General features: G+C 28.6%; 199 protein-coding genes and 1 tRNA gene (1 of these 200 cut by a window edge). 119 read left to right on the top strand and 81 right to left on the bottom strand.

The window, feature by feature from the left end; genetic code table 11:
* The 4 genes from KO506_RS06155 to KO506_RS06140 form a co-directional block, all read left to right on the top strand.
* Nucleotides 1-824 carry the 3' portion of a lytic transglycosylase domain-containing protein gene (locus tag KO506_RS06155; protein ID WP_215994020.1) on the top strand. 487 nt of this gene lie to the left of the window's left edge, so 824 of the gene's 1,311 nt are visible here — the last part of the coding sequence; its start codon lies off the left edge, out of view; its stop codon occupies nucleotides 822-824.
* 108 nt (nucleotides 825-932) lie between these two features.
* Nucleotides 933-1,910, top strand: coding sequence for a DUF4837 family protein (locus tag KO506_RS06150; protein WP_215994019.1), 978 nt, complete (start codon nucleotides 933-935; stop codon nucleotides 1,908-1,910).
* Nucleotides 1,911-2,171: 261 nt separating this feature from the next.
* Nucleotides 2,172-3,767, top strand: a complete 1,596-nt coding sequence (locus KO506_RS06145; protein ID WP_215994018.1) for a T9SS type A sorting domain-containing protein — start codon at nucleotides 2,172-2,174, stop codon at nucleotides 3,765-3,767.
* 70 nt (nucleotides 3,768-3,837) lie between these two features.
* Nucleotides 3,838-4,335, top strand: a complete 498-nt coding sequence (locus KO506_RS06140; RefSeq protein WP_215994017.1) for a DUF1761 domain-containing protein — start codon at nucleotides 3,838-3,840, stop codon at nucleotides 4,333-4,335.
* 64 nt (nucleotides 4,336-4,399) lie between these two features.
* Here the strand turns inward: KO506_RS06140 and trpS are convergent, their stop codons facing one another.
* Nucleotides 4,400-5,368 (bottom strand): tryptophan--tRNA ligase, encoded by a 969-nt coding sequence (gene trpS / locus KO506_RS06135; RefSeq protein WP_215994016.1) that lies wholly within the window; start codon nucleotides 5,366-5,368, stop codon nucleotides 4,400-4,402.
* 121 nt (nucleotides 5,369-5,489) lie between these two features.
* Here trpS and KO506_RS06130 point away from each other — a divergent pair, with 121 nt between their 5' ends.
* Entirely contained in the window at nucleotides 5,490-6,281 is a 792-nt protein-coding gene (locus KO506_RS06130) for a lysophospholipid acyltransferase family protein (RefSeq protein WP_215994015.1), read from the top strand.
* A complete protein-coding gene (gene trhA / locus KO506_RS06125; RefSeq protein ID WP_215994014.1) occupies nucleotides 6,253-6,891 on the top strand; it encodes a PAQR family membrane homeostasis protein TrhA in 639 nt (212 codons plus the stop codon). Before KO506_RS06130 ends, trhA begins: the two co-directional genes overlap by 29 nt.
* Here trhA and KO506_RS06120 read toward each other — a convergent pair.
* Together KO506_RS06120 and KO506_RS06115 are read right to left on the bottom strand one after the other, a co-directional pair.
* Nucleotides 6,886-7,362, bottom strand: coding sequence for a CYTH domain-containing protein (locus KO506_RS06120; protein ID WP_215994013.1), 477 nt, complete (start codon nucleotides 7,360-7,362; stop codon nucleotides 6,886-6,888). The two genes, trhA and KO506_RS06120, sit on opposite strands and share 6 nt — an antisense overlap.
* A 31-nt stretch (nucleotides 7,363-7,393) precedes the next feature.
* A complete protein-coding gene (locus KO506_RS06115; protein ID WP_215994012.1) occupies nucleotides 7,394-8,368 on the bottom strand; it encodes a class I SAM-dependent methyltransferase in 975 nt (324 codons plus the stop codon).
* Nucleotides 8,369-8,468: 100 nt separating this feature from the next.
* On the opposite strand from KO506_RS06115, the gene KO506_RS06110 reads away from it, so the two are divergent.
* Genes KO506_RS06110 through KO506_RS06095 form a run of 4 tightly spaced genes read left to right on the top strand, consistent with a single transcriptional unit; the run spans nucleotide 8,469 to nucleotide 15,208 of the window.
* The gene (locus tag KO506_RS06110; protein WP_215994011.1) at nucleotides 8,469-10,796 is read left to right on the top strand and encodes a hypothetical protein; all 2,328 of its coding nucleotides are present in this window, start codon (nucleotides 8,469-8,471) and stop codon (nucleotides 10,794-10,796) included.
* The gene (gene recO / locus KO506_RS06105) at nucleotides 10,796-11,518 is read left to right on the top strand and encodes a DNA repair protein RecO (RefSeq protein WP_215994010.1); all 723 of its coding nucleotides are present in this window, start codon (nucleotides 10,796-10,798) and stop codon (nucleotides 11,516-11,518) included. The genes KO506_RS06110 and recO overlap by 1 nt, the downstream gene beginning before the upstream one ends.
* A complete protein-coding gene (locus KO506_RS06100) occupies nucleotides 11,518-14,010 on the top strand; it encodes a TonB-dependent receptor (protein WP_252726799.1) in 2,493 nt (830 codons plus the stop codon). Before recO ends, KO506_RS06100 begins: the two co-directional genes overlap by 1 nt.
* A gap of 40 nt (nucleotides 14,011-14,050) precedes the next feature.
* Nucleotides 14,051-15,208 (top strand): hypothetical protein, encoded by a 1,158-nt coding sequence (locus tag KO506_RS06095; protein WP_215994009.1) that lies wholly within the window; start codon nucleotides 14,051-14,053, stop codon nucleotides 15,206-15,208.
* Nucleotides 15,209-15,212: 4 nt separating this feature from the next.
* On the opposite strand, the gene KO506_RS06090 is transcribed toward KO506_RS06095, so the two are convergent.
* The 3 genes from KO506_RS06090 to KO506_RS06080 all read right to left on the bottom strand — a co-directional run bounded on the left by KO506_RS06090 (nucleotide 15,213) and on the right by KO506_RS06080 (nucleotide 17,657).
* A complete protein-coding gene (locus tag KO506_RS06090; RefSeq protein ID WP_215994008.1) occupies nucleotides 15,213-15,560 on the bottom strand; it encodes an SdpI family protein in 348 nt (115 codons plus the stop codon).
* A gap of 61 nt (nucleotides 15,561-15,621) precedes the next feature.
* Entirely contained in the window at nucleotides 15,622-16,485 is an 864-nt protein-coding gene (locus tag KO506_RS06085) for an acyl-CoA thioesterase (RefSeq protein ID WP_215994007.1), read from the bottom strand.
* Entirely contained in the window at nucleotides 16,485-17,657 is a 1,173-nt protein-coding gene (locus tag KO506_RS06080; RefSeq protein WP_252726798.1) for a peptidogalycan biosysnthesis protein, read from the bottom strand. Before KO506_RS06080 ends, KO506_RS06085 begins: the two co-directional genes overlap by 1 nt.
* A gap of 243 nt (nucleotides 17,658-17,900) precedes the next feature.
* Between KO506_RS06080 and KO506_RS06075 the strand changes: the two genes are divergently transcribed.
* The 8 genes from KO506_RS06075 to trxA all read left to right on the top strand — a co-directional run bounded on the left by KO506_RS06075 (nucleotide 17,901) and on the right by trxA (nucleotide 26,256).
* A complete protein-coding gene (locus tag KO506_RS06075) occupies nucleotides 17,901-18,365 on the top strand; it encodes a MarR family winged helix-turn-helix transcriptional regulator (RefSeq protein ID WP_215994006.1) in 465 nt (154 codons plus the stop codon).
* Between the two features lie 10 nt (nucleotides 18,366-18,375).
* Nucleotides 18,376-19,488 carry an efflux RND transporter periplasmic adaptor subunit gene (locus KO506_RS06070; RefSeq protein ID WP_215994005.1) on the top strand — a complete coding sequence of 371 codons (1,113 nt, stop codon included), beginning with the start codon at nucleotides 18,376-18,378 and terminating at the stop codon, nucleotides 19,486-19,488.
* Between the two features lie 4 nt (nucleotides 19,489-19,492).
* The gene (locus KO506_RS06065; protein ID WP_215994004.1) at nucleotides 19,493-22,693 is read left to right on the top strand and encodes an efflux RND transporter permease subunit; all 3,201 of its coding nucleotides are present in this window, start codon (nucleotides 19,493-19,495) and stop codon (nucleotides 22,691-22,693) included.
* On the top strand, nucleotides 22,680-23,999 hold the full coding sequence (locus KO506_RS06060) for a TolC family protein (protein WP_215994003.1): 1,320 nt from the start codon (nucleotides 22,680-22,682) through the stop codon (nucleotides 23,997-23,999). Before KO506_RS06065 ends, KO506_RS06060 begins: the two co-directional genes overlap by 14 nt.
* A 67-nt stretch (nucleotides 24,000-24,066) precedes the next feature.
* Nucleotides 24,067-24,201 (top strand): hypothetical protein, encoded by a 135-nt coding sequence (locus KO506_RS17155; protein WP_289851789.1) that lies wholly within the window; start codon nucleotides 24,067-24,069, stop codon nucleotides 24,199-24,201.
* Between the two features lie 95 nt (nucleotides 24,202-24,296).
* Nucleotides 24,297-24,938 carry a Crp/Fnr family transcriptional regulator gene (locus KO506_RS06055; RefSeq protein ID WP_215994002.1) on the top strand — a complete coding sequence of 214 codons (642 nt, stop codon included), beginning with the start codon at nucleotides 24,297-24,299 and terminating at the stop codon, nucleotides 24,936-24,938.
* A 59-nt stretch (nucleotides 24,939-24,997) separates the two neighbouring features.
* Entirely contained in the window at nucleotides 24,998-25,951 is a 954-nt protein-coding gene (locus tag KO506_RS06050; RefSeq protein WP_215994001.1) for a c-type heme family protein, read from the top strand.
* 8 nt (nucleotides 25,952-25,959) lie between these two features.
* The gene (gene trxA / locus KO506_RS06045) at nucleotides 25,960-26,256 is read left to right on the top strand and encodes a thioredoxin (RefSeq protein WP_215994000.1); all 297 of its coding nucleotides are present in this window, start codon (nucleotides 25,960-25,962) and stop codon (nucleotides 26,254-26,256) included.
* A gap of 60 nt (nucleotides 26,257-26,316) precedes the next feature.
* Here the strand turns inward: trxA and nadB are convergent, their stop codons facing one another.
* Nucleotides 26,317-27,903 (bottom strand): L-aspartate oxidase, encoded by a 1,587-nt coding sequence (gene nadB, locus KO506_RS06040; RefSeq protein WP_252726797.1) that lies wholly within the window; start codon nucleotides 27,901-27,903, stop codon nucleotides 26,317-26,319.
* 7 nt (nucleotides 27,904-27,910) lie between these two features.
* The gene (gene nadA / locus KO506_RS06035) at nucleotides 27,911-28,906 is read right to left on the bottom strand and encodes a quinolinate synthase NadA (RefSeq protein WP_215993999.1); all 996 of its coding nucleotides are present in this window, start codon (nucleotides 28,904-28,906) and stop codon (nucleotides 27,911-27,913) included.
* Nucleotides 28,907-29,010: 104 nt separating this feature from the next.
* Between nadA and KO506_RS06030 the strand changes: the two genes are divergently transcribed.
* The 9 genes from KO506_RS06030 (at nucleotide 29,011) to KO506_RS05990 (ending at nucleotide 38,838) form a co-directional block, all read left to right on the top strand.
* The gene (locus KO506_RS06030) at nucleotides 29,011-29,598 is read left to right on the top strand and encodes a methyltransferase domain-containing protein (RefSeq protein WP_215994041.1); all 588 of its coding nucleotides are present in this window, start codon (nucleotides 29,011-29,013) and stop codon (nucleotides 29,596-29,598) included.
* A gap of 62 nt (nucleotides 29,599-29,660) precedes the next feature.
* Complete coding sequence (locus KO506_RS06025; RefSeq protein WP_215993998.1) at nucleotides 29,661-30,992, top strand: cytochrome ubiquinol oxidase subunit I; 1,332 nt, start codon at nucleotides 29,661-29,663, stop codon at nucleotides 30,990-30,992.
* Between the two features lie 6 nt (nucleotides 30,993-30,998).
* Complete coding sequence (gene cydB / locus KO506_RS06020; protein ID WP_215993997.1) at nucleotides 30,999-32,075, top strand: cytochrome d ubiquinol oxidase subunit II; 1,077 nt, start codon at nucleotides 30,999-31,001, stop codon at nucleotides 32,073-32,075.
* Nucleotides 32,076-32,086: 11 nt separating this feature from the next.
* Nucleotides 32,087-32,395 carry a hypothetical protein gene (locus KO506_RS06015; protein ID WP_215993996.1) on the top strand — a complete coding sequence of 103 codons (309 nt, stop codon included), beginning with the start codon at nucleotides 32,087-32,089 and terminating at the stop codon, nucleotides 32,393-32,395.
* Between the two features lie 117 nt (nucleotides 32,396-32,512).
* Nucleotides 32,513-33,817, top strand: a complete 1,305-nt coding sequence (locus KO506_RS06010; protein WP_215993995.1) for a TolC family protein — start codon at nucleotides 32,513-32,515, stop codon at nucleotides 33,815-33,817.
* Between the two features lie 75 nt (nucleotides 33,818-33,892).
* Complete coding sequence (locus KO506_RS06005; RefSeq protein WP_215993994.1) at nucleotides 33,893-34,966, top strand: efflux RND transporter periplasmic adaptor subunit; 1,074 nt, start codon at nucleotides 33,893-33,895, stop codon at nucleotides 34,964-34,966.
* Nucleotides 34,967-35,094: 128 nt separating this feature from the next.
* Nucleotides 35,095-38,289 (top strand): efflux RND transporter permease subunit, encoded by a 3,195-nt coding sequence (locus KO506_RS06000; RefSeq protein ID WP_215993993.1) that lies wholly within the window; start codon nucleotides 35,095-35,097, stop codon nucleotides 38,287-38,289.
* A gap of 38 nt (nucleotides 38,290-38,327) precedes the next feature.
* Complete coding sequence (locus KO506_RS05995; protein ID WP_215993992.1) at nucleotides 38,328-38,633, top strand: hypothetical protein; 306 nt, start codon at nucleotides 38,328-38,330, stop codon at nucleotides 38,631-38,633.
* 19 nt (nucleotides 38,634-38,652) lie between these two features.
* Nucleotides 38,653-38,838: a YgaP family membrane protein gene (locus tag KO506_RS05990; protein ID WP_215993991.1), complete on the top strand. Its 186-nt coding sequence runs from the start codon at nucleotides 38,653-38,655 to the stop codon at nucleotides 38,836-38,838.
* 4 nt (nucleotides 38,839-38,842) lie between these two features.
* On the opposite strand, the gene KO506_RS05985 is transcribed toward KO506_RS05990, so the two are convergent.
* Nucleotides 38,843-39,733, bottom strand: coding sequence for a YihY/virulence factor BrkB family protein (locus tag KO506_RS05985; RefSeq protein ID WP_215993990.1), 891 nt, complete (start codon nucleotides 39,731-39,733; stop codon nucleotides 38,843-38,845).
* Between the two features lie 412 nt (nucleotides 39,734-40,145).
* On the opposite strand from KO506_RS05985, the gene KO506_RS05980 reads away from it, so the two are divergent.
* Nucleotides 40,146-41,015 (top strand): DUF6252 family protein, encoded by an 870-nt coding sequence (locus tag KO506_RS05980; RefSeq protein ID WP_215993989.1) that lies wholly within the window; start codon nucleotides 40,146-40,148, stop codon nucleotides 41,013-41,015.
* A 49-nt stretch (nucleotides 41,016-41,064) separates the two neighbouring features.
* Here KO506_RS05980 and KO506_RS05975 read toward each other — a convergent pair whose 3' ends face one another.
* The 3 genes from KO506_RS05975 to KO506_RS05965 all read right to left on the bottom strand — a co-directional run bounded on the left by KO506_RS05975 (nucleotide 41,065) and on the right by KO506_RS05965 (nucleotide 46,537).
* Nucleotides 41,065-44,508, bottom strand: coding sequence for a hypothetical protein (locus KO506_RS05975; protein ID WP_215993988.1), 3,444 nt, complete (start codon nucleotides 44,506-44,508; stop codon nucleotides 41,065-41,067).
* Between the two features lie 135 nt (nucleotides 44,509-44,643).
* Entirely contained in the window at nucleotides 44,644-45,321 is a 678-nt protein-coding gene (locus tag KO506_RS05970) for a GDSL-type esterase/lipase family protein (RefSeq protein ID WP_252726796.1), read from the bottom strand.
* A 37-nt stretch (nucleotides 45,322-45,358) separates the two neighbouring features.
* Nucleotides 45,359-46,537 carry an acyl-CoA dehydrogenase family protein gene (locus KO506_RS05965; protein ID WP_215993986.1) on the bottom strand — a complete coding sequence of 393 codons (1,179 nt, stop codon included), beginning with the start codon at nucleotides 46,535-46,537 and terminating at the stop codon, nucleotides 45,359-45,361.
* Nucleotides 46,538-46,723: 186 nt separating this feature from the next.
* Here KO506_RS05965 and rnpA point away from each other — a divergent pair, with 186 nt between their 5' ends.
* The 15 genes from rnpA to KO506_RS05890 all read left to right on the top strand — a co-directional run bounded on the left by rnpA (nucleotide 46,724) and on the right by KO506_RS05890 (nucleotide 62,702).
* On the top strand, nucleotides 46,724-47,116 hold the full coding sequence (gene rnpA / locus KO506_RS05960) for a ribonuclease P protein component (protein WP_215993985.1): 393 nt from the start codon (nucleotides 46,724-46,726) through the stop codon (nucleotides 47,114-47,116).
* Nucleotides 47,103-48,737: a S41 family peptidase gene (locus KO506_RS05955; RefSeq protein ID WP_215993984.1), complete on the top strand. Its 1,635-nt coding sequence runs from the start codon at nucleotides 47,103-47,105 to the stop codon at nucleotides 48,735-48,737. The genes rnpA and KO506_RS05955 overlap by 14 nt, the downstream gene beginning before the upstream one ends.
* A gap of 24 nt (nucleotides 48,738-48,761) precedes the next feature.
* The gene (locus KO506_RS05950; RefSeq protein ID WP_215993983.1) at nucleotides 48,762-50,441 is read left to right on the top strand and encodes a DUF6909 family protein; all 1,680 of its coding nucleotides are present in this window, start codon (nucleotides 48,762-48,764) and stop codon (nucleotides 50,439-50,441) included.
* Nucleotides 50,442-50,478: 37 nt separating this feature from the next.
* Nucleotides 50,479-51,519 (top strand): hypothetical protein, encoded by a 1,041-nt coding sequence (locus KO506_RS05945; protein ID WP_215993982.1) that lies wholly within the window; start codon nucleotides 50,479-50,481, stop codon nucleotides 51,517-51,519.
* The gene (rfbB, locus tag KO506_RS05940) at nucleotides 51,519-52,526 is read left to right on the top strand and encodes a dTDP-glucose 4,6-dehydratase (RefSeq protein ID WP_215993981.1); all 1,008 of its coding nucleotides are present in this window, start codon (nucleotides 51,519-51,521) and stop codon (nucleotides 52,524-52,526) included. The genes KO506_RS05945 and rfbB overlap by 1 nt, the downstream gene beginning before the upstream one ends.
* Complete coding sequence (gene rfbA, locus KO506_RS05935) at nucleotides 52,526-53,380, top strand: glucose-1-phosphate thymidylyltransferase RfbA (RefSeq protein ID WP_215993980.1); 855 nt, start codon at nucleotides 52,526-52,528, stop codon at nucleotides 53,378-53,380. Before rfbB ends, rfbA begins: the two co-directional genes overlap by 1 nt.
* On the top strand, nucleotides 53,380-53,943 hold the full coding sequence (rfbC, locus tag KO506_RS05930) for a dTDP-4-dehydrorhamnose 3,5-epimerase (protein WP_215993979.1): 564 nt from the start codon (nucleotides 53,380-53,382) through the stop codon (nucleotides 53,941-53,943). The genes rfbA and rfbC overlap by 1 nt, the downstream gene beginning before the upstream one ends.
* A 106-nt stretch (nucleotides 53,944-54,049) precedes the next feature.
* Complete coding sequence (locus KO506_RS05925; protein WP_215993978.1) at nucleotides 54,050-54,790, top strand: cytidylyltransferase domain-containing protein; 741 nt, start codon at nucleotides 54,050-54,052, stop codon at nucleotides 54,788-54,790.
* On the top strand, nucleotides 54,787-55,821 hold the full coding sequence (locus tag KO506_RS05920; protein ID WP_215993977.1) for an N-acetylneuraminate synthase family protein: 1,035 nt from the start codon (nucleotides 54,787-54,789) through the stop codon (nucleotides 55,819-55,821). The genes KO506_RS05925 and KO506_RS05920 overlap by 4 nt, the downstream gene beginning before the upstream one ends.
* 1 nt (nucleotide 55,822) lies before the next feature.
* Nucleotides 55,823-56,335: a KdsC family phosphatase gene (locus tag KO506_RS05915; protein WP_215993976.1), complete on the top strand. Its 513-nt coding sequence runs from the start codon at nucleotides 55,823-55,825 to the stop codon at nucleotides 56,333-56,335.
* A 27-nt stretch (nucleotides 56,336-56,362) separates the two neighbouring features.
* Entirely contained in the window at nucleotides 56,363-57,607 is a 1,245-nt protein-coding gene (locus tag KO506_RS05910) for a hypothetical protein (RefSeq protein ID WP_215993975.1), read from the top strand.
* Entirely contained in the window at nucleotides 57,607-59,037 is a 1,431-nt protein-coding gene (locus KO506_RS05905) for an oligosaccharide flippase family protein (protein ID WP_215993974.1), read from the top strand. The genes KO506_RS05910 and KO506_RS05905 overlap by 1 nt, the downstream gene beginning before the upstream one ends.
* Entirely contained in the window at nucleotides 59,034-60,206 is a 1,173-nt protein-coding gene (locus KO506_RS05900) for a glycosyltransferase family 4 protein (RefSeq protein ID WP_215993973.1), read from the top strand. Before KO506_RS05905 ends, KO506_RS05900 begins: the two co-directional genes overlap by 4 nt.
* 2 nt (nucleotides 60,207-60,208) lie before the next feature.
* Nucleotides 60,209-61,366, top strand: a complete 1,158-nt coding sequence (locus KO506_RS05895) for a hypothetical protein (RefSeq protein WP_215993972.1) — start codon at nucleotides 60,209-60,211, stop codon at nucleotides 61,364-61,366.
* A gap of 4 nt (nucleotides 61,367-61,370) precedes the next feature.
* The gene (locus KO506_RS05890) at nucleotides 61,371-62,702 is read left to right on the top strand and encodes an O-antigen ligase family protein (protein ID WP_215993971.1); all 1,332 of its coding nucleotides are present in this window, start codon (nucleotides 61,371-61,373) and stop codon (nucleotides 62,700-62,702) included.
* On the opposite strand, the gene KO506_RS05885 is transcribed toward KO506_RS05890, so the two are convergent.
* Complete coding sequence (locus KO506_RS05885) at nucleotides 62,692-63,747, bottom strand: glycosyltransferase family 4 protein (RefSeq protein WP_215993970.1); 1,056 nt, start codon at nucleotides 63,745-63,747, stop codon at nucleotides 62,692-62,694. The two genes, KO506_RS05890 and KO506_RS05885, sit on opposite strands and share 11 nt — an antisense overlap.
* 77 nt (nucleotides 63,748-63,824) lie before the next feature.
* On the opposite strand from KO506_RS05885, the gene KO506_RS05880 reads away from it, so the two are divergent.
* The 5 genes from KO506_RS05880 to purD all read left to right on the top strand — a co-directional run bounded on the left by KO506_RS05880 (nucleotide 63,825) and on the right by purD (nucleotide 70,219).
* Nucleotides 63,825-64,946, top strand: coding sequence for a glycosyltransferase (locus KO506_RS05880; protein ID WP_215993969.1), 1,122 nt, complete (start codon nucleotides 63,825-63,827; stop codon nucleotides 64,944-64,946).
* Between the two features lie 214 nt (nucleotides 64,947-65,160).
* The gene (locus tag KO506_RS05875; protein ID WP_215993968.1) at nucleotides 65,161-66,519 is read left to right on the top strand and encodes an exopolysaccharide biosynthesis polyprenyl glycosylphosphotransferase; all 1,359 of its coding nucleotides are present in this window, start codon (nucleotides 65,161-65,163) and stop codon (nucleotides 66,517-66,519) included.
* A gap of 3 nt (nucleotides 66,520-66,522) precedes the next feature.
* Nucleotides 66,523-67,293 (top strand): glycosyltransferase, encoded by a 771-nt coding sequence (locus KO506_RS05870; RefSeq protein WP_215993967.1) that lies wholly within the window; start codon nucleotides 66,523-66,525, stop codon nucleotides 67,291-67,293.
* Nucleotides 67,294-67,501: 208 nt separating this feature from the next.
* Entirely contained in the window at nucleotides 67,502-68,854 is a 1,353-nt protein-coding gene (locus KO506_RS05865; RefSeq protein WP_215993966.1) for an exopolysaccharide biosynthesis polyprenyl glycosylphosphotransferase, read from the top strand.
* 90 nt (nucleotides 68,855-68,944) lie between these two features.
* The gene (gene purD, locus KO506_RS05860) at nucleotides 68,945-70,219 is read left to right on the top strand and encodes a phosphoribosylamine--glycine ligase (protein WP_215993965.1); all 1,275 of its coding nucleotides are present in this window, start codon (nucleotides 68,945-68,947) and stop codon (nucleotides 70,217-70,219) included.
* 65 nt (nucleotides 70,220-70,284) lie between these two features.
* Here the strand turns inward: purD and KO506_RS05855 are convergent, their stop codons facing one another.
* The gene (locus KO506_RS05855; protein WP_215993964.1) at nucleotides 70,285-71,325 is read right to left on the bottom strand and encodes a sensor histidine kinase; all 1,041 of its coding nucleotides are present in this window, start codon (nucleotides 71,323-71,325) and stop codon (nucleotides 70,285-70,287) included.
* Between the two features lie 30 nt (nucleotides 71,326-71,355).
* Complete coding sequence (locus KO506_RS05850; RefSeq protein ID WP_215993963.1) at nucleotides 71,356-72,057, bottom strand: response regulator transcription factor; 702 nt, start codon at nucleotides 72,055-72,057, stop codon at nucleotides 71,356-71,358.
* A gap of 184 nt (nucleotides 72,058-72,241) precedes the next feature.
* Between KO506_RS05850 and KO506_RS05845 the strand changes: the two genes are divergently transcribed.
* Both KO506_RS05845 and KO506_RS05840 read left to right on the top strand, forming a co-directional pair.
* Nucleotides 72,242-74,035 carry a T9SS type A sorting domain-containing protein gene (locus tag KO506_RS05845; RefSeq protein ID WP_215993962.1) on the top strand — a complete coding sequence of 598 codons (1,794 nt, stop codon included), beginning with the start codon at nucleotides 72,242-72,244 and terminating at the stop codon, nucleotides 74,033-74,035.
* A gap of 90 nt (nucleotides 74,036-74,125) precedes the next feature.
* Nucleotides 74,126-74,845: a 3'-5' exonuclease gene (locus KO506_RS05840; protein WP_215993961.1), complete on the top strand. Its 720-nt coding sequence runs from the start codon at nucleotides 74,126-74,128 to the stop codon at nucleotides 74,843-74,845.
* Here KO506_RS05840 and KO506_RS05835 read toward each other — a convergent pair.
* Complete coding sequence (locus KO506_RS05835; protein WP_215993960.1) at nucleotides 74,842-76,701, bottom strand: ABC-F family ATP-binding cassette domain-containing protein; 1,860 nt, start codon at nucleotides 76,699-76,701, stop codon at nucleotides 74,842-74,844. The two genes, KO506_RS05840 and KO506_RS05835, sit on opposite strands and share 4 nt — an antisense overlap.
* Nucleotides 76,702-77,070: 369 nt before the next feature.
* Between KO506_RS05835 and KO506_RS05830 the strand changes: the two genes are divergently transcribed.
* From KO506_RS05830 to KO506_RS05810, 5 genes are all read left to right on the top strand, one after another.
* Entirely contained in the window at nucleotides 77,071-78,087 is a 1,017-nt protein-coding gene (locus tag KO506_RS05830; RefSeq protein ID WP_215993959.1) for a sugar phosphate nucleotidyltransferase, read from the top strand.
* A 69-nt stretch (nucleotides 78,088-78,156) separates the two neighbouring features.
* The gene (locus KO506_RS05825) at nucleotides 78,157-79,068 is read left to right on the top strand and encodes a tetratricopeptide repeat protein (protein WP_252726795.1); all 912 of its coding nucleotides are present in this window, start codon (nucleotides 78,157-78,159) and stop codon (nucleotides 79,066-79,068) included.
* 3 nt (nucleotides 79,069-79,071) lie between these two features.
* On the top strand, nucleotides 79,072-79,842 hold the full coding sequence (locus KO506_RS05820) for a DUF4292 domain-containing protein (protein ID WP_215993957.1): 771 nt from the start codon (nucleotides 79,072-79,074) through the stop codon (nucleotides 79,840-79,842).
* Complete coding sequence (locus KO506_RS05815) at nucleotides 79,842-81,086, top strand: murein hydrolase activator EnvC family protein (RefSeq protein WP_215993956.1); 1,245 nt, start codon at nucleotides 79,842-79,844, stop codon at nucleotides 81,084-81,086. Before KO506_RS05820 ends, KO506_RS05815 begins: the two co-directional genes overlap by 1 nt.
* A 127-nt stretch (nucleotides 81,087-81,213) precedes the next feature.
* Nucleotides 81,214-81,774 carry a type 1 glutamine amidotransferase domain-containing protein gene (locus tag KO506_RS05810; protein WP_215993955.1) on the top strand — a complete coding sequence of 187 codons (561 nt, stop codon included), beginning with the start codon at nucleotides 81,214-81,216 and terminating at the stop codon, nucleotides 81,772-81,774.
* Nucleotides 81,775-81,840: 66 nt separating this feature from the next.
* Here the strand turns inward: KO506_RS05810 and KO506_RS05805 are convergent, their stop codons facing one another.
* From KO506_RS05805 to KO506_RS05795, 3 genes are read right to left on the bottom strand one after another with little or no spacing between them, the layout of a single operon-like run.
* On the bottom strand, nucleotides 81,841-82,335 hold the full coding sequence (locus KO506_RS05805; RefSeq protein WP_215993954.1) for a mechanosensitive ion channel family protein: 495 nt from the start codon (nucleotides 82,333-82,335) through the stop codon (nucleotides 81,841-81,843).
* Between the two features lie 11 nt (nucleotides 82,336-82,346).
* Nucleotides 82,347-82,856 carry an acyl-CoA thioesterase gene (locus tag KO506_RS05800; RefSeq protein WP_215993953.1) on the bottom strand — a complete coding sequence of 170 codons (510 nt, stop codon included), beginning with the start codon at nucleotides 82,854-82,856 and terminating at the stop codon, nucleotides 82,347-82,349.
* Nucleotides 82,857-82,904: 48 nt separating this feature from the next.
* Complete coding sequence (locus tag KO506_RS05795) at nucleotides 82,905-83,810, bottom strand: SPOR domain-containing protein (RefSeq protein WP_215993952.1); 906 nt, start codon at nucleotides 83,808-83,810, stop codon at nucleotides 82,905-82,907.
* 92 nt (nucleotides 83,811-83,902) lie between these two features.
* Here KO506_RS05795 and dprA point away from each other — a divergent pair, with 92 nt between their 5' ends.
* The 5 genes from dprA (at nucleotide 83,903) to KO506_RS05770 (ending at nucleotide 88,272) form a co-directional block, all read left to right on the top strand.
* Nucleotides 83,903-85,003 (top strand): DNA-processing protein DprA, encoded by a 1,101-nt coding sequence (gene dprA, locus KO506_RS05790; RefSeq protein WP_215993951.1) that lies wholly within the window; start codon nucleotides 83,903-83,905, stop codon nucleotides 85,001-85,003.
* Between the two features lie 35 nt (nucleotides 85,004-85,038).
* Nucleotides 85,039-86,106, top strand: coding sequence for a hypothetical protein (locus KO506_RS05785; protein WP_215993950.1), 1,068 nt, complete (start codon nucleotides 85,039-85,041; stop codon nucleotides 86,104-86,106).
* Nucleotides 86,107-86,142: 36 nt separating this feature from the next.
* The gene (locus KO506_RS05780) at nucleotides 86,143-86,916 is read left to right on the top strand and encodes an alpha/beta fold hydrolase (RefSeq protein ID WP_215993949.1); all 774 of its coding nucleotides are present in this window, start codon (nucleotides 86,143-86,145) and stop codon (nucleotides 86,914-86,916) included.
* Between the two features lie 127 nt (nucleotides 86,917-87,043).
* Nucleotides 87,044-87,904, top strand: a complete 861-nt coding sequence (locus tag KO506_RS05775; protein ID WP_215993948.1) for a phosphatase PAP2 family protein — start codon at nucleotides 87,044-87,046, stop codon at nucleotides 87,902-87,904.
* 41 nt (nucleotides 87,905-87,945) lie between these two features.
* Nucleotides 87,946-88,272, top strand: coding sequence for a nucleotide pyrophosphohydrolase (locus KO506_RS05770; RefSeq protein ID WP_215993947.1), 327 nt, complete (start codon nucleotides 87,946-87,948; stop codon nucleotides 88,270-88,272).
* A 13-nt stretch (nucleotides 88,273-88,285) separates the two neighbouring features.
* Here the strand turns inward: KO506_RS05770 and KO506_RS05765 are convergent, their stop codons facing one another.
* On the bottom strand, nucleotides 88,286-88,882 hold the full coding sequence (locus KO506_RS05765; protein WP_215993946.1) for a type IV pili methyl-accepting chemotaxis transducer N-terminal domain-containing protein: 597 nt from the start codon (nucleotides 88,880-88,882) through the stop codon (nucleotides 88,286-88,288).
* An 87-nt stretch (nucleotides 88,883-88,969) separates the two neighbouring features.
* On the opposite strand from KO506_RS05765, the gene KO506_RS05760 reads away from it, so the two are divergent.
* Complete coding sequence (locus tag KO506_RS05760; RefSeq protein WP_215993945.1) at nucleotides 88,970-89,218, top strand: hypothetical protein; 249 nt, start codon at nucleotides 88,970-88,972, stop codon at nucleotides 89,216-89,218.
* A 165-nt stretch (nucleotides 89,219-89,383) separates the two neighbouring features.
* Here KO506_RS05760 and KO506_RS05755 read toward each other — a convergent pair whose 3' ends face one another.
* Entirely contained in the window at nucleotides 89,384-92,488 is a 3,105-nt protein-coding gene (locus KO506_RS05755; RefSeq protein WP_215993944.1) for a WD40/YVTN/BNR-like repeat-containing protein, read from the bottom strand.
* 55 nt (nucleotides 92,489-92,543) lie between these two features.
* On the opposite strand from KO506_RS05755, the gene KO506_RS05750 reads away from it, so the two are divergent.
* From KO506_RS05750 to KO506_RS05735, 4 genes are all read left to right on the top strand, one after another.
* A complete protein-coding gene (locus tag KO506_RS05750) occupies nucleotides 92,544-93,773 on the top strand; it encodes a 3-phosphoshikimate 1-carboxyvinyltransferase (RefSeq protein ID WP_215993943.1) in 1,230 nt (409 codons plus the stop codon).
* Nucleotides 93,774-93,847: 74 nt separating this feature from the next.
* Nucleotides 93,848-94,897, top strand: coding sequence for a tRNA preQ1(34) S-adenosylmethionine ribosyltransferase-isomerase QueA (gene queA, locus KO506_RS05745; protein WP_215993942.1), 1,050 nt, complete (start codon nucleotides 93,848-93,850; stop codon nucleotides 94,895-94,897).
* A 287-nt stretch (nucleotides 94,898-95,184) separates the two neighbouring features.
* Nucleotides 95,185-96,222 (top strand): 23S rRNA (adenine(2503)-C(2))-methyltransferase RlmN, encoded by a 1,038-nt coding sequence (gene rlmN, locus KO506_RS05740; RefSeq protein ID WP_215993941.1) that lies wholly within the window; start codon nucleotides 95,185-95,187, stop codon nucleotides 96,220-96,222.
* Nucleotides 96,223-96,324: 102 nt separating this feature from the next.
* Nucleotides 96,325-97,302, top strand: a complete 978-nt coding sequence (locus KO506_RS05735; RefSeq protein WP_215993940.1) for a polyprenyl synthetase family protein — start codon at nucleotides 96,325-96,327, stop codon at nucleotides 97,300-97,302.
* Here the strand turns inward: KO506_RS05735 and KO506_RS05730 are convergent.
* Nucleotides 97,299-99,197, bottom strand: a complete 1,899-nt coding sequence (locus KO506_RS05730) for a DUF4139 domain-containing protein (RefSeq protein WP_215993939.1) — start codon at nucleotides 99,195-99,197, stop codon at nucleotides 97,299-97,301. The two genes, KO506_RS05735 and KO506_RS05730, sit on opposite strands and share 4 nt — an antisense overlap.
* A 212-nt stretch (nucleotides 99,198-99,409) precedes the next feature.
* Between KO506_RS05730 and KO506_RS05725 the strand changes: the two genes are divergently transcribed.
* Nucleotides 99,410-101,293 carry a hypothetical protein gene (locus tag KO506_RS05725; RefSeq protein WP_215993938.1) on the top strand — a complete coding sequence of 628 codons (1,884 nt, stop codon included), beginning with the start codon at nucleotides 99,410-99,412 and terminating at the stop codon, nucleotides 101,291-101,293.
* On the opposite strand, the gene KO506_RS05720 is transcribed toward KO506_RS05725, so the two are convergent.
* The gene (locus tag KO506_RS05720) at nucleotides 101,294-102,802 is read right to left on the bottom strand and encodes a GH3 auxin-responsive promoter family protein (protein ID WP_215993937.1); all 1,509 of its coding nucleotides are present in this window, start codon (nucleotides 102,800-102,802) and stop codon (nucleotides 101,294-101,296) included.
* A gap of 58 nt (nucleotides 102,803-102,860) precedes the next feature.
* Here KO506_RS05720 and KO506_RS05715 point away from each other — a divergent pair, with 58 nt between their 5' ends.
* Genes KO506_RS05715 through KO506_RS05700 form a run of 4 tightly spaced genes read left to right on the top strand, consistent with a single transcriptional unit; the run spans nucleotide 102,861 to nucleotide 105,586 of the window.
* Nucleotides 102,861-103,652 (top strand): DUF2797 domain-containing protein, encoded by a 792-nt coding sequence (locus KO506_RS05715; protein ID WP_215993936.1) that lies wholly within the window; start codon nucleotides 102,861-102,863, stop codon nucleotides 103,650-103,652.
* 11 nt (nucleotides 103,653-103,663) lie between these two features.
* Nucleotides 103,664-104,194 (top strand): hypothetical protein, encoded by a 531-nt coding sequence (locus KO506_RS05710; protein WP_215993935.1) that lies wholly within the window; start codon nucleotides 103,664-103,666, stop codon nucleotides 104,192-104,194.
* Between the two features lie 15 nt (nucleotides 104,195-104,209).
* Nucleotides 104,210-105,160: a carbon-nitrogen hydrolase family protein gene (locus tag KO506_RS05705; protein WP_215993934.1), complete on the top strand. Its 951-nt coding sequence runs from the start codon at nucleotides 104,210-104,212 to the stop codon at nucleotides 105,158-105,160.
* Nucleotides 105,161-105,163: 3 nt separating this feature from the next.
* Entirely contained in the window at nucleotides 105,164-105,586 is a 423-nt protein-coding gene (locus tag KO506_RS05700; RefSeq protein WP_215993933.1) for a secondary thiamine-phosphate synthase enzyme YjbQ, read from the top strand.
* An 8-nt stretch (nucleotides 105,587-105,594) separates the two neighbouring features.
* Here KO506_RS05700 and KO506_RS05695 read toward each other — a convergent pair whose 3' ends face one another.
* From KO506_RS05695 to KO506_RS05660, 8 genes are all read right to left on the bottom strand, one after another.
* Nucleotides 105,595-106,407, bottom strand: a complete 813-nt coding sequence (locus KO506_RS05695) for an HAD family hydrolase (protein WP_215993932.1) — start codon at nucleotides 106,405-106,407, stop codon at nucleotides 105,595-105,597.
* A 4-nt stretch (nucleotides 106,408-106,411) separates the two neighbouring features.
* On the bottom strand, nucleotides 106,412-107,425 hold the full coding sequence (locus KO506_RS05690) for a LacI family DNA-binding transcriptional regulator (protein ID WP_215993931.1): 1,014 nt from the start codon (nucleotides 107,423-107,425) through the stop codon (nucleotides 106,412-106,414).
* Between the two features lie 58 nt (nucleotides 107,426-107,483).
* Nucleotides 107,484-108,878: a mannosyltransferase gene (locus tag KO506_RS05685; RefSeq protein WP_215993930.1), complete on the bottom strand. Its 1,395-nt coding sequence runs from the start codon at nucleotides 108,876-108,878 to the stop codon at nucleotides 107,484-107,486.
* Nucleotides 108,878-110,368 carry a cellulose synthase family protein gene (locus tag KO506_RS05680; protein ID WP_215993929.1) on the bottom strand — a complete coding sequence of 497 codons (1,491 nt, stop codon included), beginning with the start codon at nucleotides 110,366-110,368 and terminating at the stop codon, nucleotides 108,878-108,880. Before KO506_RS05680 ends, KO506_RS05685 begins: the two co-directional genes overlap by 1 nt.
* The gene (locus tag KO506_RS05675) at nucleotides 110,368-111,060 is read right to left on the bottom strand and encodes a glycosyltransferase family 2 protein (protein ID WP_215993928.1); all 693 of its coding nucleotides are present in this window, start codon (nucleotides 111,058-111,060) and stop codon (nucleotides 110,368-110,370) included. The genes KO506_RS05680 and KO506_RS05675 overlap by 1 nt, the downstream gene beginning before the upstream one ends.
* Entirely contained in the window at nucleotides 111,061-111,537 is a 477-nt protein-coding gene (locus KO506_RS05670) for a toxin-antitoxin system YwqK family antitoxin (RefSeq protein ID WP_215993927.1), read from the bottom strand.
* Nucleotides 111,538-111,646: 109 nt separating this feature from the next.
* Entirely contained in the window at nucleotides 111,647-113,269 is a 1,623-nt protein-coding gene (locus tag KO506_RS05665) for a 4Fe-4S binding protein (RefSeq protein WP_215993926.1), read from the bottom strand.
* 47 nt (nucleotides 113,270-113,316) lie between these two features.
* Complete coding sequence (locus KO506_RS05660) at nucleotides 113,317-114,666, bottom strand: NAD(P)/FAD-dependent oxidoreductase (RefSeq protein ID WP_215993925.1); 1,350 nt, start codon at nucleotides 114,664-114,666, stop codon at nucleotides 113,317-113,319.
* Between the two features lie 176 nt (nucleotides 114,667-114,842).
* On the opposite strand from KO506_RS05660, the gene KO506_RS05655 reads away from it, so the two are divergent.
* From KO506_RS05655 to KO506_RS05630, 6 genes are all read left to right on the top strand, one after another.
* Nucleotides 114,843-115,712, top strand: a complete 870-nt coding sequence (locus KO506_RS05655) for a transporter (protein ID WP_215993924.1) — start codon at nucleotides 114,843-114,845, stop codon at nucleotides 115,710-115,712.
* Between the two features lie 26 nt (nucleotides 115,713-115,738).
* The gene (locus tag KO506_RS05650) at nucleotides 115,739-116,740 is read left to right on the top strand and encodes a glycoside hydrolase family 113 (RefSeq protein WP_215993923.1); all 1,002 of its coding nucleotides are present in this window, start codon (nucleotides 115,739-115,741) and stop codon (nucleotides 116,738-116,740) included.
* A gap of 79 nt (nucleotides 116,741-116,819) precedes the next feature.
* Nucleotides 116,820-117,653, top strand: a complete 834-nt coding sequence (locus tag KO506_RS05645; RefSeq protein ID WP_215993922.1) for a universal stress protein — start codon at nucleotides 116,820-116,822, stop codon at nucleotides 117,651-117,653.
* A gap of 9 nt (nucleotides 117,654-117,662) precedes the next feature.
* Nucleotides 117,663-118,406, top strand: a complete 744-nt coding sequence (locus KO506_RS05640; protein WP_215993921.1) for a hypothetical protein — start codon at nucleotides 117,663-117,665, stop codon at nucleotides 118,404-118,406.
* Nucleotides 118,406-119,683: an outer membrane protein assembly factor gene (locus tag KO506_RS05635; protein WP_215993920.1), complete on the top strand. Its 1,278-nt coding sequence runs from the start codon at nucleotides 118,406-118,408 to the stop codon at nucleotides 119,681-119,683. The genes KO506_RS05640 and KO506_RS05635 overlap by 1 nt, the downstream gene beginning before the upstream one ends.
* Before the next feature lie 69 nt (nucleotides 119,684-119,752).
* Nucleotides 119,753-120,478 (top strand): metallophosphoesterase family protein, encoded by a 726-nt coding sequence (locus KO506_RS05630; RefSeq protein WP_215993919.1) that lies wholly within the window; start codon nucleotides 119,753-119,755, stop codon nucleotides 120,476-120,478.
* A 323-nt stretch (nucleotides 120,479-120,801) separates the two neighbouring features.
* Here the strand turns inward: KO506_RS05630 and KO506_RS05625 are convergent, their stop codons facing one another.
* From KO506_RS05625 to mfd, 3 genes are read right to left on the bottom strand one after another with little or no spacing between them, the layout of a single operon-like run.
* A complete protein-coding gene (locus tag KO506_RS05625) occupies nucleotides 120,802-121,659 on the bottom strand; it encodes a DMT family transporter (RefSeq protein WP_215993918.1) in 858 nt (285 codons plus the stop codon).
* Nucleotides 121,660-121,677: 18 nt separating this feature from the next.
* Nucleotides 121,678-123,960 carry a hypothetical protein gene (locus tag KO506_RS05620; RefSeq protein WP_215993917.1) on the bottom strand — a complete coding sequence of 761 codons (2,283 nt, stop codon included), beginning with the start codon at nucleotides 123,958-123,960 and terminating at the stop codon, nucleotides 121,678-121,680.
* An 11-nt stretch (nucleotides 123,961-123,971) separates the two neighbouring features.
* Nucleotides 123,972-127,304: a transcription-repair coupling factor gene (mfd, locus tag KO506_RS05615; protein WP_215993916.1), complete on the bottom strand. Its 3,333-nt coding sequence runs from the start codon at nucleotides 127,302-127,304 to the stop codon at nucleotides 123,972-123,974.
* Between the two features lie 125 nt (nucleotides 127,305-127,429).
* On the opposite strand from mfd, the gene KO506_RS05610 reads away from it, so the two are divergent.
* Nucleotides 127,430-128,026 (top strand): hypothetical protein, encoded by a 597-nt coding sequence (locus KO506_RS05610; protein WP_215993915.1) that lies wholly within the window; start codon nucleotides 127,430-127,432, stop codon nucleotides 128,024-128,026.
* Here the strand turns inward: KO506_RS05610 and KO506_RS05605 are convergent.
* Both KO506_RS05605 and KO506_RS05600 read right to left on the bottom strand, forming a co-directional pair.
* Nucleotides 128,023-128,505 (bottom strand): thioredoxin family protein, encoded by a 483-nt coding sequence (locus KO506_RS05605; RefSeq protein ID WP_215993914.1) that lies wholly within the window; start codon nucleotides 128,503-128,505, stop codon nucleotides 128,023-128,025. The genes KO506_RS05610 and KO506_RS05605 overlap by 4 nt on opposite strands.
* A gap of 9 nt (nucleotides 128,506-128,514) precedes the next feature.
* Nucleotides 128,515-130,749 carry a TonB-dependent receptor gene (locus tag KO506_RS05600; RefSeq protein ID WP_215993913.1) on the bottom strand — a complete coding sequence of 745 codons (2,235 nt, stop codon included), beginning with the start codon at nucleotides 130,747-130,749 and terminating at the stop codon, nucleotides 128,515-128,517.
* A 98-nt stretch (nucleotides 130,750-130,847) separates the two neighbouring features.
* On the opposite strand from KO506_RS05600, the gene KO506_RS05595 reads away from it, so the two are divergent.
* The 11 genes from KO506_RS05595 to KO506_RS05545 all read left to right on the top strand — a co-directional run bounded on the left by KO506_RS05595 (nucleotide 130,848) and on the right by KO506_RS05545 (nucleotide 143,738).
* Nucleotides 130,848-131,504, top strand: a complete 657-nt coding sequence (locus KO506_RS05595; RefSeq protein ID WP_215993912.1) for a metal-dependent transcriptional regulator — start codon at nucleotides 130,848-130,850, stop codon at nucleotides 131,502-131,504.
* The gene (locus KO506_RS05590) at nucleotides 131,501-132,337 is read left to right on the top strand and encodes a ZIP family metal transporter (RefSeq protein WP_215993911.1); all 837 of its coding nucleotides are present in this window, start codon (nucleotides 131,501-131,503) and stop codon (nucleotides 132,335-132,337) included. Before KO506_RS05595 ends, KO506_RS05590 begins: the two co-directional genes overlap by 4 nt.
* A 77-nt stretch (nucleotides 132,338-132,414) precedes the next feature.
* Nucleotides 132,415-135,540, top strand: a complete 3,126-nt coding sequence (locus KO506_RS17185) for a UvrD-helicase domain-containing protein (protein ID WP_215993910.1) — start codon at nucleotides 132,415-132,417, stop codon at nucleotides 135,538-135,540.
* 243 nt (nucleotides 135,541-135,783) lie between these two features.
* Nucleotides 135,784-137,136 carry an OmpA family protein gene (locus tag KO506_RS05580; RefSeq protein ID WP_215993909.1) on the top strand — a complete coding sequence of 451 codons (1,353 nt, stop codon included), beginning with the start codon at nucleotides 135,784-135,786 and terminating at the stop codon, nucleotides 137,134-137,136.
* Nucleotides 137,137-137,292: 156 nt separating this feature from the next.
* On the top strand, nucleotides 137,293-138,804 hold the full coding sequence (gene atpD / locus KO506_RS05575; RefSeq protein ID WP_215993908.1) for a F0F1 ATP synthase subunit beta: 1,512 nt from the start codon (nucleotides 137,293-137,295) through the stop codon (nucleotides 138,802-138,804).
* A 70-nt stretch (nucleotides 138,805-138,874) separates the two neighbouring features.
* A complete protein-coding gene (locus KO506_RS05570) occupies nucleotides 138,875-139,168 on the top strand; it encodes a FoF1 ATP synthase subunit delta/epsilon (RefSeq protein ID WP_215993907.1) in 294 nt (97 codons plus the stop codon).
* A 308-nt stretch (nucleotides 139,169-139,476) separates the two neighbouring features.
* Nucleotides 139,477-140,118 carry a hypothetical protein gene (locus tag KO506_RS05565; protein WP_215993906.1) on the top strand — a complete coding sequence of 214 codons (642 nt, stop codon included), beginning with the start codon at nucleotides 139,477-139,479 and terminating at the stop codon, nucleotides 140,116-140,118.
* 598 nt (nucleotides 140,119-140,716) lie between these two features.
* Nucleotides 140,717-141,463: a sensor histidine kinase gene (locus tag KO506_RS05560; RefSeq protein ID WP_215993905.1), complete on the top strand. Its 747-nt coding sequence runs from the start codon at nucleotides 140,717-140,719 to the stop codon at nucleotides 141,461-141,463.
* Complete coding sequence (locus KO506_RS05555) at nucleotides 141,460-142,104, top strand: response regulator transcription factor (RefSeq protein ID WP_215993904.1); 645 nt, start codon at nucleotides 141,460-141,462, stop codon at nucleotides 142,102-142,104. The genes KO506_RS05560 and KO506_RS05555 overlap by 4 nt, the downstream gene beginning before the upstream one ends.
* Before the next feature lie 20 nt (nucleotides 142,105-142,124).
* On the top strand, nucleotides 142,125-142,520 hold the full coding sequence (gene rbfA, locus KO506_RS05550) for a 30S ribosome-binding factor RbfA (RefSeq protein ID WP_215993903.1): 396 nt from the start codon (nucleotides 142,125-142,127) through the stop codon (nucleotides 142,518-142,520).
* Nucleotides 142,521-142,535: 15 nt separating this feature from the next.
* Nucleotides 142,536-143,738, top strand: a complete 1,203-nt coding sequence (locus KO506_RS05545; protein ID WP_215993902.1) for an ABC transporter permease — start codon at nucleotides 142,536-142,538, stop codon at nucleotides 143,736-143,738.
* Between the two features lies 1 nt (nucleotide 143,739).
* Here the strand turns inward: KO506_RS05545 and dusB are convergent, their stop codons facing one another.
* The 6 genes from dusB to KO506_RS05515 form a co-directional block, all read right to left on the bottom strand.
* The gene (gene dusB, locus KO506_RS05540; RefSeq protein ID WP_215994040.1) at nucleotides 143,740-144,741 is read right to left on the bottom strand and encodes a tRNA dihydrouridine synthase DusB; all 1,002 of its coding nucleotides are present in this window, start codon (nucleotides 144,739-144,741) and stop codon (nucleotides 143,740-143,742) included.
* Between the two features lie 101 nt (nucleotides 144,742-144,842).
* The gene (locus KO506_RS05535; RefSeq protein WP_215993901.1) at nucleotides 144,843-144,995 is read right to left on the bottom strand and encodes a hypothetical protein; all 153 of its coding nucleotides are present in this window, start codon (nucleotides 144,993-144,995) and stop codon (nucleotides 144,843-144,845) included.
* An 11-nt stretch (nucleotides 144,996-145,006) separates the two neighbouring features.
* Nucleotides 145,007-149,146: an ELWxxDGT repeat protein gene (locus tag KO506_RS05530; RefSeq protein ID WP_215993900.1), complete on the bottom strand. Its 4,140-nt coding sequence runs from the start codon at nucleotides 149,144-149,146 to the stop codon at nucleotides 145,007-145,009.
* Between the two features lie 222 nt (nucleotides 149,147-149,368).
* Nucleotides 149,369-150,061 (bottom strand): LytR/AlgR family response regulator transcription factor, encoded by a 693-nt coding sequence (locus KO506_RS05525; RefSeq protein ID WP_215993899.1) that lies wholly within the window; start codon nucleotides 150,059-150,061, stop codon nucleotides 149,369-149,371.
* On the bottom strand, nucleotides 150,054-151,763 hold the full coding sequence (locus KO506_RS05520) for a sensor histidine kinase (RefSeq protein WP_215993898.1): 1,710 nt from the start codon (nucleotides 151,761-151,763) through the stop codon (nucleotides 150,054-150,056). Before KO506_RS05520 ends, KO506_RS05525 begins: the two co-directional genes overlap by 8 nt.
* A gap of 92 nt (nucleotides 151,764-151,855) precedes the next feature.
* The gene (locus KO506_RS05515; protein ID WP_215993897.1) at nucleotides 151,856-153,079 is read right to left on the bottom strand and encodes a M28 family peptidase; all 1,224 of its coding nucleotides are present in this window, start codon (nucleotides 153,077-153,079) and stop codon (nucleotides 151,856-151,858) included.
* 43 nt (nucleotides 153,080-153,122) lie between these two features.
* On the opposite strand from KO506_RS05515, the gene KO506_RS05510 reads away from it, so the two are divergent.
* From KO506_RS05510 to lepA, 3 genes are all read left to right on the top strand, one after another.
* Nucleotides 153,123-154,217, top strand: a complete 1,095-nt coding sequence (locus tag KO506_RS05510; RefSeq protein WP_215993896.1) for a TolB family protein — start codon at nucleotides 153,123-153,125, stop codon at nucleotides 154,215-154,217.
* A gap of 70 nt (nucleotides 154,218-154,287) precedes the next feature.
* The gene (locus tag KO506_RS05505) at nucleotides 154,288-154,563 is read left to right on the top strand and encodes an EF-hand domain-containing protein (protein ID WP_215993895.1); all 276 of its coding nucleotides are present in this window, start codon (nucleotides 154,288-154,290) and stop codon (nucleotides 154,561-154,563) included.
* 111 nt (nucleotides 154,564-154,674) lie between these two features.
* On the top strand, nucleotides 154,675-156,471 hold the full coding sequence (gene lepA / locus KO506_RS05500; RefSeq protein ID WP_215993894.1) for a translation elongation factor 4: 1,797 nt from the start codon (nucleotides 154,675-154,677) through the stop codon (nucleotides 156,469-156,471).
* A gap of 80 nt (nucleotides 156,472-156,551) precedes the next feature.
* Here the strand turns inward: lepA and KO506_RS05495 are convergent, their stop codons facing one another.
* Nucleotides 156,552-156,812: a hypothetical protein gene (locus KO506_RS05495; protein ID WP_215993893.1), complete on the bottom strand. Its 261-nt coding sequence runs from the start codon at nucleotides 156,810-156,812 to the stop codon at nucleotides 156,552-156,554.
* Nucleotides 156,813-157,189: 377 nt separating this feature from the next.
* Here KO506_RS05495 and KO506_RS05490 point away from each other — a divergent pair, with 377 nt between their 5' ends.
* Nucleotides 157,190-158,344, top strand: a complete 1,155-nt coding sequence (locus KO506_RS05490; RefSeq protein ID WP_215993892.1) for an iron-containing alcohol dehydrogenase — start codon at nucleotides 157,190-157,192, stop codon at nucleotides 158,342-158,344.
* A 210-nt stretch (nucleotides 158,345-158,554) separates the two neighbouring features.
* Here the strand turns inward: KO506_RS05490 and KO506_RS05485 are convergent, their stop codons facing one another.
* The 4 genes from KO506_RS05485 to KO506_RS05470 all read right to left on the bottom strand — a co-directional run bounded on the left by KO506_RS05485 (nucleotide 158,555) and on the right by KO506_RS05470 (nucleotide 163,757).
* Nucleotides 158,555-159,319, bottom strand: a complete 765-nt coding sequence (locus KO506_RS05485; protein WP_215993891.1) for a LytR/AlgR family response regulator transcription factor — start codon at nucleotides 159,317-159,319, stop codon at nucleotides 158,555-158,557.
* Between the two features lie 59 nt (nucleotides 159,320-159,378).
* Complete coding sequence (locus tag KO506_RS05480; protein WP_215993890.1) at nucleotides 159,379-160,386, bottom strand: sensor histidine kinase; 1,008 nt, start codon at nucleotides 160,384-160,386, stop codon at nucleotides 159,379-159,381.
* 15 nt (nucleotides 160,387-160,401) lie between these two features.
* The gene (locus KO506_RS05475; RefSeq protein ID WP_215993889.1) at nucleotides 160,402-162,774 is read right to left on the bottom strand and encodes an outer membrane beta-barrel protein; all 2,373 of its coding nucleotides are present in this window, start codon (nucleotides 162,772-162,774) and stop codon (nucleotides 160,402-160,404) included.
* 284 nt (nucleotides 162,775-163,058) lie between these two features.
* Complete coding sequence (locus tag KO506_RS05470) at nucleotides 163,059-163,757, bottom strand: zinc metallopeptidase (protein ID WP_215993888.1); 699 nt, start codon at nucleotides 163,755-163,757, stop codon at nucleotides 163,059-163,061.
* Between the two features lie 148 nt (nucleotides 163,758-163,905).
* Here KO506_RS05470 and KO506_RS05465 point away from each other — a divergent pair, with 148 nt between their 5' ends.
* The 6 genes from KO506_RS05465 (at nucleotide 163,906) to KO506_RS05440 (ending at nucleotide 168,297) form a co-directional block, all read left to right on the top strand.
* Nucleotides 163,906-164,943 (top strand): asparaginase, encoded by a 1,038-nt coding sequence (locus KO506_RS05465; protein WP_215993887.1) that lies wholly within the window; start codon nucleotides 163,906-163,908, stop codon nucleotides 164,941-164,943.
* 239 nt (nucleotides 164,944-165,182) lie between these two features.
* Nucleotides 165,183-165,905, top strand: a complete 723-nt coding sequence (locus KO506_RS05460; RefSeq protein ID WP_215993886.1) for a MotA/TolQ/ExbB proton channel family protein — start codon at nucleotides 165,183-165,185, stop codon at nucleotides 165,903-165,905.
* An 8-nt stretch (nucleotides 165,906-165,913) separates the two neighbouring features.
* Nucleotides 165,914-166,378, top strand: a complete 465-nt coding sequence (locus tag KO506_RS05455) for a hypothetical protein (protein ID WP_215993885.1) — start codon at nucleotides 165,914-165,916, stop codon at nucleotides 166,376-166,378.
* 3 nt (nucleotides 166,379-166,381) lie between these two features.
* A complete protein-coding gene (locus tag KO506_RS05450) occupies nucleotides 166,382-167,026 on the top strand; it encodes an ExbD/TolR family protein (protein ID WP_215993884.1) in 645 nt (214 codons plus the stop codon).
* Nucleotides 167,027-167,050: 24 nt separating this feature from the next.
* Nucleotides 167,051-167,515, top strand: a complete 465-nt coding sequence (locus KO506_RS05445; protein WP_068362736.1) for an ExbD/TolR family protein — start codon at nucleotides 167,051-167,053, stop codon at nucleotides 167,513-167,515.
* A gap of 107 nt (nucleotides 167,516-167,622) precedes the next feature.
* A complete protein-coding gene (locus KO506_RS05440; RefSeq protein WP_215993883.1) occupies nucleotides 167,623-168,297 on the top strand; it encodes a porin family protein in 675 nt (224 codons plus the stop codon).
* On the opposite strand, the gene KO506_RS05435 is transcribed toward KO506_RS05440, so the two are convergent.
* From KO506_RS05435 to asnS, 3 genes are all read right to left on the bottom strand, one after another.
* Nucleotides 168,292-168,891, bottom strand: a complete 600-nt coding sequence (locus KO506_RS05435; RefSeq protein WP_215993882.1) for a hypothetical protein — start codon at nucleotides 168,889-168,891, stop codon at nucleotides 168,292-168,294. The two genes, KO506_RS05440 and KO506_RS05435, sit on opposite strands and share 6 nt — an antisense overlap.
* The gene (gene rpoN, locus KO506_RS05430) at nucleotides 168,891-170,348 is read right to left on the bottom strand and encodes an RNA polymerase factor sigma-54 (protein ID WP_215993881.1); all 1,458 of its coding nucleotides are present in this window, start codon (nucleotides 170,346-170,348) and stop codon (nucleotides 168,891-168,893) included. The genes KO506_RS05435 and rpoN overlap by 1 nt, the downstream gene beginning before the upstream one ends.
* Before the next feature lie 84 nt (nucleotides 170,349-170,432).
* Nucleotides 170,433-171,866 carry an asparagine--tRNA ligase gene (asnS, locus tag KO506_RS05425; protein WP_215993880.1) on the bottom strand — a complete coding sequence of 478 codons (1,434 nt, stop codon included), beginning with the start codon at nucleotides 171,864-171,866 and terminating at the stop codon, nucleotides 170,433-170,435.
* A gap of 135 nt (nucleotides 171,867-172,001) precedes the next feature.
* Between asnS and KO506_RS05420 the strand changes: the two genes are divergently transcribed.
* Nucleotides 172,002-173,048: a hypothetical protein gene (locus tag KO506_RS05420; protein WP_215993879.1), complete on the top strand. Its 1,047-nt coding sequence runs from the start codon at nucleotides 172,002-172,004 to the stop codon at nucleotides 173,046-173,048.
* Between the two features lie 10 nt (nucleotides 173,049-173,058).
* On the opposite strand, the gene KO506_RS05415 is transcribed toward KO506_RS05420, so the two are convergent.
* From KO506_RS05415 to pyrH, 4 genes are all read right to left on the bottom strand, one after another.
* The gene (locus tag KO506_RS05415; RefSeq protein ID WP_215993878.1) at nucleotides 173,059-173,787 is read right to left on the bottom strand and encodes a LuxR C-terminal-related transcriptional regulator; all 729 of its coding nucleotides are present in this window, start codon (nucleotides 173,785-173,787) and stop codon (nucleotides 173,059-173,061) included.
* A gap of 210 nt (nucleotides 173,788-173,997) precedes the next feature.
* A complete protein-coding gene (locus tag KO506_RS05410; RefSeq protein ID WP_215993877.1) occupies nucleotides 173,998-176,361 on the bottom strand; it encodes an efflux RND transporter permease subunit in 2,364 nt (787 codons plus the stop codon).
* A 96-nt stretch (nucleotides 176,362-176,457) separates the two neighbouring features.
* Nucleotides 176,458-177,012 carry a ribosome recycling factor gene (gene frr, locus KO506_RS05405; protein ID WP_215993876.1) on the bottom strand — a complete coding sequence of 185 codons (555 nt, stop codon included), beginning with the start codon at nucleotides 177,010-177,012 and terminating at the stop codon, nucleotides 176,458-176,460.
* Nucleotides 177,013-177,035: 23 nt separating this feature from the next.
* Nucleotides 177,036-177,746, bottom strand: a complete 711-nt coding sequence (pyrH, locus tag KO506_RS05400; protein WP_215993875.1) for a UMP kinase — start codon at nucleotides 177,744-177,746, stop codon at nucleotides 177,036-177,038.
* A gap of 221 nt (nucleotides 177,747-177,967) precedes the next feature.
* Between pyrH and tig the strand changes: the two genes are divergently transcribed.
* The 5 genes from tig to KO506_RS17150 all read left to right on the top strand — a co-directional run bounded on the left by tig (nucleotide 177,968) and on the right by KO506_RS17150 (nucleotide 184,067).
* Nucleotides 177,968-179,293, top strand: a complete 1,326-nt coding sequence (gene tig / locus KO506_RS05395; RefSeq protein ID WP_215993874.1) for a trigger factor — start codon at nucleotides 177,968-177,970, stop codon at nucleotides 179,291-179,293.
* A 160-nt stretch (nucleotides 179,294-179,453) separates the two neighbouring features.
* Nucleotides 179,454-180,113 (top strand): ATP-dependent Clp endopeptidase proteolytic subunit ClpP, encoded by a 660-nt coding sequence (clpP, locus tag KO506_RS05390; protein ID WP_215993873.1) that lies wholly within the window; start codon nucleotides 179,454-179,456, stop codon nucleotides 180,111-180,113.
* Between the two features lie 81 nt (nucleotides 180,114-180,194).
* Nucleotides 180,195-181,433 carry an ATP-dependent Clp protease ATP-binding subunit ClpX gene (gene clpX / locus KO506_RS05385; RefSeq protein WP_215993872.1) on the top strand — a complete coding sequence of 413 codons (1,239 nt, stop codon included), beginning with the start codon at nucleotides 180,195-180,197 and terminating at the stop codon, nucleotides 181,431-181,433.
* Between the two features lie 208 nt (nucleotides 181,434-181,641).
* Nucleotides 181,642-183,663, top strand: a complete 2,022-nt coding sequence (dnaG, locus tag KO506_RS05380) for a DNA primase (RefSeq protein WP_215993871.1) — start codon at nucleotides 181,642-181,644, stop codon at nucleotides 183,661-183,663.
* Nucleotides 183,664-183,935: 272 nt separating this feature from the next.
* Nucleotides 183,936-184,067, top strand: coding sequence for a hypothetical protein (locus KO506_RS17150; RefSeq protein ID WP_289851788.1), 132 nt, complete (start codon nucleotides 183,936-183,938; stop codon nucleotides 184,065-184,067).
* 273 nt (nucleotides 184,068-184,340) lie between these two features.
* Here KO506_RS17150 and nadE read toward each other — a convergent pair whose 3' ends face one another.
* Nucleotides 184,341-185,129: an NAD(+) synthase gene (gene nadE, locus KO506_RS05375; protein ID WP_215993870.1), complete on the bottom strand. Its 789-nt coding sequence runs from the start codon at nucleotides 185,127-185,129 to the stop codon at nucleotides 184,341-184,343.
* 59 nt (nucleotides 185,130-185,188) lie between these two features.
* Here nadE and gldB point away from each other — a divergent pair, with 59 nt between their 5' ends.
* Nucleotides 185,189-186,148: a gliding motility lipoprotein GldB gene (gene gldB / locus KO506_RS05370; RefSeq protein WP_215993869.1), complete on the top strand. Its 960-nt coding sequence runs from the start codon at nucleotides 185,189-185,191 to the stop codon at nucleotides 186,146-186,148.
* On the top strand, nucleotides 186,148-186,483 hold the full coding sequence (gene gldC, locus KO506_RS05365) for a gliding motility protein GldC (protein ID WP_215993868.1): 336 nt from the start codon (nucleotides 186,148-186,150) through the stop codon (nucleotides 186,481-186,483). Before gldB ends, gldC begins: the two co-directional genes overlap by 1 nt.
* A gap of 4 nt (nucleotides 186,484-186,487) precedes the next feature.
* Here gldC and folK read toward each other — a convergent pair whose 3' ends face one another.
* The 6 genes from folK to KO506_RS05335 form a co-directional block, all read right to left on the bottom strand.
* Nucleotides 186,488-187,612 (bottom strand): 2-amino-4-hydroxy-6-hydroxymethyldihydropteridine diphosphokinase, encoded by a 1,125-nt coding sequence (folK, locus tag KO506_RS05360; protein ID WP_215993867.1) that lies wholly within the window; start codon nucleotides 187,610-187,612, stop codon nucleotides 186,488-186,490.
* Between the two features lie 100 nt (nucleotides 187,613-187,712).
* Nucleotides 187,713-189,950 carry a polyribonucleotide nucleotidyltransferase gene (locus tag KO506_RS05355; protein ID WP_215993866.1) on the bottom strand — a complete coding sequence of 746 codons (2,238 nt, stop codon included), beginning with the start codon at nucleotides 189,948-189,950 and terminating at the stop codon, nucleotides 187,713-187,715.
* A 247-nt stretch (nucleotides 189,951-190,197) separates the two neighbouring features.
* A complete protein-coding gene (rpsO, locus tag KO506_RS05350) occupies nucleotides 190,198-190,467 on the bottom strand; it encodes a 30S ribosomal protein S15 (protein ID WP_215993865.1) in 270 nt (89 codons plus the stop codon).
* Nucleotides 190,468-190,605: 138 nt separating this feature from the next.
* On the bottom strand, nucleotides 190,606-191,478 hold the full coding sequence (accD, locus tag KO506_RS05345; RefSeq protein ID WP_215993864.1) for an acetyl-CoA carboxylase, carboxyltransferase subunit beta: 873 nt from the start codon (nucleotides 191,476-191,478) through the stop codon (nucleotides 190,606-190,608).
* A 153-nt stretch (nucleotides 191,479-191,631) separates the two neighbouring features.
* Nucleotides 191,632-192,699: a class II fructose-bisphosphate aldolase gene (gene fbaA, locus KO506_RS05340; protein ID WP_215993863.1), complete on the bottom strand. Its 1,068-nt coding sequence runs from the start codon at nucleotides 192,697-192,699 to the stop codon at nucleotides 191,632-191,634.
* A gap of 99 nt (nucleotides 192,700-192,798) precedes the next feature.
* The gene (locus tag KO506_RS05335; RefSeq protein WP_215993862.1) at nucleotides 192,799-195,294 is read right to left on the bottom strand and encodes an outer membrane protein assembly factor; all 2,496 of its coding nucleotides are present in this window, start codon (nucleotides 195,292-195,294) and stop codon (nucleotides 192,799-192,801) included.
* Between the two features lie 69 nt (nucleotides 195,295-195,363).
* Between KO506_RS05335 and KO506_RS05330 the strand changes: the two genes are divergently transcribed.
* Nucleotides 195,364-196,095 (top strand): TrmH family RNA methyltransferase, encoded by a 732-nt coding sequence (locus KO506_RS05330; RefSeq protein ID WP_215993861.1) that lies wholly within the window; start codon nucleotides 195,364-195,366, stop codon nucleotides 196,093-196,095.
* A 70-nt stretch (nucleotides 196,096-196,165) separates the two neighbouring features.
* Here KO506_RS05330 and KO506_RS05325 read toward each other — a convergent pair whose 3' ends face one another.
* The 5 genes from KO506_RS05325 to KO506_RS05305 form a co-directional block, all read right to left on the bottom strand.
* Nucleotides 196,166-196,873, bottom strand: a complete 708-nt coding sequence (locus KO506_RS05325) for a porin family protein (RefSeq protein ID WP_215993860.1) — start codon at nucleotides 196,871-196,873, stop codon at nucleotides 196,166-196,168.
* Between the two features lie 2 nt (nucleotides 196,874-196,875).
* Complete coding sequence (gene ubiE / locus KO506_RS05320) at nucleotides 196,876-197,607, bottom strand: bifunctional demethylmenaquinone methyltransferase/2-methoxy-6-polyprenyl-1,4-benzoquinol methylase UbiE (protein ID WP_215993859.1); 732 nt, start codon at nucleotides 197,605-197,607, stop codon at nucleotides 196,876-196,878.
* Between the two features lie 2 nt (nucleotides 197,608-197,609).
* Complete coding sequence (locus tag KO506_RS05315) at nucleotides 197,610-198,518, bottom strand: NifU family protein (protein ID WP_215993858.1); 909 nt, start codon at nucleotides 198,516-198,518, stop codon at nucleotides 197,610-197,612.
* A 106-nt stretch (nucleotides 198,519-198,624) separates the two neighbouring features.
* Complete coding sequence (locus KO506_RS05310) at nucleotides 198,625-200,007, bottom strand: OmpP1/FadL family transporter (protein WP_215993857.1); 1,383 nt, start codon at nucleotides 200,005-200,007, stop codon at nucleotides 198,625-198,627.
* A gap of 30 nt (nucleotides 200,008-200,037) precedes the next feature.
* Nucleotides 200,038-201,120, bottom strand: a complete 1,083-nt coding sequence (locus KO506_RS05305) for a hypothetical protein (RefSeq protein WP_215993856.1) — start codon at nucleotides 201,118-201,120, stop codon at nucleotides 200,038-200,040.
* Nucleotides 201,121-201,267: 147 nt separating this feature from the next.
* Between KO506_RS05305 and proS the strand changes: the two genes are divergently transcribed.
* From proS to rpsT, 3 genes are all read left to right on the top strand, one after another.
* Complete coding sequence (proS, locus tag KO506_RS05300; RefSeq protein WP_215993855.1) at nucleotides 201,268-202,743, top strand: proline--tRNA ligase; 1,476 nt, start codon at nucleotides 201,268-201,270, stop codon at nucleotides 202,741-202,743.
* Nucleotides 202,744-202,840: 97 nt separating this feature from the next.
* A tRNA-Glu gene (locus KO506_RS05295) sits at nucleotides 202,841-202,912 on the top strand.
* A gap of 33 nt (nucleotides 202,913-202,945) precedes the next feature.
* Complete coding sequence (gene rpsT / locus KO506_RS05290; protein WP_215993854.1) at nucleotides 202,946-203,197, top strand: 30S ribosomal protein S20; 252 nt, start codon at nucleotides 202,946-202,948, stop codon at nucleotides 203,195-203,197.
* Between the two features lie 91 nt (nucleotides 203,198-203,288).
* Here rpsT and rodA read toward each other — a convergent pair whose 3' ends face one another.
* The 7 genes from rodA to KO506_RS05255 all read right to left on the bottom strand — a co-directional run bounded on the left by rodA (nucleotide 203,289) and on the right by KO506_RS05255 (nucleotide 211,168).
* Nucleotides 203,289-204,569, bottom strand: a complete 1,281-nt coding sequence (gene rodA, locus KO506_RS05285) for a rod shape-determining protein RodA (RefSeq protein WP_215993853.1) — start codon at nucleotides 204,567-204,569, stop codon at nucleotides 203,289-203,291.
* Nucleotides 204,550-206,436 carry a penicillin-binding protein 2 gene (gene mrdA, locus KO506_RS05280; RefSeq protein ID WP_215993852.1) on the bottom strand — a complete coding sequence of 629 codons (1,887 nt, stop codon included), beginning with the start codon at nucleotides 206,434-206,436 and terminating at the stop codon, nucleotides 204,550-204,552. The genes rodA and mrdA overlap by 20 nt, the downstream gene beginning before the upstream one ends.
* Nucleotides 206,437-206,931: 495 nt before the next feature.
* Nucleotides 206,932-207,756 carry a rod shape-determining protein MreC gene (gene mreC, locus KO506_RS05275; protein WP_215993851.1) on the bottom strand — a complete coding sequence of 275 codons (825 nt, stop codon included), beginning with the start codon at nucleotides 207,754-207,756 and terminating at the stop codon, nucleotides 206,932-206,934.
* A gap of 18 nt (nucleotides 207,757-207,774) precedes the next feature.
* The gene (locus tag KO506_RS05270; RefSeq protein WP_215993850.1) at nucleotides 207,775-208,803 is read right to left on the bottom strand and encodes a rod shape-determining protein; all 1,029 of its coding nucleotides are present in this window, start codon (nucleotides 208,801-208,803) and stop codon (nucleotides 207,775-207,777) included.
* Between the two features lie 73 nt (nucleotides 208,804-208,876).
* Nucleotides 208,877-210,403, bottom strand: coding sequence for a bifunctional phosphoribosylaminoimidazolecarboxamide formyltransferase/IMP cyclohydrolase (purH, locus tag KO506_RS05265; RefSeq protein WP_215993849.1), 1,527 nt, complete (start codon nucleotides 210,401-210,403; stop codon nucleotides 208,877-208,879).
* A 108-nt stretch (nucleotides 210,404-210,511) separates the two neighbouring features.
* Nucleotides 210,512-210,679 (bottom strand): hypothetical protein, encoded by a 168-nt coding sequence (locus KO506_RS05260; RefSeq protein ID WP_215993848.1) that lies wholly within the window; start codon nucleotides 210,677-210,679, stop codon nucleotides 210,512-210,514.
* A 36-nt stretch (nucleotides 210,680-210,715) separates the two neighbouring features.
* The gene (locus KO506_RS05255; RefSeq protein ID WP_215993847.1) at nucleotides 210,716-211,168 is read right to left on the bottom strand and encodes a GAF domain-containing protein; all 453 of its coding nucleotides are present in this window, start codon (nucleotides 211,166-211,168) and stop codon (nucleotides 210,716-210,718) included.
* A gap of 128 nt (nucleotides 211,169-211,296) precedes the next feature.
* Between KO506_RS05255 and KO506_RS05250 the strand changes: the two genes are divergently transcribed.
* The 3 genes from KO506_RS05250 (at nucleotide 211,297) to KO506_RS05240 (ending at nucleotide 214,532) form a co-directional block, all read left to right on the top strand.
* On the top strand, nucleotides 211,297-211,701 hold the full coding sequence (locus tag KO506_RS05250; protein ID WP_215993846.1) for an HYC_CC_PP family protein: 405 nt from the start codon (nucleotides 211,297-211,299) through the stop codon (nucleotides 211,699-211,701).
* A gap of 139 nt (nucleotides 211,702-211,840) precedes the next feature.
* On the top strand, nucleotides 211,841-214,084 hold the full coding sequence (locus KO506_RS05245) for a TonB-dependent receptor (RefSeq protein WP_215993845.1): 2,244 nt from the start codon (nucleotides 211,841-211,843) through the stop codon (nucleotides 214,082-214,084).
* Nucleotides 214,085-214,121: 37 nt separating this feature from the next.
* Nucleotides 214,122-214,532 (top strand): heavy-metal-associated domain-containing protein, encoded by a 411-nt coding sequence (locus tag KO506_RS05240; protein ID WP_215993844.1) that lies wholly within the window; start codon nucleotides 214,122-214,124, stop codon nucleotides 214,530-214,532.
* Nucleotides 214,533-214,656: 124 nt separating this feature from the next.
* On the opposite strand, the gene groL is transcribed toward KO506_RS05240, so the two are convergent.
* The 8 genes from groL to miaB form a co-directional block, all read right to left on the bottom strand.
* Nucleotides 214,657-216,294, bottom strand: a complete 1,638-nt coding sequence (gene groL, locus KO506_RS05235) for a chaperonin GroEL (RefSeq protein WP_068362846.1) — start codon at nucleotides 216,292-216,294, stop codon at nucleotides 214,657-214,659.
* Nucleotides 216,295-216,428: 134 nt separating this feature from the next.
* Entirely contained in the window at nucleotides 216,429-216,704 is a 276-nt protein-coding gene (locus KO506_RS05230; protein ID WP_068362848.1) for a co-chaperone GroES, read from the bottom strand.
* A gap of 176 nt (nucleotides 216,705-216,880) precedes the next feature.
* The gene (gene secG / locus KO506_RS05225) at nucleotides 216,881-217,213 is read right to left on the bottom strand and encodes a preprotein translocase subunit SecG (RefSeq protein ID WP_068362851.1); all 333 of its coding nucleotides are present in this window, start codon (nucleotides 217,211-217,213) and stop codon (nucleotides 216,881-216,883) included.
* Nucleotides 217,214-218,074 carry a hypothetical protein gene (locus KO506_RS05220; protein ID WP_215993843.1) on the bottom strand — a complete coding sequence of 287 codons (861 nt, stop codon included), beginning with the start codon at nucleotides 218,072-218,074 and terminating at the stop codon, nucleotides 217,214-217,216. It abuts the gene before it with no gap.
* Between the two features lie 32 nt (nucleotides 218,075-218,106).
* Nucleotides 218,107-218,604 (bottom strand): LptE family protein, encoded by a 498-nt coding sequence (locus KO506_RS05215; protein WP_215993842.1) that lies wholly within the window; start codon nucleotides 218,602-218,604, stop codon nucleotides 218,107-218,109.
* A 1-nt stretch (nucleotide 218,605) separates the two neighbouring features.
* Entirely contained in the window at nucleotides 218,606-219,103 is a 498-nt protein-coding gene (locus KO506_RS05210) for an LptE family protein (RefSeq protein WP_215993841.1), read from the bottom strand.
* A 28-nt stretch (nucleotides 219,104-219,131) separates the two neighbouring features.
* On the bottom strand, nucleotides 219,132-220,355 hold the full coding sequence (locus tag KO506_RS05205; protein ID WP_215993840.1) for a sigma-54 interaction domain-containing protein: 1,224 nt from the start codon (nucleotides 220,353-220,355) through the stop codon (nucleotides 219,132-219,134).
* Nucleotides 220,356-220,544: 189 nt separating this feature from the next.
* Nucleotides 220,545-222,002, bottom strand: a complete 1,458-nt coding sequence (miaB, locus tag KO506_RS05200; protein ID WP_215993839.1) for a tRNA (N6-isopentenyl adenosine(37)-C2)-methylthiotransferase MiaB — start codon at nucleotides 222,000-222,002, stop codon at nucleotides 220,545-220,547.
* 201 nt (nucleotides 222,003-222,203) lie between these two features.
* Between miaB and topA the strand changes: the two genes are divergently transcribed.
* The 6 genes from topA (at nucleotide 222,204) to gldN (ending at nucleotide 230,500) form a co-directional block, all read left to right on the top strand.
* Nucleotides 222,204-224,702 carry a type I DNA topoisomerase gene (gene topA, locus KO506_RS05195; RefSeq protein ID WP_215993838.1) on the top strand — a complete coding sequence of 833 codons (2,499 nt, stop codon included), beginning with the start codon at nucleotides 222,204-222,206 and terminating at the stop codon, nucleotides 224,700-224,702.
* A 34-nt stretch (nucleotides 224,703-224,736) separates the two neighbouring features.
* Nucleotides 224,737-225,897, top strand: a complete 1,161-nt coding sequence (locus tag KO506_RS05190; protein ID WP_215993837.1) for a formimidoylglutamase — start codon at nucleotides 224,737-224,739, stop codon at nucleotides 225,895-225,897.
* 106 nt (nucleotides 225,898-226,003) lie between these two features.
* Nucleotides 226,004-227,365, top strand: coding sequence for a gliding motility lipoprotein GldK (gene gldK / locus KO506_RS05185; RefSeq protein WP_215993836.1), 1,362 nt, complete (start codon nucleotides 226,004-226,006; stop codon nucleotides 227,363-227,365).
* A 49-nt stretch (nucleotides 227,366-227,414) separates the two neighbouring features.
* Complete coding sequence (gene gldL / locus KO506_RS05180; protein WP_215993835.1) at nucleotides 227,415-228,056, top strand: gliding motility protein GldL; 642 nt, start codon at nucleotides 227,415-227,417, stop codon at nucleotides 228,054-228,056.
* 43 nt (nucleotides 228,057-228,099) lie between these two features.
* Nucleotides 228,100-229,629 (top strand): gliding motility protein GldM, encoded by a 1,530-nt coding sequence (gene gldM, locus KO506_RS05175; RefSeq protein ID WP_215993834.1) that lies wholly within the window; start codon nucleotides 228,100-228,102, stop codon nucleotides 229,627-229,629.
* Nucleotides 229,630-229,645: 16 nt separating this feature from the next.
* Nucleotides 229,646-230,500 carry a gliding motility protein GldN gene (gene gldN, locus KO506_RS05170; RefSeq protein ID WP_215993833.1) on the top strand — a complete coding sequence of 285 codons (855 nt, stop codon included), beginning with the start codon at nucleotides 229,646-229,648 and terminating at the stop codon, nucleotides 230,498-230,500.
* Nucleotides 230,501-230,686 lie beyond the last annotated feature (186 nt).

The following is a 230,686-nucleotide window of genomic DNA, read 5'->3' as shown; positions in this document are numbered from 1 at the left end:
TAGAGTCAGCTTTAAGACCCAAAATAAGGTCTAGAGTTGGTGCTTCTGGTTTATGGCAATTTATGTATGGCACAGGAAAACAGTTCGATTTAAAAGTAAGTTCTTATGTAGATGAAAGATACGACCCTGTAAAATCTACAATTGCAGCTTGTAAATATTTAAGTCAGTTGTACAGAATTTTTGGAGATTGGGATTTGGCTTTAGCAGCTTATAATTCTGGTCCAGGAAACGTATCTAAAGCCATAAAACGTTCTGGAGGTTTTAAAAATTATTGGAATATAAGACCTTATTTGCCAACAGAAACAGCAGGTTATGTACCAGCTTTTTATGCAACTATGTATATTTTTGAATATGCAAATGAGCATAATATTCATTCAGAATTACCTAAGTTTTTTAATTTTCAGACAGATACAATTCAAGTAAAAAGAACCATTTCTTTTGATCAGATTTCAGAAACAATTAATGTTGATGAACAAGTTTTATCTTTCTTAAATCCAGCTTACAAGTTAGATATAATTCCACATATAAAAGATCGTAATTATGCAGTTAGGCTTCCATCAAATAAAATTATCGACTTTTTAGATAAAGAACAAGAATTATATGCTTTAGCAGATTTAGATGATGCTAAAAGAGAAAAACCTTTACCTAAGTATTTTGAAATGGATAAACGTATTCGTTACAAAGTACAAAGTGGAGATTATTTAGGTAAAATTGCCAATAAATTCGGAGTAAGAGTTAGTAATATTAAACAATGGAATGGTTTAAAAACCAGTAATTTAAAAATTGGTCAAAGACTTTATATTTATCCTAAGAGAATTCGATAAATTCTTTATTTTTATAGTAAAATTGTAATCTGTTTTGATTTAGTTAAAAATGGAACAATTTTTGGTAATAAAAGAAAAACTAACTTTAAATACATAAAAACGAATCTCATGAAAAAAATACTTTCAATACTAACCTTAACGATTTTACTATCTTCTTGTGTAGGGAATGATAAAATGATTTTAAGAGAATCTATAGGTAAGATTAATAAAGTGATGGTCGTTGCAAAAATTAGCGATTGGACAGGAGATGTTGGCTCAGAAATAAGAAATTCTTTTGGCGAATTACAAGTAGGTTTGCCACAACCAGAACCAATTTTATCTGTATCTCAAGTTGCGCCAAATGGTTTTAGTTCTATGATGAAAGCCAGCAGAAACATTTTAATAATTAACGAGGGTGATACAGAAAACTTTACGGTTAAAAAGAATGTGTATGCAAAACCACAAACAATTGTCTATATTCAAGCAAAAGACGATACTAGTATTATAAAAATTCTTCAAGATCGTAAAATGGAAATAAGAAGAATATTTTTAGATGCTGATATCAATTTTACAAAAAACATTTTTTATAAAGATAGACTAGATGATTCTCAGTTTTTAACATTGAAAAATCTTGGAATTTCTTTAACAATACCAGATAAATTTAATAAAGTAGATGATACAGGAGAGTTTTTATGGTTACGTAACCATTTAACAAGTGGAATAGCAAAATCGGGTAGCAATAATATTTTGGTTTATTCAGTACCTTTAGAAGATAAAGAAACTGTTTCTGATAGCATTGTAGCCATTAGAAATAGAATTGGTAAAAAATACATTCCTGGTTCTAAAGAAGGGATGTATATGATAACAGAAAAAGCCTACACGCCTTTTACTTTCGATGCTGAAATTGATGGTAAAAAAGCCTATGAAACTCGTGGTAAATGGGAAGTAAAAGACGATTTTATGGCAGGTCCATTTTTAAATTACACTATTATCGATGAAAAAAATAATAGGTTAATTGTTTTTGAAGGGTTTACTTATGCACCTTCTGTAAGTAAAAGAGCTTTCTTGTTTGAGTTAGAAGCAATTGCAAAATCTATGAAAATATAAGTGGTTTTTTGTTTTTTTTATAAAAATAACAAAAAATATTGTTCTTTTTGTAAAAAATATAAATAGATATAGTTTTAAAGTTTTTTTGTTTTATTAATTACATTTAGTAACAGTGTTATTGTTTAGTTTTAATAATGTGTTACTAAATGTAATTGTAACTTACTAATATTATGCTGTTTAGTGTGGTTTGTTAACTGCTGTAATTTTGCCTTTTAAAATAAAAAGGTTAATATTGTTTTTTATCACCATAATCCCCCCATTATGAAAATTGCATTTAGTTATACAGGTAAAACTGTATTTATTAATTTTTTGAAATTAAAAATTAGTTATAAACACAAAAAGTTTTTAATAAACTTAAATCTTAAATTGATAATTTTCTTATTATCAATATCTCCTTTTTTCTGCTTTTCGACAACTAAAATATCAAAAGCTAAAATACTAGATTCTAGAAATTTTAGTAAATCAGATTCTTTAAAATTACCTAAAACCACTGTATATAAAGTTTCAGATTTAGATACAGATTTAGATGGTGTTTCTGATATTTTAGATTTAGATGATGATAATGATGGTATTTTAGATAATGATGAAGGCTTTAGAAACCTCCATTCTCTAAAAAATGAGGGTATAGTAATAACGATTAATGGTTCTTGGGTTTTAGTAGATACATCTGTATATTTTATTCTTCCTCCAGATTTAAGTCATGGTGATGAGTTTTGGGTCCCATTTTTGGGTTTAGAATATGTTAAAGCAGTAAGAATAAGGTTTGAAAATACTGAAAATGGCATAAAATTTATTCAAACAACTGCAAAACATACTATTGGTAATGACCCAGATTTAGATACTAATTTAAATTATGATTTTGATAATGGAGGTATTATAGCTCCTGTTGCACTGGCAGATGAAGACGAAGGTTATGGTGTTGCAAGTATTATGTATTTAGATAAAGTTATAATTTCTGACTATTTGAGTACTTCTGGTAAAATTTGGGAAGCTATAGAATTAGATACAGATAATGATGGGTTAATTAATAGTAGAGATACAGATTCAGATAATGATGGATGTTCAGATGCAATAGAAGCCCAGAATAATATACCAACAACTGCTACTTTAATTGGTGGTAGTATAAATGGAGGTAGTTTAGAAAACTTAGGTGTAATCTCTAATAATTATGGAATTCCATTACCTTTAGGTACTATCAATGGAAATGAAACTATAGGGCAAAGTAATAATAATACAGCAATAATTTCTGAACAGTTAAACATTTTACCTCTTACTGATATTAGTGCAAATTCTGGTGATAATGTAAGTGTAACTGTTACTGCTTCCGCTATTAAAACTGCTACTTTTAATTTAGGAATCCCTAATTATTCAGATGCTTATGGTTTAGAAACATCAGATTTAATAGAATATAAATGGTATAGAAAAGATAATTTAAATTCAGTTGTATCTACTTCTAAGACATTAGTTTTTAATGATGTAAGCATAGCTAATTCTGGTGATTATATTGTAGAAATAAAAGGAGCAGGAAACACATGTGTATTTCAAGAATCTGTCTCTATTACTGTTGATGATGTTCTTGGTATAAGTGATAATTATAAAAAAGAAGATTTAAATTTTGTGGCTTATCCAAATCCATCAAAAGGAAATGTAAACCTTTTATTAAATAGTATTAAAGAAACAGAAGTAAATGTTTATTTATTTGATATTACTGGTAAAGAAATTTATTCAGTTAAAGAAAGGCTAAATGAAGGCGAAAATAAAATTCAATTTAGTGTTAAAGTAGACCCAGGAGTATTATTCTTAAAGGTTGTAGGTAAAGAGGTAAATTACGGAACATCAAAAATATTCTTTAAATAAAAATTTATAACAAGCTTATAATCATAATGCTATTTTGTTATATTTGATGTTAAACCAAAACTTTTTTATCATGGAAATGAATTTTTACATCTTATTTATTGCAGCAATTGTACCAATGTTTATTGGTTTTCTTTGGTATGGACCATTATTTGGTAATGCTTGGATGAACGAAATGGGCTTCACAAAAGAATCTTTAGAAGGCCAAAATATGGCTAAGATTTTTATATTGAGTTACATTTTTAGTCTTATTGTTGCTTTCTTTTTACAATTTATAGTTATACATCAAATGGGTATTTTCCAAACTTTGGTAAATGAGCCTGGTTTTAATGATGAAACAGGTGAAGCATTTACCTATTTTAAAGATTTTATTGCGAATTATGGAGATCGTTTTAGAAACTTTAGACATGGAGCAATACATGGAGTAATGTCTGGGCTGTTTTTTGTATTGCCAGTTTTATCTATAATAGCAATGTTTGAAAAGAAAACGCTAAAATATGTAGCTATAAATGCAGGGTATTGGATTGTTACCCTTGCAATTATGGGAGGAATTATCTGTCAATGGTTATAGAAAAAAATAATTACACATAAAAAATGCCGCTTTTTAGCGGCATTTTTTGTTGGTGATATATAATTTAATATCCTATTTTTCCTCTTACTCTTTTTAAAACATCGTTAGCTACCAAAGTTGCTTTTTCAGCACCTATAGTTAACGCTTCGTCAATTTCATTTTTGTTTTCCATAAAATGATTGTAACGTTCTCTAATTGTAGCAAATTTTTCTAGAATTAATTCGTACAAAGCTTGTTTTGCATGTCCATAACCATAATTTCCACCTTCGTAATTTGCTCTCATTTCAGCAATTTGATCATCAGAAGCTAATAATTTATAAAGTGCAAAAATATTATCAGTATCAGGGTTTTTGGGTTCTTCTAAACCTTTGCTATCCGTTTTAATAGACATTACTTGTTTTCTTAGCTTTTTATCTGCTAAAAAAATATTAATAATGTTATTTCTAGATTTACTCATTTTTTCGCCATCAATACCAGGTACTAATTTTGTATTTTCTTGAATCTTAGCTTCTGGTGCAACTAATGTTTTACCAACAATGTTATTAAAACGATTGGCAACATCTCTAGTCATTTCTAAATGTTGCAATTGATCTTTACCTACAGGTACAATTTCTGCATCATACAATAAAATATCTGCAGCCATTAACATTGGGTAAGTAAATAAACCAGCATTTACATCTGCAAGTCTGTCTGCTTTGTCTTTAAAACCGTGAGCTAAAGTTAATCTTTGATAAGGAAAAAAACAGCTTAAATACCACGTTAATTCTGTTACTTGTGGTATATCACTTTGTCTGTAAAATATAGTTTTGTTAATATCTAAACCACAAGCAAGCCAAGTAGCAGCAACACTATAAGTGTTTTCTCTTAATAAATCTCCATCTTTAATTTGCGTTAAAGAATGCATATCTGCTATAAAAATAAAAGATTCATTTTCTGGGCTATTAGCCATTTTTATAGCAGGTAAAATAGCACCTAATAAATTTCCTAAATGTGGTGTTCCTGTACTTTGAACTCCAGTTAAAATTCTTGACATTTACTTATAATTTTAAGATAAAATTAAAAAAGTGTGTTATAAAAAACACTTTAAGAGCGCAAAAATAAGGTTTTGATTTATAAAATCAATAAACAAAAGAATATTAGTATTTTTGATGTTTATGAAGTATTTAAAAATACCTTTTCTATTAATTTGGCGCGCTTGGTTTTACATTTTAATGGTAATAACAATTTTGTTGATGCTACCATTTTTGTTTGTATTAACAGCAAAAGAATCTTACTATCCTACCTTTTGGAAAATGGTTAGAATTTGGTCTAAAGTATTAATTTACGGAATGGGTTTTCGTTTAAAAATACAAAACGATCAAGTAATAGAAAGAAACAAAAGTTATATGTTTTGTCCAAATCATACTTCGTTAATGGATCCTTTTGTGTTAGTTGTTCTCAGTAAAAATCCAATTGTTTTTGTAGGTAAAAAAGAGTTTGTAAAAATACCAATCTTTGGTTTTTTCTATAAAAAGGTAGTTATTATGGTAGATAGAAGCGACCCTAAAAGTAGAAAACAAGTATTTGAATTGGCTAAAAAGAAATTACAGAATGGTACAAGTATGGCTATTTTTCCTGAAGGATTAGTGCCAACTGAAAACAAAGTTTTAGCCCCTTTTAAAAAGGGAGCTTTTAGTTTGGCAATCGAATTCGGAATGCCAATTGTACCACAAATTTATTACGATTGTAAGAGACTTTTTTCTTGGGATTTTTTTAAAGGATCTCCAGGAGTTTTTAGAATTCATCAACATAAATTTATTGAAACCAAAGATTTAAAAATGGAAGATGTAGAGCGTTTAAAACAACAAACTTTCGATTTAATGTATGATGATTTAATAAACGACAAAAAATTTATGAAAGACACAAACAGACCTAATAATGAGCGAGAATTTAAATCACCTATATAGCAGTAAAGAAGAGAAATTAAATATAATTTCTCACGGTTTTGGATTGTTTTTAAGTGTTGTAGCTTTTCCTTTTTTAGTAATAAAATCTCTTAATTTTGAAGATTTTTGGAAATTAAGTAGCTTTATTATTTATGGTTTAAGTATGATTATTTTGTATGCGGCTTCTACTTTTTATCACGCAGCAAAAAATCCGAAGAAAAGAAGACGCTTAAATATTTTTGATCATGCAGCTATTTATGTTTTAATTGCTGGTAGTTATTCGCCTTTTTGTTTGGTGGGTTTAGATTCTGAATTAGGATGGTATATGTTTCTGTTTGTTTGGCTTTTTGCGTTAACAGGTATTGTTTTAAAGTTGTTTTTTACAGGTAGATTTGATAAAATTTCTACTGCAATGTATTTGCTTATGGGTTGGCAAGTAATGTTTTTTATTAAACCCTTAATGAGTAGTATTTCTGCTGATAATTTTCAATATTTAGTGGCTGGTGGAGTATTTTATTCTGTGGGTGCAATTTTGTATTCTATTAAAAAAATACCCTACAATCACGCAATTTTTCATCTTTTTGTGTTGCTAGGCAGTTTTAGTCATTTTTTTGCAATTTATAATTTATAAAAACCAATTTTTAAAAGGGTTTTGACTGATACTCGAGTTGTAATATTTGATGTTTCCAGTAACTTCTTTGCCTAACCAATTAGGTTTTTTAAAAGACTCATTTTCTGAATTTAGTTCAATTTCTGCAACAATTAAACCATCATTATCACCATAAAATTCATCAACTTCATAAGTATGATGTTCGCTTTTTACTAAAAAACGAGTTTTATCAATAATAGAAGGCTCACATAATAAAAGTAATTCTTCAGCTTCGTTTTTATCAATTTCTTTTTCCCATTCAAAACGTGTAGTACCAGAAGAATTTGTTTTTCCTTTTATGGTTAAAAATGCTTTGTCATCAGCAATTCTAACTCTAACAGTTCTGTTTTTATCAGAATTTAAATATCCTTGTTTTATCGTTTTTTTTTGATAAGCTTCAGATTTAAATTCGTCATTTATCACCAAAAATTTTCTTTCTATTTCTAAACTCATTTATCTTATTATTAATTATGTTGAAAATTGATTAATAGTTTTCATAAATTCCGAAAATAAAATCAGATTTATTTTTTTTTAAATAATCATCTTCTAATAAAAAAAGGTTGTTTAATATCATTTCTTTTTCATCATTTAGCTCATAAAAATGATGGGATATATCTCTTAAAACACTCATTAACAAATTTCCACCATATGGTTTTTCGATAATAATTTTAAAATTCTTATGAATAGCTGGAATTATATTTTCAGAATCTATACATTCAGAAGGATCTGCAAGGATCATTCTTAAAAGACCAACACCTCTATATTTGTTTTTATATAATTTACTTCTAAATCTTGTTCTGAATTTCTTTGGAATTATTTTAATACCCTTATTGATTGCCTTTATTTGTTCTGAAGAAAATTGATGCCTATTAGCACCTACAAATTCATTAATTATCAAATAGCCTTTAGGTTTTAAAGAATGTTTAATTTTACTTGATAATAAATTTTCAACATCTTTAAAATGATGGAGTGAAGAGTTAAATAAGATGATATCAAAATCATTTTCTTTAAATTCAAAAGAATCAATATTTTTAGCGAAAAATTTTATGTTTTTTAAGTTTTTAGAATTTGCTTTAATTCTAGCCTGATTTAATAAATTTTCTGCAATATCAACACAAATAACCTCTTTAAATATATCATTATGCTCAGCAAGATAAATTTCCTTATTGCACAAACCTGAACCTAGTGAAAGCAGTTTTAAGTTTTTTTTATCCTTAAGAAAATCAGTAACTAAAAAATTTTGGTAATTTGTGTTTTCATTTCCTGTAATTAATTTATTCCAACGTTTATTAACTTTTGGGATCGACCAAAAATAAGAAGATTGAGATTGAGTATTACTAAATGCACTTTTAGTTCTATTCTCTTCATTAAAGGTAAATTTGGATAAGAAAAATTTACTTCCTCTTTGGTGTATTTTAAAATAAGTATCAATAAAATCATCTAATGTAATTATTCTCATTTTCCTATTTTTAATTTTAAATAATAACAGAAGTACTAATATACCTGTTTTTATCGTTAATTTGCAATAATTAAATATCTTTGGTAATATAATCTGTTTTATGAAAAAAGTAATTTTTCTTCTTCTTTTATCTATGTATTCTACCGTTTTTTCTCAAATAGATTATAGTGATTCTTGGGAAGATTTTTATTCCTATAATAACGTAAAAGACTTTATAAAAGTTGATAATATTATCTATGCTTTAGCAGATAATGCCGTTTTTACTTTTAACGAAACTACTTCAGAAATTGAGAAGTTTTCATCTATACAAGGTTTATCTGGTGAAACTACTTCTGCAATTTATTATAGTAATGCTTTTGATCGATTAATAATTGGCTATGAAAATGGTTTAGTAGAGGTTATAGATGAAGATAATAGCATAACTATTTCTTCGGATATTGTTAATTTTAGTCAATCTGGTAATAAAAGTATTAATCATATTTCTGAATTTGGTACAACTTTATATTTGTCTACACCTTTTGCTATAGTTGAATATGATATTGAAAATTTAGAATTTGGTGATACTTTTTTTATAGGTAATAGTTCTACTTCATTAAACATTAACCAAACTTTAATTGATAATAATACTATTTATGCAGCTACTGAAGATGGTGTTTTTACAGCTGATACAAGCAACAATTTATTGATAGATTTTAATAACTGGAATCAAAGTTTTGAAGGTAGAGATTTTAGTAACATTTCAGTATTTAACAACCATGTCTATGTTTCTGAAGGCAATAAATTATATCAATTGAATAATGGAATTTTAACACAAGTTAGAGATTTTTCTCAAATGATATATGGCTTAAAATCATCGAGTTCACATTTAGCAATTTCGCTAAATAAAAATGCAATTATTTTAGATACAGCAAATAACGAAAGTGCAAATTTTACAACAATTACAGATTTTGATTTTACGCTATCAAATGCTTTATTTATAGATGAAACCATTTATTTAGCAACAGAAGAATTCGGAATTTTAAAAACATCTTCTTCTCTAGCTAATACTTTCGAAGAAATTCATCCAGAAGGCCCTTTATCAAATAGTGTTTTTTCTATTGATGTTAAAAATAGTGATTTGTGGGTTGTTTATGGGGGTTATGATGGAGTATATGCACCTTCACAAACCAAAAAAGGGTTTAGTCATTATAATGGAGAAGTTTGGTTAAATACACAATATGATCCTAATTTTCCTGTAACAGATTTAAATTATGTTTCTATAGATCCTAATGAAGAAAATAAAGTTTACATAAGTTCTTTTGGAGGAACAAATAATGTTAATTCAGTTTCTACAGGAGGTTTGCTAGTTGTAGAAAACGATGAAATAAATACATTTTATAATCATTTAAATAGTCCTTTAGCAGATATAGAATCAGCTAATCCAAACTATGTAACAGTTAGAGTTAGTGCAACTGCTTTTGATAGCCAAGGTAATTTGTGGGTAGCAAACATCAATCAAGATGAAGAGCTTAAGAAATTAACCCCAAATGGACAATGGAGTAGCTACGATATCAGTTCTATACAAACTGTTTTTGCTTTTGGATTAAGTGAAATGGCTATAAGTAGCAATAATACAATTTGGGTAGGTACCAGAAGAAATGGAGTATATGCTTATAATGAAACTGGAGATAGAAAACGAGCCTTAATTGCAACACCAAATTTAGGGAATTTACCAGATACAGATGTATTAACAGTTGCAGTTGATAAAAGTAGTAGAGTTTGGTTAGGTACTAGAGCTGGTATGGTTGTTTTTAGAAATGCATCTACAGTTTTTGATGCAGATGTTTTAAATGCAGAACCAGTTGTTATAGAAGAAAATGGAGTAGGAGAACGTTTGTTAGGAGACCAAAGAATAAATACCATTTTTGTAGATGGTGCAGATAATAAATGGTTTGGTACAGATAATGGAGGTGTTTTATACACAAATCCTTCTGGGCAAACTACTTTGGCAAATTTTAGTTCAGATAATTCTCCTTTACCATCTAACAGAATTTTAAAAATTAGAGTAGATGATAGTACTGGTAAAGTCTACTTTGCAACAGATAAAGGAATTGTAGCTTATAATAGTAATGTTGCACCTTTTGGAGAAGAATTAGCAGAGGTTTATGCATATCCAAATCCCGCTTTAAAAAATCACGAAACTGTAACTATTGATGGTAGAAATGGCACTCATTTGCCTCTAGGCACTAACGTGAAAATTTTAGATGTTGCAGGTAATTTAGTACATGAAACCAATGTTGTAGAAGGGCAAGAATTACAAGGAGGTAAAGTAGTTTGGAATAAGAAAAATTTAGCTGGTAATAAAGTTGCTTCTGGTATATATATTGTTTTATTATCTAATGATGATGCAACAGAAACTGCAACAGCAAAAATTGCAATTGTAAATTAATGGCAGTTGTAACAACAAAAGCAATTGTATTAAGCACATTAAAATATGGTGATACCAGTTTAATTGTAAAATGTTACACAGAAGAAGAAGGTGTAAAAACTTATTTAATTAGAGGTGTTCTTAAACCTAAAAAGAAAGGTATAAAAGCAGCCTATTTTCAGCCACTTACACAGTTAAGAATTGTTGCAAATCATAATAATAAAAGCACCCTAAATTCTATTAAAGATGTGCAAGTTATTCATCCATACAAAACCATCCATACAGATATTATAAAACAATCTGTGGTGTTTTTTTTGTCAGAAATTTTAACGAGTTCTATACAAGAAGAAGAACAGAATAAAACACTGTATAGTTATTTAGAAACTGCTTTTATTTGGTTTGATGTTCATAACAAGATTCCAAATTTTCATTTATTGTTTTTATTAAATTTAACTGGTTTTTTAGGGTTTTACCCAGACATGTCTCAAAAAGAAAAGATTGGCTTTAATCTTTTAGAAGGAAATTTTTCTGATAACATCCAAGATAAAAATGTGATTCATAAAAACGATTTTTATCAATTTAAAAAGCTGCTAGGCATAAATTTTGATGGTATAGAAAATGTGTCTTATAGTAAAGTTGAAAGACAATTGGTATTGCAAATGATTATTAAGTATTTTAAATTACATTTGGGCAGTTTTAGAGAACCCAAATCTTTACAAGTTTTAGAAACCGTTTTTAGTTAATGATGAAGCAGCTATATATTTTTGTTATTTTTTTATGTATAAGTAGCATTTCTTTTGGTCAAAAAGTTAAAATTTTTGATAAAGAAACAGGCAAAGTTGTTAAAAACGTAAATGTTTTTAATTCAGAAAATACAGTAAGTTTAACTACTGATAATAATGGTTTTACTGATATTTCATCAATAGAAGAAAATGAAGTAATCTTTTTTTCTCATTTATCCTATGCTGTTTTTAAAATAAAAAAATCGAAGCTTAGATTACATAATTTTATTGTAAATCTTACAAAAGAATCAGAAGAGTTAGATGAAGTTATAATTTCATCCTTTAAGAAAGAAGAAAAAGCAAAAAGAATTGCAGAACAAATTGCAGTGCTTTCTACCAAAGATATTCAAAAAATATCACCACAAACATCTGCAGATTTATTAGCTACAATACCTGGTATAAAAGTTCAAAAAACGCAATTTGGTGGAGGTAGCCCTGTAATTCGAGGTATGGAGTCTAATCGTGTTTTGTTAGTGGTAGATGGTGTTAGAATGAATAATGCAATTTATAGAAAAGGGCATTTGCAAAACTCAATTACTTTATCACCAAACTTACTAGACAAAACTGAAGTTGTTTTTGGACCATCTTCTGTAATGTATGGATCTGATGCTTTGGGTGGTGTTATTCATTATTATACAAAAACACCTAAATTATCCGAAGAAACTAAAGTAAATAGTCAATTATTTTCTAGATATTCTTCTGTAAATCAAGAAATAACTACCAATGTTTCTGCAGAGGTTAGTTTTAGTAATTGGGCCTCTTTTACAAGTGTTTCTTATTCTGATTTTGGTAATTTAAAAGCGGGTACAAATAGAAATCATGGTTTTGAAGATTGGGGAAAAGTCTTTTATTATTCAGAAAATGTAAACGGAAATTATTCAGAAAATCCTACATTAAATACAGATCCAAATAGATTAAAAAACACAGGTTATAATCAAACAGATGTGTTGCAGAAATTCTTTGTGCCATTATCTAAAAATACAGATTTAAAAGTAAACTTACAGTATTCTACCTCTTCAGATATACAAAGATTTGATAGATTAAATGAGTTAACAGATGCTACAGATGTATCTTCTTTAAAGTTTGCAGAATGGTATTATGGACCTCAAGATAGGTTGTTAATTTCATCTCAACTTTTAATAAATCCGAACAAAAATTGGTTAGAAAGTGGTTCAATTACTACTGCTTATCAAAATATTAAAGAGAGTAGAATTCAAAGAAAATTTGGAAGTTTAGATCGTTCTTATAGAGAAGAAACAGTTAATGTTTTTAGTGTTAATGGAGATTTTTCAGTACCTATTGATGTTGATAAAACAAGAATTTTTTCTTATGGTTTTGAGGTTGCGCACAATGATTTAGAGTCTAATTCTTATGGAAAAACTTTAAATATAGTAGATGGAGAAATTAATGGTTTTTCTGATGATTTTAAAGTGCAATCACGTTATCCTGATGGAGGAAGCAGTTATTTAAGCTCTGCACTTTATGTAGGTTACAGACAAGATGTAAATAGTAAATCTACTTTAAACTCAGGTATTCGTTTTACAAACACTCATTTAAAAGCAAGATGGATAGATGAAACCTTTTTAGATTTGCCAACTACAACAGTAAGTGCAAATAATTCAGCAATAACTGCAACTTTAGGATATGCTTATAAACCCAATAGAAATTGGCAGTTAAATGGAGTTTTGTCCTCTGGTTTTCGTTCTCCTAATATAGATGATATGGGTAGAGTTCGTGAAAAATCTGGTAATGTTACTGTGCCTAATTTTGATGTAAGTCCTGAATTTGCTTATAGTTCAGAATTTAGTGTGCAAAAGTATTTTAATGATAGAAAGTTTAGGTTTGGGGCAAATATTTATTATACTTTACTAGATAATTATATACAAAGAGATTATGTTTTAAATGATGATGGTAGTATAAAACAAGTAGAATTCGATGGTGAATTTGGTAATGCTGTAAACAATCAGAATAAAGGAAACGCATATATTTTAGGTTATACTGTTAATTATTTGGGTAAAATTTCTAACCAAATAAAAACATCAGGGTTTATAACCTATACCAAAGGAAGAACTTACGACACTGAAGAACCAATGTCTTCAATTCCGCCTTTATTTGGTCAGTTTGAACTAAATTATAAAAAAGATAAAATAGCTTTAGGAGCAGAATTTAGATTTAATAGTAAAAAAGATATTGAAGATTTTAACTTTACAGAAGGTATAGATAATCATGATTTAACGCCTATTGTAGATGCAAATGCTATAAATGATGAAGATATTTATTATGGAACACCAAGTTGGATGACTTTTGGCTTAAATGGAAGTTATGATGTAAATAATAACATTTCTTTACAAGCAAGATTAGATAATCTTTTTGATGAATATTATATAGAATTTGCTTCTGGAGTTTCTTCTCCTGGTAGAAATTTATCGATTTCTTTTATGGCTAATTTTTAAAGAATAAACCTTTATTTTGTTTACTTATTATATAACATAAATGGAAAAGCTTTTAGATAGTTACAAAAAGATAATTGCATTAGTTGTGTATCTGATTATTAACAGCTTTTTCATTATAAAGTATGCAGTTAGGCAAGATTATTTTTCAACCCTATCTCTTTTTGTAATTTATAATATCTTAGTAATAATTGGTATTTATTTAATTTATTTTTTTAGAGACTTTATTAGCAAGGTTAAAAAAGTTGATTATTACTTTTTAGCAGTTTGCATTTTAATTTTTGTAGTTTTTGTTTTAATAAATATTTTTATTGACGGCAACACTTTAAATTCTGATAGATGGTCTGCTATGCATACCACTATTAATGGTGTTCTAAATGGCAATTATCCTTATAGTTTAAAAGATCATTTAGGGCAAACATCATCTAATTTACCAGGATTATTTTTTATTGGCTTACCTTTTTATTTAATTGGAAATGTAAGTTTGCTGCAACCTTTTATTTTTTTAATTATAAGCTTGTTGCTCTTTAAGTCTAAATTAGAGATGTATAAAAAAGCAATTATCGTTTTTTTATTAATAGCTTCACCAGCTTATTTGTGGGAGATTTTTGCAAAAAGTGATTTGTTAAGTAATATCTTTATATTGGTCTTTTTTATAATTTTATGGGATAATAAGTTTAAATTAAACTATTTTAAATACCCTTTTCTATTATCCTTTTTTATAGCATTTTTAGTTTTAACAAGAGGTATTGTAGTTATACCTCTTACACTTTTTTTATTCAGTTCATTTATTAGATCTACGAATAAAGAAAAGTTTAAGTTTTCTGTAGGTTTTCTAATTAATCTGACTTTAATTTCTTTTCCTTTTCTAATTACATTGCCAGAAATAGAGGTTATAAAAGAACATAATCCTTTTAATCATCAAACAAGGTTTACACCAAAATGGGTTCAAATAACTTTTATAATATTACCTTTTATTTTTGGTTTTAGAATAAAAAAAATACATCAAGTAATTTTTCAATCTTTACTATTTTTAACCCTATTACTTTTCTTAAGTTTTATTTTAGAAATTGTAGATGAAGGTTATAAGAATACTTTATATAATAGTTCTTTTGATATCTCTTATCTTACTATGATTTTACCATTTTCAATCTTGTATTTTATAACAAATACAAAGAAACTAGATTTAAATTATTTTTAAGAGATTACTTTTTCCTTTTCCCTTCATCAGTAAAGTTATCACTTAAAGCACGTTCAGTTTTTATAATAGAAACTATAATAGATAACATTACCAAAACCATAGGTTCCCAAGAAATTTCTTTGGCAGAAAACTGAGCAAGAACTAAACCTCCAATAAAAGATATACCAGAATAAAAAAGTAGGGTTTTGTTGAAATTAGCATTTGCAAAATCCCAAATTTCTTGATTTTGCATTGCTTTAAAAGTTCGATAACCATATAAATTATTGATTTTTTTTGGCGGAAATTTCCAAAAAATAACACTCAATAAAAACAACAAACCATTTGTGGTTAAGACATATATAAAAGGACTCATTTTATCTATTTTTTTAATTAGCTTTTTACTTAAAATAAGTAACTCAATACTAAAGTAATAATTACTTTTTAGGTCTAAGTAAACCTTCTTGACTAACAGATGCAATTAATTTACCATCTCTTGTAAAAATATTCGCCTTACACAAACCTCTTGCACCATAAGCATTGGGTGATTCTGCAGAAAAAAGCATCCAATCATTAAAATCGAAATCTCTAAAAAACCACATAGAATGATCTAAACTTGCAGTCATTGTATTACCAAAACTATAATCTTTTGCATTCGGATTAAAAGCTGCATTTAAAACATTATAATCAGAAATATATGTTAAGATTTGATGTTTCATTTGGATGTCCATTGTTGGAATATCACCTTTTAATTTAAACCAAACTTCTTCTTTTGGAGCTCTATTTTTAGGCTCTAAAGGATTAGGAATTACCACAGGTTTAAATGCAATTGGTCTTTCTATGCTTAAAAAGGATTTAAGGCTTTTTGGTAAAAAATCTCCAAATTGAACAGCCATATCATCCCAACTTAATAATTCTTCTGGTTGTTTTATATCCGTTTTCATTATTGCTTGGTGTTCAAAACCTTCTTCTTTTTTATGAAAAGAAGCCGCTAAAATAAATATGGTTTTATCATTCTGACTTGCGGTTACTCTTCTTGTAGAAAAACTACCTCCATTCCTTACCTCAGTAACATCATAAGTAATAGGAATCGTTAAATCTCCAGGTTCTAAAAAATAAGAATGTAAAGAGTGTAAAAAGCGATTTTCTGGTATAGTTTTGTAAGCAGAATGCACAGCTTGTGCCAATACTTGTCCACCAAATACAATTGCGCTTCCTATGGTTACACTTTCTCCTAAAAATTTATTTTTTTCTAATTCTTTTAAAGATAAAAGTGATATTAATTCTTTGCTGTTATTCATTAATTTTTCAATTTAAATGGAAAATTTTGACGAAAAGGTGTAGGCTGTACACGCTGCAAAAATAACTTTAAAATTTTATTTGTAATACTTTTTTTATGACGAAGATACATTGTTAAATCTTGTGGAACTGCACCAATAGAACTCTTAATTTCGCTAGCTGTTCTTCCAAAATTTATAGTTTTTAATTTTTTACTGATCGCAATTTCTATATAATCATACAATATTCTTTGATAAATTGCATGTTCTCTATTTAGTTGATAATCAATACCTACAAAATGGGCGTCTAAAGATTTTTGGTTGATAGCAGCAGACATAAAACCAACAATTTTATCATTAACCCAATAGGTTTTTAATATATAATTATCACCTAATTTTGCTTTAAAATCTTTATAGGTTTCTAAATTAAAACTGGCCAGATTAAAATCTGCTTTAGAGGTAACTTTTTCATATAAAGCAGTCATTTTGGGTAGTTTTTCATCAATGTTATTTAAAGTAACATCTTCAATTTTAAGATTTTCGCTTAAAGTTAAAGCTCTTTTTGCTTTTACTCTAAACTTTGTTTTCATTGCAGCCAAATAATCATCAAAAGTTTGCCAGTTTTCTTGTAGTTCAAGTTTCATGTTAGGCTCTACAGAAAAAGGATGATAATTAAAATCTTTTAATTCATTAGTTATAAGTAGAGATTCATTTACAAAGTCTTTAATTAAAAAAGCATCAATTTTTTTCTTAAGGTCTTTGTTTAAGTTTAAAAAGTGGTTTATGCTTTCTGCTAGTTCTTTAAGAATTGCATTTTTATCTTCATTTTTTTTGATAAAAATACCATGTTCTCCACTCACAAAAATGTTTCCACAGATTAGCAATTTCAAAGGTTTGTTATCCGGAATTATATGTAGTTTTTTACCAATATTTCTTAAAAATTCTAAATCATTTTTAATCGAATTTAAATGAAAATCAACAATTTTAAGATGTGCAATTGCAGTTGGTTTTTTATCATTATCAATTAAAACAATGTAGGTGAAATTGATTTTTGGATGATTTTTTTCTAAAGAGTTTAAATAATTAGGATGAAAATAAAAGTTTTTTGTACAATCTAAATCTTCCCAAATTTCAGAAGGAATTTCATCAATTTTAGAAAAAAACAAAGCTGTGCTTGTGTTAGAGAAGCAAATCAAATTAAGAAAAAATTAATGGTTTTAACTTTCTAAACCCTCTAAAAACTGTTAACATCCTTTATATTTTTTAAAAGTATAAAGATGCTAAAAAAATGTGATTCTATAAAAGTTACTTTATAATTGTCGTTTATTTCTTTTTATACTTTCTAAAACATTAAAAATGTTTTTAAATGTTATTTTTTTTAACAAAATATTAAATAGTTGCATATGCAACTAAGGAGCTGATTTATTTACTTTTGCAGGGTGAAAACAAAAAAAATAGATATTGATTTTGAGAACTCTATTGGGCCTTGGCTTGGTAGAACAGGCAAAATGGTAGATTATTTTTTTCAAGAATCTTTTAACGCTATAGGTTTAGATTTAACCAAAGAACAAATGATTGTTTTAAAAAAATTAACATTTCAAGATGGTTTAAATCAAAATGAATTGGCTTTTTTAACATTAAGAAACAAGTCTTCTTTAACACGTTTATTAACAAAAATGGAAAAGAAAAATTACATTTTTAGAAAACAAAGTAAAGAAGATAAGCGTATTAAAAATGTGTACTTAACAAAGTACGGGAAAGATATATATAATAAAACCAAACCTGTTATTCAGAATTTAATAACAACAATGGAGCAAAATATTTCTAAAGAAGAAAAACAACAAATTATTAAAATTTTTAAAAAAATACAGACTAATTTTAGCTCTAGCATAGAGCATATTTAACTAACTATACATGAGAAAAACAATACTTGCTATATTAGGAATTGCAGCCATAATTGGTGCGATTTTATTAGGTAAATTTTTAATCGATAAAAACCAAAAACCTAAACCAACATTTAAGAAACAAATAAAAACTGTTTTTGTAGAAAATGTAGAAAACAAATCAATTCCTATTATTTTATCTGCAAGCGGAAATTTAACTGCTAAAAATAAAATTGAAATATATTCAGAGGTTTCTGGAGTTTTAAAACCATCTAAAAAGTTATTTAAAGCTGGTTCTAATTATTATAAAGGAGAAACTTTATTAAGTCTAAATAGCGATGAGTTTTACGCAAGTATTCAATCTCAAAAAAGTAATTTATATAATTTAATTACTTCAGTTTTACCAGATTTAAGATTAGATTACCCATCAGAATTCCCAAAATGGGAGAAATATTTACAGGGTTTTGATATGAATAAATCAACACCTAAAATCCCTGAATTTTCTTCAGATAAAGAGAGGTATTTTATTTCTGGTAGAGGTATAATAACTGCATATTATAATGTAAAAAACTTAGAAGTTCGTTTAACTAAATATCAAATAAGAGCGCCTTTTTCTGGTATTTTAACAGAAGCATTAGTAAGTCCTGGTTCTTTAGTTAGAGTTGGGCAAAAATTAGGAGAATTTATAGATCCAAGAGTTTATGAAATGGAAGTGTCTATAAATTCGGAATTTGCAGATTTATTAAAAGTTGGCAATTCTGTTGCACTTTCTAATTTAGAAAAAACAAAAAATTATTCAGGTAAAGTTGTTCGTGTAAATGGTAAAGTAGATCAAGTTTCGCAAACTATTAAAGCTTTTATTGATGTAAAACATAAAGACTTAAAAGAAGGTATGTATTTAGAAGCTAATTTAGTTGCTAAATCAGAAACAGATGCAATTGAAATTCCTAGAAAATTATTGGTAGATAATTCAGCTGTATATACTGTAAAAAATGATAGTGTCTTAACACTTTCTAAAATAGACCCTGTCTATTTTGGGGCAGAAACTGTAGTAATAAAAGGACTTAAAAATAACGATAAGTTATTATCACAAACTTTACCAGGTGCTTTTGATGGTATGATTATAAAAACGGATAAAAAGTAATTGTATGAAAAAAATAATTACGTATTTTATTAAATATCCTGTAGCTGTAAATGTAGTTATTATTGCATTTATCATCTTTGGGGCAGTAGGTATATTTAGCATGAAATCTTCCTTTTTTCCATTGGTAGATTCAGAACTAATAAATATTTCTTTAGCTTATCCTGGTGCATCTCCTGCAGAAATGGAAGAAGGTGTTGTGCTTAAAATTGAAGATAATTTAAAAGGAATTGTAGGTGTAGAAAGAGTAACTTCTGTATCTAGAGAAAATTCTGCAACTGTAAGTATAGAAGTAGAAAAAGGTAAAAATATAGATGTTGTTTTATCTGATGTAAAAAATGCAGTAGATAGAGTCCCATCATTTCCTTCTGGTATGGAACCTGCAGTTATTGCTAAGGTAGAGAGTATAAGACCAACAATTAGTTTTACGGTTAGTGGTGATAATCTTTCTTTAAAATCGATAAAACAATATGCTAGAAATGTAGAAAATGATATTAGAGGTATGGAGGGTATCTCTCAAGTTTCGCTTTCTGGTTTCCCAGATGAAGAAATAGAAATTGCAGTAAGAGAAAACGATTTACGAGCTTACAATTTATCGTTTGCAGAGGTTTCTAGTGCAGTTACAAATTCTAATATTTTAATTACTGGTGGTAATATAAAAACATCAGAAGAAGATTATTTAATTAGAGCAAGTAATCGATCTTATTATGGTTTAGAACTACAAAATTTAATTGTTAGAACAGAAACTAATGGTAATATTATCCGTTTAAAAGATATTGCAGAAGTTAGAGATACTTGGTCAGAAACACCAGACAGATTGTATTATAATGGCAATTTAGCTATCGATATTACAGTAAGTAATACCAATAACGAAGATTTAATTTCTTCTGCAGATAAAATTAAAGAATACATTCATAAATACAATCAAGAAAACCAAAATGTAAAATTAAGTGTTACTAGCGATAGAAGTTTAACCTTAAATGGAAGAACAAAGTTATTAGTAGAAAATGGTGTTGTAGGTATTCTATTAGTTTTATTCTTTTTAGCGCTCTTTTTAAATTTACGTTTAGCAATTTGGGTAGCATTTGGTTTGCCAGTTGCGTTTTTTGGTATGTTTATTTTCGCAGCTCAATTTGACGTAACTATAAATGTATTATCTCTTTTTGGGATGATTATTGTAATCGGTATTTTGGTTGATGATGGAATTGTAATTGGAGAAAATATTTATCATCATTATTACGATTTAGGAAAAACTAAAATACAAGCAGCAATAGATGGAACAATGGAAGTTATTCCACCAATTGTATCAGCAATTTTAACTACAATTATAGCTTTTTCAACCTTCTTTTTTGTAGATGGTAGAATAGGTAGTTTTTTTGGTGAAGTTTCTACAATTGTTTTGCTAACACTAACAGTTTCTTTAATAGAAGCCTTAATTATTTTACCTGCACATATTGCGCACTCTAAAGCTTTAGATAGAAAAAGATTAGAAAATGCTGAAAAGAAAAAAAGCAATAAACTTGATGATTTCTTTAACAAAGTAAACAGAGGAGCAGATGTTTTTTTAATGAAAATTAGAGATAAATACTACATGCCTTTTTTAAGGTTTAGTTTGCAGAATAAAGTTTTTGCTTTCGGAATTCCAATAGCAATGTTAATTTTTAGTATTCTAGCTATGAATGCAGGAATTATAAAACAATCATTTTTTCCTAGAGTAGCAAGTGATCAAGTAAAGATTACCCTTACAATGCCTCAAGGTACTAACGAAAAAATTACAGATTCTATTATCTCATCCATAGAAGAAAAAGTTTGGTTAATTAATAAAGAATATTCTGCCAAACAAACAGGAGATATAGATGTTGTAGAAAATGTAATAAAAAGAGTTGGTCCTGGTAGTGCAAATGCAACTTTAAGTGTTAACCTTTTACCAGGTGAAGCTAGAGATTTTTCATCACCAGAAATAACGAATGCTATTAGCGATAAAGTTGGTAAAGTTTATGGTGTAGAAAGTTTAGTTTTTGGTTCTGGTGGTAATTTTGGTGGTAGCCCTGTAGCAGTTTCTTTATTAGGTAATAATATTACAGAATTAAAAGCAGCCAAAGAAGAATTAAAATTAGTTTTAGAAAACAATTCGCTTTTAAAAGATATTTCTGATAACGATCCTGCAGGTATAAAAGAAGTGAAAATTACTTTAAAAGATAATGCATATTTATTAGGTTTAAATCTGCAATCTGTTATGGCACAAGTGCGTTATGGTTTCTTCGGATTACAAGCACAGCGTTTTCAAAGAGGACAAGATGAAATTAAAATTTGGGTTCGTTATGATAAAAAAGACAGATCATCTATTAAAAATTTAGATGATATGCGTGTGATAACTCCTACAGGAACTAGAATTCCATTTTCTGAAATTGCAAATTATACCATTGCAAGAGGAGACATTGCTATTAATCACTTAGATGGTAAAAGAGAAATTCAAGTTACTGCAGATTTAAGAGATTTAGAAACGAGTGCAACTGAGATTTTAGATGATATAAAAACTAAGGTTATGCCAGAGATTTTATCTAAATATCACACAGTAACACCACTTTACGAAGGTCAAAATAGAGAAGCTAAAAAAACGACAGACTCAGTAAATTTAGTTGGCCCAATAATTTTACTATTAATTTACATTGTAATTGCGTTTACATTCCGTTCTTACAGCCAACCAATTTTATTAATAATTATGATTCCTTTTAGTATGATTGGAGTTATTTGGGGGCATTTTATTCACGATTTTTCAATTGGTATTTTATCATTCTTAGGAATCATTGCTTTAGTAGGTATTATGGTAAATGATGGTTTAGTTTTAATAGGTAAATTCAATGCTTATTTAAAAGAAGGTATGAAGTTTGATGACGCTCTTATTGCAGCAGGTCAATCTCGTTTTAGAGCAATTTTCTTAACTTCTTTAACTACTATTGCTGGTTTAGCGCCTTTAATGTTAGAGAAAAGTAGACAAGCACAATTTTTAATACCAATGGCAATATCTATTTCTTATGGTATTGCAATTGCTACAGTTTTAACTTTGGTAATGTTACCATTATTATTATCGGTTTCTAACTCTATGAAAGTAGGAATTAAATGGTTAAAAACTGGAGAAAAGGTTACAAAAGAAGAGGTAGAAAGAGCAATTATAGAATCTAAATTCGATGAAAATGAAGATCATTAAAAACACAATAGTAGTAGTCGTTTTTTTATCGACTTTACAACTTGTTTCTCAAGAAATATTAACAAAAAAAGAAGCATTAGCAATTACTTTAGAAAACAATTTCGGGGTTAAAATTGCTAATAATAATTTAGAAGTAGCTAAAAATAATACTAGTATTTATAATACAGGTTTTTTACCAACAGCAGCAATTTCTTCTGGTGCAAATTATAGTAGAAATAATCAAACTATTACGCGTCAAGATGGTACTTCTACAAGTATTGATGGTGCTGTAACAAAATCGTACAATGCTTCTTTAAGTTTAAATTACACCATTTTTGATGGTTTGGGTAGAAAATATAATTATCAACAATTAAAAGAAACCTATAACTTAACAGAATATCAAGCAAAAGAAACTATAGAAAACACTTATTTACAGTTGTTTACAGCATATTTTCAAATTGCAAGATTATCAGAAAACAAAGAAAATTTATCAGAGGCATTAGCTATTTCTAAAAAACGTTTACAACGTGCAGAATATCAGTATGATTATGGGCAGACTACTAAATTGGAAATGTTAAATGCAGAAGTAGATGTAAATAATGATAGTATTACTTTAATATCTGCTAAACAACAATTAAATAATGCAAAACGTGGTTTAAATATTATTTTAGGAGTTGAAAAAGCAGTAGATTATACAGTAGAAACTGATGTTAATTTTATTAATATTATGAATTTTGGTGAGTTACAAACTAAAACTTTGGCAAATAATTCACTTTTAAAACAAAATGAGCAAAACATTGCAATTAGCGAGTTTAACATCAAAATAAACAAAGCTAGTTATATGCCTTCTTTAGACTTTAGTACCTCTTATGGATGGAATAAAAGCGAAAACCCAGCAACATCTTTCTTAGCAGGTTCTATATCTACAGGTTTAAATGCTGGTTTAAGTTTATCTTGGAGTTTGTTTGATGGTGGAACAACAAAAACAAATGTTGCTAATGCTAAAATAGCTTTAGAAAATGAGCAAATTTTGTTAGAGCAGCAAAAAGTTACCATAGAAAATAACCTAAAAAACACTTGGGAAAATTATAATAATCAACTTTTTATTATTGGTGCCCAAGAAAAAAATGTAGCAACTACACAGAATAATTTCGAAAGAACAGAAGAACGCTATAAACTTGGGCAAGTAACATCTATAGAATTTAGACAAGCTCAAATTAATTTAATTAATGCAAAAACAGCTTTAAATAATGCAAAATTTGATGCTAAATTAATTGAATTAGAACTTTTACAATTAAGTGGAGATATTTTAAATGTAGATTTTTAGAAAACTGATTTATATCATATTTTAAAAGAAGTATAAGCTCTAATTTTACAGTAGAAATTTGTAGAATATGAGTTTTTTTAGAATACCACTAGTTTCATGGATTAATGGAACAATAATGATTGGAGTTTTTGCCTTGGTTGTTGTAGGCTTAATTATAGCTGTTTATCTTTTAATGAATAGCGATAAAAAAACTCAAAAGTAAGTTTTGTATTTTGTTGATTACGAAAAATCCGAGTTTTTAACTCGGATTTTTTATTTCTATTTCATTAAATTTATATGATAAAAGAAAACAACTAAATGTCTGATATAATAAATAATCTAAAAACTAATTTTGGTTACCTTTTAGAGGATGAACTAATAACTGAAATCGATAAAATTGGCAGTCTAAAAACATTTAAAAAGAATGAAATAATCATAGAAATAGATGATTATATTAAGTTTATGCCTTTACTTATAAATGGTGCCATAAAAATTTTAAGAGAAGACCAAAATGGAGATGAATTGGTTCTTTATTATTTAGAAAAAGGAGATACTTGTGCAATGACTTTGTCATGTTGTTTAGGGCAAACAAAAAGTAAAATTAGAGCAGTTACAGAAACAGATGTAGAGCTAATTATGATTCCTAAAGAAAAAATGGGAGAATGGTTAGGTGTTTATAAATCTTGGCAATCTTTTATTTTACAAAGTTATCATAACAGAATGGATGAGCTTTTAGAAGCTGTAGATACGATTGCCTTTTTAAAAATGGACGAGCGTTTGTTTCGTTATTTAAAAGACAAAGCAATGGTAACCCATAATGATGTTGTTTTTACTACACATCAAGAAATTTCGCAAGATTTACATACATCTAGAGTTGTAATATCTAGATTGCTTAAAAAATTAGAAAATGAAGGAAAAATTAAGTTATTTAGAAATAGTATAAAAGTTTTAGAACTGTAACATAAGTTACAGATGTAGCACCTAATTTGTCTTAATTTTATTAGCAAACTGTAAGAAATATGAAACCCATTACTTTGCTACTAATTTTTGTTGTTTTTATAGGATGTAAAAATTCTAATAGACCTTTAACTGCCTTAGAAAAATCGATTTCAGAGACCAAGAATCATCAACAAAAACATCCAGGAAAAAAATTGATGGAAACAAGTTGCTATTCTTGTCATAGTCTTACTGCTCCAGAAAATAGTAGAATTGCACCACCAATAATTGCTATTAAAAATAGATATATTACTAAAAATACAACTAAAGAAGAGTTTGTAAATGATATGCAAAATTGGATGAAAAATCCAACCAACGAAAAGGCTAAAATGCATGGAGCTGTAAAAAGGTTTGGTTTGATGCCGAAACTTGGATATCCTGAAGAAACCATTCAAAAAATTTCTGAATATATGTATGATTATGATATTGAAAAACCAGAATGGTTTGATGAGCATCATAAAAATCAACATCCAAAAAGAAAAAAAATCAGTTTAACTTATAAAGAAAGAGGATTACAATATGCTCTTTCTACCAAAACTGTTTTAGGCAAAAACTTAATGAGTAAAATTCAAAAAAATGGAACGCTGGCAGCTTTAGAATTTTGTAATATTAAAGCTTATCCGTTAACAGATAGCATGTCTGTTGTAAATAAGGCAACAATAAAAAGAGTATCAGACAAACCTAGAAATCAAAAAAATATAGCTTCTAATATCGAAAAAGGGTACATCAATATTTTTAAAGAAAATGTAATAACTAATACAAAACCAGACCCAATTTTGGTGGTTTCAGATAAAAAAGTAAAGTTTTATTATCCTATTATCACCAACAGAATGTGTTTGCAATGTCATGGAAATACAAATTCGGATATTAAGTTTAGTACATTAAATAAAATTAAAAATTTATATCCAGAAGATTTAGCAACTGGTTATCAAGAAAATCAAGTTAGAGGTATTTGGAGCATCACTTTTGATAAATAACAGAAATCATGAAAAATTTTTTAGAGATTATTAATAAAGATAAACCAGTTTTGGTAGATTTTTTTGCAGAATGGTGTGGTCCTTGTAAAATGATGTCGCCAATTTTAAAAGAAGTAAAAGATTTTTTAGGTGATAAAGTTTCAATTATTAAAATTGATGTTGATAAAAACAAAGCTTTGGCAGCAAAATATCAGGTTAGAGGTGTGCCTACTTTAGTTTTATATAAATCTGGCAAACAAGTCTGGAGGCAATCTGGAGTGGTAACTAAAAACGATCTTATTTCTATTATAAATAGTTTTGGTTGATTGTATTATAATAGTAAGTATGTTGATTGATAAGCATCTGATTTATTTCAGATGCTTTGTTTATTTTAGGCAATCTAAACTATAAAAACCACCACAATTCACGGTTCTTTTTTTAGAAAACTGTGTAATTAAATAGGCTGTAGTTATTAGGTTTCTCAATTCACATAAATCTACAGAAAGTTCAGAGTTATCATACAAACGTTTGTTATCCTCATACAAAACTCTTAGTTTTTTTTCAGCACGTTTTAAACGCTCATTAGAACGTACAATACCAACATAGTTGGTCATAATTGTTTTTACTTCATTTCTGTCATGAGTAATTAAAATTTGTTCCATATTTTTTATTACTCCAACATCATTCCATTCAGGTACATCTTTTGGAAATTTAGCTTTATTATACTTTTTAGAAATGGTTTCAAAAGCATTATGAGCAAATACTAAACCTTCTAACAAAGAGTTTGAAGCCAATCTATTACCACCATGTAAACCAGTTCTAGTAACCTCTCCACAAGCGTACAGTTTTTTAATAGAAGTTTTTCCTTTTTTATTTACATTAACACCACCACAAATGTAATGAGAAGCTGGTACAACAGGTATGTAATCTTTTGCAACATCAATATTTAAAGAAGCACATTTTTCTGAAATATTAGGAAAATGTGCTGCAAATTTCTTCATGTCTAGTTGTGTGCAATCAAGATAAACGTGAGGTTTTCCACTCTTTTTTAGTTCATTATCTATGGCTCTAGCAACAATATCTCTTGATGCTAATTCTTCACGTTCATCATACTTATGCATAAAGTAATTACCATTAAAATCTCTTAATTTAGCACCAAAACCTCTAACAGCTTCAGAAATTAAAAAAGCAGGATACTCACCAGGATTATACAAAGCAGTTGGATGAAACTGTATAAATTCCATTTCAGAGATTTCTGCTTTGGCTCTATAAGCAATTGCAATTCCATCTCCAGTAGCAACAGTTGGGTTTGTAGTAGTTTCATACACTTGCCCATTTCCACCAGAAGCTAGAACCGTAAATTTACTTACAAAAGTAATAACCTTAGATTTTTTAATATCTAAAACATAAGCACCATAACAAGAAACTTTACTGTTTCTTTTGGTTTTTTTCTTTTTAACTTGATGTTCTGTAATTAAATCTATTGCATAATGATGAGTTAGAAATTTGATGTTTGGTAAAGCATTTACTTGTGCCAATAAAGCACGTTCAATTTCAGCACCTGTAATATCTGTATGATGTAGAATTCTGTTTTGCGAATGTCCTCCTTCACGTCCTAAATCATATTTTCCTTTTTCATTTTTATCAAACTTTGTACCCCAATCAATTAATTCTTGCAATCTGTCAGGTGCATCTTCTACAACCATTTTAACAACATCTTCATCACACAAGCCATCACCAGCAATTAAAGTATCTGTAATATGTTGTTCAAAACTATCTACAGTTTTATTATAAACGCTTGCAATACCACCTTGTGCGTATTTGGTGTTAGACTCACTTTGCTCATCTTTTGTAATGACAGTTACTGTAGCTTCTTTAAGTCTAGTAGCGGTTTTTAAAGCAAAAGTTAGGCCTGCAATTCCAGAACCTATTACTAAAAAATCGGTTGTAATTATTTTATTTTCATGTTTCATCTAAATATTATTTAGATAATTCTAACATTCTATTTATAGGAATTATAGCTTTTTTGGCTAATTCAGCATCAACTTCTATATCTGGTAATTCATATTTTAAACACAAATATAGTTTCTTTAAGGTGTTCATTTTCATGTAAGCACACTCACTACAAGCACAAGTATTATCTTCTTTTGCAGGTGCAGGAATTATTATTTTATCTGGATTTTCTTGCATCATTTCAAACAAAATTCCAGCTTCTGTAGCCACAATAAATTTCTTTTTATTACTGTTTTTTACATGATTTAATAAACCAGAAGTAGAGCCAATATATTTAGCAACTTTAAGCATGTGAGCTTCAGATTCAGGATGTGCAATTAATTCAGCATCTGGATGTTCTTTGTATAAATCTATTAATTTTTCCATAGAAAAAGCTTCATGTACAATGCAAGCTCCATCCCAAAGTAACATTTCTCTACCAGTTTCTTTGTTTAAATAATCGCCTAAATTTCTATCAGGAGCAAAAATTATTGGTTGTTCTTTAGGTATAGAATCAATTATTTTTCTTGCATTAGATGACGTACAAACATAATCACTCAAAGCTTTTATTTCTGCAGAACAATTTATATAAGTAACCACAATATGATCTGGATGTTGCTTTTTAAATGCTGAAAATGTTTCTGGAGGACAGGAGTCTGCTAAAGAACAACCAGCCAACAAATCTGGTAATAAAACTTTTTTAGTAGGATTTAATATTTTTGCGGTTTCTGCCATAAAATGAACACCAGCAAAAACAATCATATCTGCATCTGTTTGTGCTGCTTTTTGGGCCAAGGCTAAACTATCACCTACAAAATCTGCGAGTTCTTGTATTTCATCAATTTGATAATAATGAGCTAAAAGAACAGCGTTTTTTTCTTTCTTTAATTTTAAAATCTCTTCTTTATAATTAATGTTTTCAGTATTAACTTCTAAAAAACCTTTTATATTTAGATTTTTCTTGGCTGTTTCTAAAGATGTCATAAAAAATGTTTATTTTGATGTAGCTTACAAATATAAACCCTATTTTTTTTGTAAACTGATTATTAACTTAATTCTATGAAATTATAACTATAAAATAAGAAATGTTGAATTTATCGAAAGGTTTTTGGGAAAACAAGTATAAAACTAATAAAATTGGATGGGATTTGGGTGAAATTTCACCACCATTAAAAAGTTATTTTGATCAACTTACCAATAAAAATTTAAAAATTTTAATTCCTGGAGGAGGAAATTCTTACGAAGCAGAATATCTTTTTAAAAAAGGATTTAAAAACGTATCTGTGGTAGATATTTCTAAACAGCCTTTAGAGAACATAAAAAATAGAGTTGCTAATTTTCCTGATTCGCAATTAATTTTTGCTGATTTTTTTGATCTTGATTTAAAATTTGATTTAATAATAGAACAAACTTTTTTTTGTGCCATAAATCCGAATTTAAGAGAAAAATATGCAAGTAAAATGTATAAATCTTTAAATAAAAACGGAAAATTGGTTGGTTTACTTTTCGATGCAAAACTTAATGAAGATCATCCACCTTTTGGTGGAAATAAAGAAGAATACAAAACATATTTTAAACCCTATTTTTCTTTAGATATTTTTACAGAATGTTATAATTCTTATCCTAACAGACAAGAAATGGAGTTGTTTGTGAAGTTTGTTAAAAAAGGAATATAATTGTAATAAATGTTACAAAAGACCAATCTTGTTTTTGTATTTTTATAGTTTAAAATCAGGATATGGAAGATATGTTATTCTATGATAGAATGCAGTTTGCGTTTACGATCACATTTCACTATTTATTTCCGCAATTAACAATGGGTTTATCATTGATGATTGTGTATTTTAAATGGAAATTTTTAAGAACAGAAATAGAAAAATACAACGATGCTGCAAAATTTTGGATGAAAATTTTTGCACTTAATTTTGCAATGGGTGTAGTTACTGGTATTCCTATGGAATTCCAATTTGGTACAAACTGGGCAAAATTTTCTGAATTAACAGGAGGAATCATTGGTCAAACCTTAGCTATGGAAGGGATGTTTTCCTTCTTTTTAGAATCCTCCTTTTTAGGACTCTTTCTCTTTGGTGAAAAACTCTTAGGGCATAAACTCCATTTTGTAACTGGTTTTTTGGTTTTTTTAGGTTCTTGGGCTAGTGGTTATTTAATTATAGCCACACATTCTTGGATGCAATATCCTGTAGGATATGAAATTATTGAAAACGGAAAATTTGTATTAAACAATTTTGGTGCATTATTTTCTAATCCTTGGTTATTACCTTCTTATTTGCACAATCAAGCAGCTTCTTTAGTAACATCATCTTTTGTGGTGGCAGCAATTGGTGCTTTTTATTTATTGAATAATAAACATCACGAATTCGGAAAATTATTTGTAAAAACAGGAGTTGTTTTTGGATTGATTTCTAGTTTATTGGTAGCTTTTCCAACAGGAGATTTAGTAGCAAAAAATGTGGTTAAATATCAACCAGCAACTTTTGCAGCTATGGAAGGGATTTTTGAAACTGAAGAAGGAGGTTCTGAAATTGTATTAATTGGTCAGCCAAACATGTTAGAGAAAAAACTGGATAATAAAATTGCAGTTCCTAACATTTTAAGCTTTTTAACCTACCAAGATTGGGAGGCAGAAATAAAAGGTTTAAATGAGTTTGATGAAAGTGTACATCCTACAAACGTGCCTGGTTTGTATTATTCTTATCATATTATGGTTGGTTTGGGAACTATTTTTATAGGATTAATGTTATTGGCAACAGTGCAATTATTCCGAAGAAAATTATACAAAACAAAATGGATTTTATGGGCATTAATGTTTATGTTGCCTTTTCCATATATTGCAAATACTACAGGTTGGTATACAGCAGAATTGGGTAGACAGCCTTGGTTGGTATATAATTTATTAAGAACATCTGCAGGAGCATCTCCAACAGTTTCATCAGGAAATACCTTATTTACTTTATTAGGTTTTATTGGTTTATACCTTCTTTTAGGAATGTTGTTTTTAATGTTAGCAGGAAAAATTATTAATAAGGGTCCAGAACCAGAAACACACTAATAAATTATGGAATTATTTTGGTATATCGTTTTAATGACAATGTTGGCTGTTTATGTAATTTTAGATGGCTACGATTTTGGTGCAGGAATTATTCATTTATTTTTCGCAAAAAAAGAGAAAGATAAAAAAGCAATTACAAATGCAATTGGTCCTTTTTGGGATGCCAATGAAGTTTGGTTAATTGCATCAGGTGGAGTTTTATTCTTTGCTTTTCCTACTTTATATGCATCTTCTTTTAGTGGTTTTTATTTACCATTAATGATGATTTTATGGTTGCTAATTTTTAGAGCAATTGGATTAGAATTAAGAGGACAAGTACATAACAAAATGTGGGAGTCTATTTGGGATAAAGCATTTGGAATTTCAAGTTTATTATTAGCTTTATTTTTTGGAGTAGCTTTAGGAAATGTAGTAAGAGGTGTAAACCTAGGAAATGTGGTAAATGGAGTTTCTACCCAAGAAGCACATTTTTTCTTTTTACCACTTTGGAATCCGACTTTTAGTCCGCAAGCAGAACAATTAGGGATCATAGATTGGTTTACGTTATTGTTAGGCGTTATTGGTGTTGTTGCTCTAACAATTCATGGTGCCAATTGGATTATTTTTAAAACCAATTCAGATATCAACGAAAAACTAAAAAAAGTAGTTTTCAACTTAAATATTGTGTTAGTAGGTTTGGTGATTATTTCAATATTTATTTGGCATATTATAGATCCAGAACCGTTTAAAAATTTTATAGATAAACCTTGGTTAATTATTTTTCCGATAATTTGTTTTACAGGATTGTTTGGTCTCTTCAAAGTAAAATCATTTAAAAAACACGGAATTGGATTTTTGTTCAGTTCGTTGTTTTTATTTGGCGGATTAACATCAACAGTGGCATCAATTTTTCCAAAAGTATTGCCATCAACAAATAACATCAATCCAGATTTAACTTTGTACAATGTTGCTGCAGATGAATATGGATTATCTGTTGGTGTATACTGGTTTGCAATTGCTGCAGTTTTAGTAACTGTTTATATGATAATTCAGTATAAAGTTTTTAAAGGAAAAATGGATGATGTTGGTTATGGAGAACATTAAAAAATGGAATTATGACAGGAACATTAATCTCTTTAATTAGTGTTTTTATTGGCATTTTAGGCGCAAACCTATTTGGTTTTTTTAAGAAAAAATACTCTTTTGGTTTTACAGGAAATACCTTAATAGGTGTTTTTGGTAGCATTTTGTTTATCAAAGTTTTTGGCAGGTTAGGTTTTAATCCTTGGTACATTATGCAAAACGAAACATTTAATAGTTGGTTATTTGTCATTAACTGTTTGGTTTCTTTTTTAGGAGGCGTTTTAGGTCTCTATTTTCTGAAAAAAATATATTTTATAATGAATAAAAAAGCAGCTAATTAGCTGCTTTTTTTGTGCGATAAAAATAATAGTATTCCTTTTTCATTCTTTAGCCTGTAACATAGGTTACAGACTAAGATGTTTTCTCAACTTACTTTTGTGTCAGATAATTAAACAATTATGAAAGACACATTTTTAATATTTTTCTTATGTATATCAGCTTTATTTTTAGAAGCCCAAGAAGTTAAACCGATTTCTAAAAGTGATGTATTAGCAAAAGTAAAAGAGCATAATACCAGTATTAAAATTTCTAAGGAAGAATTTAACGCAGCAAAAGCAGATTACAGACAAACAAATGCAGTTTTTTTACCAAACATTACAGCAAGTCATACAGGTATTTCTACAACAAATCCGTTAATGGCTTTTGGCTCTAAATTAAATCAAGAAATTTTAACATCAAACGATTTTAGTCCTGCATTACTAAATGATCCATCAGTTACTAGAAATTATGCAACAAAGTTAGAAGTTCAGCAACCATTAATAAATCTTGATGGTTTTTATCAGCGAAAAGCTGCAAAATCTAAAATGCAAGCAATGTCTTTAAAGACAGAAAGAACGCAAGATTATTTGCTGTTTGAAGTTGATAAAGCATACATGCAATTGCAATTGGCATACAAAGCAGTTACTGTTTTAGAAAAAGCTTTAGAAGCAGCAAATGCCAATAAAAAAATGGCAGATAATAGTTATAAAGAAGGTTTTTTACAAAGAGCAGATGTTTTAAATGTAGAAATACGCGTTACCGAAGTTAAAAACCAACTACAAACGGCAAAAAGTAATGTACAAAATGCTTCTAATTATTTGTCTTTTTTGATGAATGACAAAAGTGATTTTATTTATAAACCAACAGAAAATTTATCTGTTGTTAATTTAAATGTTGCTGATAAAAAAATATCAGAAAATAGAAGTGATATTAAAGCAATGGAACTTGCTTTAAAAGGGTTTGAAGCAATGAATAAAGCTGATAAAATGGCTTTTTTACCAAGATTAAATGCTTTTGGAAGTTACGAAATGTATGATAACAAAGTTTTTTCTGGTGATGCTAATGGTTACATTATTGGTGCGCAATTAAGTTGGGATATTTTTCAAGGTTCTAAACGTTTTGGAAAAACCCAAAAAAGTAAAGCAGAATTAGAAAAATCAAAATTAGAATACAATCAGTATGTTTCTAAAAGTAATTTAGAATTAAACAAAGTAAAACGACAATTGATTGATGCTAAAAACAGATTAGAATTAACAAGTTTAGCAGTGCAACAATCTGAAGAATCTCTAAGAATTAGAAAAAATAGATTTAAAGAAGGTTTAGAAAAAACATCAGATTTGTTAATGGCAGAAACGCAATTTTCTCAAAAGCAATTAGAGTATTATCAAACTATTTTCGAATACAATTTTACACAAACTTATTTAGAATTTTTAACCAAACAATAAAACCTCTAGAATGCGCTACCAGATACAGAATCTTGTCTGTTAAGCGTAGTCGAAACCTAATTTAAAATAAATAAAATGAAAAAACATATCAATATAATTACACTAATTGCTTTATCAATTTTTATAACAAGTTGTGGTCGTGAAGATAAAAAAGCAATCGTTGATAATTCGCCAGCAATCAAAGTTGTTGTAAATAAAATTACAACAAATAATAATAATCAGTTTTTATCTGTAAGTGGAAAAATACAAGCAACTAACAGTGCAGATATAAGCACAAGAATGATGGGTTACGTTAAAAAAGTACACGTAAATGTTGGTGATAAAGTAAAAAAAGGTCAGTTGTTAGTTTCTATAAATAACACAGATTTACAAGCGAAGAAAGCACAAGTAAATGCAGGGATTTCACAGGCACAAACAACTTTTAACAATGCTGAAAAAAATTACAATCGTTTTAAAAATTTGTTTGCAAGTAAAAGTATTTCTCAAAAAGAAATGGATGACATGACAGCTAATTATCAAATGGCAAAAGCTGGTTTAGAATCTGCAAATCAAATGAAAAACGAAATTAATGCCCAGTTTACATATTCTAATATTACAGCTCCTTTTAGTGGTGTAATTACCAGTAAAAATATTGAAGCAGGAGATATGGCAAACCCAGGAATGCCTTTAATTAGTGTAGAAACTCCTAAAGTTTTTGAAGTGATTGCAATGGTGCCAGAATCTGAAATTTCTAAAATTAAAAAAGGTGCTGCAGTTAATGTTTTGGTAAAATCTATAGATAAAATAATTAAAGGAAAAGTTACAGAAGTAAGTTCTTCTGCAAAAAACACTGGAGGACAATACTTGGTAAAAGTAGCTTTAGAAAAAACAGATGCAAATATTTTATCTGGTATGTTTTCTACGGTTCAGTTTCCTGTAGAAAGAAAAGTAAAATCTGAGTTGGTTTTAATTCCTACAAAAGCAGTAGTTAAAAACGGACAATTATCTGGAGTTTATACAGTAAGTACAAGTAATACAGCATTATTACGTTGGTTGCGTTTAGGTAGAACTTATGGAAATCAAGTAGAAGTTTTATCAGGTCTAAATGCTGATGAATCTTATATAATTTCTGCTGAAGGAAAATTATTTAACGGAGCGAAAGTAAAATAAGCCCATCCTCAATCCTTCCCAAAGGGAAAGAGGCCAGAATGGAATCATACTAAAAAAAATAAAAAATTAACTGTAAAAATTCCCAAACAGTTTTTCCCCTTTGGGGAAATTAAAAGGGGCTTAATAATATGAAAGAAGGTTTAGCTGGTGAAATTGCAAAAGTCTTTATTGGATCAAAATTGACAGTCTTGCTAATGATCGTTTTTATGGTTGTTGGTGTGTACAGCTCGTTTTTAATTCCGAGAGAAGAAGAACCACAAATTGATGTGCCAATGGCAGATATTTTTGTAGGATATCCAGGTGCAAGTCCTACAGAAGTAGAAACGAGAGTTGTAAAACCTTTAGAGAAATTAATTTCTAATATTAAAGGTGTAGAATATGTGTATGCCACTGCTATGAACGAAAAAGCAATGGTAATTGTACAGTTTTATGTGGGCGAAGATATTGAACGTTCGTTTGTAAAATTGTATAATGAAATTAACAAACACATGGATCAAATGCCCCAAGGTGTTACGTTTCCGTTAGTTAAAACACGTGCTATTGATGATGTGCCAATGCTAGGTTTAACCTTGTGGAGCGAAAATTATAACGATTTTCAGCTTGGGCAAATGGCACAAGAGTTAGAAACAGAAATTAAGAAAGTTAATGATGTTTCTATTACTCATAAAATAGGAGGTAGAAATCGTCAGTTAAGAGTGGTTTTAGATAAAGATAAATTGGCCGCAAGCGGATTAGATTTTTTGTCGGTTTCAGAAATGATAAAAGCCAATAATACACAATTAAGTTCTGGTAGTTTTGATAAAAATGATACTGAATTTTTAGTAAATACCGGTAAATTTTTAGCTTCTGTTACAGATGTAGAAAACTTAGTAGTTGGTGTGCAGCAGAATTTGCCAATTTATTTAAAACAAATTGCAACTATTGTTGACGGACCAGAAATTCCACAAAATTATGTGTCCTTAGGTTTTGGAAAAGGGAATGATAAATCGTCTGAATATCAATTTGAATATCCTGCAGTAACTATTTCTGTTGCTAAAAGAAAAGGAGCAGATGCAATGAAAATTGCAAAGGTGGTTTTAGATAAAGTAGATCATTTAAGAACTACTTTAATACCAGATGATGTTCATGTAGAAGTAACAAGAAATTATGGAGAAACAGCTTCTCATAAAGTATCAGAATTATTATTACACCTTATTGGTTCTATAATTGCTGTAACGCTTGTAGTGATGTTAGCTATGGGTTGGCGTGGTGGATTGGTAGTGTTTTTATCTGTGCCAATTACGTTTGCTTTAACATTGTTGAGTTACTATATGTTAGATTATACGTTGAACAGAATTACGCTTTTTGCGTTGGTTTTTGTTACAGGTATTGTGGTTGATGATTCTATTATTATTGCAGAAAATATGCACAGACATTTTAAAATGAAACGCTTGCCGTTTAAACAAGCTGCTTTATATGCAATTAATGAAGTTGGTAACCCAACAATTTTAGCAACATTTACTGTAATTGCTTCTGTTTTACCAATGGCTTTTGTGTCTGGTTTAATGGGTCCTTATATGGCGCCAATGCCAATTGGAGCTTCAATTGCAATGATTTTATCATTATTTGTAGCGTTAACAATTACGCCTTATTTAGGATATATTTTCTTAAGAGAAAAAGATAAAAAAGGAGGAGAAGAAAAAGTTGAAAAACCGTTAGAAGAAACGTTTATTTATAGAGTATACAATAAGTTTGAAAGACCTTTATTAGAAAATGGAACAAAAAGATGGTTGTTTTTAGGAGGAACATTCTTTGTTTTAATTGCAACGATGATGTTATTTTTTACCAATTCTGTTGCTGTAAAAATGTTACCTTTTGATAATAAAAACGAGTTTCAGGTGGTAATAGATATGCCAGAAGGAACAACTTTAGAAAGAACAGGCGTTGTTACACAAGAAATTGCTCAGTATTTATCTACAAGACCAGAAGTAGTAAATTACCAAAACTATATTGGTACTTCTGCACCAATAACTTTTAATGGATTAGTACGTCATTATGATTTACGTGGTGGATCTAATATGGCAGATATTCAGGTGAATTTAGTTGATAAAGGTGAACGTGAAATTCAAAGTCACGGAATTGCAAAATTATTAAGACCAGAAATTCAGAAAATAGCAAAAAAATACAATGCAAATGTAAAGCTGGTGGAAGTTCCCCCAGGACCACCAGTTTTATCTACAATTGTTGCTGAGGTTTATGGACCAGATTATAAAGAGCAAATTAGAATTGCCAACGATGTTCAGAATATTTTAAATAATACTGTTGATGTTGTTGATGTAGATTTTATGGTTGAAGCAGATCAAAAAGAATATCAATTTGAAATAAATAAAGAAAAAGCAATGCTGTATGGTGTTGCGCCTCAACAAATTGCTTATACCATGAACATGGCTTTATCTAACAGAGCAATAACAACTTTATATGATGAAGACGCTGTAAATCAGGTTGGTTTGGTATTGAGTCTAGATGAAAAAGAAAAATCTACCATTTCAGATATTTCTCAATTAAAAGTAAAATCTAAAATGGGAAATCTAGTTCCAATTGCAGATTTGGTTGAAATTAAAGAAACGATTGCTGCCAAAAGTATTTATAGAAAAAACCAAAAACGTGTTGTTTATGTAATGGCAGATATGGCTGGAGAATTAGAGAGTCCTGCATACGCAATTTTAGGAATGGAAGAAAAACTGAATAAAATTGAACTTCCTGAAGGATATAAATTAAACGAAATGTATTTAGGTCAGCCAGATTATGAAGATGATTATACTGTAAAATGGGATGGAGAATGGCAAATTACATTAGAAGTTTTTAGAGATTTAGGAATCGCGTTTATGGGTGCAATTATCTTGATTTATATTTTGATTGTAGGTTGGTTTCAGAACTTTAAAGCACCAGTTGTAATGATGGTTGCTATTCCATTATCATTAATAGGAATTATTTTAGGACACTGGATTATGGGCGCTTTCTTTACTGCAACTTCATTTATTGGAATGATTGCTTTAGCAGGAATTATGGTACGAAACTCGGTTTTATTGATAGATTTTATCAATTTAAGACTAGAAGAAGGTGTTCCGTTAAAACAAGCTGCAATTGAAGCAGGAGCTGTAAGAACAACACCTATTTTATTAACTGCAGGAACTGTTGTTATTGGAGCATTTGTAATTTTATTTGATCCAATTTTTCAAGGATTGGCAATTTCATTAATGGGAGGTACCATTGTTTCTACAGTGTTAACATTATTGGTTGTGCCATTAGTATATTACATGATAGAAAAGAAGAATTATAAATAGTTCTCGACTGTATACAATTGAACATAAAAATTTAGACAATGAAATTAGTATTAGTAACAGTAGTAGAAGAATTTCAAAAAGAAGTTTTACAAATCTTCAAAAAAGCAAATATTGAAAATTTTAGTAGTTCAGATATTGATGGGTATAAAAATTTACCTCAATTATTAAAAGCTTCTAGTTGGTTTTCTGGCGAAAAAAGTGGTAATGAATCTACAATGTTTTTCTCTTTTACAGAAAAAGATAAGATTGATGGTTTGTTTATTTTGATAGAAGAATTCAATAAAAATTTAAAAACAAACAATCCTTTAAAAGCGATTGTATTACCAATAGAAAGATTTATATAAATTAAAAAAGAAGATAAAAATGTTAAATAAATATTTTAGAGTTATAGTAGGATTTATGGTGTTATTAATGGTAACCTTATCTTATTATGTAAGCATAAACTGGTTGTGGTTTGGAGTTTTTATTGGTGTAAATATGATACAGTCTGCATTTACAAAATGGTGTTTGCTAGAAACTATTTTAATAAAATTAGGTGTTAAGAAATAATCTATTACTCAGGTTGTTGTAAAAGATATTTTTGCGAATAGTTTCTGGTAAAATGAGCGCCAAAAAATAGGATTAAACTAGTATAAGAAACCCATAACATAACTAAAATTATAGAACCAGCTGCTCCATAAGTTGAGCCTGGTTCTAGCTCACTAAAATAAATTGCTAATAAGTATTTACCCAAGACAAATAGAATAGACGTTAGTAAAGCACCAATTCTGACAGCTTTCCATGGGATACTTACATTTGGTAGCACTTTAAACATGGCAGCAAAAACAAAATAAATAGAACCTAAAGAGATAAAAATATCTAAAGTAAAAAGATATTTAACTAAATTCTCAGAAATAATATTTTTTAAGTTTTCACCAAAAGTGCTTAATAAGGATGTTAAAACAAGACTTATCAGTAATAGAAAAACAATTATTAAGATAAAACCAAAACTTTTTAACCTACCAAAAACGGTTTGTAAAACTCCATTTTCAAATCTAGGTTTTGCATTCCATATAGAGTCTAAAATGTTTTGTAGTTGAAAAAACACACCTGTAGAACCATATAACAAAGTAGCAATACCAATTATTGTTGTAAAAAATGAGGTTTTTTTATTACCATCGTTCACCATCATTTCTTTAATTGTTTGGGCTGTTTCTTTACCAATTGCGTTAGATATTTCATTTAAAATTTGCCCTTCTACAATTTCTCTTCCCCAAACAGAACCTACTAAATTAAAAATTATAATGGTAAGTGCAGGTAAAGATAATATTGCGTAATAAGCAATAATTGCAGCTTTATTAAAAGGATCATCATTAAACCAAGATTTAACACTTGTAATTAATAACTGAGGTAAATGATTTAGTTTAAACTTTAATTTTGTGTCTTTTTCTTCTTTTTTTATCATATAAAGCTAATTTAATAAATAATAAAAGAGTTACCTTTTATACACCTTGTTTTTTGGAAAAAACAAAATTAACTTAGAATCAAAAAATATAAGTGTAATAATATTTAAAATTGATTTTTTATTTTTATTTATTCTAAATAAAGAATTATATTTGCAGTCTAATTATTACTAATGATTGTTTTTTATACTTCACAAAAATCGATTATTCCTATTGAGAGTGCTTCAATATGTAACAGTGCTTGTGCGTCAAATTGTTTAAAAGCGAAAAGTAAATGTTGCAATAAATACAAGAAAAAAGGCGTTAACTGTAAAAGATGCCCAAAAGTTTTATTAGAATTAGCTTCTTAAACTTTTGTTTTGGAGTTTATTTAAATAATTAATATCCTTACTTTTGTTTTTTAACATTAAAGCTATGAAGTATATAAAGGCTTTTTCCCTTTTTTTATCTTTTTTATTGATTTTTTCTTCATGTGAAGAAAATGGAATATTTTTTCCTAGTTATGAAAATAATGCAAATTTTCAAGCAACATTTGATGGCGAAACTTTTTTAACAACTGATGTTAATTTTACTTTAGAAGGTGAATATCTTTTTGTAAATGCAATAGATGCTACCACAAATGAATCCTTTACTCTTAGAATTGATACTTACGATTTAGGTGTTTTTAGTTTTGAAGGTCTTAATAATGTTGCAACTTACGCAGAAGATAAGGCTAACTCTTCTGATGTTTGGACTACTTTTAGTGAAACATCTAGTAGAGGTACCATAGAAATTACAAATATAGATTATGTATATAATACTATTTCTGGTAATTTTAATTTTATAGGTAGAAATAGTATTTCTGGTAGTTCTAAAGCTTTTTTAAGTGGTAGTTTTAATGAGGTGCCAAAAGGCGATTTTCCAATTGGTAATGAGAGTTTTACTGCAAAAATTAATGGTGTTGAATATGATGAAATAAGTCTTTTTGGTAATTTGGTTACTATTGGTAATAATAAATTAATTACTATAGATGCCAATAAAAGTGCTACAGAAACTATTAGTATTACTGTACCTTACAATGTTCTAGTTGGTGAATATAATTTTGGTAGTTTTGCAGCTCAAACTTATCCTACAGCTCAATACACTGTAAATGGTTTAACTTATGAAGCTGATGGAAAAATTACAATTCTAAGTCATAATACTACAACTAATGATATTGTTGCAACTTTTGAGTTTACTGCAAGTTCTACATCCTCTACCGAAGTTTTTTCGATTACTGAAGGTCAGTTAAATTTATCGTATTAAAAAAAAATCCTACAAGGTTTTTAGATGAACCTTGTAGGAGAAAATTAAATTACTTTTTCTTTTTGCACAAAGGATCTGCTCCAATTGTACCTTTTAAACTTTCTAAATAAAACTTAGATTTAGATTGTTTATGTAGCTCTTGTACTTTTTCTAATCGTTTATGAATACTCATTTCTGCTACTAAATCTTTATTATCTAAATTAGATATAAAAGCCTCTAAATAGTCGATTTGATTTTTGTAAAAAACAATATCTTTTTCTTGTTTTAATTTTAATCGTTCTTTATACCAATCACTATTAATTACATAATCTCTATCAAAATATTTACGTAATTCTGGGTCGCTGATTTCTTTACCTTCATAATTGCCATAAGCCATTATGTGTAGTAAAATTTGTAAAGGAGGTATTGCATCTACAACACTACCATCTTCAAAATAATTTAAAGCTACTTTTTGTTGAGCTTCACAAATATTCTTAATACCATCTACATAATCTTCTAAACCTTGTAACTCTGGTTTTAACATTCGCTCACTAAAAACAGCAGTTGGTTCATCAAAAATACGGTTTAAGCATCTGTAAGAGAATTTTTTAGTAATTCTATAACCTAATCTACTTGCTAAAATTTGTTCTCCTTCATATTCAAAATCTTCTAATTTTTCTAAAGATCCGTTTTCAATTAGGTTATCTGGACTTCTGTCAACGGGTTCTAATCTTGCCCAAATTTCAGGAATTAATAAACTTATATCATGGTCTATTTTATTTTCTGCACCTACATATCCAGCAGCAGTACTAAAACCATTAGATTCTGTTAAAATATGCGATAATAAAGCGTTGTTTAAATCTGTTGTTGGTGTTAGCATATTAAAAGGTGCTTTTGTTAAAGCCCCTTCAGAACCTGCACCTGTAGTAGAAGGCGATTTACCTGTTAAACTACAAATAAAGTCCATAAATAATTCAGGTGTTTCTTGGTAATGAATTGGGTTGTAAACCGCTAATGGTCTAATACCATTTGCTTTGTCTACTGGGTTATTTCTTCTACCAGGTAAAACAGCATTTACAACGTGATTTAAAGGCTCATTTTTTTCTATTTTTCTTACTAATCTAATACCAATATCTGCTAAATAACTTGCTTCTGTTTCTTCTATAAATTTATTAGGCTCTAAATAACGAGGGTTTTTGGTAGGTTCTCCATTAACTAATCTAGTATGAGAAGGAACAGCAAAATATTCTTCTTCTTTATCGCTTTTAGCAATACTTTCTATAAAATCTTGTACAGGTTTTGTGTATTTATCAAAGTTGATGGTATCTTCATACAACACAATAGCATCTGCTTTTTTTAATAATTCGTAATTGGTTAAAAAACGACCTTCTGTTACCAAATCTAACTCAGCACCTTTATCATAACCTCTAACAACAGCCTCATCTGGTCTTTGAAATAAATGAGCCTCACAATTAGCCACTATTTTTAAACTTTTGTTTGTAAACTCAGGATTTAGATTTTTTAAAGATTCTCTAGGTAAAGTAATAGAAGCAGTAATATCATCTTCTGTTTGAATTTTTTCGCAAGGAGAAAAATCTGAACGTAATTTATTTAACATCCAATTTCCTTGTTCATTAAAACCAATTCTTACATAACTACCCACAACAGGTGTGTTATTGTGTAATAAACCAGTACCTTTTTTTCCGTTGATAATCTCTACAGACATATATTCTTTCCAGTTTAAATATCCATGAGCCTGTCTGTACAATCTTTTTACAAAAAGCACTAAAGAACGAATATGAACAGGAATGTTTTTTAAGAATTCATTAAACTCATCTGAGTTATGTTCTGAAGGTATTAATAATTTCACAGCAGAACTTAAACTTCTTTTTTCACTTAAAAAAGATCTAGATATTGGTCTATTTGGGTCTTTAATTTTCCAACGGTTAGAATATACAAATTCAATAATTTCATCTGCTTTTTTAAAATCCTCTTCTATATCTATAATGTTAAAATTACTATAAGTAATTGCATTTTGCATCGATTTAGAAATTTCAGATTTTCCACCACCAGAAACTGTACAAGGTTTATGGCAAAATACACCTTCTGCAAACGTATCTATAATTCTCCAAGAATTTACAGCTTTATGTTTTTCTAGTTTAAATTTGTTTCCTGTTGGGTGTACATAGGTTTTGTAAGGAGAAAGTGTTAGTTTTTGCTTTCTGCTATTATGCATCCAAGTAATGTTGTTTTTGTTGATGTTTACATAAGCAAACTCAGGAATATAGATAATGTTTGGGTATTTTTTATCGATTGCATAATTCTCTGGTTGTACATCAATTGTATCTCCTAAAAGTCGTTTTACATCCTCAAAAGTATGTTCAAAATTATGAAACTCAGAATAGTCTCTACCATCTAAAGTATCACCCATAACTCTTCTTGCAAAAGCAATTGCACCACCTGCATGTTCTTCTTCTAATAAGCCGTATAAATTGGCAGAATAACTAATTTGTGTTTTTATTTCTTTTTTAGAATAACCATAATAATTATCTGCAATTAAAGTAACAACAACTCCTCTTTCATCTCTACATGTTATTTTAAAAGCACCACCTTCATTATAAAGTTCGTTTTCATCTTTCCAACACATACCATCTTTTTTCTGACGTTCTGTGGCATCATCAAAATGAGGTAAACCAACTTCTTTCTTTTTAAGTTTTAATAATTGTGGAGCTAAAACAATACAACCTGTATGTCCTGTCCAATGTTCTGTGTCTAAAGCAGCATCATTTTGAGCTAAATTAGGATCGCCAGCATTACCAAAAATAGATTCAACAAAATCTAAATTACTTACTAAATTACCAGGCACAAAAAAGCGAACTTCTAAAGATTTTTCTGGAATTACACCTTTAACCTCTGGGCATACAATTGGTCTTAATAACATAGAAGCCATTACCTTTGCTTTATTGTCTTGATCTGCAGTAAATGGTAATATTTTTAAATCGTCAGTAGGATTAAAGGCAGCATTTAAAAAGTGGGCAAATACAATTTTTGGTACTTCAAATTTATCTAATGGCACAGGTAAATCTCCTTCTACAATATGAAAAGTACCTTTTGTAGTTCTTTTATCATGTAAAGGATTATTTAAAATACCTTGTTTTATTCTGCTTGATGTGACTAAATCGCTTTTAAAAGAATCTCCATCTACAGGTAAACTAACCTCTCTTGCTTGTCCTTTTTTAGATAAAATTAAAGTGTTATTAGGTACAATAATTGGTTTATCTATTTTAATTTCTTTTAAATAATCATCTATAAAACTTTGAATCCTAGTATCTACAGGAGAATGATGATTTGATAATAATCTCGATTTTTCTTGTAAACTTTTTACTAGGCCACTAGTTAATTCTTCAAATTTTGGATCTATAAATTCCCCTTTTTTGTCTTTAAAAGTAGGCTGACCTAATGAAGCTAACTGTAAGTTAATAAACTGCACAACGTCTTTTCTAGTTTCTTGCATGGTGTTTCACTTTAAATGATTAGAATAATTTCTTTAGCAAAACTAGCCTATCATTTACGTAAAAAAGCTGTCAAATGTCATATAACCAAAAAATTAGCGAATACGTTGTAGAAAGTTTAAAATAAATTTAGATAATTATTGCAAGTTTAATTTTTGAATTGCAATAGGTAATAACCTTTCTATAAATAGAGAATATGCTTCTTCAGAAGGATGTAAACCATCATTGGCAACATAACTTGTGTTAGTTAAACCTTCTTGAGTTATATCAGTAATATTTAGAAAAGTAATGTTTTTATTTTCGCAATAAGTTTTTGCATAATCGTTGTATTTTTTTATTTCTTCGGATATTGTTGTGTTGCCATTTCCAAAAGGAGTGAAAGCGTAATCTGGTATAGATAAGACTACTAATTTTTCTTTATTACCACCAACAGCAGTTGTTGCTATTTGAATTAAATCTGGAAATTCTTTCTCATAAACAGAAAAAGGAATGTTTTGATATTGATTGTTTACACCAATTAATAAAGTTGCAAAATTATAATTATCATCTAAATCTTGATTATTAATTGCATTAATAAGGTTAGTTGTTGTCCAACCAGTAGTAGCAATTACGTTTAATTCTATTTCTAATAGATTATTTCTCTTTTTTAGAGAATCTACTAATTGAGAAGGGAATTTACAGTTTTCACAAACACTTTGGCCAATGGTATAACTATCACCTAAAGATAAAACTTTTAGAACATCAGCATTTGTATCTTCAAAAACTTCTTCATCGATAATTTCAAAATCATTGTTGTTTGCACAACAGATAATCAAAAATAAAATTATAGTAAAATATGATTTTTTAAAGATTTTATTTAAATGCATTTAAACCTGTTATATCTAAACCTGTTATTAATAAATGAATATCATGTGTACCTTCGTAAGTAATTACACTTTCTAAATTCATTGAATGTCGCATAATAGAGTATTCACCAGAAATACCCATTCCACCTAACATTTGTCTTGCTTCTCTTGCAATATTTATAGCCATTTCTACATTATTTCGTTTTGCCATAGAAATTTGAGCAGATGTTGCTTTGCCTTCGTTTCTAAGAACACCTAACCTCCAAACTAATAATTGAGCTTTGGTAATTTCAGTAATCATTTCTGCTAACTTTTTTTGTTGTAATTGAAACTGACCAATAGGTTTGCCAAATTGTAAACGTTCTTTACAGTAACGTAAAGCAGTGTCATAACAATCCATAGCAGCACCAATTGCGCCCCAAGCAATACCAAATCTTGCAGAATCTAAACAACCTAAAGGTGCACCTAAGCCAGATTTGTTAGGTAATAAATTTTCTTTAGGCACTTTTACATCATCAAAAATTAATTCACCTGTAGATGAAGCACGCAAAGACCATTTGTTGTGAGTTTCTGGAGTAGAAAAACCTTCCATACCACGTTCTACAATTAAACCATGAATTCTACCTTCTTCGTTTTTTGCCCAAACCACAGCAATTTGAGCAAAAGGCGCATTAGAAATCCACATTTTTGCGCCATTTAAAAGATAATGATCTCCCATATCTTTAAATTTAGTCTCCATTCCTGCAGGGTTTGATCCGTGGTTAGGTTCTGTTAATCCAAAACAGCCCATCCATTCTCCAGAAGCCAATTTTGGTAAATATTTTTTTCGCTGTTCTTCTGATCCGTATTTATAAATAGGATACATTACCAAAGAAGATTGTACAGAAGCAGTAGAACGAACACCAGAATCTCCACGTTCTATTTCTTGCATAATTAATCCATAAGAAATTTGGTCTAAGCCAGCTCCACCATATTCTTCTGGTATATAAGGTCCAAAAGCACCAATTTCTGCTAAACCATTTATAATTTGGGTTGGGAATTCTGCTTTTTGAGCATATTCTTCTATAATTGGAGATACATCACGTTTTACCCAGCTTCTAGCAGTTTCTCTAACCAATTTGTGTTCATCAGTTAATAAATCATCTAAATTATAATAATCTGGAGCTTGGAATAAATCTGGTTTCATCTTTATTGTTTGATATTAGAAAATTGCAAAACGTATAAATTTTAACAAAAATATTGATAATTGTTTAATTTTATTGATAAATGTTCAGAAAATAATTGTTAATTTACTTTTATAAAAATACTGAATTTTTGATTTTCTTTGTAGTAAAGGCATAAAAAGTTATCCTTTTCAATTAAGTTTGTAGTAATGAAGTTTACTCTAGGAAAACAAGAAAGACTAAAAAGTAGAAAGTTAATAGAAAAGCTATATAAAGAAGGTAATTCTGTAAAAGCATTTCCATTAAGAATGGTTTATCTTCAAACAGTACATACGTCAGATTTTCCTGCACAGGTTGGAGTTTCGGTTGCAAAAAGAAACTTTAAAAGAGCACCTCACAGAAATCGATTAAAAAGATTAATGAGAGAAACGTATCGTTTACAAAAAGAAATTATTTACAATAATTTAGAAGAACCCTACGTTTTTATGATTTCGTATATTGGTAAAGAAGAAAAACCTTATGAAGAACTTTTTTCTAAAATGAATAAATTATTAAATTTATTTATAGAAAAAACGAAAAATAAAGCAAATGAAAAACTTTAAAATTAAAAGATATACAATACTAACTCTATTAGTAGCAACGGTTTTTTTATCATTTTCATTTAAATCTAATTTTTTTGAAGTAGCTAAACAAATAGAAATTTACAATTCTTTGTTTAAAGAATTAAACATGTATTATGTTGATGAAATTAACCCTGCAGATTTAACAGATAAAGTTATTAAAAATACACTACAAGATTTAGATCCTTACACCAATTTTTATAATGAGCAAGATGTAGAAGATGCTAGAATAAGAAGAGAAGGTGAGTATGCAGGTATAGGAGTTTCTGTTTACTATACTAAAAAAGGGATTCAGTTAAAAGAAATTTATAAAGGTTTTTCTGCTGATAAAGCATCTTTGAAAGCTGGAGATATGATTGTTTCTGTAAATGGAGAATCTTTATTAAATATGGAAATAGATCAACTCTCTATGTTTTTAAAAGGAACTCCAAACACTCAATTATCTTTAGAAATTAATCGTCAAGGAAAAATTATTAAAAAGGAATTAAAAAGAGAAAAAGTAGAAATTAATCCTGTTCCTTTTTTTAATATGATTGATGACGAAACAGGGTATATTACCTTAACACGTTTTAATAACAAAGCTTCATCCGAAGTAAAAAAAGCATTTATAGATTTAAAAAAACAAGGAATGAAAAAGTTAGTTTTTGATCTTAGATCAAATCCTGGAGGTTCATTACTAGAGGCTATAAATATTTCAAACTTTTTTATTGAAAAAGGTAAAACCATTGTAACTACCAAAGCAAAAACCAAAAAACTGAGTCAGACTTATAAAGGCACAAATGAACCATTAGATTTAGAAATACCAATTGTAGTTTTAGTAAATGGTAGTTCTGCATCTGCATCAGAAATTGTTAGTGGTTCTTTGCAAGATTATGATAGAGCTGTAATAATGGGGCAACGTTCTTTTGGTAAAGGTTTAGTTCAGCGTCAAAAAGAATTGACATATGGTACACAATTAAAGGTTACAATATCAAAATATTACACACCAAGTGGTAGGTGCATTCAAGAATTAGACTATACAAATAGAGATAATAAAACTGGTAAGGTTCCAAAATTTTCTGATTCAGGAATTAACGAATTCAAAACTCAGAATGGGCGTACAGTTTTTGATGGAGGAGGAGTAATGCCTGATGTAGAAATTAAAGAAACTAAAAGAACAAAAGCAACAGAAAGTTTATTAAATTCTAAGGCCATTTTTAACTTTGCTACCGATTATTTTTATAAAAATACAAGCATTGCAGATGCTGAAAATTACGAATTTAAGAATGCAGATTTTAAATTGTTTTCAGAGTATTTAAAAAAGGATACAACTTTTGTTATTGAGCAAGAAAGGTTGTTCAAAAAGGCGTTTTTATCATCTGAAAAAAATAATATTTCTAAAGAATACAATAAAATTAAAAACATTCTTTTAGAAGATAAAATTAATGAAGTTTCTAAAAATCAAGACATTGTAAGTTTGTTATTAGAGAAAGAGATTTTAAAAAGATATTATTATAAAGAAGGTGTTTATAAACATAGTTTAAAGCAAGATATTGTTATATCTGAAGCTATAAGCTTACTAAAAAATCAAGATAAATTTAATCAAATTTTATCTATTAATTAATTATATATTTGCTCCACAAATAAAATGCTAGATACAAAAAACATAGAAAGAACCAGGGCTCAGGAATCTACAAATGCAATAGAAAAACTTTACATTTCTATGCGTCATTTGTTTAGTAGAGGATTTTATAAACCAATGGGAGTGTCAGGAGAAACTTTACGTAAATCTTTACTTTTATTAAGACCAGAGATTTATGGTTCTATTGCAGAAGAAAAAATAGAGTTAGATGGTTTAGTTTATGTGATAGAAAGATTGCCTGAAGGTATAGAACAATGCCAGTTTATAAATTTAACTGCAGATGAAGGCTATAAAAATTCTCATTTTGAGGCTATTATACCGCCAAAAAGGAGAAGAAACTGTTATAGAATAGACAAAGATCAAATGAATATTGAGATTACCAGAGGTAGATCTGAAATTTACGATATTCTTACGCATCTTACTTTTTTGTTTATAGAATCTCATAAAATTCAAGAACGTGTTTCTTTAGATGAAGGCGAAAATTTTACAAGAGAGTGGCTTCATTTAGAAGATGTTGTTTTACATCAAAAGAAAATATCAGAAAAAGAAAAAGAAGTTTTAATAGTTCATTTAGGTAATATTTTAGGAAGAACTTTTGATGAGGTTTCTGAAATATTTAAAGTGTTTTCAACAGAAAAAAGACCATATAAATTTTTTGATATTATTTATTGGTTGGGTAAACTCGCTATTAAAGAAGTTTATGAAGGAGAAAAACGAACAGTAACTTTTAGCTCACTTTTAATAGAAGAAATAGGGCATCACATTTATGGTGAAATTTGGGCAAATGATATCAAACACATTTTAAAAGAATATAATCTTTTAAAAAGGCCAATACATATTATTAGTGCTAATATGCACAGTGTTTTAAATTCGATTTATGCAAAAGGGGCATTGCCAGATGAAGCAGCAACCCATAAAGGATTTGAGCTTTTTCAGTTATTGAGTAATGCAGATAGTAAGCCTTTGCAGAAAAGAGTAAAAGATTATGCATCAGAAAATGGACTCATTTATGTAAAAGATACCTCTGGTACAAATATAAATGTACAAATAATTGATACCAATAAAATAAACTTTGATGTTTCTTCGTTTCAAAGAGAAAACTCGTTGGATAAAAACCCAGTAATTATTGTAATGGATTACGCTTTTGGAGAACAAGCTTATGAAACTATGGATGAGTTACTGAAGCCATATAATTCTGATAAAGAGAAGATTCATTTAGATGTAGAGTCTGTTTCAATTATGGGTAAAGCAGGTATTTTAGAAGGAGGGAAAGGAGATATTATGATACCTTCTGCTCATATTTTTGAAGGTACAGCAGATAATTATCCGTTTAAAAATGAGTTAACCAAAGAAGATTTAAAAGACTTTGGAGTACAAGTTTTTGATGGTACAATGATTTCTGTTCTTGGAACATCACTCCAAAATAAAGATCTTTTAAAGTTTTTCCATGATTCTACTTGGAATGTAATTGGTTTAGAAATGGAAGGCGCACATTACCAAAAAGCCATACAATCTGCATCAAAAATTAGAGGTAATATTTCAGAAGATGTAAAAGTTAGGTATGCATATTATGCATCAGATAATCCATTAGAAACTGGGGCTACCTTAGCTTCTGGAGGTTTAGGTATGACAGGTGTTACACCAACTTATGCAATTACCCAAAAAATATTAGAACAAATTTTTTAATATAAAATAGACAGATTTTACAACCAAACTAAAAAAAATGTCAACAAATACACAAAATAATAAAAACGAAGAAGAAATAGATTTAGGTTCTTTATTTGTAATTATAGGTAAAGGTTTTTCTCGACTTTTCAACTTTATTGGTAATATTCTTAAAGGGATATTTCATGCATTCATATCAATTTTAATATTCTTTAAAGAAAATTTTATAAAAATAGGAATTGCAGGCTTAATTGGTGTAATGGCGGGTGTATTTTTGGAAGTAAAAAGTCAAAAAAAATATGGTTCTGAATTATTGGTAGAACCTAACTTTAAGAGTGCTTTACAACTTTATAATAATGTTAATTTTTATAATGATTTAGTAAAACAGAAAGACACTATAACTTTAGGTAAAGTTTTCGATTTAAATATGGAAGATGCCTCTTCCTTAAAGAAATTTTCTATAGAACCTTTAGTGGTAGATACAGATAAAATTAATGCATATAACGATTTAATTTTATCAGTAGATACATTAACTATTAAAAGTTATGAGTACCAGGATTTTAAAAACTCTTTTACTGATTATGATTATAGAGTACATAAAATATCTGTAGTTGCTACTAAAAATGATGTTTTTAATAAGTTAGATGATGTAATTATTTCTTCAGTTGTTGATAATAAATATTTTAACAGAATAAAAGAATTACGTAATGAAGACTTAAATAGAACAGATTCTTTATATCGACTTAATTTAGCGCAAATAGATTCTTTAAGAAGAGTTTATATGGAGGTAATGATAGAAGAAGCCAAAAAACAAACTACGGGTACAAATATCGATTTAGGAGGGCAAAAGAAAACTTCTAAAGAATTAGAATTATTTGATACCAATAGAAAAATAAATGCTGATTTAAGAAATATAGCAAAAGAGAAATCTAAGAAATATGAAGTTATAAATGTTATTTCTAACTTTCAGCCAGTGGGTTATGAAATAAAAGGAATTACTAAAAACAACGCGTTCAGATTAGGGGTATTAGCAATTGGTTTTATGATAGTATTTTTGCTTTTACTTAAAGTAAATAGATATTTAGAAAATTATAAATAATGCATACAGTTTTAATAACTGGTGGGGCAGGTTTTATTGGCTCTAATTTTATTCCATTTATTTTAGAAAAACAGAAAAATTTAAGTGTAGTTAGCTTAGATTTATTAACGTATGCAGGAAATTTAGAGAACTTAAAAGAAGTAGAAGGTAACTCTAACTATACTTTTATAAAAGGTGACATCTGTGATAGAAAATTGGTCGAAAGTTTGTTTAAGCAATACAACTTTACAAGTGTTATTCATTTTGCAGCAGAATCTCATGTTGATAATTCTATAAATAATCCAGATAGTTTTATTAAAACAAATGTTTTTGGCACTTTTAACGTTTTAGATGTCGCTAAAAACCATTGGATGGATGCAGCTTACAATTATAAAAATGATTTTATTAACGCTAGATTTCATCATATTTCAACAGATGAAGTGTATGGTTCTTTAGGAGAAACAGATTTTTTTACAGAAAAAACGCCTTATGCACCAAATAGTCCATACAGTGCCTCAAAAGCATCATCAGATTTTTTAGTTCGTAGTTATTTTCATACTTATGGGTTAAATGTAGTTACTACAAATTGTTCTAACAATTATGGACCCAAACAACATGACGAAAAATTGATACCAACCATAATTAGAAAAGCACTTTCAGGAGAAAATATTCCTATTTATGGTGATGGTAAAAATGTTAGAGATTGGTTATATGTTACAGATCATTGTAAAGGAATAGAACTTGTTTTTAGAAATGGAAAAGCAGGAGAAACCTATAATATTGGAGGGAAAAATGAATATAATAATTTGTACATTGCCAATAAAATTTGTGATTACTTAGATGAAGTTTTTCCCAAAAACACATCTTATAAAAAACAAATAACCTTTGTTAAAGATCGTTTAGGACACGATTTTAGATATGCAATTGATGCTACTAAAATTAAAAAAGAATTAGGTTGGCAAGCAGATGAAAATTTTGACGAAGGCATAAAGAAAACAATAAACTGGTACATTAAAAAGTATACTTAATGAAAGGGATAATTTTAGCAGGTGGTTCAGGCACAAGATTGCATCCTCTTACTTTAGCAGTAAGCAAGCAATTAATGCCTATTTATGATAAACCTATGATATATTATCCTTTATCAACATTAATTTCTGCGGGTATCAACCAAATATTAATTATTTCAACTCCTAATGACCTGAATTTATTTAAAAATTTATTAGGTGATGGAACTAAGTTTGGCTGTGAATTTTATTATGAAGCTCAAGAAAATCCGAATGGTTTGGCAGAAGCGTTTTTAATAGGAAAAGATTTTATTGGTAAAGATAAAGTTGCTTTAATTTTAGGTGATAATATTTTTTATGGTACAGGATTGTCTAAATCTTTAAAAGAAAACACAAATCCAGAAGGCGGAATTGTGTATGCTTATCATGTAAATGATCCAGAAAGGTATGGAGTTATTGAGTTTGATGAGCATCAGAAAGCGATTTCTATAGAAGAAAAACCTTTAGCACCAAAATCGAATTTTGTTGTACCGGGTATTTATTTTTATGATAACTCAGTGATTCAAAAAGCCGAAAATTTAGAGCCGAGTGCAAGAGGAGAATTAGAGATTACAGATATTAATAAATCCTATTTAAACGAAGGTAAATTAGGAGTAAAAATTTTAGATAAAGGTACAGCTTGGTTAGATACTGGTACTTTTAAATCGTTAATGCAAGCCAGTACATTTGTTGAAGTAATTGAAGAAAGACAAGGTTTAAAAATAGGATCTATAGAAGAAGCAGCATATAGCAGCGGTTTTATAACAAAAAAGCAACTAAAAGAACTGGCCAAACCGTTCTTAAAAAGTGGTTATGGTAGAAATTTAATGGAAATTTAATGAAAGTTATAGAAACAAAACTAAAGGGTTGTTATGTTATTGAACCTGAAATTTTCCAGGATTCTAGAGGTGTTTTTTTTGAGAGTTTCAATAAAAAGAAATTTAAAGAAAAAACGGGTTTAGAAATAGACTTTGTACAAGATAATATATCAATTTCTAATAAAGGAGTAATAAGAGGTTTACATATACAAAAAGGTGAATTTGCTCAAACCAAATTGATTAAAGTTATAAAAGGTAAAGTTTTAGACGTGGTTGTAGATGTTAGAAAAGAATCTACAACTTTTGGACAATCCTTTAGTTGTATTTTATCAGAAGAAAATCTAAAACAATTGTTTGTACCTAGAGGTTTTTTACATGGATTTTCTGTTTTAGAAGACAATACCATAGTTTCTTATAAATGTGATAATTATTATAATAAAGAAGCAGAAGATGGAGTTGTTTATAATGATAGTGATTTGAATATTGATTGGAGATTGAAAGGTGAAGAGGTCGTTACCTCTGAAAAGGATGAAAAACTTAAGTCATTTGTAAAGTATAAATCTTTTTTTGGAACAATAGTTTAAGTTAAAATATATATCTTATTAAAGATTGAGCCTAATTACAAGAATCCTATTGAAAAGTTATTAAAGTTTAAAATATCAGAATAAATTAAAATATCGTTGGTAAATAATGAATAGTAACATAGGTATAATAATACAAGCACGAACTTCATCTACTAGATTACCAAAAAAGATTATTTTAAAAATGGATGGTGAAGAGACTTTTTTGGATGTACTTTTAAAAAGAGTTAAAAAGCTAAAAACTAAATATCCAGTAATTCTGGCTACTTCAAATTTGAAAGTTGATGAAGTATTATTAAGTTTTGCTAAGAGTCATGAAATTAAATTTTTTCAAGGATCTGAAAATAATGTTTTAAACAGGTTTATTGAATGTGCTAAGGAGAATAAATTAAAAACAATTGTAAGGGTGTGTTCAGATAACCCTTTTTTAGATATAAATCTTTTAGAAGAATTAATAGCTAACTATAACAATGAGGATTATTTATCATATAAGATTAATAATTCACCTTCAATTTTGACTCATTTTGGTTTTTTTGCAGAGATAGTAAGTGTAAAAGCTCTAGAGAAAGTGGCAGAAAAAGGTGATGAAACTTGTAACGAACATGTAACCAATTGTATTTATAAAAATCCAGATGATTTTATCGTGAACTTTATACATAAAAAAAATGATAATAATAGTATAAGATGCACTCTTGATACCAAAAACGATTTTGAAAATTTAAAAGACATTTATTTAAATTTTGTAAAAGAAAATCCTGAATATAGATATCCAGATATAATAAAATACATCGAAACGAGAACAGATTTGTTATTAGAAATGAAAAAAATTATAAAAGAAAATACAAAATGACATACATAATTGGTGAAATAGGACAGAATCATAATGGATCTGTAGATTTATGCAAATTACTTGTAGATGTAGCTGCAAGACCTGTTAAAGATAATCTATTTGGTAATGATTTAAAGCAAATGAATGCAGTTAAACTTACCAAAAGAGATTTGACTCAAGAGTTATCTTCAACACAAATGAAAAGCCTGTATAATTCGCCACATTCTTTTGGTAAAACTTATGGAGAACACAGGTCTTTTTTAGAATTAAATGATGAAGAGCATTTTGAAGTTTATAAATACACAAAAGAAAAAGGATTAGATTTTGTAGAAACTTTATGTGCTATAGGTTGTTTAAGTATGCTTAAATTATTTACACCAGATAAGTTAAAAGTAGCCTCTAGAGATTTAACAAATTTACCTTTGCTTTCTGCCTTAGCTGAAACCAAAATACCAATTATAATTTCTACTGGAATGGCTGGTGCAAAAGAGTTAAATTTGGCTTTGAACACTATAAGTAAATATCATAATAATATTTCAATTTTACATTGTGTCTCAGAATACCCAACTAAGTATGAAAATGTTAATTTAAAAACCATAACATATTTAAAGAAGAAATACCCTCAATATTCTATTGGTTATTCAGATCATACTATTGGTATTTCTACACCAATTGCAGCAGTGGCTATGGGGGCAGAAATTATTGAAAAGCATATTACTTTAGATAGGGATATGAAAGGGACAGATCAAAAAGGTTCCTTAGCAATTGATGGAATTTATAGAATGGTAAGAGATATCAGAAACTTAGATATGTCTTTAGGAGAAGAGAAAATTGAAATTGTAGAATCTGTAGAAAGTGCAAGAAATAAATTAGAGAGATCAATTGCTACCAATAAAAACTTAAAAAATGGTACTATAATTACAGAAGAAGATATTCATTTATTAAGTCCAGGGAATGGAGTTAAATGGGTGGATAAAAATAAAATTATTGGAAAAGAGCTGAATAGTGATATTCAAAAAGATGAAATTATTTATTTAAAAAACATAAAGTAATATGTTGCCTAAACTTATTTTAACTGATATTGATGGTGTTTGGACAGATGGAGGAATGTATTATGATGAATTTGGAAATGAATTCAAAAAATTTAACACTTATGATAGTGCAGGAGTACTTTTTTGTAAAGCACTTAAAATTCCTTTTGGAATAATTACAGGAGAGAATGTAAAATCTGTTGAAAGAAGAGCGAAGAAATTGAAAACAGATCATTTATTTTTAGGGATTAAAAATAAAGTTGATGTGGTTCAAAATCTTTGCAAAGAATTAAATATTTCTTTAGAGGAAGTTGCCTATATAGGCGATGACATAAATGATTATTCTTTGTTACAAAAAGTTGGCACTAGTGCTTGTCCTTACAGTGCTCCAACTTATATTAAAGAAATTGTGGATTGGCAATTAGAAAAAAAAGGTGGTGAAGGTGTTTTTAGAGAGTTTGTAGAAAAAATAATTGAATTTAATGGTATTGATTTAACAAGCTTTGTAGTTAAACTCTCATTAAATTCTCAATAAGTGTAATTCCTTTAAATTTAAGTCATTTTGAAGAGTAAAACAATTGAAGATTGGAATTATATACTAAGAATTTGGTTTAGTGGATATTTGAATATTGTTAGTGTTGAAAGAAGAAATGAAATTTCTCCAAAATCTCATTTAAGAAAAGTTAAAAAAATTTTTAAAGAATTTATTGGAAATATATTTAGAGGATTTATAAGGGAAACAATTCCAGAAAATCAAATCTGGTTTTTATCTCTTTCTAAGAATAACTATGAATCTTTTAAACATATTCAAAAAACGGTTGATAATTCTATTATTGTTTCTTTTCATTCTTTAAAAGAAAAAGCACTGCCTAATGTGCATACATTTTCTTTAAAAAGAAGATTTATATATAATATTTTTTTCCCTTTTAAGTTTTTAACGTATTTTATAAAAACACCTAAAAAAACTACCTCGTATTATGATTTGTTTTTCCAATGTTATGGTACAAATCAAGAATGCTTAAGATTAATTAACAGGTACAAGCCAAAAGCAATAGTTTTCGCAAATGATCATGTTATAATTTCTCGAAGTATGCTAATGTCAGCAAAAAAAATAGGAGTTAAAACATATTATATTCAGCATGCTGCAGTTTCAAATTATTTTCCTCCATTGGATTTCGATTATGCATTTTTAGAAGGTCAAGATTCATTAAATAAATATTCAAAATCAGGTTTAGTTAACTCACAAGTTTTTTTGACAGGAATGTCAAAATTTGACGTTTATGCAGAAAGTATAAATAAAAATAATAGACTAAAAGTGTTGGGTATTGCTTACAACTCAATGGATGATATTATGGAAATAGAAACTTTATTAAGCTATTTAATTAATGCCTTTCCTGGTTTGCAAATTGTTATTAGACCTCATCCATCTGATAAAAGAAAAGTAACCATTAAAAACATCGAAATTTCAGACCCAAAAAAAGAAAACTCATTTGAGTTTTTGTCTAAAATAGATGTAATTATTTCTGGTAATTCATCTATTCATCTAGAGGCTGTTTTGCTAAATGTATTTTCTATTCAATATAATTTTAGTAATAATCCACTTGATTATTACGGCTTTATAGAAAATGGATTAGTGATTTTTTGTAAAACTTTAGAAGATTTGAAAGAACAAATTAATATGTTAAGGAATCAAAAGCCTAGCGTGCAAAAAAAAGCTAAATTTTATAATGCAGCAATTGAAAGTGATTTTTATGGGGATTCTTCTGGAAAAATAGTGGAAATTCTTAATAAAACTATCAATACCTAATGAGTGTTAAAGGATTAGTAAAGAATTCTAGTATTTATAGTAGTATAATACTTTTACAAAAAGGGATAAATTTTTTATTAATTCCATTGCTTACTGTTTATTTAACTCCAAGTGATTATGGAGTAATTAGTATAGTATCAACAATTAATGCTTTTCTGAATGTATTCTATTTATTTGGACTTCATGGAAGCCTTAATAGATTTTTTCACGAATTTAAGCATAACGAAAAAAAAGTAAAAATACTTTTTGGAACAATAATAACTTTTGTAATAATTAATAGTTCTGTTCTTACTGCTTTATTACTAATTTTTCATAAACAAACTTTAGATTTAATTTTAAATGGAATAGATTTTTATCCATTTATGATTTTGGGACTAGTATCCATATTGTTTAACCCTGTCTTTATTATTTATCAAAGTTCTTTACAGGCAAGACAGCTTGCAAATAGGTTTGGGAAAAATAATATTGCCTTTTTTATTGTAAATATTACGTTATTACTTTTCTCAGTGATTTTTTTACAAATTGGTGTTTTAGGTGTTTTAGGAGCTTTAGCAATAACTAATTTTTCTTTTTTTATTATTACAATTATAAATTTTAAAAAAGATTTACAATTTGGTATAAAGAAAACAATATTAAAACAAGTATTAAATTACTCATTGCCATTACTACCACATACATTATCAGGTGTCGCAACAAATTTAATAGATAGATTAATTATTAATAATTTTCTTTCAACAGCTTTGGTCGGAATTTATTCCATAGGAAGTAACTTTGGGAGTATTGTTTTTATGCTAGCTCAGGGTATTAATCAGGCCTTTGTACCTTGGTTTAATAATAAAATGAAAAAGCATGATATTACTCAAGTATCAGATTTATCTAAGTTGTTAGTTTTATTCTATTCTATCATAGCTTTATGTTTATCTTTGTTTGGCAAAGAAATAATTTGTTTAATTACACCCAAAGAATATCATGAGTCGTGGAAAGTAATTCCTTTCATTTCTTTTGCATTTGTGTATCATGGGGTTTATTATTTTTTTGCAGCTACTTTGTTTTATGATATAAGAGGAAGAGGTAATAGATTAATCCCTGTATTTACAGTTTTATCAGCAGCTATAAATATAGTCTTAAATCTTTTCCTAATTCCTGTTTGGGGTATAATAGGTGCAAGTATCGCAACACTAATTAGTAAATTTTTATTGTCTTTATCTTTAAAATTTTTTTATAATAGATTTTTAAAAATAAAATTCCCTGAATTATTTCTTTTATCCATTCCAATTATATTTTTTGGAATATCACTAATAAGTTTTTATACGAACTCTTTAGAATATGAGGTTTCTTTAAAAATTTTATTGTTTTTATTTGTAATTTTAACTTTAGGTTTTAGTCTAAAAAATAAAATTAATAAAATTTTTTTTAAAATATTTAAATGAAAATATTAATATTAAATACATTATATGCTCCATATAAATTGGGTGGTGCTGAAAAGTCTGTACAATCTTTGGCAGAATCTTTTGTGAAAAATAATTATGAAGTATTAGTATTAACCTTAGGTGAAGAGAACAAAAAAGTGAATTTAAATGGAGTTATTGTAGATAAATTAGAAATTAGAAATATTTATTGGCCATTTAGTAATGATAAGAAAAATTCCATTCAAAAATTGCTTTGGCATATAAATGATGCTGAAAATGCAAGATATGATAAAAAAATCATTGAACTTTTCAAAGATTTTAAGCCTAATATATTGTTCACAAATAATTTAAGTGGTTTTTCAGTTAGGGCATGGAAATTGGCTAAAAAATTTAATATCAAAATAGTTCATACTCTTAGAGATTATTATTTGCAATGCCCGAAATCAATAAAATATAAGAACGATCAAAACTGTATTAAACAATGTTTTGATTGTAAAATATTATCAGTTAAAAAAAAGAGAATTTCTCAAAATGTTGATGCTGTAGTTGGCATTAGTAATTTTATTTTAGATAACCATATATCAAATGGTTATTTTTCTAATGCTACTCATAAAGTGATTTACAATGGATTTTCTTTTGATAAAGTTAAACAAATTAATAAGCGAGAGAATAAACTTGTCTTTGGGTTTATTGGGCAAATAAATAAGTCTAAAGGAATTGAGTTTTTACTAAAAAGCTTTAGAGAAATAGAAGAAATTGATGATTGGGAATTACTTATTGCTGGAAACATTAATAATGCATACTTAACATCCTTAAAAAACATTAATAATTCTAAAAAAATAGCTTATCTAGGTTACATTGATTCAACTCTTTTTTTTAAAAGTATTGATATTCTAATAGTGCCATCATTATGGGAAGAACCTTTTGGTAGAGTGGTTTTAGAGGGGTTAATTCATAAAAAGGTTGTATTAGGTTCTAATATTGGTGGGATTAAGGAACTACTAGATAATAACAAAGACTTTCTTTTTAATCCTCATAATTTAGAACTCAACAATATTCTCGAAAAACTGTTATCATCTGATGATTTTATAAAAAAATTTAAGTTCAATAATGAGTATCTTGATCAATTTTTAATTGATAATGTATCAAATAAGTATGTGAGGTTATTTAAAAAGGTGTTAAACAGATAAAAATGAAAGTAAATATTTCAAATTTTTTTTATGCTTCTTTAATATTACAGGTTTTATCAACTCAAGGAATACTTTTATTTGTTTTATTTGATTTATTTGATTTTTGGGAATTAAAATCAATAATACATCCTTTGTCGTTTACTTTAATTGTTGGTGTTTTCTGTTTAAAGAATGTTAAAAAGATAAAATTTAAAATTATTGATGTTCTTTTTTTTGGATATTTATTTATAACTTTTTTAATACTTATTTATAATGTTTTCAATTTTAATAAGATCTTTCTAGCCTTTAGAGAAGTTTTCTTAGTCTTTATACTAATTTTTATTTTTAGTCAAGTTTCTTTCTCTATAAAGCAATGGAATAATATATTGAAGTTGTTGTTTATTTTGACTTTTTTAAATTTTATTTTTATAGGTCTTACTTATTATTTAGGTTCTGAAGATTATATGAAATTATTAACGGGTAGATTTGTTTGGGGGAATGATCCTGAGTATAGGTTTAAAATAAGTAATTTCTTTAAATTTTGGAGATCGCCGGCTTTAATAGGTGATGCTGCTTCAGTGGGATATTTTGGTTTAATATCCTATTTTCTAATGGATAGAAATGAAAAATATAAAGGTAAAAAATGGTTATCACTAATGTTAATGATTTTTTCTTTTGTAAGAAGCGCATATTTAGTGTTTGTTATTTATGAAGGCTTAAAGTTTTTTTCAAAAAGGAAAAATCTGGAAAGACTTGTTATAATACTAAAATTTAGTTTACCTCTTACACTTATAGTTGGCTTCTTTCTCTCTAAGCATAATTTTTTGTCTGTATATTCAGTTTTTGCAAGGATAAATCATTGGATAAATGATATAGATGTAAAGTTTAATTTACTTTTTGGTTTTGGTATTGGTAAGGTTGGGAGTTCAGTAAGGGGCTCTGGATTCAGTGCGACTCTAGACAATTATTGGCTGTTATTAATTATATCTATAGGTCTAATAGGTGTAGTTCTTGCCATATTATTTGTTTTGAGTAAAAGTAAAAAAGACAATAAATTTATATTTATGCTATTTTCTTTTATGATTGGCGGTATTTTTATTACTTATACACAAGGAATAGTGTTTTTATCCTTATTCCCTTTATTTTTCTTAAGAATTAATAAAACTGAAAAAAGAAGTTAATAACATGAAAGTTAAGAAATATGTTCTAAGTAAAATATTTATATATTTAACTTTTTTAATGGCCGCTTTTCCATTGTTGACTTTTGGTACAAGAAGCATTTTAACAATTACTTGGAGTTTATTTGGAATTTTCTTTTTTTTTAAGAGAGGTAAATATAAAACCAAATTAGATAGTGATATTTTGTGGTTTATAATTCCTTTTTTCTCTCTCATACTTTCTCTTATTTATTCAGATAACATTAATTACGGAGTCAATTCTCTTATAAAAATGATTTCTTTTATAGTAATACCTTTTATTATTTTTTTAAATAAACATATTTTAAATAAAAAAAATAGTAATAAGGTGTTGTATGTTTTTTCTATTTCAGTTGTCATTTTAGTTTTCTATCAAATTATAAATATTATTTTTAATCTTGATTTTATTTTACAGAATTTAACAATTCAAGAAATAAAAGCAAATGGTTATCAATCTATTAGCCAAATAGATGAAGTGTCTGTTTCTAGAATAAAACTTCGAAGATTTAGAAACTATGTTATCAGTATTTCAAATACTCATACAACATATCAAGGTTTGTGGGCTTCTTTTGTCATTTTTTTTCTTGGATCAAAATTTAACAAAGTCAAAATTAAAGTTTATAAAGGTTTAATTTTAGTAACCATAATTACTTTAATTTTTTGGATTTATTTTATATCTGCTAGAATGCCTTTAATAGCGTTATTAATTTCCAGTGTATTAGTAATAATCTTTTTTACAAAATATTCAAAAGGTAAGTTCTATAAGATAAGTTTAATTTTTGTTATAATTACTATTCTTTCTTTTACATTCAAAAACCCATTTTCTATTAGATTGAAAGAATATTTCAATACAGGTTTAACTTTGTTAGAAAAAAAATCAAAAACTAAGGATTTTAATTCTTCCAATGTAAGAAATGGAATATATTATTGTGATTTATGGTTAATAGAAAAACATCCTTTTTTTGGGGTAGGTATTGGTGATATACAGGATGAATTGAATAATTGTTATAACAAAAAAATAGGTGCTAAAGTATATAAATGGCACCAATATAATACCCATAATCAATATGTTTTTTTCTGGTTGAGCTCAGGTTTTATAGGACTATTACTATTCTTATCTCATTTAATTATGCTTTTTAAAAAAGCTTTTAGAAATAATAATTATCTATTATTTTATTTTTCTTGTATAACAACTTTGATTTTTATGACAGAAAACTTATTAGAAAGATCAGATGGTGTTATTTTTTATAGCTTCTTTGGAGCTATTCTTTTTGCAAGTCAAAAAACAAATTGTAATAATAACTTTTTAATTAAATCTTAATTGAGATTAATTCTTTTTCAATAATTTGAACTAATTTTTTTACGGAACTATCCCAATTATATCTTTTAATATTTTCAAATCCTTTTTTTACAAGAATTTCTCTTTTATTTTTATCGTTAATAAGTAAATTTAGCTTATTTCTAATATCTTCTACTGAAAAAGGATTGCAATATTCTACAGAATCTCCATACACTTCTGGTAAAGATGTGATATTTGAAACTAAGCAAGGGCATGCACAAGCCTGTGCTTCAAGAGGAGGTATTCCAAAACCTTCAAATAAAGATGCATAAATAAATATTGAAGCTTTATTATAATACTCAATTAATTCTGAATCTTGCAAATATCCAGTAAAAGTTACATTTTTTTCTATTAATTTATTATCTATCTTAATATTTGAAAAAGCTTTAGACTTTGCTCCAACAAAAATAAGTTTATATTCACTATCAACATCCTTATATGCTTCTAGTATTCTGTGAAAATTTTTTCTTGGATCAAGAGAAGAAACAGCTAAAATATATTTTTCTCTTTTTAAATTTAAATTTTTAAAATGGTTTGCTTGTGCAGCATAGACTACTTCAATATTGTTAATGTTAATATTTTTTTTAATATCTTCCTTAACATAATTACTCACAGTAATTGTTTTTAAGGAATTTTTTACACTAATTGGAATTAAAGTGTTGTACGCTTTTTGAAAAAGAAAGGAAAAACTTTTTGGGTAATATTTAAAAGCTAAATCGTGTAGATAAGTTATTTTGTTTTTGTAAAATATAGGCCCTATACCTCCAAAATTAATAAGAATAGGATTGTTCTTTTTTTTTAAAAAATATACCAAATCTATTTGTTCCCACAAATGACCTTTAAAATGACCAAATTGCTCTATTTTACAATTAGGTAATTTATTTTTATTTATTAAACTCCCTTTTGGAGCAACAAAGATTATTTGTATTCCATTAATAAGTTGGGGTAGGCGATTAGATATTTCAATAGCGTATCTTTGTACACCTGTAGTTTTTTGAGAAAGAAATCTTGCGTTTATAACAATCATTATAATATTTTTGCGTTTTCAAATGTAGTTTAACTATTTTAAAGAGTAAAAAAACAGCGTGTCTAATATACATATATATGATTAAAATTCTACACATAGCAAAACCAGTTGCTGGTGTCGGAGTTTATATACAATTGCTATCAAAATTCATTGATTCTAGTAAATTTAAAAATGAAATTATTTTAAATAAATCTGATTATAATCTAAAAATTTCAGATAAATCCGGTGATGAAATTAAGTCATATCATCTCAACTTAGAAAGAGAAGTTAGTATATTTAAAGATTTAGTTGCCTTTTGTCAGTTGCTTAAATTAGTAAAAAAAATTAAACCAGATATTATTCATTGTCATAGCGCAAAGTCCGGAATCCTAGGGCGTTTGGTGGCATCTGTTGTTAAAATTCCGTGTTTATATACGCCTCATGCATTTTCTTATTTAAGCGCAGATCAAAAATTGAAAAGACTTATATTTAAATTTATTGAGAAAAGTTTTAAATATACTTCTTCAAAAATATTGGCTTGTTCAAAATCGGAATTCAATAGGGCTATAAAAGAATTAAAGTTTTCTAAGAATAATGTTTTGTTATGGGAAAATTCTTTACCTAAATTCAGCCATAATAAAGTAACAAAAAATAAAATTAATTTGCCAAAAAACTATATATGTACCATAGGTAGACCTTCTTATCAGAAAAACACAGAATTACTAATTGAAACAATTTATAAAGTAAAAGATAGAATAACAGATATTCATTTAGTTGTTCTAGGAGTAGGTTTTTTTTCTCCAAAATTACAAAATGTTAAAAACCTGATCGATAAATATGATTTAAGTTCTAATATTACATTAATTGACTGGATTGATAGAAAAGATATTCTTGCAATTTTAAATAGCTCATATTTTTTTGTCTCATCTTCAAGGTACGAAGGTTTATCTTACGCAGGTTTAGAAGCTTTAATGCTTTCTAAACCCGGTGTTTTAACAAATGTAGATGGTAATAAAGACTTGATAGAACATAATATAAATGGTTTCTTAGTAGATGCAAATTCTACTATATTTGCAGATAAAATTGTTGAACTTTATAACAGTAAATTGTTAATCCATAAAATGTCATTAGCGGCTAAGAAAAAATTTGAAAATGAGTTTGACTTAGAAAAAAACATTCTAAAACTAGAAAGAATTTATTATAACGTTCTCTCTAATTAAATTAGTTGTAAGATATGTTTTTTAAAGTATATAAGAATTAAAAATCTTAACACTATAAAGCAGTGGCTGAATTTTTTTATAAAAGTTCGATTTAATTACCCAAAGGAAAAATCATCAAAAAACAAGTAGCAAGAAATATTTTCACTATCGATAAAATGATAGAAAAAATATTATATTAAAACAATATATTTGCTTCTTTATTAAATTTTAAAGCTTGAAGAAAAGATATTCTTATTTAATTAAACCTTTACAAATATGTATTGATATTTTAGTTATTAATATTATTTTGTTTTTTAATTATGGAAATCACAATTTTACTTTGATTTTTAATTTATATCTCAGTTTTTTCTGGTTAATAACATCTTATTCCTTAGATTATTACAAGGTTTATAGGCATACAAGAACGCTAAGATTATTTACAATACTAAGCAAACAAATTTTAGTATTTACTCTTGGTTATTTTGCTTTTTTTGGAGTTTTTAATGAAAGTGAAGTCTTTAAAAATCAATTTATTATTTTATTGATAATTCTTTCAATTACATCTATAAATAAGTTTTTATGGTTCTTTCTCTTAAAAACTTATAGATCTTTAGGTAATAACTTAAGAACAACAGTCGTTATAGGTTATGATCAGGCTTCAAAAAATGTGATAAAATTGTTTAAAAGCAAATCAAATTTAGGGTATAAATATTTGGGTTTTTTTTCAAATAAAGAGCACAAAAACCCTGAATTTTTAGGTAAGTTTAAAACCGTTTACGATTATGTTACCCATAATGAAGTAGATGAAATTTATTTATCATTAACTGGGCATACAAAAGAACAAATAAAAAATATTAACAAGTTTGCTACAGAAAAAAATATCATTTTAAAATTAATACCAGATACAATAGAGTTGTATAGTAAAAATCAAAGTGTAGAGTATTATGATGACGCATTAATGGTGCTAAATGTCAGAAAATTACCATTTGATTTTGTAGAAAGTTTATACAAGAAAAGAATTTTTGACATTGTTTTTTCATCATTTGTGTGTGTGGTGGTTTTATCTTGGTTACTACCACTTTTATGGATTATTGTCAAATTAGAATCTAAAGGACCATTGATTTTTAAACAAAAACGAGAAGGTCTTAATGGAGAAAGTTTTATTTGTTATAAAATTAGAAGTATGAGAGTCAATAAAGAATCTTATAATAATATTCATACTTCTAAAAATGACCTAAGAATTACTAAAGTAGGTGCTTTTTTAAGAAAAACAAGTATGGATGAATTACCACAATTCCTAAATGTATTAATAGGTAATATGAGTGTAGTAGGTCCTAGGCCACATATAGAAAGTTTGTCTTTAGAATATCAAAAAGAAGTACATGATTATCTAAAAAGGCATATAGTAAAACCAGGTATAACTGGTTTAGCTCAAATAAGCGGTTATAGAGGAGAAATAAAGAAAAAATCTGATATAAAAAACCGTGTAAGATTAGATATTTTTTATATTGAAAATTGGTCTTTTTTTTTAGATGTTAAAATTATAATTCAGACTGTTTTAAATGTTCTTAAAGGAGAAGAAAAAGCATATTAAAAAATGAAAGAGAAATTAGAAGTAACAGTATCAATTGTCCTTTATAATGAAGATTTAGAAGAGCTGTCACAAACAATACAATCCTTTTTAAGCGTTCCATTAACCAAGAAATTATATTTAATTGATAATACAAGTGAAAAACTGTTTCAAGGAGTTTTTAATGATATAGAAATAGAATACATAGCAATTGGAGATAATATAGGTTTTGGAGCAGGCCATAATGTAGTAATAGAAAAAATTAAGAATATATCCAATTTTCATCTAATTTTAAACCCTGATGTTTATTTCGAGAAAACTGTCATTCCTAATTTAATTCAAGAATTAAAAAATAACGAATCTTTAGCGATGATTGCTCCAAAAGTGTTGTTCCCAAATGGAGAACACCAATATTCTTGTAGAAGATATCCACAGTTTTTAGAACTCATTGCTAGAAGATTTCCAATTTTTAAACCCATTTTAAAACCAAAAGTGTTTAAAGGGCAATACCAAGACAAAGATTTAACCAATCCTTTTTATGCAGACTACCTTGCAGGTTGTTTTCACCTTTACAAAACTGATGATTATGTAAAATTAAAAGGTTTTGATGAACGCTATTTCCTGTATATGGAAGATGTAGATATTTGTAAAAAAATAGATGAATTAGGAAAAAGAAAGCTTTATTATCCTAAAGAAGAAATTAAACACGTATTAAAACAAGGATCCTCTAGGGATATGAAATTATTTTTCAGACATACTATATCTGCAATTAAATACTTCTATAAATGGGGTTTATAGAAAATTATATTTTTATAAAATAAATTATCAATAATATTTGAGGTTTTTATTAGTTTAATTTTATTTTTTTTACTTTTTTTTGTTTAAAATTCAATTATTTTTCACTTTTATTTTTTATTATCCTTTTAAATTATAATATTAGCAGTCTGTTTAACATTAATTTATAACATTAAAAAAATGTTAGACTAACTTCTATAAAAATAAGGAATTGAAACAAAGGAAATCCATTTATATAAAGCCTTTAGTAATCTTAATTGATCTATTTTTAATATGTTCAATTATTTTTACAACTTCATTTAAAGACTATTTAAATACTTCATTTCTTACCTACATTATTATTTCTTGGTTAATAACAACCTATTATACCAAGTTTTACAACGTTTATAGGTATACACAAGTTGGGGTTATTATTACCCTTTTAATGTCGCAATTTTTTGTTTTTGGTCTTGCTTATCTAAGTTATTTTTCTGTATTTAAAGAAGGGGAAGTTGTTGGTAATCAGATTTTTATTTTCTTATTAATTTTATCTTTTATAACTTTTTTCAAGTTTTTTATTTTCTATATACTTAGAAAGTTTAGATCAGAAGGTAAAGACCATAGATCTATTGTTTTGTTTGGTGGAATTAATTCAGCAAAAAAATTAAAAGATTTATTTCATTCTAAAAACGATTTTGGTTATCGTTTTAATGGTTTTTTCTCAAATTCAGAATACAAATCACAAGAATATTTAGGAGCAGTAAAAAAGGGGTTTAAATACCTTAAAAATGAAGAGGTAGATGAAATTTACTGTAATCCTTCAGAGATTACTGCAAATCAACTTACTAAAATTAGAAAATTTGCTGAAGAAAAAGATCTTGAGCTAAGAATTCTACCAGAAAATAAAGCGATCTATAGAAAAGATTTTATTTTAGAATATTTTGGTACAATTCCTGTTTTAAAACCAAAACCACTTCCTTTTGAGAAAGTTGAAACACACATTTCAAAACGAATTCTAGATATTATTTTTTCACTAATTGTTTGTGTTACAATTCTTTCATGGCTATTACCTATTTTATGGATAATTATAAGAATTGATTCTAAAGGACCTTTGTTTTTTAAACAAAAACGAGATGGAATTAATGGTAGTCAGTTTTCTTGTTTTAAATTAAGATCAATGACGGTTAATAATGATGCTGATAAAGTTTCTGCATCTAAAAATGATAAAAGAATAACAAAAGTTGGTGCATTTTTAAGAAAAACAAGTTTAGACGAGTTGCCACAATTTTTTAATGTTCTTTTTGGTGATATGAGTATCGTTGGTCCAAGACCACATATGAATATTCAAACAAAAAAATATACCAACGAAATAGAAAATTATTTGGTAAGAAACTCTGTAAAGCCTGGTATTACTGGTCTTGCTCAAATTAGCGGCTATAGAGGAGAAGTAATTAAAAAATCTGATATTAAAAATAGAGTAAGATTAGATATTTTTTACATAGAAAATTGGTCTTTCTTTCTAGATATTAAAATAATTGTTCAAACATTTTTTAATGTTTTTCTTAAAGAAGAAAAAGCTTACTAAATAAAAAGTAAACTAAAATTAAAATGTACTTCTCTCAAAAGTAGAATTCTAAACATTTTAAATATATTTGCAGACTTAACCACTCAACAAATGAATGTACTTATTTTAGGTTCTGGAGGTAGAGAACATGCCTTTACATTAAAACTTTCTGAAAGCAATAAAATTAGCAACCTTTTTGTAGCCCCAGGAAATGCTGGTACAGATAAAATTGCAAAAAATATTAATATCAATCCTACTGATTTTATAGCTGTAAAAAATCTTGTTTTACAGAATAATATTAATATGGTAGTTGTTGGGCCAGAAGCGCCTTTAGTAGAAGGTGTACATGATTTCTTTTTAGCTGATGCAGAATTAAAAAACATACCTGTAATTGGTCCTAAAAAAGATGGAGCTTTATTAGAGGGTAGTAAGGATTTTTCTAAACAATTTATGCAAAAGCATAATGTACCAACAGCAAAGTATCAATCTTTTACTAAAGATAATCTAACTGATGGTTTTACATTTTTAGAAACATTAGAGCCACCTTACGTGTTAAAAGCAGATGGTTTAGCTGCTGGTAAAGGGGTTTTAATTTTAAATTCTTTAGATGAAGCAAAAGCAGAATTAGAAGAAATGGTGTCAAATCAAAAGTTTGGAGAAGCATCATCTACAGTAGTTATTGAAGAGTTTTTAAAAGGAATAGAACTTTCTGTTTTTGTTTTAACTGATGGAAAAAATTATAAAATCTTACCATCAGCAAAAGATTATAAAAGAATTGGTGAAGGAGATACTGGTTTAAATACTGGTGGTATGGGTGCAATTTCTCCTGTACCTTTTGCAGATGAATCATTTTTAAATAAAGTTGAAGAACTGGTTGTAAAACCTACAATTGCTGGTTTACAAAAAGACGGAATTGATTATAGAGGTTTTATCTTTATAGGTTTAATGAATGATAATGGTAACCCTTCTGTAGTAGAGTATAATGTAAGAATGGGAGATCCAGAAACTGAAGTTGTATTGCCAAGAATAGAATCTGATTTATTCGATTTATTTGAAGGTGTTGCAAATCAAACTTTAGATCAAAAATCTTTTTCTGTTACAGATAAAACTGCAACAACTGTAATGTTAGTTTCTGGTGGATATCCAGAGGCATATCAAAAAGAAAAAGAAATAACTGGTTTTGATAACGTTAATGATTCAATCGTTTTTCATGCAGGTACTAAGATAAAAGACAATAAAGTTGTTACAAACGGAGGTAGAGTTATGGCTATTTCATCTTTTGGAAATACTATAGAAGAAGCTTTACAAAAAAGTTACAAAAGCATTGATAAAATTAATTTCGATAAAATGAATTACAGAAAAGATATTGGTTTTGATTTAGTTTAGCAAAAAAGTTTTAAGCTAACACTCAAATTGTTTTTATATAAATCAGAAGATGTATATATTTTTCTTTACCTCGCTTTTTCGAGTGTAAAAGAAAACTCAGAACCTTCACCATAAACACTTTTTAGTAAGATGTTTTCATCATGGGCTTCAACAATATGTTTTACAATAGAAAGGCCTAAACCAGAGCCACCTTGCTCTCTAGATCTACTTTGGTCTACTCTGTAAAAACGTTCAAATAATCGTGAAATATGTTCTTTTTTAATCCCTTCACCATTATCAACAACTTTAATTATAAATTTTTTCTCAGAGTAATCTTGAACACTAACGTAAGTTTTTCCATTAGGTTTTCCATATTTAATAGAGTTTACAACTAAGTTAATTAATACTTGTTCAATTTTTTCTATATCGCCTTTTACAAAAACAGGAAATTCATGAGTTTTATCAAAAGTTAAAGTGATGTTCCTTTTTTTAGCTTTCATTTCGAACAAATCAAAAACATTCTGAATCAGCTCTAAGATATTAAATACTTCTACATCTAATTTTGTTCCCTCATTTTCTAATTTAGCAATCATATCTAAATCTTTAATTACAGCAACCAATCTTTCAACACCTTTATTAGCCCTTTCTAAATACTTCATTCGTATTTGTTTGTCATTAATGGCGCCTTCAATTAAGGTAAGAATATAACCTTGTACAGTAAATAAGGGTGTTTTTAATTCATGAGCAACATTGCCTAAAAAATCTCGTCTAAAAGAGTCTCTTTCTGTTAAGCTTTCTATTTCTAGTCGCTTACCTTCAACAAACTTTTGCATACTTTTAGATAGTTTTTCTATATCTGTAGTTGCAGATTCTCTTTTTAAATCATTTACATTTAAAATAGAAACTTCTTGATATAATTTTTTTAACCTTCTGTAAATAAAATGTTCAGCTCTGTATTGAATAATAAAAAAAGAAATAATAAATAATACAATCGAAGAAATTAAGATTGTGGTAATACCTAAATGTTCACTAATTATAAAATAAGAAATCATGGAAATTGCAACCGCAAGCAATGTTAGGTAAATAGCCGACCATAAAGCATAAGAGTATGTTTTTTTTAGTTTCAAAAATTGTAGTATTTAACTCTTAATTATTTTTTATTGACCTTCGTCTTCTAACAAAACAAATTTATAACCTACACCTTTAACAGTTTTAAAATGGTTATCACCAATTTTTTCTCTAAGTTTTCTAATATGCACATCTATTGTTCTGCCACCAACAACAACTTCATTACCCCAAACAGTATCTAAAATAACTTCTCTTTTAAAAACTTTACCAGGTTTAGATGTTAAAAGCGAAAAAAGTTCAAACTCTTTTCTTGGTAGTGCAATTTTTTTGCCAGATTTATAAACTACATATTCATCTCTGTCAATAATAATATCACCAAGTTTAAGAGAATCTTCAGTCTCAGATTCAGTTTTTAGTCTTCTTAGTAAAGATTTTATTTTGCTTACTAAAACTTTTGGTTTTACTGGTTTGGTAATATAATCATCTGCACCTGCTTCAAATCCTGCAACTTGGGAATAATCTTCACCTCTTGCAGTTAAAAAAGCAATTATTACATTTTCTAGAGATTTAATTTTTCTTATTTTTTCACAAGCCTCAATACCATCCATTTCTGGCATCATAATATCTAATAATATTAGGTGGGGTATATTTTTTTTTGCAGATTTTACGGCGTCTAAACCATTTGCGGCTGTAAATATTTGATAGCCTTCGTTTTTTAGATTGTAACCAATAATCTCAATAATATCTGGCTCATCATCAACTAATAAGATTTTAATATCTTTTTTATTCATAATATTTTATCTGATAAAAATCAAAAATACTCATAATTCTATTATAATAACAGCTTCTTAACAATGATTTAATATTGTAACCTAAATATTAATATTAGCATTTAACAATAACATAATCAGACATATTTACCATTACTAAATAAAATTTATTAAATTTATCCCTTTAATTCAAAAACAAACAAACATGAAAAAAAATTACTTTTTTACATTATTATTAACTTTTAGTTTTACGTTACTGTCTTTTGGGCAGATAGTTATTAACGAGGTTGATGCGGATACAGCCGGAACAGATGTAGCAGAATTTATAGAACTAAAATGGACTCCAAATACATCATTAGATGGTTATGTAGTTGTATTATTTAATGGAAGTGATGACAAGAGTTATGTTGCTTTTGATTTAGATGGTAAAACTACTGATGCTAACGGTTTCTTTATTTTGGCTAATACTCCTTTAGTTACAGATGCTGACATTGATATGGGAGCTAGTAATGTTTTACAAAATGGTGCGGATGCCGTGGCTATTTATCAAGCTAATGAAACTGATTTTCCAAATGATACAGATATTACACTAACAGGGTTAATAGATGTAATTATTTACGATACAAATGATAGTGATGATGATGGTTTATTAACTGGTTTTGGAAAGACAGAGCAGTATAATGAAGGTGAAAATGGTTCTCAAAGTACACAGTCTATCCAAAGGTTAGCAGATGGTAGTTATACAACATCTGACACAACTTTTAGAGCAGAAAATATAGCAACAGACCCTTGTGTTATTACGTTATTTAATTATACCACAACTTGTGATGCTGTAACTTCGGGTGTAGATACTTATACTGTAACAATAGATTTTTCTGGAGGTAATACAGGAATTACATATACGCTTAATTCTGATGTAGGCGCTTTATCAGGAGATTCTCCAACAAGTTTAGAAACTGGTACCATAACTATTTCGGGTGTGTCAGAAGGTACAGACATAAATTTCACTTTAGTTGGTGGGGCTGGAAGTAGCTGTGATTTTTCAGAGGTAATTACTTCTCCAAACTGTGTTGGTTTTCCAATAGAAGAAACATTTGATTACACTTTAGGTGAAGCACTTTCAGCTCAATCTAATTGGATGTCTGTAAATTCAGGTGATGATATATTAATTGCCGACGGTAGTTTAAGTTATACTGGTCTTAAATCTTCAGTTGGTAACTCCGTAACTTTTGATGGTGGTGGTATAGAAAATTACACAACATTTGCAGATGTTACTGCAGGTACAGTGTATGCTTCTTTTCTTTTAAAAGTTACAGACATTTCTTCAATGACTGACTTAACTGATGGAGGTTACTTTGCATCTCTTGCAGGTAATACATCTGGTTATGATACAAGGTTGTGGGTTAGACCAAATCCAGACGCAGATGGAAGTACTTTTGATATTGGTCTTGGGGTTGATACTAAATTTACGACAGGAACTTATAATATAGATGATGTGCTTTTTATTGTAACAGCTTATAATATGGATGATGCTACAGTTAGTTTTTGGGTTAATCCAGATGCATCTTCTTTTGAAGGTACAATACCAACAGCTACATTATCTTATATTGATGATTCACCATCAAGTGGTATAAACTTATTCATTTTAAGACAAGATTCAACAGGTGAAACACCTTTTATGCAGGTGGATGAATTGAGAATTTCGGATTCATGGGCAGATGTAACTCCAAAATCGGCTACTGCTTCAATAAAAGAAAATTCTATCGAAGGTTTTGCAGCATATCCAAATCCTGTAAAAAATAGTCGTTTTACAATTACAACTAATAGTACAGATAAAAAAGAAGTTGCTATTTTTAATGTATTAGGTAAACAAGTTTTATCTACTAGCTTTTCTGAAACAAAATCTAATATTGATGTTTCTTCAATAGCATCAGGATTATACATTTTAAAAGTTACAGAAGGTACTAAAATTGCTACTAGCAAGTTAGTGATTAAATAAAAACAAATTTTTTAAAATTTTAAAAGCTCTGATTTATTCAGAGCTTTTTCTTTTTTATTATATTTATAGAAATGAAAAAGAAATAAAGCTATGAATCTTACCTATAAATTAAACGATATTCTATTTTTAGATATAGAAACAGTACCACAAGAAGAAAATTGGGAAAACGTCTCTAAAACAACTCAAGAATTGTTCGATAAGAAAACCCAATACCAACGTAAAGATGAATTTACAGCAAAACAGTTTTATGAAAAAGCAGGAATTTGGGCTGAATTCGGAAAAATAATCTGTATTTCTGTTGGTTATTTTGTAGATGTAGAAGACAAAAAACAACTAAGAATAACTTCATTTTATGGTGATGATGAGAATAAGGTTCTAATTGATTTTAAAGATTTATTAGACAAACACTTTGCTAAAAAAACAAATATTTTATGTGCTCATAATGGTAAGGAATTCGATTTTCCTTTTATTGCTAGACGAATGATTGTACATCAAATAGAATTACCTAAAAAACTCAATTTGTTTGGCAAGAAACCTTGGGAAGTTCCGCATTTAGATACGCTTGAGCTTTGGAAGTTTGGCGATTACAAACATTATACATCTTTAAAATTACTAACTTCCATTTTAGGTGTACCATCACCAAAAGATGATATTGATGGTAGTGAAGTTGCTAAAGTATATTACCAAGAAAAAGATATCGAAAGAATTGTTAGGTATTGCGAAAAAGACACAGTTGCAGTTGCACAAATATTATTACGCTTCAATAATGAAGAATTAGTAAAAGAAAAAAATATTGTTAGTGTAGATTAATCTTCTAATTTCATAGAAATTTCAAGCCAACGCTCCTCTTTTTGTTCTAAAGTAATAATGATTTCTTGTAACTCTTCAGATTTTTTCTGAATATCATCTGCAGCAATTTCTACGTTTACAAACTGTTGTTCAATGGTGTCTTTTCTTTTTTGTAACCTTGCAATTTCTGCTTCTAAAGCACCAAATTCCCTTTTTTCGTTAAAACTTAAGCTGCTTTTAGTAGTTTTCTTTTCTGCTTTTTTTACAACAAGCTTTTCTTTTTCTACTTCTTTTTCTGTAGAATTATCATAAGCCCTAAAATCTGAGTAGTTTCCAGGAAAGTTTTCAACAACTCCATTACCTCTAAAAACAAATAAAGCATCCACAATTTTATCCATAAAATAACGGTCGTGAGAAACAACCAATAAATTTCCAGGATAATCTAACAAAAAGTTTTCGAGTACATTTAAGGTAACAACATCTAAATCGTTTGTAGGCTCATCCAGAATTAAAAAATTAGGATTTTGAATTAAAACAGCACACAAATACAAACGTTTTTGTTCACCTCCAGAAAGTTTTTCTACAAAATCGTATTGTTTCTTTTTATCAAACAAAAAACGTTCTAAAAGTTGCGAGGCAGAAATTTTTCTTCCTTTTGATAAAGGGATGTATTCACCAAATTCTTTGATTACTTCAATAACTTTTTGTCCTTCTTTTACATTGATTCCTGCCTGTGTATAATAACCAAACTTAATAGTTTCGCCAATAACAACTTTACCAGCATCAACAGGGCTTTTCTGTGTAAGAATATTTAAAAAAGACGATTTACCTGTTCCGTTTTTACCAATAATTCCTATTCGTTCTCCTCGTTTAAAAACGTAATCGAAACCATCTAAAATTACTTTATCTCCAAAAGATTTATGCAGTTTGTGAAGTTCAAGAATTTTGCTTCCTAAACGTTCCATATTTATTTCTAATTGAACAGAATGATCTTTTCTTCGTTGATGCGCTTTTTCTTTAATTGCGTAAAAATCATCAGTTCTAGACTTTGATTTTGTAGTTCTAGCTTTTGGTTGTTTACGCATCCAGTCTAATTCTTTTTTAAATAGACTTTTGGCTTTACTTAAATTGGTAGCTTCTAGAGCTAAACGTTCTTCTTTATTTTGTAGATAATAAGAGTAATTACCTTTGTATTTATAGATTTTACCTTCGTCTAATTCTAAAATTTCATCACAAACACGCTCTAAAAAATAACGATCGTGAGTAACCATAAAAAGTGTAATCTTTTCTTTGGCAAAAAATGATTCTAGCCATTCAATCATTTCTAAATCTAAATGATTTGTTGGTTCATCTAGAATTAATAAATCTGGTTTGCTAATTAAAACAATAGCTAAAGAAAGACGTTTTTTCTGCCCTCCAGAAAGCGATGAAATCTTCTGAGTTAAATCGTCTAACTTTAATTTAGATAGAATTTGTCTGTATTGTGTTTCAAAATCCCAGGCATTGTATTGGTCCATTAAATCGAAAGCAGTTTGGTAAGCTTCTGCTTCTTCTGGGTTTTTTAATGCTTTTTCATACTGATTAACAATAGAAAGTATTTTGTTATCTGTAGCAAAAATGGTTTCTTCAATGGTTAAATTTGGATCTAAATCATCACTCTGTGCTAAATATGCTATAGAAATATCTTTTCTACTAACTACTTGGCCTTCATCAGCAGTATCTAAACCAGCAATAATATTTAGAATGGATGTTTTACCAGTTCCGTTTTTGGCAACAAATGCTATTTTTTGATCTTTACTAATACCAAAAGAAATGTCTTGAAACAAAACACGTTCTCCATAAGATTTAGAGATATTTTCTACAGAAAGGTAATTCACGATTTAAGTTTTTGCAAAGAAACAAAAAACCCAAGAGTTAACTTGGGTTTTTTACATCATTTAAAATAAACAACAAAGGGGGGGTGGATTATTTATCTATTTTCTATCTATGTGTAAAAATAAATAACTAATTGGGGGACAAGATTATTTATCTATTTCTACACTGTAAATCTAAATGAAATAAAGCTATCTGTCAATCCCTATTTATGGTGAAATTTTTGCCTCCCTATTTATGGGGGTAAGCCTCCCTATAAATGGGGAGAGAGTTAACAATTCTAAAATATTTTAAGAGATTTTTAGAATAAAAAACAATTTTAGTATCTGTTAATTAATGTTATCTTGCAGTAGTGTTTAACTAAAAAATATTATATGAAAATTATTGTCCCTATGGCTGGTATTGGTTCTCGTTTAAGACCTCATACTTTAACAGTTCCAAAACCGCTAACAGTAATAGCTGGTAAACCTATTGTACAAAGATTGGTAGAAGATATTGCCTCTGTAATAGATGAAGAAATAGAAGAAATTGCATTTGTTATAGGTAGTAGAGCCAAAGGTTTTCCTGCAGATACAGAAGAAAAATTATTAAAAATCGCAAAAGAATTAGGTGCAAAAGGTTCTGTATATGTGCAAGATGTAGCTTTAGGTACTGCACATGCTATTTATTGTGCAAAAGAATCTTTAAGTGGGCCATGTGTAGTTGCTTATGCAGATACTTTATTTAAGGCAGATTTTAAATTAGATGTAAACGCAGATGGTGCAATTTGGGTTAGTCAAGTAGAAAACCCAAGTGCTTTTGGTGTGGTTAAGTTACAAGAGGGTGTAATTACAGATTTTATAGAAAAGCCAAAAGAATTTGTATCAGATTTAGCAATAATTGGTATTTATTATTTTAAAAGTGGTGAAAAAGTTTTAAAAGAAATTCAGCATTTAATAGATAATGATTTAAAAGAAAATGGCGAATACCAATTAACCAATGTTCTTGAATCTTTAAAGCAACAAGGTGCAAAATTTATACCTGGAACTGTAAATGCTTGGATGGATTGTGGTAAAAAAGACCCAACTGTAGATACTAACAAACAAACTCTTTCGTTTGAGCATGAAGCTGGTGTTAACTTAGTTTCTGATGATGTTGTGTTACAAAATTCAGAAATTATTCAGCCTTGTTATATAGGAGAAAACGTAGTTTTAAGAGATTCTAAAGTAGGTCCATATGTTTCTATTGGTTCTAATAGTTTAGTAAATAATTCTACAATTGTTAATTCTTTAATTCAAAAGAATGTAGACATTTCTAATGCTAATTTAGATAATGCAATGATTGGTAATCACGCAAAATATAATGGCGAATTTACCTCTGTAAGTATTGGTGATTATACAGAGTTAACATAATATATGTCTAGCATAAAGAAAATAAATATTAATAATAAGAGGCACTTTACAAACATAAAGTTGTCTCTTTTGTCTTTGTTCTTTATGCTAATTACTGTTGATATTTTATCGCAAGACAGTATACCTGAAAAAGAAGATTTAACTGAAGAAGCAGAATTAAAGTTTCAGCATTATTTTTTTAAAGCATTATCAGAAAAATCGATTGGAAATCATCAAAAAGCCATTGAAAACCTAGAAAATTGCAATCAGCTTTTAATTAATGATGTTGCAGTTTTTTTTGAGTTTTCTAAGAATTATTTATTACTCAATAATACTTTATTAGCCAAAGAATATATTAACAGAGCTTTAGCTAAAGATGTAAATAATCTTTGGATGTTAAAGCACTTGGTTAAAATAAACCAAAAGGAGAAAAACTATAAAGAAGCGATTAAAAATCAGCAAAAAATAATAGCCATTAATCCTAAAGAAAAAGAGTTTTTAGTAAGACTTTATTTGTATGATAGACAATATCAAAAAGCTTTTGCTTTAATGAATTCTTTAGAAAAGGATAATATGTTATCTTCTAGATTAAAAAGAATTAAATATAGTTTAGAGAATACCAAGTTACCTGAAATAAAAGATGAAAACCTTACAGATTTAACTGGTTTAATCAATCAATTTAAAACAGATAAATCTTATAAAGTATTAGAACAGATTTTAAAGTTATCTGCAGATAAACCATTAGAGTTATTAAAGTTTAGTGAAGAAGGAATTACACTTTTTCCTGCACAACCTTTTGTATATTTAATGAAAGCCAAAGCATTAAATAATCAGAAAAATTATAAAAATGCGTTAACTACTTTACAAAATGGTATCGATTTTGTAATAGAAGATAAAATGGAAGTAGATTTTTATAATGAATTTGCAAAAACCTATAAAGGTTTAGGCAATGTAAAAGAAGAAAATAAATACCAGCAAAAAGCTAATAAATTGAAGAGTTAATACATGAAGTTTATAAAATACATTCTCTTTTTTACAATAATATTTACGTCTTGTAAAACAACAAAAAACATGATTGATGCAACTGCAACAGCCAAAAGTATTTCAGCAAGAAAAGTAGCAAAAAAACATGTTGCTGCTAATTTTGATAAAAATACAATTGATGCAAAATTAAAGATGAATTTTGATAACGGAAAAACAAAGCAAAGTTTATCTGTTAGCATGAAAATGAAAAAAGACGAAGTAATTTGGTTAAAAGGAAGCAAATTTATAACGGTTTTTAAAGCAGAAATTACACCAACTTCTGTACGTTATTATTCGTCTTTACTTAAAAATTCTTTTGAGGGAGATTTTTCTATGATAAAAGAATTACTAGGTGTAGAAATTAACTTTGAACAGCTACAGAATTTGTTTTTAGGTCAATCTTTAATGGATGTTAGAGCAGAAGATCAAGAAGTAGAAATTGTTAATAACAGGTATGTTTTATCTCCAGAAAAACAAGCAGCATTGTTTGATATTTTCTTTAATATAAACCCTGCACATTTTAAATTAGATGAACAAACCATTATAAATACAGAAAAAGATTTACGATTAGATGTAAAATACCCTTCTTATAGTTTAATTGATGAAGTTGTTTTCCCTACAGGGATAAATATTAAAGCAAAGAATAAAAAATCGCTAACAACCATAGATTTAGAATACAAATCTGTTATTTTTAATGAAGACGTAAATATGTCTTTTAGTGTACCAAAAGGTTATAAAAAGTTATCTTTTTAATGAAGTTTATAAAGTATTATCTTCTCTTATCATTAGTTTTTCTGATGAATTTCTCTGCATTTAGTCAAACTAGAAAGCAGTTAGAAAATCAGCGAAAAAAATACAAATCTGAAATTGTAAAATTAAACAGATTGCTTTTTAATGAAGTTAAAAAAGAGAAAAATGCTTTAGAAGCTTTAAAAGACATCAACCGAAAAATTGATGTTCGTAATAAGTTAATTAATACAATTAATTTAGAAGCAAAGCTTTTAACGAACGAAATTAATGGAAATGAGCGAAAAATCACAAAGCTAAATAAAGAATTAAAAGCTTTAAAAGCAGATTATGCAGAGATGATTTACAAATCATATAAAAGTAAATCACAACAAAGTAGATTAATGTTTTTATTGTCTTCGCAAAACTTTTATCAAGCTTATAAAAGATTAGAATACACCAAACAGTATACACAATTCAGAAAAAAACAAGGTGAACAAATTCAGGTTCAAGCAAATTTTATTAAAAAATTAAACGATTCTCTTTTTTATCAAAAGAAAGTAAAAGACACTTTAATTTTGGTTGAAAAAAATCAAAAAAATGAAATTGAGTCTGATAAAAAGAATCAAGAAAGTTTAATCTCTCAAATCAAAAAGAAAGAAGGTAAATACAAAAGAGAGATTCAAAGAAATGCTAAAGAAGAGAGAAAAGTTGCTGCTAGAATAGATAAAATTATTAAAGAAGAAATTGCTAAAGCTAATAGATTAGCATTAAGCAAAAGTAAATCTAAAACAAATAAAACAGTTGTTAAAAAGAGTAGTAGTTTTATATTAACTCCAGAAGCAAAAGCTTTAGCAGCTAAATTTGAGCTTAATAAAGGTAAGTTACCTTGGCCTGTAAAAGAAGGTATTGTGGTTAGAAAATTTGGTAAACAACCACACCCAACTTTTCCTGGAATTATCATTAACGGAACAGGTTTGCATATTGTAACAAGTAATGGTAGCAATGCAAAAGCTATTTTTAAAGGTGAGGTTTTAAATATTTTGGTGGGTTCTGGAGGTACAAAAAATGTATTAATTCGCCATGGAAACTACATAACTTCTTATAATAATTTAGAAAACGCTTATGTAAAAAAAGGCGATAAAATAGAAGTTGGCCAAGATATTGGTAGAATTTTTACAGACAAAGTTTCTAAAAAAACAAAACTTGTATTTGTGTTATTTAAAAATACAACACGTTTAAATCCTGCTTCTTGGATTTTAAAAAGATAAAATTTTCTTAAAATAGTATTTGTGTCAATTTCACAATCTAATGAGTTAAACAATGGTTTTAATCATTAATAAATTTGAAATGAGTTAATAAAGTATTAACTTTTAATATGAATCTTAAAACATAGAAATGGAAAATTTAGATAGAAAGACAGTAGCAATTTTAGCTACAAATGGTTTTGAAGAAAGTGAATTAAGAGAACCAAAAAAAGCACTAGAAAAAGCAGGTGCAGATGTAGAAATTGTATCACTAGAAAAAGGTGAAATAAAATCTTGGAATAATGGAGATTGGGGTAAAGCTTATAAAGTAGATAAAACTTTAAACGAAGTTACACAAGCAGATTATAATGCGTTAGTTCTTCCTGGTGGAGTTATTAATCCAGATATTTTAAGAAGAGATAAAAACGCAATTAGTTTTATAAAATCTTTTTTCGATAATCATAAACCAGTTGCAGCTATTTGTCATGCACCTTGGTTATTGGCAGAAGCCGATGTTTTACAAGATAGAAATGTAACTTCTTTTAGTTCTATTAAAAAAGATATTATTAATGCTGGTGCAAATTGGACAGACGAAGAAGTTGTGGTAGATGCTGGTTTAGTAACAAGTAGAAACCCTGATGATTTACCTGCATTTAATGATAAATTAGTAGAAGAGGTTTACGAAGGTAAACACGAAGAGCAGATGGCATAATATTTAATTATTGTCAATAAAAAAAAGTGCAATTTTTAATTGCACTTTTTCTTTTTTAAAGATATTTTAAGCTTTAAAACGAATGTTTTTCTGAATAATTACAGAATTAGGTATTGTAATTAATTCGCCTTCTGGCGTTTTTAAAGTGATGAAAAACACACCAATATCTAATATTTTTCCAGTAATGTTATTGTCTTTTTCTAGTACTGTAATTGTATCTCCAATTTTTACAGGATAATTAATAAACAAAATTAAACCTGCTGTAATATTAGAAAGAATAGACCATTGTGCAAAAAAGGCAATCCCTAAAATGGTTAAAAATGAAGAGATGTAAATTAATAATTGCTTTTCATCAACTCCCCAAATAAAAGCAATAACAACAATTAAAGTAATGTAAATTAGTACAGAAACTATTTTATTCGTTACAATTATTCTTGCTTGTTGAAAACCGAATTTTAATTGAATTTTCTTTAAAGAGTTGGTTACGAGTAACCTAATGAAAAAGCCTAAAATAAGAATAATAAAAGACTCTAAAATTTTAAAATGATTTAAGAATTCCATTTTTTTTATTTTTAACTAAATAAAGCTTTTAGCTCAGTAGCTTCATTTGGTTTTATTTTACCAGCTAAAACTAAGCTTAATTGTTTACGTCTTAAAGCACCATCAAAACGTTCTTTTTCTAAATCTGTTTCTGGTATTAAGCTCGGTATTTGTACAGGTTTTCCTGTTTCATCAACAGCAACAAATGTATAAATACCTTCGTTAACTTTTGTTCTTTTACCAGATTGTCTGTCTTCTATCCAAACATCAACATAAACTTCCATAGAAGAGTTAAAAGCTCTAGAAACTTTTGCTTCTATAGTAACAACGCTACCTACAGGTACAGACTTACTAAAAGCAACATGATTTACAGAAGCAGTAACTACAATTCTAGATGAATGACGTCTGGCAGCAATGCTACAAGCTCTATCCATTCTAGCTAATAATTCGCCACCAAAAAGATTATCTAAATAATTAGTGTCTCCAGGTAAAACTAAATCTGTAAGTACAGTTAAAGATTCTATAGATTTTTTTGCTTCCATTCTTTTAAAATTTCTGCAAAGATATAAGGATAGTATCCTAAATAAAAGTTATTTTGTTTCTAATAACCAAGCGTCTTTAGATGCAGTAGCTTGTATTTTATACAAATTATTTATAGCATCATTTCTATCAGCAAAACTATTAAAAACAACCTGAGTTAAACCCCATTTGTTAACACCAATAATACTGGCATTAAACCCTTGTTTTTTAAGTTGATCAACTTTTTTCTGAGCATTTTCTTTAATTTGAAAAGCACCAGCAACAACATGATATGGTTTTGCAGTTTCTTTTACCACATTTAACTCAATAGTTGGTAAAGGGTTAGAAATTACAAATGTTGCAGTCTGTATTTTTTTCTCTAAAGATTTTTGCTGATTAGCAAGTATGGTTTCTTGTTTACCTTGTTGATAAAAATTATTAGCTGTAAAACCTAAAGTTAATAAAATTGCAGCAGTAGCAGCATACTTAATAAATGTAGGTATTCCTTTTCTTTCTTTTTTATTAACAACAGGTATTAAAGGCTTTACAATTTCTTGATGCCTTTTTACTGCTGAATTTGTAACTGTAGTTAAACCAAAAGATTCTGGTAAATAGTTTACTGTACTGTTTGGTTCAAAAATAATTTGACCATTATTGTTTAAAGATAAAGTACCAATAGCACCAATCTCTAAAGATTTAGATTGTAATTCATTTTGCCATCTAATTACAGATAAAGTAATTGCATTAGAAGCTTTTTCAAAAGAAATATTTTCTGAAGAAGCAATGTAGTTAGCCAATAAACCATCACTTATTTTTAAATGACTATTAAAAGTAATTTGTTTAGAAGGTGCATAAAACATATGCGTGTTTTCATCTAAACTTGCACCTATTTTATTAGTTACAAAACCTCCAAAATCAGGTACAATTACACAATCGTATCTGTATAGTAAATCGTTTATATAGTTGGCTAAATTCATAAATACAAAAGTAGAATATTTATTTTATAAATTAAATTATTTCAAAAAAATATCAGTAAAAAATTATATATTGTATTTAAAATTGAGTTCTATTGAAAGAAGAAAAATTATTAGCCATTTTACGCTTACAAAAAAGCAAAGCTATAGGAGATATTTTGGCTAAAAAATTAATAGTTAATGTAGGTGATGTTGAGCAAGTTTTCAATGAAAAAACATCAATTTTAGAAAAAATAAATGGTATTGGAGCTCATGCATTAAAACATTTATTTGACAAAGAAAATTTATTACTTGCAGAAAAAGAACTCGGTTATATTTTAAAAAATAATATTGAGTACACTTATTTTTTAGATAAAAACTATCCTAAAAACCTTCAGAATTGTATTGATAGCCCTATTTTGTTTTTTAGAGATGGTAACATCAACCTAGAAAATGATAAAATAATATCTGTTGTTGGTACCAGAAACATGAGTTCTTATGGAAGAGATATTATAAATAATTTAATTACTGAATTAGCTGAATATAACCCAATAATTGTTAGTGGTTTTGCATATGGTGTAGATATTTGTGCACATAAAGCAGCTATAAAAAATAATTTGCAAACTATTGCTGTTTTGGCTCATGGCTTTGAGCAAATTTACCCTAAAGTGCATAAAAAATATATTAATGAAGTAAACGAAAATGGTGGTTTTTTAACAGAATTTTGGAGTGAAGAACAACCTTTAAGAGAGAATTTTTTAAAGAGAAATAGAATTGTTGCAGGTATTTCTAAAGCAACAATTATTGTAGAGAGTGCATCTAAAGGAGGTTCTTTAGTAACTGCAGATATTGCAAATTCTTATCATAGAGATGTATTTGCAGTGCCAGGAAGAACTACAGATATTTATAGTAAAGGTTGCAATAATTTAATAAAAAATAATAATGCACATTTGTTAACATCTGCAACAGATATAATTAAAATGCTAAATTGGGATATTAAAGAACAACCGAAAGTAATTCAAAAACAATTATTTATTGATTTGAATGAAAGAGAACAAAAAATCTACGATTTATTACACCTAAAAGGAGCTCAAGTTCTAGATGTAATCTCTTTAGAATGTAATATTCCTATTTTTCAATTGTCATCAATTTTATTACAAATGGAATTAAAAGGTGTTACAAAGCCTTTACCTGGTAAGATGTTTGAAATCGTCTAATTTAATCCCTATTTTTGTAAAATACCACAGAATTTATGGCTGATAATCAAAAATTAATATCTAAAAAAAAACCTACTTTTCCTGTTAGTAAGTTGCTAACAGCGTTTTTAAAAAAACACAACAGAAGTACTAAAATTAGTATTTTGTACAACGATTTATTGCGTTTTCAGGGCTCAGTAACTGTGTTTGATAAGAATGATGAAGACACACTTTGGGTAAGAACTTATTATTCTGAATGGGATAGAAATGAAATTGATTTAAGTTTAAAAAAGATTTACACCATTTTACATTCTGATGGTAATGATAATACCATTCCTTTTTTAAATATAGATGCCATAGACTTTTGTACGTTTGGTAATTCTAAACCTTTTCGTATTAAAGTTCGTAATATTTTAAATGATAATTTTACCTATTTTTATGTAAAACAGGCTGATGCTTCTCGTATTTATGGTTTAGAATTAGAGCACATTTTGTCTCCTTACACCATGAATTACTTGGTGTATAAAGACACTTTAATAGAAGAGCATATTTCTGGAATTCCTGGTGATGATTTTATCGATAATTTTTTGCCAAAATGTACAGAATCAGAAAAGTCGCAAATTGCAAAAGAATTTGTGAAGTTTAAAGAGCGTTGTTTTATTCGTCTTTTGGGTGATATGAGATCTTATAATTATGTAATTACACCTATTCACGATTTCGATCATATTGTATATAAAATTAGAGCCATAGATTTTGATCAACAATCTTTTGAAGGAAATTTAAAAGTATACAATTTACAATTCTTAAAAGAGAATTTTAAAATGGTAGAAATGGTTGGTAAAAAATTACAGAACAGCTCTATTAATCAGTATAAAATTGAAGAACGTTCTTACATTGCAAAAAGAATGATTAGCTCACCAGATAGAATTCAGCACATCATTAGATGTATGAAACAAGATAATATTTCTTTTCCAAAACATATAGAACGTTTAAAACAAGATTTAATAGATTATGTGGGTGATGTTGAGTTTAAAAAATGTAAAAATATGGGCGAAGTTTTAGAAACTATTTTAATTTTTGTTAAACGAAATTATTTAGACATTAGCAGTAAAGAATTGTTTTAACAGCAATTTTTAACACAAATTTACATCGAAAAGAAAATGACAGAAAATAGAATACTACATTCAACAATAAAAGGAGAAGGCAAGCCATTGCTTATTTCACATGGTTATTTTGGCATGTCTGATAATTGGAAAACTTTGGGAAATCAGTTTTCAGAAGATTACCAAGTACATTTAATAGACCAAAGAAATCACGGACGCAGTTTTCATACAGATGCTTTTAATTATGAGCTTCTAGCAGAAGATTTATACAACTACATAAAACATCATCAAATAGAAAATGTAAATATTATTGGGCATTCTATGGGCGGAAAAACAGCAATGTTGTTTGCTGTAAATTATCCAGATTTAGTTGATAAGTTAATTATTGTTGATATTTCACCTAAAGCCTATGAACCACACCATAATGCAATTTTAGCAGGTTTAAATTCTGTTGATTTTTCTATCCAAAATTCAAGAAAACTGGTAGATGAGCAATTGAGTAAATATATACCAGAATTGGGCATTCGTCAATTTTTAATGAAAAATGTGTATTGGGTAGAAAAAGGACAATTAGGCTTTCGATTTAATTTACAATCTTTAACAGAAAATAATCCAGAAGTTGGTAAACCTTTACCTCAAAATACATCCTTTGATAAAGATACATTGTTTTTAAAAGGAGAAAAATCGGGTTATATAATTCCAGAAGAACAAATTATTATCGATAATCATTTTCCTAATAATACAGTTGTAGAAGTTGCTAATGCAGGTCATTGGTTGCATGCAGAAAACCCTAAAGATTTTTATGAAACTGTTTGTGAATTTTTAGCTTAAAAAGAATAATCTCTATACGTTCTTCTTTATTGATACTTAAAATATATTATGGTTTTAATATTGAATAACATATAAATAAACTAAATTATTTTATTACCACTATATTTGTGGATTCAAATTTTTTTTTATGATGAAAAGAGTTTTTCTTTTTCTGTTATTTTTCTGTTCATTCAATAGCTTTTCGCAAAATCAAAAAGTATCTTTTAATTTAGATGCAGAAAAAAATCTATGGCAAAATTTTACCTATGATTTAGGTAATATTGCAGGAGGTATGGGGTATGCATATTCAAGACCTTTGTATTGGCAAAAAAAGCAATTTACAAATTTAGGTTATGTTGCAGCTGGTACTACAGCTTTTTATTTTATTGATGATAATGTAGATAGATGGGCTGTAAATTACAGACCCAAAGCACCAAATTGGTTAGTAAACTATGGTAATAATATTGGAGACCCTAATAACAATTACAGATTAACAGGTGCTGTTTATTTAGCAGGTTTGTTTACTAAAAACCCTAAATTACGAAGAACAGGAGTTTTATTGATTTCATCTGCTTCTGCTGCTGGTTTATTACAGCAAGTATCAAAAAGAATTATTGGTAGAGCCAGACCTAGAATAGAAGTAGGTAAAGCTACATTCGATCCTTTTCATATAGATCGCGTTTACAATTACGATTCTTTTCCTTCTGGTCATGTAATGTTAGGTTTTACAAATGCTTACGTAATTGCTAAACAATTTAAAAATCCATGGATAAAAGCTGGTTTATATACCATTGGTTCTATACCAGGTTTTAGTAGAATTTTAGATCGTTTTCATTGGATTTCTGATGTTGCTTTTTCTACAGCAATTAGTATTTTTATTGTAGAAGCCATAGATCGTTTTTTAGACACAAAGTATGATGATAAATACAATGAAATTAAAAAGGATAAAAAAGTAGCTTGGAACTTGCAGTTTGCACCAGGAACTCTAGGTGTAACTATGAATTTTTAGCAATTTTATTAAACTAAAATATATTTGAAAGCGCAAAAAAGATGAATATTCAAAACGCACAAGAACAAGTAGATAATTGGATTAAAACTCACGGAGTTCGTTATTTTAATGAGCTTACAAATATGGCGCAATTAACAGAAGAAGTTGGTGAAGTAGCCAGAATTATTGCACGTAGATATGGTGAGCAAAGCGAAAAGGAATCTGATAAAAATAAAGATTTAGGAGAAGAATTAGCAGATGTTATGTTTGTTGTACTATGTTTGGCAAACCAAACAGGTATTGATTTACAAGATGCTTTTGATAAGAAATTAGATATTAAAACAAAACGAGATCATAATCGTCATCATAATAATGAAAAACTAAAATAAAGTCAACTTAGTTTTATTCTCTTTTAGTATTTGCCAAAGGAAAAATCACAAAGAAAACTGCATATATAGATAAAATAGCAAGAATTATATTAAAAGTAAGTTCACGATTTAGAATACTCTGCCCTCTATTTCTTCCTATTTCTTCATATCTAACTACAATTTTATCCATAATAGGTAAAAATCGTTCAGTGTTGAATAAGGTTAAGTTGATGTATTTGTTAATTTCAGTTTTATCATTTTGATTTTTGATGAGTAATCTTGAATTTTTAATGATGTTTGAATAAAACATATCAATTTCACCAAAATATTCTTTTAAATAGAAATCATCATATTTTTCAAAATAATTAGATTTTAAAAGTTGATGGGCTTTAGAAAATTCTGAAAGAATTTCTTCTAATTTTATGGTGTTTTCCGAAAAAAAAGTTTCATTAACATTGTTGTATGTCAAAACTAATTTTGAGATTCTTTGACTGTACATTCTTTGTTTACCTGAAATGTTTACAACAGTAAGGTTTTCATTTTGTCTGTGAATGTCTTTATGTAAGCTGAATTTATTTATGCCAAATAAGATGATAAAAGTACATAAGATAAAAAGTGATCTACTCTTCATTTATTTTGGAGAATGAAAGTGATATTGAATAAGTATCAAATATAATTATAATTTTGTTAATATTGCTCACCGTTAAAAATAAAAATTATGTCGTTTTTAAAAAAAGTAAAACAAAAAGAGTTTTGGGTAAATACACTTAAGATTTCAGTTCCATTTTTTGTTTTCGTAACTATAATTTCATTGCTAATAAATAGTTTTAGTGATATATTTTCAGGAAATTTAATAAATATTGCAGAAACAAATTTTAATAACGGAAAATGGATTCAATTTTGGGTTTATAAAATTATTTTGAGTTTATTTTACGGAATGTATATGACAGATAAAAATATGAAGTAATTTATTTTTAATAAGTTTAATTACAACTCTTCTGTTTTGGACTTTGTTTTTACGTGTTTTATTTTCAACAGAATATGTATAGTAATTAATTTAAAATTGGTATACTTTTTAGCACTCTTTTTAGTTTTTTAAAAAAGTATACCAAGAAAATAAATTACACTATAATTAATCCAACTGAATCAAATCAATATTACTCTCCTTAACTTTAGTATTTAACTCTTTTACATTTTTATCAAATAACGAATATAACTTCGCCAATTCTAGATCAATTTCTTTTGTAATTTCATTTTTAAAAGCAATGGCTTGATTTGTTGGTGCATAGTTTCCAATTCTAGTTAACGAATTTAAATGACCTAATTTATTATTCAAACGAATTGGGTAATTTAAAGGATCTTGCCCACTTTTAGATTTTGTTTGATATAATTTTTCTTCAACAATAGTCATATCTTTTACTAATTTATCAGCAAAATCAATTAAACCTTTATGTTTCTTTTTGTCTTTGATTGATTTTTTTAACAAACCAACTTGATTTTTAACTTTAGCAACATTCTTTAAAGCTTTATGAATTTCAGTCATTTTTTTGTTGATGTCATTAATAAAATCAAACTGAGCTTTCATATCACTTTCAGAAGCTTCAGACATTGGGTTTTTAACAATTGAAAAGTTTTGCGATTTTTTCACATCATTTACACTTAATTCAACTTTATAAGTACCAGGTAAAGCCATTGGTCCAGACAAAGAAGCCCACCACAAAATCATTCCTTTTACAGATTCTGCACCATCATACATCATGTTCCAATTAAAAATATTGTTGCCTTCTTCTATGTTCAATTTGCCTTCTTTTTTATCTTTATCAGGCTTTGTAGAGAATTTTTTAATCAAGTTATCATTGGCATCAAAAATAGAAATAGATGCAACATCTTTTTCCTTTAGTTCATTGATATAATAATAAATATTTACACCTCCAGAATGATTTGTACCTGCAGTTCTAGAAGTTCTTCCTCTACCACCAGATAAATTATAAGCATCTTTTGGTTTGTACAAAATAACATCTTCTTTTTTTGATGTGTTTAACTGATGTAAAGGAGTTAAATCATCAATAATCCAAAGAGAACGACCTTGAGTTGCAGCAATTAAATTATCATCTTTTATAGCTAAATCTGTAATAGGTACAATTGGTAAATTCTGTTTAAAAGTTTGCCAATTTTTACCATCATCAAAAGAAATATACATACCTCTTTCTGTACCAGCATATAATAAACCTTTGCGTTTTGGATCTGCTCTTAAAGCTCTTGTAAAATCTTCATTTGCAATTCCGGTTACAATTAAATCCCAAGATTTTCCGTAATTTTCCGTTTTATAAATATAAGGTGAGTAATCACCAGATTTGTATTTTGTACCTACAATATAAGCGCCACCTTTTGTAAAAGGGTCAATTTCTATGCAGTTAATCATCATCCATTCTGGCATTTTTTTAGGCGTGATGTTATCCCAAGATTCACCATTATTTTTTGTGATGTGTACCAAACCATCATCAGAACCCGTGTAAATTAAACCAGGTTGTAAATGAGATTCTGCAACTGCGAAAATAGTTCCATAATATTCTACACTTGTATTGTCTTTGGTAATTGGTCCTCCAGAAGGACCTAACGTTTTTGGATCGTTTCTTGTTAAATCTGGACTAATTAATTGCCAAGATTGTCCTTCATCTTCAGTTACGTGTAAATGATTAGAAGCAGCATACAATCTTTTCTTATTATTTGGTGAAAATAAAATTGGGAAATTCCACTGAAAACGATATTTAAAATCCTCTGCACCATGTCCCATTGGGTCGTCTGGCCAAACATTTACAGCTCTAGATTCGTTAGTTTTATGGTTTACTCTGGTTAATAAGCCACTATAACTACCACCATAAACAATATCATCATTTAAAGGGTCTACAGCAATATGTGCACTTTCTCCACCTGCGGTAGAAGACCAATCTGATTCTGTAATAAATCTGCCTCCAGTTCTATGAGAAATTCTTACGGTAGAATTATCTTGTTGCGCTGCTAAAATTCGATAAGGAAAATGATTGTCTGTGGTAACTCTATAAAATTGAGATGTAGGCTGATTCATATACGTACTCCAATTTTCTCCAGCATCAAAAGAAATTTGTGCACCACCATCATCACCAATAATCATTCTTTGGTTGTCTTCTGGTGCAATCCATAAATCATGATGATCTCCATGAGGCGCATTATATGTTTTATAGGTTTTTCCTCCATCCGTAGATTTATGATAACGTACATTTAAAACATATAAAATATCTTCATCTTGTGTGTCTGCATACAAACGTGTGTAATACCAAGCTCGTTGTCTTAATTTTCTTTCAGAATTTATAAGTTTCCAGTTTTTTCCTGCATCCGTAGATTTATAAACTCCACCTTTTTTATTTTCAATTAAAGCATACACAATATCAGAATTTACTGGCGAAACTGTAACTCCAGCAATACCCCAAATGCCTTCTGGTAAACCTTTATTTGTTGATATGTTTGTCCAAGTTTCACCTTCATCAGTACTTTTCCAAAGTGCAGAGCCATCACCACCAGAAGATAAACTATAAGGAGTTCTTCTAATATTCCAAGTAGTTGCGTATAAAATTCTTGGGTTATTTGGATCGATCACTAAATCTATAACTCCAGAATCTTCGTTAGAAAACAATACTTTTCGCCAAGTTTCGCCACCATCAGTAGTTTTATAAACCCCACGTTCTTGAGTGGGTTTGTATAAATCACCCATAACTCCAGCAAAAACAATATCAGAATTTTTAGGATGAATACGCATTCTAGGAATATGTCTAGAGTTTTTTAAACCCACATGTTTCCATGTTTTTCCTGCATTTTCAGATTTCCAAATTCCATCACCAGAAGAAACATTTCCACGAACGGTTTTTTCTCCCATTCCAACATACATTACATTATTATCAGATTCAGAAACAGCTACAGCACCTACAGAGCCTCCAAAAAATCCATCAGAAATATTTTGCCAAGTATTACCAGCGTCAGTAGTTTTCCAAACTCCACCACCAGTTGCACCCATGTAAAAAAGATTTGCTTTGCCAGAAACACCTGTTACTGCAGCACTTCTTCCTCCTCTAAAAGGGCCAATATTTCTCCATTTTATTGCGCTAAAATATTCATCAGAAACTTTGGTAGATTTTTTTTGTGCATTAACTTTGGCATTTGCAGAAAAGAATATGCAAATTACCAGAAAAAGTACTTTTTTCATGTTGGTTAGTTGTAAGTTTGAAATTTAAAAATAAGAAATAAAATCAATTTTTAGAATGGACATATTGTTAAATGTTTTACAAGAAAAAAAGATAGACCAAAAAATTACAATTTCTGGTTCTAAAAGCGAATCGAATAGATTATTGATTTTACAAAAATTATTTCCAGAACTTTCTATAGAGAACTTATCAGATTCTGATGATTCTGTGCACATGCAACACGCACTTTCTACGGATGATGAATTGGTAAATATTGGTCATGCAGGTACTGCAATGCGTTTTTTAACTTCATATTTTGCCGTTCAAAAAGGCAGAGAAACTGTATTGACAGGTTCTGATAGAATGCAAAATAGACCTATAGAAATTTTAGTTGATGCTTTAAAAAGTTTAGGAGCAAATATTTCTTACGAAGCCAAAGAAGGTTATCCACCAATTAGAATAAAAGGAACTCAAATAACTAAAGATAAAGTTCAAATTAATGGTAATGTAAGTAGTCAATATATTTCATCATTATTGTTAATTGCAGCAAAATTAGAAAACGGATTAGAAATTGAGTTAACAGGTAAAATTACCTCTATTCCTTATATTAAAATGACGTTGAGTTTGCTTTCTCAAATAGGTATAGAAAGTAATTTTGAAGGAAATATCATTAAAGTTTATCCAAAAAAATCAATTGAAAAACAAACGATTGTTGTAGAGTCTGATTGGTCTTCTGCAAGTTATTTTTATTCTATTGTTGCTTTAGCAGAAATTGGTTCAGAAATTCAATTATCAGCCTATAAAAAAGAAAGTTTACAAGGTGATTCTTGCTTAGCAGAAATCTATGAACATTTTGGAGTAACCACCACTTTTGGTGAGAATTTTATCACTCTAAAAAAAGAAACTGAAACTAAGAAAGAAGCTTTGGTTATCAACCTAAAAAATGCACCAGATATTGCACAAACTATTGTGGTTACTTGTTTCGCAGAAAGCATATCTTGTAGTTTATCTGGATTACATACTTTAAAAATTAAAGAAACAGACAGGTTAGTAGCTTTGCACGATGAATTATCTAAATTGGGTGCAAATATTTCTGTAACCAACGAAACTTTAGAATTGGCTGTAACTTCTATAATCCATAAAAATATTGCTATAAAAACCTATAACGATCATAGAATGGCTATGGCTTTTGCGCCTTTAGCTTTACGAGTTCCTATTCAAATAAATAATGCTGAAGTAGTTACAAAATCTTACCAAAAGTTTTGGAAAGACATGCAACAATTAGGTATTAAAATTGATGAACTTTAAAGATAAATAGCTAAACACTTGACAACGCCTGTTTTCATATCGTATATTTGCATCTTTTACAGCAAAATACATTTATGAAATTATCAAACTTTGATTTTGAACTGCCAGAAGAATTATTAGCAATTTATCCTGCAGAACATAGAGACGAATCTCGTTTAATGGTCTTAAACAAAAAAGACCAAACTATAGAACATAAAACATTTAAAGACGTTATCAATTATTTTGATGAAGGCGATATTTTAATGTTAAACAACACCAAAGTTTTTCCTGCAAGAATGTTTGGTAATAAAGAAAAAACAGGAGCTAGAATTGAGGTTTTCTTATTAAGAGAACTAAATGCAGAAAATAGATTATGGGATGTTTTAGTAGATCCTGCAAGGAAAATTAGAATTGGTAACAAATTATTTTTTGGTGAAGATGATAGTTTAGTAGCTGAGGTTATAGACAACACAACCTCTAGAGGTAGAACTTTACGTTTTTTGTTTGATGGTAGTTACGAAGCTTTTAGAGAAAAATTATTAGAACTTGGTGAAACACCTCTACCAAGAACTATAAATAGAGAAGTAGAAGCTTCTGATGAAGAACGTTACCAAACTATTTATGCAAAACACGAAGGTGCAGTTGCAGCACCAACAGCAGGTTTACACTTTTCTAAACACTTATTAAAGCGTTTAGAAATTAAAGGAGTAGATTTTGCAGAAATGACATTGCATGTTGGTTTAGGTACTTTTAGCCCAGTTGAAGTAGAAGATTTATCGAAACATAAAATGGATTCTGAGCAAATTGTTATACCAGCTGCATCTGCAGATAAAATTAACAAAGCTAAAATAGAAAAAAGAAGAATTTGTGCTGTAGGTACAACTGTAATGAGAACTGTAGAATCTTCAGTATCTTCTAATGCAGAGTTAAATGCCTTTGAAGGTTGGACAAATAAGTTTATTTTTCCTCCTTACGATTTTAGCATTGCAAACACAATGATTACTAATTTTCATACACCAAAATCTACATTAATGATGCAAGCAGCAGCATTTGCAGGTTACGATTTTTTAATGGAAGCTTATAAAGAAGCTATTAAAGAAGGTTATAAATTTTCTACTTACGGAGATGCAATGTTAATTATATAAAACATTTAAGAATTTTAAAATTCAATAATTAAAACTGACAATTAGTAATTTAATTGTCAGTTTTTTTATTTTGTGTGTTCCTGAAGATTGTACTTTTTATTATATCTCATTTTTTTAAAAAACTCAAAAAAAAGGATGCTATTTAAAATGTGAAACATTCATGATTTCAATAAAAATAATAAAGTATGAGTAATCACTAACACAGCCTATTAACAAAGCCAAAGCAAACCTCAAAATATTAGTGTATTTTTGCACAATTAATACAACACTTTTAAACTAGAAATCCATTGGATAAAAAGAAAGACATAAGAGCCTTAACCAAAGAACAGTTGCGCGATTTTTTTGTAGAAAATGGCGATAAAGCTTTTCGTGGAAACCAAGTTTATGAATGGCTTTGGAACAAGTCTTTACATACTTTTGAGGATATGACTAACATCTCTAAAGCAACAAGAGAAATGTTAGAAGCCAATTTTGTCATCAATCATATTAAGGTAGATTCTATGCAAAAGAGTAATGATGGTACTATAAAAAATGGTATTAAATTACATGATGGTTTGGTAGTAGAATCAGTTTTAATACCAACAGAAAAAAGAACAACAGCTTGTGTTTCTAGTCAAGTTGGGTGTAGTTTAGATTGTAAATTTTGTGCAACAGCACGTTTAAAAAGAATGCGTAATCTAAATCCTGATGAAATTTACGATCAAGTAGTTGTTATTGATAAACAAAGTAGATTATATCATAATAAAAAATTGACGAATATTGTTTTTATGGGAATGGGTGAGCCACTTATGAACTATAAAAATGTATTGAAATCTATAGAAATGATAACGTCTCCTGAAGGTTTAGGAATGTCATCAAAAAGAATAACAGTTTCTACATCTGGAGTGCCAAAAATGATTAAAAAAATGGCAGATGAAGAGGTTAAATTCAATTTAGCAGTTTCATTACACTCAGCAATAGATGAGGTTAGAACATCAATAATGCCTTTTAACACTAATTTTCCTTTAAAAGATTTAAAAGAATCTTTAGAATATTGGTACGAAAAAACCAAAAGAGCAATTACTTACGAATATGTAGTTTGGGATGGAATTAACGACAGCAAAGAAGACATAAAAGCACTTGTTGAGTTCTGTAAATATGTGCCATGTAAAGTCAATTTAATCGAGTACAATCCTATAGATGATGGTGAGTTTCAACAAGCAAGTAATTCTGCTATAAATAACTATATTTCTAATTTAGAAATGCACGATATTACTGTAAATGTAAGACGAAGTAGAGGTAAAGATATTGATGCAGCTTGTGGGCAATTGGCTAATAAAGCTTAACTTTTATAGTTAAATCATGAATTCTGTAATGATTTAATTAACAAAATCCGACTTTTATTTTTTGTATTTTTACACCAATTACTGAAACCTGTTCAGAATAAAATGAAGCCAGTAGAACTTTTTAAATTACCTATTAAAAACGAGATGGAGCTCTTTGAAAAGAAATTCAAAGATGCAATGCTTTCTAAAGTCCCGCTTTTAAATAGAATTACCTATTATATAGTTCGCAGAAAAGGAAAACAAATGAGACCAATGTTTGTTTTTTTAGTAGCAAAAATGGTTTCTGATGGTGGTTTTGATGAAAGAACTTACAGAGGGGCATCTGTTGTAGAGTTAATACATACAGCTACTTTAGTACACGATGATGTTGTAGATGATTCTAATAGACGTAGAGGTTTCTTTTCGATTAATGCTTTATGGAAAAATAAAATTGCAGTTTTAGTTGGCGATTTTTTATTGTCTAAAGGATTACTTTTATCCATAGATAATGAAGATTTCGATCTGTTAAAATTGATTTCTATTGCTGTTCGTGAAATGAGTGAAGGTGAGTTATTACAAATTGAAAAAGCAAGAAAATTGGATATTACAGAAGATATTTATTTTGATATCATTCGTCAAAAAACAGCTACTTTAATTGCAGCTTGCTGTGGAATTGGAGCTGCTTCTGTAGGTGCAAAAAACGATGTTGTACAGCAAATGCGAAAATTTGGAGAATATATAGGTATTGCTTTTCAAATAAAAGATGATTTGTTCGATTATTCTGATGCCAAAATAGGAAAACCAACAGGTATAGATATTAAAGAACAGAAAATGACATTGCCTTTAATTTACACCCTAAATAACTGCTCTAAAAAGGAAAAAGCTTGGCTTATCAATTCAATAAAAAAACATAATAAAGATAAAAAGCGAGTAAAAGAAGTAATTGCGTTTGTAAAAGAAAATGGCGGAATTGAGTATACAGTTTCTAAAATGAATGATTACAGACAAAGAGCATTAAACATTTTAGAAACCTACCCAACATCACCTTATAAAAAATCTTTACTACAAATGATTGATTATGTGGTTGAAAGAAAAATTTAATCCAGGTTTATTACATAATTTTTAGGATGCTTTACAGCATATTTTAGTTTAAAGTTTTTAACTTCTTTTGATGTTAAATTTATATTCCATTTTATTTCACCAGATTTGGTATTCAGTTTCCCTTTTGTAATATCTGTATCTAGTTCAATTTTTATTGTTTCAGACATTGATATCGGAATTTGATCTAAAACTATAATATTAATCGCTTCATTTTTATTGTTTTTTACTGAGTAGTTCCACACTCTAGATTCTTCTTTTTTGTTTCCTATAAATTGTCTTGTTGTAAAATCTTTTTCTTTAGTTCTAGAAATGGTTACATTTTTATCAATACCTAAAGAAATTTCTAATTCTTTTTTGGCAATCCTTGTATCAATTAAAGTAGTGCCAACAAAAGTGTCTTCAAAATAAATATTGGCTTCAGCTTCTAATAAATTAAACTTTTCCCAATCTGTGATTTTAGCTACTAAAAATGCACTTTGTTCAGCTTTAGGAAAAGAATAATATTGATAATTAGTAGCTATATCAAAAATTCTCATTGGTATGCTAAAATTTTTATTACTAGTTTTAATAGAGTAGGGTTTAACTACTTCAAAATTAACTGTGGTTTGGTTTATTACTTGTTTAGTGTTAATAATACTTACTTTTTCTTCTTTTATAGAGGGTGCTCCTCTAATAGAAATACCAGCAGCTCTGCCAGTTAATGCAGTTCCTATATTTCGTTTGTTTTTGCTGCTTCCTTTTCTTTTTGTTCCATAACCTACAACTACAATTTCATCTAATTGATTACTGTCTTCTTCAAGGTTAACATTTATATAATTACTATTAACAGGCATTTCTTTAGATTTAAAACCTAAATAGTTAATTAATAATGTGCTATTTGTATCAGGTATTTCTAGGGAAAATTTCCCATCAAAATCTGTGGTTGTTCCTATGGTTGTGCCTTTAATAGTAATAGTTGCACCAGGTAAAGGCTCTCCAGAACTACTAACTATACCTGTAACTTTATTAATATTGTTTTTATAATTTGGCGGATTTGTTCCATAATCTATAAAATAAGGGATTACTTCTTTTACTTTATTTGATTTTGATGGGTTACCAGAAGAAAAACTTAGTTTTACATTGGTCCAATCTACTTTTGAATTTTGATACAAATTTGCTTTGTAAACTAATTCTAAAGGAGAGTTTATATCTTTTACTCGAACATCATAAGAAGGATACCAACCAACATTATCAACATTATAACTTAAAATAAATTTGGTGTTTTTAGTTTGTTCAGATTTTAAACGGATTGTAATTTCACCTGAACCAAAATTCTTGTTTGATGTAAAATCATTTATCTGCTTTTCTATTTTCGAAGCTTGTAAGTTTAAAGTTCTTATTTCATTTTTTAGTTTAAACTCGGTTGTTTTTAATGTTTTAATTTTGCTTCCATAATAATTAGCAGCTTCCTTAAAAGTTGTTGCAGTTAAAGTTTGATTGCCACCAATTGATTTGTTAGATTTTAAAAATAAAACTTCTTCTTTAACAATTTCTAAATCAACATTTTTTGAATTGATATTGTTTACAATTAAAGATAATTGAGTTTTTAATTTCTGTAATTCAGGATTCTTTTTTATTTGTTTTAAGTAATTTTTCTGAAAATTAATAGCCTGAATTTCTATATCTTTAGCTCTAACTTGAATGCTTTTACTGTCAACGAAAGGAGATAAGTTTGTAAATTTTAATATGTTTTCACCTTTAGATAAAAAAACAGTTTTTTCTCTATTAACTTGTGCGTTTTCAAGAAAAATCACAGCCGATTTAACTTCTGATTTTATGATTTTTTCTCTAGCTTTTTGCGCTTTAATAGAGATTGAAAATTGAATGCAAATAAGTAAAAAAAGAACTTTTTTCATAATAAATATTTTTAATGGAGTATATCTACATCAAAAATATATTTTTCATATGCTAGTAAAAATCAGTATTGAGTAAGTAAGGTGTTTTATTTGGTGAAATAGAAGTTTGAGTTAGTAAATTATAAAAAAAGAGAGATTCATTTTAAGAAAGCATTCACTTTTTGTTATTTTTGGATAGATGATTGCAAATTAATTATCAAAAAAAAGCTGATATGAAAAAAATCCAAATCTTTGTTGTACTTGCTCTAATGTGCCTTAATTATGTAAATGCACAAAATAATGCCTTTGATATTATATTTACTCAGAATTCAAGGCAAGATGCTAGATGTACATATTTTAATAATTACTTTAAACAAAAACCAAAAGAAGTTGGGTTTTCAATTCAAAGAGAAAACGACAAATTGTATTTTGTGGTAACAGATAAAAATTGGGCAATTCAATTGTTTAAAAAATCTGGAGACGGAATTGCTATAGACGTAGTTTCAAAAAAAAGATACGATTGTAATAATATTATAGACAAAGCCCAAATTAGAGGAACACTTTTAAAACCAGTTTATGCAAAACAATTGGTTAGAGGGTTTAAACCAACTATTGGCAATCGATTTAGAACTTTTGTAGGCACAGTTCCAACAGATTTAAAAGAGGATGAGTTAGAGTTTAATATTTTGTTTTTAAACAATAAAGTATTGTGCAGATATCAGAGAATTTACAATTTAGAATCTTATCCTTGGGATTTGTTAGATATGGGTATTTATTTAGATTCACTAGTTTACAAAACAAAAAAAATTACCAATACAGAAGATAAATTTGCCACAAAATATAAAAAACTAAAATTTATAATTCCTTTTCAAAAGAACAAGTCAGAATATTTACCAGAAGATATAAAACCTGTTTACGACTCTTTAAGGTTAACTGATTTTAATATTAAAAAAATAAATATTAAAGCATATTCTTCTATAGAAGGTAGTTTAGAAAGAAATTTAGAATTGCAAAAACAAAGAGGAAATAGCATTATAAAATCGTTGCAATCTTTTCAAAAACCAGATATAGAAACAGAAATATCTACTTCTGAAAATTGGGTAGAATTTTTAAACGACATCTCAAAAACCAACTATAAAAACTTAAAAAAATTATCTAAAAAAGAAATAAAACAAAAAGTGGTAGGTACAGTTTCTAATGATTTAGAAATTTATTTAAAAAATCATAGAAAAGCTGTTATTACATTAGATTTAGAAAAGAAAGACAAATACAAAGACATATCTATTTCTTTGTTAATTTCTACTTTTAATACTTTAATTGCAGAAGATAATATTGATGAAGCTTTGGTTGTACAAAACTCATTTTTCGAAAAATTAAAAAAAGAAAGTTCGCCAAATAGATTAAAAGAATTGACGGTGCCAAAACAGTTAAAGTTTGTACCAGTACTAAATAAAAACAGCATCATTAAATACGATATGAATTTAAGTTATGCTAAAATTGTTTTTGATGAACTTAAAATGTTAGAAATTTTAGATCCAAATAATAAAAAAGTGAAATATAATTTAGTGGTAACTAAATTTATAATTTGGAGAAATAATTGGGAAAACATCAACGAAAAAAACTTTAAAAAACAGATTACAGATTTAAAGAAATATGGTGTTGAAAAACATTTAATTGATAGAATGTTGGTGAATTTTCATATTGTGAAAGCAGAAAAAAACATGCGTGCTAGAGAATATGATGCTAAAGACGAATCAGTTGAGTTTATTATAGATACTTACGAAAATTTTAATTTATCTAATTATGATTATTTGAGTTTAGCACAATTTTTAACTTATTATTCAGATTTAGATGAAGCTACTTTTTTATTAGATGATAAAGTAACATCTATAACTGTAGATGAAGATTTACTCTTTTATTATTTGAATTTAACCATTACAAACAATTACAATGTTGCTTCTGATAATTATAGAACTATGATGTTAAATGCAATAAATTTAAATAAAACACGCTTCTGTAAATTATTCAATTCTTCTTTAAATGATGGTGTTACTTTTCAGTTGTTAGAAGATGAATATTTAAGAAAAACGTATTGTGAAAACTGTATAAAAGAATAGTTAAAGTTTCAATAACTCCTCAATAAAATCTCTTTGGTTAGATAATCTTGGCACTTTATGTTGGCCACCTAATTTATCTTTTTTCTTAAGCCATTCATAAAATAAACCTTCTTTGGCAACGTGAATTTTAGGCATAGCCAAAGTCATAGAATTATAACGTTTTGCCTCGTAATCTGAGTTAATAGATTTTAAAGCATTGTCTAACATTTCAGTAAAATAATTCATGTTTTCTGGATGTTCATTAAATTCAATAATCCATTCATGACCACCACTTTTTTTATCCTTCATAAAAATAGGACCTACAGTATAATCTGCAATTGTAGCTTCTGTTTTTTGGCAAGCTAATTTTAAAGCGTCTTCTACATTTTCAATATTAAGCTCTTCACCAAAAACATTTATATAATGTCTTGTACGTCCAGTAATTTTAATTCTATAAGGTTCTAAACAAGTAAAACGAATGGTGTCACCAATTAAATAACGCCATAAGCCACTATTTGTAGTAATAATTAAGGCATAATCTGTGCCTTTTTTTACTTCAGAAATTGGTATTGTTTTCGAGTTTTCGCCTTTATAATTAGACATAGGTATAAACTCATAGAAAATTCCATAGTCTAACATCAACAATAAATCTTTAGAATCATTTCTGTCTTGAATTGCAAAAAAACCTTCAGAAGCATTATAGGTTTCATAATATTTAAAATCTTTTTTCGGAATCAATTTTTTATACTGTTCCAAATACGGATTAAAGTTTACGCCTCCATGAAAATATACTTCTAAATTTGGCCAAACCTCTAAAATATTATCTTTTCCTGTTCTTTCTAAAACGTTATTTAAAAGCACTAACATCCAACTTGGTACACCAACTAAACTTGTAATATTTTCGTTTATAGTTTCTTCTATAATAGCATCCATTTTGGTTTCCCATTCAGCCATTAAAGCTACTTCTTGACTTGGTGCAGAACTGTAATCTGCCCAAAAAGGTAAGTTTTCAGTTATAATTGCAGACAAATCACCAAAGTAAGAATTGTTATCTTTGTAAATCTCAGAACTACCACCTAATTTTAAACCTTTACCCGTAAAAAGTTGCGTTTCTTCGTTATTATTAATGTACAAACACAACATATCTTTACCAGCTTTCATGTGGCAATACTCTAAAGCTTCTTCACTTACAGGAATAAATTTACTTTTTGCATTTGTAGTTCCACTAGATTTTGCAAACCACTTTATTTGCGATGGCCAAAATAAATTTTGTTCACCTTGTCTACATCTTTCTATCAAAGGCTCTATAGTTTCGTACTTCTGTATAGGTACATGTTTTACAAAGTCATTATAATTTTTGATGGATGAAAACTGGTGTATTTTACCAAATTCAGTTCTTTTTGCAGTAGCAACTAATTTTAAAAGTAGTTCATCTTGTACATCATTAGGATACTTTAAAAACAATTCAATTTGATGAATACGTTTTTTTAAAAACCAAGAAATTATAGAATTTACAATGGGGTAAGCCATAAATTAAGTTCGAATTTTTACGTAATTTTGTGAGAAGCTAAAAATACTAAATTTTGTTATGCAATATCAAGGAGTCTTAAAAAAAATGAAAACTGAAAATTCTACTGAAATTCAGTATTATTTAGATATGAAAACTGATTTTTTAAATATGAATCAGTTATTAAACAAAGAAATAACACTTTCGTTTGTTACTTACGAGTGTTTAAACTGCCATTTAGAAAAGAAAATTTACAGACAAGGGTTTTGTAAATCTTGTTTTTTTGATGCTCCAAATGCTGGAGACTGGATTATGCGTCCAGAGTTAAGTAAAGCACATTTAGATATTGAAGATAGAGATTTGGTGTATGAAAAATCGGTGCAATTACAACCACATATTGTGTATTTAGCAAATTCTAGCAATGTAAAAGTTGGAGTTACAAGAAAGCAACAAGTGCCCACAAGATGGATAGATCAAGGTGCACATGAAGCAATAGAAATTGTAGAAGTACCTAACAGATATTTAGCAGGAATTACAGAAGTTGCTTTAAAAGAACATGTTGCAGATAAAACAAATTGGCGTAAAATGCTAAAGAACGATATTGAAGATGAAAATTTAGTAGAATGGAGAGAGAAGTTAAAAGCATATATACCAGAAGAGGCTAAAGAATACTTTATTGAAAATAATTCTGAAACGAATATTAACTTTCCTGTTGTAAAATATCCTGTAAAACCTAAGAGTTTAAATTTGATAAAAACACCAAACTATACAGGAAAATTAGTGGGTATAAAAGGACAGTATTTAATCTTCGATGATGAAACTGTTTTTAATGTTAGAAGTAATGAAGGTTTGGTTGTAAGTATTGAGGTTTAATATATTTTGAAATGAGACAGTTAGTCGTTTTATTATTTCCTGTATTATTCTCTATGCCTAAAAATTGTGAGAAACTTAGTATTGTTCAGAAGGTAAATATTAACTGTTCTGATAAGGGATGCCAAGGTGAGTATATAGGTCCAGAATTTATAAATGGATCAGATATAGCTCATCAATTTTCAAATAAAATGTCGGCTAAGGTTGGAACTAAGTTAAAGGAACTTTACATTGAAAAAGACTATAGAAAGGTAGATTTTTCAAAAATTGAAATGAATACTATTGGAATGGGTTCTGGTAATGTAATTTATAAATTATCAATTCCTTTTGTATTAGTAAAAGAGAAGTGTGATGCTTTTACTTCTTTTGATCACGTTGGAGGTTGGAATCATAGTCCATCACTTTTAAAAAGAAAAAAAGAATTGAAAAATGTTTTAATGACAGGGCATAAACTACATATTAGCGAATTAAAACAAACTCCAGAAGGTTTGCAAGAATACTGGATTCAGTGGAAAAATAAATATACTCAATCAGATTGTAAGTAATCGAAATATAAAAATATGAACAACATCCTAAAAGTAGCATTAGCACAAATTTCTCCTGTTTGGTTAAATAAAGAAAAAACAATTGAAAAAATTGAAAAATCAATTGTAGATGCTGCAAAAGAAAATTGCGAATTGATTGTTTTTGGAGAGTCTTTGTTGCCTGGTTATCCTTTTTGGTTAGCTTTAACTGATGGTGCAAAATGGGATTTAAAAGTAAATAAAGAAATCCACGCTCATTATGTTCGTAATTCGATTACTATAGAAAAAGGTGAATTAGATTCTGTTTGTAAATTGGCTAAAGAACACAATATTTCCATCTACTTAGGCATTATGGAACGTGCTCAAAATAGAGGAGGACATAGTATTTATGCAAGTTTATTGTATATAAATCAAGGAGGAGAAATAAAATCGGTCCACAGAAAATTACAACCTACTTATGATGAACGTTTAACTTGGGCTCCTGGAGATGGAAATGGTTTGCAAGTACATCCTCTAAAAGAATTTACAGTTGGTGGTTTAAATTGTTGGGAAAATTGGATGCCTTTACCAAGAACTGCTTTATATGGTTTGGGAGAAGATTTACATATTGCTGTTTGGCCAGGTTCAGATCATAATACAAAAGATATTACACGTTTTATAGCAAGAGAATCTCGTTCTTTTGTAATTTCTGTTTCTAGTTTAATGGCAAAATCAGATTTTCCTAAAGATGTGCCTCATTATGATAAAATTATAAAAGATGCTCCAGATGTTTTAGCAAATGGTGGTTCTTGTATTGCATCACCAAATGGAGAATGGTTAATTGAACCAGTTTTACACAAAGAAGGTTTAATTATAGAAACGTTAGATTTTAATCGTGTTTTAGAAGAAAGACAAAATTTTGATGCTGTTGGTCATTATTCTAGGCCAGATGTAACCAAATTACATGTAAATAGAGAAAGACAAAGTACAGTTTCTTTTGATGATTAAATTATGATTTTCGAGCAAAAAGAAATACAATTACAATCTTATAAAAGAGGTTTTCATTTAATTACAAATATTGTTTTAGGTGAATTTCTGGAAATAAAATCCATAGAAAAAGGAATTCTTAAAGTGTTTATAAAACACACTTCTGCAAGTTTAACGATTAATGAAGATGCAGACCCAACTGTTCGTTTAGACTTTGAAAGTCATTTTAATAAAATGGTGCCAGAAAATGCGCCTTATTATATACATACTTATGAAGGTTCTGATGATATGCCAGCTCATTTAAAAGCTTCTTTATTGGGGAGTTCTGTAGAAATACCAATTACCAAAGGAGAATTAAATTTAGGTACTTGGCAAGGAATTTATTTATGTGAACACAGAAACTATGGAGATGCTAGAAAGTTGGTGCTTACTGCTTTCGGAGTTTAGATTATTTGCTAGTTTTTTGCGTTTAACAGCTTTTCTAAAATACGCTCAACTCCATAATTATCATTGCTTTTTGTAGTGTAATTGGCTAATTCTTTTATGTCTTTATGTGCGTTTTCCATAGCAAAACTAAAGTCTGCTTCTTGCATCATTTCTATATCATTATGATAATCACCAAAAACCATTGTTTCTGCTTTGGTAACATTTAAAAGTTGTTGTACATGTCTTAAAGCATTTCCTTTGTTTGCTTTTTCATCAGAAATATCTAACCAATTTTTACCAGATACTTTTAGTAAAACTTCATTTTTTAAATGTTTTATAGCTGGATAAATAAATTTTTCTGAAGAATCAAAATGATACACTGCAACTTTAAAAACGGGCGTAGTTTTTGCAGTTTCTATAAGATCATCAACTTGTTGAAAACTATGGTAATATTCTTGAAAAAGATTGATAAAACGTTCGTCTGTACTTTCAATAAAAGCAAAACCATCGCAACATAAAACCATATTAGCACCATCTATTTGCCTTAAAACAGGTATTAAATTGATTACTTTTTCTGGTTCTAAAAAATTAGAAAGTAAAACTTTGTCTCCTTTTTTGGCAACTCCACCATTTTCTGCAATTACATGGATTTCTTCTTTAATGTCATTTAATTTAGACACTATACTATTGTGTTGTCTGCCACTTGCTGCGCAAAAATAAATGTTATTTTTTTGTAGCTTTTTAAAAAGTTCAAAAAAAAGAGGACTCACTTTACCTTGCGAGTTTAATAAGGTTCCATCCATATCAGAAACCACTAGCTTTACTTTCGAGAAATTGTCCATTTTTTTATCTAGTAGAATCTCTAATTACCATATCTGTAGTAATTACTTGAGTAACTACCTCTTTGGTTTTATTTTTTAATTTATCAATTAAAATTTGGGTTGCTTTTGCACCCATTTGCTCTCCATGTTGACTAATAGTTGTCATTTTAGGACTAGAATGTCTTGATAAAATTCCGTTAGAAAATGCAACAACAGCAACATCTTTAGGTATTTTTTTTCCGCTTTTTCTAAGTGCTTTCATTGTAGAAACAGCAACAGATTCTCCAGTTGTCATTACTGCATCTAAATCAGTAGATTTTATAAAAGGTTTTACTTCTTTTCCGTATTTTTTATAATCACTTTCATTAATATTTAACACCAAGTTTTCATCAAAAGGAAGTCCCATTTTTTCTAGACCTTTTTTGTAACCTAAAAAACGTTGTTTACCAATTTTATAATCGCTCATTGTAGAAATAAAAGCAATTCTCTTGTGTCCTTTTTTGTATAAAAACTCAACAGTAGTTGTTGCAGAATTAAAATCGTCAGTTATAATTTTATCACAAGAAATCGATTGCGCTACTCTATCAAACATAACAATAGGAGTTCCGTTTTCTATAGATTCTTTAAAGTGATTAAAATTGTTTTTTAGTTCAGTTTCTTTAGCCATAGACAATAAAAAGCCATCAATACTTCCATTAGAAAGCATTTCTATAATTTCTACTTCTTTATCAAAAGATTGGTTAGAAATACACGTAATTACCTTGTAGCCATTTTCTAATGCTGTTTTTTCTATACCTTTAAAAACTTGAGCAAAGAAATAATTAAGCATTGTTGGTATAATAACGCCAATAGTTTTTGTGCTTCTATTTTTTAAACTTAATGCATTAAAATTAGGTTTGTAATTATGCTCTTTGGCATATTTTTGAATTTTTGCTTTGGTGCCTTCGCTAATTTCATAACTATCATTTAATGCCTTTGAAACTGTAGAAATAGAGACATTAAATTCTTTGGCAATATCTTTTATGGTTAGTTTTTTCATAAAATAAACTTAGCCACTAAGATATAAAAATATTAACGACTCACATTTTAAAAAATTATTAAATGTAATTTTTTCTAAAGGTTTTTTTTATGATTTCATAAACTAAGAATGAAATAACTATAATATATTCAAGTGCAACAAACCATAAATTTTCTTGCCAAGGATTATTTGAATAAGCTTGATAACTTAAAATGATTACCAAACTCCAAACCATAGGGAATTTATATTTTGTAAAAACGGATAAAATAATTGGAGTAGCTACATACCAAGGATGAACTGTTGTTGATGTAAAATAATAAAAACATAAGCTAAATAACATTGTTGTAAATAGCTGTTTTATGCTGATGTTTTTTTTGAAAAAAGTTAGAAAAAGTAAAAATAGAATGGTTGAAATTGGTGTTATTTTACCAATGATTGCAATTTCATTATAGCCTCTAAATAAGTAGCCAATTTCTCTAAAAATGTAATAAAAACTTGCATTAAATTCGAATTTACCAAACCACAGACCTACAGAATTAGAGTAATTAGAAATTAATGTTGATGATAAAAAAGGTAGAAATAAAATAATATTTATAAGGATTATTATGGTGTAAAAAGATACTAATTGAAACATCTTTTTGGACTTAAATTTAAAACCAATCCATTTTATATTGTTTGTTTTGTCCTTGCCATAAATTTTAATAAACCATTGAAAAAATAATGGTAAAAACAATAAAGGAATCAGTTTTACAGAAATTGAACAGCCAATTAATATAGCTGCTAAAAGCCATTTTTTTTGATGTAATTTGTACATCCCAAAAATAAAGAAAAACAACATTACTGGTTCAAAATGCAAATTCCCAGTCATTTCTATAATGATAAAAGGATTTAAAACATACCAAAAAATATTTTTTATAGGTAGGTTTATCTTTTCTAAAAGTTTCTTTCCAAAAAATAAGATTCCTATGTCTGCCAAAATAATGATCAACCTTAAAACGACAACAGAACCAAAAATACTTTTACTAGAAAAAAGTGCTGCTATAAAAAAACAAAGCTGATTTAAAGGTGGGTAATTGGTGTAATGACTTCCATTTAATTCACCCATTCCAGAATACAATTCAGCAGCTTCTGCAATTGGATAATTGTGTTGTTGAATAAAAGTTTCTGGTAATGATAAATATGGATTTAAACCTTCAAGAATCATTCTTCCATCCCAAATAAATCTGTAAAAATCTTGAGATAAATTAGGGGTTGCAAACAAGAATATCAATCTAAAAATAATAGAAATTCCTACTAAATTAGAAAATGAGATTTCGTTGTTTTTCATCAGCAGATAAAAACATCCGAAGAGAGAAAACCATAAAAAAATTAAAATATTAAATTGAGTTCTTTCTAAAAAATATGCAAAGAAAAAATATAAAACAATACTTATTGAAATTAATATAACATGCTGATATTTTTTAAGAAAAGACACTAAGCTTTAGAAAATATCGATTTAAAGAAAACATAAGAAAACCCAATAAATAACATAAAGTGAAATGGGAATAAACCAAAATCACCTCCTTGATCTCCAACTACAAATGCGCTATACATACCAAATACAAAATATAGAGAAAGTAAGCCTTCTAAAACAACGTGTACAGAAGGTTTCTTTTTAATGTATTTATTGGTTTTCCAGCCGTCTTTTAGGTTTTTTATATTGAATTTTGGTGTTCTTACAAACTCACTTTTCTTGCCAAAATGACCTTCTAAAACAGCAATTGTATTGTGTAAAGAAAAGCCCATTGCTATAGAAAAAAACGTAAAAAATGCTCCTATATATCTAATAAATCTTTTAAAACCACCACCATAAATATTTTTGTACATAAACCAATAACATGTAAAAAATATAAGAGTGCTAACTACAAAAAAGCTCATTACAAAAAAGTAAATTTTTAAATGAGCATATTCATTTTTAATGTATAACATTGGTATACTTAAAATGGCAACTAATAAAATACATGTAAACATAGAGCTGTTTAATAAATGCAGCATACTATGAATTTTGGTTTTAAAAGAAGAGTTTTTATTAGTGATAATTCGTTTTATCATTTTCTGAAAATTCTCTGCACCACCTTTATTCCATCTAAATTGTTGAGATCTTGCAGCACTAATTACTACAGGCAATTCTGCAGGTGTTTCTACTTTTTCTAAATATTTAAATTTCCAGTTTTTTAATTGTGCTCTATAACTTAAATCTAAATCTTCTGTAAGTGTATCACCCTCCCAATTACCAGCGTCGTAAATGGTTTCTTTACGCCAAATACCAGCTGTACCATTAAAGTTTATGAAATGTCCTTTACTATTTCTACCTACTTGTTCTAGTGTAAAATGCGCATCTAATGCAAAAGCTTGTATTTTAGTAAGCGTAGAATAATCTCTATTAATATGCCCCCATCTTGTTTGTACAACTCCAATTTCTGGATTTTTAAAATAAGGTACAGTTTGTTTTAACCAATCTGTTTTTGGTAAAAAGTCAGCATCAAAAATGGCAATATATTCACCTTTAGCAATTTCTAAACCTTCTTTTAATGCACCTGCTTTAAAACCTTTACGATTGCTTCTTCTAATATGCTGAATGTCTAAACCCTTTTTTTGAATATCTGCAACAAGTTTAGCAGTCATTTCTACAGATTCATCAGTAGAATCGTCTAAAACTTGAATTTCTAGTTTTTCTGTAGGGTAATCGATTTTAGCAATGTTTTTTAACAAACGTTCCATTACATACAATTCGTTATAAACTGGTAATTGTATGGTTACAAAAGGTATTTCTTCTGGATTGGTAAAATCGAATTTCGGAGAGTTATCTTCTTTATTTCTGTTTTTTAAATAGTTTACCAAAAGGTTTAGTTGCGCTATGGCATACATAAAAATAAGCAACAAACTAATAGAGTAGATAATTATTATTATATATTCTAGAACCATTATTTAAAACTGTATTTAAAAATCCAACTTAAAATTTTAATTCCTGCAAATATAGTACCTTTTACTGTACCTGAAACTTTTGAGACACCAATTCTGTTTCTATATTTTACAGGTATTTCTACATAACTTAATCTTTGTTTTAATACTTTTAGTTGCATTTCAACTGTCCAACCATAAGTTTTGTCTATCATATTAAGTGCTAGTAGTTTATTGTATTTTATTGCTCTAAATGGCCCTAAGTCAGAAAACTTAGCGCTAAAAAACAATTTCATTAAAAAGGTTGCTAACCAGTTACCAAAAACTTGTTGAGGTGTCATTGCACCTTCTTCTCTTAGTTTTTTCACTCTAGCCCCAACAACAAAATCGACATCATCATTAATAATAGGAGCAATAATTTCTGTTAATTGTTCTGGGTAATCTGAATAATCACCATCTAAAAAAACAATAATTTCTGGTTTTATTTTTTGTTTGCTGATATAATCCATACCTTTTAAACAAGCATAACCATACCCTTTTTTAGTTTCGGTTAAAACAGTTGCGCCTGCTTTTTCTGCGTTTAAAATAGTATTGTCTGTAGAATTGTTGTTTACAACAATAATTTCATCAACAATTTTAGGAATGTCTTTTATTACAGAACCTATAGAGTCTTGCTCATTATAAGCAGGAATAATTACTTTTATGATTGGTTGCATTTATCTTAAATCGTTTAGATTGTTCTCTTTTCTAAAAGATGAGAAATCTGTCCATTCTTTTATTTTTTTGCCACCTTTAAATTTAGAAGCTTTTATAAGTTTGTTCTTTTTGTAAATCAAACAGTATCCGTTTTTTTTATTATTTTTAAGTTGGCATTTATGATTAACATTTCCGTTTTTATCATAAAATAACCACCAATTACTTTGTAAACCCATTTTATAATGGCCTTCTTTTTCAGGAATTGCGTTCACGCTGTAAAAGTACCAATATTTTACTTTTTTCCCGTTTTTATAACGACCTTCTTCCTTTATGTTACCGTTTTTGTAATAAAACTTCCAATAATCAACTTTTTTTTCATTAAAAAGCCAGCCTTCTTCTTTTAGTTTTCCATTTTTAAAATATTCTTTTTGATATGTTTTTTGAGCAAAAACAACAATTGATAAAAAAATGAAACAAAATGTAAGTATGTTTTTCATGTTAAAATAGGCTACAACAAGCTCAATAAGACATTTTTTAATTTGTCTTAGTTTGTTGTTATAATTAAAATAATTCTCTTTTTTTTTAAGGGGTAGTTTTTGGGATGTTTTATTTTTTGTTAACTAAATTCATTAAATCAACATCATTACCTAATAAAACATCAGTAGGATTTATTCTACCATCTTCAGGGCCATTTTCTAGTTTTAATACACCTCTTGGGCACACAGCAGAACAAACTCCACATCCCACACAACTAGAACGTACAATGTTTTCTCCCTTTTGTGCATAAGATCTAACATCTATTCCTTGCTCACAATACGTAGAACAGTTTCCGCAAGAAATACATTGTCCACCATTAGTGGTAATTCTAAACCTCGATTTAAAACGTTGTACAAAACCTAAATATGCAGCTAATGGGCAGCCAAATCTACACCAAACTCTATTACCAAATATTGGATAAAAACCTGTACCAATTACACCTGCAAAAATAGAACCTATTAAGAATCCATAAATGTCTTGAATGGTTTGTGTTTTAATGCCTAAAACTTGATTTGCTTCAGTAAAGAAAGTGTACAATGCAAAACTTGTCATTACCAAAACAAAAACCAAAACAGAATGAATTACAATACGTTCTACTCTCCAAGAAAGTAGTGTTTTACTCGAGTTTTGTCTATAAGGATCTCCTAAAGTTTCTGCTAATCCTCCACAACCACAAACCCAAGAACAGTACCATCTTTTTCCGAAGAAATAAACCATTACTGGCACAATTACAATGGTTAGAACAATTCCCCAAACTAAAATAAATAAACCAAAACCACCACTAGCAATTAGCTCATCAATATTCCATTTAAAGAAAAAATCGTAATCTAAAGGAAATGCATTTTTAAAATCGTACCAAGGTTTTTCGAACCGAACTAAAATTTCTGGAATTAAAAATGCAAATACAATTTGGAAGAATAAAACAGAAGTTGTTCTTAAAATTTGATATTTATTATGTCTGTATTTTATATACATTCTAACTGCCATTACTGTCATCACAACACAGTATAAAAATCCGTATAAAAACCACTGACTTGCAGCATTTCCACTAATAAATTTGCTAATTGGATCTACCAAATACACCCAGTTTACAATAAAATCTGGATAGAAATACAATAAAATATAAAAAGTAACTAAAAAGATAAATGCAAACCAGCCAATCCAACCTCTATTTGTAGCTGCACTTAAAAATATTCCGTCGTTTTTAATCCCTGGTTTTCCAAGTAAAACAACATCAGGAACTATGAACATTAGTGCTCCAATAATTCCCAACCCAAAAGTTAAAAACCAAGCTAAACCTGTGTTTTCTGTTATAAAACCTTTGCCTGCTTTTTTTGCCAATTCAAAACTTAATGAATGTGGTTTTCCTCCTATTTTATATTGATATTGCTCGCCTTTTTTAGTCCAGTTTTTTTCTGAATTGTATTTTGCAATTAAAGCATTATAATGCTTATTAGAATTTTCAAATGCATTAATTACCCCACTTGAAAATTGAAAAATATTTAAATTTTCTTCTGTAACAATTGCTTTTGATAATTCGTTTTTGATAATTTCACTTTTATATCCTTTTTCAGCAATGTAAGTCTCTAATTCTTTTTCTGTGAAAGAGAAATTACCTGTAAAAAGAGATGCTATAAAGATTGATAATCCTATTAAAAATACGATTAAGCCTGTTTGTTTTATTAGTTTCAAAATGATGATTTTATGATGTTAGTTGGATGAATTAATTTTTTCTTTTGTTATGCTTTTGAGAAAATTCGTTTCCAACTTTTCTTTTTTACTTGAATGTTTGTGTTGTTTTCTTGATTGAATTTTGCCACAATTTCAGCTTCATACAATTTGTAAAATTCAGGATCAAAATTGGCATCCTTTAAATATTCTAAAACGTGTTCAATTGATTGGTTTTCTGACAACCATTTATCAAAAATTTCGTGTCGCATTCGAATTCCGAAAGTATTTATCCCCAAAAATTTAGTACTGTTTTTATCATAAGAAATGGTAATACAAATATTTTCTTTTGGATGTTGCCATTGAAAATAAGCTTCATTTTCTTGTTTATTTCTTTCACTAAAAACCCATCCATAAGTTTGGTATTCTATATCTAAGAATTTTGCAGAATTAAACCAATGACCAGGTTTGTATGCTGTTTTTTTGTTACAAATTGTTTGTGCTAAAGTTTCTCCCATCATTCTACCTGTATACCAAACAGCCTCAATATTTCTTCTTTGGCCTATAGCTTCATGTTGTTCTGCACAATCACCAATTGCATAAACATCAGTAATATTAGTTTCTAAAAAACGATTTACTAAAACACCTCTTTTAGTTTCAATTCCTGAGTCTTTTAAAAAATCGATATTTGGTGTTACACCAGCTGTTAAACCAACAACATTACAAGGGATTTCTTCGCCAGTTTCTTCAATAATTATCGATTTAACTTTACCATTTTCATCAGATTTTATTTCTTTTAAATTGGTACTCAATCGTAAGTCTATATGATGTGCTGCAATGTGTTTGTTAATCAATTCAGATTCTTGAGCAGGTAAAACTCCGTTCCAAAAACTAGCTTCTCTTACTAGAAATGTAACAGGTATTTTTCTGCTTCTTAGCATTTCTGCCAATTCAATGCCTATTAATCCACCACCAACTATTACAGCTCTTTTACAAACTTTATTATTAGGTGCAAATTTTTCTAGATTCTCTAAATCTTGTTTATGATACATGCCCAAAACACCATCTAAATCTTGGCCTGGCCAACCAAATTTATTCGGTTTAGAACCAGTTGCAATGATTAATTTATCATAAGAAAGTGTAGAAGTATCTTTAAATTCTAAGATTTTATCATCTGTATTAATTTTAGAAACAAAACCACTTTTTAGGTTGATGTTATTTTTGTCCCAAAACCAATTTTCATAAGGCTGAGTGTGTTCAAATTTCATATGCCCCATATAAACATACATTAATGCAGTTCTAGAAAAGAAATATTTGGTCTCTGCAGAAATAATGGTAATTTTTTTATCAGAATTTTTTCTGATATGTCTGGCAGCTGTAACTCCAGATATTCCATTTCCAATAATAACAATGTGTTCCATAGTTAGATGATTAATTCTTGGTTTATGTCGAAGCTAAAGTTAAGAACTTAAAACTTCTTAGTAATTTAGAATTAATATAAATAAAAGTTGTGAAATTAAAATTGTAAGTAATTAAAAAATGATAAGACCTATGTTGTAATTAAATACAAAAAAGTTTAAAAATAAAATCAACCAATATGAAAAATCATTATTTAAAAATTTTAGTTGCCTTAGTTTTAATTATTAATGTAAATGCTTTAGCACAAGAAAAGGAAGATACTAAGAGTAATATTCAAACTTATACACCATCTAAATTATTAGATAAAGGTCAGTGGGATGTTAAGTTTTTTAACAACTTATATACAGAAACTAAAGCCACTAATAATGGCGTAAAGACAGACAAAGCAAGAGAAACTTATTTTACATCTACTGTAGATATTTTTACAGGTATTTCTGATAATAATAGATTAAATATAGGTTTGCTTTTAGAGTATAGGTCTAATACAATTAATGATAAAAGTGCTACTTCTGTTTTTAGTTTTGCTGATGACAATAGCTCTAGAAATGGTTTATCTTCTTTTGCCCCAGCATTAAAATGGCAGCCTATTCAAAGTATTGGTAATTTTTCTATTCAAAGTGCTTTTCATATACCTTTAATAGAGAACGAAACTGATGCAAATGGTGTTTATTTAGATCAAACAGCTTACACTTTTCAGAACCGTTTTTTTTATGATTATACATTACCAAGTGGTAATTGGCAATTATTTACCGAATTAAATACAGAATATAATTTTGGTGATGATGCCAGTTTTGCTGATAAAACTTTTGTGTTAGCACCAGGATTATTTATGAGTTATTTTCCTAGTGATAAATCTACAATTTTAGGTTTTGTACAACATTACCAACGTTTTGGAGATTTTACTCAAGATTTTTCTTCAGTAGGTTTTGGAGGTAAATATCAATTAACGAACACTTTAAATTTAGAGGTTTTGTACAGTAAATTTGTTAGAGGTACAGATACTGGTTTAGGACAAAGTTTTAACATTGGTTTAAGAGTATTGTTTTAGCAAAAAGAACTATTTTTAAGGGATTTATGAAAACAAAAATTCTCTTTTTAGTAGCTATTGTATTTTTACAATTATCTTGTACAAGTCAATCAAAAAAAATAAACGGTTTAAGTTTTGTAGCGTCAAGAGATTCTATAAACATTAATCATATAAAACCTGTTTTAAAAACGAAAGGTAATTTTGTTGCCTTAATGCCCTACAGTTTTATTCGAAATATCGAAATTCCAAAAATTGAATTCAACACAAACAGAGAATGGTTTGGCGAATCAGAAAATGGCTTGTTTCAATATGCTAAAGAGTTTAAAAAAGTAGGGGTTAAAATTATGATAAAGCCTCATTTATGGTTGAGAAGAGGTGGTTTTACTGGCGATTTAAAAGCAAATTCTGAAGAAAACTGGGTAATTCTAGAAAATTCTTACAGAAATTATATTTTAACTTATGCTAAAGCAGCCGAAAATATTAATGCAGAAATTCTTTGTATAGGTACAGAGTTAGAAGAATTTGTGGTGAACAGACCAGAATATTGGCAGCAATTAATTATAGAAATCAGAGAAGTTTATAAAGGTAAGTTAACTTATGCTGCAAATTGGGATGAGTATAAAAGATTGCCTTTTTGGCAAGAATTAGATTTTATAGGTATTGATGCTTATTTTCCTTTATCAGAAAAAAAATCACCAACTGTAGCCGATTTTGAGTTAGGATGGAAAACTCACAAAGAAGAAATTAGTAGAGTTCAACAAAAAAATAATAAGCCTGTTTTATTTACAGAGTTTGGTTATAGAAGTGTAGATTTTACTGGCAGACGACCTTGGGAATTTAATAGAATGCAAGGCAGTGTAAATTTAGAAGCACAAGCCAATGGTTTACAAGCTATACACAATCAGTTTTGGAAAGAAGATTGGTTTGCAGGTGGTTTTGTCTGGAAATGGTTTCATAGGCATGATAAAGTGGGTGGACTAGAAAATAATAGGTTTACACCTCAAAACAAACCAGCAGAAGAGCTTTTAAGAAAGCTATTTCATAAATAATTTTTAAAAGATGATAAATATCTTGAAATAAGATGTGTATCAAATCTATATTTGTAATATTAATTAAAAACAGATAATCATGAAAAAAATTATTGTACCAATAGATTTCTCAAATCACTCAGAATATGCTTTAAAAGCTGCAGCACTATTTGCAAAAAAAACAGATATTGTTATTTATGCTTTACATATGTTAGACTTAAATGAAGTTAACTTATCTCAAAGTCCAGATTTTAGTAAAGAAAAAGCAGTTTACTTTTTAAAATTAGCAGAAAAAAAGTTTGAAAAATTTTTACAAAAAGACTTTTTAAAAGACATAAAGGTTGTACCTATTGTTAAACATTTTAAAGTTTTTAGCGAAATAAATGATATTGCTAAAGAAGTAAAAGCAGATTTAATTATTATGGGTTCTCATGGTGCAACTGGGTTAAAAGAGTTTTTTACGGGCTCTAATACAGAAAAAGTTATAAGACATTCTGAAGTGCCAGTTCTAGTTATTAAAAATGAATTGAATGATGTTAACTTTAAAAATATAGTTTTTGCAACAGATTTTTCTGAAGAATCTATACCAGCGTATAAAAACATGCTAGCTACTTTAGATTTTTTAAATGCAAAAAAACATTTAATATATGTAAATTTACCCAACGAAGATTTTAAAACTACTCCAGAAATGGATGCTTTAGCAAATAATTTTTTAATCAAAGCAGAGGGTAATATAGATCGTTTAATAAATGTTAATATTGTTTGTGCAAAGTCTATAGAACAAGGAGTTTTAAATTATTCTAATGCTGCAGGTGCAGATTTAATTACATTAATTACACATGGTAGAACTGGTTTAGCGCATCTTTTTTCTGGTAGTATTTCAGAAGATGTTTCTAATCATGCAACATTACCAATTATGACCTTTAAAATCTAAATTTTTTTTATGAAATTAAAATATCTTCTTTTTCTTCTTATAACGATATCCTTTTTATTTTCTTGTTCAGAAGATAATGATATTACAACACCAAGAAACTTAGAAGAATATATTAATGTCAATTCTGGTAGAGAATTAGATGAAGTAATTGCATGTGCAGCAAGTGCAGATGGTAGTACAAGTACAACCTATATTTTTTATTATCCTATAGATGGAGCTACAGATATTAGGTATTACGAAACAGAAGCTACAGATGTAGATGAAAATGATTTTTCCAATTACAGAAGAGAAGCCTTAACTTCTAGCGATGTTTTTGGCGGAAAACTACAACAGTTTACTAGATCAGATTCAGAAGAAGCTTGGTGTATTGTTACGTATTTAACAGATGGTAAATTACATAAATCGAATCCTATTCGTTTAAAAAATGATACGAATTCAACAGTTTGGGAAGAAGAGGTAACTATAGATCAAACAGAAAGTTTAATGCCAAAATTTACTTGGTCTGACTTTGATACCACAGATAATGCCATTTATTTTCAGGTTATTTCTGATGAAGATGATGAATTTATTTCTGGTACTTATACTTACGATCAATATTTTCAATTTTACGATACAAGCAATGTTGTATTAAATATTAATACAACAACACCAGAAGATTTAGTAGCAGATGCTACGTATAATTTTACACTTATGGCTGTAAGTGAAGATAATTGGGTAAATTTGGTGATAGAAAATTCGTTTATAGCCCAATAATGACATTGAGAAAATTTCTCTTCTTTTTATTTTTTTTAGGATGCTCTGCAGTTATTTTATCACAAGAAAAACAAATTGTATCTCTAAAAATTAACGGTGCAAAAAAGGTGAATATTCCTTTTTTAAAATCAATCATAACATCAAAAGAAGGGCAACCTTTAGATTCAATTACTTTAGAGAAAGATATTGTTCTTTTAAAACGATTACCAGCAATTGGTCACGCTTATTATCAAGTATTTTATTCAGATAAAAACTTATATAATGTTTTTATTTACATCGAAGAAAATTATACCATTTTACCCAATATAAATCTATGGACAGCCACAAACAATCAGTTTTCCTATAAATTAGGTTTGTACGATTATAATTTTTTAGGCAGAAACATCACTTTTGGTGGCTTTTATCAAAACAATGGTTTCGATTCTTATGCCATCAATTTTAAAGCCCCAAACCTGTTTTCAAAAAAATGGGGTTTGGCTCTAAATCACCAAAACTGGAAAAGCGAAGAACCGCTTTATTTTAAAAATCAATCTGCTAATTATCTTTACAATAATATTTCTGTAGAAGCCTTGGGCTTGTATCAAATTAACCTAAAACATGAAATTAATTTTGGTGTAAACTTATTTAAAGAAAAATATCAATATTTATCAGGAGCCACAGATCCAGCAATTCCGCAAAAATTGGACTTAAACAAAGCTTTGCTTAAAATGGTGTATTCTTTTGATAGTTTAGACTATTTTTATCAATACATAAGTGGTTTTAAAAGTATTTTATACGCACAATATGTAATTACAGAAAACGACTTTCAAAACGATTTTTATATTTTTTGGAATGATTTTTTTTATTTTAAAAGAATAAAAGAAAAAGGTAATTGGGCAAACAGGTTACGTTTTGGCTTAGCATCTAACGAAAACACGCCATTTGCTCCATTTGCAGTAGATAATAATTTAAACTTAAGAGGTGTAGGAATTTTGGTAGATAGAGGTACAGGTATTTTTGTGCTAAACACAGAATACAGACACACAGTTTACGACAAAAAATGGTTGGCAATACAAACTAATGTTTTTACAGATTTTGGTTCTTGGAGAGATCCAGGAGGTGAATTTAATGACTTTTTTAGAAGCGAAATTATCAGAATTTATTCAGGAGTTGGTTTACGTTTTATCAGTAAAAAAATATACAATGCAACCTTTAGAATCGATTATGGTTTTAGTGTTATAAATCATAGAGGTCAATCTAAAGGAGGTTTGGTTTTCGGAATTGGACAGTATTTTTAATAATAATTTAATGTCAATTATTTTAGTTTTAGCAAAAACAAGTTAGTTTTGTTCAATTAAAAAAATACAATGAGAACATTTGCAATTGGAGATATTCATGGAGGTTTAAAAGCACTTACCCAAGTACTAAATCAATTAGAACTTAAAGACGGAGATAAAATTATCTTTATGGGAGATTATGTAGATGGCTGGAGTGAATCTGCACAAGTTGTGGATACTTTAATCGATTTATCCAATAAAATAGACTGTATTTTTATAAAAGGGAATCATGATGTTTGGTGCGAAGATTGGCTAAAAAACGATACTGTAAACCCTTCTTGGTATATGCATGGAGGCAAAGAAACTATGGAGAGTTACCACGATTTTTCTATAGCAGAAAAAAAGGAGCATATTGCTTTTTTCGAAAATGCCAAAATGTATTATTTAGATAACAATAACAGACTTTTTTTACATGCAGGTTTTACATCTATGCATGGTGTAGAAAAAGAACCTTTTCAGAAAACATTTTGCTTAGACAGAACTTTGTGGGAAATGGCTGTTTCTATGGATAAAAATATTGCTAAAGACACCTCATTTTATCCTAAAAGGTTGCAACATTATAAAGAAATTTATATTGGCCACACACCAACTACAAATTACGGAATACCTACACCAGTAAACATTGCAAATCTTTGGAATATAGATACTGGAGCTGCATTTAAAGGTAAAATTACTGCCATAAATATCGATACCAAAGCTTATTTTCAGAGTGATAATTTGCCAGGATTATATCCTAATGAAAAAGGTAGAAACTAATAGCATCAGTATAAAAATATTCTCTTTTTGTAGCTATTTCCTGCTTTCACTACTCGCTTTTTTGTGAATAACAAAAAGAGCTCAAACAAGTCGTTCAATCAGGGCTAAACTTGTTTGTTGGCTTTTTTACTAAAAACATAATAACTAGATTCTTTAAAAACAAAAAAAGGTGTAAAAACAAATCTTACACCTTTCTTTCTTGAATATATTTTTGGCCTTACCAAGCACCAATATTTATGGTGATTAATTGCATGAACAATAAAAAAAGTTGAAATATAAAACGAAAATTACATTATTGATTGACATCAAAAAAAAAGTAAAAATTATTTTCTACTTCTAAAGCTTTCTATAATTACTGTAGATAATATTAAACAACCACCAATAAAAGTATTAAAACTAGGTATTTCATTCACAAACAGGTAGGCCATTATTATACCAAAAATTGGTTGTACACTGCTAATAATACTAGTTGTTGTTGCAGAAAAATGCTTTAAAGACTTTACCATTAAAGTATGTCCAATAGCTGTAGTTAATAAAGCTACCAATAGTAATAAAGGTAGTTGATTGACTGCATTAGAAAAATCACTAAAAAATAAAGTAGGTATTAATAAAACAGTAACTACAATCATTTGATAGTACATTAGTAGACTGCTATCGTATTTTGTAACTTCTTTTTTTACCATTAAATTTCTAAGCGCATAAAAGAAGGCAGAAAGTATTCCGAATAAAATCCCTTTTAATTCATTGTTTTCTAAGGAAAATTCTGGCACTAAAATATAGACTCCAATTAAAACTAAAATAGCTAAAAAAATATGCACTATGTTTATTCTTTTTTTACTAATAAAAGGTTCTATAAAAGCTGTAATTACAGGAAAAGTATAAATAGATAACATGCCCAGTGCAACATTAGAGAGTTTTAATGCGTAAAAATAAGTTACCCAATGTGCACCCATTAAAAAACCACCTATTAAAAAAGAAATTTTATCTTTTGTTGTTTTTATTTTAAAATCTACTTTTTTGTATTTACAAAAAACAAACATTAAAATTGATGCTATAAAAGCCCTACATAAAATAATGGCTTCTGCTGGCATTGCTATATACCTGCCTAAAACACCAGAAGTACTTACAAATAGCGTTGCTAAAAGTAAAATGGATAAATTTTTTGCGTGTTGATTTTGCACTAATTTGTTTTGATAGGTTTAATTAAATTGGTAACCTCTTACAATTTTATTAATAAGTGAGCCTTTGTTAGTAATACCTTGAAAACATAAAATAATATTATTTGAAGTTATATCTATATCCTTATTTAATTTAAAAACAATTGTATTCTTATTTTCTTGAGGTTTCAAAATTGGTTTCCAATCTAGTTCTTTAACTTCATTTGTATTTTCGTATTCCAAAAAATTAGCAGAATATTTTTTACTTCTATCATACCCATCTTTTATGATAAACTTTTTAGATAAATCTTTCAGGTCTAGTTTGTAGTTTGTATTTGTAAATACTTGAATTATGCATACTTTACCACTTCTAATTGCTAAATCTTCTATTTCGCTCATTTTTAATGAAGTTGAAGATAATTTATAAGATGGTATTTTTTCACCATCTATAAGTAAAATTCCTTCCTTACTTCTAACCATTAAATAATCCTCAACACCTTTCCAATTAGCTATTCTAACCTCTTCTTTCTCAAATAGAAATTTCATTAAATCTGTTTCTCTTTCTTTATAGTAATTATCTATTTTTATTGGCTTATAAAGAGACACATGATTAATTGAATTTCTATATTTTTTATGAAACTTGTTTTTTTCATTTTCTATTTTATTCATTAATTTTGCTTTTACCTTTACTTCATCCAATTTTATAAATGTTGAATCAACAAAGAAAAAATCATTTTCTTTTTGTTTATTATTATTTCTTGTCAGACATGTTATTTTAGGATAAGTAAAAGGTTTAATAGTATCTAGAGTAATTTTTTTTGGTAAAATCGCCTCGTTGTTTTTCATAAAAGACATTTTAATAGTATCTCCTTTATAAACAGATAATCTTTTGAATTCAAAATTTTTATTACTATTTAAACTTATTTTATGTATTAACTGGTTTTTATTAGAAATTAAAGCTAATTCATTAGATAAAATAATGTTTATTTTTCCTTTTAGTTTTACTCCAAATTCAAAAGAATATTTATAATTAGGATTTAAATCTTGTAGAAAATCATTTAATTTAATATTCCTTTTCTGTTGAGTTAATAATACTAGATCTATGAAATTCAAATTATCTTCATTTGAAAAATGTTTTATACAATTATTAATATATGGCATAAAATTAAATGAATCTTCAATAGTATTATTTGGTTTGAACTTAAAATGTTTATCAGAAAGAACTGAAAGACTTAGGCTTGCTTGTAGGTTGGTTTTCCTTTTATCTAATACTTCTAAGCTGTAAGTAATGGAATCTAAACTCTCAGATAATTTTTTAATTTTTATGGTATTACTATTGCCTTCGTTTTTAATATAAAACTTTCTTTGTGATATAGATTCTTCATTTTTAAATACGGTTAATGTATTTACTCCATCAAAAAAAATATCTTTAGCTATTCTTATTTCTTTTTCTTCATTTTGTTTATGAAATGGTAGTTCAAAATAACCTATAATTTCGCTCTTTCTATGAAATAAGAAATAATAATTATTTTTATTGATGTTTTGCAGATGTGACCTAAAAACAATTTTTACAGAATCTTTAGTGTTTTTTAGATTAAAAATAACGCCATTTTGTTTTGGTAAAGGAATTTCTTTCTTCAATACAGTATCCTTTAAAAAAAGGTTGATATAATATTTTTTATTTTCATCATAAAGAAATGAAGTTTTAGATATACCATCGAATACTGACTTAAATTTTGATATTGTTTTAGATTTATCATCAATTAATTCACCTTTATAACTAATGGTATTTTCATTATTTTTTAATTTTATTCCAATTGTATTTTCTACACCTAATAAAAAACTACCTCCTTCAGGAAACAATTCAATATCAAAATTATCTTCTTTAAAGGATTTAGATTTAACGTTAATTATGTTAATTTTTTTAATGAAATAGTTTTCACTAAAATTTCTCATATAATTAGTGTAGGCTTGAATGTAATAATGTTTGCTATTTATTGGATATGGTAAGCTTATTTGATTTATCCCTTCACCATTTTTTATAAACACCTTTTTTGATACAATAATATTTCCTTTATCGTCTAGAAGGTTAACGTATAATAGAGTTGTATTTTTAGATGCTCTATTATCTTTATTTACAACATATGCTTTAAACCATATAATATCATTATACGAGTATTTTTCTTTGTTTGTGTGAATGAATACCTTTTCATATAATAAATTGTTTTCTTGAATTGGTTTTATAACATTTTGAACAAAATTATTTTGTGAAATTAAATTTATACTTTTTAATAAAATTATTAGTAAAAAAACTTTTTTTATCATTTTAGTTAAAATTAAACATTTTCTAAGGTTTCTAAAGCTTTTTTTACAGAATCAATCTTAATAAAAGTAATCATTAAACGCAAACCAGATTTTGTTTGTTTTTCTTTCATAACACAACTTTTCGGATTGTGTTGAACGTATTTTAGCATTCTAGAAAAAGCTTCTGTTTGGTAAAAATCACTTTGTTGATTGGCAACAAAATACCCAATCATTCTTTTTTGTTTTAAGATGATTTTTTCTAAACCTAAATCTTTTGCCAACCATTTTATACGTACAGAATCTAATAAATCTTCAACTTTAGTTGGTATTTCTCCAAACCTATCTGTAATTTCAGATTCAAAAACTTGTAATTCTTTTTCTTCTTTTAAAGTACCTAGTTTGTTGTATAGTGCTAATCTTTCTGTAATAGAATTTATATAATCATCAGGAAAAAGGATTTCAAAATCAGTATCTATTTGTACTTCTTTTACATACTCTTTTGGTTTAGAATTATCTTCTGGATACAGTTCTTTAAACTCATTTTCTTTCAACTCTTCAATAGCTTCTTGTAATATTTTTTGATAAGTATCAAACCCAATATCATTTATAAACCCACTTTGTTCACCACCTAATAAATCTCCTGCACCACGAATTTCTAAATCTTTCATAGCAATGTTAATTCCACTTCCTAAATCAGAAAATAACACCAAAGCTTCAATACGTTTTCTGGCATCATCTGTCATCATATGATAAGGAGGTGTTATAAAATAACAGAAAGCTTTTTTGTTAGATCTACCAACTCTTCCTCGCATTTGATGCAAGTCAGACAAACCAAAATTATTTGCATTGTTAATAAAAATAGTATTTGCATTGGGTACATCTAAACCACTTTCTATAATGGTTGTAGATACTAGAACATCAAAATCACCAGCCATAAACCCAAGCATTAATTCCTCAAGTTTTTTACCTTCCATTTGTCCATGGCCAATTCCTATTTTTGCAGATGGAACCAATCTTTGTAATAAACCAGCAACTTCTTTAATGTTTTCGATTCTATTGTGGATAAAGAAAACTTGTCCTCCTCTAGAAACTTCGTAAGAAATTGCATCACGAATAGTTTCTTCAGAAAAACGAATCACATTACTGTCTATTGGATGTCTGTTTGGTGGTGCTGTTTTTATGACAGACAAATCTCTGGCAGCCATTAAACTAAATTGTAAAGTTCTTGGAATTGGAGTAGCAGTAAGGGTTAAAGTATCAACATTTTCTTTTAAAGTTTTTAGTTTGTCTTTTACAGCAACACCAAACTTTTGCTCTTCATCAATAATTAAAAGCCCTAAATCTTTAAATTTTATACGCTGATTGGTTAATTGATGTGTACCAATAATAATATCAACTTCGCCATTATTTACGCCATCAATTGCAATGGTTTTTTGTTTTGCAGTTCTAAATCTATTTAGATAATCAATCTTTATTGGAAAATCTTTTAACCTTTCTGAAAACGTTTTGTAATGCTGAAAAGCTAAAATTGTAGTTGGTACTAAAATGGCAACTTGCTTACCATTATCTACTGCTTTAAAAGCAGCTCTTACAGCAACTTCAGTTTTACCAAAACCAACATCACCACAAACCAATCTATCCATGGGTTGTTCTTTTTCCATATCATTTTTTACATCTTGTGTGGCTGTAAATTGATCTGGAGTATCTTCGTACATAAAACTACCTTCTAATTCGTGTTGTATGTGAGTGTCTGGACCAAAAGCAAAGCCTTTTTGTAGTTTTCTTTTGGCATATAACTGAATTAAATTAAAAGCAATGTGTTTAACTCTCGCTTTTGTTTTTTGTTTTATTTTTTTCCAAGCACCAGATCCTAATTTATAAATTTTAGGTGCTTTACCATCCTTACCATTAAATTTTGATATTTTATGAAGCGAGTGTATACTTACATATAAAATATCGCGTTCGCCGTAAATTAATTTAATAGCTTCTTGTTTATTGCCTTGAACATCAATTTTTTGCAAACCACCAAACTTTCCAATTCCATGATCCATATGCGTTACATAGTCGCCAATTTCAAGCTTATTTAATTCTTGAAGAGTAATAGCTTGCTTTTTGGCGTAGCCATTTTTTAGTCGGAATTTATGATAGCGTTCAAAAATTTGATGATCTGTATAACAAACTAATTTACGATCTACATCTACAAAACCTTGATAAAGAGGAAAAACAACAGTTTCGTAATGGACTCCTTGTTCTGCATCATCAAAAATATCATGAAAACGTTTGGCTTGCTGTTCGTTAGCGCAAAAAATATAATTGGTAAAACCAGCTTTGTGATATTCCTCTAAATTATCAATTAATAAATTGAATTGTTTGTTAAAAGAGGGTTGAGGTTGTGTATTAAAAACAATATCAGATTTTTCATCAGAATTGGAATTTCCAAAATTTATCAATGTAAAATCTTGCAATTGATTTTTAATGAAATTACCATCACAAAATAATTCAGACGGTTTTGCGTGCTTAATTTCTTTGGATAATTCTTTAAATGCAACATCAGCTTTGCTAAAAAATTTGTCGAGGCTATTAGAAAGTAATTCTGTGTTTTTTGTAAAAATGATGGTTTTTGATGATATGTACTTTAAAAAACTTTCTCTTTTTTCTTGCAATGCCTTGTTTTCTACATTTGGCATTATCGAAACTTTTTTCAGTTTTTCTTTGGATAATTGAGTTTCTACATCAAAAGTTCTGATACTGTCAATTTCATCACCAAAAAATTCAATTCTGTAAGGTTCATCATTAGAAAAAGAAAAAACATCTATTATTCCACCTCTTACAGAGAAATCTCCAGGTTCTGTAACAAAATCTACACGTTTAAATTTGTATTCGAATAAAACTTCGTTTACAAAATCTAGCGATAAATTATCGCTAACTGCAATTTTTAAGGTGTTTTTGTCTAGTTCTGTTTTAGTTACTACTTTTTCGAATAATGCAGTTGGGTAAGTTACAATTACAGCTGGTTTTTTGCGAGAATTTATTCTGTTTAATACCTCTGAACGTAACAATACATTGGCATTGTCGGTTTCTTCTATTTGGTAGGGTCTTCTGTAAGAACCAGGATAAAAAAGTACATTTTTATCACCTAAAAGTTGCTCTAAATCATTTAAATAATAAGCGGCTTCTTCTTTATCATTAAAAATTAAAAGATAAGGCTTATCTGCACTTTTAAAAGTTTCAGAAATAATAAAAGACAATGAAGACCCAACCAAATTCGTTATTTGAAAATGGTTATTGTCTTGTTGAAGGGCTGTAATGATCTGCGAAACACTCGCAGATTTTTGATATTGATTTACAATGTTCTGCTTACTCAACGTAAAATGTTTTTACAAATGTAGGTTTCTTAACCTAGAAAAAACAGCAGATAAAGACATTTTATGCATTATTATAATATATTTGTAAGAAAAGAAGTTATGAATACGAACAAAACCCTGAGATTATGAAATTTAAAATTTTAATTCTGTTAATTTTTGTACTACTAATTAAAAGTAATGTTAGTGCTCAAGATGCAAATAATAAATGGGCAATTGGTGTAGGTGCTGCAGGTTTACTTTATTCTGAAGAAGATGGCTCTTCTGTTGGATTTAGATATTCTGATCAGTTTCCTAGATTTACATTGGCTACTTATGCATTTACGAATATCACTTTATCTGCTGCAATTTCAACATCTAGAAATGAAGGAATACAGTACACAACCTTTGATGGTGATATTAGGTACGATTTTGGAACATCAGAAAATACGCTTTCTATTTATGCTTTATTAGGAGGTAGTTTGGTAGATACAAAAGATTATTTAGCTCCGTTTATTAATGTTGGTGGAGGTGGAACTCTTTGGCTTTCTGATAGATTTGGATTAAATGGGCAAGCCATGTACAAAATAAATTACTATGGTTTACAGAGCCAAGGATCACATATTTATGTTGGTGGTGCTATTGTTTACCGTTTTTCACTTTCTGGTGGTGGAGGTAGCTCATCTAGCAGAAGTAGAATTAAAAGAGATACAGGTAGAAAACGTATTTGGGAGATGAAGCATTAGTGGTTAAGATAACTCTCTAATATTTTTTTTATTTTTTTACTGTTGATAAAACTATCAACCTGAACATCTATTTCAAATTTTGAATTTAGAATTGTTGTTGTTGGGTAACTTATTTTACCTTCTATTGATGCCAATTCTTTAGCTAGTTGATGTGTTCCTGTTTTATTTCCTGAAGGTTTGTAAACAAATGTTTTGCTAAAAAAAGTGATGTCTTTTTTTTCTTCTCCATTTAATTTGATAAAATAAAAATGCTTATTTAAAAGTGAAATAACTTTATCGTTTTTAAAAGTGGTTTTTTTCATTCCTTCACAGATCTTACACCAATCTGTATAGATGAAAATAAATAAAGGCTTGGGATTGCTTTTTTGCAAACTTTCAACTTCAGAAAACGAATATTCTTTTAGTTTAATTTCTGAGTGTTGAGCTTTTAAGGCAAAACATCCGAAGAAAAAAATAATAATTAGAACTTTACTTTTCATCTATTTTAATTAAAAGATTGTGTAACGTAAACCTATAAATGCTCTAATTCCTTGGTTTGATGCATAAACATAACTTGGGTCAAAAGTTAAAGCATCTGGATCATTTGGGTCTACTTGCTTGTCAAAAGGATCAAAAGCTCTTGAAATACTATTTGCTGCTGGTGTAAAATTTAATAAATTTTTCACTCCACCATAAACCTCAAAACTATTAGTAAACTTTTTAGATAATTGAATGTTTTGTATGCTATACCAAGGTGAATATTCGTCTCTTAAATCATTAGGCCCTAATAATGGCAGTCGCATTGAACCATATAAATTCCCTGTATAATCTAGTTTAAAATCATTATTAAAACGATAAGAAATAGACCAAACTCCGCTAAAACTTTCAGTTAATAATTGTCTCGTTTTAATATCATTTTCAGTTATAGAAACATCCATTAAAGTAGCACCTAAATTAATTGATAAACCATTTGTAAAAAGTATATCTGAATTTAAAGAAATTCCTTTAGAAACTGAATATCCATCTAAATTAGCATAAATAATTTTGTTTACATCTGTTTCGTAATCAGGTAGTATTCTGTTGTTAAAGTATGTGTAAAAAGCGCTTGCATCTAAAGTGATAAATGAGTTTTCAGTATTTATTTTCTTTACAAAATTAAGATTTACATTCCACGAAGTTTCAGGGTCTAAATCGCCATCAAACTCAACTTCTCTAGCACCAGTTAACGCTGCATGATCTTCTGTAAAAACGTTGGCAACTCTAAAACCATTACCAATACTTGCTCTAAAAATGTTCGAATTGTTTCTAGAATTCCATTTATAATTAATTCTTGGCGAAAAGATATTTCCATGTAAACTATTATGATCCCATCTTGCACCTAATAGTAATTTTTTACGTTTGCTTAAACTAATTTCATCTTGTAAAAAAATACCAGGTAAATGAATTATAGAGGGTTTATTTGTAATTCCATCATCTTCATAAGTTGCAAAAGTATTGTCATCATAAGAAGTGTATCTATAAGCTAAACCTAATAAAATATCGTGAGTTTCTTTAATCTGTTTATTGTAGACCAATTGACCAAATGCAATGAATTGTTCAGCATCATAAGCATCAGTTCCGTAAAAAGAATCTTGATAATGCCCATTTGCACTAAATTGAAAATTAATATTTTTTACAGTTGGTAGTTGATATGTACCAAAAAGCTCCCATCTGTTTGTGTAAATACTTTCTCCGTATTTTATGTCTGTTCCTCTAAATTCATGTTCCCAATCTAATTCTCCTCCCCATCTGTCTTCATAAACATATCTCCCAGCAATTGTAAAAACCTTATTACTTTTTCGCTCAATATTAATTTTATTGAATAGTGATATTCTATTTTGAAGTGTTAAATCTGTAAAATTATCGTTGTTATTATCAATTCTATTTTGAAAATTAAAATAATTAAGACCTAATAATCCTTGAGTTTTTTCTGATAATTGATAACGTAAACCCAAGTCTGTATTTACTTCTCCCCAAGAACTTACAAAAGTATTTGTTGTTAGTTTTGGTGAATTTGATGGTTTTTTTGTGATTATATTTATAATTCCACCAACAGCTTCAGAGCCATATAAAGTAGATGCAGGTCCTTTAACAACTTCTACTCTTTCTATTAAAGCTTGCGGAATTCCTGTTAAACCATAAACTGTTGATAAACCACTTACAATAGGCATTCCATCAATTAAAACAAAAGTATAAGGGCCTTCTAAACCATTGATGTGAATATCTCCAGTATTACAAACATTACAATTTAATTGTGGTCTTACTCCATTTACATTTTGTAACGATTCAAAAACAGAAGGAGTAGGGTTTTTCTTAAAAAAAGCCTCACTATACACTTCTACAGGTACAGGGCTTGCTGTTTTAGAAACAGGCCTTAAAGTACCAGAAACTACAATCTCATCTAAAGAATTATCATCAGACAAAGTGATGTTTTTAATTAATTTCTGATTGTTTTTAAGTGTAATTTTTAGTGATTTTGTTTGATAACCAATGCTACTAACAATTAATGTGTAAATTCCTTTTTCTATGTTTTTTAACTCGTAAAACCCTTTTTCGTTGGATGAAGTTCCGAATTTAGTTTTCTTTAAATAGATGTTTGCAAACGGAATATCATCACCATTTTTTGTTGTTATTTTCCCAGTTATAGTTTGGCTAAATATGTTATTTGTTGCGAGAAAAATAAGTACGATTATTAAGTTCTTCATTTTTGAATTTTAAGCAAATATAAAATAATTTTTAGACTTGTCTAAAAATTATTTTAAATAAATCAAAATTTACTATATTTGTAATCTAAATTAAATTGATGTTTAGTCAGTCTGAAGAAAATTACATAAAAACCATTTATCATTTAGAAACGATTTCTAATAAAGGAATTAGTACAAATGCTATTGCTAAAAAGTTAGAAACAAAAGCTTCTTCTGTTTCTGATATGATTAAAAAATTATCAGAAAAAGAATTGGTTGTTTATAAAAAATATCAAGGAGTTAAATTAACTCCTTTTGGTAAAAAAAATGCAGCCAATATAGTTCGTAAACATAGACTTTGGGAAGTTTTTTTAGTAGATAAACTTAATTTTTCTTGGGATGAGGTACATGAGGTTGCAGAACAGCTAGAACATATAAAATCTCCTAAATTAATAAATCAGTTAGATGCTTTGTTGGGTTTTCCTACACATGATCCTCATGGAGATCCAATACCAGATAAGGATGGAAATTTAAATGTTATCGATAAAATTTTATTATCATCATTATTAAAAACTGAAACTGGAGTTTGTGTTGGTGTAGATGATTCTTCATCAGAATTTTTACAATTTTTAGATAAAAAAGGCATTACCTTAGGTAAAAAAATAAAAGTTTTAGAAAAAGAAGATTACGACGATTCTTTAACTATAACAATAGAAAATCAAAAACTATCTATTTCTAATAAAATAGCCAATAATATATACATTAAAAAGTTATGAATACATTCGATCAATTAGTTGATTTTGGTAAAGAACATCCAATTCAAGCAGCATTTTATGCCTCACTTTTTACTTGGGGTTTAACAGCTTTAGGAGCAGCTTTAGTGTTCTTTTTTAAAAAATTAAACAGAGCTGTTTTAGATGGAATGCTTGGTTTTACAGGAGGTGTAATGGTTGCAGCCAGTTTTTGGAGTTTACTCTCGCCAGCTATAGAAAATAGTCCTGGAGAAGGTTTTGTAAAAGTTATACCAGCAGCAATTGGTTTTGCATTGGGTGCTTTATCTCTTTTTGGTATGGATAAAATTTTACCTCATTTACACATCAATTTTAAAGAAAATGAAGCAGAAGGAGTTAAAACAGAATTACATAGATCTACATTGTTGGTTTTGGCAATTACATTGCATAATATTCCAGAAGGTTTGGCTGTTGGTGTTTTATTTGGTGCAGCATCAACTTTAGTTGGTGTAGAGCAAACAGAAATGATTATTGCTGCAATTTCTTTAGCAATCGGAATTGGAATCCAGAATTTCCCAGAAGGTTTTGCAGTTGCAATGCCTTTAAGAAGGCAGGGAGTTAGTCGACTTAAAAGTTTTTGGTATGGGCAATTATCTGCAGTTGTAGAACCAATGGCAGCAGTTTTAGGAGCTTTGGCAGTATCATTTTTTACACCAATTTTACCTTATGCTTTAGCTTTTGCTGCAGGAGCAATGATTTTTGTGGTTGTAGAAGAAGTAATTCCAGAAACACAAAGAGATAAATATACAGATATTGCTACACTAGGTTTTATTGGTGGTTTTATTGTAATGATGTCTTTAGATGTTGGTTTAGGATAAAATTTAAAAGAAACAAAATATTACAAAAGCCAAACAGATTCTGTTTGGCATTTTGTATTTTGCAATAAAATTATTCTGTGCAACAAATAGCAACTTTTCAAGTTTATAATGCTTCTGCAGGAAGTGGAAAAACCTTTACTTTAGTAAAAGAATATCTTAAAGTTTTATTAAGCTCTGAAGATATTTTCACTTTTCAAAAAGTATTAGCAATTACTTTTACCAATAAAGCAGCTGGTGAAATGAAAGAGCGTGTTTTGGCTAATTTAGAAGATTTTTCTGAAGGCGTAGAAAATGATCTTTTTAAAATTATTATTGATGAAATTGCTGTTGATAAAGCTACAGTTCAAACTAGAAGTAAAAAGATTTTAGATGTAATTCTTCAAAATTATTCTGCATTTTCTATAACTACGATTGATAGTTTTACACATAAAATAATTAAAAGTTTTGCTTATGATTTAGGGCTGTCTCTAAATTTTGAAGTAGAAATGGATGCAGTTTCTTTATTAAATGAAGCTGTAGATGTTTTAATTTCTAAAATTGGTACAGATAAAAAATTGACCAAACTTTTAATAGATTATTCTTTAGATAAAACTGATGATGATAAATCTTGGGATATTTCTAGAGATTTAAATGAGTTTGCAAAAGTATTACTTAATGAAGATGATATTAAACATTTTAGAGGTCTTGCTGATAAAAAACTAGAAGATTTTAAAAACTTAAAAACAAAATTATTTTCACATCAAAAAGAAGTGAAAGTAACTTTATCTAAAGTTGGGCAAGATTGTTTGGCTTTACTAGATGAGAATGATTTAGGTCAAAAAGATTTTTTACGAGGATCAATTCCTAAATTTTTTACAGATGTAAGTTTAAAATCGGTTGATTTTAATTTTTTATCAAGAGGAGAAACGATTGAAAAAGCGATCGAAAATCATCAATATTATTCGAAATCAACTTCGGATGCTGTTGCATCAACTATAGAAAATATTGTTCCAGAAATTATTGGTTTTTACAATCAAGCAAAAGAAATATACAGTCAGTTTTTAATGAATAAATTGGCTTTAAAAAATATAATTCCTTTAGCAGTTTTAAATAATATAAATCAAGAATTAGACAGCATAAAAGAAGAGAGTAATATTAGGTTAAATGCAGAGTTTAATCAGCTGATTTCTGATAATATTAAAGAACAACCTGCACCTTTTATTTACGAAAGAATTGGGCAGCGTTTTCAGCATTTTTTTATTGATGAAATGCAAGATACTTCTGTTTTACAATGGAGTAATTTAATCCCGTTAATAGACAACGCTTTAGCACAAGAAAAAAGTAATTTGCTGTTGGTAGGTGATGGAAAACAGGCTATTTACAGATGGAGAGGAGGAAAAGCAGAGCAATTCATTGAATTGGGTTCTGATGCAAAAAATCCTTTTCATATTAAGAAAGAAATAAAAAGTTTAGAAACTAATTTTAGGAGTTATTCTGAGGTTGTCAATTTTAATAATTCTTTTTTTCAATTCACATCTAATTTTTTAAATAATGAATCTTATAAAAATTTATTTGTTGATGGTAATAAGCAATTAGAAAATACTAAAAAAGGTGGATTTGTTTCGCTTAATTTTCTTGATAAAGAGGAGGATAAAGATGATGAGAAAATAAAATATCCGAAGAAAGTTTTAGAGAAAATAAATCAATTAAAAGATAGCTTTTCTCTTGGTGAAATTTGTGTGTTAACACGAACAAAAAAAGATGGTATTGCTGTTGCGAATTATCTTTCAGAAAACGGAGTTAATATTGTTTCGTCAGAAACTTTGCTTTTGCAAAATAGTAATAAAGTTACTTTTATTGTTGATGTTTTAAAACTTTTACAAAATCCAAATGACGAAGAAACACGTTTCGAAATATTGTACTTTTTATATCAACATTTACAAATCGAAAGTACTAAACATGTTTTCTTAAAAGAATTTGCCAAAGTAGAAAATATAGAGTTGTTTAAAGCTTTAAAAAAATACGGAATTTCTTTTGAAATACTCATTTTTAATCAATTGCCTTTTTATGAAAAAATAGAAGAAATTATTAGAAGTTTCAAACTAGTAAAATCTTCTGATGCTTATGTGCAGTTTTTCTTAGATGTTGTCTTAGAACAACAAAGAAAATCTATAGATATTAATTCATTTTTAGAACTTTGGGAACTAAAAAAAGAAAGGTTAAGTATTGTTGCTGCAGAAAGTGCAAATGCAGTTCAAATTATGACGATTCACAAATCAAAAGGTTTAGAGTTTCCTGTAGTAATTTTTCCTTGTGATGTAGATGTCTATAGACAAATAAACCCTAAAGTTTGGTTAGATGAGTTGCCTGAAAATTATGAAGGTTTCAAAGAGTTGTTAGTTGATTTTAATAAAAGTTTGGTTTCAGTAAGTACAAAGGGAGAACATATTTATCATTATCAAAGACAAGAGTTGGAACTAGATAATTTCAATTTATTGTATGTTGGTTTAACAAGAGCTGTAGAGCAATTACATATAATTACTGAGCGAAAAATATCAACAAAAGGAGAAGTAAATACAAATTTTTATTCAGGTGTTTTAATTAATTATTTAAAAGAACAGAACCTTTGGAGTAATGATAATTTAGAATACTCTTTTGGGAAAGTTATTAGAATTAGTGGTATTCAAAACGAAAATACTATTTCTCAAATTCACGAAAAATTTATTTCTACTCCTTGGCAAGAACACAATGTTGTTTTATTGGCGAATTCATCTAAATTATGGGATACAAATCAAGGAGAAGCAATTGATTTTGGGAATTTATTTCACGAGATATTATCGAAAATTTTTACAAAAAATGAAGTAGAAAAAGTGCTAAAACAATATGTTCAACAAGGTGTTATTAATGATCTTGAATCAAAATCGTTAGTTACTAAAATTAATGATGTTGTAAATCATCCAAAAATCAATAAATATTTTTCTGAAGATGTACTTGTGTATAATGAAAGGGAAATTGTTGATGTTGATAATCAAATTGTAATTCCAGATCGATTAGTTTTTGTTAATGATTCAATTGTTATTATAGACTATAAAACTGGATTTAAATCATCAAAGCATAAGCAACAACTATTAAAATATGAACAAGTTTTAAAATCCATGAGTTTTAAGGTTGATAAAAAACTACTGGTATATATAAATGATGAAATTGAAATAATAAAAGTATAATTTTTTTCAAATGTGTGATACTAAAATAAATAGTATTAATAGTCCAATAATAACTAAATTATGATGAATATGTGTTGCTAGAAAGTAGTGTGTTTCTTTAAAATTAGCTATAGGCTATTGCTTATTTAAGGTTCATAAAACTTGTGGTTTTAGTAATATTTTGTAGATTTGTCTTTGTAAATAAGTTTTAACAACTTACTTTTGCATGTAATAATAAAGAACTTTTAATTTAAAAATTTGATAATGAAACGATTAAGAATAGCTGTGATAGCTTTGTTTGCGTTGATAATGGTTAGCAACGTTAATGCTCAAGATGAAAATAACCCATGGGCTGTTGGCTTTGGTGTTAATTTAGTAGACTTTTATGATGGTAGCGATATTAGCGGTCAATTAAAAGATGTTGTAGGTAATGGGGATTGGAATATTTTACCTTCAATTTCTAGAATTACTGCAGATAGATACTTAAATAAGGGGTTTTCGTTACAGCTAGCTGGATCGATTAATAAAATTACATATTTTGAAGCTGAAGATGATTCAGATTTTTTATATTACTCTTTAGGAGCTAATGTAAAATATGATTTAAATAATTTATTTGGTGAAACTGGTTGGTTCGATCCTTTTGTATATTTAGGAGGTTCTTATGTTTCAGCTGATTCTCAAGGTGAAGCTATGGCTAACATAGGTTTTGGTTTTAATACTTGGATGAATGATAATTTAGGGTTAACTTTTCAACATGCTACTATAGCTGGTTTTGCTGATAAAGTAAAAACTCATTATCAAACTTCTTTAGGTTTAACTATTCAATTTGGTGGTACAGATACAGATGGAGATGGTGTTTATGATAAAAATGATGCTTGTCCAGAAGTTGCTGGTTTAGAAGAATTCAATGGTTGTCCTGATGCAGATGGAGATGGAGTAAAAGATTCTGATGATGCTTGTCCAAATACAGCAGGTTTAGCAGCAATGAATGGTTGTCCTGATGCAGATGGAGATGGAGTTGCTGATAAAGACGATATGTGTCCAAATGAAAAAGGAACAAAAGCAAATAAAGGTTGTCCTGATGCAGATGGTGATGGTGTAGTAGGTAAAGATGATAAATGTCCTACAGTTGCAGGTCCTGCTGCTAATAATGGATGTCCTTGGCCAGATACAGATGGAGATGGTGTTTTAGATAAAGATGATAAATGTGTTAATGAAGCTGGTGTTGCTTCTAACTCAGGTTGTCCTGCTCCACCTAAATCTTATAAAGAATTAATTGGAGAAAATACTTTCAAAGCTATTTTATTTAATACTAATAGAGCTAGTTTTAAATCAGGAGTAACAAAACAATTAGATGGTATGATTGGTGTTATGAATGAATTTGAAAAAGCAGAATTTGATATTAATGGTTATGCTGATAGTACAGGTACTGCAGCTTATAACTTAATGTTATCTGATAAAAGAGCAAATGCTGTTAAGAATTACTTAGTGAAAAAAGGAATTAACGAATCTAGATTAACTGCTAAAGGATTTGGTGAAGATAATCCAGTAGACACTAACAGTACAAGAGCTGGTAGAGCAAAAAATAGAAGAGTAGAAGTTAAAGTTAAGAACTAAATCTCTTTAAAAAATATAGTATTAAAGCCTCATCATTTTGATGAGGCTTTTTTAGTTAAAAAAACTTTTTTAATTGCAATCAAAAAAGTAACTTTGCGCCTTGAAAATAGAGGGGAAATCCTAATATAAATAATAATAATTTAATTAGATACAAAAATGTCTACAACAACAGGTAAAGTTTCTCAAATTATTGGGCCAGTTATTGATGTTGAATTCAATACTGAAAGTAATGAACTTCCAAAAATTTATGACTCATTAGAAATTAAAAAAGCTGATGGTTCTATTTTAGTATTAGAAGTTCAACAACACATTGGTGAAGATACTGTGAGAACTATTTCTATGGATGCAACTGATGGATTACAAAGAGGAGCTGAGGTTATAGCTACTGGTAGTCCAATTCAAATGCCTATAGGAAATGATATTTATGGTCGTTTATTTAATGTTACTGGAGATGCTATTGATGGTTTAGGTAACTTAAGTAAAGATGGTAATAATGGTTTACCAATACATAGATCTGCTCCTAAATTTGAAGACTTATCTGTGTCTACAGAAGTTTTGTTTACAGGTATCAAAGTAATCGATTTAATTGAACCTTATGCAAAAGGTGGTAAAATTGGTTTATTTGGTGGAGCTGGAGTAGGTAAAACTGTATTAATTCAAGAGTTGATTAATAATATTGCAAAAGGTCATGGTGGTTTATCTGTGTTTGCAGGTGTTGGAGAAAGAACTCGTGAAGGAAACGATTTACTTAGAGAGATGTTAGAGTCAGGAATTATCAAGTATGGTGATGATTTTATGCACTCTATGGAAGAAGGAGGATGGGATTTATCTAAAGTTGATAAACCTGGAATGAAAGACTCTAAAGCTACTTTTGTATTTGGACAAATGAATGAACCACCAGGAGCTCGTGCAAGAGTTGCTTTATCTGGTTTAACAATTGCAGAATATTTTAGAGATGGTGCAGGAGAAGCTCAAGGTAAAGATGTACTTTTCTTTGTAGATAATATATTTAGATTTACACAAGCAGGTTCTGAGGTGTCAGCACTTTTAGGTCGTATGCCATCAGCAGTAGGTTATCAACCAACATTAGCAACTGAAATGGGTGCTATGCAAGAGCGTATTACTTCTACTAAAAAAGGTTCTATTACATCTGTACAAGCAGTTTATGTACCTGCAGATGATTTAACAGATCCAGCACCAGCAACAACTTTTGCGCACTTAGATGCAACTACAGTATTGTCTCGTAAAATTGCTGAGTTAGGTATTTACCCTGCAGTAGATCCTTTAGATTCTACTTCAAGAATTTTAACTGCTGATATTTTAGGAGATGAGCACTATGATTGTGCACAAAAAGTAAAAGAAATTTTACAACGTTATAAAGAATTACAAGATATTATCGCAATTTTAGGTATGGAAGAATTATCTGAAGAAGATAAATTAGTAGTTCACAGAGCAAGACGTGTACAACGTTTCTTATCGCAACCTTTCCATGTAGCTGAACAATTTACTGGTATACCAGGTGTTTTAGTTGATATTAAAGACACAATTAAAGGATTTAATATGATTATGGATGGTGAGTTAGATAAATATCCTGAAGCAGCATTTAACTTAAGAGGATCAATTCAAGATGCAATTGATGCAGGAGAAAAAATGTTAGCAGAAGCTTAAACAGTTGGCAGTTAGAAGTTGTTAGTTTAATACTAATTACTTCTAATTTTTAACTAATAACTAAAGAAATATGTTTTTAGAAATTGTAACACCAGAAGCTATTTTATTTTCATCAGAAGTTGATTCTTTATCAGTTCCTGGTATTGAAGGCGAGTTTCAAATGTTAAATAATCACGCACCAATAGTCTCTGTTTTAAAAGAAGGTACTATTAAAATTCATATTCACTCTCAAGTAAATATAGAATTTGATGATTTACATGGTAAACTAATAGCAGATGAAGCTGATGATAAAATTTTAACATTGGCAATTAACTCTGGTACTTTAGAACTAAATGATAATAAAGCTATTATTTTAGCAGATTAATCATTTTTAATAATATTAAAAGCCTCACAATATTTATATGTTGTGAGGCTTTTTTTGTTATTCAGATTATAGTTTATCACAAAAAAAACATCTTTATAAATAAAGATGTTTTTTTTAGCAATTTTCCCTTTTCGAGACGCATTTACCTTAGTAAATATAACACCACAAATATCAAAGATTATTACATTATATGTAAGAGTGAAAACATTGATATTTATATAGGAAAAACCCCTTTTTTATTTTCTTATGATGTTTACGTTTAAAATTTATAGTATATTTTCACATTAATAACTTTTAATTTATTTAAAATGAAATCTTTAAGTACTAAAGTATGCATATTGTTTGTTTTTATATTTTCAATTATTTCTTGTAAACAAGTCAACACCAAGCCTATAAATGACACTGGTGCTGTAGATTTATCATGTTATCCAAATAGTAAAAGACCAAGTCAAGCTATTACTTATAAGGAAATGGCTAGTATGTTCCATGAGTACGATAATGGGCAAAAAAAAGTGTTAGATGAGTATATAACTAAGAAATCTGGAGGTAAAGAAAAAGTCGCTACACTTTCTGAATTTTTTAGTATTGATGAATTGAAACAATACATTGCTTATATAGAAAAAACTTCTAAAGAAAAAGATATTGAGCTAACAGGAATCAAAATTTTTACTGCAGCCTATCCTTCAGATTATAATATTGAAGCCTATAGAAATAGAGTTTCTTTTATTTTAATGCCAACAACAAATATTGGTGATGATAAAAACGTTGCTTACGAGCCATTAAAATCAACCAAAGGTAAGCCAGTATCTATGCAGAGTGTTTTAAATAACTATGCAGGTGAATCTACAAAAAAAGTAAATAGAGCCTCAATATTATCTTTTAGATTTATGCAAGAGGATGATGATAGTTCTGCACTTAATAGAGGTTCTATAGATCCTAAAACTGATTAGTTATGTCTTTTGAGTTGGCAGAAATTTATAAATATTTTGAATACTTATCTTTAATTTTATCTTTATTTTTTTATAATAAATACAAGAACTATAGGTTTTATAAATTTTTTGTAATTTTTTTGTTTACGGGTGTAATATTCAATTTAATTGGTACTTATATTTTTAGTACAAAAAATTTATGGTTATTCAATATTTATACTTTTTTTGAGTTTAATATTTTTACCTTATTATATTATCATCTTATTTCCTATAGAAGTAATTTAAAGATTGTTAAATTATTGGCTATTGTATTTAATTGTTTTTATTTTTTAAGTTTCCTTTTAAAAGAGTTACAAGCTTATTCAGTACCTTTTGAGGCGTTAATTAATAGTGTGTTTATAATTATATATTTTAAAGAATTATTAATGTCTGATAAAGTTTTAAATTACAAAAAATTATTACCTTTTTGGATTTCTGTAGGTTATTTAATTTTTTATTTAACTACAATTCCATTTTTTACAATAGTTTATTTTAACTTTTTTAAAGCTGATTTTGGTAGTGAACTACTCTATTCTATTATTATTTTGCTTAATTTGTGTTTTATATATGGATTAATTAGATGCAAGACCAAGGAAATATAGTACTTATAATATCATCATTACTAATACTTTTTATAGTAGTAGCTTTAATAATATTATTTACAGTTTTTCAGAAAAAGAAAACATTTTTATTAGAAAAACAAGAAGAAGATAAAAAACGTTTTGAAAGAGAAATAGCTGAAACACAAATAGAAATTAGAGAGGAAACATTAAGAAATATTAGTTGGGAATTGCATGATAATATTGGGCAATTATTAACCTTAGCAAAAATCCAGTTGCAAAATGCAACTAAAGAGAATATAGCAGAAGTAACAAAAACCATTTCTCAAGGATTAACAGAAGTACGATCTTTATCAAAATTAATTAATCCAGAAGCGATAAAGAATATAGATTTAAAAGAGGCTATTCAATTAGAAATAGATCGCTTTAATCGTTTAAATTTCATAGCATCTAGTTTAGAGGTTAATGGAGAAGAACAAGAGATTGATAAAAAATCTACCATTATTATTTTTAGAATTTTACAAGAATTTTTTTCAAACACTATAAAACATTCAAGAGCTTCAGAATTAAAAGTAATTTTAAATTATTCACAAACTAATTTGTTGATTACAGCTAAAGATAATGGAGTTGGTTTTTCATCGGAAGTAAAAAAAGATGGTATTGGGTTGATAAATATTAAAAATAGAGCTAATTTAATTGGTGCAGAAGCCTTGTTTAAATCAGAAAAAAATAAAGGTACATCCTTAGAAATTAATTATAAATTATGACGAATTACTCAGTAGTTGTTGTAGATGATCACACGTTATTATCGCAAGCTATACAAACAATGGTTAATACTTTTGAAAAATTTGAAGTGTTGTATACTTGTAAAAACGGTCAAGAATTAGTCAATCAATTTTCTGGTTCACCCGAAAATATTCCTGATATTGTTTTGATGGATATTAATATGCCCATTTTAAATGGTATTGAAACCACAGAGTGGATTCAAAAAAATCATCCAATAGTAAATGTAATGGCTTTGTCTGTAGAAGATGATGATAAAACCGTTTTAAAAATGCTAAAAGCTGGTGCAATAGGTTATCTATTAAAAGACACTGAAAAATCTGTGTTAGAAAAAGCCTTGATAGAAATTGCAGAAAACGGGTTTTATCATTCTAAAAATGTAACCAATTTATTAATGAAATCTATTTCTGGTAATGGAGATGAAGAAATAGTTTTAAAAGAAAAAGAAATTATATTTTTAAAATTGGCGTGTACTGAATTAACTTATAAAGAAATTGCAGATAGAATGTGTTTAAGCCCGAAAACAATAGATGGTTACAGAAATAACTTGTTTATAAAATTAAACGTAAAAAATAGAGTGGGTTTGGTGATGTATGCTATTAAAAATAAGATATACACTCCATAAAAATATCGTAAATTTGCGGTATGGAAGAAACAAACAGACAAAGAAAAATTGCAGGAGTTCTGCAAAAAGATTTGGTAGATGTGTTGCAGAAAGCTGCACAAGATGGAATGAAAGGTGTTATTATATCTGTTTCTAAGGTTCATGTAACTTCAGATTTAGGTGTAGCTAAGGTTTATTTAAGTATTTTTCCATCAGAAAAAAGAGATGAAATTGTAAAAGGAATACAATCAAATACTTTTTTTATTCGTCATGAAATGGCAAAAAGAACTAGAAATCAATTAAGAAGAATGCCAGAATTATTGTTTTTTGGTGATGATACTTTAGATTATTTAGAAGAAATTGATAAATCTTTAAAGGGTGAAGATGAAAATCCTATTAAAAACCCTGATGTTTTACCAAGACGTAAAAAAATATAAATTCAATATACTTCATTGAATTTTTCTCTATACATAGCCAAAAGATATTTATTTACAAGAACCAGTAATAATGCTATAAATATTATTACCATAATCGCATCTTTTGGTGTTATTGTTGGTTCTTTAGCCTTATTTATTATACTCTCTGGTTTTTCTGGTTTGCGAACTTTTAGTTATAGTTTGTTAGATGCTTCAGACCCTGATATAAAAATTTCAGTGGTTAAGGGCAAATCTTTTTTTATAGATGATGATATTCAGAATATTTTAGAAAATAATTCATCTATAAAAGTAAGTTCTAAAATAATTGAAGAACGTGTTTTTTTAGAGTACAAAAGCAAGAATGAGATTGCTTATATAAAAGGAGTTGAAGAAAATTATGCACAAATTACAAATATAGATTCTACTTTAAGCGTAGGGAATTGGTTAGAAAAAGAATACTTAAAAACTGCAGTTGTTGGTAGAACTATAGCTGCAAAATTATCTTTGGGCGTTAGAAGTTTTGGTGAACCATTATCTATTATGATACCAAAACCAGGTACAGGCTTTATAAATCCTACTAATGCATTTTATAAAACCAATGTTCAGATTGTGGGTTTATACACAGGTACAGAAGATTTTGAAGGTAAATATGTGTTTGTAAATTTAGAAGAAGCTAAACGATTATTAAGGTTTAAAGAAAACCAAGTTACTGCAATTGAGTTAAAACTAACTGATGATTTATTGGCAGATGAATTTGCAGAAGAACTTCAACAAAAATTAGGAGATACTTTTAAAGTACAAACCAAAGAACAGTTAAATGAAGTGTTTTATAAAGTGATAAATACAGAAAATTTTGTTTCTTATTTAATTTTTACATTGATTGTAATAATTGCCTTATTTAATGTAATTGGCGCAATAATTATGATGATTATTGATAAAAAACAGAACTTAAAAACGTTATTTAATTTAGGAACTACCATAAAGGAGATAAAACGAATATTTATTTTACAAGGTTTTTTACTAACTATTACAGGTATGGTAATTGGTTTATTAATAGGTGTAATAGCTGTTTTTATACAGATAAAGTTTGGCTTTTTTATGATAACAGAAAACTTGCCTTACCCTGTAGAATTTAGATTATCTAACCTTTTCATAGTAATATTTACAATTACTACACTTGGGTTTATAGCCGCTAAAATTGCAAGTAGCAGAATATCTAAAGAATTTGTAGAAAAGTAAATTATCTAATTTCTGGAATAATAGTATTTCCAAATTTTTCTTCTACTTCATTAAAAGCATTAAAAACATCTTTAGGATCATCAGAAGTCACCATTTTAGTTCTATATTCTTTAAAATGCGGAATACCTTTAAAATAGTTAGTGTAATGTCTTCTGGTTTCTACAACTCCTAAACGTTCACCTTTCCAATCAATAGCCATTTGTAAATGTCTTCTTGCCATTTCAGTACGCTCACCAATTGTGGGTTTAGGTAAATATTCGCCAGTTTTAAAGAAGTGTTTTATTTCGTTAAAAAACCAAGGATAACCAATAGAAGCTCTACCAATCATACAACCATCTAAACCATATTTATCGCGCATTTCCATAGCTCTTTCTGGTGATGTAACATCACCATTTCCAAAAACAGGAATATGCATTCTAGGGTTGTTTTTTACTTGTGCAATTGGTTTCCAATCTGCATCACCTTTATACATTTGTGCTCTTGTTCTTCCGTGAATCGCAATTGCTTTACAACCTACATCTTGCAAACGTTCTGCAACCTCTACAATTCGTATAGAATCATGATCCCAACCCAAACGTGTTTTAACTGTAATTGGTAAATTGGTGTGTTTAACCATCGCTTCTGTTAAAGAAACCATTAAGTCTATATCTTTTAAAATACCTGCACCTGCACCTTTAGAAACTACTTTTTTAACAGGACAACCAAAGTTTATATCAATTATATCAGGATTTGATTTTTCAACGATTTCAATGGTTTTTAACATCGAATCTAAATTGGCACCAAAAATCTGAATACCTACAGGTCTTTCTTTTTCGTAAATATCTAGTTTGATAACACTTTTTGCTGCATCTCTAATTAATCCTTCAGAAGAAATAAATTCTGTGTACACAACATCTGCACCATTTTCTTTGCATAAAGCTCTAAAAGGTGGATCTGAAACATCTTCCATTGGTGCTAATAATAATGGAAAATCGGGTAATTCTATGTTGTCTATTTTAACCATACTGCAAAGATACTTTAATATTTTGAGCATAAAAAAACCTCTTACAAAGTAAGAGGCTTCGAAAAAAAATATTAAATGGTTTTTAGTACTTTTTTTAGTTTTTAAAACCCTGTACCAGGATTTTCTAAACTTGTGGCTTGTGCTTTTTTAGGATTTAAAATTAAGTAAGTACCTAATGCAGTCAATGCTGCATACTTTCCATAATTACCTATTTTTTTCAAAGCTTTTTTTCTAGTTATTTCTTCTGAATTCATTAGTATATGTTTTATTTTAGGATTATTTTTTTATTATATTTTCCTGAGTTTGTTGTTATATCTACTATATAAACTCCACTTTTTAAATCTACCAAACTTACTTTTTTTGTTTTGCTATTATTTAAAATACTTCCAAACACTTTTTTGCCAATAATAGAGTATATTTTCAGTTCTATATTGTTTTCTGTTATACCATTTATATATAAATATTTGTTTTTCTGATAAATACTGAAATTAGCAGATAAACTTTCTAAATTTGAGTTAAGTGTTTTATTAGACAAGTGTAAATAAAATCGACCACTACCATTTATAGATGGTGATACATCAATAGAGTATTTATTATCTTTATCAATTTTATAAAAATTATTTAATTCTTTATCTTCTAAATAGGTGAAAGTGTTTTCTGGTAGATTAAGTGCTGATGCAGAAAAATGGATTTTTTGACCTGAATTCGCTATAACACCAAGAGGTATTATTGTTTCTAATGCACTATTCCTATCAAGAGATTGAATAGTATAGTTTATATCATCATTGTAATTTGCTAAAATACTGTATATGTCTAGATTAGCACTGTTAAAATTAGCAATATCATATCCAATATCGAACTCATTTGTAGCTGTATCTGAATATATTAATGTAGTTTTTACGGTATTATTTTCATTAGATATTTTCAATTCAATTCTAAAGTCTTTATTTCTATTTTTTTCAAATTCCGTATTTCCACTTTCAGGCTTGATACTTCTTTTATTTTCATTAAATAAAATATTAGATTCTCCATTTTTTAATTTCACAAAAAAACCTTGTCCTGGAGGTAGAGATTGATTTACTAAATCTAACTCTGTAACTGCTGCATACTTATTTTGAGAATTGTCCCATATATATAAACTTTTATAAGCATCATCTAGTGCATCTAAATTTTCATTTAAAAAGCTATTACTATTATTTCTATTTGCAGGATAATATGTAGTAAATGGATTTCCTACTGCATTCCATTTACCAGCTGTTACTGTTTTGTTTAAATTACTTGTATTCAGAGTTCCTTTAAATGTAATAAACCCATCTGTAACTTTAGAAATTGCGTAGCTTTGCCCTGCAATAAATTCTAATGTAAAATCAGGATTTAAGCCATCATAATATTGCCATTTGTTACCTAAAACCAAATTATCATTATATGTTCCAACAGCATATTCAAAATTTTCATTAGTTTTTATATTATTAGGTATAAAATTTACAAAATCGTGTATTTTTTGTCCTGAAATAGGAGGGGTAATAATATGCCACTTATTCGCTTCAAGACCTCCTCTTTTATAGGTAATCTCTCCTTCTGTGGTTCCTTTAATAAATAAAACACCACTATTACTTTCGTCTGAGCTAATTTCTAGATTGCCATCTGTTACAAAACTTTTTTGTACAGTTATTTCTTTATCAGATGGTATAGAAAGTGTTGCTCCATTTTGTAATGTAAAGTCTTCCACAACTAAATCATCAATATCTATGGTTACAGTTTTATTACTTTCGATAATAATATCATCAATATTATCTGGTACAACACCAGAACTCCAGTTGTTTGGGTTAGACCAGTTACCTGAAATATTGAATGTGTTTAGTGGGTTTCGGTTAGAAAATGTACTAGCAACACCAGTCACAAAATTAGATTCTGATCCTATTAACTGAAACCCAGATAATGCTCCATTAAGATTATGAATTTCTTCAACAATAGCTGTTATGCTGTTATTAGAACCATTAGCAATGCCTTGGTTAAAATTATAATACGCTATTATATTTGAAAATTGTTCTGGTATAATTACATCTTTTAAATCTTTAACCTCTTGTTGGCTAAGGGCTTTATCCCATATCCTTATTTCGTCTAATGCTCCTGAAAAGTTGGAAGTTGTAGTACCTTCTCCAATTACTATATCACTAGAAGAATCATAAATAGTTCCAGTAACACTTTTGCTTCCTGCTCCTAATCCATCTACATACATTTTCATTGTAGAACCATTAAAAGTTGCAGCAATATGATGCCAATTATTTGTGAAAATTGCAGGACTGTTAGATATTAAAAATTCGTCTGAACTGCCATCAATTGAAATTGTAAATCTAAACCTACCAAGAGCATCTACCCACAAGTTAAAACTTTTTCCATTTACTGCGTCTTCATACTTTCTAATGATATTTCTATCTGTATTTAGTTGATCAATATTTATCCAAGCTTCTAAAGTAATACCACTAGAAAAATCGAAATTTGAATTATCGTTTACGGTAATTTTTTCATTTCCACCATTAAAATGGAGTGCATTATTTTGTCTAAAAGTTTTTACATCTCCATAACCAATGCCTTCATTATTTTTGGCGTAAGCTCTATAGAAATAGGTTTTTAGATTAGTTGAAGATATTGAACTACTAAATAGAGCATCATTTGAGGAGTTTGTTCTATTGAAAACGTTATTTTCATCTAATTTAGGGCTTGTATTAGAAGTAGAATAAACAAAACCTTTTTGAATTATACTTGAATTGCCACTATCAATAATCTCTGCATTTAATGTGCTAGATATAGCAGTAATATTCGAAGCATCTATTGTATTTATTGTGGGAACATCATCTAAGATATGTAAAGTTTCTGTATTACCATAGACTGTTCCTTCTGAATTTATAGCATACGCTCTATAATAATATATTGTTCCTTGATTTAAAGTAATAGTTTTAGTAAATGGACCATCACCATTACCAATAGACTCCTTTATAACTCCTTGTCTTCCAATTTTTAATTCTACATTTTCTCTAGCATAGACAATACCTCTTTCTGTTACTACAGAAGCTCCTTGAAAAGCAATGTTACCTCCTAAATTGGCTGTAGTTTTAGTAATATTATCTGGAGATAATGTTGCTAAGCTAATTGGGTTCAAAACGTATAATTCTCTACCATATGTGCCAGTTGTTGCTGAAAAAAATAGCATATTTTTATAAACAATAAAATTTTCTGGTAAAGAACTACTGGTAACGCCACTGCTTTGATCTCTTGTATTTATATCTAATGCCAATATAGTATTAGTTCCGTCAGTTTGCCATAGTTCAGAACCTAAAGCGTTAGATTTAGATGCCTCAAAATATATTTTACCATTATACTCTGTTAAATCGCTTGGACCAGAGCCAATAAAAGCAACCTCATTAATCTCTTCAACTAAAGACGAGGTATTTGTAGAGTCATCATATTTCCATAACTCACTGTTTGGTTGCCCACTAAGATTATAACTTGCTGAAAAATAAAGCTTATTATTAAATACGATGAAGTTTTGTGGAGCTGAGTCACCAACTCCAGGTTGAATATCACTTGTTAATTTTGTACCAGCAGTTGTGCCATCAGTTTCCCAAAGCTCTCTTCCAACTAAACCTATGCTACTCCCTTCATCAGCCGCAAAATAAAGCTTATTGTTATAAACGGTTAAACCACTTGGAGAGCTACCTAAGTTTGCATTGGTGTTAATATCTTTAAGCATTAATGTATTTGCTATAGTACCATCACTTACCCATAATTCTTCTCCATTTACGCCATCAGAAGCTGAAAAATACATTTTACCATTAAAGGTTGCAAAATTTTTAACAGAAGAATATTGATAATCTCCTGTTGTATTAATGTCCATAAAAAGTTTTGTACCTGCTGTAGTACCATCACTTTCCCAAAGTTCTATTCCAACTGTAGAATTATCTCCTGCCTGAAAGTATAGTTTATTATTATAAACATATAAATGATTTATTAGACTACCTCCAACTCCTGGGTAAATATCTTTTACTAGCTGTGTACCATTAGCAGTTCCATCACTTTTCCAAAGTTCTAAACCATTAGTTCCATTGTCTGCTGCAAAATATAGTTCATTATCCATAACTACTAAACTTCGAACATTTGCATCTCCATTAGGGTTTATATCTAATACTAATTTAGTGTTTTTTTCAGTTCCGTCTGTTTCCCAAAGTTCAGTTCCATTCATTCCGTCATTAGCAACAAAATAAATTTTGTTGTTAAAGAGCGTTAAATATTCTGGTAAGCCATGGTTTGTTCCTTTGTTAATATCTTTTATAAGTGATAGTTGTTGCCCAAAAGCACCATTTATCACAAATAAAAAATAAATTAATGAGTAAATTTTATTTTTCATGATTTCTAAGTTTTTGATTAGTAATTTTTTCATAATCAAATTTAGAAATGGAAGCTGTTTAAAAAGGTAAATCTTTAGTGAAACAGGGTGTTTTTTTAGTGAAATATGAAGTGAGTGTTTTTATTAAAAAACTATAAATCAATGTTTTGTGTTTTGTTTAGTAAAAAAAACTTAAAGTTTTAAGTTTAAGAAGTTTTGTAAAATGAATTGTAATTTTAAAAGCTAATTAATGTTTTTTATCACTTTTAAAAGAGCAGGCCTTCTGGCTTCACTCAATGATAGTTCAATACTATTTAAGCGAATTGTTTTTTTACCAATATCAGTTATTTTATTAGTGTTTACACAATACGATCTGTGTGGTACAAAAAAGTGATTTCCTTTTAATTGTTCTCTTACTTTTTTTAAGGTATGAGGCACTAAGATTTTTTTTGGTTCTATGTGTATGTAGCAATAGTTGTCAAAAGCTTCTAAAAATAAAATATCTTTTTCTGGAATTCTATACACATAACCATCAGATTTTACGGATAATATGCTTTCTTTTTCTGATAAATATTTATTCCAAACTACAGAAATACTACTCCATAAACCAGCAGTTGTAAAGGGTTTTACTAAATAACCAAGTGGTTTTGTATTATTAACTTCACTTAAAGTTAAAGGGTCTGTTTGAGCAGTTAAATAAAAATATGGCAATTGAATTTTGTCTAATTCTTTAGCAAAAACGATTCCATCAAAAGCACCTTTTAATTGAATATCTACTAAACATAAATCTGGTTTTTTGCTGTTGAGTAATTCTAAAGCAATTTCTAAATTTTTGGCAATACCAACCACAGAAACATCATTTTTTTCTAATGTATTTTTTATCGTTCTAGAGATAAAAGGATCATCTTCAATTATTAAAAATCGATGTTTAGCCATTTTGTTTTTTAAAAGTGATGTTTACACCAAAATCATTTTCAGATTGAGTTTGTTTTTCTGCTTCCAAACGTTCTATAAGAATTTCTATCAATTCTGAGCCGTAATTTTGTTTGGTGTTATTTGTCTTTTTTGATGTTCCATTATCAAACATTGTAAAATGGAATGTATCATTTTTTTGATAGATATTTAATGTGATATTTTTCTCTTTTGATGCTGAATCCCAAGCATATTTAATGGAATTTGTTGCTAATTCATTTACTAACAAACCAATTGAAGTAGCAGTATCAATATCTAAAATTGTAGAATCTACCTTGTTATTAATTTTAATATTTTCTGATGAATATGAACCTAAAATTTCATTGACTAAATCAGTAATATATACTTTTAGATCAACACCCAATAATTTATCTTTTGCATATAATTGTTGATGTAAAACAATCATAGAGTTTACTCTTTGCACTGCATTGTCTAAAGCAGTTACAGCAGCTTCAGCTTTACTACCTTGAGCCTGTAATTGCAATAAACTACTTACCATCTGAAAACTGTTTTTAACACGATGATGTGTTTCTTTTAATAGCATATTTCTTTGGCTCAGTAGTTTTTCTAACTCAATTTTGTTTGTATTTAATTGCTTTCTTTTTTGGCTGTTTTTATACAATAGAATTACAACAATTGATAAAATTACAAATGCTAATATTGAAATATAACTCCATAATTTTCTCTTGCTTTGTTCTTCTGCTATTTTTTCTTCTTTTTTTTTGGTTTGATATTTTGTTTCTAATTCTACAACTCCTTTGTTATAAAAATTAGTATTTATAGAATCTTTTATTTTTAATAATTGAGTTTGATGTTCTAATGCTTTTTTAGGTTGATTTAAAAAAATTGAAATATTAGTCATGGTTTCATAAAAGCCTTTTTTTACTTCTAAATTCTTTTCTGTAGCATTACATTTAATTAAAAGAGGAGTGTATTTTTTTATAATTTCTAAATCTTTTAGTTTTATAGAGTTTTCAATTAATTGTACATAGTCTAATACATATTCTCTTTGTCCTTTTAAAGAATCAAGTTCAACAATTTTTAAAAATAAAGGTTGCGCTTTATCAAATAGACCCTGTTCTCCGTAGTTTTTTGCAATTCTTAAATTAGCAAGATTTTTTTCGTATTGATTTAAGATTTTTAATCCTAAAAAGTAGTTTAAAGTCTCAAAGGCCTCATCGTATTTTTTTAATAAACTTTGTGCAATACCAAGATTAACATAAGCTTTAGCTTCATCTCTTTGTCCTTTAATTATTTTACTATTGGCAACCGCTTTTTTACCATAAAATACTGCTTTTTCATAATCAGTAGACATAAACATTATGCAAAGGTTGTTGTATAATGACGAAACTAATTTAGGGTGATTTTTCTCGGCAATTTCTATCGCTTTAAAATAAAGTTCTGAAGCAGTTTTAAAGTCGTTTTTTATCTCTTCAAAATAAATTCCTTTAATTTCAAGATTTAAGACTCTGCCTAATGTAGAATTATTTTTCTTAGAATATTCAATTCCTTTATTAGCAAAATACAAAGTACTATCACTCTGTATTTCATAAGAGTTCCAAGCTTTGTTTGATATAGATTTTGCAATAGAATCTATTTGCTTATTTTGTGAGTAAGCAGAGGTTAAGAAAAATAAAATTATAGGAAAAGTTTTTAAAAATTTCAAAGCAATATTGTTAGTTGCAATCAAATTTAAAAAATAACTAAAGTAGTAAATAAGTTTTATGTATAAATTGTACTAAATACAGTATAGTTGGGTTAAAATTGAATTATTTTCTCAACTTCGTTTTCACCTCTTTTTACTATAACTTTTGTAGAATTTCCCTTTTCAAATACTGATAAAGCTCGCATATAACTCATCATATTTGTAACTGTACTATCTCCTAGTTTTATGACAATATCGCCTTTTTTAAGTCCGGCTTTTTGGGCAGGTTTATCTTCAGAAACACCATCAATTCGCATTCCTTTTCCATCAAACAAATAATCAGGTATTACACCTAAACCAACTTTAAACCTTGGCGTACTTTCACTTTCATTTTTGGTCTTTCTAAAAGCGAGTTTTCCATTATCATCTAAATCAGAAATAATATTAAAAATATAATCAGAAATTAAATACATTCCATCATAATTCAATTTTTCTGAATCATCTCCAGGTTTATGATAATCTTCATGCTGCCCAGTAAAAAAATGCAATACAGGAATATCTGCCAAATAAAAACTAGTGTGATCACTTGGCCCAACTCCAGATTCTTGCTGAATTAATTTAAAATTATCGTTATGCGATTTTAAAATTTGTTTAAAAATTGGCGAAGTTCCTGTACCATAAACTGCTAAAGATGAGTCTTTTTTCATGCGTCCAACCATATCCATATTTATCATATAAGATACTTTTTTGTTGTCAATCGTTGGGTTTTTTACAAAATAATTAGAACCTAAAAGCCCCATTTCTTCACCAGAAAAAGCCATAAAAAGATAATTGTTGTTCTTATTTTTATCTTTTAATTTAGCTGCTAAATTTAATAAAACTGAAACTCCAGAAGCATTATCATCTGCGCCATTATGTATTGCTTTTATAGAATCTCTGTACAGAGAGCCTTCGCCACCAAAACCTAAATGATCATAATGTGCGCCAATAATAACAGTATTTTCTGCTTTATTATCAATAAAACCAAGTACATTATTTCCTGTAATAGTTCCATCACCATTTACATTAAATTTTACTTCATCATGCGGATTTGTTTTTGGCTTAAACGTAAAAGGCTGTAAGTATTTTTGTGTTCCTTTTTCTTGTAAGCCTAATTCAGAAAAACGTTTAGAAATAAATGTTGCAGCTTTTTTTTCACCTTCGGTTCCTGTTTGTCTTCCTTCTAAAGCATCCGAAGCTAAAAAAGTTACATCTTCTTTAATTCTGTTTTCTTGATTAATTTCTGGTTTGCAAGAAACTAAAATGCTCAAAAAGATAAAAAATACAAGGTTTTTCATAATGATAATATTATTTTAGCAAAGTTAATTAATAAATAAGAAAATGAGAATTCTTTCTTTACTTGTATTAGCGTCTTTGCTATTTTCTTGCAAAAACGATAAAAAACCAACCGTAGAAAAATCGACAAAAGAAGTTGTAAAAGACTCTTTAATTTATCCAGAAGAAACACATTTTAAAAGTATAAGGCAAGTTACATTTGGTGGCGATAATGCTGAGGCTTATTGGAGTTTTGATGACAAACAATTAGTGTTTCAATCAAACTTTAAAGATTGGGGAGTAAACTGCGACCAAATGTTTTTAATGAATGCTGATGAAACATTTAAAGGTACTCAACCACCAATGATTTCTACAGGATTAGGTCGTACAACTTGTGCATATTTTTTACCAGATAACAAACATTTTGTTTATGGTTCTACACATTTAGTTGATAAAGAATGCCCAGATGTTCCTTTGCGTAAAAACGGAAAATACGTTTGGCCTATTTACGATTCGTTCGATATTTTTGTGTCTGATTTAGAAGGGAATGTAGTTAAACAATTAACCAATGAAGTTGGTTATGATGCAGAAGCAACAGTTTCTCCTCAAGGAGATAAAATTGTATTTACATCTACCAGAAGTGGAGATTTAGAATTATATACCATGAATATTGATGGTTCTGATGTTAAACAAATTACAGACGAATTAGGTTATGATGGTGGTGCATTTTTCTCTCCTGATGGAACTAAATTAATCTTTAGAGCATCAAGACCAAAAACTAAAGAAGAAATAAAAGCATACAAAGATTTATTAGCCCAAGGTTTGGTTGAACCAACTGATATGGAATTATTTATTTGTGATGCTGATGGGTCTAATTTAAAACAATTAACAGATTTAGGAAATGCCAATTGGAGTCCGTTTTTTCATCCTTCAGGAAAAAAGATTTTATTCTCATCAAATTTTGAAGCAGAAAGAGGTTTTCCTTTCAATTTATATCTAATTGATATTGATGGTAAAAACCTAGAAAGAGTAACACATGGAGAAACTTTTGATGCTTTTCCTGTATTTTCTAATGATGGTAAAAAACTTGCTTTTTCTTCCAATAGAAATAATGGAGGAGGACGTGATACAAATTTGTTTATTGCAGAGTGGCAAGATTAAAAATTTATTTCCAATATGATTTTAATCTTGTTTAAAGGATTAAAAATTATATAATTAAAAAATTATTACAATGGGAGCAAAAGAAAATATATTAAAAGACATTCATACGTTTATTTCAGGTCAGTTTTCAAATCCAGAAGAAGCATTCCAAAAGTTCGATAAAGACAAAGATGGATCTTTAAACAAAGATGAAATTAAAGATTTATTAAAAGAAGCTGGCGTAAATAGCTTTTTAAGAGGTTTGGTTGCTGGAGAAATGATTAAAGGTTACGACAAATCTGGCGATGAAACCATCAATTTTGAAGAATTTAAAGTTGCAATTGCAGAGTTGAATCGAGATTATTAATCTAACCCAAAAATAGTTCTAAAAGTACAATGGTTTCATTGTGCTTTTTTTATTTGACAAGGTGTGTAAATAACATATCTTTGTCAGTTGAAAGTAGTTAGAAAACGAAGTATGAAGAACATAAGAAACTTTTGCATAATCGCTCATATTGATCATGGAAAAAGTACATTAGCAGATAGATTGTTAGATTATACTGGCTCTGTAACAGAACGTGAAAAGCAGAACCAGTTATTAGATAATATGGATTTAGAGCGAGAACGTGGAATTACCATAAAATCGCATGCCATTCAAATGGATTACGTTCACAATGGAGAACCATTTATTTTAAATTTAATTGATACTCCAGGTCACGTAGATTTCTCTTACGAGGTTTCTAGATCTATTGCAGCTTGTGAAGGTGCCTTGTTAATTGTAGATGCTGCACAAAGTATACAAGCACAAACCATTTCTAACTTATACTTGGCTTTAGAGAACGATTTAGAGATAATTCCGGTTTTAAATAAGGTGGATTTACCATCAGCAAATCCAGAAGAAGTTACAGACGATATTGTAGATTTATTAGGTTGCGATCCAGAAGAAGTAATCCACGCAAGTGGTAAAACAGGTTTTGGAGTTGATAATATTTTAACGGCAATTATAGATAGAATTCCTGCACCAAAAGGTGATCCAGAAGCACCATTACAAGCTTTAATTTTCGATTCTGTTTACAATTCTTATAGAGGAATTGAGACTTATTTTAGAGTGATAAATGGAGAAATCAAAAAAGGTCAAGAGATAAAGTTCATGGCAACTGGTAAAAATTATTTTGCTGATGAAGTTGGTACTTTAAAACTTGAACAGGTTGTAAAAAAATCTGTAAAAACTGGTGATGTTGGTTATTTAATTACGGGTATTAAAACAGCTAAAGAAGTAAAAGTAGGAGATACAATTACAGACGCACACAAACCAACAACAGAAATTATTGATGGTTTTGAAGACGTAAAACCAATGGTTTTTGCAGGTATTTACCCTGTGGATACAGAAGATTATGAAGAGTTGCGTTATTCTATGGAAAAATTGCAATTAAATGATGCTTCTTTGGTATTTCAACCAGAAAGTTCTGCAGCTTTAGGTTTTGGTTTTCGTTGTGGGTTCTTAGGGATGCTGCACATGGAAATTATTCAAGAACGTTTAGAGCGTGAGTTTAATATGACAGTAATTACAACAGTACCTAACGTTTCGTATCATGCGTACACAAAAAAGGAACCTGATGAATTAATTATGTTGAATAACCCAACAGATTTACCAGATCCTTCTAGATTAGATAGAGTAGAAGAGCCTTTTATTAAAGCTTCAATTATTACAAAATCAGATTTTGTGGGGCAAGTAATGAGTTTGTGTATTGAAAAACGTGGGCAAATTGTAAATCAGACCTATTTAACAACACAAAGAGTTGAGTTAATTTTCGAAATGCCATTAGCAGAAATTGTATTCGATTTTTACGATCGTTTAAAAACGGTTTCTAAAGGATACGCTTCTTTCGATTATCATCCAATAGGTATGAAAGAATCGAAATTAGTAAGAGTAGATATTTTATTAAATGCACAGCCAGTAGATGCGCTTTCTGCACTTTTACACGCAGACAATGCTTATTCAATTGGTAAAAAAATTGTTGAGAAATTAAAAACTTTAATTCCAAGACAACAGTTCGATATTCCTATTCAGGCAGCAATTGGTGCAAAAATTATTGCCAGAGAAACTACAAAAGCTTTACGTAAAGATGTTACAGCAAAATGTTATGGAGGAGATATTTCTAGAAAACGTAAGTTATTAGAAAAGCAGAAAAAAGGGAAAAAGAGAATGCGTCAAGTTGGGAATGTAGAAATTCCACAAGAAGCATTTATGGCAGTTTTAAAATTGAATGATTAATTCCGTTTAAAACAAAATATTAAGAATAAAAAAACCTTTTTGAGAAATCAAAAAGGTTTTTCTAATCTGCAATTCTTTTTTTAATTATTGCAAGATTCATTAACATATTCTTCAAATGTTTTATCATTTGGAATACTTACAGTTATACTTGTGGAACTAGATGGGGTTGCAGAAGTACTATTTGATATAGTAACTGTTCCATCTCCATTATTGCAATGTGTTTTAATTATATATTTTCCTGTAAACTCATTTAAAACTCTACAACTTTCACAGTTGGAATCATCATCACTTGAACAGGCTAAAAACAATATTACAATTAATACAGAAATAATTTTTTTCATAAGATTTTTTAAAAACAAATATATTTATAATATGTAAATTGAAAAAAAAATATTAACTTATTACGTAAAATAGATTTAAAGCTAATTCTTAAAACTGATAAAAATTAGGAATAAAAAAAGAATGTGTCAAGTAGGGAATGTAGAAATTCCGCAAGAAGCATTTATGGCCGTTTTAAAATTGAATGATTAATTCCGTTTAAAACAAAATATTAAGAATAAAAAAAACCTTTTTGAGAAATCAAAAAGGTTTTTTGTTTTAGGTTTTTTTGTTTAAAAAAAATAAAAAATAGATGTGATAAATGTCATGTTATACTTCCGTTTTCTAATGGAACTTTGTAGTAGTAAATCAATAGTGAGTCATTTAAAAAAAATAAAATATGTTACAAAATAGAAGAATATATTTGCCACCATTAAGCCTTATTGGTCCTGGAGCTTTAAAAGATTTAGGAGAAGAATTAAAAACGTTACATTATAAGAAGGCTCTTTTTGTTACTGATAAAATTTTGGTAAAATTAGGAGTTGCTCAAAATGTATTGGATGTTATAAAATCTGCTAATATTGAAACTGTTGTTTTTGATGACGTACATCCAAATCCAACTGTAAAAAATGTTGATGATGGGTTAGCATTATTAAAAGCAAATGATTGCGATTTTATTATCACTTTGGGTGGAGGATCTCCACAAGACTGTGGAAAAGCAATTGGTATTTTAGCTAAAAATGGAGGTCATATTGAAGATTATGAAGGAATTCATATGTCAAAAAATGCTTCTTTACCTATTGTCGCAATTAATACTACTGCAGGTACAGCAAGTGAAGTAACGATTAATTATGTAATTACAGATGAAAAACGCCATATAAAAATGGTAATGGTAGATAAAAACTGTTTGGTTTCTATCGCTGTAAATGATCCTGTATTAATGTTAGGGAAACCAGCATCGTTAACAGCAGCTACAGGTATGGATGCTTTAACGCATGCTATTGAAACTTATGTTACAAAAGGAGCTTTTGGTTGGTCTGATGCGCTTGCATTAGAAGCTATTAAGTTAATTTCTCAGAGTTTGGAAATAGCTGTGGTAGATGGTCAAAATCTTGAAGCAAGAAGTAAAATGGCCTGGGGTCAGTTTATTGCTGGTCAGGCATTTTCAAATGCAGGTTTAGGTTTTGTGCACTCTATGGCACACCAACTAGGAGGTATGTATGATATGCCTCATGGAGTTGCAAATGCAATTCTATTACCTTATGTTGAAAAGTTTAATATCCCTTCTTGTGCTCATAAATTAAAAAAAGTGGCAAGAGCAATGGGTGTAGGAGTTTTAGAAATGAGTGACACGCAAGGTGCTAATGCAGCTATAGAAGCTATTAAAGCACTTTCAGAATCAGTTGGTATTCCATCAGGATTAAAAGAATTTAATGTTAAAGAAGAAGATTTTGAGGAAATGGCAAAAAATGCCTTAGCTGATGTATGTACAGGAGGAAACCCTAGAGAAGTTACGTTAGAAGATACTATAGCAATTTATAAAGCTGCTATGTAAAATATAAATCGTTATTATAATGATTTTTTAGTAAATTTGTGTTAAGTAAAACCACTTTGCCTAGGCAAAGTGGTTTTTATTTCTATTGTTCTGTATTTAAATATTTTCTTTCTCAAAATTAATAAGTATTAAAACAGAGCTTAGAAATATTTTTTTCACAATTTAATGAATTGCAAAATTAGATTGTATGGTAAATGCTTTTGTGAAAATTTAACTCTCCAACCATTTTCTAAAGTCAGAAGTTATAGAAGAGCTTGTCATTACTTTTTCTTTATAATTTTTTACAGAAATCAATAATCTGTTTTTAAAATGACTTTCTATATTTTCTATAAAATCGATATTTATAATTTCGCTTCTATTAATTTTAAAGAATTTTTTAGGATTTAACTGCTGATGAATTGCTCCTAAATTTTGTGAAATTGTATGTCGTTTTCCGTCTTTATCATTTACCAAACAGAAATCTCCAGAAGCAGTTATTAAAGCAATGTCTATGGCATTTAGCAATTGAATTCCTGTTGTTTTTTTAATTACAAAACGTTTTTTATAATTGTGGTTTTCTTCTTTTAAAGCGGATTTTAAAACATCAATAGTTTTATTATTTAAAGTATTGTAAGAACCTTTTTTAAATAAAGCTTGGTATTTTTGAATTGCTTTGTTAAAATCGTCTTGAGAATAAGGTTTTAAAATATAAGCAATTCCGTTTGTACTAAAAGCCTGAAACAAATAATCATCGTGAGCAGAACAAAAGATAATAGGTGCTTTTACATCAATGCTATTAAATAAATCAAAAGACAAACCATCTAAAAGCTGAATGTCTGATAGAATAAAATCGTAAGAATTTTCTGCTAAAAGTTTTTTTCCATCAACAATAGAACGTGCCCAATCTTGCGATGTTTTTACATCAAAATAAAGATCTAAACACTTGGTTAGTTTTTGATATGCAGGAATTTCGTCTTCTAAAATTAATATTTTCATAGTTGTCTTATTTTTCTGCTTGCATTTCTGTCTTGTGGAGAAGTCTAATTGATAAAAATTTAGCTGCTTAATTCAATGATCGGAATAAAAATTTCAAATTTAGTATCCATATTATGAATTTGAATTTTCTCATCCGAAAGTAATTTATAACGTGCTTTTAAATTATCTAAACCTGTGCCAAAAGATTCGTTTGTAGATTTTGTTTTCGATTTAGAATTGGTAATTATCAACCAACCTTTATTAATGGTTATTGTGGTTTTAATAGCATTTGTTCCATCAGTTTTATTGTGTTTTACAACATTTTCTAATAAAGTTAAAATAGATCCTGTAGGGATAAATTTATCAATTAAAGTGATGTTTTCTTCTATTGTAAACTCATAATCATCAGCAAATCTTGTTTTAATTAAAAAGATATAGTTTTTTGCAAATTCAATTTCATTTGCAAGTTCCATAACTTCTGCATCCTTTGTTTTAATTAAATACCTGTAAATTAAAGACAGGCGATTAATGTATTCTTTGGCTTTTGCAGGATTTGAATCAATTAAAGAATCTAATGTATTTAAATTATTGAATAAAAAATGAGGATCTATTTGAGAACGCAACAATTTTAATTCATTTTCCTTTTGTTGTTTTTGAACTTCTAATAAATCTTGTTGTCCTTCATAGAATTTTTTCATCAGTAAAACCCCTAAAGGAAAACCAACCATATCAGTAGCATTATACAAGCCATTTTGCAAATAATTAAAATAATTAGAAATAGTATTCAAAGATCTACCTGCTGTTAATCTACCAATCAAATTTTCTAAAGTGCCAACAACAGTTAGTAATATTAAACTGATGATAAAAAATTGTAAATAAGCTTTTTTATGTACTAAAAATGTAGGTACAATTTTTTGAATAAATACCAATATTAATATCGTTGATAAAAGTGCTGTTGATGGAAAATCTATTAAATATTCTATTAACTTTTTCTCTTCTTTATAGTAATCGATACAGCCTAAGAGAATAGTAACTCCGTAAATTAAGGAAAGAATTACCCAATCAGATTTGTTTAATTTCGTGTTCATAGTAGAACGAATATATTAATTACTATCGTTAATTCTGTTCTCTTCGTCTGTATTTCTGTTTCTGTTGGCTTTTTTCTTACCAAATTTAGAACCAAAACTGTAAACTAATCTTAATTGAATATTTTGTCTAGAACCATTGCTTTCTACAGCAGCAGTTCCATTTCCATAATCTATAGTTCCGTTAAAACCTCTATTTAGCACTTTACTAAAACCAAGATTTACCTTTAATTTATCATCTAAAAACTTTTTACCAAAAGAAAAATCTAAATCTGCAAACCAATCTGCTTCAATTTGTCCTTCTAAAGCTCCAGTTCCGTAATTTGCACTCAATTCAAAATTAATATCTGCAGGTAATTGGTAACTAGCTTGTAGAAACCAAATTAAGTTCCATTTGTTTAAATCTACACCATAAGTAGAAGATTGGTAATCTGTATTGGTAACAATTATACCAGTGTAACCTTCTAAACCTTTTGTAAAGTTTACAGGTGCAAACAATCTAAAATTCCAGTTGGCATTATTTTCTACATTTACATCCTGTTGTCTTATTTGTGCAGTTTCGTTGTCTTGTTTTATTAATTGAAAAAGTACATCATCTGTTTTGCTGTAACCAATTGTAAAAAATGGTTGTCCTTCATAAGTTAAGTTAAATTGATAATTGTTAGTGTAAGAAGGTGTTAAATTCGGATTACCTTCGCCAGCAGAATAAGGATCTAAATAGGTAGCAAAAGAGTTTAAACTGCTGTAAGAAGGTCTTTGAATTCTGTAACTATAAGATAAACTTGCACCTAAAATATCATTAAATTTTCTGCTGATAGAAGCACTTGGAAAGATTTTTTTAATTGGTCGTTTTTTTACTTCGGATATTATTACTCCATTGTCTAAAAAAGTTGAGGTTCCATCTGTATTACTATCTTCATAACGTAATCCACCAGAAAAAGACCATTTGCCAGAAGTTGCATTAATTTTAGAATACAAAGCAAAAATGGTTTCATCTATTACAAAACGACTACTTTCATCATCATCTTTATCAAAATTACCATTTGTGTTTTGAGAAAAAGATTGTAAATCGTTGTCTGTTTTCACATCAGCAAAACGAGTACCAGCACTTACTTTTAAGTTGTCTGAAAATGTTTTTGTATAATCTGCTCTGTAAGTTTTTATAGAATATGTACCATCTTGAATGTATTTTCTGTCTGTAAAATCTATTGTGCTACCTGCAACATCAGATAAAATGTTTGTATTGTCGTTGGTAAAATCTACATAATTAAAGTCGATAACTAATTTGTCAGTTTCTGTTTTGAATTCGTAATAAGGGTTGATGTTAAAGTTTTTTCGTTCTCTATCAAAACTGTTTTCAGAAAATAAAGTATTTGTAGTATTGTCATCAGAAATAATGGTTTCGCTAGTTGCAATTCTGTCTGAGTTTCTTGTATTTATTCTTGCTCCAATACCTATTGAATTTTTGTCGTTAATATAATAATCTAAACTACCACCAATTCTAAAATTAACAGGATCGTAAGGTTCTCTAGTAACTTGATCGTAAGTTTCATCGCCTACAGTTCTTATTAAAAACAAATCTTCTCTCCAAGTTGGTTGCGAGTAACCTGCATTTGCTTGCCAATTTAATTTGTTTTTATAGCTAGCAATCGAAAAACCAGAACCCCACTCAAAACCTTCGTCTTCACCAATCCAAGTATTTACGCTACCATGTGTGCCTAATTTTACGTTTTTCTTTAAAATAATATTGATGATTGCTCCAGAACCAGAAGCTTGATATTCTGCACCAGGTTGTTCTACAACTTCAATTTTTGCAATATTATCCGCAGGAAAATCACGTAATAAAGTTTCAACATCCATATATTCTGTAGTTTTTCCGTTGATTAGAATTCTAACTCCACTGTTTCCGGCAATAGATATTCCGTTATTGGTTACCAAAACACCAGGTACTTTTCGCATAACATCTTGTAAGTTGGTATTAATCATTTCAGATTTTTCTAAATCTACAATTAACTTTTCTGCTGTTTGTTTAATTACAGGTCTTTTACTTTTTACAACAACCTCGTTTAAGGTTTGTGTTTCTTCTTTTAAAGTGATGTTAAGTGTTTTGTCTGAGTTTAAATCAAAAGCATCAATAATTTGAGATTTAAAACCTAGCATCGAAATTTCCATTTTGTAATTTCCTGTACCTATTTTTTCAAAAAGATACGTTCCATCATCATTAGAAACAGTTCCATTTGGTTTTGCTTCTTCACCTGTTTTGTACAAAATAATGTTTGCAAAAGGTAAAGGCTGATTTTGTTCGTCAACAATTTTACCAGAGATTTTGTGTTGAGAAAATGTTGTTAAAATTCCGAAGAAAAAAATGATGGTAAATTTTAAGGTTTTCATAAGAGTGATTTTTTTAGTTGCTGTTTTAATATTGGTTGATTTGTTTTAATAGAAATTGAGTTCAATTCGAATTTTTATAAACTGCTATTTTAATTACACTGTAAAATTGCTGGATTTTTAACACTTTTAAAATGCAAATCTGATGAACTGGGTTAAAATCCCGATAAACAGATTTCTTTTTCTATTTAAGCAAGACGCTTAAAATCAATAAAAAGTTTCCTGCATAAAAAAAAGCTTCGATAAAAATCGAAGCTTTATAATTAAAATATTTTATAAAAATGTGGTTAATCTCTACCACCTAGAACTTGCATTCCCCAATATAAAAGCATCGCTAAAGAACCTAAAGCAGCTACTAAATACGTTCTTGCAGCCCATTTTAGTGCATCTGTTGCACCTGCTAATTCTTGTTGAGAAACCATATTTTTGTTTCTTAACCACGCTAAAGCTCTATTACTAGCATCGTATTCTACAGGCAAAGTAATAAAACTAAAAACAGTGGCAATTGCCATTAAAGCTAAACCAGCAACAGCTACATAATAACCAATACTAGCATTACCAGAAGCAGCACCTAAAATTAAACCTCCAATTACCATCCATTGAGAAAATTTAGAAGAAATACTAACTACAGGCACTAATTGAGAACGTAAAGTTAACCATTGATAAGCTTTTGCGTGTTGTACTGCATGGCCAACTTCATGAGCTGCAACAGCTGCAGCAGCTGAATTTCTTTGGTTGTAAACAGCCTCACTTAAATTTACAGTTTTATCTCTAGGATTATAATGATCTGTTAATCTACCAGGTGTAGAAATTACTTTTACATCAAAAATACCATTATCAGCCAGCATTTTTGTAGCAATCTCAGCACCACTCATTCCGTTTATTAAATTGATTTGAGAATATTTTTTAAATTTTTGTTTTAATTGATTGCTTACAAGCCAACTCACTAAAGAGATTGCACCAATTAATATATAGAACTGCATCATAATTTTATTGCGTTTTAAAAATTTATATCATTTTTGTTTGATAAATTTACAACATAAATTATTCCAATCTAAATTTTAAAGTTAAAGAACTTTTATTGGCATAGATTTAATCATTAAAATTAAGAATTCATTAAGAATAGATGTCAATATGGCAAAGAAACCAAACATTTTAATTGTTTATACAGGAGGTACCATTGGTATGATTAAAGATTATAAAACAAATGCTCTAAAGGCTTTTGATTTTAGTCAGATAGTAAATAAAATTCCAGAATTAGAACAATTAAATTGTAATATTGAAACAATTTCTTTTGAAGAACCAATGGATTCTTCTAATATGAATACCTTATATTATAAAGAAATTGCAGAAACCATAGAAGAAAATTACAAAAAGTTCGATGGTTTTGTAATACTTACAGGTTCAGATACCATGTCTTATATATCGTCAGCAATCAGTTTTATGTTAGAAAACTTGCAAAAACCTATAATTTTTACAGGTTCTCAACTACCAATTGGTGATTTACGAACGGATGCTAAAGAAAATTTAATTACCTCTATAGAAATTGCTTGTTGTCAAAAAAACAATAAACCTATTATTTCTGAAGTTTGTTTGTATTTTGAATATAAACTTTATAGGGCAAATAGAACAACAAAAATAAATGCAGAGCAATTTGAAGCATTTACTTCTATGAATTATCCGCCTTTGGCAGAAAGTGGCGTTAATTTGAATTTTAACCAATATTATATTAGTAAACTTTCAGATACAAAAAAAGAACTTGTTGTAACAAAAGAATTAGTAAATGACATTGCTATTTTAAAACTGTTTCCAGGTATTACTAAAAGAGTTGTGCAAAGTATTTTAAATATTGATGATTTAAAAGGGGTAATTATAGAAACTTATGGAGCAGGTAATGCACCAAACGAACTTTGGTTTTTAGAGTTATTGAAAAAAGCAATTTCTAAAAATATAAGAATTGTAAATGTTACACAATGTTCAGGAGGTAGTGTAGTGCAAGGTCATTATGAAACTAGTTTAATTTTAAAAGAAATAGGTGTTATTAGCGGAAAAGACATAACTACAGAATCTGCAGTAGCAAAATTAATGTATCTTTTGAATGAAAATTTACCTTTAAATGAATTTACAACCTATTTTGAACAATCTATTAGAGGGGAAATAACTAATGAATAACTAAAATTTTAGTAAAGATTTTTGCGAACTCCATTTTTTCTAGAATAAAACGTGTTAAAACCGAGAAATAGCGCAAAAAAATTTTTTTATGCATAACATTTTTTGTTACTTGGCAGTCTCTTAAACGAAAATGAAGCTGTTGTTAGTAAAAAATAGATAAAATGCTTTTTATTTTCTGTTTTTGAGATGAAAATTTATATCTTTAACCCGTTAACTATTAAAATTAATTTATAACTAAGATGAAAAAAGTAGTAAATGTCTTATCTGTAACAGGATTTATGTTTTTTGGAGCTGTACAATCCTCTTTTGCTCAAGAAGCAGCAACAGAATCACAAACGTTTCACCAAATATTAAAGCAAAACTTTATTGATGGTGGTCCAGGATTTATGGGAATTGTATTAGTAGCTTTAATTTTAGGATTAGCTATTGCCATTGAAAGAATTATTTATTTAAATATGGCTACAACTAATACTAAAAAATTATTAGCAAATGTAGATGATGCTTTAAGTTCTGGTGGTGTAGAAGCTGCTAAAGAAGTTTGTAGAAATACAAAAGGGCCAGTTGCATCTATTTTTTATCAAGGTTTAGATAGAGTTGATGAAGGTGTAGAAGAAGCAGAAAAAGCTGTAGTTTCTTATGGTGGAGTTCAAATGGGTCAATTAGAGAAAAACGTTTCTTGGATTTCTTTATTTATTGCATTAGCACCAATGTTAGGTTTCATGGGTACTGTAATTGGTATGATTGGAGCATTTAACGATATTGCTGTAGCAAATGATATTTCTCCAGCAGTAGTTGCAGGTGGTATTAAAGTAGCTTTATTAACAACAGTATTTGGTTTAATTGTGGCTATTATTCTTCAAATTTTTTATAATTACATCGTTGCAAAAATCGATAGTATTGTAAACAATATGGAAGACGCGTCTATCTCTTTGATAGATTTATTAGTAAAGTATAAAAAATAATATTCAATATGAAAAGTAATAAAATTTTAAGTATTTTCATTGCTGCAATTGCTATAATTGGAGGTATCCTTTTCATAAGAATATTTATGGAAGATGCTGAAGTTATTGAAACAAATGTAGATGTTGCTAACAGCGTTGTTAGTCCTCTTATCTATTATTCTACTTGGTTATTTTTAGCAGGTGTAATAATTACAGTAGTTCTTTCTTTAGTAAGTTTAGTAAGAAACCCAGAAAACTTAAAGAAAACCTTAGGTGGTTTAGCTGTATTAGCTGTTCTTTTAGTTATCGCATATTTCTTATCAGATAGCAAGGCAGTTTATGATGCAAATGGAATTGGTGTTTTACCAGGTGGTGAAGAAGGTTCTTCTGTTAATCAATGGGTAGGAGCAGGAATTTGGTATAGTGTTATACTTGGTGTAATAGCAGGTGGATTCTTTATTTGGGATTTATTAAAAGGATTAGTTAAATCATAATATATGGCAAGAAGAGAAAATCCAGAAATTAACGCAGGTTCTATGGCAGACATTGCTTTTCTGTTATTAATTTTCTTCTTAGTAACCACAACAATGAATGTAGATTCAGGTGTCTCTAAGAAGTTATCAGAAAAACCGCCAGCAGACTATGTTCCTCCTGTAATTAAAGAGAAAAATATCTTTGAAGTAAACATTAATAGAAATAACGAACTTCTTGTAGAAGGAGAACGTATGGAAATTAAAGATATTAAAGATGCCGCTGTTAAATTTATAGATAATGGTGGTGGAATTGGTAAACCTAGTGAAAATGGTACTCCTGGTAAAGCATGTGATTATTGCCAAGGTGATAGAAGTGATGATTCTTCAGATCACCCAAATAAAGCAATTATTTCTGTTCAGAGTGATAGAGGTACAGGTTATGGAACGTATATTGAGGTTCAGAACGAGTTATTAAGAGCTTACAGCGAATTAAGAAACAGATTGTCTAAACAACGTTATGGAATTACTTTCGACGAATTAGAAGAATCTTTTAAAGACGCTAAAAAGAGTTCAGAAGGTTTGAATCAAGTTGATGCCTTAAGAAAAAAAGTTGAAGATATCAAAACTGCATATCCTCAAATTATTTCTGATGCTGAGCCAACCTCATAATTAATTTAAATTTAAAACAAAACTATGTCTAAATTTAGAAAAAAGAAAAAAGGGATTCCTGCTGTTAATACAGCAGCATTACCAGATATCGTTTTTATGTTATTATTCTTTTTCATGGTAACTACTACTATGAGAGAAACGAATCTAGTAATTGAAAATCCAAGATTACCAAGTGCTACTGAAATTAAAAAATTAGAAGATAAAAGTTTGGTAAGTACTATCTATGTTGGTAAATCTAAAGATCCTAATAGAGATGGTGTTGGTTATAACAAGATTCAGTTAAATGATAAAATTTCTACTGCTGAGCAAGTACCTGCTTTTATTTTTAGTAAAAGAGATAAATTAGCAGAAGCTATGCATCCTTTTATGACAACTTCTATAAAAGCAGATAAAGAATCTAATGTAGGTACAATTATAGATATTAGATTAAAATTAAGAGATGTTAATGCTCTTAAAATTAACTATTCTTCTACTGCACCTGCTAATTAGTAGTACAGAAAATTATATAAAAGGGTTAATTCTTAAGAATTAACCCTTTTTTGGGTTTAAAGAAGTTATTTTAATTAATTTGTATATTTAATATTTGTTATTTAAATATGAAAAACATTATTTATTTTGCATTATTTTTATTCTTTAGTCTAAACGTTTATGCTCAAAAAGATTCTTTGCAATTAGGAGATAGATATGCAGAAGATCAAATTTATACTTCTATTTCTTATGCTCAATATTTTGATCAACCAGAAGGTATAAGTAGAAGTGGTTTTTCTTATGCATTATCTTTTGGTTTTATAAAAGATTTTACCTTAAATAAAAAAGGAAATGTTGCAATAGCATTTGGTGTAGGTTATGGATTTGATTTCTACAACCATGAGTTAAAAGTAGAAGAATTTAATAATATTACAAGTTTTAGTGATGGTAGTTCTTTAACTTCAAATCTTTTTAAAACACATAGTTTAGAGTTTCCTTTAGAGCTAAGATGGAGAACGTCAACAGCAAAGAAATATAACTTTTGGAGAATTTATGGTGGTGTAAAGTTTTTATACAACCTTTCTAATAAATTTGAGTTTGAAGAAAATTCAACCGTTTTTACATATAAAAATGTTAGTTCATATAATCAATTTCAATATGGCTTAACCCTTTCTGCTGGGTTTGATGAATTTAATATCAATATTTTTTACAGCCTAACACCAGTTTTTGAAAGTGCAACCTTTAATGGAGAAGATATTAATTCTAGTATTCTTAAATTCGGACTTATATTTTATATATTATAAGATATAATTTAAAAAAATAGGAGTAATCATCCCTAGAAAAAAACCAATATATACTTCTTTTTTGTTGTGAGCATTTAAATGTAATCTAGCACTTGCTAAAATACCAGAGAGTAATATTAATATTATGATTACAATGATATAAGATTGTGAATTATTAGTGCTTAAAACCAAGAAAAAGCCTGTAGGTATACTTATAGATAATAAATGAATACTTGCTTTAATTTTAAAAAAGAATAGAATATATATTATTATTAAACCTATAGAAGTAGCATAAAATAATAATGATAATTCTCTTAAACTTGAAAGGTTACTCATTGTATTTCCTAAAAAATAAAATAAAAATATCATTAAAGAAACAGGTAATTTTCTTTCTTTAATACTTTCTGTCTGAAAATTTTTAATAAGCTTAAATTTCTTTAAAAGTACCAAAACTAATAGTGGAATTAGATAGGATGAAATAAATATTAAGCTTAAAACACTAAATTTTTTATCGCTACTTAAGTTAATAGGTATCAATAGAAAATACAACATAACACCTAATGTTGGTGTTACAATAGGATGTAAAATTGTTGATATGAACTTGTGAAAACTCACTAAATTTCTTTACGTAAACGAGCCACAGGTAAATCTAACTGTTCACGATATTTAGCAACTGTTCTTCTTGCAATAGGGTAACCTTTTTCTTTTAAAATTTTCGACAATTTTTCATCAGTTAGAGGTTTCTTTTTGTCTTCTTCAGCAATTACTGTTTCTAGAATTTTTTTTATTTCTTTAGTAGAAACATCTTCACCTTGATCATTCTTCATAGATTCTGAGAAGAATTCTTTAATCAATTTAGTTCCATAAGGTGTAGAAACATATTTGCTGTTTGCTACTCTAGAAACTGTAGAAACATCCATATTAATTTTATCTGCAATATCTTTTAAAATCATTGGTTTTAACTTGCGCTCATCACCTGTTAAAAAATAATCATATTGATAATGCATAATAGTATTCATTGTAACTAAAAGCGTTTGCTGGCGCTGTTTAATAGCATCTATAAACCATTTTGCAGCATCTAGTTTCTGTTTGATAAAAAAGACAGCATCTTTTTGAGATTTACTTTTTGTATTAGATTCCTTATAACCTTTTAGCATATTATTATACTCTCTAGAAACGTGCAGTTCAGGAGCATTTCTTGAGTTTAAAGTTAAATCTAATTCACCATCAGTTATTTTAATTGAAAAATCTGGTACAATTTGTTCTGCAATTTTATTATTACCAGCATAAGAACTACCAGGTTTTGGGTTTAATTTTGAAATTTCTTTATTAACTTCTTTTAATTCTTCTTCAGAAATATTAAACTTTTCTTGTAGTTTCTTGTAGTGTTTTTTTACAAAATGATCAAATGCATTTTCTAAAACATCAATTGCCAGACTTCTAGTTTTATTACTGTTTTTTGCTTTTAATTGTATTATTAAGCATTCTTTTAAATCTCTTGCACCAACTCCAATAGGATCTAAAGTATGAACTGCTTTTTTTAATACAGAAATTACTTTTTCTTCGGATGTAAAGATATTGGCGGTAAAAGCTAAATCATCAACTAAATCTATAATTTCTCTTCTAATGTAGCCACTATCATCAATACTACCGACTAAAAATTCTGCAATTGCACGTTCATCATCATCTAAACTATAAGTGTTTAATTGATTTTTTAAAGACTGATGAAAACTTGTTCCTGCAGCATAAGGTACATTCTTTTCTTCATCATCAGATGAGTAATTATTTGCTTGAGTTTTATAGTTAGGTATTTCATCATCACTCAAATACTCATCAATATTAATATCTTCTGCATCTATTTTTTCTGTACCAGCATCATCATATTCGTTAGATAAATCTTCATCAAAAGTATCAGATTCATCTTTACCAGTGTCTAAAGCTGGGTTTTCTTCAATTTCTTGCTTTAAACGTTCTTCAAAGGCTTGTGTGGGCAATTGAATTAATTTCATCAACTGAATTTGTTGAGGAGATAATTTTTGAAGTAGTTTGTATTGTAAACTTTGTTTTAGCATAGAAACAAATATAAGAAATCGATTAAAATAAAATCGTCATTCTTTTTAGGAATGACGATTTGAATATTTAATTTTAAGATTTTATTAAAACTCTGCGTTTTGTGGAGTTCTTGGAAAAGGAATTACATCTCTAATATTACTCATACCTGTTGTAAATTGTACTAACCTTTCAAAACCAAGTCCAAAACCAGAATGAACTGCAGTACCATATTTACGTAAATCTAAATACCACCATAATTCTTGTTCTTCAATATCTAAGGCTTTCATTTTATCAACTAAAACGTCATAACGTTCTTCTCTTTGTGATCCACCAACAATTTCACCAATTCCAGGAAAAAGAACATCCATAGCTCTAACTGTTTTTCCATCATCATTTAAACGCATGTAAAATGCTTTGATATTTGCAGGATAATCAAATAAAATTACTGGACATTTAAAATGTTTTTCTACCAAAAAACGCTCATGCTCTGATTGTAGATCTGCTCCCCAATCTGTAATAGGAAACTGAAATCTTTTCTTTTTGTTGGGTTTAGAGTTTCTTAATATGTCTATAGCTTCTGTGTAAGAAACACGTTTAAAGTTGTTATCAACTACAAATTTTAATTTTTCTAATAAACTCATTTCGCTTCTTTGAGCTTGAGGTTTACTTTTTTCTTCTTGTGTTAAACGTTGATCTAGAAAGGCTAAATCGTCTTTACAATTTTCTAAAACATCATTAATAACAGATTTTATAAAATCTTCTGCCAAATCCATATTACCATCTAAATCCATAAAAGCGACTTCTGGTTCTATCATCCAAAATTCTGCTAAATGACGTGTGGTATTTGAATTTTCTGCTCTAAAAGTAGGACCAAAAGTATAAGCTTTACCTAAAGACATAGCAAAAGTTTCTGCCTCTAATTGGCCAGAAACTGTCAAATTGGTTTCTTTACCAAAAAAGTCTTTTGAATAATCTATTTTTCCATCTTCTGTTAAAGGTGCTTTATTGTCTTCGAAATTAGTAACTCTAAACATTTCTCCTGCTCCTTCTGCATCTGAACCTGTAATAATAGGTGTGTTTACATAGTTAAAACCATTTTCTTGAAAATACTTGTGTACTGCAAAAGATAATTTAGAACGCACACGCATAACTGCACTAAACGTATTTGTTCGCATACGTAAATGTGCATTTTCTCTTAAAAATTCGAAACTATGTTTTTTAGGTTGAATAGGATATTCATCTGGATTTGAGTCTCCTAAAATTTCAATTTCAGAAACTTGTATTTCTACAGTTTGTCCTCTTCCTTGACTTTCTACCACAGTTCCTTTAACAGCAATTGCTGCTCCAGTAGTAATTCTCTTAAGAGTATTCTCATCTGTATTTTCAAAATCAATAACGCATTGAATGTTTTTTATAGTAGAGCCGTCATTTAGTGCTATAAATCTATTACTCCTAAAAGTTCTTACCCAACCTTTTAATTGTACTTCCTGTAAAACAGAATCCGTTTTTAAAATTTCGGCAACGTTTTTCTCTGTCATATTTTACTATTCTTTGATTTACTATAAAATTTACTGAAATGTAAATATACTTTTTTTGTAGTAAAATATGCAGTGGTTTTTTCTTGAAATTTAAAAAAGATAAAAAAAAATTATCTTTGAATTATAAAAATTACTATGAAAAAAACAATTCCATTCAATAAAATTCTAAAACAATTAAAAGCAGATTTAATTGGGAAAGATTCTTACAGAGGCATTACATTAACTTATGCCTGGCTTGCCAATCAATTTGGACATATTTCATTAGGGTTTATACCTACTTTTATTTTATTCCAATTTTTTAAGATTGATGTTATTAATGGAGCAATTTATGTTTCTTTAACCTGGTTACTTTTCGAAATTTATAATTTTTTAGGACCACTGTTGAGCAAAAAAGAATCTGATTCAAATATTATTTTTATCCCTAAAAAATCGAAATATACATTTAAACCAAAATGGGGTAATGTTGCTTTTGATACGTTTACAGATGTTTGTTTTTTTACTTTAGGTGCATTTTTATTTTGTTTATCAATTATAAAAGATGATAATGTTTATGTTATTATTTTTATAATTCTTTTAAGTATTTATTTACTTTTTGCGTCAAGATATTGGTATATCACAAAAATGTATCAGGTTTATGCAAAATTTCCTTTTCAATTTCGATTAAGTCAATGGGATTTTAATATTAATAGAGATGATAAATTAAAAGTTGAAAGTTTTTTAAACTCAAAAAAAGGAGAAGGAAATCATTTATTAATTTATGGCAATTTTGGTTCGGGTAAAACAAGCTTGGGAGTTGGTGTTTTAAATGAGTTAAGCATTAAAAATAATTGTAGTTTGTATGTAAATGCAATTAAAATTTTTAATTATTTTTTTGATGAAGATGATGAATTAGAAACTTATGAAATTTGGAATTGGAGGACAACCGATTTTTTAATGATAGATGACATAAATCCAAGTGAACCAATAGAAGATGAATTAATATCACCAGAAAAATTATTAAGTTTTATTGATACTTTACAGCACGAAAACAATAAGAATAGAGAAATTTTAAAAAATAAAAATGTGATTTGGGTTTTAGGTAGCAAACAAAATTTAGATATTGATGAAAAAGATAAATGGAAACAAATGTTGTTAAAAATAGGTGTTGAAGAAAATAAAATTTCAAAAATAAATCTTATTTAAATTATTGTTTCTATAAAATATAGTTGTCATATGCAAAACTGATTAAATGTGGTAAACTTTTTACATTAAAACGTTTGTATAATGGTATTATTCTTTTTTCTATAGCTGATTGGCTAACTCCTAGTTTTGATGCTATTTCTTTAAAGGCAAATCCTTTAGATGCTAATTCTAAGGCTTCTTTTTCTTTTCTAGAAATACCTAATTCATTAAATAATTGATCGTTTAAAGTATCTTCAAAGCCATCTTTTTCTGGTCCAAAAGCTGCATATTGCATAACATTTCCTAGTTTTCGGGTATGGATTTTTTCAGAAATACCTATAACTTCTAATATGTTTCCATTGTAAGACTTGTAAACACCAACCCTAGAAAACAAAGGAATAGTTTCTCCATTTTTATGGATTTTTTCAACTTCAATGGTAAAACTATATTTGTCTAAATCTTTTTTTTTGGTTTTTAGAAATTGTAAGGCTTTGTCATTTAATTCGCTAGAGAAATTAAAATGTCTTTTAGATGAACTACTTATTATTTTTAGTAAAGTAATTTCTTCGTCTTTATAGCCTAATAAATCTTCCCAGCCATAAGCATAAACCATTCTTTCTTTAACAAAGGAATATATGTATATAGCCTGACCTACAAATTGAGGTACTTTTTCTTTGTACTCTTTATAGGTTGGGTCTTTGATATCAAAAGGGATATCTGACACCCTTTCTCTTGTGTATTTCCCAAAACTCTCTTTCATATTCGTAAATTTAACGAAAACTGCGAAATAACACAGTTGTTTTTTTCTTAATACTTTGCTAAATTTGTTATGAAAAAGAACGTTTGTTTAGATAGAAAATTGCTATGAAAAGGAATAATTGTTTTAAAAAAAGTTAGTCCCCCTAATTTAATTCTAGAATAAGCCTTTATTAAATGTAATAATTTAATAAAGGCTTTTTCCTTTTATAGGCTATTCTTCCTTAGGAGGAATAATTTTCATCTTAGGTTCTTTAAATACCTTTTTATTGGCTATTTTTTTCTCGAAAGTTAATAGTAATGAAGGTAGTAGCAGTAAGTTAGAAACCATTGCTAAAAGTAAAGTTACTGAAACCAAACCACCTAAAGCAATTGTGCCTCCAAAACTAGATAAGGTAAAAGTTAAGAAACCGAAAAACAAAACGATAGAAGTATAAAACATACTTACACCAGTTTCTTTTAAGGCAGCATATACAGAGGGTTTTATTCTCCATTTATTTGCGATTAATTCTTGTCTGTATTTTGCTAAAAAGTGAATTGTATCATCCACAGAAATACCAAAAGCAATGCTGAAAACTAATATTGTAGATGGCTTTATTGGTATATCAAAAAAGCCCATTAAACCAGCAGTTATTAATAAAGGTAAAATATTTGGCAGTAAAGAAATTAAAATCATTTGAGGTGATCTAAACATCCAAGCCATAAAAATTGCAATTAAAAATATGGCTAATGATAAAGACAGAACTAAGTTTGTGATTAAATAATTGGTTCCTTTTATAAAAACCAAAGCTTTACCAGTAAAAGAAACTTCGTATTTTTCTGATGAAAATTCTTTATTAACAACAGCCTTTAATCGCTCTTGAATAATATCCATTTTATCTGTGCCAATATCTTTCATATAAGTCGTTATTCTTGCATAACGTCCTGTAGAATCAACAAAATTCTTTAACAAACCAGCATCGCTATTTGTGTTTTTTGTATATGAAAAAATATAACCTTGCTCTTGACTTGTTGGTAATTGATAGTATTTTGGGTTTCCTTTATAATAAGCTTGTTTTGAGTATTTAACAAGATTTACTACAGAAATAGGCTTAGATAGTTCAGGAAAAGATTCAATAGCTTCATTAATTTTATCCATCTTTTTTAAGGTAGATAATTTCATTACTCCTTTATCTTTTTTGGTATCAATTAAAATTTCTAGAGGCATTATACCTCCAAATTCATTTTCAAAAAACTTAATGTCTTTATAAAAGCCCATGCTTTTAGGCATATCTTCTATTAAACTACCAGAAACTCTAATTTTATAAACCCCTATTATACTTAATACAATAAAGATAACCGTTGCAAAATAAACAGTTATTCTTTGTTCTCTTACCATTTTTTCCATCCAGTTTACCACATTTTCAATCCATCTTCTTTCTAGATGGTTTAAATGTTTTTTCTTTGGATGAGGCATAAAGCTATAAATGATTGGTATAATCAATAAAGCAAGAATAAAAATACTGATGATGTTTACGGATGCTAAAATTCCGAATTCACGAAGTAAATTACTTTTAACAAAAACAAAGGTTGCAAAACCAGATGCAGTTGTAATGTTGGTCATTAAAGTAGCATTACCAATTTTAGAAATTACTCGCTGTAAAGATTTAGCTTGGTTACCATGTTTTTTTATTTCTTGTTGATATTTATTAATCAAGAATACTGCATTTGGCACACCAATTACAATAATTAAAGGCGGAATTAAAGCTGATAAAACCGTAATTTCATAGTTAAACCAACCAATAAAACCAAAAGCCCAAGTAACCCCAATTAATACAACTAGAAGTGTAATAAAAGTAGCTCTAAAAGATCTAAAAAAGAAAAAGAATATAATAGCAGTAATAACTAAAGCGCCTAAAACAAATAATAAAATTTCGTCTTGAATATTTTGCGCATTTAAAGTTCTAATATAAGGCATACCAGATATGCGTACATCTACATTATTATCTTTTTCAAATTTTTCTACAATAGGGATAAGACTATCAAAAATAAAGTTTTTACGTTTTGGCGTATTTATTATTTCTTTATTGATATAAATTGCAGTTTGTAAAGTACCTGTTTCTTTATTAAAAAGTAAGTTGTCGTAAAAAGGTAGTTTTTCGAAAAGTTGTTTTTTTATTTCTAAAACTTCTTCTGATGATTCTGGTTCATCTTCATAAAGAGGTTCTAGTACAAATTTTCTTTTATTTCTATCTGCTTTTAATTTTTGAACATCTGCAATAGAAAGTGTAAAATCTATTTCATCTAGTTCATCAAATTGATCTACCAAACGATTCCAAGCATTAAACTTTTCTGGAGTAAAAACAGTAGAATCTTTTATTCCAAGAATTACTAGGTTACCTTCTTCACCAAAAATTTCTAAGAATTTGTTGTATTCTATGTTTGCTTCATGATTTTCTGGCAACAGATTGGCTTCTGTGTGAGAAAATCGAATGTTTTTCATTTGCGTTGCTAACAAACCTGTAATGATAGCAATACCTAATAAAACCAAGTAGCGGTTTCTTAAAATAATACCCGCAACTTTTGTCCAGAAATTCATTTAAAAAAAATTTGTGCAAAGGTAGTTAAAATGTTGCAGGGAATTTAAACAAAAAAAGAGTGTTTTAAAACACTCTTTTTTATAACGCTATACAGTTTAAACCGTCATTATTTCTTTCTCTTTTACTACGAGAATATCTTCAATATTTTTTGTGAAGGTATTGGTTAACTCTTGTACATCAGCTTCTGCATTTTTTTTCATATCATCAGAAATATCAGTTTTTTTGATGTCGTTATTGGCATCTTTTCTTGCATTTCTAACGCCTACTTTTGCATGTTCTGCTTCTGCTTTAGCTTGTTTCGTTAAACCAATTCTGCGTTCTTCTGTTAATGGTGGTACGTTTATCATAATAACATCACCATTATTCATTGGATTTAAACCTAAATTTGCAATCTGAATTGCTTTTTCTATAGGTTGTAACATGTTTTTTTCCCAAGGTTGTATGCTTAATGTTCTTGCATCTGGTGTATTTACGTTTGCCACTTGCCCTAAAGGTGTTTGAGAGCCATAGTAATCTACCATAACTGTACTTAACATTGCAGGTGTTGCTTTACCTGCTCTAATAGAACGTAATTCTTTTTCTAAATGCTCAATGGCATTATTCATAGCTTCTTTAGCACTATCTAAAATAAATTCAATTTCTTCATCCATCTTTTTAAAATTTAAAGATTCTTTTATAAAACATCAACAACAGTACCAATTTTTTCTCCAGAAACTAATTTCATTAAGTTTCCTACTTTATTCATATCAAAAATAATAATTGGTAGTTTATTTTCTTCACTTAAAGTAAATGCAGTCATATCCATTACTTTTAATCCTTTTGTAATAACATCTTTAAAAGAAATAGAATCAAATTTTACTGCATTTTTATCTTTTTCTGGGTCTGTATTATAAACACCATCAACTCTTGTTCCTTTTAAAATAGCATCTGCATTAATTTCTATAGCTCTTAAAACAGCAGCAGTATCTGTAGTAAAATAAGGGTTACCAGTACCAGCACCAAAAATAACAACACGCCCTTTTTCTAAATGTCTAATGGCTTTTCTTTTAATGTAAGGCTCAGCAACTTCTTTAATTTCTAAAGCAGTTTGTAAACGTGTATGTACATCTTCATCTTCTAAAGCACTCTGTAAAGCCAAGCCATTTATACAAGTTGCTAACATACCCATATGATCTCCTTGTACACGATCCATACCATTACTAGCACCTGCAACACCTCTAAAAATATTTCCACCACCAATTACAATGGCAACTTCTATACCTTTTTCTACAACTTCTTTAATTTCTTTAGCATATTCCGCAAGACGTTTTGGGTCTATTCCATATTGTCTATCGCCCATTAAAGCTTCACCACTTAATTTTAAAAGAATTCTTTTATATTGCATTTTTAGTTGATTTTTGTGCCTCTGTATAGAGAATTTTAGTTAAGCAAAATTAAGTATTTTTTTTATTTATAAACGAATCACTGCTACAGTTTTAGTTTTTAATTATTTACAGAAATTAAATACGATTCGAAATTACTGAAATAGAAGTGTTTAAAGAGTTGTAAAATCAATTTAATTGATTAATTTTGCACTCGATTTTTTAAGAACTAGATTAATAAGAAATGAATATTACAAAAGAGAACGTAGATGCATTAAATGCAGTTGTAAAAGTTGATATTGTTGCAGAAGATTATCAAGCAAAAGTAACAGAGGTTTTAACAGATTACCGTAAAAAGGCAGATATTCCTGGTTTTAGAAAAGGGCATGTACCTATGGGAATGGTTAAAAAACAATATGGTAAATCTGTAATGATTGATGAAGTAAACAAGCTTTTACAAGATTCTTTAAATAAATTTATAACAGAAGAAAAATTAGATATTTTAGGTAATCCTTTACCAAGAATTGAAGAAGATTTTAATTGGGATGCAGAAACTTTTTCTTTTGAATTTGAATTAGGATTAGCTCCTGAATTTGAAATTGATTTATCAGCAAAAAATAAAATAAAGCAATATAATATTGTTGCTACTGATGAATTATTAGAAGAAGAAGTTAAAAACATTCAGACTCGTTATGGAAAAATGAGTTCTTTAGATGAAGCTACTGAGCATTCTAACGTAACTGGTACATTTGTTAACGAAGAAAAAGAAATCAATAAAAAAGGTACTTTTTTAGTTAACGATTTAAAAGGTAAGAAAAACGAAAAGAAATTAATTGGTACTAAAGTAGGTGATGTTGTTGAGTTAGAGACAAAGAAATTATTCGAAGACGATCATAAATTAGAACATCTTTTAGGTCTTTCTCATGATGAAATTCACGATTTAGATATCAAAGTAACTTTTACTGTAGAAGAGATTACAAAAACAGAACCAGCTGAATTAGACAAAGAATTATTCGATAAATTATTTGCTGATGGTAGCGTTTCTACTGTAACTGAGTTAAAAGAAAAAATTAAAGAAGATGCTGAAAAGCAATTCGAGCAACAAGGAGATCAATATTTATTAAATGCTGTACAAGAGTATTTAATAGAAAATACAAAATTCGATTTACCTGCTGAATTTTTACAAAAATGGTTACAAACTGCTGGTGAAAAACAATTAACACCAGAAGAAGCAACAGAAGAGTATAAAAAATCTGAACAAGGTTTACGTTATCAATTAATTGAAGGTAAGCTTATGAAAGATAATGATATTAAATTGGATTATGCTGAATTGGTAGATTACGCAAAAGGATTTATCAGAACTCAAATGGCTCAGTTTGGTAACATGAATCCAGAAGAAAAAGAATTGGATGATATTGCTGGTAGAATTTTACAAAACCAAGAAGAAGCGCAAAAGTTACAATCTCAATTAATTAGTCAAAAATTATTGACTTTCTTTAAGGAGAATATCAACTTTAAAACAAAAGAAGTTTCTTACGAAGAGTTTGTAAAAGAAGCATATAAGAAATAATTTCTATTAAGATTTTATAATCTTTAGTAAAGAAGAATTGTCTTATAATAAGGTAAAACCTGAATTGAAAAATTCAGGTTTTTTTGCCTAAAAACTGTAACAGAATATTAAGAGAATAGTTCTTATCTTTACAAATCAAATATTTTAAAAGAATCAAGAAATGAATTACGGAAAAGAGTTCGAAAAATATGCTACAAAACATCATGGAATTAGTAGCACTGCATATACCAAAATAACTAGTAGTTTAACTCCATACATTATGGAAGAACGTCAAATGAACATTACTCAAATGGATGTTTTTTCTCGTTTAATGATGGATAGAATTATCTTTTTAGGTACAGGTATTAATGATCAAGTTGCAAATATTATACAAGCACAATTATTGTTTTTAGAAAGTGTAGATGCTAATAAAGATATTTCTATCTATATAAATTCTCCAGGAGGAGGGGTTTATGCAGGTCTAGGTATTTACGATACTATGCAATTCATAAAACCAGATGTTGCAACAATTTGTACAGGAATGGCAGCTTCAATGGGTGCAGTTTTAATGTGTGCAGGTCAAAATGGTAAACGTTCTGCCTTACCACATTCTAGAATTATGATTCATCAACCTTTAGGTGGTGCTCAAGGTCAGGCTTCTGATATAGAGATTACTGCAAGAGAAATCTTAAAGTTAAAAGACGAATTGTATGCAATTATTGCAAATCATTCTGGGCAAACTATAGAAAAAGTTCATAATGATTCTGATAGAGATTACTGGATGAAAGCAGATGAAGCTAAAGCCTATGGTATGATCGATGAAATTTTAACAAGAAAGTAATAACATTAAGTTGTGGGTTTAAAGTTGTTTGGTGAAATCTTTCTCCCAACAACCAATAACTAAAAACCAAAACCAATTCAAATGTCGAAAGAAGAAAATTTAGAGTGCTCATTTTGCGGACGTAAAAAAGCAGAAACAGACTTGCTAATTGCTGGTATGGATGCTCATATATGTGATAAATGTATAGAGCAAGCACATGGTATTGTAGAAGAAGAAATTTCTGAATCTAAAACGAGTAGCTTATCAAAAGATTTAACTTTAAAAAAGCCAAGAGAAATTAAGGACTTTTTAGATCAATATATCATTGGTCAAAATGAAACAAAACGAGCAATGGCAGTTGCAGTTTACAATCATTACAAAAGGTTATTGCAAGATAAAAATACAGAAGATGAAGTAGAAATCGAAAAATCGAACATTGTTTTGGTTGGTGAAACAGGTACAGGTAAAACATTGGTTGCAAGAACAATTGCAAAAATGCTAAATGTACCATTTTCTATTGTAGATGCTACAGTATTAACTCAAGCAGGTTATGTTGGTGAAGATGTAGAAAGCATTTTAAGTCGTCTTTTACAAGCCGCAGATTACGATGTAGAAAAAGCACAAAGAGGTATCGTTTTTATAGATGAGATAGATAAAATTGCAAGAAAAGGAGACAACCCATCCATAACAAGAGATGTTTCTGGAGAAGGAGTACAGCAAGCTTTATTAAAACTATTAGAAGGTGCAGTTGTAAATGTAGCTCCAAAAGGAGGTAGAAAACATCCTGAGCAAAAATTTATAGAGGTAGATACTAAAGATATTTTATTTATTGCAGGTGGTGCTTTTTCAGGAATTGATAGATTAATAAGTAAACGTTTAAACAGACAAGCAGTTGGTTTTGGAGCATCTTTAGAGGATGATAAAATTGATGAAGAAAACTTATTACAATACATAACACCATTAGATTTAAAATCTTTTGGCTTAATACCAGAAATTATTGGTCGTTTACCAGTATTAAGTTATATGAATCCTTTAGATGCTAAAACATTACGTGCTATTTTAACAGAACCTAAAAATTCAATTATTAAACAATATGCAAAATTGTTTATTATGGATGAAGTTGAGTTTACAATAGAAGAAGAAGCATTAAATTACATAGTAGAAAAAGCAGTAGAGTATAAGTTAGGTGCAAGAGGTTTACGTTCTTTATGCGAGGCTATTTTTACAGATGCAATGTTCGATTTACCAAGTTCTGATGACAAAGTTTTTAATGTAACCAAAGACTATGCAGAATCTAAATTGTCTAACAGCACTTTAAAGAAGTTAAGAGCAGCATCTTAATTTTATTATTGCGTTACCTTTCAGGTCAGGCTTTACACTATATCTTTTTTCTGAAAAAGAAAAAAGGATGTCGTTTCAATCCTTAACGCATATTGCTAACTTTATAGTGAAGTTAGCAAAAACAACAAATAGTAAAAAGGCTTTTTAATATACAAAAAACCCTTCAGGTTTTTAAAACCTGAAGGGTTTAAAATTTAGAAATAAACGAATGATTTCCAGAAGTACCATAGACCGAGTTTTTGAAACTGCAAGAGTAGAAGAGGTTATAGGTGAATTCGTACAACTTAAAAAAGCAGGAAGTAACTTTAAAGGGTTAAGTCCGTTTGTAGACGAAAAATCACCATCTTTTATGGTATCTCCAGTAAAACAAATCTGGAAAGACTTCTCTACAGGTAAAGGAGGTAATGCCATTTCATTTTTAATGGAACACGAACATTATTCTTACCCAGAAGCCATAAAATGGTTAGCTAAAAAGTACAATATAGAAATTGAAGAAACTGAGCAAACATCAGAAGAAAAAGCTCAGATAAATGAAAGAGAAAGTATGTTTTTGGTATCTAGTTTTGCCAGAGATTATTTTCATAATACAATGCTGAATTCCAATTTAGGTAAAGCAATAGGTTTAAGTTATTTTAAGGAAAGAGGTTTTACAGACGAAACCATTAAAAAATTCGACTTAGGGTATTGTATTGATGAATGGGATAATTTTACAAAAGCAGCTTTAGATAAAGGTTACGATTTAAAATATTTAGCATCAACAGGTCTAACAATAGTAAAAGAGAACAAACAATTCGATCGTTTTAAAGGTCGTGTAATGTTTCCTATACATTCAATGTCTGGTCGTATTTTGGGTTTTGGTGGTCGTATTTTAACTGCTGATAAAAAAGCAGCAAAATATCTAAATTCACCCGAAAGCGATATTTATCATAAGAGTAAAATTCTTTACGGAATTTATCAAGCCAAAAAAGAAATTGCTAAACAAGACAATTGTTTTTTAGTAGAAGGTTACACAGATGTTATATCTTTTAATCAATCTGGTGTAGAGAATGTTGTAGCTTCTTCTGGTACAGCATTAACTTCAGATCAAATACGTTTAGTAAACAGATTAACAAAAAATATTACAGTTCTTTTTGATGGAGATGCAGCAGGAATTAGAGCTTCTATTCGTGGTATAGATTTAATTCTAGAACAAGGAATGAACGTGAAAGTAGTTCAGTTTCCTGATGGAGAAGACCCAGATAGTTTTGCAAAAGCACATTCTAATGCAGAGCTTAAGGAATATTTAGAAAACTCAGCACAAGATTTTATAAACTTTAAAGTGTCTTTGCTTTTAAAAGATTCTAACAACGATCCTATAAAAAAAGCAAGTGTAATTCGCGATATTGTTACTAGTATTTCTAAAATTCCAGATTCTATTCAGCGTGAAGTTTACATACAAGAATGTTCTAGAATCATGGAAATTTCAGAGCGTGTTTTGTTTAGTGAGTTGGCACAATTACTAAAGAAAAATATTCAGGAAAAAAGTAAGAAAGCAAGCAGAAAGCAAAGTGCACCACAGCAAGATCCCAATGAGCCACCTCCAGAATATTTTATGCAGCAAGAAAGTGCGCAAATGGGCTTGGTTAAAGGTGGGTTAGTTTCTACTGAAAAAATTGATGAACTTTCTAAATATGAAAAAGAAATAATTAAAAATTTAATTTTGTATGGAAATGAAGAGGTGGAGTTTACTGAGGATGTTATCGATATTGATGAAAATGGTAAAGAGTCAATAGTCATTAAAAAATATCAAAACTTAGTTTCTACAGAAATTTATTTGCATTTACAAGATGATGAAATTGAATTTTCAAACCCAGTTTTTCAAGAATTATATAGTACAATTATTCATCAATTAAATCAATTAGAAAAGCTTCATATTAATGATTTAGTAAATCATAGTAATCCTGAAGTAAGAGATATCATTACTTCTGTTTTAATGGATGAAGAAGATCCAAATATGAGATTGAGTGATTGGGAAGGGCAAAACATTTTTGTGACAAATGCATTAGAAGTGTTATTTAAGGCAATTCCTGATGTGATATTTAATTTAAGAAGAGTTTTAATTGATAGAAAAATTCAAGAATTAATGAAAGAAGCTACAGAAAATAGCGCTATTAATATCGATTTAGAAACTATTAGAAATTACACAAATTTAAAAATGAGACTTTTTGATAAGCTAAATCGTGTTGTGTAATTATCAAATTAATAACATTTACAAACTGTAACTGTTATTCTAATATCCTAATGCTTTTTCATTATCAAATCTGTAAAAATTCGTATTCTAATTTCTTAATATATACTAGTTAATACGCTAATAATAAGGTGTAGTATTTTGGTTTTTATTGATAGTCAATTATTTAGAATATTGCTAAATTATAAAATCAGGGTTTTTCCTATGAATACATTTCTGCTTATTTATTTCTTTTTGTGTACATTTGTTGCACGAAAAAGAGTAAAAAGACTATTATGAAAAAAGTATTACAAATTTTGAAGATCATTTTTATGTTCATTTCTTTGCCTTTCGAGATCTCTAACGGATCTAAAAGAAGAGCTCATGTAAGAATTAAAAAAATGATGATTGCTGCTAACTTACTTTAATAAGTAACCAAAAAAACATTAAAAAAATACCTTAACAAATTAAATGTTAAGGTATTTTTTTATGTTTTATTTTTAGTAAAAGTTTTGTGTTATAAATATTTTGTGACCATTTTTTTAAATCTGAGTCTAAATAATAGACACTATATTTAAATGAAACTAACTTTAATTTTTTTTAAAATTGCACATCTTCTAATTAAATTGCCTTTCGAAATTTCTAAAGGATCTAAAAGACGAAGCTATAAAAAAATAAAAAAGCTAATGGTTGCAGCAAATTTACTTTAAGTTTTCTGGAATTTCACAAACTGGTATAGGTTGCATTTTATGCTGATTAATGGTGTTTAATCTAATATAAATTTTAAATACTTCTTGCTCTCTACCTGTAAAATCATCTGCAGATTTGCCTTCATTTTGCATTTTCATAGCCCATTCTAGTTCATCATAAGAAGCTCCAATTTGGTCTTCATCTGTTCTGCTATCTCCAAATAAACCATCTGTAGGTTGTGCAACTTGTATAGAATTTGGCACACCTAAATAAGCTGCTAATTCATAAACTTCAGACTTCATTAAATCTGCTATCGGACTTAAATCTACACCTCCATCACCATATTTTGTGTAAAAACCAACACCAAAATCTTCTACTTTATTTCCTGTTCCAGCAACCAAAGCACTATTAATTCCTGCTAAATAATATAAAGTAGTCATTCTAATTCTTGCTCTAGTATTTGCCAAAGACAAATCTACTTTTGCAGTATCTTCTATGGTTGGTACAACATTTTTAAAATCTTCAAAAGTGGCAGTTAAATCTACTCTAACTTCATTAACATTATCAAAGCGTTTTTTTAATTGTGCAATATGTTCTTCAGCTCTAGAAACCTGACTTGCTGCTTGATGAATTGGCATTTCTACACATAAAGTGGGAAAGCCTGTTTCTGCACATAAAGTTGATGTTAATGCAGAATCTATTCCTCCAGAAACTCCAACAACAAAACCTTTTACTTTTGCATTAATTGCGTAATCTTTTAACCAATTGATGATGTATTCAGCTACTTTTTCGGTATTCATTGATAAACTATTTTAGTATTTTTATCGTTCTTTAATTCAAAGACTAAGATACAAAGAATATGAGATTTTTATTTGCGGTTTTAATGGTTTTCTGTCTGTTTTTTTCTTGTTCTGATAAAAAACAACAACAAATTGATGTTTCTAAAGTAAAAGTCGATTTTTCTGTAAAGAGATATGATGTTGATTTTTACAATGCAACAACAAAAACTTTATCAAAAGTAAAACAGAAGTACCCTTATTTATTCCCTGATCAATTTACAGATAGTTTAGCATTTGTTAAAATAAATGATAAAGATGAACAAGAGTTGTTTTTAGAAACGCAGAAAATTTATGCTGATTTTAATACTAAAGAAAAACAATTTTCATCACTTTTTAAATACGTTAAGTATTATAATCCGAAGTTTAAAGCACCTAATGTAGTTACACTTTTAAGTAACATAGATTATGAAAATAGGATAATTTATGCAGATAGTTTAATGCTGGTTTCTTTAGATGTTTATTTGGGGAATCAACATAGTTTTTATGCAGATTATCCTAAATACATCAAAGAAAATAATACTAAAGAACATATAATTGTTGATGTTGCAAATGCAATAATTAAAAAGCAAATACGCCCATCAAACAAAAGAAGATTCATAGATAAAATGATTTATGAAGGTAAAAAAATGTACTTGTTAGATGCATATTTACCAGAAGTTTCTGATCAAGAAAAAATGGGTTATTCATATGATAAATTCAATTGGGCAAAAACAAATGAAGAGCAGGTTTGGATGTATTTTATAGACAGAAAATTATTATTTAGCACAGACACTAAACTAAATCAAAGGTTTTTAGATAATGCGCCTTTTTCTAAGTTTTATTTAGAGCAAGATAATTTATCTCCAGGAAGAATAGGAGTTTGGTTAGGTTGGCAAATAGTTAATTCTTATATGCAACATAATGATGTATCTTTGCAAGAATTATTAAAAATGGATGAAGATATTATCTTCACAAAATCTAAATACAAACCAAAAAGATAATGGCTGTTAAACATAATTCTGAAGTAAAATTTAAAATAGGTTTAGACGAAAATAAAGTTCCTGAAGCAATTTCTTGGACTGCAAAAGATGGTGGAATTGATAAAGAAACGTCGAAAGCAGTTATGATTTCTGTTTGGGATCATAAGAAAAAAGATACTTTACGTATGGATCTGTGGACCAAAGATATGCCTGTTTATGAAATGAAACAATTTTATCATCAAACTTTAGTTTCTATGGCAGATACTTTTGAAAGAGCAACAGACGATCAAAAAATGAGTGCAACAATGCGTGATTTTTGTGATTATTTTGCAGAAAAATTAGAGCTTAAAAAGTAAGTTTTTAACCATTTTTTATTTGATTGATGATGTTTATATAATCTTCAGGATTATTAACAAAATCAAGTTCAGAAACATCAATTACTAAGGTGTTTAAGTTTTGTTGTGTGCTTATAAAACTTTTATAGCCATCGTGTATTTTTTGTAGATAAGAAGCTTCTATATTTTGTTCATAATCTCTACCACGCTTTTTAATGTTTTGTAAAAGTCTGTCTGTATTTTGATATAAATAGACGTACAAATCTGGTTTTGTAATTTCTTTGTACATCAAATCGAACATTTTTCTGTACAACAAATATTCATCTTTATGCAAAGTGATTTGTGCAAAAATTAAAGATTTAAAAATGTAATAATCAGAAACTACAAAATTTTTAAACAAATCTAATTGAGCCAAATCGTCTGATAATTGTTGATATCTATCAGCCAAAAAACTCATTTCTAAAGGAAAAGCATAGCGTTCTTTGTCTTCGTAAAATTTTGGTAAAAAAGGATTATCAGCAAAACGTTCTAAAACAATTTTTGCATTAAACTCATCAGACATCATTTTAGAAAGTGATGTTTTACCTGCACCAATATTCCCTTCAATAGCAATATAATTGTATTTTTCTGAGATAGGAATTGGGCGTTTTAGTTTTTCATTGACCAAAGAAATTCCAGAAGAATCACTACAATTTTGTAAACAAATAGATATTTTTTGTTTTTCTATAGGATGAAGAACTGAACCTGCAATTTCTGATAATGGAACCATCACAAATTTACGTTCTAGCATTTTAGAGTGAGGTACAATTAGTGTTTTAGAAAAGATAATTTCATCATCGAACAATAAAATATCAATATCTATATTTCTATCAGAATATCCAGTTGAATTGTTACGTTTTCTACCCAAACCACTTTCAATTTTTAAAAGGATTTGCATCAATTTTTCTGGTGGATGATATGTTGTGACTTTTAAGCAGGTGTTATAAAAATCATTGCTATCAAACCCCCAAGAAGCAGTTTTGTAAACTGAAGAAATTTTAAGAACAGCACCTATTTTATCAGCAATTAAATCTATTGCTTTTTGTAGGTTTTCCAATTTGTTTCCTTGGTTTGTTCCTAAAGATAAATAAGTAATTCTTTGAATTTTCATAAGAAACACAAAGAAACGAAAAAGCATAAAAAAATCGCCAATTATCATTGGCGATTTTTCTTAAACTTATTAAGATACTGAAACGAGTTCAGTATAAAATTTAATCTTCTTTTCTTTCTCTAGGTTTACGATCATCACGTCTGTTATCACGTCCACGATTATCTCTACCTCTGTTGTCTCTTCCACGATTATTATCTCTAGGTGGTCTTTCTACGAAACCTTCTGGTTTAGGTAAAATAGCCTTTCTAGAAACTTTTTCTTTACGCGTTCTTGGGTCTATTCCAAAATATTTAACATCTAAAATATCTCCCATTTTAACTACATCAGAAACATTATCTGTACGTTCCCAAGCTAATTCAGAAACATGCAATAAAACTTCGTTTCCTGGAGCTTCAGTATATTCTACAACAGCACCAAAGTCTAACATTTTAATTACTTTAACTTCATATACAGAACCTTTTTCTGGTTTGAATAACATAGATTCAATCTTAGCAATTACTGCTTCGATTCCTTCTGGTTTTGTACCTAAAATTTCAATAATTCCTTCTTCAGTTACAGGATCTTCAGTGATTACAATTGTAGTTTCTGTTTCTTTCTGTAATTCTTGAATATTTTTACCACCTGGTCCAATAAATGCACCAATTAACTCATTAGGTATTCTTCTGTTTACCATTTTAGGAGCATGCGCTTTTACATCTTCGTTTGGAGTTGTAATAGTGTCTGTTAATTTACCTAAAATATGTAAACGACCATCTCTAGCTTGTTTTAGTGCATTTACTAAAATCTCATAAGAAAGTCCTTTTACTTTAATATCCATTTGACAAGCAGTAATTCCTTCTGCAGTACCAGTTACTTTAAAGTCCATATCTCCTAAGTGATCTTCATCACCTAAAATATCAGATAAAACTGCGTAACGATCTCCGTCAGAAATTAACCCCATAGCAATACCAGAAACTGGTCTTGTCATTTGAACTCCTGCATCCATTAATGCCATTGTACCAGCACAAACAGTAGCCATAGAAGAAGAACCATTAGATTCTAATACTTCAGAAACTACTCTTACTGTATAAGGACAACTATCTGGAATCATTCCTTTTAATGCTCTTTGGGCTAAATTACCATGACCAACTTCTCTACGAGATGTTCCTCTTAATGGTCTAGCTTCACCTGTACAAAAAGGAGGGAAGTTATAGTGTAAATAGAAGTTTTCTTCACCTTCGTAAGATGGCATATCTATTTTCATTGCTTCTCTAGATGTTCCTAAAGTTACTGTAGCTAAAGCTTGAGTTTCTCCACGAGTAAAAATAGAAGAACCATGTGTTGATGGTAAGTAATCTACCTCACACCAAATTGGTCTAATTTCATCAGTTTTACGTCCGTCTAAACGTAAACCTTCTGCTAAAGTTAATTCTCTAACTGCATTTTTTTGAGATTTGTTAAAATATTTTCCAACTAAATCACCATAGTCTTCTAATTCTTCTTCAGTAAAAGTAGCTTTTAATGCTTCTTTTACTTCTGCAAAAGCATTAGTACGCTCTACTTTAGAAGTTCCTTTTTTAGCAATTGCATAACATTTGTCGTAACAAAAGTCATTTATTTTTGCTGCTAATTCTTCATCTTCTCTTTCTCCTTCGTATTCTCTTGTTTCTTTCTTACCAAAAGCTTCTGCTAATTTAACTTGAGCAGCACATTGAATTTTAATAGACTCATGTGCAAACTTAATAGCATCTGCCATTTCTTCTTCAGAAATTTCATCCATTTCACCTTCAACCATCATTACAGAATCAGCTGATGCTCCAATCATCATATCTATGTCAGATTCTGCTAATTGAGCTCTACTTGGGTTGATAACGAATTCTCCATTAACTCTTGCAACACGTGCTTCAGAAATTGGGCATTCGAATGGGAAATCTGATAATTGAATAGCTGCTGACGCTGCTAAACCTGCTAATGCATCTGGCATAACGTCTTCATCATGAGACATTAATTGGATCATTACCTGTACTTCTGAATGGTAATCTTTTGGGAATAATGGACGTAAAACACGGTCTACTAAACGCATTGTTAATACTTCTCCATCACTTGGTCTTGCTTCTCTTTTAAAGAAACCTCCTGGATAACGACCTGCAGCTGCAAATTTTTCTCTATAATCTACTGTTAAAGGTAAAAAATCTACTGTTCCTGCTTTGTAGCTAGATACTACTGTACATAACAACATTGCTTTACCCATTTGTACAACAACTGAACCGTGAGCTTGTTTTGCTAATTTACCGGTTTCTAATGAGATAGTTCTTCCATCTCCAAGGTCTATAACCTCTCTAAATACTTTTGGAATCATAAAATTTTTAAATTCTAATTTTTAATTTGTTTGTTGTTGTGTTGCAGTTGTTGTGTGTTTTTCCAATGGAAATTCAAAAGGGCTGTTAGTTCTTCTGAGTTTTTTATAAGATTCTGTTTGTTAAGCAGAATTTAATTTTGATGAGAAATTGCTAATATTAATTTTAAATTTCTCGTTTTCATTTTTTTACATAAGAAATGAAAATAAAAAAAGAGGCACGTTTATAGAGCCTCTTTTTGTTAAGAAATTATTTTCTAATTCCTAATTCTTTAATAATTGCACGATATCTAGAGATTTCAGTTTTCTTTAGATAATCTAATAAACTTCTACGTTTACCTACCATCATTACTAATGAACGCTCAGTGTTAAAATCTTTACGATTTGCTTTTAAGTGCTCTGTTAAATGGTTGATTCTGTGCGTAAATAATGCAATTTGACCTTCTGAAGAACCAGTATCGTTTTTTCCTTTACCGTGTTTTTCGAAGATTCCTTCTTTAATTTCTTTTGTTAAGTACATGCCAATATTATTTAAATGATTTTTATGTATATCAATGAGTTTTTCATTGAGGGTGCAAATATAGAATTATTTTTTAAAAGAAAACCAATAAAAGTAACACTTTTATTGGTTTTATATAACTTGTAAAGTTTTGATTTTCTATACTTTTACTTCTGATCTAATTGGTAAATTCTGAATTAAATCGATATATAAATTTACTTGTTTTTTTAAGTTTTTACGCTCGTAAATTGCATCTAAAAAACCGTGCTCTAAAACAAATTCAGATCTTTGAAAACCTTCAGGTAATTCTTTACCTGTAGTATCTTTTACAACTCTTGGGCCTGCAAATGCAATTAATGCATTTGGTTCTGCAATATTAATATCTCCTAACATTGCATAAGAAGCAGTTGTACCACCAGTGGTTGGGTCTGTACATAAAGAAATATAAGGTATTTTTACTTCTGCTAATTGTGCTAGTTTTGCGGATGTTTTTACCAATTGCATTAAAGAAAGAGAAGCTTCCATCATTCTTGCTCCACCAGATTTAGAAATCATTAAAAAAGGAATCTTGTTTTCTATAGAGTAGTTAATTGCACGTGCAATTTTTTCTCCAACTACAGAACCCATAGAGCCACCAATAAAAGCAAAATCCATAGCAGCAATAACAATATCTTTTCCTAAAGATTTACCAACAGCTGTTCTTACTGCATCTTTAAGCTTTGTTTTTTCTTGAGCGGCTTTTAACCTTTCAGGATATTTTTTTGTGTCTTCAAACTTTAAAGGGTCTTTAGAAGTTAATTTTTCATTTAACTCTTCAAATTTGTTTTCGTCAAAAAATAACTCGAAATACTCTTTACTACCAATTCTTACATGATAACCGTCTTCTGGACTAACATATAAATTCTTTTTTAGTTCTTCAGTATCTATAATTTTACCACTAGGTGTTTTATACCAAAGACCTTTGGGTGTGTCTTTCTTATCTTCTGTAGCAGTTTGTATTCCTTTATCAGTTCTTTTAAACCAAGCACTCATAGATTTGATTTTAAAATTATGTTTGTTTAAACGTTTCCTTTAAAAAGAAACGGATTACAAATGTAAAAGATTTTTTATGAAGTATTTGTAGCAATCAAAAAAAAAGCATTTTGAGAGTATCAAAATGCTTTTTTAGTAATTTTATTTATATAATTATAGAGTATCTACATTATTTAAATCAGCAAATGCTTGTTTTAAACGTGCTTTAAAAGTTTCTTCTCCTAAACGTAACCATTTTCTTGGATCGTAATACTTTTTGTTTGGTTGGTCTGCTCCATCAGGATTACCAATTTGAGTTGCTAAATAATCTGCTTTACCTTGCATATAATCTCTAATTCCTTCTGTAAAGGCAAATTGTAAATCAGTATCAATATTCATTTTAATAACACCATAACCAATAGCTTCTCTAATTTCTTCTAACGTAGAACCAGAACCACCATGAAATACAAAATCGATATGGTTTTCTTCAACTCCATATTTTTTAGTGATAAATTCTTGAGAGTTCTTTAAGATTTTTGGTGTTAACTTTACGTTACCTGGCTTGTAAACTCCATGTACATTACCAAATGCTGCTGCAATTGTAAACTGAGAAGAAACTTTTAATAACTCTTCATAAGCATAAGCAACTTCTTCTGGTTGTGTGTATAACTTAGAAGCATCTACATCAGAATTATCTACACCATCTTCTTCACCACCAGTAATACCTAATTCAATTTCTAAAGTCATACCCATTTTGCTCATTCTAGCTAAGTATGTTTTACAAATTTCCATATTTTCCTCAAGAGGCTCTTCAGATAAATCAATCATATGAGAACTATAAAGAGGTTTACCTGTTTCTTCGAAGTGTTTTTCAGAAGCATCTAATAAACCGTCAATCCAAGGTAATAATTTTTTTGCACAGTGATCTGTATGTAAAATAACAGGAACTCCATAAGCTTCTGCTAAGGCGTGTATGTGTTTTGCTCCAGCTATACCACCTGCAATTGCTGCTTTTTGATTTTCGTTAGATAATCCTTTACCTGCATTAAATTGTGCGCCTCCATTTGAAAACTGAATAATTACAGGAGAATTTAATTCTTTAGCAGTTTCTAAAACACTATTAATTGTATTAGAACCAATTACATTAACTGCTGGTAAAGCAAATCCTTTTTCTTTAGCGTAATTAAAAATTTCTTGAACTTCTTTTCCTGTTGCTACACCAGGTTTAATATTATGACCCATTTTTTAATTTTTTTATTGATGTTATTTGTCAAAAATACTAAAAATTAGTAGGTTTTTTAACAAATAGCGCGCATAAAATAACGAAAACGTTACCTTTTTTTAGAAAGGATAATTGATACCTATATTATAAACAGCATCATTAAAATTGTAATTTTTAAACCACTTGTTATCATTTAGAGAGGGTTCATAGGTTTTAAAACCAACATCAAAACGAATTATTAAGAAATTAAAATCTAGTCTTGCACCAAAACCAGAACCAATTGCAATGTTTTTTAGTGATGAAAAACTGTTGAATTTTGCTTCGTCTTCAACAAAACTAGAGCCAGAAATATCCCAAATATTACCTGCATCAACAAAAATAGCACCTTTTAACCTGTTAATTACATCAAATCTATATTCTGCACTTGTTAAAAATTTAAAGCTACCTACATTGTATTCTAAGCCAGAGTCTCTTGCTCCAGGGCCAAGTTCGTAAGTTTGCCAAGCTCTAATATCATTAGAACCACCAGCAAAATAACTTTTTGTAAAAGGTATATCAGAATTATCATAAGTAATAATTGCTCCTAAAAAGGTTCTAAAAGCAAAAACTGAATTTCCTTTACCTAGTGTCCAGAACTTTTTATATTCAATATCCGTTTTAAAATACTGAGCTAAAGGAATACCCAATAGGGTTTTTTTATCGTTGGCATTTGTTTCTTTTGATAAAAGGCCTAATAGGTTACCAGAGTTGGCTAATCTTACTCTAAAGAATGAAAAATTGTTGTCTTTAAAATCTGATTGATTATTGTAAGTATAATTATATGCAATTGTAGGAATTAAGAAATCTGAAGTAATAATATTGTATCTGTCTAAAATATTTAGAGTATTGTTAAACTCTTCTGGATTTGTACTTTGAAAACTATTATCATTTGCAACAGTATTCATAAAAGAAATGGCTTCTTCTGGCAAATCTAAAGTTCTATCTGAATTATTGTAGTTGAAATTATCATAAGATTGTGCAACTTCATTTAAGCTTTCGTACTCAGAATTGTAAATTGTAAAGAAACTACTTACGTTTAAATTTTGGATGTATTGTGCATTTATAACTTCTAATTGAATCGTTTTCTTAGCATTATATTGCCATTTGTAATCTGTTAAAAAAGTAAAGGTTTGCCTATCTAAACCTATATTTTTTTGAAAACTAGAACCTAAAGAAAACAATGTTCTTGGAGACATTTCTTTGGGTACTAATTTACTTAACCCAAAAGGGGCTAAAAATCTTGGTATTTCTATAGAGGCATCTGCGCCAATTTCCCAACCAGGACCTGTGTTTGAGTTAAACCAAGAGCCTAAAAGCGATAATTTTAATAATTCTGCACCTTTAAATGTATTTCTATTGGTGATTGAAAATTTACCAGAAACTCCAAAATTTCGAATATTTGAATGGGTTAATTCAGATTCTACCCCTAGTGTGTATTTCTCTAGAGGTGCTAATAAAATATCCATTTTTAGCTCGTCATCAGATCCAGGAATAGTGGTGAAAGAAATGTTGGTAGATTTAAAATTTTGTAATGATTTTAAATGAGTTCTTGTTAGGTTTGTTAGTGTGTCTTTGTAGATTTCACCTTGGTTTAAAAATATAGATTGTGATAAATATTTAGGATTGTATCTTATTTTACGATAAGCATAAAAGTTTATACCATTATAAGAAACTGTATCTCTAAAAGTTTTATCTTTTCTTGTATAAGAATAATCTGTAATTACATTTATTTCTTTAACAGTGTGTACTTTATAAAGTCTTTCTTTATACTGTCCATTATCATCAATTAATCGATTTGCAGAAATTATAAAATCTACATTTGTTTTATAATCTGTTCTTGTAGAATCTACATAAAACCCTAAAGCAGATTCAGTAAAATGATAAATACCTTTGTTTCTGAACAATTTTACAATACTTGCAGCTTCTTTTCTAAATGTTTGATCTTTATACTGGTCGCCTGTTTTTAAAACACTTTCTAAGTTTGAATTTTTATAAATAGAATCTAAAACATTCGATTCTATTTTTATGTTTATAGTATCTAAAGTTGTTGGTTTACCTTTTTTAATATAATAACTAACTGTTGCTTTTTTGTGTGTGGAATCTCTTTTAATTTCTGCATTAACAGACGATTTAAAAAAACCTTGAGTTTTGTAATATGCCCATAAATTATCTGCAGTTCTTTTTATTTTAATATCACTTACAATTTCTGGACCTTTATAATCTAGAAAAGATTCATTAAGATTTATAAAAGAATTGGCATATGCAATACTTTGCTTCTCAGAAAAAATACTCTTCACAAAATTATAAGAACGTGGATTTTCTTTTGCCCATTCAGTTGGTGTTTTTGGTTTGTTTTTATCACCTAAATTATAAATATACAAACCTAAAGGTAAACCTAAAAAACGCGGATTTGGCTTCTGTAAAATGTATTTTTGTAAATCAGTACCTTGTGTTTTTAAGCTGTCTATAAAAATTTCGTTTTTAATAAGCATATGTTCTCCCTCAATTACATGTTTTGTAGAATTACATGAAATTAAAAAGACAATGAATAAAAAATAGAACGAAAGTTTTTTCATTATTTTAGCAGTCCAAAGAATATCAAAAATAGTATTTTTAAACGTTATATTTCTATTTAGAACAAATTAATGAGCATCTCTAAAAATCAACTTAAAACTATAACAAGTTTATCTCAAAAAAAGTATCGACAAAAATACAATTTGTTTATTGCAGAAGGTGTAAAAGTTGTTAAAGAACTATTAAACTCTTCTTTTGAGGTTGATCTTTTATTTGCTTCGGATGATTTTGAAACTACAATTTCTTCTGATAAAATTATTAGAATTTCTGATGTTGAATTGCAAAAAATTAGCAATTTAAAATCGCCTAATAAAGTTTTAGGGTTATTTAGAATTCCTGATGAAAAACCGCTTCAAAAAAATGGATTAATAATTGCTTTAGATAAAATAAATGATCCTGGTAATTTAGGAACAATTATTCGTTTATGCGATTGGTTTGGGGTAACTCAATTAATCTGCTCTAAAGATACTGTAGATTGTTACAATCAGAAAGTAGTGCAAGCAAGTATGGGCTCTTTAACAAGAATTTCTATTAAATATTTAGATTTAGAAACTTACTTAAAAGAAACTGCTTTGCCCACATTTATTGCTGATATGGATGGTGAAAATGTTTACAAATCTGAATTACCAAAAGAAGCCATTTTAATTATGGGTAATGAAGCAAATGGCGTTTCTGATGAAATTAAAAGTCTGATAAAAAATAAAATATCTATCCCAAGATTTGGAGAAACTCAAGAAACTGAAAGCTTAAATGTTGCAACAGCAACCGCTATTTTATTAAGTGAGTTTAAGAGGAATATTTAGGAAATCAATAACAATTCTTAGTAGTCAAATCACTTTGTAATTTTTATGCTTTGCATCTTTGCAACTAAAATTACTCAAAAGCAAAATTTAAGAAAACACCACGAGTTCCCATAAAATTTACAGGAGCTGTCCAATTACTATTTGGGTCATCATCGTATTTTATTTCATTATTGATAGCAAAAACTCCACGAATAGAAGGTGAGAATTTAAAGAATGATAAATAAATATCAATTCCAATTCCTGCTTCGTACATAAAATTGCTAGTTGTCATTCTAAATTGTCCAGAAGAATTATCATCTTGATTAGCTTCGTTGCTAGAAAAGTTATGATCGTAAGAAACACCTGCTAATAAATAAGGACGAATATTTTTGTATCTATCTGTGCTAAATTTAAAAACCACAGGAAAATGTAAATAAGTAGATCCAATTTCTCTGATACTATCTTGTGGGTTACCTGTAGAATTTAAGTGATTAAAAATTATATTTTTAGAGTTACTCACCAATCCTGGCTCTAAACGTATGCTTAAATTTTTATGTAAGCGTAATTCTGCAATTAGACCTACATTAAAACCATAAGTTGGTTCTACAGTGATGTCTGCATCAAAAACCTCGCTATTTCTTAAATTGAGTTTAAAATCATTTTGATTTAATCCTAAATAAAAACCATAATGTATTTTTCGTTTATCGAAAGTTGGTAAGTTTTCTACACGCTCTCTTTGTGCAAAAAATGTTGCTGAGATCATCAGAAAAAATCCAAAAAGAATAATTTTTTTAATCATTTTTATTTGCTTGCAGTATAAATTGTGGCAACTCCAAAAGTTACTGGTGTATCTTTTGTATGTGTAAACCCATTTTTTTGTAAAATATTGTTGAAAGTTTCACCAAAAGGAAAAGAATTTGCAGATTCTGATAAATAAGAATAAGCTACTTTGTCTTTAGAAAACAATTTACCAATAACTGGTAAAAATAAATTGGTGTATAATTTATAACCTTGTTTAAAAGGAAATTTAGTTGGGTTAGAGGTTTCTAAAATAACTAAAACTCCTGTTGGTTTTAAAACACGTGCAATTTCTGTTAAACCTTTATCTAAGTTAGCAAAATTACGTACACCAAAAGAAACTGTAATAGCATCGAAAGTATTGTCTTCAAAAGGCATAGCTTCAGAATCGCCAACGATCATTTCTATTTTATCAGATAAATTAGCTTTGGCAATTTTTTGTTTACCAACTTCTAACATTCCTGCAGAAATATCTAAACCAACAATTTTATCAGGATTTAAATCGGCCATCATTAAGGCCAAATCTCCTGTACCAGTTGCTATATCTAAAATTTGTTTCGGATTGTTTTTACCAACAATTTCTACAACTTTTTTACGCCATTTTACATCAATTCCTAAAGAAATTACTCTGTTTAAACCATCGTAATTTTCTGAAATATTATCAAACATTTGGGCAACTTGTTCTTTTTTGCCTAGTTTAGAATCTTTATATGGGTTTATTTTTTCTGCTGACATTCTTATCCGTTAATAGCTACAACTTCGTTAATTTGATTTGGTAACATCTCTTTCAACAAGGTTTCAATTCCGTTTTTTAAAGTAGCAGTAGAAGAAGGACAACCACTACAAGCACCTTGTAAAACAACACTTACAACTTTGTTTTGCTCATCATAAGAACGAAAAGCAATATTACCTCCATCACCAGCAACTGCAGGTTTTATGTATTCATCTAAAATATCTGCAATTTGTGCAGGTATACCTTCTAATGCTACTTTTGGTGCTGAATTTTCTGCTTTTGTTTCAGTTGATGTTTGATTAGGTAATTCTTTAATTATCGTTTTTCCATCAACTAAATACTCACGAATAAAGGTTCTTACTTCTGCAAAAACTTCTTTCCATTCAACCATATCATATTTTGTAACAGAAATGTAATTATCAGAAATAAAAACTTCTTTTACAAAAGGAAAATTAAAAATTGCTTGTGCTAATGGCGATGATTTACTTGCTTCTTCAATGTTTTTAAACTCAACATCAGTTTGAGTAAGTGATTTGTTTGTGCCAAATTTCATTACTGCAGGGTTTGGTGTAACTTCTGCGTAAACTTCTATTGCTTCTTTTTTAGTTGATGAAGTTTGTTCATTTACAACTACATTTCCATCAGTAATATAAGCTTCAATTTGTTCTGCAACTTCATCTTGTACATCAATCCACTCTACAATATCAAAACGTTGAATTGCTATAAAATTGGCAGTAATAAATATCTTTTTTACAAAAGGTAAGTAGAATAATTGTTGTGCTAAAGGAGAGTTTTTAGCTTCGTCTATATTAGAAAATTCATAACTACCTCCGTTTATTAAAATTTTGGTGCTATTAAATTTTAATATGGTGTTATTTGTAGTTTCTTGTATGGTAATTTTTGTCTCTTGCATAATCATAATTGTAAGTCGCAAAATTACGCCAAAAAACTGAAATGCAATAAAAAAGACCTTGTATTTCTAAAACATACAAGGTCTTTTTTTTAAATGTCTTTTGTTACTATAAGCTTAATGAAACTGTTGCTGTAAAAACTCTATTATCTAAAGTTAAGTTTGCAGCATCTACACCAAAACCAGAATAAAAATTATAAGCTGCAGTTCTGTTGCTATCACTATAAGCAAAATCTACTTTAAAATTACCGAAATTATAACCACCACCTACAGAATAGCCTTGTAAATCATCAGACTCTAATGCAGCAATATCTGGGCTTTGTTCAAATTTGTAACCACCTCTTAAACTTAATCTATCAAAACGCCATTCTGTACCAATATTAAAGTTGTGAGTGTTTTTGTAATTGTCTTGAAAGTCTTGGTTTTCTGGTGAAAAATCTGCACCAGAAAGTCTTATGTTTTTATAGTTTTTATTCGTGTAATCGAAACTAAATAACCCCATTTTACCAAAAACCAAAGCTCCACTTGCTGTTAATTTACTTGGTGTTTTTAGTCTATAAATAAAACTTTGACTTGGAAAACCACCAAAATCTGTATTTCTGTAAACGGCATTATCATTACTAACTACTATTTCTGTATCACCAAAAAAACCATCATTATCAACGATATTTGTTTCTTCGATAATTTCTGTAAACCAAGTAGGTGTTTGGTAAGATAAACCAAATCTAAAATTCTGATTCGCTTTATAAATGAAACCTAAGTTTGCAGAAAAACCTGTTCCTGTAGAAAAATTTTCTTGATATAGAAAAGCATCTAACTCGTTACCATTTGCATCACTATTCAATTCAGTTAAATCAGATTGCTGACTAAAATTTAAATCATAAAAATTAAGTCCTAAACCTACGTGTAGTTTGTTTTGATGAACGGATGAAAAACCAACAGAAAATTCACTTAATTCACCTGTATAAAGATTATCAAAGCGCTGTTCATCTGCAATATTATAATTGAATTTAGTGTCATTGTTGTCTAAAGGGAATTCACTAAAAGTAGTTATACCACTATTACCTGTGGCTAAAAAATTATTATTAAAATCTTTAGTAATTCTATAGTTAAAACCCATTGCAAACTTTGTCCAGTCGCTTTTGTAGGCACTATCAAAAACTAAAACAGCACCAACTTGCGATAAATTAATAAAATTATTTTGCGTGGTTAAAGCGTTACCATAATAATTAGCATTAATATCTGAGTTTCTAGAATTTAAACTACCAGATAACAAGCTGGTATTAAATACAGATAAACCTGCAGGATTTATATTTATAGATGAAATATCTCCACCTAATGCTCCAAAAGCACCACTCATTGCTGTAAAACGAGCTGTTCCATTATTGTCGTCTTGAGAGAATAAAAGTCCTAAATCTTGATAACCTAAGGATTGAGAAAAAGACGTAAAAGTTACTGCGAACAAAGCCGCTATTGTAAAAAATCGTTTCATACTGTTTTGAATTTTTTCTAAAGAATTTTATTAATTACCTCTTCTAGAAGATGAACTTCTACTAGAACTACTAGACGAAGATGATCTGCTACTACTGCTACTGCTACTTCTTGTAGATGAAGACGATCTAGAAGAACTTCTGCTTGAAGATGATGATCTTGCTCTACTGTTTGAAGATGAATTTCTAGAAGGTGTGTAACTTCTATTATTTCTACTTGTTGTAGAAGATGATCTTCTAGTAGTTGAACCACTGTTTCTTGAACTAGAACTACTACCTCTAGTTGTTGTAGCACTTCTTGTTGGTGTAGTACTGCGTCTAGTGGTTGTGCTTCTACTTGTTGTAGAAGAATTTCTTGTAGGAGATGTTGTAACTCTATTTCTACTAGTTGTACTTGTAGATCTTCTACTAGTGGTTGTTGTGTTTCTTCTGCTAGTACTAATTCTATTATTAGAATTTAAGCTATTTCTTCTGTAGTAAGTGTTGTTGTAGGCTGTTCTTCTACCATAGTTGTAGTTTCTGTAATGTCTGTTGTTATTCCAAAAACGATTGTTATAAAAGTTTGTGTAAAAACCACCATAAACACCCCAGTTATTATGATAAGGATGCCAATAAGGATTGTACCTCCAACTTCTGTATCCCCAAAAACGATTGTTCCAATAAGGGTTTCCATAATAATTCCAGCCATTAAATACATTAGAATTATAACCATACCAATAAGGATTTGATATTAAGTTTACATTAACTACTACATCATTATCTTCATAACCCCAAGGCTGATTAGCATCATAATTTAAAGTTTCGTCTATAATCTCATCATCTACATAAACATCTTCAGAATCATAATCATCAACATCTGTAAATATTTCATTGTTTTCAATTGTTTGTAAGTTATTTAGACTTTTAGTAAAGTAATTGTCTTCGTAATCTTGATAATCATCTTCATTAACAATAATAGTTTTTTGTTCTTGTTCTCTTGTTTGTGAATTATCAGCATAAATACCATCATCATTGTTGTAAACGCTTTGGTAAGTTCCGCAAGAAACTAACAAAACATTAGCTGTTACAAATAAAATCAGTTGGTTTAGCTTTAAGTTTTTATAATGTAGTTTCATAATATTTTATTTTTTGATGTACCTTTATTAATGAAATTTTGCTTTATAAACGTTAAATTATAGTAGTTTTGTATCAATTTTATAAAAAGATACATTTAACAAAAATTTCACTATAAAGATAACAATATTTGTGCCAAAGATTAAATTATGAGTAAGAAGTTAACAAAAAGATCAGAAGATTATTCTAAATGGTATAATGAATTAGTGGTTAAAGCTGATTTAGCAGAAAACTCTGCAGTAAGAGGTTGTATGGTAATTAAACCTTATGGTTTTGCTATTTGGGAAAAAATGCAGGCTGAGTTAGATAGAATGTTTAAAGAAACAGGGCATGAAAACGCTTATTTTCCTTTATTTGTTCCTAAAAGTTTGTTTGAAGCTGAAGAAAAAAATGCGGAAGGTTTTGCAAAAGAATGTGCAGTAGTTACCCATTATCGTTTACAAAACGATCCTGATAATGAAGGTAAGTTAAGGGTAGACCCTGAAGCTAAACTAGAAGAAGAATTAGTAGTTAGGCCAACATCCGAAGCAATTATTTGGAATACTTATAAAGGATGGATTCAGTCTTATAGAGATTTACCTCTTTTAATAAATCAATGGGCTAATGTTGTAAGATGGGAAATGAGAACCCGATTATTTTTGAGAACTGCCGAATTTTTATGGCAAGAGGGGCATACAGCTCACGCAACAAGAACTGAAGCAATTACAGAAGCAAAACAAATGCAAGATGTTTATGCTGAGTTTGCAGAAAATTTTATGGCAATGCCTGTTGTAAAAGGAGTAAAATCGGATAGTGAACGTTTTGCAGGTGCAGAAGATACTTATACTATTGAAGCTTTAATGCAAGATGGAAAAGCGTTACAAGCAGGTACATCTCATTTTTTAGGCCAGAATTTTGCTAAAGCTTTTGATGTAAAATATACTTCTAAAGAAGGGAAACAAGAATATGTTTGGGCCACTTCTTGGGGAGTTTCTACACGTTTAATAGGTGGTTTAATAATGACGCATTCAGATGATAATGGTTTGGTTCTGCCTCCTAAATTAGCTCCAATACAAGTAGTAATTGTTCCTATTTATAAGAATGATGAGCAATTAGAAGCTATTTCTAATAAAGTAAATGCAATTGTAATAGATTTAAGAAAAAAAGGTATTTCTGTTAAGTTTGATGATAGAGATACTTTTAGACCAGGTGCAAAATTTGCAGAATATGAATTAAAAGGTGTACCAGTAAGAATTGCAATTGGTAATCGTGATTTAGAAAATGGAACTTTAGAAATTGCCAGAAGAGATACATTAGAAAAGAAAACTGTTGCGCAAGATGAAGTTATTGCTTTCGTAGAAAATCTTTTAGATGAAATTCAAGAAAACTTGTTTAATAAAGCAATTGAGTATCGAAAAGAATATACAACTGTTGTAAACGATTTTAAAGAATTTAAAAAGGCAATTAAAAAAGGAGGTTTTGTTTCTGCACATTGGGATGGAACAGAAGAAACTGAAGATAGAATAAAAGAATATACAAAAGCTACTATTAGATGTATACCTAATGAAGCGATAGAAGAAGAAGGAGTTTGTGTTTTAACAGGAAACCCATCATCAAAAAGAGTGCTTTTTGCTAAGGCATATTAAATTTTTAAAAAAAAAGCATTTTTTTTAAAAAAATGTTGCAGAAGTTAAAAAATGTTGTATATTTGCACCCGCAATTGAGAGATAATTTAATTGTTATGGTCCGTTCGTCTAGGGGTTAGGACGCCAGGTTTTCATCCTGGTAACACGGGTTCGATTCCCGTACGGACTACAAAAGTTTTAAAAAAAACGAAAAAACAAAATTATGGCAAATCATAAGTCAGCATTAAAAAGAATTAGAAGTAACGAAGCTAAAAGATTACGTAATAAATATCAGCATAAAACTACAAGAAATGCTGTTAGAGATTTACGTGCAGTTGAAGATAAAACTGACGCTGAATCAAAATTAGGAAGTGTAATTTCTATGATTGATAAGTTAGCTAAGAATAATATTATTCATAAGAATAAAGCTTCTAACTTAAAATCTAAATTAACTAAGCACGTAGCTGCTATCTAAGATTTTAATTTAACAAACTTAAAGAAACTCTAAATTTTTATTTAGAGTTTTTTTTGTGCCTGTTTTTTAAAAAATGAATGATTTAATCTATTTAAAAATCGTAATTCTTATGAGCGTCTAATCTTATAAAGATAAAAAGTAAGATTGTAAAGCCCCATAAAGAAGAGCCTCCATAGCTGAAAAAGGGTAAAGGTATGCCAACTGTTGGTAAAAGACCTATAACCATACCTATATTAACTATTACGTGAAAAAACAGAATAGAAGCTAAGCCGTAACCATAAATTCTACCAAATTTATTACTATGTGTTTCTGCTAAGTAAATAATTCTATATAGCAGTAACATAAAAAGAATTATAACTAAACTGCTTCCTATAAAGCCCCATTCTTCACCTACTGTACTGAAAATGTAATCTGTGTGTTGTTCTGGTACAAAATCTCCTTGGGTTAAATCTCCTTTTAAAAATCCTTTTCCGTTAAAACCACCAGAACTAATTGTTAATTCTGATTGATAAGAGTTGTAGCCAATACCCTTGTTGTCTATTTTTTTCCCTAATAAAATATCGAATCTATCTTTTTGATGTATAGGTAATACGTTTTTGTAGATGTAACCAGTACCCACAATAAAAACTCCAATAATTAGGTAAACACTCAGGATTTTGTGCCAATTGAAACGGAAAAAACGTTTTCCTCCTCTATAAAACAAATAAACAACAAGTATTGTCGTCAATAAAAAGGATATGGTTACCACCCATTTATATCCGAAGAAAATAGTTAAAATAAAAAGTATAATAAATCCAGAGCCTAAAAGGATGTAATTTAAAGTTAAACCTTCTCTATTAAGTACAAAAAAGAAGGATAGGTAAATAATAGCAGAACCTGCATCAGGTTGTAAAAAAATTAAAAATGCCGGAAAAAAAACTATTATAAATGCTTTTATCTGATTCTTAACAAGTTTAAAATTATATTGCCTATCACTTAATAGTTTTGCTACTGCAAGTGCTGTACATGCTTTTGCAAATTCTGATGGCTGCAAGCCCATGAAACCAAAATTAAACCAAGATTTGGCTCCGTTAATTTCTTTACCAAAAGGAAAAAGTAGAATTAAAGAGAATATGGAAATTAGATAAAGAATACTTGCATATTTTTCGTAAAACTTTGAGTTAAAAAAAAGAATTGCTATTACTAATGGTACACTTAATCCTATCCAAATAAGTTGTTTGCCATATTTTGTAGTTAAATCTAAAATTTGATTACTGTCTTCGGTTCTAGATGCTGCATAAATATTTACCCATCCAAAGCCAACAAGAGCAATGTATAGAAATACTAAAATCCAATCTATACCTGCAAAAATATTATTTCGTTCTTGACGCAACTTCTATAGGTTTTTGTAATTGAATATCATAAATATCTTGTAGACTTTTGTTTAACATATTTAACTCTCTGTATTTGTTTCTAGGTGATATTTCTCCATTAATGTATTTTTCAATCATTAAACTGGTTATAGGTGCTGCAATTGTAGACCCATATCCACCATTTTCAACAAAAACAGCTAAAGCAATTTTAGGATTGTCTTTGGGTGCAAAAGCTACTAAAATAGAATGATCTGCTAGCTGTTTTTTTACGTCTTCAATAATTACAAAATTTTCTGCTGTTCCTGTTTTTCCGCAGATTTCTATACCTTTTACCTGGCTATATTTTCCTGTACCCGTTTTAAACACCTCATGCATTGCCTCTACAACAGGTTTAAAGTATTTTTTATCTATAGTTGTTTTTTTAGCTTGCCTGTAATTTGGATTGTCAATAAAACTAGAGTCAATTTTTTTAACAATATGAGGAGTATAAAAATATCCTCTATTAGCAATCGCAGCTGTAAAATTTGCCAATTGAATAGGTGTTGTTAAAACTTCTCCTTGACCAATTGCGTTAGATATATTTGTAGAAGCATTCCAAGAATATCGATATCTTCTATCATAATATTTTCCATCAGGAATTAATCCTTTTTGACCTGCAGGTAAATCATATCCTAAATAATTACCTAAGCCAAAACTAGCAACGTGTTCATGCCATTTATCTAAACCTTCTGATGGGTTGTTGTCTTTTTCTACAATTCTTTTGTATGTATTAGAAAAATAGCTATTACAAGATCTTGCAATTGCTGTTTTTAATTTAAGAGGTCTGCCATAAATATCGCAATGGCATTTCATAAATTCATGGGCTCTGTTACCATATCTATAACCACCATAACAACTAAAACCAGTTTGTTCGGTAATTACTTTTTCTTGTAAGCCAATTAAGGCATTCATCATTTTAAAAGGAGAACCAGGGGCATAAGCCGCTAGTAAACCTCTATCATAACTTGGTTTGTTTATTGTATCGTTAAATAATGCTACAGAATTTTTAGATCTTTTTCTACCTACTAACATATTCGGGTCGTAAGAAGGTGCAGTTACTAAAGCTAAAATTTCTCCTGTTGCTGGTTCAATAGCTACAATACCACCACGTTTCCCTCTCATTAATTGTTGGGCATAAGCTTGTAATTCAATGTCTAGAGTTAGCATTAAATCTTTTCCGTTTTCAGGTAAAGTATCGTAAATACCATCTTTAAAAGATCCTGTAACTTTGTTAAAACGATTTCTGTGTAAATATTTTTTTCCTTTTCGACCTCTTAAAACATCTTCATATTGTCTTTCAATACCATCTTTGCCTTCTAATTCTCCTTGTTGATAGTAATCATTTTTTCTAGCTTTTTGTTCATTTACTTCACCAATATAACCCAATACATTTGCTGCAGCTTTTATTGGGTAATCTCTAATTATTCTTTTTTGAATATAAAACCCTCGATATTTGTGTAATTTTTCTTGTAAAAAAGCAAAATCTTCTTTAGCTAATTGTTTTAAAAAAACGGATGGTAAATATGAGGCATATTTTTCTGCTCTTTTAAATCTTTTTAAGAATTCTTCTTTATCAATATTTAAAAGCTTACAAAACTCTAATGTATCTAATTCTTTAACTTGATTTGGTTGTACCATAACATCATAAGAAAGTTGATTAGCAATTAATAATTTTCCATTTCTGTCATAAACATAACCACGTTCTGGGTAATCATACATAATTTTAACGGCAGCATTATGAATAGGGTCATAACTTTCGTGTTTAATTATTTGTAACTGAAACAGTCTTCCAATAAAAATTAGCCCAATAAGGGTTATTAAAAAATAGAGTAAAAAACTTCTTTGCATTATTCGCTTTTGGTAAAAATATAAGTTCCTGTAAAGTACAATAGTAACGTAAATACACTAGAATATAGTGTGTTTAAAAGTACGTTTGAGTAATTATAGAAGCTAAAGTTAGCTAAAGAAAAGTAGATTAGGTGATGAATAAAAGTTAAAGTTGTAACATAGTTAAAGATTTTACCAAAAGATTCTGATTTCAAATTAAAAAACGGGTAATCAGCTTCAACTTTCTTAAAGTATAATCGAACAAAAAAAAGTCTTGCGTAAGCAATACATAAAATTGAAAATGCATGGATACCACCAGAATCAGAAAAAAAATCAATAAATATACCTAATAAAAAACAACTAAAAAGAAACGTAAATCTATTTTCTTTTAAAGGGTATAGGAATACAAAAACAATATATATGTAAGGGTTTATATAGCCTAGAAATAAAATGTTATTTAGCACAAAAACCTGCAAAAAAAGCAGGGAAAAAAACAATATGGCCATGCTAAATGGTTTATTCATTCTGTGTTTCTAAATTTTTTATTTCCTCTTTGTCTAAGTTTTTAATAATCTGAACGTAGCCAAGATTACTCATGTCATTAAAAAGTAGTACATCTACTTTATTATCTGCTGTATTTCCTTTATTTACTTTTGATATTGTTCCTATTAAAATACCTTCTGGAAAAATAGTAGATTTACCTCCTGTTTCTATAGTATCTCCAATTTTTAAAGGAGCTTGTCTTGGTATATCTGAAAGTTGAACTGTATTATATTCTAGTCCATTCCAACTTAAAGTTCCAAAATAACTACTATTTTTTAAACGTGCATTTATTTTGCTATTTCTATTTAAAATAGATTGTACTCTTGCGTAATTACTAGAAGCATTATCAGTAATACCAATAATTCCTTTACTATTTATAACAGCCATTTCTTTAGTAATACTTTGATTTTTTCCTTTATTAATGGTAATAAAATTAAAAGCTTTAGAATAGTTATTATTAGTAATTTTAGCAGTGGTATATGTATATTTTTGGTGATATTTTATAGTATCAACAATAATAGAATCAAAATTATAAATTATTGTACTATTTTGTTCTATCAAGTTTTTTAGACGTGTGTTTTCTTCTGCTAAAAGTTTATTTTCTGATTTTAAACTCCAATATTCAGAAATACTTGAAGCTTGAGAGAATAAACCACCTGTTATAGAATTTGCAGAATTTACAAACTTACTTTTATGAAAATTAAGGTTATTAAAAGTTAATGCAAGTGATATAAGTGCTAACAATAAAAAGAACAGAAAATTTTTAAATTTCTGTAAAAAAAAGATAAGTTGCTGCATTGTTAAAACTTAAAAATGCTAATTCATTAATACGTTCTTATATTTACTAAGTTCTTTTAAAGCAATACCAGTTCCACGAACTACAGCTCTTAAAGGATCTTCTGTAACATAAACAGGTAAATCTGTTTTACGAGATAAACGTTTGTCTAAACCTCTAAGCATAGAACCACCACCTGCTAAATAAATACCTGTGTTATAAATATCCGCAGCTAATTCTGGTGGAGTTTTAGATAAGGTTTCCATTACAGCATCTTCTATTCTTAAAATAGATTTGTCTAGTGCTTTTGCTATTTCTCTAAAAGAAACTTTTACTTGTTTAGGTTTTCCACTTAATAGATCTCTACCCTGAACTAGCATTTCATCTGGTGGAGTTTCTAAATCTTCTGTAGCAGCCCCAATAGTTATTTTCACTTTTTCTGCAGTAGTTTCACCAACGTGTAAGTTATGTTGTGTACGCATGTAGTACATAATATCACTAGTAAATAAATCTCCAGCAACTTTTACAGATTGGTCGCAAACAATACCACCCAAAGCAATAACAGCGATTTCTGTTGTACCACCACCTATATCAATAATCATATTTCCTTTAGGCTCCATAATATCAATACCAACACCAATTGCAGCAGCCATTGGTTCGTAAATTAAATAAATTTCTTTGGCATTCATATGTTTAGCAGAATCACGTACAGCACGTTTTTCTACTTCTGTAATCCCAGAAGGTATACAGATTACCATTCTTAAAGCTGGTGGAAATATTTTTTTCTTGATAGAAGGTATCTGCTTTACAAATTCCTTAATCATTTCTTCTGATGCTTGGAAATCTGCAATAACTCCGTCTTTTAAAGGACGAATTGTTTTAATATTTTCATGGGTTTTTCCCTGCATTAAATTAGCTTCTTGACCAATTGCAATAATTTTGCCAGTGTTTCTATTTCGTGCAACAATAGAAGGGCTGTCTATAACAACTTTTCCATTATGAATTATTAAAGTATTTGCGGTTCCTAAATCAATCGCAATATCTTCTGTCATAAAATCAAAAAAACCCATAAAATATTTTTCTTATTTTTAAGTGTGTAATCTTACAAATTTAATAAAATTAATCTGTAAAACTGTTAATTTCTTAATGTTTAAAATGTCTAGTTCCAGTCATTACCATAGATATGTTGTTGGCATTACAATAATCTATACTTAATTGATCTTTTATAGAACCACCTGGTTGAATTACGCTTGTAATTCCTGCTTTATCTGCAATTTCTACACAATCAGGAAAAGGGAAAAATGCATCACTTGCCATAACTGCTCCTTTTAAATCGAAACCAAAACTAGTCGCTTTTTCTATTGCTTGTCTTAAAGCATCAACTCTACTTGTTTGTCCTGTTCCACTTGCTAATAATTGATTGTTTTTAGTAAATACAATCGTATTCGATTTAGTGTGCTTACAAATTTTAGAAGCAAATAATAAATCTTTTATTTCGCTTTCACTTGGTTTTGTATTGGTAACATAAGTTAAATCTTCTAAAGTATCAGTTTTAGAATCTTTATCTTGTACTAATAACCCGTTTAAAGCTGTTCTAACATTCTGAGCAGGTAATTTTGTAGTTTTCTGAATTAAAATAACTCTATTTTTCTTACCTTTTAAAGTTGCTAAAGCTTCATCAGAATAACTAGGTGCAATTACAACTTCACAAAATAATTTATGAATTTCGGTTGCAGTTTCTGCATCTATTTCTTTATTAGCGATTAAAACACCACCAAAAGCAGAAACAGGATCACCAGCTAAAGCATCTACATAAGCTTGTTTAATTGTGTTTCTTTGTGCAAAACCACAAGCATTATTGTGTTTTAAAACTGCAAAAGTAGGATCTTCGTCTACAAATTCATTCATTAAATTTACAGCAGCATCTACATCTAACAAATTGTTGTAACTCAATTCTTTACCATGTAATTTGTCGAACATTGCTTCTAAATCTCCAAAGAAATATCCTTTTTGATGTGGGTTTTCACCATATCTTAAAGTTTTAGAAGAGGTTTCACTTGCTTTAAAAACTACTTCATCTTCATTAAAATAGTTGAAAATTGCAGTATCGTAATGAGAAGAAATATTAAAAGATTTTGCAGCAAACTTTTTTCTTTGTTCTAAAGAAGTTTCACCATTATTTTCTGATATAATAGATAAAAACTCATCATACTGTTCCATAGAAGAAACTGTAAATGTGTCTTTAAAGTTTTTTGCTGATGCTCTAATTAAAGAAATACCACCAATATCAATTTTTTCTACAATATCTTGTTCTGGAGCTCCAGAAGCAACTGTTTTTTCAAAAGGATATAAATCTACAATTACCAAATCTAATTGTGGAATTTTATATTCTTGCATTTCTGCAACATCACCTTCATGATCTTGTCTGTTTAAGATTCCTCCAAAAACTTTTGGATGTAAAGTTTTTACTCTTCCTCCTAAAATAGAAGGGTAAGAGGTAACATCTTCTACAGGAACTACATCTATGCCTAGTTCTTTAATAAAATTTTCTGTACCACCAGTAGAATAAATTGTTACTCCTAATTCGTTTAATTTTTGTACAATTGGTGCTAAACCATCTTTGTGAAATACAGAAATTAATGCAGATTTAATCGTTTTTGAAGTGCTCATTTTTAGTTGTATTGTTAAGCACGCAAAGCTAAACAAACCTTAAAGAAAACACAATAAAAGATAGTAACAAAATAGGGTAGTAATTAACAATTTATTAAAGTAGAAAATTTACTCGGCATTATCTAAAAATTCTCTTATCCAATCTCTAAATTGATAAATTAAAGATTGTGTTTTTGAAGCATAATTTGTTGATGAATTTTGTGAAGAAAAAGTAGCGGTAGTGTCTTGATTTCTCATTTTAATAGTTTGATTGTTACGAATTTGAATTATATTCATCAAATTTAAGTAAAAACTAAATAAAAATCAAAGAAATTAAAGAATCTTTGATAATTTTTCACAAACATACTCTAAAAGCTCCTCATCTTTTGCAGAAAATGTATTTGCAGTATGAGAATCTATATCAATTTGACCTATATTTTCTCCCTTTACAAAAATAGGAATTACAATTTCAGATTTTACTTTCCAACCACAAGAAATATAATTGCCTTGCTCAGAAACATCTTGCACAACAAAATTTTCGTTACTAACAGCAACTTGTCCACAAATCCCTTTACCAAAAGGTATAATTGTGTGTTCAGTTTCTTCGCCTGTATATTGTGCTAATTTAAGTTCTTCTTTGTTTCCGTTTTTAAAATAAAAACCCACCCAATCATAATAGGAGACTTCACCTTCTAAAAAATTGCAAATAGTTTGCAGTTTTTTTTCAATAGTTGAAGCAGATGTAATTATTTTGTCGATTTCTTGTTTTAAAAATGGTACGTTCATAATATTATAAAATTGTCTGCAAAAATAAATCAAAAATTTCATTATTTAATATTTCTACTTTTTATTTCATTTCTTAAATTAGTTTAACAAAATTTTTAATTTACTTATTGTAAATTTGCAATTCAGAAATGAAAAAACAATTTACTAAAATAGCATCCATTACTTTAGCATTTTTTGTGCTATTTTCTACGTTTTCTTTTACTGTAGAAAAACATTATTGTGGAGATTTTTTAGTTGATGTTTCCTTTACAGGTGACACTGAAGCTTGTGGAATGGAGATGAATGCGATTTCCGAAACCAAAATGAAAAGCTGTTGCAAAGATGAGGTTCATAAAGTAGAAGGTCAAGACGAATTGCAAACTCAGAAAACAGAAAAAATAACTTTTGAAAACCAAAAGTTTTTAACTGCTTATGTTATTTCTTTCAAAGAATTATTGATAAAAAATGAATCTAAAAACATTTTTTATCAAGATTTTTCTCCTCCAGACCTCCCAAAAGATTTTCAGTTATTGCACCAAACTTTTTTAATTTGATTTTATTGATAAGAGTTGTTTAACCGTTTTTAAGGTTACTTACTCTTTATAATTGTTGTTTCTGTAATTACAGAAATTAATAAAATTTATGTCTTTTTTTTAGGATAAATTTTTACATCAAATCAATAAAAACACAATAATGAAAAAAAATATTATAAATAGTTTACTGCTATTTGTGCCTTTTCTCATCTATTCTCAAACTACTTACAAAGGGATGATTATGGATAAGAATAATCCGAAAGATAATTTGGGTGTAGAAGGTGCCACAGTACATTGGCTTAATACAAATGTTAGTTCAATAACCAATAGTAAAGGTTGGTTTACAATTGATTATAAAAAAGAGTATACTAGGTTAGTAATTAGTTATTTGGGTTATAAAACAGATACAATTACAATTAAAGGTTTAGAACCAATTCATCATTTTTTAACTGCAGAAAGTGATTTAGAAGAGATTACAATTAAGAGCAAAAGAAATGCTGTTCAGAAATCTTTTTTATCAACCACAAATATGTTTACCGTTAATTCTGCTGAATTGTTAAAAGCAGCTTGCTGTAATTTAGCTGAAAGTTTTGAAACAAATCCGTCTATAGATTTAAGTTTTTCTGATGCTTTAACAGGTACAAAACAAATACAAATGTTAGGTTTAACAAGTCCGTATTTGTTAATTACCCAAGAAAATATACCTTCTGTAAGAGGTGCTAGTCAGGTTTTTGGGTTAACATTTACACCAGGAACTTGGGTAGAAAGTATACAAATTACAAAAGGTGCAGGTTCTGTTGTTAATGGTTTTGAAAGTATTTCTGGACAAATAAACGCAGAATTGGTAAAACCTATGTTTGATAATAAATTTTTCTTTAATGCGTATTCATCTTTAAACGGAAGGTTAGAATTAAATACGCATTTTAATAAAAAAGTTTCTGATAAATGGCATACAGGTTTGTATGTTCATGGAAATTATAGAGGGGAGAAATTTGATAAAAACAACGACAATTTTTTAGATATGCCATTGTCTAATCAAATAAATGTAATGAATCGTTGGCAATTTACAGATGCAGAAAAAGGTTGGGTAAGCTTTATAAATATTCGTTTTTTAAATGATGAAAAACAGACTGGTGAAATCAAATTTAATCCAGACTTAGATAAAGGCACAACAAATGCTTGGGGTAGTGAAATTGATACAAAACGTTTTGAAACATCAGCAAAGTTAGGTTATGTTTTTCCAGAATTACCTTTTCAAAGTGTAAGTTTTCAGGTAGCTTATAGTAATCATCAACAAGATTCTTATTTTGGTTTAAAGACATATGATATACAGCACCAAAGTATTTATTCTAATATTATTTTTAAATCAATTATAGGTGATACTAGAAATAATTTTAAAACCGGAATTAGTTTTACGCATGATGACTACGATGAATTAGTTGATTTTACAGATTATGAAAGAAGTGAAACTTCTGTTGGTGCTTTTTTCGAATACGCATTCGATAATTTAGAAGATTTTAGTTTAACTGCTGGTTTACGAGTAGATACACATAATTTATTAGGTACTTTTATTACACCAAGATTGCATTTGCGTTATGTAACTTGGGAAAAAGGAGTGTTTAGAGCTTCTGTAGGTAGAGGAAAAAGAAGTGCGAATATTTTTGCTGAAAATCAACAGTTATTTGCGAGTTCAAGACAGATTAATATTGATGATGTTGGTGGAGAAATCTACGGATTAAATCCTGAAATTGCATGGAATTATGGGGTTTCTTATTTGCAGAAATTCAATCTTTTTGATAAAAAAGGAGATGTTACTTTCGATTTTTATCAAACAAAATTTGATAACCAAATTATTGTTGATTGGGAAAATCCTCAAGAAATTTCATTTTATAATTTAGAAGGTAAAAGTATTGCAAACAGTTTTCAGTTAGAAGTAAATTATAATTTGGCACCTAATTTTAATTTACGAACTGCGTACAAATATTTTGACATTTCTTCTGATTATAAATCTGGTAATTTGCAAAAACCAATTCAGCCAAAAGATCGTTTTTTTGCAAACCTTTCTTATGAAACTGAATTGACAGAAAAAGATGCACAATGGAGGTTTGATATTACTTTTAATAATATTGGGACACAGCGTTTGCCAAATACAAGTTCTAATCCAGAGCAATATCAATTACCAGTAAATTCAGAACCTTATCAATTGTTAAATGCTCAAATTACAAAGGTTTTCAACAGTAAATTTGAAGTCTATTTTGGAGGTGAAAACCTTACAAATGTTCAACAAAATAATCCTATTTTAGCTAGTGATGATCCTTTTGGAGCAAATTTTGATACTACAATTGTGTATGCACCTATTTTTGGAAGATCGATTTATGTAGGATTAAGATTTAAAATTAAGTAATTAATAAATAATAACAATAATTTAAAATATAATAAAAATGAAAAAAATAATTTTAGTATTTAGTTTGTTTTTGATTGGGTTTTCTGTTCAGTCTCAAGAAGTAAAAAAGAATAAAAATGCAAAAACTTCTTTTAAAGTTGATGGTATTTGTGGAATGTGTAAAAATAGAATTGAAACAGCTGCTTTAAAAACAAAGGGAGTAAAGTTCGCAGTTTGGAGTGTAGAAACACATCAATTAAACCTAATTATGGACGAGCGAAAATCTGATGTTGCAACTGTGCAAAAAAATATTTTAGCTGTTGGGCATGATATCCTTCTAGAAGAAGATAAAAAATTAGTAGCTGCAACAGAAGCATACAATTCTGTGCATCCTTGCTGTAAATACAGAGAAGATGAAATTGTGAAAGAACATAATGGAGAGTTGAAAAAGAAGAAAAAAACGAATTAATAACTTTCTTTCAGATTTTAAATATTTGAAAAATGTTTGTCAATAAAAAAATCCGATAGAATTTTCTATCGGATTTTTTACGTTTCACATAAAGTGAAAATAAATTATCTGTAACAATTTACTATTACATCATTCCTGGCATTCCACCACCCATTGGAGGCATTCCACCACCTGCAGGTGCATCTTCTTTAATATCAACTAAAGCACATTCAGTAGTTAAAATCATACCAGCAACAGAAGCAGCATTTTCTAATGCAACTCTAGTTACTTTTTTAGGATCAATAATACCAGCTTCTAACATATCTACATAAGTTTCAGTTTTAGCATCATAACCAAAGTCTTTTTTACCTTCTAAAACTTTGTTGATTACTACAGAACCTTCTCCTCCAGCATTTTCTACAATTGTTCTTAATGGAGATTCAATTGCTTTGTTTACAATTTGCACACCTGTAGTTTCGTCTAAGTTATCTGTAGCTAAAGATTCTAAAACTTTTTTAGCTCTAACTAAAGCAACACCACCACCAGCAACAATGCCTTCTTCTACAGCAGCTCTTGTTGCGTGTAAAGCATCATCTACTCTGTCTTTCTTTTCTTTCATTTCTACTTCAGAAGCAGCACCAACATATAAAACTGCAACACCACCAGCTAATTTAGCTAAACGTTCTTGTAGCTTTTCTTTATCGTAATCAGAAGTAGTGGTTTCTATCTGAGCTTTAATTTGATTTACTCTTGCTTTGATTGCTTCTACATCACCAGAACCATTTACAATTGTTGTATTGTCTTTATCAATAGTAATACCTTCTGCAGTACCTAATAAATCTAAAGTTGCATTTTCTAGAGAAAATCCTCTTTCTTCAGAAATCACAGTTCCACCAGTTAAAATAGCGATATCTTCTAACATTGCTTTTCTTCTGTCTCCAAAACCAGGAGCTTTTACAGCAGCAATTTTTAATCCGCCACGTAATTTATTAACTACTAAAGTAGCTAAAGCTTGTCCATCTACATCTTCTGCAATAATTAATAAAGGTCTTCCAGATTGAGAAACTGGTTCTAATATTGGAAGAATTTCTTGTAAGTTAGAAATCTTTTTATCAAACAATAATACATAAGGATTTTCTAAATCTGCAATCATTTTATCTGCATCAGTAACAAAATAAGGAGATAAATAACCTCTATCAAACTGCATACCTTCTACAACATCTACATAAGTATCTGTACCTTTTGCTTCTTCTACAGTAATTACACCTTCTTTACCAACTTTATCAAAAGCAGTTGCAATTAAATCTCCAATAACTGAGTCGTTATTTGCAGAAATAGATGCTACTTGTTGAATTTTATCAGAAGAATTACCAACTTTTTGAGTTTGTTTTTCTAAATCTGCAACAATTGCTTCTACAGCTTTATCAATTCCACGTTTTAAATCCATAGGGTTTGCACCTGCAGCAACGTTTTTTAAACCTTCTTTTACAATTGCTTGTGCTAAAACAGTAGCAGTTGTAGTTCCATCACCAGCTAAATCATTGGTTTTAGACGCTACTTCTTTTACCATTTGAGCTCCCATGTTTTCTAGCTCGTTTTCTAATTCTACTTCTTTTGCAACAGAAACACCATCTTTGGTAACAGTTGGCGCTCCAAAAGATTTAGAAATAATTACATTTCTTCCTTTTGGTCCTAAAGTTACTTTTACTGCATTTGCTAACGCATCAACTCCGCGTTTTAAGCCATCTCTTGCTTCAATATCAAATTTTATATCTTTTGCCATTTTCTTTAAATTTTGCTTTTAGCTATTTGCAAATTCGCTTTTAGCTAAAAATAATTACTATAAATTTTATATTTATATTTATATTTATATTTTGATTTTGCTAAAGGCGAAAAGCCAAAAGCAAATAGCTCTATTTATATAATTGCTAGAATATCAGATTCACGCATCATTAAATAATCTTTACCTTCTAATTTTAAATCAGTTCCACCATATTTACCATATAAAACTGTGTCTCCAACTTTTACAGTTAAAGGCTCATCAACTTTACCATTACCAACTGCAACCACAGTTCCTTTTTGTGGTTTCTCTTTTGCATTATCTGGAATTATTAATCCAGAAGCTGTTTTTGTTTCTGCTGGAGCAGGTTCTACAAGAACTCTGTCTGCTAAAGGTTTAATGTTTAAACTCATTGTATATAAATTTTTAATTAATTAAATTATTATTAACTCTTAAAGAAGAGTCAGAAATTATGCCATCAGAATAAAACTGACAATTTTACTTTGATTGATTTTATCCTTAGAATTTATGCAAAAAAAAATGCCAACGTGTCATTTACGTTGGCATTTAAATATTTTATAATTGATAGTTAGTTAATACTATCATTTGTTGCTGGTGCATTATTTTCTGCAGGAACTGTAGTTTCTATACCATCTAAAGTATTGTCTAAATTCATGTCGTTAGAATTAGCTCTTGGAATTGCAACGTTAGATAATAAGATAAGAACAAACATAGCAATTGCTAATGTCCATGTAGTTCTGTCTAAAAAGTTATTTGTGTTTTGTACACCTCCTAAAGATTGTGCGCCTCCACCACCAAAAGAAGAAGATAACCCTCCACCTTTAGGATTTTGAACCATTACTATTAAAATTAAAGCTACTGCTACAATTAAAATTACGATTAAAAATGCTGTATAACTCATTTATTTATGTTTTTGTAAAATTTGTACTCTTTTTATTTGGTCTGCAAAGAAACCACTTTTTTCTGGATATTTCAAACTTAAAATTCGGTAAGCTTGTATTGCGTTTTCATACTTCTTTTGTTCTAAATAAACTTTAGCTAAAGTCTCTGTCATTAAAGAAGAGTCTTGCATGTTCTTAGTAACAGCTATAGTTAGTTTTTTGTCTTTAGAAAGCGGTTCAATTTTTGGGTTACTTTGTATGAATTTTTCTATAATCTTAACTTTCTTAGATACTTTTTTAGGTAATGATTCTGATCTAACAATTGGTTTTTTTGTTGATAATTGTAGCCATTGATTAAAAGAATGGTTTTCTGAAGTATTAAATGCAATTGGCTTTCCTATTTCTAGTTTTTCTTCTGATTCTTTTACAGGTTCTACAACATTTTTTTCTATTGACTTTTCAGTTACATCAACCTTTGTTTCTTCTGATATTGTTTCTTTTGATGTTAATTCTTCTAATTGTATTTCTTCAGGAATCTCTTCTTTAGTTGATGTTACTTCTGGTTCTTCATCAGTAGATTCAATAGAAGTTTCATCAGAAATTTTATCAATGATTTGTTGATGAATTTCTTCGTTAGGATTTGTGAATTTTTTAGAAGTAATAAAATCAAATAAAACAGTTCTGTCTGTAGTGTAAGCAGCAGTAATCTTTAATTCTTTGTTGTATTTAAAACTATCCTGATTTTTTAATCCTTTTAAATATAATGCTCTTGCTGATTGAAAATATGGATATGTCTCAACAGTAGATTTTAACTCAACAGTTTCTAATTGTTGAATTTTTTGGTTTTCATTTAAGATCTCTAAGAATGTATTTTTATTCAAAATGCTATTTTTTTATTCCAACATCTAATTTACTACCACTTTGCAACTGAGGCATTAAAAATATCTTGAGTAATTCTTTCTAAAATTTCGTCTAAAGCACTTTCTAAAATACTACCTGTTAACTGAGAATTTGCATCAAAATCAGAATAAAAAGAAAAGTTTTTTTCGAAATCGTCTTTTTCTTCTAGTTTATTTTCAAAACGAACATTTACTGTAACTGTTAGTCTATTTTGAGCAGCAGTTTGATCTGATGTTCCACTTAAAGGAGTAATTCTGTAACCTGTAATTTCTCCACTAAAATGTAAATCTCCATTAGAGTTTGTTAGCGTTAAATTTGTTTGGCGTGTAAATAAATCTTGAAATTCATTAGTGAAACGTTGTGTTAGTGTTGGTTCTACTAAAGGAGCTTGATTTGGAAAAAAATCAATTTGAATTGTTTTTGCATCACCTGTATTACCTCCTGTAAAAGAGTAAGCTCCACAACCAATTAGTGTTGTAATTATAACTAAGGATAAAATTATTTTTTTCATTTTAAAAATCATTTGCAATTGATAGGTTTAAAATATCTTGAGTAATTCTTTCATTGATTTGATTTATCAAATTATTTTGAAGGTCTCCAGAAAGTTGAGCGTTTGCATCGAAATCTGAATAGAAAGAAAATACTTTCTCAAAATTTTTATTACTATTATATTTATTTTCAAATCTAACATTAACCGACATTGTTAGTCTATTTTGTGCTGCAGTTTGATTTGATATTCCACTTATAGGTGTAATGTTGTAATCTGTAATTTCACCACTAAAAAACAAATCCCCATTAGTGTTTGTTAATTGTAATTTTGTTTGTTTTATAAATAAACTCTGAAGACTCTCTGTGAATTTTTTACTTAATTGTGGTTCTATCAAAGTTGCTTCGTTTCTAAAAAAATCTATTTGTAGGGTTTTAGCGTTTCCTATATCAAAGTTTTTAAATGTGTATGATTTACATTCTATTAAAGTTAATAATATTAAGGTTAAAAGTGTTTTTCTCATCGTTACTTACAGAGTTCTTTGCAGAAATTTACAAATCATATTGTTTTATTTTTCTGTATAAAGTTCTTTCAGAAATACCTAATTCTTTAGCTGCCAATTTACGTTTGTTGTTGTTTTTTTCTAAAGATTTTTTAATCATCTCTATTTCTTTGTCTTGTAAAGATAAAGATTCGTCTTCTTCAATAGTCTCAATAAAATCATAATCTTTTTCTGTTGATGAGTCTTGAGGTATGTTTAAAACTTCGATATCTAAATCTTCTAGATCTTTATCGTTGTAAATTTTTTCTAAAAGACGATGATTTTCTTCTTGTACTTCATCAACATTGCCGTTTTTCATTAAATCTAACGTCAATTTCTTTAAATCGTTGATGTCATTACGCATATCAAATAAAATCTTGTACATAATATCACGTTCCGTAGAAAAGTCATTTTCTTTTTTACCACCAACAACTGCTGGTAAATTACCAGAGTTATTAGGTAAATATTGTTGTAGTTTTATGGCAGATATTGTTCTTTCTTCTTCAATAACAGAAATTTGTTCAGCCAAGTTTTTTAACTGACGGATGTTACCAGGAAAACGATAGTTTAATAAAATATTTACAGCACTTTCATCTAATCTGATAGATGGCATTCTGTATTTTTGAGCAAAATCAGCAGCAAATTTTCTAAATAATAAATGAATATCTTCATTTCGCTCTCTTAAAGCTGGTAAGTTAATTTCTACTGTGCTTAACCTGTAATATAAATCTTCTCTAAATTTTTCTTTCTGAATTGCAGATTGCATATTTACATTGGTTGCTGCTACAATTCTAACATTTGTTTTTAATACTTTAGATGAACCAACTTTTATGAATTCGCCATTTTCTAAAACACGCAGTAAACGTACTTGAGTTGTTAAGGGTAATTCACCAACTTCATCTAAAAAAATAGTTCCACCATCAGCAACTTCAAAATATCCTTTTCTATCTTGTGTAGCACCTGTAAAAGAGCCTTTTTCGTGGCCAAATAATTCACTGTCAATTGTTCCTTCAGGAATTGCACCACAGTTTACAGCAATATATTTTGCGTGTTTTCTGTGCGATAAAGAATGTATGATTTTTGGAATATTTTCTTTACCAACACCACTTTCTCCAGTTACTAAAACAGAAATGTCAGTAGGTGCAACTCTAACTGCTTTTTCTAAAGCTCTGTTTAATTGAATATCGTTTCCAATAATTCCAAAACGTTGTTTTAATGCTTGTAAGTTTTCCATAAGCCCCTTTTAATTTCCCCAAAGGGGAAAAATTTGCCCATCCTAACCTTCCAAAAGGGAAGGAATTCTGAACGTCTTTTTGATTCCTTTGTCTTGTGTTTTTTTTAATTTTAAAACTCCAACCTAAATACCCCAATTTTCCATAAAGATTGGAGTTCCTTCCCTTTTGGAAGGCTAGGAGGGGCTAATTTAATTATTATCAGAATATCCAACAGCAGTTCCTTTTAAGGTTGCTGAGGTACAATTTTCTACTTTTACATTTACAAAATCGCCTAATTTATAATGTTCTTTAGGAAAAACGATTACTGTATTTTGTGTGTTTCTTCCTTTCCATTCATTAGGATTTTTCTTAGAAGTACCTTCAATTAAAACTTCCTCAACTTTTCCTAAATGAGCTTGAGTTCTGTATAATGCGTGTTTTTGTTGTAAATCTATAACTTCTGTTAAACGACGTTTTTTTACATCCGCAGGCACATCATCATCCATTTTTTTACCTGCTAAAGTTCCAGGTCTTTCTGAATAAGCGAACATAAATCCGAAGTCATATTTTACATACTCCATTAAATCTAAAGTATCTTTATGGTCTTGTTCTGTTTCTCCACAGAAACCTACAATCATATCTTGTGATAAAGACATTTCTGGAATTATCTTATAAATATTATCAACCAACTCCATATATTCTTCACGAGTATGTTGTCTGTTCATAGCTTTTAACATTGCATTACTTCCACTTTGTACTGGTAAGTGAATGTATTTACAAATATTTTTGTGTTTAGCCATAGTGTGAATAACATCTAAACTCATATCTTGAGGGTTAGATGTAGAAAAACGAAAACGTGTTTTAGGAAATTTGGTAGCACACATATCTAACAATTGTGCAAAATCTACTGCTGTAGCTTGTGCCATTTCTGTAGCTTTCTTAAAATCTTTTTTTAAACCACCACCAAACCAAAGAAAACTATCTACATTTTGACCTAAAAGCGTAATTTCTTTGAAGTTTTTATCAATCATAGATTGAATTTCTTCTAAAATACTTTTAGGGTCACGACTTCTTTCTCGTCCACGAGTAAAAGGAACTACACAAAAAGTACACATATTATCACAACCTCTTGTAATTGATACAAATGCAGAAACTCCATTAGAGTTTAAACGAACAGGAGAAATGTCTCCATACGTTTCTTCTTTAGATAAAATTACGTTTACAGCATCTCTGCCCTCATTAACTTCTTCTAATAAATTTGGTAAATCTTTATAAGCATCTGGACCAACAACTAAATCAACAATTTTTTCTTCTTCTAAGAATTTTTCTTTTAAACGCTCAGCCATACAGCCCAAAACGCCTACTTTCATTGTTTTGTTAGATTCTTGTTTTACTCTATTATATTTCTGTAATCTTTTACGTACAGTGGTCTCTGCTTTTTCTCTAATAGAACAAGTGTTTACTAAAACCAAATCTGCTTCTTCTAAAACCTGAGTAGTGTTGTAACCTTGCTTGTCTAAGATTGCAGCAACAATTTCGCTATCATTCATATTCATTTGACAACCATAGCTTTCAATGAATAATTTTTTAGAATTTTCTTTTTTATTTTCAGTAACAAGCGCTTTGCCTTGTATTCTCTCGTCGATAATTTTTTCTACTTGTTCCATCTCTCAATTTAACATTTGAAGGTGGGCAAAGATACAACCAAATTTATATTTTAATGACAAATTGGCAGAAAAAATATTGTTGTAAATCTGTTAATTATTTATCGAAAAGTGATGAAAAAATTTTTTTTAACAAAAAACTGACTACTTTTGCAGAGAGAAAAGCTACGTTTTTAAAGCGTTTTAGTGATAAAAGAAAGATAAATGGCAAAGAATTTAGTAATAGTTGAGTCACCTGCAAAAGCAAAAACCATCGAAAAATTTCTTGGAAAAGATTTTCAAGTAGAATCGAGTTATGGTCATATTGCAGACTTACCATCCAAAGAATTGGGTATAGATGTAGAAGGCGATTTTAGCCCTAAGTATATAATATCCACAGATAAAAAACCTGTAGTTAAAAAATTAAAAACTTTAGCAAAAAAAGCAGAAACTGTTTGGTTAGCAAGTGATGAGGATCGTGAAGGAGAAGCAATTGCTTGGCATTTAAAAGAACAGTTAGATTTAAAAGATGAAAACACAAAACGTATTGTTTTTCATGAAATTACTAAAAAAGCCATTTTAAAAGCTGTAGAAAATCCTAGGGATATAGATTATGATATGGTTAATGCTCAACAAGCACGTAGAGTTTTAGATCGTCTTGTAGGTTATGAATTATCGCCAGTTTTATGGCGTAAAGTAAAAGGAGGTTTATCTGCAGGAAGAGTACAATCTGTTGCTGTACGTTTAATTGTAGAAAGAGAAAGAAGCATTTTAGATTTTAAAGCAGAAACACATTATAAGGTAGTTGCAGAATTTACGAATGATGAAGGTAAAAAGTTTAAGGCTGCTATCCCAAAGAATTTTGATTCTAAAAAAGCTGCAGAAGATTTCTTAAAATCTTGTGCAAATGCTGATTTTTCTATTGCAGATTTAACTAAAAAACCAGCAAAAAAATCGCCAGCAGCACCATTTACAACATCAACATTACAACAAGAAGCTTCTCGTAAGTTAGGTTTTGCAGTAGGTAGAACAATGCAAGTTGCACAACGTTTGTATGAAGCAGGTTTAATAACCTATATGAGAACAGATAGTGTAAATTTATCTGTTGATGCGAGAGATGCTGCAGAAGAGGAAATTACTAATTATTACGGAAAAGAATATAGCAAACAACGTGTTTTTAAGTCGAAAGCTAAAGGAGCTCAAGAAGCCCATGAAGCTATTAGACCTACAAATATGAAAATGCATTCTGTTGATATTGAGTATGACCAAACTAGATTGTATGATTTAATTTGGAAAAGAACATTGGCCTCACAAATGAGTGATGCTCAGTTAGAAAGAACCAATATAAAGATTGAAAATTCTGAGAATAAGAAAATCTTTACTGCGAATGGAGAAATGATAAAGTTTGATGGTTTCTTAAAAGTATATTTAGAAGGAACTGATAACGAAGAAGAAGAGCAATCAGGAATGTTACCAAACTTAAAAGTTGGTGAAAGCTTAAATTACGCTTTTATTAATGCTACACAGCGTTTTACAAGTCCTCCTTACAGGTTCACTGAAGCATCTTTGGTAAAACAATTAGAAGAATTAGGTATTGGTCGTCCATCTACTTATGCACCAACAATTTCTACTGTTCAACGAAGAGGTTATATCGAAAAAGGTCAGAATGAAGGTGTTGAAAGAAATTATGAGCAAATGATTTTGGTTGATGGAACTGTGAAAAGTCAGCAATTGACAGAGAAAACAGGTTCAGATAAAAATAAATTAGTGCCAACTGATATTGGTAATATTGTAAACGATTTTTTAGTAGCTAATTTTTCTAACATTTTAGATTTTGGATTTACAGCAAAAGTTGAAAATTCTTTTGATGATATTTCTGAAGGTGATGAAGATTGGATAGAAATGATAAAAAGTTTCTACATCAAGTTTCACGACAATGTAGAGGATGTTAAAGAAAATGCAGAAAGAGAATCAGGAGAACGTATTTTAGGAAAACATCCAGAGAGTGGAAAAACAGTTTTAGTACGTTTGGGTAAATTTGGGCCAATTGCTCAAATTGGTGCTCCAGAAGACGAAGAAAAGCAGTTTGCTAGCTTAAATAAAGACCAGCATTTAGGTACAATAACAATGGAAGAAGCGTTAGAATTGTTCTTGCTTCCAAAAACTTTAGGAACTTATGAAGGCGAAGAAGTTATTGTTTCTAATGGACGATTTGGACCATACATTCGTTTTGGAAAAATGTTTGTTTCTTTAGACAAAGGAGAAAACCCAATGGAGGTTGATTTACCAAGAGCAGAAGATTTAATTAGAGCAAAACAAAAGGCAGATGCGCCTATTTATCATTATGAAGATTTACCAGTACAAAAAGGTGTAGGACGTTTTGGGCCATTTATTAAATGGAATTCAATGTTTATCAATGTAAATAAAAAATACGATTTTGATAATCTTTCTGATGACGATATTGTTGAATTAATTGAAGTTAAAAAACAGAAAGAAATAGACAAAGTTATCCATAATTGGGAAGATGTTGGTATTCGTGTAGAAAAAGCAAGATGGGGTCGTTTTAATGTTTTGAAGGGTAAAATTAAGATAGAATTACCTAAAACCACAGAAATCGAAAAACTATCTAAAGAAGAGGCTGTAAAAATGATTGAGGCTAAAACACCAAAGAAAAAAGCCGCAAAGAAAAAAGTAACAAAAAGAAAAACAACCAAAAAGAAATAAGATTTTTTATATCTTGCATACTCAATAAAAATTGATGAATAAAGACTTCTTATCCCCTGTAAAAGAAACTGCTTTAGCGCATTTAGTGCTGCATTCTCCATATTGTTTGGGGAACAGAATTAAAATTTATACAGAACAAGAAGGTTTTCCTGACTTAGATGATGTTAAACTAGCTATTCTTGGTGTAGAAGAAGATCGAAATTCTGAAAACAATTTTGGTTGTGGAGATAATATGCATTTCATCCGAAGAAAATTATACGAACTTTTTCCTGGAAACTGGAATGCAGAAATTGCAGATTTAGGTAATGTTTTAAAAGGAGAAGCTGTTTCTGATACTTATTTTGCGGTTTCAGAAATTATTACCTCTCTTTTAAAAAAGGATATTATACCTATAATTATTGGTGGAGGTCAAGATCTTACCTATGTAAATTATAGAGCTTACGATGCTTTAGAGCAATCTGTAAACATTACTGCTGTAGATAGTCGTTTTGATATGGGTAGTTTAGAAGATGAACTTACCTCACAATCTTATTTGAGCAAAATTATTATGCAAAAGCCTAATAATTTGTTCAATTATAGTAATGTTGGCTATCAAACTTATTTTAATTCTCAAGGAGAAATTGATTTATTCGATTCACTTTTCTTTGATACTTGTAGATTAGGTAAAGCCAAAGAATTAGAAAACATAGAACCAGCTTTTAGAAATGCAGATATTGTTTCTATAGATATGGGTGCAGTTAGGCAAAGTGATGCTCCAGCTAATAATAATGCATCTCCAAATGGTTTTTATGGCGAAGAAATTTGTGCTATTACAAGGTATGCAGGGATTAGCGATAAAGTTTCATCATTTGGTATTTATGAATACAATTCTAAATACGATAATAATCATCAAACTGCGAGTTTAATTGCGCAGATGATTTGGTATTTTATTGAAGGTGTTAATTTTAGAGTAAAAGATTATCCTTTTTCTGGCAAAGAGAATTATCAAAAATTTACCGTAATTTTGGAAGACGATGATCCTTTAGTGTTTTATAAAAGTAATAAAACTGGTAGATGGTGGATTGAGATTAATATTTTATCAGATAATAAATACAAAAGACATGCGTTAATACCATGTACTTATAACGATTACATAGATGCTACCAAGCAAATTATACCAGAAAGATGGTATAAAGCAATGCAAAAAATGATGTAATTTAAGAATTTAATAAAAATGAATACGTTAAAATGTAATTTCAACATTGTATTTTAGCAAAAAAAATAATAGGTTTACGAACTTTTAGTAAAGACAAAAATAAAATATGAAAAAAGCAGCAATATTTGCACTTTTAATAACCGTTTTTTACAGTTGTGGTTCTAATGATAGAGGAGAATTAGTAGGTGTTAAGGCAAAGAAAAAATGGTTTTCAGAAAAACCTTATGGAATGTCCTTAATTCCAGGTGGTTCTTTTACAATGGGTAAGCAAGATCAAGATATTTTAGGTACTTTAAACACACCTACAAAAACGGTTACTGTTAGGCCATATTACATGGATGAAACCGAAATTACAAACAAAGAGTATAAAGAGTTTGTGTTTTGGGTAAGAGATTCTATAGTAAGAACAAAATTAGCTGAACAAGCTGAATTTGCTTCTTTAGGAGCCACTCCAAATCCAAATGGTAATAATCGTACTTCTGGTATTCAGAGTTATGCTTATAAAGCTGCAGATACTACAGATTCTAATGCGTATCAAAAATATATGAATGAAAACTATTGGAGTTTTGATACGATTAAGCCTTTAAATTGGGATGAAGAAATAGTTTGGGTTAAAGAAGATTTTCCAGATGTAGATTACGTAGAAGTAATGGATTCTGTATATATCAGCAAAGAAGAAGCTGTAGATGGTGTTAGAACTTTTAATACAAAGCTTTTAAATTATCAGTATTCTTGGTTTGACAGAGATAATGCAGCCAGAAAAGGTGGTAGCAGAAAAGATTTTGTACAAACAGAAGTGTTAAACATATATCCAGATACAACAGTTTGGGTAAGAGATTTTAATTATTCCTACAATGACCCTATGCACCAAGATTATTTTTACCACCAATCTTATGGAGACTATCCTGTTGTTGGTGTAAGTTGGGGGCAAGCAAATGCTTTTTGTAACTGGAGAACTAAAAAGAAAAACGATTATTTAAGAGAGAGAAAAGGTTCTACTTTAGTGCCTGATTTTAGATTACCAACAGAAGCTGAGTGGGAATATGCTGCAAGAGGTGGTTTAGAATTTGCAACATATCCTTGGGGAACAGGAAGTACAACAAGTGATAGAGGTTGTTTCTTAGCAAACTTTAAACCTGTAAGAGGTAATTACGCTGTAGATGGTGCTTTATATACTGTAGAAGCAGAATCATATAATGCAAATGATTATGGTTTGTATAATATGGCTGGTAATGTTTCTGAATGGACAAACACTGCATATAATTTATCTTCTTACTATATGGCTTCTACCATGAATCCTAATGTTGAGGATAGAAAGAATAAGAGAAAAATTGTTAGAGGAGGTTCTTGGAAAGATGTTGCATATTATTTAGAAGTTGCTTCTAGAGACTACGAATATGCAGATACAGCAAGAAGTTATATAGGCTTTAGAACAGTTCAGAACTATATAGGAACAACAAATAAGTAAAAAAAGTTAGAAAAAAGAAATAGTAATCAAATTAACAAACACACAAAAAATGGCACAATCAAGAGGGTATAAAAAGACAATGAATTTCGTTTACGGAATGGGAGCTGCAGTAGTAATTATTGGAGCATTATTTAAAATACAACACATATCATTTGGTCCTTTAACTGGTGGTTTAATGTTAACTATTGGTTTATTAGTAGAAGCAGCTGTATTTGCTGTATCAGCTTTTGATGCTCCAGAAGATGAGTTTGACTGGTCTAAAGTTTACCCAGAGTTAGGAGAAGACACTTATAAAAAAGAAAAAGAAGAGAAAGTTAGTACAGAAGGTATGTTATCTCAAAAATTAGATAAGTTATTACAAGATGCAAAAATAGATTCATCTTTAATGTCTAGTTTAGGTAACAGTATGAAAAACTTTCAAAATGCTGCAGAAGGTTTATCATCTGCATCAGAAACAGTAGCATCAACTAACAAATACAATGAACAAGTTTCTTTAGCAGCAGTGCAAATGGAATCTTTAAATAGTTTATATAAAGTTCAAGTAGAAAATACATCAAAACAAGCATCTTTAAATACAGAAGTAGTAGAAAATACTCAAAAATTAAAAGATCAAATGGATTCTTTAGCAAAAAACCTATCTTCTTTAAATGGGGTTTATGGTAATATGCTATCTGCAATGTCTAGCAAATAATTAGTTAATTTATATGTATAACTTTAAAAAAACTAATTAAGCTATGGCAGGAGGAAAACTATCAGCAAGACAGAAGATGATAAACCTTATGTATCTTGTATTTATTGCAATGTTAGCAATGAATATGAGTAAAGAGGTGTTATCTGCTTTTGGTGTAATGAACGAAAAACTTACAGAAAATAACGTTTCTACAACAGAAAAGAACAATGAAGCTTACGCTAATTTAGCAACAAAAGCTTCTGAACAAGCAGCAAAGTTTGGTGAATTAAATAAACAAGCGAATCAAATAAAGAATTACTCAAATGAATTTTATGCGTATCTAGAAGAGCTAAAGTCTAAAATGACTGCTGATATAGAGAACAAAAAAGATTATGAAGCAATGGATAAGACTGAGTTCTTAGACGTTTACTTTTTTGAAGGTGATGGATACACAACAGAAGGTCAAGAGTTTTTAGGTAAAATTGATGGTTACAGAACCAATGTTATCAATGTTTTAGGAGAAAATAGCAAATTTACTCCAGCAATAAAAGATAGATTTTCTACTGAACCAGTTAAAAATAGTAAAACAGGAAACACAGTAGAATGGTTAAATGCAAGATATGAAGGTTTTCCTTTAGTAGCTTCTTTAACAAGTTTAACACAAATGCAAGCTGATATTAAAAATACAGAAGCTGATATTGTTAGTTCTTTATTAGGTGGTAAATTAGAAGAAGCATTATCGTTAAATAATTATAAAGGTATTGTTGCATTAGATAAAAATGCATATTTCGCAGGTGAAAAAGTAACAGGTAAAATTGTTTTAGGACGTTATGATGCTACTATGATTCCTGATAATGTAATTTTAAATGGAAAAGATTACGAAAACATTCAGTCTGGACAAGTAATTATTGATATGCCTGCAGGTAATGTTGGTAATCATGATATTAAAGGTAAAATTGCATTTACTCAAAATGGAGAAGTTGTAGAAGTACCTTTTGAGAGTTCTTATTCTGTAATTCCAGAACCAAGTAATGCAGTAGTTTCTGCAGATAAAATGAATGTAGTTTATAGAGGTTTAGATAACCCTATTTCTGTTTCACTACCAGGTGTTGGAGACAATAACTTAAATGTTTCTGCTGCAGGTGGTAGATTAACAGGTAGTAGAGGTAAATATAGTCTAAGACCTGGATCTGGTAACACAGCTACAATCAATGTAAGTGCAAAATTAAGTAGTGGTAAAACTGTAAACTCTAAAGCAACTTTTAGAATTAAAGATATACCAGCAGCTATGGGTTCTGTTCGTGGTCAATATGGTACAGTAAGAATGCCAAAATCTGGTTTGTCTAGAACACCAATTGCAGCAGGTTTACCAGATTTTGAATTTGATTTAACAATAAAAGTTCAAAGTTTTAAAATAAAAGTTCCTGGTCAATTAACAATTATTGTTAATGGAACAACTTTAAGTGCAGCCGCTAAAAAAGTTTTAGCAAAAGCTAAAAGAGGAGATCAAATTAATATTTACGATATTAAAGCTACAGCTAATGGTGTGCCAATTAAAAAGGTATTACCAGTAAACATAGAGCTTACTAATTAGGATAAAAGATTAAATTATGTATAAAAAAGGTTTCATATTATTTTTAGCCCTTATAACTTCAGGTTTAGTAAGTGCGCAAGCAGGTTTACTAAATGCTAAAGATCCTGAAGACATAGGTAAAAAAAATGAGCAACAATTGCTTTCTGACAATGATGGGCCAATACCTTATGGTTATGTAGATGATAGAGATGTAATGTGGTCTAAAGTAGTTTGGGAATTTATAGATTTAAATCAGAAAATAAATTTACCTTATTATTTTCCAATAGATACTACAAATATTTCTCCAGACAGAAGATCTTTGTTTGATACACTTGTAAAAGGAATTAGACAAGGTAAAATTACTGATGCTTATACAGATTCTTTTTTTACATCTAAAATTACTCAAGATGAAATAGAATCTCGTTTGGTAAATGTTCGTGAAGAAAATGGTTTTTCAGATACTTATAATTTAGGAGCAGAAGATATTGGAGGTTATATGATAAAAGGTATGTGGTATTTTGATAAACGTCAAGGCGAAATGAAATACAGATTACTAGCATTAGCACCAATGGGTAAAGATGTACAAACAATAGGTGTAGAAGGTGTAGAAGATGAAACTTTATTCGAGTTATTTTGGGTGTTCTTTCCATCTGCAAGAGAAGTTTTACACGACGCAAAAGTATTTAATCCAATGAATGCATCTCACCCAATATCTTACGATCATTTATTAAATGCAAGAAGATTTAGTGGCGTAATTGTAAGAGAAGAAAATATTTATGGTAATAGATCTATTTCAGATTATGTTAGAGGTAATTCTTTATTTCAGCTTTTAGAAGCAGATAAAATAAAAGAAGATATCAGAAACAAAGAAATTGATATGTGGAACTATTAATGTTACCAAATTAAAAATATTTAAAAATCGTTTACGCAAGTAAGCGATTTTTTTTTGTAGCTATTTCCAGCTTTTCGCACTCGCTTTTTTTATGCATTTAAATTAACTATTTGTAAACTTAACAAGTAATTATTATTAAACCACAAATAGAATAGAAGCCAAGTATAAAAAAGAGCTCAAACAAAT

The organism is Polaribacter vadi (assembly GCF_018861005.1).
GTDB classification, from domain to species: Bacteria; Bacteroidota; Bacteroidia; order Flavobacteriales; family Flavobacteriaceae; genus Polaribacter; species Polaribacter vadi_A.
Note: the sequence above shows the minus strand (reverse complement) of the source record. Positions and strands in the feature narration are given on the sequence as shown.

Excerpts from the sequence above, each read along its gene's own strand:
- KO506_RS05510 (WP_215993896.1), top strand. The coding sequence starts at position 153,123 with ATGAGAATTCTTTCTTTACTTGTATTAGCGTCTTTGCTATTTTCTTGC.
- KO506_RS05780 (WP_215993949.1), top strand. The coding sequence starts at position 86,143 with ATGACAGAAAATAGAATACTACATTCAACAATAAAAGGAGAAGGCAAG.
- KO506_RS05815 (WP_215993956.1), top strand. The coding sequence starts at position 79,842 with ATGAAGTTTATAAAGTATTATCTTCTCTTATCATTAGTTTTTCTGATG.
- KO506_RS05925 (WP_215993978.1), top strand. The coding sequence starts at position 54,050 with ATGAATAGTAACATAGGTATAATAATACAAGCACGAACTTCATCTACT.
- secG (WP_068362851.1), bottom strand. The coding sequence starts at position 217,213 with ATGAGTTATACAGCATTTTTAATCGTAATTTTAATTGTAGCAGTAGCT.
- KO506_RS06120 (WP_215994013.1), bottom strand. The coding sequence starts at position 7,362 with ATGAGTTTAGAAATAGAAAGAAAATTTTTGGTGATAAATGACGAATTT.
- pyrH (WP_215993875.1), bottom strand. The coding sequence starts at position 177,746 with ATGCAATATAAAAGAATTCTTTTAAAATTAAGTGGTGAAGCTTTAATG.
- KO506_RS05980 (WP_215993989.1), top strand. The coding sequence starts at position 40,146 with ATGAAGTATATAAAGGCTTTTTCCCTTTTTTTATCTTTTTTATTGATT.
- KO506_RS05715 (WP_215993936.1), top strand. The coding sequence starts at position 102,861 with ATGCAATATCAAGGAGTCTTAAAAAAAATGAAAACTGAAAATTCTACT.
- KO506_RS06065 (WP_215994004.1), top strand. The coding sequence starts at position 19,493 with ATGAAAAAAATAATTACGTATTTTATTAAATATCCTGTAGCTGTAAAT.
- trxA (WP_215994000.1), top strand. The coding sequence starts at position 25,960 with ATGAAAAATTTTTTAGAGATTATTAATAAAGATAAACCAGTTTTGGTA.
- KO506_RS05890 (WP_215993971.1), top strand. The coding sequence starts at position 61,371 with ATGAAAGTTAAGAAATATGTTCTAAGTAAAATATTTATATATTTAACT.
- gldK (WP_215993836.1), top strand. The coding sequence starts at position 226,004 with ATGAAAAAAGCAGCAATATTTGCACTTTTAATAACCGTTTTTTACAGT.
- KO506_RS05630 (WP_215993919.1), top strand. The coding sequence starts at position 119,753 with ATGAGAACATTTGCAATTGGAGATATTCATGGAGGTTTAAAAGCACTT.
- KO506_RS05495 (WP_215993893.1), bottom strand. The coding sequence starts at position 156,812 with ATGAAAAAAATTATTTCTGTATTAATTGTAATATTGTTTTTAGCCTGT.
- KO506_RS06060 (WP_215994003.1), top strand. The coding sequence starts at position 22,680 with ATGAAGATCATTAAAAACACAATAGTAGTAGTCGTTTTTTTATCGACT.
- KO506_RS05255 (WP_215993847.1), bottom strand. The coding sequence starts at position 211,168 with ATGAACGTACCATTTTTAAAACAAGAAATCGACAAAATAATTACATCT.
- KO506_RS06005 (WP_215993994.1), top strand. The coding sequence starts at position 33,893 with ATGAAAAAACATATCAATATAATTACACTAATTGCTTTATCAATTTTT.
- KO506_RS05885 (WP_215993970.1), bottom strand. The coding sequence starts at position 63,747 with ATGATTGTTATAAACGCAAGATTTCTTTCTCAAAAAACTACAGGTGTA.
- KO506_RS05675 (WP_215993928.1), bottom strand. The coding sequence starts at position 111,060 with ATGCAACCAATCATAAAAGTAATTATTCCTGCTTATAATGAGCAAGAC.
- KO506_RS06145 (WP_215994018.1), top strand. The coding sequence starts at position 2,172 with ATGAAAATTGCATTTAGTTATACAGGTAAAACTGTATTTATTAATTTT.
- KO506_RS05610 (WP_215993915.1), top strand. The coding sequence starts at position 127,430 with ATGAAATTTAAAATTTTAATTCTGTTAATTTTTGTACTACTAATTAAA.
- KO506_RS06100 (WP_252726799.1), top strand. The coding sequence starts at position 11,518 with ATGATGAAGCAGCTATATATTTTTGTTATTTTTTTATGTATAAGTAGC.
- KO506_RS05920 (WP_215993977.1), top strand. The coding sequence starts at position 54,787 with ATGACATACATAATTGGTGAAATAGGACAGAATCATAATGGATCTGTA.
- KO506_RS06130 (WP_215994015.1), top strand. The coding sequence starts at position 5,490 with ATGAAGTATTTAAAAATACCTTTTCTATTAATTTGGCGCGCTTGGTTT.
- KO506_RS05650 (WP_215993923.1), top strand. The coding sequence starts at position 115,739 with ATGAAAACAAAAATTCTCTTTTTAGTAGCTATTGTATTTTTACAATTA.
- nadB (WP_252726797.1), bottom strand. The coding sequence starts at position 27,903 with ATGAAACATGAAAATAAAATAATTACAACCGATTTTTTAGTAATAGGT.
- KO506_RS05455 (WP_215993885.1), top strand. The coding sequence starts at position 165,914 with ATGAAAAGTAATAAAATTTTAAGTATTTTCATTGCTGCAATTGCTATA.
- KO506_RS05760 (WP_215993945.1), top strand. The coding sequence starts at position 88,970 with ATGTCGTTTTTAAAAAAAGTAAAACAAAAAGAGTTTTGGGTAAATACA.
- KO506_RS05335 (WP_215993862.1), bottom strand. The coding sequence starts at position 195,294 with ATGAAAAAACTTTCGTTCTATTTTTTATTCATTGTCTTTTTAATTTCA.
- nadA (WP_215993999.1), bottom strand. The coding sequence starts at position 28,906 with ATGACATCTTTAGAAACAGCCAAGAAAAATCTAAATATAAAAGGTTTT.
- KO506_RS05735 (WP_215993940.1), top strand. The coding sequence starts at position 96,325 with ATGAAGCCAGTAGAACTTTTTAAATTACCTATTAAAAACGAGATGGAG.
- dusB (WP_215994040.1), bottom strand. The coding sequence starts at position 144,741 with ATGGTTAAAATAGACAACATAGAATTACCCGATTTTCCATTATTATTA.
- nadE (WP_215993870.1), bottom strand. The coding sequence starts at position 185,129 with ATGAATACCGAAAAAGTAGCTGAATACATCATCAATTGGTTAAAAGAT.
- KO506_RS05985 (WP_215993990.1), bottom strand. The coding sequence starts at position 39,733 with ATGATAAAAAAAGAAGAAAAAGACACAAAATTAAAGTTTAAACTAAAT.
- gldN (WP_215993833.1), top strand. The coding sequence starts at position 229,646 with ATGTATAAAAAAGGTTTCATATTATTTTTAGCCCTTATAACTTCAGGT.
- KO506_RS06025 (WP_215993998.1), top strand. The coding sequence starts at position 29,661 with ATGGAAGATATGTTATTCTATGATAGAATGCAGTTTGCGTTTACGATC.
- rnpA (WP_215993985.1), top strand. The coding sequence starts at position 46,724 with ATGAAGTTTACTCTAGGAAAACAAGAAAGACTAAAAAGTAGAAAGTTA.
- KO506_RS05470 (WP_215993888.1), bottom strand. The coding sequence starts at position 163,757 with ATGATGCAGTTCTATATATTAATTGGTGCAATCTCTTTAGTGAGTTGG.
- KO506_RS05905 (WP_215993974.1), top strand. The coding sequence starts at position 57,607 with ATGAGTGTTAAAGGATTAGTAAAGAATTCTAGTATTTATAGTAGTATA.
- KO506_RS05840 (WP_215993961.1), top strand. The coding sequence starts at position 74,126 with ATGAATCTTACCTATAAATTAAACGATATTCTATTTTTAGATATAGAA.
- KO506_RS05720 (WP_215993937.1), bottom strand. The coding sequence starts at position 102,802 with ATGGCTTACCCCATTGTAAATTCTATAATTTCTTGGTTTTTAAAAAAA.
- KO506_RS05770 (WP_215993947.1), top strand. The coding sequence starts at position 87,946 with ATGAATATTCAAAACGCACAAGAACAAGTAGATAATTGGATTAAAACT.
- KO506_RS05415 (WP_215993878.1), bottom strand. The coding sequence starts at position 173,787 with ATGAAAGAGAGTTTTGGGAAATACACAAGAGAAAGGGTGTCAGATATC.
- groL (WP_068362846.1), bottom strand. The coding sequence starts at position 216,294 with ATGGCAAAAGATATAAAATTTGATATTGAAGCAAGAGATGGCTTAAAA.
- KO506_RS06055 (WP_215994002.1), top strand. The coding sequence starts at position 24,297 with ATGTCTGATATAATAAATAATCTAAAAACTAATTTTGGTTACCTTTTA.
- KO506_RS05645 (WP_215993922.1), top strand. The coding sequence starts at position 116,820 with ATGAAAAAAATTATTGTACCAATAGATTTCTCAAATCACTCAGAATAT.
- KO506_RS05730 (WP_215993939.1), bottom strand. The coding sequence starts at position 99,197 with ATGAAAAAAGTTCTTTTTTTACTTATTTGCATTCAATTTTCAATCTCT.
- dnaG (WP_215993871.1), top strand. The coding sequence starts at position 181,642 with ATGATTTCCAGAAGTACCATAGACCGAGTTTTTGAAACTGCAAGAGTA.
- topA (WP_215993838.1), top strand. The coding sequence starts at position 222,204 with ATGGCAAAGAATTTAGTAATAGTTGAGTCACCTGCAAAAGCAAAAACC.
- queA (WP_215993942.1), top strand. The coding sequence starts at position 93,848 with ATGAAATTATCAAACTTTGATTTTGAACTGCCAGAAGAATTATTAGCA.
- gldL (WP_215993835.1), top strand. The coding sequence starts at position 227,415 with ATGGCACAATCAAGAGGGTATAAAAAGACAATGAATTTCGTTTACGGA.
- KO506_RS05560 (WP_215993905.1), top strand. The coding sequence starts at position 140,717 with ATGCAAGACCAAGGAAATATAGTACTTATAATATCATCATTACTAATA.
- KO506_RS17155 (WP_289851789.1), top strand. The coding sequence starts at position 24,067 with ATGAGTTTTTTTAGAATACCACTAGTTTCATGGATTAATGGAACAATA.
- purD (WP_215993965.1), top strand. The coding sequence starts at position 68,945 with ATGAATGTACTTATTTTAGGTTCTGGAGGTAGAGAACATGCCTTTACA.
- clpP (WP_215993873.1), top strand. The coding sequence starts at position 179,454 with ATGAATTACGGAAAAGAGTTCGAAAAATATGCTACAAAACATCATGGA.
- KO506_RS05565 (WP_215993906.1), top strand. The coding sequence starts at position 139,477 with ATGAAATCTTTAAGTACTAAAGTATGCATATTGTTTGTTTTTATATTT.
- KO506_RS05310 (WP_215993857.1), bottom strand. The coding sequence starts at position 200,007 with ATGAAACGATTTTTTACAATAGCGGCTTTGTTCGCAGTAACTTTTACG.
- KO506_RS05945 (WP_215993982.1), top strand. The coding sequence starts at position 50,479 with ATGTCAACAAATACACAAAATAATAAAAACGAAGAAGAAATAGATTTA.
- rfbC (WP_215993979.1), top strand. The coding sequence starts at position 53,380 with ATGAAAGTTATAGAAACAAAACTAAAGGGTTGTTATGTTATTGAACCT.
- clpX (WP_215993872.1), top strand. The coding sequence starts at position 180,195 with ATGTCGAAAGAAGAAAATTTAGAGTGCTCATTTTGCGGACGTAAAAAA.
- KO506_RS05460 (WP_215993886.1), top strand. The coding sequence starts at position 165,183 with ATGAAAAAAGTAGTAAATGTCTTATCTGTAACAGGATTTATGTTTTTT.
- KO506_RS05895 (WP_215993972.1), top strand. The coding sequence starts at position 60,209 with ATGAAAGTAAATATTTCAAATTTTTTTTATGCTTCTTTAATATTACAG.
- rfbA (WP_215993980.1), top strand. The coding sequence starts at position 52,526 with ATGAAAGGGATAATTTTAGCAGGTGGTTCAGGCACAAGATTGCATCCT.
- KO506_RS05515 (WP_215993897.1), bottom strand. The coding sequence starts at position 153,079 with ATGAAAAACCTTGTATTTTTTATCTTTTTGAGCATTTTAGTTTCTTGC.
- KO506_RS05205 (WP_215993840.1), bottom strand. The coding sequence starts at position 220,355 with ATGGAAAACTTACAAGCATTAAAACAACGTTTTGGAATTATTGGAAAC.
- rbfA (WP_215993903.1), top strand. The coding sequence starts at position 142,125 with ATGGAAGAAACAAACAGACAAAGAAAAATTGCAGGAGTTCTGCAAAAA.
- KO506_RS05975 (WP_215993988.1), bottom strand. The coding sequence starts at position 44,508 with ATGCAAGAAACTAGAAAAGACGTTGTGCAGTTTATTAACTTACAGTTA.
- KO506_RS05820 (WP_215993957.1), top strand. The coding sequence starts at position 79,072 with ATGAAGTTTATAAAATACATTCTCTTTTTTACAATAATATTTACGTCT.
- KO506_RS05490 (WP_215993892.1), top strand. The coding sequence starts at position 157,190 with ATGTTACAAAATAGAAGAATATATTTGCCACCATTAAGCCTTATTGGT.
- KO506_RS05555 (WP_215993904.1), top strand. The coding sequence starts at position 141,460 with ATGACGAATTACTCAGTAGTTGTTGTAGATGATCACACGTTATTATCG.
- KO506_RS17150 (WP_289851788.1), top strand. The coding sequence starts at position 183,936 with ATGAAAAAAGTATTACAAATTTTGAAGATCATTTTTATGTTCATTTCT.
- KO506_RS05420 (WP_215993879.1), top strand. The coding sequence starts at position 172,002 with ATGAAAAAAACAATTCCATTCAATAAAATTCTAAAACAATTAAAAGCA.
- KO506_RS05190 (WP_215993837.1), top strand. The coding sequence starts at position 224,737 with ATGAATAAAGACTTCTTATCCCCTGTAAAAGAAACTGCTTTAGCGCAT.
- KO506_RS05230 (WP_068362848.1), bottom strand. The coding sequence starts at position 216,704 with ATGAGTTTAAACATTAAACCTTTAGCAGACAGAGTTCTTGTAGAACCT.
- KO506_RS05805 (WP_215993954.1), bottom strand. The coding sequence starts at position 82,335 with ATGGAATTCTTAAATCATTTTAAAATTTTAGAGTCTTTTATTATTCTT.
- KO506_RS05915 (WP_215993976.1), top strand. The coding sequence starts at position 55,823 with ATGTTGCCTAAACTTATTTTAACTGATATTGATGGTGTTTGGACAGAT.
- gldC (WP_215993868.1), top strand. The coding sequence starts at position 186,148 with ATGGCTGTTAAACATAATTCTGAAGTAAAATTTAAAATAGGTTTAGAC.
- KO506_RS05695 (WP_215993932.1), bottom strand. The coding sequence starts at position 106,407 with ATGGACAATTTCTCGAAAGTAAAGCTAGTGGTTTCTGATATGGATGGA.
- KO506_RS05240 (WP_215993844.1), top strand. The coding sequence starts at position 214,122 with ATGAAAAAAATAATTTTAGTATTTAGTTTGTTTTTGATTGGGTTTTCT.
- KO506_RS05965 (WP_215993986.1), bottom strand. The coding sequence starts at position 46,537 with ATGAAACCAGATTTATTCCAAGCTCCAGATTATTATAATTTAGATGAT.
- KO506_RS05620 (WP_215993917.1), bottom strand. The coding sequence starts at position 123,960 with ATGATAAAAAAAGTTTTTTTACTAATAATTTTATTAAAAAGTATAAAT.
- KO506_RS05260 (WP_215993848.1), bottom strand. The coding sequence starts at position 210,679 with ATGAATATAATTCAAATTCGTAACAATCAAACTATTAAAATGAGAAAT.
- KO506_RS05245 (WP_215993845.1), top strand. The coding sequence starts at position 211,841 with ATGAAAAAAAATATTATAAATAGTTTACTGCTATTTGTGCCTTTTCTC.
- KO506_RS05270 (WP_215993850.1), bottom strand. The coding sequence starts at position 208,803 with ATGGGTTTTTTTGATTTTATGACAGAAGATATTGCGATTGATTTAGGA.
- folK (WP_215993867.1), bottom strand. The coding sequence starts at position 187,612 with ATGAAAATTCAAAGAATTACTTATTTATCTTTAGGAACAAACCAAGGA.
- KO506_RS05605 (WP_215993914.1), bottom strand. The coding sequence starts at position 128,505 with ATGAAAAGTAAAGTTCTAATTATTATTTTTTTCTTCGGATGTTTTGCC.
- KO506_RS05215 (WP_215993842.1), bottom strand. The coding sequence starts at position 218,604 with ATGAAAAAAATAATTTTATCCTTAGTTATAATTACAACACTAATTGGT.
- KO506_RS05830 (WP_215993959.1), top strand. The coding sequence starts at position 77,071 with ATGAAAATTATTGTCCCTATGGCTGGTATTGGTTCTCGTTTAAGACCT.
- KO506_RS06050 (WP_215994001.1), top strand. The coding sequence starts at position 24,998 with ATGAAACCCATTACTTTGCTACTAATTTTTGTTGTTTTTATAGGATGT.
- KO506_RS05700 (WP_215993933.1), top strand. The coding sequence starts at position 105,164 with ATGATTTTCGAGCAAAAAGAAATACAATTACAATCTTATAAAAGAGGT.
- KO506_RS05660 (WP_215993925.1), bottom strand. The coding sequence starts at position 114,666 with ATGGAACACATTGTTATTATTGGAAATGGAATATCTGGAGTTACAGCT.
- KO506_RS05990 (WP_215993991.1), top strand. The coding sequence starts at position 38,653 with ATGTTAAATAAATATTTTAGAGTTATAGTAGGATTTATGGTGTTATTA.
- atpD (WP_215993908.1), top strand. The coding sequence starts at position 137,293 with ATGTCTACAACAACAGGTAAAGTTTCTCAAATTATTGGGCCAGTTATT.
- KO506_RS06070 (WP_215994005.1), top strand. The coding sequence starts at position 18,376 with ATGAGAAAAACAATACTTGCTATATTAGGAATTGCAGCCATAATTGGT.
- KO506_RS06085 (WP_215994007.1), bottom strand. The coding sequence starts at position 16,485 with ATGAATAACAGCAAAGAATTAATATCACTTTTATCTTTAAAAGAATTA.
- proS (WP_215993855.1), top strand. The coding sequence starts at position 201,268 with ATGAGTAAGAAGTTAACAAAAAGATCAGAAGATTATTCTAAATGGTAT.
- KO506_RS05785 (WP_215993950.1), top strand. The coding sequence starts at position 85,039 with ATGGCTGATAATCAAAAATTAATATCTAAAAAAAAACCTACTTTTCCT.
- KO506_RS06000 (WP_215993993.1), top strand. The coding sequence starts at position 35,095 with ATGAAAGAAGGTTTAGCTGGTGAAATTGCAAAAGTCTTTATTGGATCA.
- KO506_RS05710 (WP_215993935.1), top strand. The coding sequence starts at position 103,664 with ATGAGACAGTTAGTCGTTTTATTATTTCCTGTATTATTCTCTATGCCT.
- KO506_RS06015 (WP_215993996.1), top strand. The coding sequence starts at position 32,087 with ATGACAGGAACATTAATCTCTTTAATTAGTGTTTTTATTGGCATTTTA.
- KO506_RS05995 (WP_215993992.1), top strand. The coding sequence starts at position 38,328 with ATGAAATTAGTATTAGTAACAGTAGTAGAAGAATTTCAAAAAGAAGTT.
- KO506_RS05670 (WP_215993927.1), bottom strand. The coding sequence starts at position 111,537 with ATGAAAAACATACTTACATTTTGTTTCATTTTTTTATCAATTGTTGTT.
- KO506_RS05850 (WP_215993963.1), bottom strand. The coding sequence starts at position 72,057 with ATGAATAAAAAAGATATTAAAATCTTATTAGTTGATGATGAGCCAGAT.
- rpsT (WP_215993854.1), top strand. The coding sequence starts at position 202,946 with ATGGCAAATCATAAGTCAGCATTAAAAAGAATTAGAAGTAACGAAGCT.
- trhA (WP_215994014.1), top strand. The coding sequence starts at position 6,253 with ATGAGCGAGAATTTAAATCACCTATATAGCAGTAAAGAAGAGAAATTA.
- KO506_RS05765 (WP_215993946.1), bottom strand. The coding sequence starts at position 88,882 with ATGAAGAGTAGATCACTTTTTATCTTATGTACTTTTATCATCTTATTT.
- rpsO (WP_215993865.1), bottom strand. The coding sequence starts at position 190,467 with ATGTACTTAACAAAAGAAATTAAAGAAGGAATCTTCGAAAAACACGGT.
- frr (WP_215993876.1), bottom strand. The coding sequence starts at position 177,012 with ATGGATGAAGAAATTGAATTTATTTTAGATAGTGCTAAAGAAGCTATG.
- KO506_RS05845 (WP_215993962.1), top strand. The coding sequence starts at position 72,242 with ATGAAAAAAAATTACTTTTTTACATTATTATTAACTTTTAGTTTTACG.
- accD (WP_215993864.1), bottom strand. The coding sequence starts at position 191,478 with ATGAGTGCTTGGTTTAAAAGAACTGATAAAGGAATACAAACTGCTACA.
- tig (WP_215993874.1), top strand. The coding sequence starts at position 177,968 with ATGAATATTACAAAAGAGAACGTAGATGCATTAAATGCAGTTGTAAAA.
- KO506_RS05250 (WP_215993846.1), top strand. The coding sequence starts at position 211,297 with ATGAAAAAACAATTTACTAAAATAGCATCCATTACTTTAGCATTTTTT.
- KO506_RS05445 (WP_068362736.1), top strand. The coding sequence starts at position 167,051 with ATGTCTAAATTTAGAAAAAAGAAAAAAGGGATTCCTGCTGTTAATACA.
- KO506_RS05315 (WP_215993858.1), bottom strand. The coding sequence starts at position 198,518 with ATGCAAGAGACAAAAATTACCATACAAGAAACTACAAATAACACCATA.
- KO506_RS05595 (WP_215993912.1), top strand. The coding sequence starts at position 130,848 with ATGTTTAGTCAGTCTGAAGAAAATTACATAAAAACCATTTATCATTTA.
- KO506_RS05410 (WP_215993877.1), bottom strand. The coding sequence starts at position 176,361 with ATGAATTTCTGGACAAAAGTTGCGGGTATTATTTTAAGAAACCGCTAC.
- KO506_RS05680 (WP_215993929.1), bottom strand. The coding sequence starts at position 110,368 with ATGGTTCTAGAATATATAATAATAATTATCTACTCTATTAGTTTGTTG.
- KO506_RS05870 (WP_215993967.1), top strand. The coding sequence starts at position 66,523 with ATGAAAGAGAAATTAGAAGTAACAGTATCAATTGTCCTTTATAATGAA.
- mreC (WP_215993851.1), bottom strand. The coding sequence starts at position 207,756 with ATGCAGCAACTTATCTTTTTTTTACAGAAATTTAAAAATTTTCTGTTC.
- KO506_RS05795 (WP_215993952.1), bottom strand. The coding sequence starts at position 83,810 with ATGAATTTAGCCAACTATATAAACGATTTACTATACAGATACGATTGT.
- KO506_RS05810 (WP_215993955.1), top strand. The coding sequence starts at position 81,214 with ATGGAAAATTTAGATAGAAAGACAGTAGCAATTTTAGCTACAAATGGT.
- recO (WP_215994010.1), top strand. The coding sequence starts at position 10,796 with ATGGCAGTTGTAACAACAAAAGCAATTGTATTAAGCACATTAAAATAT.
- KO506_RS06150 (WP_215994019.1), top strand. The coding sequence starts at position 933 with ATGAAAAAAATACTTTCAATACTAACCTTAACGATTTTACTATCTTCT.
- KO506_RS05635 (WP_215993920.1), top strand. The coding sequence starts at position 118,406 with ATGACATTGAGAAAATTTCTCTTCTTTTTATTTTTTTTAGGATGCTCT.
- rpoN (WP_215993881.1), bottom strand. The coding sequence starts at position 170,348 with ATGCTAAAACAAAGTTTACAATACAAACTACTTCAAAAATTATCTCCT.
- KO506_RS05590 (WP_215993911.1), top strand. The coding sequence starts at position 131,501 with ATGAATACATTCGATCAATTAGTTGATTTTGGTAAAGAACATCCAATT.
- KO506_RS05330 (WP_215993861.1), top strand. The coding sequence starts at position 195,364 with ATGAGCATCTCTAAAAATCAACTTAAAACTATAACAAGTTTATCTCAA.
- lepA (WP_215993894.1), top strand. The coding sequence starts at position 154,675 with ATGAAGAACATAAGAAACTTTTGCATAATCGCTCATATTGATCATGGA.
- KO506_RS05450 (WP_215993884.1), top strand. The coding sequence starts at position 166,382 with ATGGCAAGAAGAGAAAATCCAGAAATTAACGCAGGTTCTATGGCAGAC.
- KO506_RS05900 (WP_215993973.1), top strand. The coding sequence starts at position 59,034 with ATGAAAATATTAATATTAAATACATTATATGCTCCATATAAATTGGGT.
- trpS (WP_215994016.1), bottom strand. The coding sequence starts at position 5,368 with ATGTCAAGAATTTTAACTGGAGTTCAAAGTACAGGAACACCACATTTA.
- KO506_RS05950 (WP_215993983.1), top strand. The coding sequence starts at position 48,762 with ATGCTAGATACAAAAAACATAGAAAGAACCAGGGCTCAGGAATCTACA.
- ubiE (WP_215993859.1), bottom strand. The coding sequence starts at position 197,607 with ATGTCAGCAGAAAAAATAAACCCATATAAAGATTCTAAACTAGGCAAA.
- KO506_RS05440 (WP_215993883.1), top strand. The coding sequence starts at position 167,623 with ATGAAAAACATTATTTATTTTGCATTATTTTTATTCTTTAGTCTAAAC.
- KO506_RS05530 (WP_215993900.1), bottom strand. The coding sequence starts at position 149,146 with ATGAAAAATAAAATTTACTCATTAATTTATTTTTTATTTGTGATAAAT.
- fbaA (WP_215993863.1), bottom strand. The coding sequence starts at position 192,699 with ATGGGTCATAATATTAAACCTGGTGTAGCAACAGGAAAAGAAGTTCAA.
- KO506_RS05775 (WP_215993948.1), top strand. The coding sequence starts at position 87,044 with ATGATGAAAAGAGTTTTTCTTTTTCTGTTATTTTTCTGTTCATTCAAT.
- KO506_RS05580 (WP_215993909.1), top strand. The coding sequence starts at position 135,784 with ATGAAACGATTAAGAATAGCTGTGATAGCTTTGTTTGCGTTGATAATG.
- purH (WP_215993849.1), bottom strand. The coding sequence starts at position 210,403 with ATGAGCACTTCAAAAACGATTAAATCTGCATTAATTTCTGTATTTCAC.
- asnS (WP_215993880.1), bottom strand. The coding sequence starts at position 171,866 with ATGACAGAGAAAAACGTTGCCGAAATTTTAAAAACGGATTCTGTTTTA.
- KO506_RS05750 (WP_215993943.1), top strand. The coding sequence starts at position 92,544 with ATGGACATATTGTTAAATGTTTTACAAGAAAAAAAGATAGACCAAAAA.
- gldM (WP_215993834.1), top strand. The coding sequence starts at position 228,100 with ATGGCAGGAGGAAAACTATCAGCAAGACAGAAGATGATAAACCTTATG.
- KO506_RS05210 (WP_215993841.1), bottom strand. The coding sequence starts at position 219,103 with ATGAGAAAAACACTTTTAACCTTAATATTATTAACTTTAATAGAATGT.
- KO506_RS05955 (WP_215993984.1), top strand. The coding sequence starts at position 47,103 with ATGAAAAACTTTAAAATTAAAAGATATACAATACTAACTCTATTAGTA.
- cydB (WP_215993997.1), top strand. The coding sequence starts at position 30,999 with ATGGAATTATTTTGGTATATCGTTTTAATGACAATGTTGGCTGTTTAT.
- KO506_RS06010 (WP_215993995.1), top strand. The coding sequence starts at position 32,513 with ATGAAAGACACATTTTTAATATTTTTCTTATGTATATCAGCTTTATTT.
- KO506_RS05570 (WP_215993907.1), top strand. The coding sequence starts at position 138,875 with ATGTTTTTAGAAATTGTAACACCAGAAGCTATTTTATTTTCATCAGAA.
- KO506_RS05475 (WP_215993889.1), bottom strand. The coding sequence starts at position 162,774 with ATGAAAACCTTAAAATTTACCATCATTTTTTTCTTCGGAATTTTAACA.
- KO506_RS05755 (WP_215993944.1), bottom strand. The coding sequence starts at position 92,488 with ATGAAAAAAGTACTTTTTCTGGTAATTTGCATATTCTTTTCTGCAAAT.
- KO506_RS05880 (WP_215993969.1), top strand. The coding sequence starts at position 63,825 with ATGATTAAAATTCTACACATAGCAAAACCAGTTGCTGGTGTCGGAGTT.
- KO506_RS05725 (WP_215993938.1), top strand. The coding sequence starts at position 99,410 with ATGAAAAAAATCCAAATCTTTGTTGTACTTGCTCTAATGTGCCTTAAT.
- KO506_RS05355 (WP_215993866.1), bottom strand. The coding sequence starts at position 189,950 with ATGATTCCAAAAGTATTTAGAGAGGTTATAGACCTTGGAGATGGAAGA.
- KO506_RS05465 (WP_215993887.1), top strand. The coding sequence starts at position 163,906 with ATGGCAAAGAAACCAAACATTTTAATTGTTTATACAGGAGGTACCATT.
- KO506_RS05535 (WP_215993901.1), bottom strand. The coding sequence starts at position 144,995 with ATGAATTCAGAAGAAATAACTAGAAAAAAAGCTTTGAAAAAAATAGGT.
- rfbB (WP_215993981.1), top strand. The coding sequence starts at position 51,519 with ATGCATACAGTTTTAATAACTGGTGGGGCAGGTTTTATTGGCTCTAAT.
- KO506_RS06110 (WP_215994011.1), top strand. The coding sequence starts at position 8,469 with ATGAAAAAAGTAATTTTTCTTCTTCTTTTATCTATGTATTCTACCGTT.
- KO506_RS05600 (WP_215993913.1), bottom strand. The coding sequence starts at position 130,749 with ATGAAGAACTTAATAATCGTACTTATTTTTCTCGCAACAAATAACATA.
- KO506_RS05525 (WP_215993899.1), bottom strand. The coding sequence starts at position 150,061 with ATGGCTAAACATCGATTTTTAATAATTGAAGATGATCCTTTTATCTCT.
- KO506_RS06090 (WP_215994008.1), bottom strand. The coding sequence starts at position 15,560 with ATGAGTCCTTTTATATATGTCTTAACCACAAATGGTTTGTTGTTTTTA.
- mrdA (WP_215993852.1), bottom strand. The coding sequence starts at position 206,436 with ATGCAAAGAAGTTTTTTACTCTATTTTTTAATAACCCTTATTGGGCTA.
- KO506_RS05640 (WP_215993921.1), top strand. The coding sequence starts at position 117,663 with ATGAAATTAAAATATCTTCTTTTTCTTCTTATAACGATATCCTTTTTA.
- KO506_RS05485 (WP_215993891.1), bottom strand. The coding sequence starts at position 159,319 with ATGAAAATATTAATTTTAGAAGACGAAATTCCTGCATATCAAAAACTA.
- KO506_RS05690 (WP_215993931.1), bottom strand. The coding sequence starts at position 107,425 with ATGAAAAAACTAACCATAAAAGATATTGCCAAAGAATTTAATGTCTCT.
- miaB (WP_215993839.1), bottom strand. The coding sequence starts at position 222,002 with ATGGAACAAGTAGAAAAAATTATCGACGAGAGAATACAAGGCAAAGCG.
- KO506_RS06095 (WP_215994009.1), top strand. The coding sequence starts at position 14,051 with ATGGAAAAGCTTTTAGATAGTTACAAAAAGATAATTGCATTAGTTGTG.
- KO506_RS05800 (WP_215993953.1), bottom strand. The coding sequence starts at position 82,856 with ATGGAAGCAAAAAAATCTATAGAATCTTTAACTGTACTTACAGATTTA.
- KO506_RS06115 (WP_215994012.1), bottom strand. The coding sequence starts at position 8,368 with ATGAGAATAATTACATTAGATGATTTTATTGATACTTATTTTAAAATA.
- gldB (WP_215993869.1), top strand. The coding sequence starts at position 185,189 with ATGAGATTTTTATTTGCGGTTTTAATGGTTTTCTGTCTGTTTTTTTCT.
- KO506_RS06140 (WP_215994017.1), top strand. The coding sequence starts at position 3,838 with ATGGAAATGAATTTTTACATCTTATTTATTGCAGCAATTGTACCAATG.
- KO506_RS05480 (WP_215993890.1), bottom strand. The coding sequence starts at position 160,386 with ATGAACACGAAATTAAACAAATCTGATTGGGTAATTCTTTCCTTAATT.
- KO506_RS05305 (WP_215993856.1), bottom strand. The coding sequence starts at position 201,120 with ATGAAACTACATTATAAAAACTTAAAGCTAAACCAACTGATTTTATTT.
- KO506_RS05325 (WP_215993860.1), bottom strand. The coding sequence starts at position 196,873 with ATGATTAAAAAAATTATTCTTTTTGGATTTTTTCTGATGATCTCAGCA.
- KO506_RS05655 (WP_215993924.1), top strand. The coding sequence starts at position 114,843 with ATGAAAAATCATTATTTAAAAATTTTAGTTGCCTTAGTTTTAATTATT.
- KO506_RS05705 (WP_215993934.1), top strand. The coding sequence starts at position 104,210 with ATGAACAACATCCTAAAAGTAGCATTAGCACAAATTTCTCCTGTTTGG.
- KO506_RS05505 (WP_215993895.1), top strand. The coding sequence starts at position 154,288 with ATGGGAGCAAAAGAAAATATATTAAAAGACATTCATACGTTTATTTCA.